This window comes from Mesorhizobium sp. RCAM 05104 (genome assembly GCF_059683645.1).
Genome location: NZ_CM185033.1, coordinates 6,739,140 through 6,964,447 on the forward strand (window position 1 = coordinate 6,739,140; position 225,308 = coordinate 6,964,447).

Here is a 225,308-nt window from a genome sequence, read left to right on the forward strand (position 1 = left end):
GCCGCGTAGAAAGCATCGCAGTCGATGTGAGCGAGATGTAGCCGGTAGAGCTCCGGATGGCGCGCCAGCCTGGGGCTGCCGCAGCGCTCGCAGCGCCTGACGCCGCCGCGCTGAAAAGTCAGGCAGTCGCGGCAAAAACCGTGATCGGGATTGTTGACAGGGGCCGCCATCGCTGCGAACATAAAGAGAACAGAAGCAATGGTACGACAGTGCAAGGCCAGCGACAAGGCTGGCCTGGGGAGAACGCATGAGCACGACCATAGCGCCGCTGGCGCCCGAACTTTGGGCGGATTTCGAGGACCTCTTCGGCAAGCAGGGTGCCTGCTATGGCTGTTGGTGCACGCATTTCCGGCTGGCGCCGGCGGTGCGCCGTGAGAGCAGCCGCGAGCGCAACAAGGACCACATCAAGGCGCGCATCGAAGCCGGCCCACCGCCTGGCCTGCTGGCATTCGAGGATGGCAAGGCGGTCGGCTGGATGCAGATCGGACCACGTGCCGACGTGCCCGAATGGAACAATCAGGGCAGGGGGTCGGCGCCGCTCGATCCTGCCGACGCCACGGATCCGGCCGTCTGGGCGATCTCCTGCTTCTTCATCCGAACCAGGGCGCGCGGCAGGGGTATCACGCACCGCCTCGTCGAAGGCGGCATCGACTTCGCCCGCGAGAATGGCGCGCGGCTGGTCGAGGCTTGCCCGATAGACCTGTCCCGGGATTCGCGCTCGATAGGGCTGTTCGTCGGCTCGTCACGGGTCTTCGAGAAGGCCGGGTTCGAGAGGCTTGTGGAACGCAAGGCAGGCCGGCCCTTGATGCGGCTGGTGCTGTAAGAGAGAACCTCGTCTTGCGATTGCAACAGTATTTTTCTACCAGAGAAGCAATTTTGCCTATTCGGGATAAAGGGGGAGAGTCGAAGTGAAGTGTGTTTTTCCATTTGTTGTGGTTCTTGCCGTCAGCGCGCCTGCCTGGGGTCAGACTGTTGACAGCCAGGGTGCCAAGCAATTGTCCGATGACCTGTCCCGCTATGTCGGCAAACTGGTGCTCAACGAGGGCATTTTGAAGATTTCGGTCGTAGGCGATGCCTACGAGATCACCTTCGATTTGAAGGCGATTGCAGCGGGGTTACCGAAGCAGGATCTGCCGAAGTTCGATTTCCCGCCTTACACGCTGGTGGTCAAACCGCGTGGCGACGGCAGTTGGGACGTCTCCTCGGATTTTTCGACCAGCGGTTCCTTCGAGGTGAGTAATCCGGACGGCCAGGCAAGCGCGCAGATCGCTATCAAGGATGGCAAGTTCACTGGCGTCTATGACCCCAAGCTGGCGGCATTTACCAGCGGCGCCAGCTCAATGGCGGGCATGACGATGACGTCGCGCATGCCCAGGCAAGTAACGGATTTTAGCGTGGGCTCAGGCTCGTCCAAATTCAGCGCACGCGAGTCGGCGAAAGGCGGCGTCGACCTCAACTTGACACAGGCGGTGGCCGACTTCGGCGAGACGGTCAAGATCGACGACCGGGCTGTTGGAGCGATAAAGGCGTCGGATCTTGCCGTGGATGTGACCGCCAAAGCCATTCGGACAAAGCCGTTTCTGGATCTCTTGGCATTCGCCGTGGCCCATGAAGACGAAGACCGCGTGAAAGCCGATCAAGCGGAGCTCAAAGCGCTTCTGCTCGCTGCGCTACCGCTGTGGGAACGAATAGATGGAACCTACACATTCAAGAAGTTGGCCATTGAAACATACGCCGGCGATTTCGGCGCGACGCAATTGAGCACCGCATTCGGGGCTGATGGCATCGAGCAGAACGGTAAGCTCGACTATGCGATCAAGGCCTCCGGCTTGACCTTCCCCCAGATATTTCCTGGCTGGACCGCTACGCTGCTCCCCACCGATATGGACTTGAACTTCGGCGGCGCCAACATCGATCTCGACAGCATGGCAAAGAAGGCGATCGAAGCCTTTGATCTCAATCAGCATCCGGCGCTGTCGCCTGATTTCGGCGACCAGCTTAAAGCCGACTTCATGGCCAAGGCTCCGAAGGTCGTCATCGGCCACAGCGTCTTGAAGAACAGGGACATGGAAGTCGCGATGGAAGGTGAGATTACCTTCCCCGGCCAGAAGCCCGACACAACCATGACCATCGACGTTGCCGGCTTTGACAAGATCGTGGCGGCCCTGCAGACGGCGGCCAAAACCGAACCGGAAGCGGCACAATATTTCCCCTTCGCATTAGCCGCCAAAGGATTTGCCAAGACGCTGTCGGACGGCCGGATAGAATGGGTCATTAACGCCAAGGCTGACGGCTCCGTCACGGTCAACGGCGCTATGCTGAAGCCAGCCGATCCGCCCGCGGACAACAGCGGCGGCGACGACAGTGGAGACGACAACGGCGGGGCGGGGGCGAAACTGAGTCCTTGATGGCTGGAATTTAGAGCCCCAGCGCGCTGGCGATCTTCGGCGCGGCTTCGCGCCAGTCCTGGACGACGACGATGTCGTCCGGCACCGGCGGCAGGAACGCGCGCAGCGAATTGTCGGCCATCAGATGGAACAGGTGCGCGTCCGCAACCGAGCCACGCGCCGACAGGAGATTGTGCGGCTGGTCGTCGACGAAGGCTATGCGCCGGCCCTTGGCACCGCGCAGCTTGGCCAGCGCCGGGCCCTTGGCCATCTCGGTGGTCAGGAGCGGATAGTTCAGGCCGAGCGCATCCAGGTGGGCGCGGCGGGTGGAGCGATGCCTGTGTGGCATGGCGGTCAGCAAGATGATCTCGGCCCGGTCGCCCAGACCTGCCAGTGCGTCCGCGGCGCCGTCGGTCATGCTTTGCCAGTCGGCCTGTGCATCGAAGAATTCGCCGAGAAGCGCGGTTACCTCCGCCTGTTCGATCAGCCGGCCACTTTCCGTTTCGGCGATATTGCCGGTCAGCCGGAACGAGGCCAGAGTCAGGCCAAAGCCGCGCGATTTGAGGAAATGCGGGAACGGGCGGATGAATTCAAGCACGACGTCATCGACGTCGAGCACCAGCAGCGGCCGATCGTCGGCAGCCAGTTCCTCGATCTGTCGCGCGGTTTCGGGATCATCGCTCATATGGAATGCTCGTGGTTGTCGTCGCCCAGCGGCAATGCGCGCAGAGCCTTGCCGACGGCAGCGGGCGGCGTGCCGGTTTCCTCGGCAAAGCGCATCAGGGTCGGCTCGTGGGCGAGAATGAACTGCAGAACGCCGGCCAGGAATCCCGGCTCGCTGGCGGCCTTGCGGATCGAATGCGCCTCTATGCCGGTGATCGCCAGAAACCGTGGCAACAGCTCCGGATCGGAGGCGACAAAGCCCAAGGCCTTCACGGCAATGTTTTCCGCTTCTTCGCGCATTGACGCTGCGTTTGCCATCACTACCTTCGGTGTGTGGAATGAGTCTCTCCCGCAGTAATGGCAAGAGTGGCTTGCGGCAAGCCATTACGGCGCGGCGCGTCCTTTGGATGCGCAGGGGGCGAGGTGGAATTCGCGCTGTTTGTCAGCCGCAGATTTCCGTTTCGTCAATCATATTGCCGTAAAGTGAACCAGGGTTTGGTGCGTTCCGAGACAGGGCGCATGACGGCCACCTTCGAGCGGAAGGACGGCCGGGACGGGATATCGATGCCTAAGAAGGTGATGATCGTCGAGGACAATGAGCTCAATATGAAGCTCTTTCGGGACCTCATCGAAGCAAGCGGTTACGAGACCGTGCGCACCCGCAACGGTCTGGAAGCGCTCGATCTGGCGCGTCAGCACCGGCCGGATCTCATCCTGATGGATATCCAGCTGCCCGAAGTGTCGGGACTGGAGGTGACCAAATGGCTGAAAGAGGACGACGAGCTGCACGTCATCCCGGTCATCGCGGTGACCGCCTTCGCGATGAAGGGCGACGAGGAACGTATCCGCCAGGGTGGCTGCGAGGCCTATATTTCCAAGCCGATCTCGGTGCCGCGTTTCATCGAGACCATCAAATCCTATCTGGGCGATGCCTGATGTGCCCTTTCAGCCGAGCCGGAGCCTTGTGAAATGACTGCGCGGATCCTCGTCGTCGACGACATCCCTGCCAATGTGAGGCTGCTGGAAGTCCGGCTGCTGGCCGAATATTTCGAAGTGCTGACCGCCACCAACGGGCCGGATGCGATCGAGACCTGCGAGAACGGCAAGGTCGACGTCGTGCTGCTCGACGTGATGATGCCCGACATGGACGGGTTCGAGGTCTGCCGGCGGCTGAAGAGCGATCCGGCGACGTCGCACATTCCGGTGGTGATGATCACCGCGCTCGACCAGGTCTCCGACCGCGTGCGCGGGCTCGAGGCCGGCGCCGACGACTTCCTGACCAAGCCGGTCAATGACCTGCAACTGATGACGCGCGTCAAGAGCCTGGTCCGGCTGAAGTCGCTGACCGACGAGTTGCGGCTGCGCGCCTCGACCACGCGCAACATCGGCATCGAAGAGCTGCTGAGCCGCAATTTCGCGTCGGAAGACACCACGCCGAAAGTGCTTTTGATCGACGAACGCCAATCATCCGTCGAGCGCATCCAGAAGATGCTGCGCGACCGCGCGGATCTCGACATCGCCAGCGATCCGCATGCCGGCTTCTTCCAGGCCGCCGAGACCCCCTATGAATGCGTGATGATCTCGACCGCCTTTGCCGATTTTGACCCGCTCAGGCTTTGCTCGCAGTTGCGCTCGCTCGACCGCACCCGCTTCATGCCGATCATCCTGCTGGCGGAGGAGGGCGAGGAGGAGCGCATCATCCGTGGCCTCGAACTCGGCATCAACGACTATCTGATGCGGCCGATCGACCAGCAGGAGCTGACGGCGCGGCTGCGCACCCAGGTGCGCCGCAAACGCTACAACGACCAGTTGCGCGCCAGCGTCACCCAGACCATCGAAATGGCGGTAACCGACGGCCTGACCGGGCTGCACAACCGTCGTTACCTCGACAGCCATCTGCAGACGCTGTTCGACCGCGCCGTGGCGCGGCGCCGACCGCTGTCGGTGATGATCACCGACCTCGACCGCTTCAAGGCGATCAACGACACGTACGGCCATGATGGTGGCGACGAGGTGTTGCGGGAATTCGCGCGCCGGCTGCGCAAGAATGTCCGCGGCATCGACCTTGCCTGCCGTTTCGGCGGCGAGGAGTTCGTCGTGGTGATGCCGGACACCGAGGGTGTGGTGGCCGAGAAGGTCGCCGAGCGCATACGCGCCGAAATCGCCCAGGCGCCTTTTGCGATCGGTTCGGATGGCAAGACGATCGAAGTTACCGTCAGCGTCGGCGTGTCGTCCGTGCTGAAGGGGGTGGATACGGTGGCGGCGCTGATGAAGCGCGCCGACCTTGCACTCTACGAAGCCAAAAGCGGCGGCCGCAACCGCGTCGTCGCCAAGGCGGCGTGACGGCCAGCCCCGATTATCCAGTCAACCCGACAGGGTTACCCATTTACCTTAATCCAAGCGATTCGCGAGCCTTGGTTAAGAAACTGTTGATTTTCATAAGCTCTTGCGCAACTGTGCTGGCCTAGACGAAAGCGAGGCCGGCACGAGGGTAGGCAGCCGGCTCGATCCCAAGAATACCCCATGATGCTCAGGTCCGCCGCATCTCCTGGGTCCGTGGGGTCGGCCGGCCGGCGCTGGCACATAGTGGCCTCCTCGTACCGCTGCCAAACGCCGACCGGCCCCCTTTTTTCAACATGACATCAGGATTTTGCGCCAAGCCACGGAAGCACCGGGGCTTTTTCAGATGTGAAATCTGAATAACGCTTCCTGGATGTGACGGCCCCGGCCGCACGTGCTGCCGCTTCGCAACGCTGTGGTTTTGGGCTGTAGTTCTGATCCGGGGAGAGCCTCGGTCTCTCCACTTCATAGATATGGCGCACAAGGGACTTGCTTCAAGACCTGGTTCCTCCCGTAAAACCGCGGCCCATGGCAAGGAAACGGGAGTGACGAGAATGCGTGCGATGGTGCCGACAGATGGATCGCGTCATGCGGTGGTGATCGCCGGGGGCGGTCCGACAGGGTTGATGCTGGCGGGCGAGCTTGCGTTGGCGGGCGTCGACGTCGCCATTGTCGAGCGGCGCCATAACCAGGAACTCGTCGGCTCGCGCGCCGGTGGGCTGCACGCCCGCACGATCGAGGTGCTCGATCAGCGCGGAATCGCCGACCGGTTTCTCTTGCAGGGACGGCGGTCACAGTCCGTGGGCTTCAACATGATCCGGTTGGACATCAGCGACTTTCCCACCCGGCACAACTATGTGCTCGGGCTGTGGCAGAACCACATCGAGCGCATCCTGGCCGACTGGGTCGGTGAGCTGGGAGTGCCGATCTATCGCGGACAGGAGGTCACGGGTTTCGCGCAAGACCATAGCGGCGTCGACGTCGAGCTGTCCGAGGGCCAAAGGTTGAGGGCGGAGTATCTCGTAGGCTGCGACGGAGGACGCAGCGTCATTCGCAAGACAGCTGGCATCGATTTCGCCGGGTGGGATCCGACGGTGAGCTGGATGATCGCGGAGGTCGAGATGTCGGAGGAGCCGGCATCGGGCTTTCGCAACGACGCCTACGGTATCCATGCCATGGGCAAGACGGAGGAGGGCGGGCCAGTGCGTGTCGTGCTGACCGAACGGCAGCTGAGCACTGGCGGTGAACCAACCCTGCTCGATCTCAGCGAGGCGCTCACAGCCGTCTATGGCACTGACTACGGGGTGCACAGTCCCATATGGATCTCTCGGTTTACCGATATGACGCGTCAGGCCGCCGCCTACCGCGACGGACGCGTACTGCTGGCCGGCGACGCCGCGCACGTCCATCCGCCGATGGGCGGACAGGGTCTCAACATCGGCGTGCAGGACGCGGTGAACCTGGGATGGAAACTGGCCCAAGTGGTCAGCCGTACAGCACCGGAAGGCCTGCTCGACAGCTACCACGCCGAGCGCCATCCGGTCGCCGCCCGGGCATTGCGCAACACAATGGCGCAGGTTGCTCTTCGCCGTATGGATGACCGCACCAAGGCCTTGGCCGATACCGTTGGCGAATTGCTCGGCATGGACGAGCCCCGCAAGCGAATCGCCGCGGAGCTGTCCGGCCTGGGTGTCCACTACAACCTGGGGGAGGGGCACCCACTCCTTGGGCGGCGAATGCCCGACCTCGATCTGGTCACCACCAATGGCCCGTTGCGGCTGTTCGGCCTGCTGCACAATGCCCGACCGGTGCTCCTCAACCTCGGTGAACCGGGCAGACTGGACAGTGCGCCTTGGGCGGACCGGGTCCGGCGGATCGACGCGGGATATGCCGGTACCTGGGAGCTTCCGGTCCTCGGGACCGTCGCCGCGCCCGAGGCCGTATTGATCCGGCCCGATGGATATGTGGCCTGGGTCGGGGTTGGAACCCAACAGGGGCTGGCTGAGACGCTGACGACTTGGTTCGGGCCGCCGGCCGCGAATTAGCGAGGTGATCGAAGCGGGCTCGCGCCCCCTCCTGGAATGCATTGCCTCGTAACCTTCGGCACCCTGAAGGCGGGCGGCCTCCTGACAACCGGTTGACAGGAGTTTCCATCTGTGCAGAAATTGGTTGGACCATTGGACCACTTGGAGGATTTGTGGACCAGAACAGCCTGCCACCCATTCAGACGACGGCGCGTGATGACGCCGTGCTGAAGGCGTTGGTGGGCTTTGTCGGCGCCGAGGCCTTGCGGCCCGGCGAAAAGCTTCCGACCGAGCGTATCCTTGCCGAGCGGCTGAAGGTCAGCCGCAACACGGTGCGCGAGGCGCTGACACGCTGGGAAGGGCTCGGTCTCGTCGAGCGCCGGCAAGGCAGCGGCACCTATCTCAAGGCGGCTGTGTCACCCGACATGCTGCACATGCCGCTGACGCTGTCGGGCGGCAACGATTTCACCAGCCTGATGCAGACGCTTGAAATCCGCCGCGCCCTGGAAGCGGAGGCAGCGGCACTGTGCGCCGAGCGGGCGAGCCCGGCCGACATTGCCGAGATCAAGCGCAAGCTCGACATCATGGAGCAGGCGTTCCGCACGCGCGATGGCATGTCGGCGGAAGAAGACTGGGAATTCCACCAGGCGATCTACCGGGTCTCCGGCAATCCGCTGTTCGAACAGATTATCGCCGCCATGCACGAGCTGTTCCATCGTTTCTGGGAGCATCCGCTCGGCGTGCGCGACTTCGGCCACGCCAGCTTTCCCTATCATCGCACCATCTACGAATGCATCGCCGCGCGCAATCCGCAAGGCGCCCGCGCCGAGGCACTAAAGCTGATCGCCACCGTCGAGGACGATCTCAAGCGCGGTGCCGCCAAACTCAAACTTTCGAGCCAGACATGAACGAGCATCCATCGGGTTTCGATCACGACTATCTCGCCGAGGCGGCAACGCTGCTGGCGCATGACGAGCCGTTCCCTGGCGGCGCGGTGGTGCCGCCGATCTACCAGACCTCGCTGTTCACCTTCGCCAACTATGCCGAGATGGCCGACACTTTTGCCGGCAAGCGCAGGCAGCCGATCTATTCGCGTGGCGACAATCCAACGGTGATGGAGTTCGAGGCGCGGGTGGCAGCACTCGAGGGCGCTGACGCCGCGCGCGGCTTCTCCAGCGGCATGGCGGCGATCAGCGCCACGGTGCTCGCCTTTGTCGGGGCGGGCGAGCGCATCGTGGCGGTGCGCAACTGCTACGGCGATGCCTACCGGCTGTTCGAGCGGCTCCTGCCGAGGCTCAACATCAAGGTCGACTATGTCGACGGTTCCGATCCGGATGCGGTCGCGGCGGCACTTCCCGGCGCCAAGCTGCTCTATCTGGAAAGTCCGACCTCGATGATGTTCGAGCTGCAGGACTTGCCGCATCTGACCCGGCTGGCCAAGGAGCATGGCATCGTCACCACGATCGACAATTCGTGGGCGACGCCGGTGTTCCAGAAGCCGATCATGCATGGCGTCGACCTGGTGCTGCACTCGGCCTCGAAATATCTCGGCGGCCACAGCGACACCGTCGCCGGTGTGGTGGCGGGTTCGGCCGCGCATATCAAGCAGATCAACGAGCAGACCTATTCCTATCTCGGCGGCAAGCTGTCGCCGTTCGAAGCCTGGCTGCTCTTGCGTGGTCTGCGCACGCTGCCGCTGCGCCTGCCACACCACATGAAGAGCGGCCTGATCATCGCCGAGCGGCTGAAGGCGCATGCCAATGTCGAGCGGGTCAATCATCCCGTCTATTCGAACCACCCGGGCAAGGCGACGCTGGCCGGCTATGCCGGACTGTTCTCCTTCGAGGTGACGGACGACATCGACATCCCCGTCTTCGTCGACGCGCTGAAATATTTTCGCATCGGCGTCAGCTGGGGCGGGCATGAAAGCCTGGTCGTGCCGGCCAAGGCGTCGCTGGAGCAGACGCCGGGACTGAATTCGATGGCGCGCTTCGGCGTCAGCCCCCGAACCATCCGCTTCAATGTCGGATTGGAAAGTGTCGAAGACCTCTGGGCGGATGTCGCCCAAGCCTTCGAAAAAGCCAGAAAATAACAAGCGGGTTCAAAATGGGAGTCTTGAATATGAAAAAACTGACCGTCATGCTTGCCACCGTTGCGGGGCTGGCGATTTCCGCCGGGAGCGCGCTGGCCGATTCGACCCTCAAGATGGTCGAAGTCATCACCAGCCCGCCGCGCACCGAATTCCTCAAAAAGCAGATCGCTGAGTTCGAGGCGGCTAATCCCGGCGTCAAGGTCGAGCTGATCTCGCTGCCCTGGGGCCAAGCCTTTGAGAAATTCCTGACCATGGTGCAGGCCGGCGATACGCCCGACGTGGTCGAGATGCCGGAACGTTGGATGGGCCTCTATGCCAACAATGCCCAGCTCGAGGATCTTGGGCCCTACATGGCCAAATGGGACGATGCCAAGACACTCGGCGACCGTGCCAAGCAGTTCGGCTCGACGGTCAACAACACCCAGTACATGATCCCTTACGGCTACTATGTGAACGCGCTGTTCTGGAACAAGAAGCTGTTCAAGGAGGCCGGCCTCGACGGCCCGCCGGCGACGCTCGACGATTTCATCGCCGACTCCAAGAAGATCTCGGCCTTGCCGGGCAAATATGGCTACTGCCTGCGCGGTGGGCCGGGCGCCTTCAATGGCATGCACATGTTCATGAACATCGCCGCCGGCAAGGGCGGCTACTTCAACGAGGACGGCACCTCGACCATCAACGACGAGGGCTCGGTCAAGGGCCTGCAGATGCTGGCCGACATGTACAAGGACGGACTGGCGCCGAAGGATGCGGTAAGCTGGGGCTTCAACGAGACCGTCACCGGCTTCTATTCCGGCACCTGCGCCATGCTCAACCAGGATCCCGACGCTCTGCTCGGCATCGCCGACAAGATGAGTGCCGACGACTTTGCCGTGGCGCCGATGCCGGTCGGGCCGAGCGGCAAGTCTTATCCGACGCTGGGCTATGCCGGCTGGGCGATGTTTGCCAATTCGCAGCACAAGGATGACGCCTGGAAGCTCATGGCGACGCTGCTGTCGCCGAAGGACAATCTGGAATGGGCCAAGGAAGTCGGCGTCGTCCCGATCCACAAGGGCGCCGACCAGGATGCCCATTTCAAGACCGAGCAGTTCAAGGGATGGTTCACGGAGCTGAGCGACACCTCCAAATATGAAATGGTGACCCCGCCGACGCATCTGGAGAACCTCGGCAATTTCGTCGACCAGGTGGCGATCAAGAATTTCCAGGAAGTGCTGCTTGGCCAGAAGACGGCCAAGGACGTCGCCGACCAATGGGCTGCCTTCCTGACCAAGGAACAGCAGGATTGGCTGGCGAAGAACAAGAAATAACGCCTTCTTCCTTCTCCCCGTTTCACGGGGAGAAGGTGGCCCGATAGGGCTGGATGGGGGCAGGCCAAGCATTTCAAGGCTCGCGCCGCCCCTCATCTGCCTGCCGGCATCTTCTCCCCGTGGACGGGGAGAAGGACGCTTGTTGCCTATCCCGATGCTTCCTGGAGCCGATCCGCAGCCAATGACTTATGCCGTGTCCGAAATACGATCCGCCGGCAAGCCGCGTCGCAAGCGGCTATCCCACGCCGCTATCGAGCCATGGCTCTATCTCAGCCCGGCGATCATCCTGCTGATCGTGGTGCTTCTGGTGCCACTGGTCATCGGCATCAGTTATTCGTTCCGCAAGTTCTCGGCCTTCAAGTCCGAATATGTCGGGCTCGGACAGTATCAGGCGATGCTGTCGGATCAGGTGCTGGGGCAGGCGCTGGTCAACACCTTGTGGTGGACGGCGGCCAGCCTGTTTTTCCAGTTCTTCCTCGGTCTCGGCCTGGCGCTGCTGCTCGACAAGCCGTTCCCGGGCCGCAAGGTGGTGCAGGCGCTGGTATTCCTGCCCTGGGCGGTGCCGTCGTTCCTTTCGGGCCTGACCTGGGCCTGGCTGTTCAATCCGATCATCGGACCGCTGCCGCATTGGCTTTTCGCGCTGGGGCTGAAGGCCGAGCCGACCAACATTCTGTCCGATCCTTCAACCGCCATGTGGGGGCCGATCATCGCCAATGTCTGGTTCGGCATTCCCTTCTTCGCCATCACGCTTCTGGCGGCGCTGAAATCCATTCCATCCGAGTTGCATGAGGCGGCGGCGATCGACGGCGCTTCGCCCTGGCAGCGCTTCACCAAGGTCACGCTGCCGTTCCTGGCGCCGACCATTGCCATCACCGTCATGCTGCGCACCATCTGGATCGCCACCTTCGCCGACCTGATCTTCGTCATGACGGAGGGCGGACCGGCCGGCGCGACCAACACGGTGCCGGTCTACATCTATGTCAGCGCCTTCAAGTCGCTGGACAAGGGCTATGCCTCGGCGGTGGCCGTGCTGCTGCTTGTCCTGCTGATTGCCTATGCGATTGCGCTGATCGGCATCCGTCGCACATTGGTGAGGCACGTCTGATGATCGCAGGACGTTCAGCCTCGCAGCGCTTCTTTGGCGGCATCGGCCTCTACGCCGCCGTCGCTGCCTATGTGATCTTCGCCCTGTTTCCGATCTACTGGACGCTGAAGATCTCGGTCACGCCGGAGCGGCTTCTCTATTCCGAGGGCGTCACCTTCTGGCCGTCGCAAATGACGTTGCAAAACTTCGTCACGGTGCTCGAGGCCACCGATTTCCCGCGCTATTTCCTCAACAGCGTCATCGTCTCGGTATCGACCGCGGCGCTGGTGACGGTCGTTGCCACGCTGGCCGGCTACGCCATGTCGCGGTTCACCTTTCGCGGCAAGGCGGCGCTGGCGCTGATGCTGCTTTTGACCCAGACCTTTCCGCTGGTGATGGTCATTCCGCCGATCTATCGCGTGATGGGGCAGATCGGTTTGATCAACAGCCTGACAGGGCTGATCATCATCTACACTGCCTTCAACACCGCCTTCGCCACTTTCCTGATGCAGTCCTTCTTCGATGGCATTCCGAAGGACCTGGAAGAGGCGGCGATGATCGACGGCTGCACGCGCGCACAAGCGATGCGCAAGGTGATCGTGCCGCTGACGCTGCCGGGCATGGGGGCGACGCTGGGGTTTGTCTTCACCGCCGCCTGGAGCGAGCTTTTGTTCGCGCTGATGCTGATTTCCAGCGACGATCAGAAGACCTTTGCGGTCGGCCTGCTCACCTTCATCGGCAAGTTCGCCGTCGACTGGGGGCAGATGATGGCGGCGTCCATCCTGGCGCTGATCCCGGTCTGCATCTTCTTCGCCTTCCTGCAACGCTATCTCGTCACCGGCCTGACCGCCGGCGCCGTCAAAGGATAGATCGATGGCCTCTGTCACACTCGAAAAAGTCCGCAAGGACTATGGCGCCGTCCGCGTCCTGCATGCGGTCGACCTTGAGATCGCCGATGGCGAGTTCGTCGTTCTGGTCGGCCCTTCCGGCTGCGGCAAGTCGACCTTGCTGCGCATGATCGCGGGGCTGGAAGAGGCTTCCGGTGGAGAGATCCGCATCGGCGAGCGGCTGGTCAACGACGTCGCGCCGAAGGACCGCGACATAGCCATGGTGTTCCAGTCCTACGCGCTCTATCCGCATATGGATGTGTCGAAGAACATGGGCTTCAGCCTGCTCCTGAAGAAGGCGGAGAAGACCACGATCGACGCCCGGGTGGATGGCGCCGCCAAACGGCTCGGGCTGGACAGTTTCCTGCAACGCCTGCCGCGGCAATTGTCTGGCGGCCAGCGCCAGCGTGTCGCCATGGGCCGCGCCATCGTGCGCGATCCCAAGGTCTTCCTGTTCGATGAGCCGCTTTCCAACCTCGACGCCAAGCTGCGCGTCCACATGCGCGCGGAGATCAAGGCGCTTCACCAGCAACTGAAAACCACATCGGTCTATGTCACCCACGACCAGATCGAGGCGATGACCATGGCCGACCGGATCGTTGTCATGCATGACGGGATGATCCAGCAGGTCGGTGCGCCGCTCGATCTCTATGACCGGCCGGCCAACATATTCGTCGCCGGCTTCATCGGCTCACCGGGCATGAATTTCCTGCCGGCGACGGTTCGCAACGGCGGGAAGTCAGAAGCGGTGCTGGCCGACGGCCAGACACTGCGGCTGCCGGACGGCCTGACGCTGAAGGATGGCGACGCGATAACCGTCGGCCTGAGGCCCGAGCATATCCGACTGGCGGATGACGGTGCGCTGCAAGGCGAGGTGGTGGTGGTGGAGCCGCTCGGCCTGTCGACGCAGTTTTATGTCAAGTTGGCCGGCCAGATGCTTTGCGTCTTCGCCATGGGCCGGGCCGGCGTGAAGCCCGGCGACATCGTGCGGCTGTCGGCCGATCCGGCGTCGCTGCATCTGTTCGATCCGAAAAGCGGCGATCGCATCGGCTGAGGGAACTCAGCCGGGGCTGAGGGCACTTCAGCCCACGGTGCAAACAAAAAACGCCGCCCAGTGGGCGGCGTTTTTGTTAGCGAAGGGAAAACCCAGGTTACTTGATCTTGGTTTCCTTGAATTCGACGTGCTTCTTGGCGACCGGGTCGTACTTGCGGAACGACAGCTTGTCGGTCTTGGTGCGGCTGTTCTTGCTGGTCACGTAGAAGAAACCGGTGTCGGCGGTCGACAGAAGCTTGATCTTGATGTTTGCGGCTTTGGCCATGATATCAGTCCATTAATGTTCGTGGAGTTTTGGCCGCTGGAGCACGGGGAAACACCCGGACGCGGGAAACTTGGCGCGACACATAAAGAACGCGCCCGGAAAGTCAAGCCCGGCTGAGCTCATGTGGCCCGCCGCGGCCGGCAAACGGCCTCAAATCATGCGGTTTCCGCCTCGGGCACGTCAACCTTCTTCCAGTCTCCGGTCGTGTTCCACCAGCGATTCGGATTGGCGCGGTCGTCCAGTCCCTTGGAACGGCTGGCAAGGATCGGCTGGACGCGGATCACCGGTTCCTGGTAGGAGTGGGCCTGGAAAATCGCCTCGACCACGCGGGCGGCCAGCGCCTGGTCATCGGGCAGTTCGAACGAAACCTCCACCGTTCCAGGGCGTCGCCGCAATTCGGTTTCGGCACCGGCGGCAGCGCCGTCGAGCGGTCTGTAGCGCTCGATGCCATGTGCCGACTGATAGGCATTGCGGTCATACTTGCCCATGGCCAGCGGCGCTATCGCCACCACCGCTTCCATGATGCGGTCGACATCGGCGGCGGGCGCCTGGAAGCTCACAAGCAGGAGCAGTGTCATTCGCAACGAAGTGGTTTCAAAGCCGCTGTCGATCATGGGAGTGTCCTCAACTTCAGGTGTTTTGAGGCAACTTTATAGCCGGGGGCTGCTGACATGGTTCTGTCAGCAGCCTGCCATCGCGCACCTGTGGAATGCGACGGCTCGGTCGCGCTACAGGACAATCTTGCGGATCAGCCTGACGCAGACCAGGGCTACATAGGCGGCGAAGAACAGGCCGAGCGACCAGCCGAAGCCGGACGGACCGAACGCATCCATGCCGATGCCGATCGCCTGCGGGCCGAGCACCATGCCGACGCCATAGCAAAGCACGAAGGCGGCGTTGGCGGATGCCAGTTCGTGGCCGGAAAGCTGCGAGCCGAGATGGGCAAGGCCGATCGTGTACATGGCAGCAACGACGCCGCCCCAGACGAACAGAAGCGCGGCCATCAGGTGCCAGTTCTGAGCGAAGAAGGGCATGAAGATCGTGCCGGCAAGGCCGACAGTGGCGCAGGCCAGCAGCAGATAGCGGCGGTCGCTGACGCGGTCGCTGATCATGCCGATGGGGATCTGCAACAGCACGTTGCCGAGACCGATCATGGTCAAGAGAAGGGCCGCGTCGGCTTCGGAATAGCCGATGCGGTTGCCGTAGACCGGGAACAGCGCAAAGCCGCCGGTTTCGACCGCACCGAACACCAGCACCGCGGCCGTCGCCGTCGGCACCAGCCAGATGTAGCGGAGGAAGTTGCTGGTCTCACCGTCGGAGACGATCGTAGGGCTCTCGTTGCGCGCCGCCAGCACGGGTATCGCGGCCAACGCCACCAATCCGATGATGACGCCGAAAGGCCTGAAGCCGGAACTGCCGAGATGGGCGAACAGCCACGGTCCGGCGGCAAAGCCGAGCGACAAGACAGTGGCGTAGATGCCGAGGACAAGGCCACGTCGGTGTGGCGGCGCCGAGGTGCTGATCCAGAATTCCGATAGGATGAACAATACCGTCAGCGCGATATGCAGCACGATGCGCAGTGGGAACCACATCCAGAAATCCGGCGCGAAATGGAAGCCCACAAACGCCAGTGCGCCGGCGGCAATCATGGCAATCATGGTCCAGGCGACCCCGAACCGCATGGCGAGCGGTGTGGCTAGCGGCGCGCCGGCGATCGATGCGAGGCCAGCGACGGCCGTGTTGAGGCCGATCATCGAGGCCGAATGGCCGCGCGTTTCCAGGATCACGCTGAGCAATGGCATGCCGAGGCCGATGGCGATGCCGACGACGCTGATCGACGAAATCGCCGCCACCATCGGCAGCCAGTGTACGCGCTCGTCGCCCTGTGGTTGGGTATCGACCGTCATGGGATGCTGGACACTCTACAGAAGTTCGCGGGTGAAGCGGTTGCGGACAAGCCGGTAAAAAGGCACCGGGCCGCCCGGACGCAGCAGCGGATCATGGGCGAGCCGCTTTTCCAGCTCGTCCAGGATCATCCGGGTGATGTCGGGGATGTCAGCTTCCCTGGCCTTGGCAAGCGGCAGCCAGACCAGCTCTTCGAGTTCGTTGGTCGGACCGCCACCAGGCAGTTCGACCGCGACATCGTCGCGCCAGGCGCTGAAGAACCGCGTGTCGAAGCGGCGCACCCGGTTGGGCGGCGTGATGGCGCGCGCGACGAAGCGCAGCATGTCCAGTGAGGGCCGCACGCCGTGTTCGGCAAAGCCTTGCCAATCGGCCCTGGCCGTGGCGAAGGCGCCCTTCCGGCCGATCAGCAGCCCGGCTTCTTCATAGGTCTCGCGGATCGCCGACAAGGCGATGGCGCGGGCCCGCGCCGTGCTCGTGCGGCCGGGACCGGCGAGGAGCTTTGCTTCCTGCTCGGGGTGCAATGCGGTGGCGATCGGGATGCGGCTGTCGGCTGGGTCGGTACGGCCGCCGGGAAAGACGAACTTGCCTGGCATGAAGGCATGGCCGGCGTGGCGACGGCCCATCAGGACCAGCACTTCATCGCCCCTGCGGTCGAGAAGGATCAGGGTTGCCGCATCGCGCGGGCGAATTGGCCGGTCGCTGTGAGCGATCATGCTCCGCTCGATCCTGTCGACTTCCGCCTTGGTCATACCGTCCATGCGCAGGACCTAGCGGAAACTTCTGGCAAGCGAAAGTGGCCTTTCACGGTCGGTATGTTGCGCCAGCGCGCGTAATCGAGCTCGGTCTAAACCCCGGGACGGGGCTCGATCATATCCTGCTCGCCGCCAAAGCCGTGCATATAGAAGGCCCATTGCAGTCCGATGACGGCACCTTTCACGGGTTGCAAAAGCGCGACCGACAAGAGGATGGTCAACGGCACCCAGATAGCGATGTGCTGCCATGTGGACAAGGTCGATGTCGCCTCCACGCCCATGAAGGCGCCGAGGACGATATGACCGACGATGACGATGACGAGATAGGCGGGCAGATCATCGGCGCGATGGTGATGAAGTTCCTCGCCGCAGACACTGCACGTGTCGACGGTTTTGGTGAAGGCGCGAAACAGCTTGCCTTCGCCGCAACGCGGGCAACGGCCGAGCAGGCCGCGCTTCATTGCAGTCCACAGCGGACGGGCAACCCGGCCCGAGTGATGTTCGCCGCCAAAAACCTGTTGTTCCATTATCGTCTCCTGCCGCGCGAACCCGGTCGCGATTGCGACGCGCGGGCGCGGCCTTTGGCCTTGTGAAACGACCGCTTGGAGCCGGGCAAAGGCTTCGGATCGGTCAACATCTCGAAGCGCATCGCGCCGGCCATCGGCGCCACCTCGATCAGTCGCACCTCGACGCGATCCGCGAGCTGGTAGCCTTTGCCCGAGCGTTCTCCGAACAGGGAGCGGGCCGTTTCGTCATATATATAGTAATCGCCGTTCAAAGTTGACACCGGGATGAAACCATCCGCGCCATACTGCGGCAATTGGACAAATAGTCCCGATTTGGTGACGCCGGAGATGCGGGCGTCGAACCGGTCGTCCACGCGCTCGGCGAGATAGGCGGCAATCAGCCGGTCGACCGTATCCCGCTCGGCCGCCATTGCGCGGCGTTCCGTGCCAGAGATCAGCACAGCGACATCTTCGAGCCGTGCCGCTTCGTCCTGCGTCAGCCCGCCCGGACCGAGCCCGAGTGCGGCAATAAGTCCGCGATGCACAATGAGGTCGGCGTAGCGGCGGATCGGCGACGTGAAATGTGCGTAACGCCTTAGATTGAGGCCGAAATGGCCAATGTTCTTCGGCGAGTATTCGGCCTGGCTCTGCGAGCGCAGCACCACTTCGTTGACCAGTCCTTCATTGTCGGCCCCGCGCACGCGCTCCAGGATGCCGTTGAACTGGCTTGGCCGCATCTGGGCGCCGCGCGCCAGTGACAGGCCCAGCGTCTGCAGGAATTCGCGCAGCGATTCCTGCTTGGCCAGCGAAGGTGCGTCATGGACGCGGTAGACCAGCTCCTGTTTCCTCGCCTCCAGCGTCTCGGCGGCGGCGACATTGGCCTGGATCATGAATTCTTCGATCAGTTTGTGGGCATCGAGCCGTTCCGGCACGATGACGCGATCGACGGTGCCGTCCGGCTTGAGCATGATCTTGCGCTCCGGCAGGTCGAGCTCGAGCGGCTGGCGGCCGTCGCGCCCGCGCTTGAGGATCGCATAGGCGTCCCACAGCGGCTTCAGCACCGTGTCCAGGATCGGTCCGGTCTTGTCGTCCGGCATGCCGTCGATCGCTGCCTGCGCCTGCGGATAGGCGAGCTTTGCCGCCGACTTCATCATGACGCGGTGGAAGGAGTGCCTGATTTTGTGGCCATCGGCGGAGAAGGTCATGCACACCGCCAGCGCCGGCCGGTCCTGACCTTCGCGCAGCGAACAGAGATCGTTGGAAATGCGCTCGGGCAGCATCGGCACGACGCGATCCGGGAAATAGACTGAATTGCCGCGCTTCAGCGCTTCGCGGTCGAGTGCCGTGCCATAGCGGACATAGGCGGCGACATCGGCGATGGCGACCGTGATGAGCACGCCGCCAGGGTTCTTCTCATCGACATCCGGTGTGGCGAAGACGGCATCGTCATGGTCCTTGGCGTCGGCCGGATCGATGGTGACCAACGGCAGCTCGCGCCAGTCCTCGCGGTGGTCCATCGTTGCCGGCTTTACCGCTTCGGATTCGGCGATGACGTCGGCCGGGAAGATGTGCGGGATGTCGTGGGCGTGGATGGCGATCATCGAAACCGCCTTTTCGCTGGTCAGCGAACCCAGCACGTTGAGCACCTTGGCTCTCGGCAGCCCATAGCGGGAGGCCCGTGCGGGCTCGACCTCGACCAGGTCGCCGTTCTTGGCGCCGTTCTGGAATTCCTTGTCGACGATCAATTCCGGCTGGCGCCGCTCCACCGGCTCGATGCGCAGGGTGCCGTCCTGAAGCACGCGAAAGACGCCGAGAACGGCATCGGTGCGCTTCTCGAAGATCTTCATCACCCGCCCGGTATAGGCGGGGCCGGTCGGCTCATCGGTCGGGAAGGTCTTGGCCAGGACGCGGTCGCCAATGCCGGGCGCCGGACTATTGCCGCTACGCGACACGCGGATCGAGACCACCGGCGGCTCGCCCGTGCCCACGGCCTCCGCCGGATGCGCCAGCAAAATGCCGTCGCCATCGCGGCCAAAAATGTCGAGCACCGCTACAGGGGGCAGGGCACCGACGCGGGCCAGTCGCTTGCGCTCCTTGGTCAGGACGCCTTCGTCCTGAAGGTCGCGCAAAATGTCCTTCAGCCAGATGCGGTCATCGCCGCGCAACGCGAACGCCTTGGCGATGTCGCGTTTTCCGGCGCGGTCGGGATTTTCGGCGATGTAGCGCAGGATTTCGTCACGCGAAGGCCGATAGTCGTCCTTGACCCCGGCCCTCGTGTCGGCGGTGCGCGGATCGCCGTGGCTTCTACCGGTGATCCTGCGCGCCACGCTGACCTATCCTTTTTTCTTCGCGGCCGGCTTCTTGGCCGCCGCTTTCTTGGTTGCAGGCGCCTTGGCCGCCGCCGCGGCCTTGCGGAACGGCTTCTTGCCGCCACCACCCTTGGCTTCCTTCTCGGCAATCAGCGCCAGCGCGTCCTCGATGGTCACCGATTGCGGATCCTTGCCTTTCGGCAGTGTGGCATTGACCTTGCCGAAATTAACGTAAGGTCCGTATTTGCCGTCGCGCACGACGATCTTGCCGCCACCATCGGGATGGTCGCCAAGCTCCTTCAGAGCCGCCGGTGTGCCGCCATTGCGGCCGCCCTTGCCCTTCAACTGCTTCTCGGCGATCACCGACACGGCGCGATTGAGGCCGATCGAGAACACATCCTCGATGCTGTCGAGATTGGCATAGGTGCCGTCATGCAGCACGAACGGACCGTAGCGGCCGAGCCCGGCCGAGATCATCTTGGCCGTTTCCGGATGCTGGCCGACATCGCGCGGCAGCGACAGCAGGGCAAGCGCCTTTTCATGATCGATCGAATCGGGTGTCCAGCCCTTGGGCAGGCTCGAGCGCTTGGCTTCCTTGCCGTCGCCGCGCTGCAGATAGGGGCCGAAGCGGCCGCTGCGCAGCGTGATTTCCTCTGATGTGTACGGATCCTTGCCAATGACCTTGGTGCCGTCCTCGCCGCCGCCATTCTCGCCATTGGGATTGGCGGCATCGCCGAGCTGACGGGTGAAGGAGCATTCGGGATAGTTCGAGCAGCCGACAAAAGCGCCAAACTTGCCGAGCTTCAGCGACAGATTGCCGGTGCCGCATTTCGGGCAGATGCGGGGGTTCGAGCCGTCTTCCCGCGTGGGGAACACCAGCGGCGCCAGTTCCTCGTTCAGCGCGTCGAGAACGTCGGTGACGCGCAGTTCCTTGATGTCGGCGACGGCGCCGGAAAAATCCTTCCAGAAGTCGCGCAGCACGTCCTTCCAAGCGAGCTTGCCGTCCGAGATCTCGTCGAGCTTTTCCTCGAGGGACGCGGTGAAGTCGTATTCGACATAGCGCTTGAAGAAGCTTTCGAGAAAGGCCGACAGCAAACGGCCCTTGGCCTGAGGCACCAGCCGGCGCTTGTCGATGGTGACGTAGTCGCGGTCCTCAAGCGTCTTCAGGATCGCCGTATAAGTGGACGGTCGGCCGATGCCGAGCTCTTCCAGCTTCTTGATCAGCGAGGCTTCCGAATAACGCGGCGGCGGCTCGGTGGTGTGCTGGGTGGCATTGATCGCCTGCCGCGCTAGCTGCTCGCCGGCGCGGATCTCCGGCAACCGACGGTTCTCCTCGTCTTCCGAATCGTCATCCTTCTGGTCGGTATAGGCGGCAATGAAGCCGTCGAAGCGAACGACGGAGCCGATGGCGCGGAGTTCCGCCGTGCGGGTTCCATTGACCGCCTCGATCTCGGCGGTGGTGCGCTCGATCTCGGCCGACTGCATCTGGCTGGCGATGGCGCGCTTCCAGATCAACTCGTAGAGCCGCATCTGGTCGGAATCGAGATATTGCCTAACCGATGCCGGGGTGCGCATGAAATCCGTCGGGCGGATCGCTTCGTGCGCCTCCTGGGCATTCTTGGCCTTGGCGGTATATTGGCGTGGCTTTTCCGGCAGATATTTTGGGCCGAACTCCTTGGCGATGGCGTCACGGGCGGCCGAGATCGCCTCGGGGGCCATCTGCACGCCGTCGGTTCGCATATAGGTGATCAGGCCGGTGGTTTCGCCGCCGATCTCCATGCCTTCATAAAGGCGCTGCGCCACCTGCATGGTGCGGCTGGCCGAAAAACCGAGGCCCGACGAGGCGGCCTGCTGCAATGTCGAAGTGGTGAAGGGCGGACCGGGATTGCGCTTGGTGGGCTTGGCTTCGACCGACACCGCCTTGAAGGTCGCGCCTTCGAGCATCGACTTGATGTCGTCGGCCTGCGCCTTGTTGGAAATGTCGAGCTTCTGCAGCTTCTTGCGATCGAAGGCGGTCAGCCGCGCTTCGAAATTCTCGTTGCGCGGCGTGCCGAGGAGGGCTGATATCTGCCAGTATTCCTCGCGGACAAAGCGCTCGATTTCGGATTCGCGATCGCAGACCAGACGCAATGCAACCGACTGGACACGGCCGGCCGAGCGGGCGCCCGGCAATTTGCGCCACAGCACAGGTGAGAGCGTAAAGCCGACGAGATAGTCAAGCGCCCGGCGAGCGAGATAGGCATCGACCAGCGGCGCATCGATCTGGCGCGGATTGGCCATCGCTTCCAGCACCGACGACTTGGTGATGGCGTTGAAAACGACGCGGCTCACCGGCTTGTCCTTGAGCGCGCGCTTCTGCTTCAGCACTTCCAGCACGTGCCAGGAAATCGCTTCGCCTTCACGATCCGGGTCGGTGGCGAGGATCAGGCCGTCGGCATCCTTGACCGCCTTGGCGATGTCGGCAAGCCGCTTGCCCGAGGCGGTGTCGACCGCCCAGGACATGGCAAAATCCTCGTCCGGACGCACCGAGCCATCCTTGGCCGGCAAATCGCGGACATGGCCGAACGAGGCCAGAACCTTGTAGTTCTTGCCGAGGTATTTGTTGATTGTCTTCGCCTTGGCCGGCGATTCGACGACGACGACGTCCATGAGGTCTCATATCAGCTGTGATGCGGCAGAAGAATTCCGCTGCTCGCGACGAAATCTCGTTCTATTTGTCGCTCACATGGCCGCGCTTTTGCATCCGGTCAAGGGGAAGCGTCCCAAATTGCGGGGATGCCCGTAGCAATACACTCTTTGAGTGTATGATTGAAATCACAGAATTCTGGCCAGTGGAGATGGTGGTCCCCAGTCACCGAAACGACCCGGTTCATTTTCCGGCGAGTCGGGGAAAAACCGCCGGAATGCCGCGCCGGGGCAGGGCGACACGGCCCACAAACGAGAGCTGGCCGCCGGCTGCTTGGGATGCCTGGCGACCAGCATGTCCCGCCAGCGGGCGGGAATTCGCATTGAGGGGTCTAGTTGGCCTTGACGACGTGCCAGACGTCGGCGACGCCGTCGCCGCTCATGTCGCCGGCCTTCTTGTCCTTGATGAAGGTGTAGACCGGCTTGCCGTCATAGGCCCACATCTTGGTGCCGTCGGTGCGGTCGACGACGCTCCACTCGTCATCTCCCTTGGCGCCAGCCTCGGCCTTCAGCGGCGGCCAGTTGGTGGCACATTTGTCGTAGCAGTTGGACTTGCCCTTCTCGTCCTTGTCATAGGTATAGAGCGTCATGCCGTTGGCGTCGGTGTAGATCTTGGTGCCACCGACCTCGGCTTCCTTCCACGCGTCGGCGGCGAAGGATGCGGCGGTGCTCAGCAAAAGCGCGGCTAACCCGACTGTTATCGTTTTCATGGGGATCTCCCTGGATGTTCCAAAGAGGCGCGGGAAATCGCGACCTCACTGCATCAACGCCAGCCGCGGGTCTTTTCTTCCCTGGCCTCAGCGTGCGCCGACGACTTGCCACAAAATGGTGATTGGTGGAGAAGCAGCGTCGAGCCTATATCGGCGCCGGGACAGTCGGAGTTTTGGAATGGCATTGGACATCGGCTATGTCAGCGCGGTCGGGGCGGGGGCCATCTCGTTCCTGTCACCGTGCGTGCTGCCGCTGGTGCCGCCCTATCTCTGCTATATGGCTGGCGTCTCGGTCGACGATTTTCGCGGCGATGCGGGCGTGACGGCTCGGGAAGGCACGCGCGGCGCGCTGCTCTATTCATCGGTCGCCTTCGTGCTCGGCTTCTCGACCGTGTTCGTGGCGCTCGGCGCCGGCGCTTCGACCATCGGCCATTGGCTGCGGGTCTGGCAGGAGCCGCTGGCGATGGCGGCGGGTGTGCTCATCATCCTGATGGGCCTGAATTTCCTCGGTATCCTGCGCATTCCGCTGCTGTCGCGCGAGGCGCGCTTCCAGTCGCAAGGCAAGCCGGCAAATGCCCTTGCCGCCTATGTCATGGGACTGGCCTTCGCCTTCGGCTGGACGCCGTGCATCGGGCCGGTTCTGGGGCCAATCCTGACGCTGGCCGGCGGCCGTGAAACCGTGGGTGAGGGCGCGCTGCTGCTCGCCGCCTATTCGCTTGGCCTCGGCATCCCGTTCCTGATCGCGGCGCTGTTTTCCGGCGCCTTCATGCGCTTCCTCGGCAAATTCCGCGTCCATCTGGGCCGCGTCGAAAAGGCGATCGGCGCACTGCTGGTCGTCGCCGGCGTGTTTTTCCTCACCGGCGGCGTGCAGACGGTGTCCTACTGGCTGCTGGAGAATTTCCCGGTGCTGGGGCGGCTGGGGTAGCGCCTTGGCTACGGCATGCTTGCGCCGGGTATTGAACGACAGACCCGCTGATTGAGAGTCAGCGGCTCTTCCGTTTCCGCGATCTCACCGGAATTTAACCGCATTGGTGCAGCATGGCGCCACTGCTATCCTGTCTTGATTCCCGACCCTTTTCATATGGTTGTCCTTCCATGAGCCAGAGAACCTGCCTGTCCGTCATCCTTGCCGCCGGCGAAGGCACGCGCATGAAAAGCGCGTTGCCGAAGGTCCTGCACCAGATCGCCGGTCTGCCGATGGTCGCCCATGTCGTGAAGGCCGCCGAAACCGCCGGTGCCGGCGACCAGGTGCTGGTGATCGGCCACGGGGCGGAAGAAATGCGCAAGGCCGCGGCAAAATTCGCGCCTGAGGCCGAGACCTTCGTACAGGAAAAGCGCCTCGGCACCGCGCACGCCGTGCTTGCCGCTCGCGAAGCGATATCAAGGGGTTACGACGATGTTCTGGTGATGTTCGGCGACACTCCGCTGATCGACCCGGGCGCGCTCACCGTGGCGCGGCTGAAACTGGCCGAAGGCGCGGCCGTGGTGGTCATCGGCTTTCGCACGCCCAATCCAACCGGCTATGGCCGGCTGATCGAAAAGGGCGGCAAGCTGGTCGCCATCCGCGAGGAGAAGGACTGCAGCGACGAAGAGAAGAAGATCACCTTCTGCAATGGCGGGCTGATGGCGGTGGCCGGTGGCCGGGCGCTGAAGCTGCTTGATGCGGTCGGCGACAAGAATGCCAAGGGGGAATATTACCTCACCGACATCGTCGGGATCGCCAGCGGGCAAGGTCTTGATGTCGTCGCCACCGAAGCCAGTTTCGAGAATGCGCTCGGCATCAACAACCGCGCCGAACTGGCGCAAGCCGAAGGCATCTGGCAGCATCGCCGGCGGCAAGAGGCAATGCTGTCGGGCGTGACGCTGATAGCGCCCGAGACCGTGTTTTTCTCGCACGATACGGAGATCGGCGCCGACACGATCGTCGAGCCCAATGTCTGGTTCGGCCCAGGCGTGAAAATCGCCACGAGCGCCAGGATCCATGCCTTCAGCCATATCGAAGGCGCCACCATTGCCTCCAACTGCGATGTCGGACCGTTCGCGCGGCTGCGGCCGGGTGCCGATCTCAAGCAAAAGGCCAAGGTCGGCAATTTCTGTGAGGTCAAGCAGGCGACCATCGAGGAGGGTGCCAAGGTCAACCACCTGACCTATATCGGCGACGCCCGCGTCGGCGCTGGCGCCAATATCGGCGCCGGCACCATCACCTGCAACTACGATGGCTATTCGAAATTCTTCACAGACATCGGCGAGGGGGCTTTCGTAGGCTCGAATTCCGCGCTCGTGGCCCCGATAACGATCGGCAAGGGCGGCTACATCGCCTCGGGCAGCGTCATCACCGAAGATGTACCCGATGATGCGCTGGCCTTCGGCCGCGCCCGCCAGAAGACGATCCCGGGCAAGGGCAGGGAATTGCGCGAGCGGTTTGCTTCGGCCGCGGCCGCCAGGAAGAAGTAAAACCGGCCCGGAAAAACGGAGCGATTACAGTAACCGGATTGCAAGAGCGGTCTGTCATGGTGCATCGACAAGGTTGACCGTTCCGCTGATACGGGACGAAATGCAATGTGACTTTCGCGGCAGGCCAGCGATCCCTAAATAGCGCTGAGTTTCTGCAAGGAATCGGGGCTGTCTGCATGTGCGGTATCGTTGGAATCGTCGGCCATTCGCAGGTTGCGCCGCGCATCGTCGATGCGCTGAAGCGGCTCGAATATCGCGGTTATGACTCGGCCGGTGTCGCCACCATCGACCATGGCCAGCTTGCCCGCCGCCGCGCCGAGGGCAAGCTGATCAATCTCGAACGCAGGTTGAAAGACGAGCCACTCAACGGCACGATCGGCATCGGCCATACGCGCTGGGCGACGCATGGCGTGCCGAACGAGACCAATGCGCATCCGCATTTTTCCGACGGCGTCGCCATCGTCCATAACGGCATCATCGAGAATTTCGCCGAGCTGCGCGACGAGCTGATCCGCGACGGCTACAGTTTTTCCTCGCAGACCGACACCGAAGTCGTCGCCCATCTGGTGGCGCGCGAGCTGGCCAAGGGGCTGAAGCCGGTCGAGGCGGCGCACCAGGCGCTGAAGCGGCTGCAAGGCGCCTTTGCGCTGGCCATCATGTTCAAGGGGGACGAGGATCTTATCGTCGGCGCGCGCAATGGCCCGCCACTGGCGGTCGGCCATGGCGATGGCGAGATGTTCTTGGGCTCCGATGCCATCGCACTCGCCCCGTTCACCAATTCAATCACCTATCTGGAAGATGGCGACTGGGCCGTGGTGCATCGCGACAGCGTCATCATTTTCGACATCGACGGCAAAAAGGTCGACCGCAAACGCCAGCAGTCGCTTTCGACCAGCTTCATGGTCGACAAGGGCAATCGGCGCCATTTCATGGAAAAGGAAATCCATGAACAGCCCGAGGTGATTTCGCACACGCTGGCGAACTATCTGGATTTCGTCGGTGGCGTCTGCAAGCCGCTCGGCCTGCCGTTCGACTTTGCCAAGATCAACCGGCTGGCGATTTCAGCCTGCGGCACCGCGTATCTCGCCGGCCTGATTGGCAAATACTGGTTCGAGCGCTATGCGCGGCTGCCGGTCGATATCGATGTCGCCTCGGAATTCCGCTATCGCGAAATGCCGCTGTCGGCGGACGATGCCGCCTTCTTCATCTCGCAGTCGGGCGAGACCGCCGACACACTGGCCTCGCTGCGCTATTGCCGCAAGGCGGGGATGAAGATCGGCGCGGTCGTCAACGTGCGCGAATCGACCATGGCGCGTGAATCCGACGTCGTGCTGCCGACTTTGGCCGGCCCGGAGATCGGTGTTGCTTCGACCAAGGCCTTCACCTGCCAGCTCTCGGTGCTGGCCTCGCTTGCGGTGCGTGCCGGCGTGGCGCGCGGGACGATCTCGAAAGAGCAGGAGAAAACCCTGGTGCGCGAGCTTTCGGAAGCGCCGCGCTATGCCAACCAGGTGCTCAAACTTGAAGAGCAGATCGAACGGATCGCACGGGAATTGTCGCGCTACAGCGATGTGCTTTATCTTGGCCGCGACACCAATTTCCCGCTGGCCATGGAAGGGGCGCTGAAGCTCAAGGAAATCTCCTATATCCATGCCGAGGGCTATGCCGCGGGCGAGTTGAAGCATGGCCCGATCGCGCTGATCGACGAGAACATGCCGGTGATCGTCATCGCGCCGCATGACCGAATTTTCGAAAAGACCGTGTCGAACATGCAGGAAGTGGCGGCGCGTGGCGGCAAGATCATCCTGATCACCGACAGCAAGGGCGCAGCGCTTGCGAGCGTGAAGACGATGGAAACGATCGTGCTGCCGGACGTGCCCGAAATCATCTCGCCGATCATCTACGCGCTGCCGATCCAGATGCTCGCCTATTTCACCGCCGTCTTCATGGGCACCGACGTCGACCAGCCGCGCAATCTGGCGAAATCGGTGACGGTGGAATAGGCGCCTTTAAAAACTTCGCAGTTCCAAAGCGCCTTCCGGTTCACTAATGTTGCGTCGCAATAGCGCGCCCCGGTGAACCATGTCCGATGCTCCGAAGACCTCAGGCATGACCCGGCTGAGGAACTATTTCCTCACAGGCTTCGTCGTCTGCGCGCCACTGGCGATCACCGCCTATATCGCCTGGTCGTTCATCGGCTGGGTCGATTCCTGGGTAAAACCGTACATTCCGGCACGCTACAGCCCCGATACTTATCTGCCGTTTCCTGTCCCGGGATTCGGACTGATCGTCGCCCTGATCCTGATCACGCTGATCGGCTTCCTGACAGCCAACATCGTCGGCCGCGCCATCGTCAATTTTGGCGAACGCCTGCTTGGCCGCATGCCGCTGGTGCGCGGCATCTATGGTTCGCTTAAGCAGATCTTCGAGACCGTGCTGTCCAACAAGGGCGACATGTTCCGCCAGGTCGGGTTGGTCGAATATCCGCGCAAGGGCGTCTGGTCCTTGGTTTTCGTCGCCAGCGAGAAGGAAAACGAGATCAATGAGAAGCTCGATCAGGAAGGCGATCCGCTGATCGCCGTGTTCATGCCCTGCACGCCCAATCCAACGACGGGCTTTCTCATGTATGTGCCGAAGTCGGACATCGTGCTGCTCGACATGACGATCGAGGACGGCGCCAAGCTGATCGTATCAGCCGGGCTGGTAGCGCCCGAGGTCAAGTCGAAAGTGGTTGTCGTGAATGGCGAACCGATCGAGGGCGTGCTTGCCAACCCGTCGGTTGGCGCCCTGGCTCAGCCGGCACGCAAGAGCCGCACCGCCTCGTCGCGGCCGAACAAGTAAAGCAGCAGGCGCAACGCAGCGCCCCGATCGGACTGCAGCTCCGGGTCGCGGGACAGGATCAGCCTTGCGTCGTCGCGGGCGGTCTCCAAAAGGTCGGCATGCGCCTCGATGCGCGCCACCTGGAAACCCGGAGTGCCGGACTGGCGAGTGCCCAGCAACTCGCCTTCGCCGCGCAGCTTCAGATCCTCCTCGGCGATCAGGAAGCCATCTTCCGTCTCGCGCATGACCGACAGTCGTCGCTTGGCCGTCTCGCCAAGCGGGTCCTTGTAGAGCAGCACACAGGAAGACGGCTTGACGCCGCGTCCGACACGGCCGCGCAACTGGTGCAATTGCGCAAGGCCAAAGCGCTCGGCATGCTCGATGACCATGACAGTGGCGTCAGGCACGTCGACGCCGACCTCGATCACCGTGGTGGCGATCAGGATGCGCGTCTCGCCCTCTTTGAAGGCGCGCATCGCTTCATCCTTCTCGGCACCCTTCATGCGGCCATGAACGAGGCCGATGCGGTCGCCGAACAGCGGTTTAAGCGAAGCGAAACGGTCCTCGGCCGACATCAGCTTGATTTCTTCGGATTCCTCGACCAACGGGCAGATCCAGTAGATCTTCTGGCCACCGGCGACGGCTTCAACCATGCGGCCGACCAGTTCGTCGAGCCGTTCGAGTGGCAGCGTGACGGTGCGGATCGGCTGGCGGCCGGCCGGCTTTTCCGTCAGCTTCGACACATCCATGTCGCCGAAGGCGGTCAGCACCAGCGTGCGCGGGATGGGTGTGGCCGTCATCACCAGCATGTCGGGCGCGTCGCCCTTCGCGGTGATGGCAAGCCGCTGATGAACGCCGAAGCGATGCTGCTCGTCGATGACGGCGAGGACCAGGTCGTGGAAGATCACCGTCTCCTGAAACAGCGCGTGGGTGCCGACGACGATGTCGATCTCGCCGCTCGCCAGACCGGCCAGCGTGTCGGTGCGTTCGCGGCCTTTTTCACGGCCGGTCAGGATGGCGATCCGCAGCCCGACCTTGGCGGCAAGAGGCGCGATCGTCGCCAGATGCTGGCGTGCCAGGATTTCGGTCGGTGCCATCAGTGCTGCCTGGCCTCCGGCCTCGACGGCGCGCGCCATGGCGAGCAGCGCGACGACCGTCTTGCCGGAGCCGACATCGCCTTGCAGAAGCCGCAGCATGCGTTCGGGATCGGCGAGGTCGGCATTGATTTCGGCAAGCGCGAATTCCTGGCTGGCCGTCAACGAATAGGGGAGTGCGGCGCGCAGTTTCTCGACGATACTGCCGTCGCCGACCAAGGGGCGGCCGGACAGGCGGCGGACTTTAGCCCGCACCAGCGCCAGCGAGACCTGGCCTGCCAGCAACTCGTCATAGGCAAGGCGCCGCCAGGCGGCACCGTCCACGGAGACATCGATCGGGTCCGCCGGATTGTGGATGCGGGCGAGCGCATCGCCAAAGGCCGGAAAGCTCTGTCGGCGCATGAACGCGCCATCCTGCCATTCGGCCAATACGGGCAGGCGCGCGAGCGCCTGGCCGATCGCCCGGCGCAGCACCTTGCCAGAGAGCCCGGCGGTGAGCGGATAGACCGGTTCGACGAGCGGCAGGTTCTCCGCCTCGCTGGCGAGTGCGATGTGGTCGGGATGGACCATGGTCGGGCGGCCGTTGAACCATTCCATGCGGCCGGAAATCACGACATGCTCACCCTCGGGCATCGCCTTTTCAAGATAAGAGGCATGAGCATGGAAGAAGGTCAGCGCGATCTCGCCGGTGTCGTCATGGGCATAAACCCGGTATGGCACCGACCTGTTGCCGCGCGGCGGCGGCTGGTGACGGTCGATGCGCACGTCGAGCGTGACGATGGCGCCTTCAGCCGAACCGGCAATGCCCGGACGGTTGCGACGGTCGATGACGGTGTGCGGCAGCACGAACAGAAGGTCGCCGGCACGCGCCGCGCGATCGCCGAGATCGGCGGCGACGACCTTCTCGATCAGCGCGCCAACCTTCGGCCCCACGCCGGCAAGCGAGGTGATCGGGACGAACAAGGGGTCGAGCAGGGAAGGACGCATGATGTCAGCTTATGTCGCGACGGCCACAGCGCAAGGCTGACAGCACCTTCTATCCACGCTATATGCGCCGCAGCAAGTGAGGATGCGGCACAATGACCGGAACGACGAGATCAAGTGCCGGGTTGGCAAGCGAGGGGCTCGACGCCCGTCGCCGCAAGCTGCTGTTTCGCTCTTGGCATCGCGGCTTGCGCGAGATGGACCTGATCCTGGGCACGTTCGCCGACGCTGAAATCGGTGCCTTGACCAGCGAGGAGATCGACCAATATGAGAGGCTCCTCGACATTCCCGACACCGAATTCCTGCCCATGGTCACCGGCGAACACCCGGTCCCGGCGGATATTGATTGTGCCGTCCTGCAAAAGATCCTGGCTTTCCGCCACTCCATGACATTCTGAACGACGTGATTTCATGAGCCTCATCCCCACCATCGGCCTGCCGAAGGGGCGCGCCGGCCAGTTCATAGTCGACGGTGTCGCCGATGGCTATGAGGCCTTCGCGCTGGTGCAGGCAGGACTCGAGATCGCGCCCGACAAGCCGGTCCTGTTCGTGGCGCGTGACGGCCAACGCCTGCCGGCGATCATCGAGGCGCTGTCCTTCGCGGCACCTGGCCTGCCGGTGCTGGAGTTGCCGGCCTGGGACTGTCTGCCCTACGACCGCGTCTCGCCCGGCTCGGACGCCGCCGCCAAGCGCCTTGATGCGCTGACCGCCATGATCGCGCTGGCGAAGAAGCCACATCGCGCCGTCATCCTCACCACCGCCAATGGGCTGCTGCAGCGCATTCCGCCGGCCGGGCTGGTCGAGGCCCAGACCTTCCACGCCAGGCCAGGCAACCAGATCGACATGAACGCACTGGTTTCGCGGCTGGAGACATCCGGGTTCGAGCGGGTGCCGACCGTGCGGGGGATCGGTGAATTCGCGGTGCGCGGCGGCATTCTCGACCTGTTCGCGCCCGGTTGGACCGAGGCGCTCAGGCTTGATTTCTTCGGCGACACGCTGGAATCGATCCGCGTCTTCGATGCCGCCACCCAGCGCACCACCGGCCAGCGCAAGTCGATGGCGCTGCAGGCGATGAGCGAAGTGGCGCTGACGCCGGAAACCATCAGCCGCTTCCGCCGCTCCTACATCGAAGCCTTTGGCGCGCCCCAGCGCGACGACGGGCTCTATGCCGCGGTCAGCGAGGGCAGGCGCTTCGCCGGCATGGAGCACTGGTTGCCGTTCTTCTACGAGCGGCTGGAGACCGTGTTCGACTACCTGCCCGATACACCTGTCGTCTTCGACCATCTGGCGCATGAGGCGCTCGCCGAACGCCACACGCTGATCCTCGATCACTACGAAGCGCGCAGGAAGCAGGCCGACGGCGCGCTCAAGGATGCCGTGCCTTACAAGCCGGTGCCGCCGGACCTGCTCTATCTCTCGCCAGAAAACCTGATCGCCTCGCTTGGACCGCGTGAAGCGATAGACTTCACGCCCTTCGACGCGCCTGATGCCGGCGCGAAAAAGGTCTTTCATGCCGGCTCGCGCCACGGCCGCAGCTTCGTCGAGGAGCGCGCCGATCCGAACGTCAATGTCTTCGACGTCGTCGTCAGGCACATCGCCGACGAACGCGCGGCGCGCCGCCGGATCGTCATTGCCGCCTGGACCGAAGGCTCGCTCGACCGGCTCGGCCAGATCCTTGCCGAGCACCATCTCGGCAACCTCAAGCAAGTCGCCACGCTGGCGGAGGCGGAAAGGCTTGAGCCTGGGCAGGCGGCCCTTGCCGTGCTGCCACTGGAAGCCGGTTTCGAGACCGAAAGACTGGTCGTCGTCGCCGAACAGGACATTCTCGGCGACCGGCTGATCCGCCGCTCGAAGCGCAAGAAGCGCGCCTCGGACTTTATTGCCGAGGCCTCGGCGCTGTCGGCCGGCGACATCGTCGTCCACGCCGATCACGGCATTGGTCGCTTCATCGGCCTGCGCACCATCGAAGCTGTCGGCGCACCGCATGACTGCCTGGAAATCCACTATGCCGGCGACGACCGGCTGTTCCTGCCGGTCGAGAACATCGAGCTTCTATCGCGCTACGGTTCTGACACAGCCGAGGCGACGCTGGACAAGCTTGGCGGCGGCGCCTGGCAGTCGCGCAAGGCGCGGCTGAAGAAACGCCTGCTCGACATGGCCGGGCAACTGATCCGCATCGCCGCCGAACGGCAGATGCGCGCAGCGCCTGCGCTGGTGCCGGCGGAGGGCCTCTATGGCGAATTCGCTGCCCGCTTCCCCTATGAGGAAACCGACGACCAACAGACGGCGATCGACTCGGTTCGGGACGACCTTGCCGCCGGCAAGCCGATGGACCGGCTTATCTGCGGCGATGTCGGCTTTGGCAAGACCGAAGTGGCGCTGCGCGCCGCCTTCATCGCGGCGATGGAAGGGTTCCAGGTGGCGGTGGTGGTGCCGACCACGCTTTTGTCGCGCCAGCATTTCAAGACATTCTCGCAGCGCTTTTCCGGCCTGCCGATCCGCGTTGCCCAGGCGTCGCGGCTGGTCGGCGCCAAGGAGTTGGCCGAAACCAAGAAGGGTATCGCCGAAGGGCAGGTCGACATCGTGGTCGGCACCCATGCGCTGCTCGGGTCCTCGATCTCGTTCAAGAATCTCGGCCTGCTGATCATCGACGAGGAGCAGCACTTTGGCGTCAAGCACAAGGAACGGCTGAAGGACCTGAAGACCGATGTCCATGTGCTGACGCTGTCGGCGACGCCGATCCCGCGCACGCTGCAGCTGGCGCTGACCGGGGTGCGCGAACTGTCGCTGATCGCCACGCCGCCGGTCGACCGCATGGCGGTGCGCACCTTCATCTCGCCGTTCGATCCGCTGGTGATCCGCGAGACGCTGCTTCGGGAACGCTACCGCGGCGGTCATTCCTTCTATGTTGTTCCGCGCATCAGCGATTTGGCCGAAATCCATGATTTCCTGCGTGAATCCGTTCCCGAACTGAAAGTGGCGGTGGCCAATGGCCAGATGCCACCCGGCGAACTCGACGACATCATGAACGCCTTCTACGACGGCCAGTACGATGTGCTGTTGTCGACAACCATCGTCGAATCCGGCCTCGATATCCCGACCGCCAACACGCTGATCGTGCATCGCGCCGACATGTTCGGCCTGTCACAGCTCTACCAGTTGCGCGGCCGCGTCGGCCGCTCGAAGGTGCGCGCCTATGCGCTGTTCACGCTGCCGGCCAACCGCAAGCTGACCGACACCGCCGAGCGCCGGCTGAAGGTGCTGCAGTCGCTGGACACGCTGGGTGCCGGCTTCCAGCTGGCCAGCCACGATCTCGATATCAGAGGCGCCGGCAATCTTCTCGGCGAAGAACAGTCCGGCCACATCAAGGAGGTCGGTTTCGAGCTCTACCAGCAGATGCTCGAAGAAGCCGTCGCCGAGGTGAAGGATTCCGGCGAAGTCCAGGATGGCGGCTGGTCACCTCAGATCGCCGTCGGCACTGCGGTGATGATCCCGGAAAGCTATGTGCCGGACCTGCAGCTCAGGCTGGCGCTCTATCGCCGTCTCGGCGATCTGGAAAACACCGAGGAAATCGATGCCTTCGGCGCCGAGCTGATCGACCGGTTCGGCCCGCTGCCGGAGGAGGTGAAGCATCTGCTCAAGATCGTCTTCATCAAGGCGCTCTGCCGCAAAGCCAATGTCGAGAAGCTCGACGCCGGGCCGAAGGGCGTCGTCATCCATTTCCGCAAGCGCGAGTTCCCCAACCCGGTCGGGTTGGTCCAGTTCATCGGCGAGCAGGGGTCATTGGCCAAGATCAGGCCGGACCACAGCGTCGTGTTCGTGCGCGACTGGCCAACGGCCGAGAAGCGCCTGGCGGGTTCGGCTGTGGTGATGACACAGCTGTCGCGCTTGGTGGAGAAGGCCGCGTAGTATCATGGCTGGCACCTTTCGACGGGAAAGGTGCCTTCAGCCACCTGTGATTTGTTGAAAGGGAAAAGTAACTGAAGCGCAGGGGTCAGGCGGTCTCTGTGGGGGGAGATGTGCGACGATTGGGGCAATTGAAGTATTTTGGCCCAAGGGTCAGATGGTCTTGCAACTCATCGCTGAAGGGGGAAATCCATGAACCCGCAAACCTTCGATGAATACTGGCTCGGCTATCTCGCTGGCCATTCGAAACCTTCGACCCGGTTTATCCACTATCTCGGCCTGTTCTTCGCGCCGATCGCCGGGGTCGCGGCGTCATTTCTTGTCGTCTGGTGGGCCTTCCTCGTCATCATTCCCATCTTCTACCTTGCTGCTCTGTTTACCCATCCTTTGCTCGAGCACAACAGCAACAAGCCCTTCGCGGATCGCCCCCTGTGGAGCGCCATCGCGCTACTCCGTATGCTTGCACTCGACCTGACTGGAGGCCTTGGCCGCCACCTTAGGCGAGTGAACGAGGCCGCCCGACAAGCATGACAATGGCGGTCGTCGCTCTCTGCTCGGCCATTCTGCTGTTCGCAGCCGTCTTTCATCTCTATTGGGGTCTCGGCGGTCACATCGGCGTTGGCGTTTCGCTCCCGCAGCGCGAAGATGGCAGCACGGCCATGAAGGCAACGGCCTTCGGCGCCACAATAGTGGGGCTGATACTGGCGCTGGTGCTGCTGCTCGTTCTTGGCCTCGTCGGCTTGATCCGTTTGCCGGTGCCGCAAGAATGGCTGAAGGCAGCTGTGCTGTTTTGGGCGCTCGTCTTCAGCGCGCGAGCGTTGAGTTGGTCGAGATATGTCGGCCTGTTCAAGAAGGTCAGGACAACACGCTTCGCCAGCTATGACACATTGCTTTTCAGCCCTTCGTGCCTGGTTTTGGGGATGGGCCTTTTCTATCTGGGGCTGACCGACCACATGCAATGACCTGCCGACCATCATTCGCCAGCGCTGAAATTCCGGTCTAGAATAGGAAATCGGCTTCGTGTATGGAGCCGCGATCCCCCGTATGGGGCCGGGAATGGCGGAGTCTAGGCCGCTGGAAAGAGCGTTGGGTGCAGCGATGACGAAATGGTCGCCGAATTCGTGGAGAGCAAAGCCGATCAAGCAGGTTCCTGCCTATCCGGATCTTGCCGCGCTGAAGAACACGGAAGCGCAACTCGCCACCTTTCCGCCGCTCGTTTTTGCAGGTGAGGCCCGCAAGCTGAAGAAGCAGCTCGCGGCTGTGGCCGCCGGTGACGCCTTCCTTCTCCAGGGCGGCGACTGCGCCGAGAGTTTTGCCGAGCATGGCGCGGACAACATCCGCGACTTCTTCCGCGTCTTCCTGCAGATGTCGGTGGTGCTGACCTTTGCCGGCGCACAGCCGGTGGTGAAGGTTGGTCGCGTTGCCGGCCAGTTCGCCAAGCCGCGCTCGTCCGACAACGAAACCAAGGGCGGCGTGACGCTGCCGAGCTATCGCGGCGACATCATCAACGGCATCGAGTTCGACGCCAAGTCGCGCATTCCCGATCCTGCACGGCAGGAGATGGCGTACCGTCAGTCGGCGGCGACGCTCAACCTTTTGCGCGCCTTCGCGCAGGGTGGCTATGCCAGCCTGGAGAATGTGCATCGCTGGATGCTCGGCTTCGTGTCCGACAGCCCGCAGGGCGAGAAATACGAGTCGCTCGCCAACCGCATCACCGAGACGATGGATTTCATGAAGGCAGTCGGCATCACCTCGGAAACCAACTACGCGCTGCGCGAGACCGATTTCTACACCAGCCACGAGGCGCTGCTGCTCGGCTATGAGGAGGCGCTGACCCGTGTCGATTCGACCTCTGGCGACTGGTACGCGACATCAGGCCACATGATCTGGATCGGCGACCGCACGCGGCAGCCCGACCATGCCCATGTCGAATACTGCCGCGGCATCAAGAATCCGCTCGGCCTGAAATGCGGTCCGTCGCTGACGCCGGACGGCTTGCTGGAACTGATCGACCTGCTCAATCCGGAGAACGAACCCGGTCGGCTGACGCTGATCGCGCGCTTCGGTTCCGACAAGGTCGCCGACTATCTGCCGAAGCTGGTGCGCGCGGTGAAGAAGGAAGGGCGCAGCGTGGTCTGGTCGTCGGACCCGATGCATGGCAACACCATCGAGGCCGCCGGCTACAAGACGCGGCCGTTCGACCGCATCCTGAAGGAGGTGCAGACCTTCTTCGAGGTGCATCGCGCCGAAGGCACCCATCCGGGCGGCATCCATGTCGAGATGACCGGCAAGAATGTCACCGAATGCACCGGTGGCGCGCGCGCCATCACGGCCGAGGAGCTGCAGGATCGCTACCACACGCATTGCGACCCGCGCCTCAATGCCGACCAGGCGATCGAACTGGCCTTCCTGGTCTCGGACCTGCTCAAGAAGAGCCATCCGGTCCAGCACAAGCAGGCCGTCAACGGCTGATTTTCGCCGCGATCCGAATGAACCCATGAAAGAGGCGCCTGAGAAATCCGGCGCCTTTTCTGTTTTCAGCTCGGCGCCCGCGCTTCCGGCGCGGGCCAACGCGAAGGGGATCGGCAAAGACCGAAAATATCAGTCCTTCTTGTAGAGCAGCCAGCTCTTGCTGGCACGGCTGGCCATCGTCGAGTGCTTGGTGACGCGGTTGCGGCCGCTGACCTTGGAGCGATAGAGCGCCCGGTCGGCCTTGGTATAGAGGTCTTCGGGACCATCGGCCTCGGATGCCATGCAGATACCCATCGAAACAGTGACGGTGCCGTAGTTCGTGCCGGTCTGGCTGCTGGTGAACGGCGTCTGCTCGATCAGTGCGCGAATGCGCTCCGCGATCTCGTAGGTGGCGTCCTCGCTGGCGCCCTCGATGATCAGCGCGAACTCCTCACCGCCGGTACGGGCGACGAACATGTCGCCACGGATGCTGGTCTGGAGAATGTCGGCGATGATCTGGATGATCTTGTCGCCAACCGGGTGGCCATAGCGGTCATTGATGTCCTTGAAACGATCGATGTCGGCAAGGATCAACGCGTTGAACAGGATGCCCTTGTTGCTGTTGTAGATCCTGGTGATTGCCTTGTCGAAAGCGCGGCGATTCCAGATGTGGGTCAAGGGATCGGTATCGGCCAGCCGCTTGTATTCCTCGAGCTTAGACTTGACGCTCTCGAGTTCGGCGGTCTTGTCGCTGAGCGTCGAGGCGACCTGCCTGCCGTGGTCGATCGTCGAATTGGTGGCAATTGCCATGGCATTGGCGATCTTGTGCAGAAGATCCTGGGAGAGAAGGCTGCGGCTGCTCAATCCGCTCGATGTTTCATCGAGGATCCTGCCGTATTTCTCGATGTGGCTGCGTTCGCTTCTCAGCAGCAGCGCCACGTCCTCGAGCTCCTTGGCGATGACGTCTCGCGCGTGCTCGACGATGCTGGGCCCATGGTTATGTGCAAAGAAGGCGCGCCCGATCTGGTCAAGCTCGTCCTGTGTCGGCCGGTCGCTCAGCGAAACGACGGCGAGGCTAAGCTCGCGATTGATGCCGCTCAGCGCCTCGTAGAAGATCTCATAGTTGCGCGGCAGTCCGAGGACGCCCAGCTGGCGCATCGTGGCGACAACCGTGGATGCGATGTCGGTGCTTCGTTCGGTCTGGATTGCTGCCGGCTGCATCTTCGATTCACTCTTCCCCTCGGAGCCCGCCGCGGAAATTTCCGGGGTTCCAATTGTCGCCGACCAGGGGAATGCCACCCGACAGCCCATAACAATTTGCGAAGAGACGCGTCCCCACTCACGACCTTCACTTGCCGCGACCATAAATGCGGCAGCGCTAAAGTTTCCTTAATTGACAGGGATCGCACAGGTTTTTCCCTACCTGTGGCTGTAGAAGCTCTAACCCGCGCATCAACAATTGGGACAACGCCGTTTTGGTGGCCTTGAATTCGAAGCTGTTCGATCATTGAACCGAATTTCGGATTTGCCATACCGGTGCATGTCGCATTTGCTCGCGTGTGACGGCCATAAAGCTGGAATCCTGGCGCTGATACCGATGCCAAGGCAGAATTTCTTCAAGGAGGGATCGAAGTGAGTGACAGTCACCGGGGATCGTGTCTGTGCGGAGCGGTGCGCTTCAGGACGCGCGGAGCGCTGCGCGGCGTCGTCTATTGCCATTGCTCGCAATGCAGGAAGCAGAGCGGACATTTCTATGCCGCGACCAATGTTGCCGACGCCAACATCGTGGTCGAAGGTGCGGAAAGCATCACCTGGTACGAGGCGTCTGCCTTCGCCAGGCGCGGTTTTTGCAAGGCATGCGGATCGCTGCTGTTCTGGAAGCCGCGCGACCAGGATTACATCTCGATCATGGCTGGATCGTTCGACAGGCCGACCGGCCTGCAGGGCGAATGCCATATCTTCGTCGGCGACAAGGGCGACTATTATTCGATCGATGACGGTCTGCCGCAGTTTGAAAAGTCGACGCCTGCCATACCGGTCGCCGAATGAATCTTGGACAAGTCGCCTTATTCCATTGATCTGGCCAGCCATTGCATTATCCCGTGCCGGTGATTCGGAAAGGGGTTTGGCATGCAGCGGCTGATCGACGCTTTTTTCAATTCGGTGCGGGCGTTTCGCAAGCTGGCCGTCAGCGAGAAGGCTTTTCAGCAGGAGCTGATGCTGCTTGCGCTCGCCTTGCCGCTCGGCTGGTTTGTTTCGATCTCGTGGCGCGGCTATGCCCTGCTCATCGGCGCGGTGCTGCTGCTGATCATGGTCGAGGTGCTGAACACCGGCATCGAAGCAGCCTGCGACGCCTTCAGCCGCGAGTTCAATGTCGACATCCAGCTGGCCAAGGACTGCGGTTCGCTGGCGGTGCTGATTTCGGTGCTGATCGTTGCCGGCGTCTGGGGCATCGCCATCATCGAGCGGATCATGGGCCTGCCGATCTAGGGTCTGGACCCGCTAATATGGTCGAAATGGTGTGAGGCCATCTGTTCGGATACGCGGAGCGAAGGCGCAGGAAGCCATTCGGCTTTCAAGTCCTTCGCGACAAAGTAGTCGGGCAGATGGACCACATCCTTCGGACGCCGAAATGGCTGCAAGCTGCGTCGTCGAACCGCTTGGCCGGGGAAAGACCCCAACCTTCGCGATTCTCCTCGCATCTTTTTGCCATTTCAGGCGCCATTTCGATCATATTAGCGGGTCCAGACCCTAGACGTCGGCGTCCTTCGGATCGGCGAACTTGCGGCCCGGGAGCGGGACAAGCATGGGAACGTGCCGGCGATAACGCAGGTAGGTCGCGCCGAACTCGGCGATCAGATCCCGCTCCTCGAATTGCAGCGCGACCAGGATGTAGGCTGTGGTCATGATCGCGAACAGCAAATGGCCGGCGGTCATCTCGGGCGCGGCCCAGAACGCGAGCAGAAAGCCCAGCATGAGCGGATGCCGCACGATCTTGTAGAGCAGCGGCGTCTTGAACGTTTGACCGGGCATCTCGGCCCCGCGCAGCGCGAAGAAAGCCTGGCGCAGGCCGGATAGATCGAAATGGTCGATCATGAAGGTCGAGGCCAGCACGATCGACCAGCCGAGCCAATAGATGCCGATCAGGAACCAGGCCGCAATTCCGTCGACCTGCCAGATCTGTATCGGGATCGGCCGCCACTGCCAGAACAGCAGCAGAAGGATCAGGCTGGAGAGCAGCACGTAGGTACTGCGCTGGCAGGCCACCGGAAAGATCATGGCCGACCATCGTTTGAAGGCCGGGCGCGCCATAATGCTGTGCTGAACTGCAAATAGGCCGAGCAGCAGCAGGTCGATGACGATGGCCTCGCTCACACTCGTCGGGCCGCCGACGTCGATCGACTTGGGTATGAGATAGTTGCCGACGAAACCGAGCGCGTAGAGAAATGAAACAAGGAATACGGCATAGCTCAGGATGGCGTAGAACAGGATCAGGAGGCGTGCGAACATGACTGTTTCCCTATTGTGTTCCCTATTGTGCCGGCGCCAGCGGTGCCGCATGCAGGGGCCTGCGATAGCGAGCGGGCTCGATCAGGCCTGACTGTTATCCATGGACCGTCCCCTGCGCGTCCCCTGGGGCGCCGACAGGCAACGGGAGATTTCATGACTGGATTCTCGCTTCAGACATTCGGGTTCCCGGAGATCCACGGTGACGACCGCCCGATCAAGCTGAACCTGCGCAAGGGTCTTGCACTGCTGATCTATCTCGCGGAGGCCCGGGGCGCTGTTGCACGAGAGGTCATGGCCACGCTGCTGTGGCCCGAAAGTCCCCCAGAGACCGCCCGCGCGCGATTGCGGCGCATGCTTCATCGTATCGAGCTTGCGCTCGGCCGGCATGTTTTCGAGACCGACCGCACCAGCGTGCGGTGGTCTGCGGCGGTCGAACTGAAAGTTGACTCGCATCTATTCGAGAGCGCCTGCGACGGAGGCGCTTTCGAGGAAGCCTGCCTGCGCTATCGGGGTGACTTCCTCGCCGGCTTCTCTCTGCACGATTGTCCCGAGTTCGACGATTGGGCGTTCTATCGCCGCGAGGCGCTCAGGGGGCGGCTGATGCATTCGCTTGAACGCCTCGTGCACGACAACAATGCCGCCGGTGAACATTTTGCCGCGGCGGCGCACGCGGGACGCCTTGTCGAGCTCGATCCGCTGAGCGAGGTGTATGGCCGGCATTTGATCCGCAGCCTGCTGCTTGCCGGCGATCGAAGTTCGGCGGAACGACACCACGCGGCACTGAGACAGCGACTGCGTGACGAGCTTGGGATTGCGCCCGAAGCCGCAACCGAAGCGCTCATGGAGCCCACCACGGCGCCGCCGGCCCATGCTGTTCCGACGACACTCTATGCAAAGGGCGCCGGCATACACTTGGCGTATCAGACATACGGAAGCGGCGAGCTTGATATCCTGATCATGCCCGGCTTCGTGTCGCATGTGGAACGGCTTTGGGAGCTTCCCTCGTGCCGGGCATTTCTGCTTTCATTGATGACGCTTGGGCGGCTGATCTTGTTCGATCGCCGCGGGATCGGGCTGTCGGACCGGGTCGGATCGGCTCCGAGCGTCGAAGTCACGGCCGAGGATATCGGCACCGTCCTGCGGGCGGCGCACGCGCGTCGGGTCGTCCTGTTCGGGGCGTCGGAATGTGGGCCGGCATGCATCAAGTTCGCGGCCGATCAATCCCACCTCGTGGCTGGCCTCATTCTGTTCGGCTCATTGGCCAAGGGCTGCTGGGCGCCGGACTTTCCGCACGCGTTGCGGGCAAGCCAATATGACGCCTGGCGCCAGCAGCTCGTCACCGAATGGGGTGGCCCTGCCGGGATCGAGACCTTCGGGCCGAGCCTTTCGCGTGATCCCCAAGCGAGGGCCTGGTGGGCCGGGCTGTTGCGCGCGGCCTCCAGTCCAGGCGGCATTGGAGCCGTGCTGGAGGCGCTACGCGACACCGACGTGAGACACCTCCTGCCACGCGTTTCCGTGCCCACGCTGGTGATGCACCGCCGGGATGACCGGGCCGTGCGTATTGCGGCGGGCCGCGATATGGCAAGCCAAATCGCCGGCGCTCAATTCGTTGAGCTCGACGGCAATGATCATTGGTTCTTTGCGGGCGCTCAGCAACCGGTGCTCGAGGCAATCAAGCGGTTCGTCAACGCGCTGCCGCGCGACAGGAGGCCAAGGCGGTGAGGTCAGCCCGGCGGCTCAGGCATCTATCCGGAGCACTGGCCGCCGACCGGGCGTCACGACGCGTCGTCTCCGGCGATGATGAGTCTGCTATAGCCTTCCAGCCTTTCGATCCCTACATGACGGTCACCAAAGGAGACTGTCATGAGCGAAGCCGCCAATTTTCTGTTGCTTGAACGGGTGCGGCTGCCGGACGATCTGCGCTGGCTGGCCGAAAAATATCCGCGTGAAAACTGGCAGGGCCATGCCAATATCCATGGCGTCGCCACCATGTGGCTGCAGCGGCACGACATGTTCCGGGAACTCGGCGGCATACTGACCAACGGCATTGGCGACTATCGCGAAGGCAGACTGACGGCCCCCGACTTCGCGCGCTGGTTCGCGCCGCGCCTCAATCATTTTCTCGGCCATCTCGATGGCCACCACAATGTCGAGGATCATCATTATTTTCCGGTCTTCGCCCAAGCGGAGACGCGCCTTAAGCGCGGTTTCGAGATTCTCGATGCCGATCACCACACCATCCATGAGGGGCTGGAGCGCAATGCCGAGGCAGCCAACGCCTTTATCAAGACGCTTCAGGAGAGCGAGGACAGACAGCGCTTCGCCGCCGACGCCTATGCCGACGAAAACAACCGGCTGATCGCCATGCTGACCCGGCATCTTGCCGACGAGGAAGACCTGATCATCCCACTGATCCTCGATCGGGGCGATCGGGCGCTTGGCATAGACTGACGATCAACTCTCCCTGGCGCGTTGTTTCCTCGCGCCATGGTGGGCGACGAACCAAGCAGCGACCGCTACCGTCAAGCCAATGGCAAGCGCGATCAGCAACCGTTCATGGTGGGCCAGGGCCTGTCCGACAATGTGTTCGGCGCCCAGCCCGAAAACATAGCCGATGGTGCCGAACAGGACCGCCCAGATGATCGATGAAAGCGCGTTGAGCATAACGAAACGCTGCACCGTGATGCGCGACAGTCCCGCTGCTATGCCGCCGACAAGGCGCATGCCGTAGACATAGCGGTTCGACAGCACGAAAATGTTGGGATGGGTGTTGAGCAGGCGAAAGGCGCGGCGGAAACCAGGTCGCTTGCGCAATCCGACGACGTAGCGATGGTCGGCAAAGCTTCGTCCCAGGATGAAGAAGAAGGTGTCGCCGACAAACGCGCCGAGGGCGGCCGCAACGAAGGCGTGCCACAGCACGAAGACCTGTTGGTGCGCGAAGAAGCCGCCGAGGATAGCAGCACTTTCACCCTCCGCGACGCAGCCGAAGAAGACGGCAAGCAGCCCATACTGTTCGATGAAATGATGGATTGTGTCCGTCATGACGGCTGGGTCTGGGGCGTGAGCCGTTCGTCGATCCGCTTCAGCCGTTCGGCTATCTGCGCGATCTCGTCGCGCATGCCGATGATCTGGCTGTGGCGCAACTCGTCCAGCTTTTCGTGTAGCGCCATGATCTCGATTTCGGCCTTGAGATTGACCTCGTAATCATGGGCGGCGTCGATGCGGTCGCGCGCGGCCTGGCGGTTCTGCGACATCATGATCACCGGCGCTTGCAAGGCAGCGATCATCGAGAGGACGAGATTGAGGAAGATGAAGGGGTAAGGGTCGAACGAATCTCGCCCCAGCAGCCACCAATTGGCACCGATCCAGAGGATCAGGAAGGCGATGAAGGACAGGATGAACGCCCACGAGCCGCCGATACGGGCGATGGCGTCGGCGATACGGTCGCCTGCATCCTGAATGCCGGCAAGGCTGTTGTTGATGTCCTGGGAGATGGGCTTGCGGTCGACGGTACTCTGCAGCACCCGCCTCTCAAGTTCGCTCAGGTTCTCCGGGTTTCGCCTCAGCCAGCGGTTGGCCAGTTCGGGCACGGTCTTGTTCATGGATGTCTCCGTACAAAAGCATCGGCTTGGCAGCCTGGTTTCCATATAGGAAGATGCCGGGTCGTCAAAAGCACGACATGGAGATGGGAGCAGAATGCCAGATTTCGCCAAAATCCGCGCTCGTGCGGCCAAACGCAAGGGCGGCGAGGCGGAGCTTTCGTCGCTGCTGGGGCCGGTGCCCGACAATGCCGCCGTGGCCGACATCACGGACGACCGCATTTTGTCGACGATGGCCGAACGCGTCTTTGCCGCTGGTTTCGTCTGGCGCGTCATCGAACAGAAATGGCCGGGCTTCGAGGAGGCTTTTCTCCACTTCGAGCCGAAGCGGCTTTTGTTCCAGCCCGATGATTTCTGGCACGATCTGACGGCTGACAAGCGCATCGTTCGCAATCCCCAGAAGATCAAGTCCGTGCGTGACAACGCCGCCTTCGTCGAGCGCGTATCGAAGGAGCATGGCAGCTTCGGCAAATTCCTGGCCAACTGGCCGGCCGGCGACCAGGTCGGACTGATGGCCTATCTCGGCAAGCATGGCAGCCGGCTCGGCGGCAACACCGGGCAGTATCTTCTGCGCTGGCTGGGCTGGGACGCCTTCGTGATTTCAGGCGATATGGCGGCGGCGCTACGCGACGCGGGCCTCGACATCGCCGAGAGCCCGGCCTCGAAGAAGGATCTCGACAAGATCCAGGTGCAGATCAACACTTGGGCCGCGGAGACGGGCCTGCCGCGCCGGCATATTTCGCGCATCCTGGCGATGTCGATCGGCGAGAACAACTCGCCGGAAGCCTTGCGCGAATACATGGGTGAACAGGACTGAACGCCGGTCGCCCAGGCGCGATCGAAATCTGTCGATCGCTCGAGACACGAATGACATATGTCATCCGGTCCGACACGATTGACATAAGTCAATCGGTCTGGAGTGGCCCAAATGAACGCCATTGCCCGGCGAATTTTGCCGCGCTAAACCGCAGGCATGACCAAGAAACTCGACATCCTGCGCATCGCTGTTGCCCAGCTCAATCCGACGGTCGGCGACGTCGCCGGCAACCTCGCCAAGGCACGCGAGGCGAGGGCGGACGCCGCCCGCCAGGGCGCCGACCTCGTGCTCTATACCGAGCTTTTCCTCGCCGGCTATCCGCCAGAGGATCTGGTGCTGAAGCCGGCCTTCCTGAGAGCCTGCGAAAAGGCGGCACAGGACTTTGCCGCCGATACCGCCGATGGCGGCCCGGGCGTCATCATCGGCACGCCACTGAAGCGGAAGAGCGGCACGCACAATTCGATCGTCTTTGCCGATGGCGGCAAGATCATCGCCGAGCGCTACAAGCTCGATCTGCCGAACTATGGTGAATTCGACGAAAAGCGCGTCTTCCAGGCTGGACCCGAGATCCAGGGACCGGTCAATTTCCGCGGTGTGCGGATCGGAATTCCGATCTGCGAGGACATCTGGGGCGATGTCGGCATCTGCGAGACTCTTGCCGAGAGCGGAGCGGAAATCCTGCTGGTGCCGAACGGCTCGCCTTACTACCGCGCCAAGATCGATGTCCGCCATCAGGTCGTCATCCGCCAGGTCATCGAATGCGGGCTGCCGATTATCTATGCCAACCAACTCGGCGGCCAGGATGAGCTGATCTTCGATGGCGCATCCTTCGCCATCGGCGCGGACAAGACGCTGGCCTTCCAGATGAGCCAGTTCGAGGACGCGGTCGATGTCACCACCTGGAACAGGCAAGGTGATCATTGGGTCTGCTCGGAAGGGCCGATGTCGAAGATCCCGGGGAGGGAAGAGGCCGACTACCGCGCCTGCATGCTGGGCCTGCGCGACTACGTCAACAAGAACGGCTTCAAGAATGTCGTGCTCGGCCTGTCCGGCGGCATCGATTCGGCGATCTGCGCGGCCCTTGCCGTCGATGCGCTCGGCGAGGAGCGACTGCGCGCGGTGATGATGCCATACCGCTATACGTCGAAGGACTCGCTCAAGGACGCCGAGGACTGCGCTCGCGCGCTCGGCTGCCGATACGATATCGTGCCGATCTTCGAGCCGGTCGAAGGCTTCCTGCACGCGCTGACACAGATGTTCGAAGGCACCAAGGAAGGCATCACCGAGGAGAATTTGCAAAGCCGAGCACGCGGCACCATCCTGATGGCGATCTCCAATAAATTCGGTTCGATGGTCGTCACGACGGGCAACAAGAGCGAGATGTCGGTCGGCTACGCCACGCTCTATGGCGACATGAATGGCGGCTTCAATCCGATCAAGGACCTCTACAAGATGCAGGTTTACGCGCTGTCGCGCTGGCGCAACAGCCACGTGCCGCCGGGCGCGCTCGGGCCCTCCGGCGAGGTGATCCCGAAGAACATCATCGACAAGGCGCCGTCGGCGGAATTGCGCGAGAACCAGACCGACCAGGATTCGCTGCCGCCCTATCCGGTGCTCGACGATATCCTCGAATGCCTGGTCGAGAACGAGATGGGCGTAGACGACATCGTCGCGCGCGGCCATGACCGGGCGACGGTGACGCGCATCGAGCATCTGCTCTACATAGCCGAATACAAACGCCGGCAGGCGGCACCCGGTGTGAAGATCACCAGGAAGAATTTCGGCCGCGACCGCCGCTATCCCATCACCAACCGGTTCAGGGATCGCGGCTAGACGCCGTTTCCCGAGCGAAAGTTCGCGCCATGCCGCAGGGCGAGTGTAGCCATGCCTGACTGTGAAATCAGCTTCGACATGTCCCGGATCGATTTCCGGGCGACATCCGACCTGTTGATGGCAAGCTATTGGGGTGCCGGGCGCAGCGACGAGATGCATCGCCGCGCCTTTGCCAATTCGCTTTGCGTCGGCGCTTACGCCGAGGGCAAGCAAGTCGGCTTCGGCCGGGCGATCACGGATCGCACGGTGTTCGCTTATCTCGCCGATATCATCATCTGGCCCGGGTATCGCGGGCAGGGCATAGGTGGCCGCCTCGTCCAGGCCCTTATCGACCATCCGGATGTCGGGACTGTTTTCCACTGGAGTCTGTCGACCAGTGACGCGCACGGCGTTTATGAGAAGCTGGGCTTCAAGGCATCAACCGATGGTCGATACATGCGCCTCGATCGCGTTCCGCAATGAAGAGCGCGTGGCGATGGCTTGCATCAGCCGTTGTTGCAAAATAATCGCAGTGGTTGGACCAGATACGCTTTTGGCGTGAGCTCGTCTTGGCGATGCACCAGCGTGTCTCTATAAGGGCGTCTCCGCGATTGATTTGCGGGAGGTCTGAATGGCAGTATTTCAATTGGTAATGCGAGGCCGCGAAGCCTAGGTCTCATCAGGCGCTCCGCGAGGGTTTACCCTTCGTGCCGAAGCCGGATCGAGAACAGGCTTTTGCCGATGCCGTTCGCCGCCCGACTGCGGGCGCGACGCCAAATATGCCACTCCGCATTCTGGGCAATTGTTGGCCCCTTGCGGCTTCTTCAATTTTTCGACCTTACCGGGATCGGGCTCGTTTGCGCCCGAATGACATCATGGCTCGTTTTAGAATCGATTTGCGCGCGAGCGCCTTTCGCAGCGTTCTTGGCTTCACGCTCACCCATTGGCGGCGCCAGCCGTGGCGGCTTTCGCTCATCATGGGCGGGTTCCTGCTGTCGACGCTGGCCGACGTCTTGACGCCGCTCTATTCCGGCCGGCTGGTCGATGCCGTAGCCAGCAGCGCCGGCGCGGACGCGATTGCCTGGAATGCCGCGGTGACGGCGTTTTCGATGTTGATCGCCCTGGCTCTTACCGGCGTCGTGCTGCGCAACCTGGCCTTCATGGGGATCGTCGAACTGACGCTGAAGATGATGGCCGACATCGCCGCCGATGCCTTCCACCGCGTGCAGCGCTTTTCCACCGACTGGCACGCCAACAGCTTTGCCGGCTCGACCGTGCGCAAGGTGACGCGCGGCATGTGGGCGCTCGACTTGCTCAACGACACCATCCTTATCGCGCTCTTGCCGTCGGTCGTCATGCTCGTCGGCTCTACCCTGCTGCTCGGCTGGTTCTGGCCGCTGATGGGCGTGGTCGTTGCCGCCGGGTCGGTGCTGTTCATCACGGTGACGGCGATGCTGTCGCTTGGCTATGTCGCGCCGGCGGCGAGGCTTGCCAACACCTGGGACACGCGCCTCGGCGGTTCGCTGGCCGACGCGGTGAGCTGCAACGCCGTGGTCAAGGGCTTTGGTGCCGAGGAGCGCGAGGAGCGCCGCCTCGCCAGGGTCGTCGCCAAATGGCGTGCGCGCACGCGGCGCACCTGGGTGCGCGGCACGATCAACGGCACCACGCAAGGGGCGCTGCTGCTGGTCATGCGCGCCGCGGTGATCGGCCTGGCGCTGATGCTGTGGTCGTGGGGGCAGGCAAGCGCCGGCGACGTCGCCTTCGTGCTGACCTCGTTCTTCGTGCTGCAGGGCTATCTCAGGGATATCGGCACCCATATCCGCAATCTGCAGCGTTCGATCAACGACATGGAGGAACTGGTCGATTTCCAGTCCGAACCGCTCGGCATCGAGGACCGGCCCGGCGCCAAATCGATCCGGATCACGCAGGGACGCGTCAGCTTTGACAACGTCACCTTTCACTATGGCAACCACCGATCTCCGCTGTATCGCGACTTTTCGGTCGATGTCGCGCCGGGTGAACGTGTCGGGCTCGTCGGTCATTCGGGTTCGGGCAAGACGACTTTCGTCAAGCTCATCCAGCGGCTCTATGACGTGAACGCGGGAAAGATCCTGATCGATGGCCAGGACATCTCGCAGGTGGCGCAAGCATCGCTGCGCGGGCAGATCGCCATCGTCCAGCAGGAGCCGATCCTGTTCCATCGGTCGCTGGCCGAAAACATCGCCTATGCCCGACCGACGGCGACGCAGGACGAGATCGAGCATGCCGCGAGGCTGGCGAGCGCGCACGATTTCATCACCAGTCTGCCGAAGGGTTACGGCACGTTGGTCGGCGAACGCGGCGTGAAACTCTCGGGCGGCGAGCGTCAGCGCGTGGCGATCGCGCGCGCTTTCCTTGCCGATGCGCGCATCCTGATCCTCGACGAGGCGACATCAAGCCTCGATTCGGAATCGGAGGTGCTGATCCAGCAGGCGATGGAACGATTGATGGTCGGTCGCACCACGCTGGTGATCGCGCACCGGCTTTCGACGGTGCGGGCGCTGGACAGGCTGCTGGTCTTCGATCGCGGCAACATCGTCGAGGAAGGCTCCCATGACGAGCTGATCCGGCTCAAGGGCGGCATCTACCGCCGCCTGTTCGAGCGCCAGGCGCTTGAGCTGACCAAGGGACTTGTCGGCTGACCTGGGGTTGGCCTCCAGCTTCGGCCGCAGGTCACCTCTACCGGGCGAGGTGGCGCGGGGTACGCAATAGCAGGGCCGAGCCGAAGGGCAGACGCAGAGCAAATTCATGCCTCGGCTTTTCGCCTACAGGAATGTCTTCTTCCGCTATGGCGGAGGGACGATGGTCCGCTCGCGAACCGATGAGGTCACGCAAGCGGCCGCTCCGGCGACACCTTTATGGGTGAGTTGATGGGCGACCGACGACCGGCGTCGGCTCCGGCGGCTGGCTAACCTCGGTCATGGCGGGCGTCGCCGGACTGGCCGCCGCCTATGCGCCGCCCGAGACCCACGCCGCCCCGGTCTTTTCATTGCGCGCGCCATGTTCTATGTCTGCCGCACATCGCGGGGGCGCGTCTTGTCAATCACAAAAGCATCCGGTACGCCCCGTTCATGACAGTCACCGTTCGTTTCGCCCCGTCGCCGACCGGCCGCATCCATATCGGCAATGCGCGCACCGCTTTGTTCAACTGGCTGTTCGCCTTGAACAACAAGGGCCGCTTCATCCAGCGCTTCGACGACACCGACATTGTCCGGTCGAAGCAGGAATTTTCCGACGCCATCCTCTACGACCTGCATTGGCTGGGTATTTTTCCGGACGCCACCGAATATCAGTCGCGGCGCTTCGAGGTCTATGACGCGGCGGTCGAGAGGCTGAAGACGGCCGGCGTTCTCTATGCCTGCTACGAAACGCCCGAGGAGCTCGATCTCAGGCGCAAGGTGCGCCGCACGCGCGGCCTTCCGCCGGTCTATGGCCGTGAGGCGCTGGCGCTGACACGAGAGCAGATCGCCGAATACCAGGCCGACGGCCGCCGGCCGCACTGGCGCTTCCTGCTACCCAATTTTTCGAGCGATCCGCAGCAACCCGAGCGCACCGAGGTCCACTGGAACGATCTGGTGCGCGGCGAGGAAACCGTCGATCTGGCCTCGCTGTCCGATCCGGTCCTGGTGCGCGAGGACGGCACCTATCTCTATACGCTGCCTTCGGTGGTGGACGACGTCGAGATGGGCGTCAGCCATGTCATCCGCGGCGACGACCACGTCACCAACACCGGCGTGCAGATCGCCCTGTTCAAGGCACTGGGTGCCGAGCCGCCGGTCTTCGGTCACCATAATCTTCTAACCACCGCATCGGGCGAAGGACTGTCGAAGCGCACCGGTGCGCTTTCCATCGAGAGCCTGCGCGAGGACGGGATCGAGCCGATGGCCGTCGCTTCGCTTGCCGTGCTGGTGGGCACCTCGGAGAACGTTTCTGCGGTGCCGACAATGCCCGAGCTTGCCGAACGCTTCGATCCGGCGGCGACATCGAAGTCCGCGGCCAAGTTCGATCCGGACGAGCTGTTCGTGCTCAACCGGGCGCTGCTGCACCATATGCCGTTCTCCGAGGCGCGAGACCGGCTGATCGTGCTTGGCGTCTCAGGTGAGCAAGCCGAACCTTTCTGGCTGACAGTGCGTGGCAATCTCGACAGGCTGGCCGATGCCGTGAACTGGTGGCGTATCCTGCGCGAGGGGCCGCAGGAGAAGCCGGAGTTTTCCGATGACGACCGCGATTTCCTTGGTCAGGCGTTCGACCTGTTGCCGGAGGAGCCCTGGGGCGGGACGATCTGGAAGGACTGGACGGGCAAGATCAGGGAAGCGACCGGCCGCAAGGGCAAGGCGTTGTTCATGCCGCTCAGGCTCGCCCTTACCGGACTGCCTTCGGGGCCGGAGCTTGCAGATCTATTGCCGCTGATGGGTCGGGAAGGAACGCTGGCCCGACGACCCTGACCTTGCGCTGCTCCGGCGGCACAGTGGACACCGGCGAAGTCACCGGCTTGACGGAAAGCCGCTTGATCGCGTCGCGGTCCAGTCCGCCTTCAATGTTCGCCAGCGTCTCCGGGTCGGTGCCCGGATCGGGTTTGGAAACCGGGACCGGAACGAGCGGTGCCGCGTCGGCTTCGGGCCGCGACTGCTGCTGATACGGCGGATTGCCGCCGATGATCTGGAAATTCTGCGCCGCGTTGCAGCCGCAGGCCGGCGGCCGCGACATGTTGGACTGCTTGTAGAGATAGGCGGTCGGCAATTCGCTGTAAGGCCTGCCGGTGACCGATGACGTCATCGACGCCGAATCGTCGTCCATGCCGCGCGCATAGAAAACCTGCATCTCGGTGCCGGGGCAACTCGATTCTGCAATTCTTCTGGTCGCGTTCGAAATCGCTGACCGAGGCGGCATTCGACATCGGAAAGAAGTAGCCGTCGCAGGTGCGCACGCACGTGGTGTGGAACTGGCCGCCGACGCTCGGAAAGTCCGGTATGCCGGGCTGGTTGAGCACTCGGCGGACGTTTCGCTCCTCGCCGGGATCGTCAGACTGGTCGAGTGTGTCGAGTGAATCGATCTGCCGGCTATTGCCGCCGAAAAGCTGGTCGAACAGGTTTGCGTTGCCGTCTTCGCGATTGGCTTCCTGCAGCGGTGCGCCCGGTGGAACAATTGTGGCGTCGTCGTCCCGGCAACCATTGGCGTCGAGCGCCGCCAGGATGCGTCCGCGATCACGGCGCGAGCCGCCGCCTTCGGCCAGCCGCTCGCGTTTGCTCTGCAGGGCATCGAGATTGGCATTCATGCGCTCGATGGTGGCATTGAGCCCGGCGCATTGATTGACGTTGCGGCCGAACAGCGAAAAGCCGCAGCCGGCGCTGCTGGACTGGCCGCGGGCCTTCGAGATCTGCTCGCGTTGCCTGGCGATGGCGGCGTCGTATTTCCGGACCAGCGCTGGGCCGCCACCGCCACCGCGCGAGGCAGCGGCAAGATCGGCCTCCAACTGGCGGCAGACCCGCGGGGCGGCTTGTGGCTCGGTGACCGTGGCGCCGGAAAGCAAGAGGCCAAGCAGCACGGCAGCATGCGCCTGCTTCCACCCTCCGCTTGTCATTCTCCTGAACCCCGCTTGCCTATGGTCGCCGAGGCTACCCCGTTCGCGGTTAACCGTCTATTTCGGGCATGGCCCGAGCACCGGCGTTAAAGCCCGGTGATCAATGCGTCTTCCGTGGTTTGACGTCATGACAATGCGCTAATTTCAATCTGCCAAGCGACGCAAAGGACACATGGGTCAGCCGTTTCCGGGTCGCGGTCAGAACTTGTAGTTCATACCGATTTTGACCGCATTGAACGTATTGCCGAACACGGTGTTACTGCCGCCGTAGTCGATGGTCTGGTCTCGCAGATCGACATACAGATATTCGACTTTCGCGGACCAATGGTCGGTGAGCGCCTGCTCCAGGCCGGCGCCGATGGTCCAGCCAGTCTTGGTGTTCTTCTCGGAAAAGCTGTTGAGGGGGCCGTCGAGATACCGGTTTTCGACGCTCCCGAACGCCAAACCACCGGTCCCGTAGACCAGGGTGCGATCGAACGCATAGCCTGCCCTCGCGCGAAGCGTTCCAAACCAGTCCACCTTGGTGTCGTAAGTATCGCCGCGAACGCCAACGTTGATTTCGTTCGAGTTCCCCTTGATGTCGGCGCCTGCGATGTCGGCCTCGACGCCAAGAACCACGGAATTGATCTGGTAGTTGTAGCCGACCTGAACGCCGCCCAGGAAACCGTCGATGTTGTAGTCCTGGCTCGCCTGAAACGTTGGTGTGTTGGGCGAACTGAAAACCGCGTCGGATCTACCGAAACCGTAGCCAAGATGCCCGCCGGCATAGACGCCGGACCAGTCGTGGACGGTTGTGGGTTCAGCACCAATAGCGTCAGCGGCGAACGCATGTCCGCCGACCAGGGACAGCATTGCAGATGCAAGCAACAGGCCTCTCATGGTAATCCTCGCCGCCAAACCAGACGACTGAACTCTATCAAATCGGCCTTCCCTGAGAAATCCACCTTCGGCAAGCGCCAAATTTTCGCAATCAAAAGTTGCCGGCCTGCAACACCTGTTCGGACAAGGTTGTGTCGGAGCACCGTGCGGGCCACCTTCGCGGCTTGGCCAAGCCGAACCAGCAGGAGCTGAATTAGCCCAGATTGGCGATCGCCTGTGCCTGCTGTGCAGCTTCGGCGATTGCCAGCGCTGTCATGTTGACCACGCCGCGCGAGGTTACCGACGGTGTCAGTATGTGTGCCGGCTTGTCGGTGCCAAGCAGGATCGGACCGACATGCAGTGCATCCATCATCGTGCGAAGCGCGGTGAGCGTGATGTTGGCCGCGTCGAGATTCGGGAATACCAGCAGGTTGGCTTCGCCCTTCAGCCGGGAGTGCGGGTAGACGCGCTGACGCAACTGCTCCGACAGGGCCGAGTCGGCATGCATCTCGCCGTCGCACTGCAACTCGGGCGCAATCCGCGCCAGGATCGCCGCTGCATGCCGCATCTTCAGCGCGCTCGGCGCATCGCGCGAGCCGAAATCCGAGAACGACAGAAGGGCAGCCTTGGGCTCGATGCCGAAGCGCCTGATTTCCTCCGCTGCCAGAATGGTCATCTCCGCGATCTCCTCTGCCGTCGGATCAACCGAGACATAGGTGTCGGTGAGGAAGATGATGCCGCGCTGCGAGATCAGCATGGAAAGCGTCGACAGGTCATGATCCCTGATGCCGGCACGCGGGCCAATGATCAGGGTGACATTGCGCAGATGGCGGGCAAAGCGGCCCTCGAGGCCGCAGATCATGGCGTCGGCGTCGCCGCGTTTCAGGGCGAGTGCCGCGATGACCGTGTTGTCGGTGCGCACCATGGTGCGCGCGGCCTCCGTCGTCACGCCGCGCCGGCCGGCGAGTTCGATTAGCAGATCGACATAGTGGCGGTAGCGCGGGTCGTCTTCCGGGTTGATCAGGCCGAAATCGACGCCGGGCCTGATGCGCAATCCGTAGCGCTTCAGCCTGACCTCGACCACATGCGGCCGGCCGATCAGGATCGGCTCGGCGATGCCTTCCTCAAGCACCACCTGGGCAGCGCGCAACACGCGTTCGTCCTCACCCTCGGCATAGATGACACGCTTGGCGGTCGAGGCCTTGGCCGACGAGAACACCGGCTTCATCACCAGTCCGGAACGGAAGACGAAGCGATTGAGCTTGTCGATGTAGGCGGCGAAGTCGGTGATCGGCCGCGTGGCGACACCGGTGTCGCAGGCTGCCTTGGCGACGGCCGGGGCGATGCGCAGGATCAGGCGCGGATCGAAGGGCGAGGGGATCAGGAACTCGGGTCCGAAGACCGGCGTTTCGCCGGAATAGGCGCGCGCGGCCACGTCCGAAGGCTCCTCGCGGGCAAGCGCCGCGATCGCTCGTACCGCGGCCATCTTCATCTCTTCATTGATGGCGCTCGCGCCGCAGTCCAGCGCACCGCGGAAAATGTAAGGAAAGCACAGTACGTTGTTGACCTGATTGGGAAAATCCGATCTCCCCGTGCAGATCATCGCGTCGGGCCGGGCGGCCCTTGCCACCTCCGGCATGATCTCCGGATTGGGGTTGGCCAGCGCCAGAATCAATGGTTTTGGCGCCATGTGTTGCAGCAGTTCCGGCTTCAGCACGCCTGCCGCCGAAAGGCCGAGGAAGACGTCGGCGCCGGGGATGACATCGGCCAGCGTGCGTGCCTCGGTGTCCTTCACATAGGGGTCTTTCCAGCGGTCCATCTCGTCGATGCGCCCCTTGTAGGCGACGCCGAAACGGTCGGTGACCCAGATGTTCTCCACCCGCGCGCCAAGCGAAACCAGCAGATTGAGGCAGGCAATGGCGGCCGCGCCGGCGCCGGAGGTGACGATCTTGATGTCCGAAATGGCCTTGCCGGCGAATTCCAGCCCGTTGAGCACGGCGGCGGCGACAATGATGGCGGTGCCATGCTGGTCGTCGTGGAAGACTGGGATGCCCATGCGGGCTTTCAACTGCTCTTCCACCTCAAAGCACTCGGGCGCCTTGATGTCCTCGAGGTTGATGCCGCCGAAGGTCGGCTCCAGCGCCGAGATCGTCTCGACCATGCGCTCGATCCCGGGCGCGTCTATCTCGATGTCGAACACATCAATGCCGGCGAACTTCTTGAACAGGACAGCCTTGCCTTCCATGACCGGCTTGGAGGCAAGGGGTCCGATATTGCCGAGGCCGAGCACCGCCGATCCGTTGGAGACGACGCCGACCAGATTGGCGCGCGCCGTATAGTCGGCGGCGGTCGCCGGATCGTCGCGGATTTCGAGGCAAGGGGCGGCGACGCCTGGCGAATAAGCAAGCGCAAGGTCGCGCTGGTTGCCCAGCGGCTTGGTCGCCTGGATCTCGAGCTTTCCCGGACTTGGATATTTGTGGAAGTAGAGGGCGGCTTCATCGAGATCCGAACGTGCCGTCTTCTTGTTCTCGCCTTCCATGCGGCCGCTCCCTCGAAATCTGCCTGGAGAGTCCTTTTAGCATGCGGCCAAGCTTTTTCGCGACGCTAAATGACGCGCCGACAGCTCTACCCGGCGGCGCGTCCAAAATGACTATATATCAAATGCTTATGCGGATTTTATGCCAAATGAGTCTTGCTGCTTGATCGGCGTGCCGATCAAAAGGCGCTGACGTAGAGACCGCCGTCGACCGGTATGTTCTGCCCGGTCATATAGCCGGCATGGACCGAGCACAGGAAGGCGCAGATCTGGCCGAACTCCTCCGGCGTGCCGAGCCGCTTGGCCGGAACATCGGCACTGATGCGGGTCTTGCGCGCGGCGGCAGCGGCGGGGTCTTCGACCGTGCCGGCCTCATGCGGCCCGCGCAGCCGGTCGGTATCAAGCTTGCCCGGCAGCAGGCTGTTGATGGTCACGTTGCGATCCACCACCGTGCGTGCCACGCCGGCGAGGAACGACGTCAGGCCGGCGCGCGCGCCCGAAGAGAGATCAAGACCGGGGATAGGAACGTAGACCGACAGCGAGGTGATGTTGACGATGCGGCCAAAGCCACGCGCCGCCATGCCGTCGATGACGGCCTGCACCAGCTCGATCGGCGTCACCATGTTCTGGGTGACGCCTTCGAGAATCTTCGCGCGATCGAGTTCACGGAAATCGCGAAGCGGCGGGCCACCATTGTTGTTGACGAGAATGTCCGGGTCCGGACAGGCCGCGAGCAGCGCCTTCTGCACCTCGGGTTTCGAAACGTCGCCGACTACCTCCTTGACCGCCACGCCATAGCGCTCGCGCAGCTCAGCGGCGGTTTTCGCCACCAGTTCGGCGTTGCGGCCGTTGACGACGATGTCGCAGCCGGCCTCGGCCAGCGCCATGGCGCAGCCGCGCCCAAGCCCCTTGCTCGAAGCGCAGACGATAGCCTTCTTTCCGCGAATACCGAGATCCATGTCGATTTTCTCCTCTTGAGCCGGCCGCAAGCTAGTCCCTCGGCTGGACCAATCGCAACCGTCATACGGTTGTTGCATGAATCGGGGCATAGGCTGGGCGAAAGCAACGGTGAAATCGCGATGTCCGGCCAAGAGCCCCGCACTTTCCGCAGCATGTTCATTTCCGACGTCCATCTTGGATCGAAGGCGGCGAAGGCCGAATTCCTGATCGACTTCCTTAGATATCACGACGCCGACATAATCTATCTGGTCGGTGACATCGTCGATGGCTGGCGGTTGCGGCGGAGCTGGCACTGGCCGCAAAGCCACAACGACGTCGTGCAGAAATTGCTGCGCAAGGCGCGCAAGGGCGCCACCATCACCTACATCGCCGGCAACCACGATGAATTCGCTCGCCAGTTCCAGGGTGTGCATTTCGGTGGCATCGTCGTCGCCGACCGCGCCATCCACGAAACCGCCGACGGCAAACGCCTGCTCGTCATCCACGGCGACCAGTTTGATACCGTCGTCCACAACGCGCGCTGGCTCGCATACCTTGGCGACCACGCCTATGATGCGGCGATGCTGGTCAACCGGGTCGTCACGCGGCTTCGCCAATTGCTCGGCCTGCCGTATTGGTCGTTCTCGTCCTGGGCCAAGGCCAACGTCAAGAAGGCGGTGAACTTCATCGGGTCGTTCCAGACCATGCTTGCGGAGGAAGCGCGCCGCTCGCATGTCGACGGCATCATCTGCGGCCATATCCATCATGCCGCCATCGAGAATTTTGGCGATGTCCAGTACATCAACACCGGTGACTGGGTGGAAAGCTGCACCGCCGTTGTCGAGCACTTTGACGGCCGGTTGGAGATCCTGACCTGGGCGCAGGTGCTGCCCGAGGCGCCGGACGAGCCCTTCATCCCGATGCTCATCGAGGACCGGGTGGGGCAGGCGGCATAGCGCCGGAGTTCATTTCGGCTCTGGGATCAATCGATTAGGCCAACCGGTTTCGCCCGGTTTTCACCCATGTTAAGGGATCGATACGCGTTGCCGGCCGGTCGAGTGCAGCGTTATTGGATCGATTCATGTCCCTGCCGCCGCTTTCGCCCGAACAGCTCGTCAAGCCGCGCCATTTCGAACTGCGCATCAGCCTGATCTTCGCGACACTGTTCGTGCCGCTCGGAACGCATCTGCCTTACTTCCCGCTGTGGCTGCAGGCCAAGGGTTTCCATGCCGAGCAGATCGCCGTGATCCTGGCGGCACCGATGTTCCTGCGGGTGGTGACGACGCCGTTGCTGACCGCGCTGGCCGACAGGGCCAGGGATCGCGCCGATGTCTATGTCGCGCTGGTGGCGGCCGCGCTACTCTTGTCTGCAGGTTATTTCCTGACACCGACCTATGCCATGGTGCTGGCAGTGTCGCTGGCGCTGACCATTGTCTGGACGCCGCATTCGCCGATCGCCGATTCGCTGGCGCTGTCGGGCGTGCGCCGCTTCGGCTCGAACTACACCAGCATGCGCAAATGGGGCTCGATCTCCTACCTGTTCGCCAACATTGCAGGCGGCTTCATCCTGTCGGCAACCGGCGCCCGGGCCGTTCCGGTAATCATTTTCGTGGCACTTGCCGCGGCACTTGCCGCCGGCTTGCTGGCGCCCCGTCTTGGCCGTCCGCGCCGTGCCTCGCCGCTTTCGGCCACCGACATCCAGCAGTCGGCGCCAAAACTCCTCAACCCATATTTCCTGTATTTTTCCATCGGCGTTGGCGTCATCACCGCCAGCCACGCATTCCTCTACGGATTCGTCTCGATCTACTGGAAATCGATCGGTATCGGCGATTCGGTCGTCGGCTTGCTATGGGCGTGGGGCGTGGTGTCCGAAGTCTGCATGTTCATGATGTTCACCCGCTTCTTCGGCGCATTTTCGGTCGTGACGATCATGATGATGGCAGGGGTTGGGGCCGTCGTGCGGTGGATCGCCTTTCCCCTGGTCTGGCCGCTTGGCCTCGGCGTTGCCGGGTTTTTCGGCGTCCAGACGCTGCATTCGGTCTCGGTGGCGCTGGTGCTGATCGGCCTGCAGAAGATGATCGGCGAAACGATTTCCGAGGAGCAGACAGGTGCCGCGCAAGGCATCGCCTATTTCTCCAACGGGTTCTTCATGGCGGTGGTGACGCTGGCATCCGGCCCGCTTTACGACCATTTCGGCGTCGACGGCTTCTTTGCCATGATCCCGATCGCCTTGATCGGATTGGTCCTCATCGGACTTGCGGCGCGCTCAGCCCCACAAGGCCGTATCAGGGGGTGATACCAGGGATCCCTGGTAGACAAGACCGGGCACGCGATCGCGGGCAAGCAGCAGCGGACCGTCGAGGTCGACAAAGTCGGCGCCTTGGGCCAGCAGGACGGCCGGCGCCATCGCCAGCGACGTGCCGACCATGCAGCCGACCATGATGCTGAAACCGAGTTCGCGGGCGCGATCGCGCAGGACGAGCGCCGCCGTCAGGCCGCCCGATTTGTCGAGCTTGATGTTGACGGCGTCGTAGAGGCCGACAAGCGCGGCAAGGTCCTTCGCCTCGTGCACGCTTTCATCGGCGCAGATCGGCACGGGATGCGCGATATGGCGCAAGATCTCATCGTGGCCGGCCGGCAGCGGCTGTTCGATCAGCGCGATGCCTTGCTCGGCGGCAAAGGCAAGGTTTGCAGCGATGTTCTCGTCGGTCCAGCCCTCGTTGGCGTCGAGGATGATGCGGCTGTCGGGCGCCGCTTGCCGGACGGCGCGGATGCGCGCGACGTCGTTGTCACCACCGATCTTGACCTTGAGCAGCGGCCGCGCCGCATTGGCGCGGGCTTGCGCCGCCATCGTCTCCGGTTCGCCGAGCGATAACGTGTAGGCGGTTTCGAGTTCCGATAGCGGAACGGCGCCAATCGCGGTGGCGACGGGTGCTCCGCTGATCTTTGCCTCCAGATCCCACAGAGCGCAGTCGATGGCGTTGCGGGCAGCGCCTGCCGGCATGGCGTCCAGCAAGGCTGTCCGGCCGATGCCGCCGGCGATCCGGTCGCGCATCGCCTCGATCGCGTCATTCACACCATCCATGGTTTCGCCATAGCGCTTGTAGGGGACGCATTCGCCACGGCCCGTGTGACCGTCCTCGCTGATTGCGCAGGTGATGACCTCGGCTTCCGTCTTCGAACCACGTGAAATGGTGAAGGTTCCGGCGATCGGAAAACGTTCGGCCTCAACCGAAATGACACGCGCCATATTTTTCTGCTCCGGCTGTGCGACAAGCGCTGTCGGCAAATCGACAGGTCAGACCCGTCAGGCTAAACAGGACGCCATGTTGACTATCGGCAAGCGCGACGCAAGCGGCACGACCGCGGGGGAGGCTGACCACGAACCGCGCGTGGCGATCGGCGAGGAGGACGGCGTTCTGGGTTGCGCGTTCTCGGGAATCTGGACGACACGCACCGTCGCATTGATCGACACCGATATGCGCAAGATCGAGAAACGGAGTGGTTTCAAGACCTTGGCGCTCGATCTTTCCAACATCGAGAAGATGGATACCGCCGGCGCCTGGCTGATAGACAGGCTGGTCAGCGCTTTCGAGAAAAAGGGCGTCAAAATCCAGATGCAGGGCCAAAGCGAGATCGCTTCGATACTGCTCGACGCCGTGGGTGAGGCTGTTCGGCGCGAATCCGAATCCGGTCCGGTGCGGCCGCCCAACATTATCATTCGCACGCTGGAGGCGGTCGGCCGGCGCGTCTATGAGATGCGCGACGACTTCCTCGCCTCGATGAACATCCTCGGCGCCACCATCCGCGGCGCGCAGATGAAGCTCGGCCGCGGCCATGCCGTCAATCCCGCGGCGATCTTCAACCAGATAGACCGCATGGGCGTCGGCGCCATTCCGGTGGTGGTGCTTATGTCGGCGATCGTCGGCGCCATCGTTGCCCAGCAAGGCGCCTATCAGCTCAGCTATTTCGGCGCCGACATTTTTGTCGTCGACCTCGTCGGCGTGCTTATCCTGCGCGAGCTCGGCGTGCTGATGACGGCGATCATGATCGCCGGTCGCTCCGGAAGTGCTATTACCGCCGAGATCGGCTCGATGAAGATGCGCGAGGAGGTCGACGCGCTGAAGGTGATCGGGCTCAACCCGATCGGCGTCCTGGTCTTCCCGCGGCTGGTGGCGCTGGTGATCGCCTTGCCCTGCCTGACCGTCATCGCCAATTTCGCCGCGCTCGGTGGCGGCATTCTCGCGGCCTGGCTCTATTCGGATATCGCGCCTGCCGCCTTCATAGACCGGCTGCGCGTCGCCATCGACCTCAGCACGATTTTCTCCGGCCTGATCAAGGCACCATTCATGGCCATGATCATCGGCACGATCGCCTCGGTTGAAGGCATGAAGGTCGGCGGCAGCGCCGAATCGCTCGGCCAGCACGTCACCGCCTCGGTGGTGAAGTCGATCTTCGTCGTCATCATCCTCGACGGGCTGTTCGCCATCTTCTACGCAGCGATCGAGTTCTGAGATGAAGCTGCGGAGCAGGACAAAGGCGATCGCGGACGACACGGGCGAGGGCGATATCGTGCTTTCCGCGCACGACATCACCGTGGCCTTCGCCGACAAGGTGATTCTCGACAAGTTGTCGCTCGACATCAGGCGCGGCGAGATTCTCGGTTTTGTCGGCGCCTCGGGCGCCGGCAAGTCGGTCCTGCTGCGCACCATTCTCGGCCTGACGCGCAAGCGGTCGGGCACGATCAAGCTGTTCGGCGTGGATGTCGAGAAGGCGAGCGACGCGGAACGCCTGCGTATCGACATGCGGCTTGGCGTGCTGTTCCAGCACGGCGCGCTGTTTTCGGCGCTGACGGTAATGGAAAACGTCCAGGTGCCAATGCGCGAGTATCTCGACCTGCCGCGAAAGCTGATGGACGAACTGGCGATGCTCAAGGTCGAGTTGGTTGGGCTGCCGCCGGACGCGGCGCAAAAATTCCCCTCCGAACTCTCGGGCGGCATGATCAAACGGGCGGCGCTGGCACGGGCGCTGGCGCTCGACCCCGACATCGTCTTCCTCGACGAGCCGACCTCCGGCCTCGATCCAATCAGCGCGGCGGAATTCGACGAACTGGTGGTCAAGCTGCGCGATACGATGGACCTGACCGTCTATATGGTCACCCACGACCTCGACACGCTGTTCACCGCTTGCGACCGCGTGGCCGTGCTCGGCAACAAGAGAGTGCTGGTCGAAGGCACCATCGACGACATGCTGAAGAGCGAGGAGCCATGGGTGAAATCCTATTTCCGCGGAAAACGCGCCCGGCAACTTGATCTTGCGGCGCGCGCATAGCCATAAGTGAAGCAATGGAAACCAGAGCCAACTACGTCATTGTCGGCATTTTCACGCTGGTCGCGATCCTGGCGGCGTTCGCCTTCGTCTACTGGACGGCGGCGATCGGCGACAAGGGCGAGACCACGTTGCTGCGCGTGCGCATTCCGGGCTCGGCTTCCGGGCTTGGCCGGGGCAGTTTCGTGTTGTTCAACGGCGTCAAGGTGGGCGACGTCAGGCGCGTCTATATCGATGTCGACAATCCGACGGTCGCCATTGCCGACACCGAGATCGACCGCTTGACGCCGATCACCAAGTCGACGCAGGCCGATATCGGCCTTGCCGGTCTCACCGGGCAGGCAAATATCGAACTCAAGGGTGCCGACCCCAAGGAAGTAAAACTCCTCGATCAGGCCGAAAAGGAAGGCAAGGTCGCCGAGATCGTTGCCAACCCCTCGGCGGTAACCAATCTCTTGCAGACCGCGCAGAACATCTTCACCCGCGCCGACAAGGTACTGAGCGAGCTTGAAGGCTTCACCAAGGATGTCCGAGGGCCGCTGACCGACACCGTCAAGAACGTGCAGACCTTCTCCGATGCGCTGGCCAAGAATTCCGACGGCATCGACAAGTTCCTGTCCAGCGTCAGTGCGCTGGCCGACGAGTTGAAGGGCGTTTCCGGTAAGCTGGACGGCACGCTGAAGGCAGCGGAAGGCCTGCTCAATGCCGTCGACAAGGACCAGATCAAGAGCATCGTCGCCAATGTCGATACAGTGACGTCAAACCTCAAGGAAACCTCGAAGCAGTTCGACAGCGTCATCAAGAACGTCGATACGGCGGTCGGGTCGGTCAACGATTTCGCCAAGCAGACGCAAGGCACGCTGGCCAAGGTCGACGGCGTGCTGGACGGCATCGATCCGGCGCAGGTGCGCACCGCTCTGGCCAACATCCAGAAGGCGAGCGAAAACGCCGACAAGGCTGCCGCGGACATCGCCAAGGTGACCGACAAGTTCGCCAACCGGGCTGATGATATCGACCAGACGATCAAGGATGCCAAGCAGCTTGCCCAACGACTCAACGACGCCTCGGTGCGTGTCGACGGTATCCTCGCCAAGGTCGACACCTTGCTTGGTTCGGGGCAGGCCGATGGCGTGATGGCCGACGCCAGGGCGACGATGAAGTCGTTCAAGCAGGTTGCCGACACGCTGAATTCCCGCCTCGGCGTCATAACCGACAATCTGGCGCGTTTCTCGGGCCAGGGCCTGACAAACGTCGAGGCGCTGGTGCAGGACAGCCGTCGTTCGATCACCCGCATCGAGGAGGCGGTGACCGATCTCAGCCGAAACCCGCAGCGCATCCTTTCGGGTGGCGATGGCGAGGTTCGGCAATTCGATGGCAGGGCGCGGCGTTGACTTCGGCCGCCGCTCGCCCCAAGAACATGAGCTGCGGATGCGGATTGATCTTACGATCCGGGGACAACGAGGATCGCGCGTGAAGTCGGTGTGGGTGAGAACGAGCGGGTTGACATCGGCTGCGGCACTGCTTGCGCTCTCGCTTGCCGGCTGCGCGGCGCTGGGCGGCAAGCCTGCGCCGCTGGATACGTTCGAGCTTTCGGCGCCGTCGATCGACGCACGCGGCCACAGCCGCCGCCAGATTCTCATCGCCCAGCCCTCCGCGCTCAAGGCGCTGGACAGCCAGAACATCGTCATCAAGCCTTCGGATCGTTCGATCCAGTATCTCAAGGGCGCGCAGTGGGCCGACCGACTGCCGTTGATCGTGCAGGCGCGGCTGGCCGAGACTTTCCAGCGCTCAGGCAGCTTTGCCGGCGTCGGCAAGCCGGGCGAGGGCCTGGCCATCGACTACCAGGTGATCGTCGAGGTCCGTTCGTTCGAAGTGCGCGTCGACGGCGGCGAGCATGCCGAGGTCGACCTGTTCGTGCGCATCCTGAACGACCGCAACGGCGAGGTGCGTGCCTCCAAGAGCTTCACCGCATCCGCGCCCGTTTCGGGCAGCGGCAATCCCGCCTATGTCAATGCGCTCGACAATGCGTTCGGGGATGCAGCCAAGCAGATCGTGCGCTGGACCGATTCCGTCATCTGATCTCCGTAAGGGATTGATCGCGCAACGCTTCTGAGAGCGCTGAAGTCTTCTCCAGGCGACACCGCAGACGTGCCAGCACAACAAATCGATCGAAATGAAAAAGGCGGGAAATTTCCCGCCTTTTTGTTTGTTGCAGAGAGGCGTGGCTAGTGCAGGCGGCCGCTGGCGTGGGCCAGCATGGTATAGACCTTGCCGGTGTCCGACGTCAGATAGGTCTGCGCCATGATGTTGTCGCGGTCGTTGCGCGCGACATCCTTGAGCAGCTTCTCGAAATCGTCGCAATAGCGGTCGACGGCGGCACGGAACTCGGCCTCCGCCTGATATTTGCGGCGGATCTCGTCAAACGTCTGCTGACCTTTCAGCGTGTAGAGCCGCCGGGTGAACACGTCACGCTCGCCGCGCCGATAGCGGTTCCACAACTCGATCGAAGCATCGTGGTCGATCGCCCGCGCGATATCGACGGACAGCGAGTTCAGCGATTCCACGACGTGCAGCGGCGAGCGCTGGGCAGGAGCCGCACGCGGTGCTTCCGCTGGCGTTGCCGGCCTGGCTTCCTCTTCGCGCGATGCCCCGCTCAGCAAATCACGGACCCAGCCGCCTTGCGGCGTACGGGCGCTGGCATCAGCACGCTGGCGCGGTGCCGCCTCGGCCGGACGCTCGAGGTCGAGCGTGCCGCGCAGCGCGGGGCCGCCCAACGGCGCCTGAGGTGTGCGAAGCTCCGGCTGTGGTGCCGGCGCGCGACGCGGTGGCTCGGGGGTGCGTGCGGCCGGCGCTTGCGGCGCCGGCCGCAGATTGCGCGGTTCAGAGGTATCGCCACCGCGGCCGGACTTCGCAACGATGTCCGAAAGCTCTTTCAAGGCGTTGATCTGCTCAGAAACGGCACGGCGGATGGCCGAGGTCGATTCCTTTGCCTCTTCCGGCATCTCGATGACGCCCTTCTTGAGTTCGGCGCGGGTGAGGTCGAGCTCGCTCTTGATCGAGCCCGCGGTGCGGCGCATCTCCTCGGTCGCATCGGCGAAGCGCTTGGTTGCCGAATCGACGACTTCGGTGATGGCGTTGCGGATCTTGTCCGCCGACTCCATCGTCTTGCCCTCGGCGTTCTGCAGCGTCTGGCCGACCAGGCTCTCGAACGAGCGCATGACCTTTTCAAGATCCTCCGACTTCTTGACCAGGCCGACGGCGAGGTCCTCGAGCGACGATTGCCTTTCGAGCGTGTGCTCGAGATTGCTCTGGGCCGAGCTCAGCAGGTCCGAAGCACTAGACAGCAGGCGGCTGTGTTCGTCGAACTTGGTGGCGATCGATGCGACCTCGCGCAAGGTGGACGATGACAGTTCCGTCAGCCTTGTCGTGTTCGAATCGACCAGCCGCGCCGAGCTGGCGAAGGTTTGCGCGGCCTTTTCCGTGGTGGCGGCGAAGCTTTGCGTGCTGCCGCTCAGCCGTTCGTCGACCTGGCCGAGATTGACCGCGGCCTGTTCGATCAATTGACCGAGCTGCGAGCTGGACTTGGTCATGCGGCCAATGAGGTCGGCGACGCTGTCGGACAGCGACGAGCGAGCGCCTTCGACGGCCGACAATGTCTCGGCCGTGCGGCTGGCGAGCGCGTTGACCAGTGCTGCGTTCTCGCTGCGCAGCTTTTCCGTGGCGCGTTCGGTGACCTCTTCCATGCTTTTTTGCAGTTCCGAGCCGCCCTGGGCGAAGCGCTCGACCAAAGGCCGCGCGGTTTCGTCGAGGATCTTCGACATTTCGGCCGAGCGCGCCGCGAGCATGGAGTTGAGCTCGCGGGTATTGGCGCCGATGGTCTTGGCGGCGTCGTTGGTGCTCTGGCCGATATGCTGGCCAACCGCGGTGAAGGTCTCCGCGATGACGTTGGCGCGCGACACGAGTTGCGCCTCGGCACTCGACACCTGCTCGTTGAGCTTCTGGCCCATCGTCTCGGCCGTGTAGGCGAGACGGTTCTCGACACCGGCGATCTGCTCCTCGACACGGGCGGCCGCGGCCGCCGCGCTCGATGCGAGCCGTTCGTCGGCACCGGCAAGCGCCTGCTCGATCTCGCGGGCATGCACGGCCAGTTCCTGGCCGGTCTGCCGCGCACGGTCGGCGACCCTCTGCTCGGTGCTGGCAAAAGCACCGACGATGGTCTCCGCATGCTCGCCGATCGTCGATGTGCTGCTGGCGATGCGCGAGACAAGGCGCTGATCGGCATCGTCGAAGATGCGGCCGATCTCCGACGCACGGCTCGACAGTGCTTCGGAACCTTCGGCGATGCGAGAAACCAGCTGCTGGTCGGCGGCGTCGAAGATGCGGCCAAGGTCCGATGCACGTGCGGCAAGCGCTTCGGCCGATTCGCCGATGCGCATGCCGAGCCGCTGGTCGGCGCTTTCGAAGTTGCGCAGAATGTCGCCGGCGCGCGCGGCGAGCGACTGTGCCGTTTCGACGGCGCGGGCGACCAGCTTCTGGTCGGCGGCATCGAAGGTACCGGCAATCTCGCTTGCGCGGGCGCTCAACTGATCGGCGGTCTCCTGGGCGCGGGCGGCCAGCTTCTGGTCCGCCACGTCAAAGGTGCCGGCAATCTCACTTGCACGAGCGGCCAGTTGATCGGCGGTTTCATGGGCGCGAGCCAGCAGGGAACTGGAGGTATCGTCCGCGCGGGCAAGAAGGGCGTTCGACGTGTCTTCCGCACGGGCGTGCAGGCGACGATCGGCCTCCTCGAAGGTGCGGGCGATGTCTTCGGCCCTCGCCAGCAGGGCGGCGGAGGTCTGCTCGGCGCGCTCGGCGATCCTGCGGTCGGCGTCGCTGAACGCCGCACCGGCCTGCTCATGCAGCGTGCTGGTGACCTCCAGGACCTTTTCGCGCAACGCCCCGGCAACGAAGACAGCGCTCTTCTCGAGAACGCTGCGGACGTTGTCGACACCTGTCGACAGCGCCCGCTCCATGGTGCCGGCGCGTTCCTCGATGATGCCGGTCTGGCGGCTGAACGCCTGCTCGATCTTCTCGACGTCGGCAGCAATCGCATCGGAAATGCTGGTGCTTCGTGCGGCGATCTGGTCGATGTGGCCCGACAGCGAGCGGTCGACGTCCTTGCGGGTTTCGGCGAGCTTGCCGAGATCGTCTTCCAACGCGCGGCTCAGCATATTGCGGCCTTCGGCCAGCTTGCCGACATGTCCGGCGATGACGTTGTCGATGTCGCCGCGGCTTTCGGTGAGCTTCTGCAGGTCGGCTTCGAGGGCGCGCTTGAGAATGTCTCGGCCCTCGGCCAGCTTCTCCACCTGACCAGCGACCAAGCCGTCGATGCTGGAGCGGCTTTCGGCCAGCTTGGCCAGATCGGCTTCCAGCGCGCGCTTCAGGATATCGCGGCCTTCGGCCAGCTTCTCGACCTGGCCGGCGACCAGACCGTCGATGCTGGAGCGGCTTTCGGCCAGCTTGGCGAGGTCGTCCTCAAGCGCCTTCGATAGGGTCGAACGCTCCTGAACGAGCCTTTCCGCGTGGTTGTTGACGAGACCGCCGACGTTTTCAAGATCAGCCTGGAGCGCCTTCGACAGCGTCGAACGATCCTGGGCGAGCCGTTCGGAATGGCTGTTGACCAGGCCGTTGACGCTTTCGAGGTCGGCTTCGAGCGCCCGCGCGAACTGTGCCCGGTCGTCGATCAGTTTCTGCGACTGGTCGGCAACGGTGCTCTTGACCGCATTGAGGTCGGCTTCGAGCGCCCGCCGCAGGATGTCGCGGCCCTCGGCCAGCTTCTCGACCTGGCCGGCGACCAGTCCGTCGATGCTGGAGCGGCTTTCGGCCAGCTTGGCGAGGTCATCCTCGAGTGCCTTCGACAGGGTCGAGCGATCCTGAACAAGCCTGTTCATGTGATCGGCGATGACACTGTTCACATTCTGCAAATCGGTTTCCAGGGCCTGCGAAAGCTGGCCGCGATCCTCGGCCAGCTTTTCCGACTGGCTGGCGATGACGCCCTTGATCGTGTTCAGGTCGGATTCAAGGGCACGCTTGAGGATATCACGGCCCTCGGCCAGCTTCTCGACCTGGCCGGCGACGAGGCCATCAATGCTCGAGCGGCTCTCGGCGAGCTTGGCAAGGTCGGCCTCAAGTGTCTGCGACAGCAGGCTGCGGTCCTCGGCCAGCCGCCCTGAATGGCCCTCGATCAGGCCACGTATGCCGGACAGATCATCGTCGAGCGAGCGGGACAGCTGCGTCCGGTCCTCCGCCAGCTTGGCGGAATGGGTTTCGATGAGGCTCTTGATGCCGATGATGTCGTTTTCCAGCGCCTTGGCGAGCACGGCGCGGCCCTCGGCGATCTTCTCGACCTGGCCGGCGACGAGGCCGTCAATGCTGGCGCGGCTGTCGGACAATTTGCCGAGATCAGCCTCCAGGGCGCGCGACAGGATGTTGCGGCCTTCAGCCAATTTTCCGACGTGTCCGGCAACCATTTCATCAATGATCGTACGGGCTTGCACCAATTTCCCGGAGTCTTCGTTCAAGGCGCTGGCCAGCCTGTTGCGGCCTTCTTCCAACCGTTCGAGATGGCTGCCCAGCGACGCGTCGATGGCTGCCCTCGATTCATTGACCTTGCGCAGATCCTCTTCGAGTGCGCGCGAGATCAGGTTGCGGCCTTCGGCCAGCTTCTGCACCTGGTTGGTTACCGCCGCATCGATGCCGGCGCGGCCCTCGGCGAACTTCGCCAGGTCGGCCTCCATGGCCGCGGCCATGCGGTCGCGGCTTTCGGAAAGTTTGCGGCTGTGGTTTTCGACGGCTTCTTCGATGCCGACTCGGGCATCGGCAAGCCGCTGGATGTCGCTGTCGAACGAGCGCGAGACGACATGACGCGCCGCTTCCATGCGGCCGGCGAAATCGCTGGCGCGGGCTTCGAGCATGGAGGAGGTCGACGTGACGATGTCGGCCATGTCGGCGCCGATCTGGGTCTTGCCCTGATCGATCATCGCCGACAGCGTGTCCTTGCTCTCGGCAAAGGTATGCGCGATTTCGCGGGCGCGTTCGACCAGCGTCTCGTTGATCTGGCGGGCGCGGGCCTCGAGCGCCGCATTGAGCTTCTGCGTTCCGGTGTCCAGCGCCTCGGCGCGGGTCTGGAATTCGCTGATCAGCGCCTGACCGCGTTCGGCCAACGTCCGCTCGATGCCGCTGAGGCTGGCTTCGAATTCGGAACTCAGCGTGCGCGCGGCGCCGCCAAGCAGCGACACCATGCCGGTGGTGCGATCGTCGAGCAGGTCGGTCAACGACCGTGTCAGACCGTCCGTGGTGTCCGTCAACTTGGCAATGCGCGTGTCGAGAAGGCTGGCGAAGGCCTCACCCGAGGTCGACAGCCGGTCGGTGATCGAATCGAGCCGGCCTTCCACCGAATCGAAGATCGACATCGAGCTTTCATTGATACGGTCGATGAGGGTGTCGCCGGAATTGGTGATCGTCATCGACAGCTTGGTCGAAGCATTGAGGATGCTGTCGCGGATGATGTCGCTGGCGGCGCCAATCTCGTCCTTCAGCGTCTCATGCGCCCCGGTGATCGAGGCGCGGACCCGCTCGGCGTGGGTGACAACGGCTTCGCGCTCGCTGCCGAGCCCGTCGACGAGCGAACGGATGCGGGATTCGTTTTCCGAATAGGAGCGTTCAATCTGGTTGACTTCGCTGTGGACCAGCGTTTCCAGCTCCACGGCGCGGGCAAGGGTGCGTTCGATGCCTTCGCCCATGGCCGCGACTTCGCGGCGGACGGCTTGGCCGATCATCATGACGCGGTCCTGGGCAAGGTTTTCCGGCTCGGTCAGGCGGAACGCCACTTCAGTCATCGACTGGGCGGCAATGCGCATTTCCTGGGCGCGGCGAGATCATCGCCGCGAAGGCCCAGAACAAGATGACGGGCACAACCGCCGCGACCGCGAGGCCGATCAGTTCGGGGCGGGCAAAAAACTGGTCGACCGTACGGATCCTCCAGATGCTCGGCCCGAAAAGGAGATTGGCCAATCCGCCGGCGCCGGCGATCCAGGCGAGCGAGACAAAGGCAATGACCCAGTAAATGGTGTTCGAGGCACGCCTGTTGAGGCCGTGAAGGAGCGTCTTGTAGTCCTTCTGGCGATCGTCATTGGCTGGCGCGAAACCGGCGGGCTGGGCGCCATTGCGTGTTTCAACGGGACGCAATTCGGCAGGCTTGGCCTGGGGCGCGGGCTTCGCAACCTGGCTCTGATTGACGGCGGGCTCCGGCTTCTGATTGCGTCCCTCGCGCGCCAATTCGTCGGCGGCCTGGGATATCTGCGCTTCCAGATCTTCCATCGAAGCAGCGATGTCGAGGTCGCCGCCGCCGATATCGCCGCTGAGGTCGATATCGAGCGCCTTTTCCAGCTCCCTGGCCACGTCGTTGTCGAGAGTTCTCGTCGTCGTTGGTTTCTTCGCCATGCCTTCGCTACCCTGTACTAGCTGCCGCGGGCTTATAATTCTGTTTGTCGTACCCCCGCGCAGGAGGCTGAAAATGGACCCCTCGTATCGTAATGACACAGGGGGGTAAAGAAAACATGCATTCCGCGAGATGTGTAAAACTTTAAATATAAGGTTAACAGAGCCGTGATTCCGGCGCCGCTTTCGCAACATTTTTCCGGGCCACCTATTAACCCGTTGTCCACTGGATTCGCCTAGGTTTTCGGGCGGTCGAACAAACGGAGTTCCAAATTCATGCGTGGCGAAAGCGGCATTGCCTTCTCAATGCCCGGGGGCGACGTATCCGGTCCAAGGCGGTCACGGCCGGTCGATTTGGCACATCTTGCCCGCCAGACGATGGGCGACCGCAGCCTCGAGCAGGAGGTGCTGGCGCTCTTTGTACAACAGGCGCTGTCGGTGCGCGACAGAATAGTCGACGCCAATGTCAAGGACCGCCTCCTGCTCGCGCACGGGCTGAAGGGGTCGGCACGGGGCGTGGGTGCCTTTGCCATTGCCGATTGCGCCACCGAGATCGAGCATCGGCCGGAAGACGATCAGACGCTCAGGCGGCTTGGCGGGCTGATCGACGAAGTGCGCGATTTCATCGCCGCCATCAATCGCTGAGCCCGGTTTGCGGAAAAACGTCAAGGAGCGGCGCTTTCGCGCGGCAGTTGACTTGTCTGCCGGAGTGATTATCTCGGCTGGGACTCCCTTCAGGTGAAAAATGACCAAGCTGACTTTTATCGCCCATGACGGCACACATTTCGACATGGACGCCGAAAACGGCTCGACGGTCATGGAGAACGCGATCCGCAACGCGGTGCCAGGGATCGAGGCGGAATGCGGCGGCGCCTGCGCCTGCGCGACCTGTCATGTCTATGTCGACGAAGCGTGGACGGCGCTCGTCGGCGAACCGGAAGCGATGGAAGAGGACATGCTGGACTTCGCCTACGACGTCCAGCCGAATTCGCGGCTGTCGTGCCAGATCAAGGTGCGCGACGCGCTTGACGGCCTGGTTGTCCGCGTGCCCGCCCGCCAGGGCTGAGACACCGGTTTTTTGCCGACTGCTGCTTGGCAGCGGCGGATTGCTCATGCAGTGTCTCGACAACACACACCGAGGCCCATCGCATGACCGACATCACCAAGACAGACGTGCTCATTGTCGGGGCAGGGCCGGTCGGCCTGTTTGCCGTGTTCGAGCTCGGGCTGTTCGACATGAAATGCCATTTGATCGACATCCTCGACCGGCCGGGCGGCCAGTGCGCGGAACTCTATCCGGAGAAGCCGATCTACGACATTCCCGGCTGGCCTTCGATCTCGGCGCAGGGACTGGTCGACAAGCTGCTCGAGCAGATCGCACCATTCAAGCCTGACTTCACCTACAACCGCATGGTTTCCAGCCTCGAAAAGCTGGAGGACGGCAGTTTTCGCGTCACCACGGACGAGAACGAGGTGTTCGAGGCCAAGGTCGTGGTGATTGCCGCCGGCGGTGGCTCCTTCCAGCCGAAGCGCCCCCCGATCCCGGGCATTGAGCCCTATGAAGGCAAAAGTGTCTTCTATTCGGTGCGCCGGATGGAGGACTTTCGCGGCCACGACCTCGTCATTGTCGGTGGCGGCGATTCGGCGCTCGACTGGACGCTCAACCTGCAGCCTGTGGCAAAGAGCGTGACGCTGGTCCACCGGCGACCGGAATTCCGCGCGGCGCCCGACAGCGTCAACAAGATGTATGCCATGCAGGAGATGAAGCATCTGACGTTCCAGGTCGGGCAAGTGACCGGGCTGGCTGGCGCCAACGGCCAGCTCTCATCTGCTGTCATCAAGGGGCCGGACGGTGATGTCGAAGTACCCTGTACGCGCATGCTGCCGTTCTTCGGCCTGACCATGAAGCTCGGACCGATCGCGGAGTGGGGGCTCAATCTTCACGAGAACCTCATTCCGGTCGATACCGAGAAGTTCCAGACATCGGTGCCCGGCATCTTCGCGGTCGGCGACATCAACTGGTATCCGGGCAAGCTGAAGCTCATCCTGTCGGGCTTCCACGAAGTTGCGCTGATGGCGCAGGCCGCCAAGCGCATCATCAGCCCCGGCGAGCGCATCGTGTTCCAGTACACGACTTCGTCCACGAGCCTGCAGAAGAAGCTTGGCGTCGTGGAAGCCTGACCTCTAGTCGGCCAGCACAGGAGCCGCGGTGTGGCCGCGCAGCGGCTTTTCCGGCATCAGCCCGAGCGCGACGAGCGCCATCAACAGCATTGCCGCCGCGGTGAGGAAGATCATGACGAACGCCGCGGCCTCGACGGCGGCACTGGCCGCCTGCACGCCTTCGCTGGCCAGCGGCAGGCCGTAGCCGAGCGCGACCGCGCCAAGGACGGCGACGCCAAGCGCGCTGCCCAATGAGCGAAGGAAGGTCAAGACGCCGGTGGCGACGCCGAGGTGGGCCTGATCGACGGCGTTCTGGACCGACACGGTGGCAACCGGAAATGTCGTCCCGCTGCCCAGGCCGATGCAGGTCGTCAGGATCTCGACGATCAGCAGCGAAGCATGTCCCGCCACCAGGCTGAGTACGCCGAGGCACAGGATGGCGAAGGTCACCCCGACCATCGCGATCCGCTTGTAGTGAACGAAACGCTGAATCGTGCGGCCGCTGAGGGTGGCGCCGGCAACGGTGCCGAGCATGAGCCCGAGCATGGCGGTTCCCGATGCACTGGCCGACAGCCCGAGGATCGACTGCAGGTAGACCGGCAGGTAGACCGCCAGGCCGATATTGGCGGCCTGCAGCAGGAACATCGAGAGGGTTCCGGCAAGAACGATCGGGTTGCCAAGCACTTCGAGCGAGACCAGTGGCTCGGCGGCGCGCAGCAACCGCAACGCAAAAAAGCTCCATATGACCGCCGAGCTAGCGAGCAGCCCGAGGATTTCGCGTGACAGCCACGGATATTCGCTGCCGCCCCAGTTCAAAGCCAGCAGCAGCAAGGCGGTGGCCGCGACGAGCAGCAGCGCGCCGAGGCCATCGATGCGATGATGTTTCGCGGCGATTGGCAACTTCTTCAGTGGTTTGTTGATCATGGCCATGGCGACCAGACCAAGCGGAATGTTGATCCAGAAGATCAAGGACCAATGCAGATGTTCGGCGAAGGTGCCGCCCAGAAGCGGACCGGCGATGCTGGCGACCGCCCAGGTGCCCGAGATCCACGCCGTGTAACGGGCACGCTCTCGTGGTGGTACGAGGTCGCCGATCACGGTCTGCGCCAGCGCAAACAGGCCGCCGCCGCCGGCACCCTGGATCGCGCGGCCGACGATCAGCACCAGCATGTTGGGCGCCATGGCGCTGACCAGGGATCCGGCAAGGAATATGAGAATCGCCGCATAAACCGTCGGCCGGCGACCATGAACGTCCGAGATCTTGCCATAGAGGGGCGCCACCGCCGTGGCGGTCAGGAGATAACCGGTGACGATCCAGGGCAGATATTCGGCATGGCCAAGCAGGCGCGCCATCGTCGGCATCGCCGGCGCGACGATGGTCTGATCGAGCGCAGCCAGCAGCATGGACAGGAGAACGCCGCCGATGATGGCGTTCTTTTCGCGTTCGCTGAGCGGCGCATCCGTCTTCACCGCCGTCTGCTTGCCGACAGTCTGGTCCATATCCATTCATCCGTATGCTAGCGGCTGGCCGGCCTCATTCAGCCATCCCAGTGCGTTGACCGCGTTAGCCGCATTGATCTTTCGAGGTCCGCATCGCGAACCCTGACATATGTCGTCCCCTATAGGCGGATTTCGACCGGTGCTCGAAAATTTTTCGAAGCTGGCACCATGCTTCGGCTGAATTGGCTCGCGCCGGCACCGTTCAATGCATCGCCAGGACTCAGGCCGGTGGTGGCAGCCGGCCGTTCTCGATGCGCTCCGTCCGGTAGCGCAGCAGCCGCAGGATGCGGCTTTCGAAATTGACGCTTTCGACGCGGTCGAACCGCAATTGATCCTGGTCGTGCCTGGCCAGCACTGCCGCGGTGATTTGGGCGGCCTTGGCCTTGGCTGCCTCACAATTCCTTTGTGGGTAGGTTGCTTTCAGGGCGTCTTCGAGTTCGCGGCCATGGTTCCTGGCAATCTCGACATGGCGCTCCTCATGGCGCTTGATGTCGGCCGACAACGTATCCCAGAACAGCCTCACATCGGCATCCGCCTTGCGTGGGCGGCGCCACTCGGGAAGGATCACCTTCACCTTGACGGTCACCACCGCGTCGGCGATCCGGCAGGACTTCGCTGTCTGCGCATAGCTGATGCGGGTTGTGAACGCCATCTGCGTGGCGCCCGGGTGGCGCCCCCCTGTGCTTTTCACCTCGGGACCACGTTTGGAGAGCTGCATCTCGATATCGTCGAGCGTGCTGCCGTCAATGGAAAAATAGCTGTATGTCTTGACGAGATTGGCCGCACCCGCCGGGAGCGGGGTCACGGCGATCAGCAGCGCGCCAAGCAGGGACCGTTTCATGCAAAGCATGGATCGTTTCATCATGTTGCCTCTTCGACCACCTTGCTTTACGGCCGTTGCCGGCGCAACGGAATTGATCCGCTGCGGATCACACATGGTTGATGAGACCCATGGTTGCTGAGCAATGACGGCCAGGCGATGGCAACTGGCGCATGGACGCCATCTCGAGCTTGGCGGCAGGGCGGTGGTCGTCGGCATCCTCAATGTCACGCCTGACAGCTTTTCCGACGGCGGCCTGTTCGATGCGCCCGAAAAGGCGCTGGTCCAGGCCCGCCGCATGGTGGGGGAAGGGGCGCTGGTCGTCGACGTCGGCGGAGAATCGACCCGCCCCGGTGCCGCCGCGATATCGGCCCGCGAGGAGCAGGCCCGCATCCTGCCCGTGATCGAGGCGCTGGCGAGCGCCGGCGAGGTGCTGATTTCGGTCGACACCTATCGCGCGGACACCGCCAGGCTTGCCGTCGCTGCCGGCGCCCATATCGTCAACGATGTCTGGGGGCTGCAGCGCGAGCCCGACATTGCGCGTGTCGCCGCCGACACCGGCGCCGGCCTTGTCATCATGCATACAGGGCGAGATCGCGAGAGGTTGCCGGACGTGATCGCCGACCAGCTGGTGTTCCTCGGAAAATCGCTGGAGATCGCCCGCCGACACGGTGTCAACGACGACCATATCGTGCTTGATGCCGGTTTTGGCTTCGCCAAGGAGACGGCCGAGGAAAACCTCGACCTGATGGCGCGGTTTTCCGAACTCAACGCGCTCGGCTTCCCGCTGATGGCCGGCACGTCGCGAAAACGTTTCATCGGCACCGTCACCGGCCGCGACGCGGCCGACAGAGCTGCCGGGACGGCGGCGACCAGCGTTATCCTGAGGCTCAAAGGCGCCGACCTGTTTCGCGTCCATGATGTCGCATTCAACGTGGACGCGCTGGCGTTAGCAGATGCTATGCTGGCTCGTGAAACCGAGCGAGCAGGCTGCTGAAGCAATGTATGTGATCCGCATGAAGAATTGCGCCTTCTTTGCCCGGCACGGCGTGCTGGACGAGGAGGAAAGGCTCGGTCAGCGCTTCTATGTCGATGCCGCTCTGACGGTTGATCCAGGCCGGGCGCTCGTCGAGGATTCCATCGAGGACACCGTCAACTATGGTATCGCCTTCACGGTGATCGAAAAGATCATTACGGGGCAGCGGCGCTTTCTGATCGAGGCCTTGGCGCTCGAAGTGGCCCGTGCGCTGACGGCGCGTTTCCCGCAGATCAAAAAGGCCGAGATCACGGTGCGCAAGCCCAACGCCCCGGTGCCCGGCGTGCTCGATTACGTCGAGGTGACCGTTGTCTGGCCCGAATAGCACTGTCTACCTCAGCCTTGGCGGCAATCTTGGCGATCCAGCGAAGTCGATGGGCGCGGCGCTGCGCATGCTGGATGCCGATGGCGACACACGTGTCACCGGTGTCTCCTCGCTCTATCGCACACCGCCCTGGGGCAAGCTCGATCAGCCGGACTTTCTCAATGCGGCTGCCGAAATTTCCACCAGGCTTGCGCCGCGTGCCTTGCTCGACCTCTGTCTCGATGCCGAGCGCAAACTGAAGCGGGTGCGCGAGGAGCGTTGGGGTCCGCGGCTGATCGATATCGACATCCTGGTGTTTGGCGAACGCGTCATTCACGAGACTGGACTGGAAGTGCCGCATCCGCGCATGCTGGAGCGCGCCTTCGTGCTGGCGCCGCTGGCCGAGATCGCGCCCGGCCTGGTTGTCGGCGGCCGCAGCATCACGGATCGGCTGGTCGCCGTCGACACCTCGGGTATCGAGCGATTGCCATCCGGCAGGGATTGGTGGCTGGTCTGACGCGTGGGCGAGGCGACAGCGGGATCCTTTTAACCGGAAAATCCGCCGTCATCCAGGAACGCCTGCTCCTGCGGTGTGGTCTCGCGGCCAAGCATCCTGTTTCGGTGCGGAAAGCGGCCGAAACGCATAATGATATCACGGTGCTCGACAGCGTACTTCAGATAGGGTTCGGCCCTCGTCTGGGTTAGATCGACCGATATCTGCTGGTCGGCAGGAAGTTCCGAATGCTCGTACGGCAGATAGAGGAAGACGCGGATTTCTTCGTCGAGCTCCAGATCATGGCCTGCCGCGATCGCCTTTGCGGCGAAATATCTGGCCAGCGGGTCGGTCGCGTACATATGGCCGGTGCCGCGAAAGCAGTTGCGCGGAAACTGGTCGAGCAGGATCATCAGCGCCAGCGAACCCTCGGCATGCGCCGACCAGTCGTCGCATTCACGCCGCGCGGCTGCATAGTGCAGCTCGAGAAAGCGGTTGCGGAAGTCGGCATCGAAAGCCTCGTTCTTCTCGAACCATGCGTCCTCGCCGGCATCACGCCAGAATTTGGTGACCGACAGGGCTCGGCTGTCCAATTCCATGCTTGGGTCCTCGTTCAATCCGCGGTTTCGGATTTGTGCAGCACGCCGGCGGTCTCTTCGTTGAGAGCCTGGCCAGGGCGGCGCGGCGTGGACAGCGGTGTCGGAATCGGCGTGCCGATATTGCCCCTCAGGAAGCGCTGTCCGGCGCGAACGCCTTCGGCGAGCTGGGTTTCGAAGCGGGCGGTGTCGCGGCGTCTGACGTCTTCGATCGTTTCAGCCACGTCTCCCGGATCCACGCCCAGCGATTCCAGGGCTGAACCACCAAAGACGAGTGCCGATTCGAAAGTTTCGCGGAGTTGATAATCTACACCGGCGCGAATGAGCTGCAGCGCGGTGCCGCGATCGAAAGCGCGCGCCAGCACCACAAGCAAGGGAAACTCTGCCTTGACGAGCTCCGCGATGCGAACGGCGGCGTCGGGCTTGTCGACGCAGATCAGCACGGCACGCGCCCGACCCGCACCCGCGGCGTGCAGGATATCGAGCCGCGTGCCGTCGCCATAATAGACCTTGAAGCCGAAATCGGCCGCCGCCTGAATCATCTCCACATCGTTGTCGATGATCGACACGTCGATGCCGCGCAGCAGCAGCGGCTGGCTGGCGATCTGGCCAAAGCGGCCGAAGCCGATGATCAGCACGCTTCCGGTAAGGCCTTCGGCAACATCGACTCCATCGAGCGATTGCTCGTCGCGCGGCGTGAGATACCGCAGCGCGACGATCGCCAGTGGCGTCAGCACCATGGAGATGATGACGATCGCGGTTAGCGTGGCGTTGGCCTGACCGTCGATGATGCCGACCGCGGCGGCAGCGGAATAGAGGACAAAGGCGAATTCGCCGCCTTGCGCCATGAAGACGGCACGTTCCAGCGCTTCGCGATGGCCGGTTTTCAGGATGCGGGCGACGATGTAGAGGCCGAGCGCCTTCATCACCATGTAGGCGACGACATAGATGGCGATCAGCCGCCAGTTCTCGACCACCACATGCAGGTCGAGCGACATGCCGACCGCAAGGAAGAACAGGCCGAGCAGGATGCCGCGAAACGGTTCGATGTCGGCTTCAAGCTGATGGCGGAAGGTCGATTCGGACAGAAGCACGCCGGCCAGGAATGCACCCATCGCCATTGACAGGCCGCTGAGTTGCATGGCGAGCGCGGACCCGAGAACGACCAGAAGTGCCGCCGCCGTCATCACTTCGCGGGCACGGGCATCCGCCAGGATGCGGAAGAATGGATTGAGCAGATAGCGTCCGGCCAGCACCAGTCCGACGATCGCGGCAAGGCCGATGCCGATCTCGGTCAAGCGTTCCGTCAGGCTGGTGTCGGCACCGCCGGGCGCCATGAACGCAATCAAGGCCAGCAGCGGCACGATCGCCAGATCCTCGAGCAGCAGGATGGAGACAATGCGCTGGCCTTTCGGCGCGGCGATTTCGCCGCGCTCCTCGAGCAATTGCATGACGATTGCCGTCGAGGTTAGCACGAAGCCGGCGCCGGCGACGAAGGATTGCGAGATGGGAAAGCCTCCCGCCACGCCGACACCGGTCAGCAAAACGGCGCAGACGCCGACCTGTAGTGCGCCGAGGCCAAAGATCTCGCGGCGCAGGCCCCACAGCCGTGACGGCTGCATTTCCAGCCCGATGATGAACAGGAACATCACCACGCCGAGCTCTGCGACATGAAGAATGGCTCCCGATTCGGAAAAGATGCGAAGACCGAAGGGGCCAATCACCACGCCGGCGGCCAGATAGCCAAGAATGGAGCCAAGGCCCATGCGCTTGAAGATGGGAACGGCGACAACGCCGGCAGCAAGCAGTGCCACCACCTGGACCAGATCGCTGCTCGATGCCTCTACCGCCATGCCCGCCATTCCGCTTGTTTGAGGACCGCAGCCTTATGCAGCCGGAGTTGCAGCACAAGACAGTCCTCGCGGACTTCCAAAAGACGCTGCAGCACTTCAATTTTGCGCATGATCCCAGCGAAAATCGATTCCGATTTTCGTAAGGCAGCATTCTGATTTGCACATGGCCGCCGCGGAAATCCACCCCGATTTTCGCGGGTATGCGCCAAGCGGCACAGGTGGGAGCCTCGGCGGGGCGCGAACAGCGCAAATCCCACCGGCCATGTTGGAAGCGTTGCACAAGTTTACGCCAAACGCGCGTTGCTTGTTGCCATAATCGAAGGCTAAGGACGATTGGCTTCGGCCATTGGAGGGCGAACGACGATCAAGTCGTGCCCTTTTTGAGGAGATGACTGACATGAAGAAGTTTTTGTTTGTTGCCGTCGGCTTGGCGGTGCTTGCTGGCTCGGCTTGTTCGAAGGCGCCGGAGTGCACGACCGAGATCGCGACCAAGAAGGCGCAGGACATGGCTGCCGCGCTGCAGGAGGCGATCACCAAGGATCCGTCCAAGGCGGCCGATCTGACGGCCAAGGTCCAGGCGGTGACGACCAAGTATCAGGGCGCCACGACACTGGCCGACGCCTGCAAGGCCTATGACGAGGTGACGGCCGCGATCAAGGGCTAAGTGCCCTGATTAAAACGGTTTCCAACGAGGCGGTGACCGTTGGGTCGCCGCCTTTTCTGTTTCAGGCGACCGATGATTGTTCAGTTCGGCGCGATGGAGCCGACTTCGACCGTATCAACGCGCTTCAGGCTCATGCCGATCACCGGCACCAGCTGATCGGAGACTCGGACCGCAACGGTCACCGTCATCGAATTGTCGTCGGGAATGCGAGCCTGCATGACACCGCGCAGCTGATTGCGATTGATGGTGAAAACCACCTTGCGGGCATCGACCACATTGCCGCCGATGATATCGAGACCGGCGCCGGCCGCGCCGCCCATGAAGCTGCCTCTGTAGCCCTCGCGGCCCTTGCGCTCGATCCTGGCCGACATCTGTTGGGTGAACATGCCGACCCGGCAGCCACCATCGAGCGTCATGCCCATCTTTCCGTCGGGCGTCGAGCCGGTGAAGCTGCAGTTGAATTTCGTGCCCTTGTACTTGCCGGCGACGATTTCGCCCGGGCCGACCCACTTGCCTTCGGCCGACTGGAAGAACTGCTTGTCCGGTTCCGCCGCGGACGCCCCTGAGGCAATACCGACGACTGCGGTGATCGCGGCCGCCAGGGGCAGGACGCTGGACAGAATTACGCTTTTCATCGACGACACCCGGCAACAAAGAGGCTGTTTGGAACCCGTCTGACCATGAACAAGATTGGTTAATGCTTCGTCACTGCCAGGCCTCGAAACCGCAATCCGGCAGCCGTGCGGAAGGCGCGGGCGTTATTTGCCGGGCTCGGTTGTTTCGGCGTCTTTCCTTGTTGCAAACGATGTCAGCGCGGACAGGAAATCGCCCAGTCCTGGACGCCTGGCGGCGCTGAAGGGCAGGGGTCTTGCCGTCTCCATCGCGGCGATGCCGATGCGCGCCGTCATCATGCCGTTGATGACACCCTCGCCAAGCTTTGCCGAAAGGCGTGCCGCCAGACCGTGGCCGACGATCTGCTGGACAAAACTGTCGCCAACCGCGATCGAGCCGGTGACCGCCAGATGGGCGAGCACGCTGCGTGCCAGGCGGAAGAAACCCAGCGTTCCTGGCCGCCCTCCATAGAGTTCCGACAGGCGGCGAATGAGGCGCCCGGCCTCGAACACGACATAGGCGACATCGACGAGCGCGCGCGGGCTGACCGCCGTCACCAGCGAGACGCGTTTGGCGGCCTCGAGAATCATCACCTTTGCCCTGGCATCGAGAGGGCCAAGAATTTCCGCTTCGGCCAAGCGCACCAGATTGCCGCCATCGATGATCTCGCCGCGCAGTTCGGCGAGCGCGCGCCGGCCGGCCGCGGTCTCGGGTTTGGCCGCGACAAAGGCCGACAGCTCGTCAACAACCGACCGTGCCGCCCTGGGATCGTCACGCGCGATCGCATCGAGAGCCCGCTTTTGCAGCTTTTCGACTTCGGCGAGGCGGGCGATGGCCAGGAACTCGCGAATCAGGATGACCAGGAGTGCCAGTACGGCGATGGCCGCCATGCCGGCTGCCAGCCAGCCCAGCCATTCAGCGCGCGCGAACAGCTCGCGTATCAGCTGATCGGTCCACAGGCCGACAGCCAGCGAAACCAGCACCCCAAACGCGCCGAAGAAGATGCTGCCGAGCAGCGAGCCTTTCCTGGGGGCGATCGCTGGTGGCGGTTCAGCGGCGACAATGTCGGGCTCGTCGAAGACGTCGACCTGTGCCGGTATGACCAGCGCGGTGTCGGCCTTCATCGCGCGGGGTTTCCGCGGGGTCTCGGCCGGGGCGCGGCGCGCCAGCGGCGCCTCTTGTCTTGATACGGCTTCCGGCTCGATGCGGAATGCAGCCGGCTTGCGGGGCGCGGTCATGCCAGATGATCTCCAGTCAGGAACTGCAAGGCGCGGTCGAGCCGGATATGCGGCAGCGACAGCGTGACGCCTTCGGCCGTGCGTTCGAGCTTTGGCGGGCGGAAGCGGACGAAGCGGATTGTCGGATCGGCGGAGTCCTGTCTGTGGTCGGATCCCGAAACATCGAATACTGCATCAATGTTCTCCGGCAAGTCACCGGGAAATACGGCCGTTTCCGTCTTTCCGTCAAACATTTCGCCATTGATCTTCTCGCCAGCGATCGGGGTGCCCATAATGACTGGAAGCGTCTCCCGGCCTTGCTTGACGGTGCCCTCGCGCGTCGCGCGCACGGCCGCCATGGCGACCACGTCGACATCGGCGCCGGTGAAATTCGCACGCGCCACGGCGCGGTCGGCCAGCCGCCGTACGATCGCCTGCAGACGGTCATGGCTTTCATGGTGCAGGTGATCGGCCTTTGTCGCGGCGACCAGAATGCGGTCGATGCGCCGCGAAAACAGGTCGGTGAGGAAGCTTCCCCGGCCAGGACGGAAACAGCTGAGGATCTCGGTCACCGCACGCTCAAGGTCAGCCATGGCGCCAGGGCCGGCGTTCAGCGCCTGCATGGCGTCGATCAGCACGATCTGGCGATCGAGACGCGCGATGTGTTCGCGGAAGAAAGGCTTGACGACATGGGTCTTGTAGGCCTCGTAGCGCCTTTCCATCATGGCGTGCAGCGACCCGGGGCGCGGGCGCCTGTCGCCGACATCGGCCAGGGGCGCGAAGGTCAGCGCCGGAGAGCCTTCGAGATCGCCGGGCATCAGGAAGCGACCGGGCGGCAAGGTCGAAAGCGCCCGCTCGTCGAGCTTGCACGCTTTCAGGTAGGCGGCGAAGCTTTCGGCCAGACGGCGCGCGGTCATCTCGTCGGCGTCGGCGTTCGGGTCGATTTCGGCTGAGATTGCCCGCCAGGCTCGCGACAGGTCTTCGCGCACCGGCAGAGCGGCCAGTTCGAGCGCCTCGCGCGAAAAGTCGCCGAAGGATTTGCCCAGCAGCGGCAGGTCGAGCAGCCATTCGCCTGGATAGTCGACGATATCGACCGACAGTTTGCCGGAGGAAAACATGCGGCTCCAGCCCGAGGCCGATTCGTATTCGATGGTCAGCCGCAGCTCCGAAATGGCGCGTGTCGAGTCAGGCCAGGCACGGTCGTTGACCAAGGCGGCGATGTGATCTTCGTACTGGAAGCGCGGTACGGCGTCGTCCGGCTGCTGCTCAAGGAAGGCGCGGGCGATGCGCCCGGACTTCTGCGCGGCGAACAGCGGCAGGCGTCCACCATGGATCAGGTTGTGAACAAAGGCGGATATGAAGACCGTCTTGCCGGCGCGTGACAATCCCGTCACGCCAAGTCGCAGCGATGGAGAAAAAAGCCCGGTGGCGCGGCCCGACAGCGTGTCGAGTGCAATTCTCGCCTCGTCGGTGAAGGTGGTCAGCGATGATGCCAAAATATGATCTTTCGGGCTTCGGTCCGTCCGATATAGGCTCTGGAACCCGGCTTTGAAATGGCGCCGGAGACCGAGATCAGAGATCGGCCGGTGTCAGGAAGGCCTCGAGATAGCCGGCGCCCTGGGCGGCTTTCGCCAGATCGCCGCCAAAGCGGACGACCGCCAGTCCCGAAGTCGGGAAACCGTGGCTCAGCATCGCCCGGGCCATCTCGTCGCCGTCGCCCGAAACCGCCAAGGCGAGATCTTCCGTCATCGGGTTGTGGCCGATGACCAGCAACGAGCCGGAGCCGCCATTGCCTCGTATTATGGACAGGTATCCGGCAGCGTCTTCGCTGTAGAGCGTATCGAGGAACAGAACCTTGCCAGTGTCGGTCTGGTTGGCCAGCCCCTCCAGCGTCTCGCGCGCGCGTTTGGCATTGGAGCAAAGGGTGAGGTCCGGAACATAGCCTCTGGCGCGCATGGCTGCGCCCATAGCCTCGGCATCGGCGCGGCCGGATGCATCGAGCGGACGATCGAAATCGCGCACGCCGGGCAGCGCCCAGCCGGCCTTGGCATGTCTCAACAGATAAAGTCTGTTCACCGAACCCCCGTTGGTGTCGCGTGGCGAAGTCCAAGACGTTGCCGGATTAGCCATGAGAAAGGCCGGGCGCACAATGGCCCTTTCCCATCAAGCATAACGAATCACATGTGAATTTGCTCGCATCGATCTCGGAAAGGACGCCGCTTATGCTCCGCTACCTGACATTAACAATTGCGTGAGACGGCGGCCGATTGCGCTTGTGCAGGCGTCTGGCGGCGAATATATAGGCCCCAAAATTGGGGCAGTTTGGGTGAGTCGAATGAACGACATCGTTACCGCCGATTACGTACCCTCCGAAGACGAGCCGTTCATGAACGAACGGCAGAAATCCTACTTCCGCCTGAAGCTCGTCACTTGGAAGAATGACATATTGCGCGAAGCGCGCGAAACTCTTGAAATCCTGCAGCAGGAAAACGCCAACCACCCCGATCTCGCCGACCGCGCCTCTTCGGAAACCGACCGCGCCATCGAGCTCAGGGCCCGCGACCGTCAACGCAAGCTCATTGCAAAGATCGATTCCGCCTTGCAGCGCATCGACGAAGGCACCTATGGCTATTGCGAGGAGACCGGTGAGCCGATCGCGTTGAAGCGGCTCGATGCGCGTCCAATCGCGACGTTGTCGATCGAAGCGCAGGAGCGGCACGAGCGCCGCGAAAAAGTCTATCGCGACGACTGACGCATCGCCCAAAAGGGCGGCTGCCAGGACAGTTTGTGGCGATGTTGATGTTGGAATGGCCGGCTTTCCGGTCATTCCATCGGCACGCCACGCATCCAGTGCAAACAAACCCAAGGCCTCGACCAGTCCAGTTCCCCCGGCGGGCGGCGACCCGGGAACGGATTATCTCTTGTGGCTGGCGAGTTCGCCCAGAAGCTTGGTCATTTCGTCGTCGAGCGACGGCGGTGTCTTTGCCGCCGGTTTGCCGACCGGGCCGCCCGAACGGGGCTGGTCGAGCGACACTTCGAGCTCCTTCATCAACGTATCGTCGATGCTGTCCTGTATTGGCGGCGGCGGGTGCCGAATGACATTGGCGTTCGCTGACCCATAGGCTGGCAACGGCGTGACGTTGGTCGGCTGGTAGCTTTGCGTTACCGGTTTCGGGGCTGGCGCTGGAGCCGGCGCGGCCGGACGCGGACGGGCAGGCGCCGCCGTGGTCACGGGCTGCGGAGCCTGTCTTGGAGGCGGTGGAGCGGGTTGAGGCGCACGCGGTCGCGCCGCCGGGGCGGCGGTAGCCTGGACAGGTTGCAAGCCGCCATCTCCGGTCAGCGCCGGACGGCGCGGCGCCGACAGCCGGATATCGCGTTCGACGACGACGTCGGTCGGGCCGCCAATCAGAATCAGATGTTCGATGTCATCCCGGCGCACCAGCACCAGGCGGCGATGACTGTCGACGGCGGTCGCGTCCATGACGGCCAGCCGCGTCTTGCGGTTCCTGCCGCCGGCGACAAAGGTTCCGAAGGTCAGGTTGCGCACGAGCTTGATGATGACGAGAACGATGACCAGCAGAATAAGAGCTGCAAAAGTCCACAGCAGTGCCGCGGCATATCCGGGGCCCGCCACGCTATCCAGCCATTGCATTGGTTTCCCCTGATCGCCTTTGGAAGTGAAGCGACTCTAGACCGTAGCGACTGGCTACCGCAAGTTGCCATTCATGCTCGTGAACAGCTTGAAAACTCCAAAGGCCGAAGAACGTCATTTTTATCTGACATTTGCCGCCCAGGCCTTTTCCGGACTAGGAGAATATGATTCAACCCGCTAGGGGCGGGTGTCGGACACCGGAATTCACGAGCAGGGGGCACATGGCCAAGGAAGCGCGCGGCGATTTCTATCCGGTACCGATCGTCGACCAGAACACGCGACCGGGCGCGGTCACCCGGCTTATCATTTTCATCGTCGTTCTGACTGGGGCCGCGATCATCTTCGGCCTCTTCCGCGAGCGCCTCGGTGATCCTTTCCTGCTCGGCATGCTCGGCGTGCTGGCGATGGTCGGTGTCGGCTTCCTGTTCGCCACGGCGATCGGCTTCGTGCAGATCACGCCACGCTCGACAGGCGATGAACTGTCGAAGGCATTCGTTGATTCGATGTCGCAGGGCCTTCTGGTGACGGATACCAAGGGCCGTGTCGTCTACGCCAATCGATCTTATGCCGACATGACCGGAGCGTCGTCGGCGGCCGACCTGAAGACGGTCGAGGGCTTGCTCTCGGATGTTCCCGAAGCCTCCGTGACGATTTATCGTCTGGCGTCCGGCCTGCGCGACGGCCAGCCGGGTGATGGCGAGTTTCGGCTCGCGCAGTCCATTCGGCCAGGCGCCGAGCCGGGCGCCCGCTGGTACCGGGCCCGCGCCCGCACCTTCAGCGTGCCGGGTCAGCGGCTGCCGATGCTGGCCTGGCAACTTGCCGACATTTCGCAGGAGCGGGCCGAGCAGGAGCGCTTCTTCCTCGACCTGCAGAAGGCGATCGATCACCTCGACCACGCGCCGGCCGGCTTCTTTTCGGCCGACCAGGATGGCCGTGTCACCTACATCAACGCCACGCTTGCCGAATGGCTGGGTATCGACCTCACCAGTTTCACGCCCGGCTCCGTCACCTTGCCGGAGATCGTAGCCGGCGATGGCATGGCACTGGTCCGCTCGGTCAAGGCTGATCCGGGCACCACGCGCAACGCAGTCCTCGATCTCGATCTGACGACAACGAAAGGCGAGGCGCTGCCGGTACGCTTCATGCATCGCGTTTCAGCCAGCCGCGAAGGCGTCAATGGCCCGACGCGCACGATCGTGCTCAACCGGACGCAGGGCGAGGATGCTTCCGCCGATCTTCGCGCCTCCGAGGTCCGCTTCACCCGTTTCTTCAATTCGACGCCGATGGCCATTGCCGCCGTCGACAAGAGCGGGCGCATCCTGCGCACCAACGCGCCGTTCCTGTCGCTGTTTTCCTCCGTCGTCGATGGGGACGCGGTCGATCGCCGCGTGCGGCTGGACACAGTGATCCACGAGCGCGACCGGCCGGCTTTTGCCTCCGCTTTCGAAAAAGCCCGGCAGCGACAGGCCGACATCGAGCCGATCGACACCTTGTTGCCCGGCAACGACGAACGGCACATCCGTTTCTACGTCAATGCCGTCGCCGACGGGACCGGCGAGGGCGCCGAGGAGTCGGCCATCGTCTACGCAGTCGAGACCACGGAGCAGAAGGCACTCGAAGGCCAGATGGCGCAAAGCCAGAAGATGCAGGCGGTCGGCCAACTTGCAGGCGGCATCGCGCACGACTTCAACAATGTGCTGACCGCCATCATCATGGCCTCCGACCTGCTGTTGACCAACCACCGCCCGTCGGACCCATCCTTCCCCGACATCATGAACATCAAGCAGAATGCCAACCGGGCAGCCTCGCTGGTGCGGCAACTGCTGGCGTTCTCGCGCAAGCAGACGCTGCGGCCCGAGGTGCTCAACCTGACCGACGTGCTCGCCGACCTCAGGATGTTGCTGGCCCGTCTTGTCGGCAATGACATCAAGCTGAAGGTCGACCATGGCCGCGACCTGTGGCCGGTCAAGGTCGATATCGGGCAGTTTGAACAGGTGGTGGTCAACCTTGCGGTCAACGCCCGCGACGCGATGCCGGCCGGCGGCGATCTCACCGTGCGCACCCGCAATGTGACCGCCGAGGAATGCAAGGCCTTTTCCTACCGCGAACTCACTGCGGCCGACTATGTCGTGGTCGAAGTCGAGGATACCGGCAGCGGCATCGCGCCCGACGTGCTGAAGAAGATCTTCGAGCCCTTCTTCACCACCAAGGAAGTCGGCAAGGGCACCGGCCTTGGCCTGTCGATGGTCTACGGCATCATCAAGCAGACCGGCGGCTTCATCTTCTGCGATTCCGAGGTCGGCAAAGGGTCGACTTTCCGCATATTCCTGCCGCGCCACATCGCGGAAGTGAAGAAGGCTGGCGAGCCCGGCGATGTGCCGGCGGTGCCGGCGAAGGTTGTCGATACGGCCAAGGATCTGTCAGGCTCCGCCACGGTGCTGCTCGTCGAGGACGAGGACGCCGTGCGCATGGGCGGCATGCGGGCACTGGTGTCGCGCGGCTATACCGTGCACGAGGCATCCTCGGGCGTCGAGGCGCTGGAAGTGTTCGAGGCGCTGGGCGGCAAGGTCGACATCGTCGTGTCCGACGTGGTGATGCCGGAGATGGACGGGCCGACGCTGCTTGGTGAACTGCGCAAGCGCCAGCCGGATATCAAGTTCGTCTTCGTGTCCGGCTATGCCGAGGACGCCTTCGCCAGGAACCTGCCGGCAGACGCGCATTTCGGCTTCCTGCCGAAGCCATTTTCGCTCAAGCAGCTGGCAACGATCGTCAAGGACGTGCTGGAATCCTAGGTGCTTCTGATGCTCTGCCCTTGCGTAATGCCGTGCCAACGCCATGATTGTGGGTGAAACGGCAAGCGGGCTTGGGAGAGCAGCGGTTGACGCCACATATCGAGGCAGACAAGGGCGACTATGCTGGTACGGTGTTGCTGCCGGGCGACCCGCAACGCGCCGAGTGGATGGCGGAAACATTCCTGGAAGCGCCGCGCTGTATCAATCGCCGGCGGGGCGCGCTTGGCTTTACTGGATTGTTTCGCGGCAAACCGGTCAGCATTCAGGCGACGGGCATCGGCGTCTCATCGTTTCTGATCTATGCGCATGAGCTGCTGGATTTTTATGGTGCCCGGACATTGATCCGCACCGGTACCTGTGGCGGCCTGACCGCCAAGACAAAACTGCGCAGCCTTGTCATCTCGCAATCAGCACGAGCCGAAAGCGCCCAAAGCGGTCAGGTTTTCGGCCTTTATGAAGCCGCTGCCGGCCCGGATCCGGCGCTGCTTGCCCGCGCCTTGGCCAAGGCGGCCGAATTTGGCATAGACCCCCACGCAGGCCTGACGGTTTGCAGCGATATCTTCTATCATCCGGAAGGCCGCGCCCGCTTTGTCGAAGCGCAGGCAGCCGGAGCTCTGGCCGTGGATATGGAAACTGCCGCGCTTTATCGCATCGCGGCTTATTTCGGCGCCCGGGCGCTGTCGATCCTGACCGTGGTCGACAATATCGTCACCGGCGAACAAACCGACTATTCCGAACGCCAGGCGCTCTTCACCGATATGAGCCGGCTGGCGTTCGCTGTCGCTGCAGAGAGCTAAAGTGCGGACTTACGGCAGCAGTTCCTTGCGTGTGGCTGCCACGTCGTCGGATGAGATCTCCGGAGCTGAATTGCCCCAGCTAGCGCGCACGTAGGTCAATACGTCGGCGATCTGCTGGTCTTTCAGGCGCCAGGCTAAAGAGGGCATGGCGGGCGTTGTCGGCGCATCCGCCGTGTGCACGGCCTGACTTCCGGCGAGGACGAGCCGGGCCAACGTTTCAGGATTGCCCTGCGCGACGATTGAGTTGCCGGCGAGAGCCGGGAAAAGCACTCCCGATCCGGCACCATCGCCACCATGGCAAGCCGAACAATTGTCACGGTAGATTGCTTCGCCCGCGACCATCCGTGTTTGGGCAGGCTTTGCCGGCTGGGTGGTGCCGGCGTCCGAGTTCAGGCCCTTGAGGTAGACGGCGACGGCTTTCAGATCTGAATCGGTCATTTTCGAGGTAGAGTTCTCGATGGCCTCAGCCATGGGACCCGATGCGATCGAATGCGCGTTGACGCCGGTCCTGAGGTATTTGACCAGATCCTCTTCGGACCATTTCCCAAGACCCGTTTGTGCATTGTTGGTGATGTCCGGGGCGAACCAGCCCTGCAGGGATGCGCCCTGCAGGAAACCGCTATCCTCGTCGGCTCCAAGGAAGGATTTGGGCGTATGGCAGGTGCCGCAGTGACCGGGGCCCTGGACAATATAGGCTCCGCGATTCCAGTCGGCCGGCTTGGAGGGATCGGGCTTGAAGGTTGCTTCGGTGAAGTTGAGGGCATTCCAACCCAGCATCGCCAGCCGAATGTTCAGCGGGAATGGCAGTTGATTGACCTCGACCTTGTTCGAAACTGGTTCAACGGTTGTCAGATAGGCCCACAGGTCGGCGATATCCTGCTCGTTCATCTTGGTATAGGCCGGGTAGGGCATGGCGGGGTAGAGCCGCACGCCATTGTGGCCAATGCCGATTTTCATCGCGTTACGGAAGTCGGTCTCCGACCAATTGCCGATGCCCGTCTGACTGTCGGGGGTTATGTTGGGCGCCACAAGCGTGCCGAAGGGTGTCTCGAGCGCCAGTCCGCCGGCCAGAGGCTTGCCGCCGGGTTGGGTGTGACAACCCGCGCAGTCGCCGAGCACGGCCTGATACCGTCCGCGTATGATCTGGTCGGCCTGGTCGGCACCCGCGGCCGGGCCGATAGCGAGCGCCGTAACGCCAACGGCGAGTGTGAGAATGAGCTTCTTCATGCTTGCACCAACGGTGCCCCCGGATTGCGCAGATATTGGTTGCGGATGGCATCGGCGGCACGAAAAGCCAGGGCGCCGACCGTGCCTGTCGGGTTCTTGCCGGCGTTCTGCGGGAAGGCCGAGGCGCCAACGACGAAGACGTTGGGGACATCCCAGCTTTGCAGGAACGTGTTGACCGCGCTTTTCTTCGGGTCCGTTCCCATGATGGCGCCGCCCGTATTGTGGGTGCTCTGATAGGGAACGCTATCCCAGCCCTTCTTGCGGCGGCTGACGCTGTATTGCTTGCCTCCCAGCGTCTTGGCGATTTCCTCCATCCGGTCGCTCACATAGTTCGACATCCGGATATCGTTGTCGGGAAAATCGAACGTCATGCGCATCAGCGGCCGGCCGAAACGATCCTTGTAGGTCGGGTCGAGATCGAGATAGTTGTTGCGCGTCGCGTAGCTGCTTCCCTGGGACGAGTAGGCAAGCGTGCTCTTGTAGCCCTCGACCGTCGCCTTCTTCCAGGCGCTGCCCCATTTCGGTGTGCCGGGCAGGGTCGGTCTGGTTCCGATCGGGCGCCCATTGGTGGGTATGCAGTTGATGCCCGCGCCGCCGACGAAATCCAGTGCGCCATGATCGAAAGCGTCACCATTGTAATCGTCGATTGTCTGGCCGAGCGCCCCTGCCGCGATGAACGGATTGAAGTTCTTGTCGTCGAAGAACACCTGCACGCCGGCATTGGTCTGATAGCAGTAGTTGCGTCCGATCGTTCCTTCGCCGCTGGTCGGGTCGTAGATCTTTCCGATGCCCGACAGCATCATCAACCGGGCATTGTGCAGGCCGTAGGCACACAGCAGCACGAGATCGGCGGGCTGGAAGTACTCCTGCCCCGAGGTGTCGACATAAGTCACGCCGCGCGCCGACTTGCCTCCGGCGGCGAGATCGACATGCAGTACTTCGCTGTCGGTCCGGACCTCGAAATTGGCCTTCTTCATCAGGACGGGAAGGATGGTGGTCTGGGCGCTTGACTTGGAATAGTTGGCGCAGCCAAAACGTTCGCAGAACCCGCAATAGGTGCATTGACCCATGGAGATGCCCAGCGGGTTCACGTAGTTTCGCGACATGTTGGCGGATGGTGTGGGGAAAGGGTGCAATCCCATCGACCGGCCGACCTCGGCGAACAGGGTCGGCGCGTAGGTCATCTCCATCGGCGGGTTCGGATAATCCCGGGACCGCGGATCCTCGAACGGATTGCCACCTTCCTGAAGCTTCCCCTTGATGTTGCCGGCCTTGCCCGAAATCCCGGCCAGGTATTCGAACCGGTCGTAGTAGGGCTCCATTTCGGCGCCTGTCACGCCCCAGTCCTCGACCTGGAGATCGGCTATTCTCGACGCGCCGTATTTCCTGGTGAGGTTGGTCCTTATCTGAAAGTCCGAATCCCAAAATCGCCAAGTGTGGCCGTTCCAGTGCACACCCGCACCCCCGACACCGTTGCCGGGTAAAAAGGAGCCGAAATCGCGCATCGGCAGCGCCATCTGCGACGGGTCGTTGCGGACCGTCATGGTCTCAACGGCCGGCTGCAGAAAGAGGTCGCGCCGGACGCCGTAGCGCAATTCATCCTGGACATACCCGATGTTGAAATCGGTTGCCGTGTCGCGCCATGGACCGCGCTCGATGGCCAGCACGTCCAGGCCATGATCCGTCAATTCGTGGGCAAGGATAGCTCCTGTCCAGCCGAGGCCGACGATCACGACGTCTTTGCGAGGCAGTATCGTTGTCATGGTCAGGCGCCTTTCCTGAGCCACTCAGGACGCCCGAAGATCGAGACAGGCGGCTGCGGGTATGGCTGGTTGTGTTTGCTGACATGATCCCGATAGTCATAGCGCGCACCCGGAAAACCGAGCATGCGCCACGAAACCATGTCCTTGTTGCCGCCATAGACCGGGTCGGCAAAGAACCCTTCCATGGTGTTCTGCAGCAGAAGCGCGAAGAAGCCTGGGGCTTTGACACCATTCGGCAGGTCGACCTTTCCGGCTTCCATCGCCGTCAGGAATGCATCCTGGTCCGCAGGCTGAAGCTGAACGAATGTCTTGCCATCCCGTTGCTTCAGGAAAGCGTCGATGGCGGCGAGGCCAGTACGGTAACGCTGGGCGGGATTTGCCTCGCCCTGATAACCTTGCGTGGGCAACCCCGGCAGGAACGGCCCTTGAGTATAAAGCCGGCTCGATGTTCCGAACGCACCCATCAATTGCCTGTCGATATAGATGGCGCAACCGGCTTCTTTGCCGCCCATGCTGAGGTCATCGGCGGGAATGATACGGTCGACAATGGCCTCGACGAGCGCGGCTTCCTGTGGCGTGAAAAACTGCCAGCCTTCGGGCAAGACCTGCGTTGGCGGATCGGCTGCGAATGGCGCCCAGGGCAGAGAGCCCGAGAAGGATCGCGCAAAGCCCGCCGATGTCGCGGTTGCGGTAAACATTGCGACTGAAGAGAGGAAAAGACGCCGATTCATTCGGATGGGGTTGCGATGGCTCATTTTAGGAACCTTGAAAGTAAGCAGAAGCGCTCGGGAAGTGACGCCCAAGTAAATATGACAAATACAGTTAAGTTTAAGCCGCACTCATCGAATATCGGTAAACTGCGAGATGAAAATGGTCCCGTCAACCACATCACAAAATCGTTAGTGCGATCCGCTTTGCTGTAGATCGGGCTAATAAATGGCTGACGGGCTTTGCTCGGAGGCCCGAGCGGAAGATCACTTATCTGGCTAAGTCGCGCGGAGCAGGGTTTCGGTCGGCCGTGTGCCAACCGGGCCGCATCCTTGCCGGGGATGCGCCATCGGCGCCTGTGCGGCCGGCCGTCCCTGAAATGGGCTGCGGCGTCGTGGCCTTGTCGAGTATCCCGGCGTCTTCGGCCGGATGCTGGACCGATAGAAACAGCGTCGTGCCATCAGGCATGTGAAGCGCCGGCCGTGGCGTCGACCCGATGCGAGCGGATGACGCGGCCAGCGCTAGGCGGCTTGCCGCTTCGGCGCCATCTGCTCCTCCATGCCCGGCCGATGGCCGCGCAGATAAAGGGCACAGGTGGTGCGCAGCATCGACGCGAAGTTTGGAATGGCGCCGTTGATCTCGATGGCTTCGTCATAGAGCTTCGAGATGAATTTCGGCGTCGTCAGCCCCTGGCTTTCGGCAATCTCGTCAAGCAGTGCCCAAAATGTCGCCTCGAGCTGAATGCTGGTCGAATGCCCGTCAATGCGGATCGACCGGTTGATCTGGCGATAGCCTTCGGGGTCCTGGCCCGCAAATACCCTGCACATCCGACAAACCTCCCATGATTGTTGGTTTTGGGTGGACGCGCCGCACTGCCGCACTGCTCGTCCCCAAAGGTACTTTCAGGCAAAAATGCCGTTACGGCAATCGGACTTTCGTCCCTGATGGGGCGGGCGGGACATTTCACGGGCCTGGGCGTGGTAACCGGCTGCCACCATCTTTTGCCCGCGCCGCTCATAATCGCTTCCGTTCACCACGGCGGAGACTGATTTGGCAAAGGCGATCCACAGCATGATCCGGGTTCTCGAGGAGGCCCGATCCGTCGACTTCTACAGACAAGCCTTTGGGCTCGATGTCGCCGACAGGCTGGACTTCGAGACATTCACGCTCGTTTATCTCAGCAACGTCGAGACAGGGTTCGAGGTCGAACTGACAGTGAACAAGGGGCGGCGGGAGCCGTATGTGCTTGGCGACGGCTACGGCCACCTCGCGGTCTCGGTCGTCGATCTCGACAGCGAACATGATCGTCTCGGCGCGCTTGGCCTCAACCCCAAAAAGATCGTCCAGTTCAACCACGACGGTTCGCTGATCGCCCGCTTCTTCTTCATCGAGGACCCCGACGGTTACAAGATCGAGGTTCTGCAACGCGGAGGTCGTTTCAAATAGGAGACATCGCGGCCGCACCGGGAGGCGCGGCGCCAGCAACGGCACTCTCAACGGGTGCAAATAGCAAGCAGGGAGGAATACATGGTTACGATCTATGACGGGAAGCCTGGACTTTCACGTCGTGAGCTTCTCAAACGCGGTGGCATCGGCGCTTTGCTCGTCATTTCGGGCAGCGCCGTCATCAGCCCCGAACATGCCTGGGGGCTCGAGACATCGGCGCTCAAGCCCGAAACGATGGCGACGTTGATCCAGATGGCGCGCGACATCTATCCGCACGATCAGGTTCCCGACAAATACTACGCCATTGCCGTGAAAGCCCATGACGAGCAGGCCGGCAAGGACGCCGCCCACAAGGCGATGATCGAAGACGGCATCGCCGATCTCGACAAGAAGTCGGGCGAGGGAGGCTACCGGGCCCTTGGCTGGGAAGACCAGCGCGTCGCGGTGTTGAAGCAGATCGAGGCGACGCCATTCTTCCAGGCCATCCGTGGCGGCCTCGTCGTCGGTCTCTACAACCAGAAAGAGGTATGGCCGATCTTCGGCTACGAGGGCGAGTCCTATTCCAAGGGCGGCTATATCGCGCGCGGTTTCAACGACATCGAGTGGCTCTGAGCCCCTTCGTCCCGAGACCCCGCAAACAGAAAATCATGGGAGGAAACCATGGCAGCAGCATTTGATCTCAAAAACGACGGTGTGGTCGTCATCATCGGCTCGGGCGCCGGCGGCGGCACGCTCGGCAACGAACTTGCCCAGAAGGGTGTCGATGTCGTCATCCTGGAGGCCGGCGCACGCCACGAATACGAGGACTTCATCAATGACGAGTGGGATTCCTTTACCCAACTCGCCTGGAAGGACAAACGCACCACGTCCGGCGACTGGCGTGTGGCCAAGGATTTCCCAAACCTGCCGGCCTGGATCGTCAAGTCGGTCGGCGGCTCGACCACCCACTGGGCCGGGGCTTCGCTGCGCTTCCAGGAGCATGAGTTCAAGACGCTCTCGACCTATGGCAAACTGGAGGGCGCCAACCTGCTCGACTGGCCAATCACACTGGCCGAGATGGAGCCCTACTACGCCAAGGCCGAAGCCAAGATGGGCGTGACCGGCACCAACGACTGGCCGAGACTGCCGGGTAACAACAACTTCAAGGTGCTGAAGGCGGGCGCCGACAAGCTCGGCTACAAGGAATGCCACACCGGCAACATGGCGATAAACTCGGTCCAGCGCGACGACCGCAATTCCTGCCAGCAGACAGGGTTCTGCTTCCAGGGCTGCAAATGGGGCGCCAAATGGTCGACGCTCTACGCCGAGATTCCCAAAGGCGAGGCGACAGGGCATCTCGAGGTCAGGCCGAACGCAATGGCGATCAAGATCAACCATGACGCTAGCGGCAAGGTGACCGGGGTCGTCTATGCCGACAAGGATGGCAAGCTGCAGGAACAGAAGGCCCGCATCGTCGCTGTTGCCGGCAACTCCATCGAGAGCCCGCGCCTGTTGCTAAATTCCGAATCAGCCAAGTTCCCGCACGGCCTCGCCAATTCGTCGGGACAGGTGGGCAAGAACTACATGCGCCACACCACCGGCTCGGTCTATGCCATTTTCGACAAGCCGGTGCACATGTATCGCGGCACCACCATGGCTGGCATCATCCGCGACGAGGCGCGTCATGATCCGTCGCGCGGTTTCGTCGGCGGCTACGAGTTCGAGACGCTGTCGCTCGGCCTGCCGTTCATGGCGGCCTTCCTCGATCCGGGCGGCTGGGGCCGGTCGTTCACCACGGCGCTCGACCACTACGACCACATGGCCGGCCTGTGGATCGTGGGTGAGGACATGCCGCGCGCGGAGAACCGCATCACGCTGCATGCCGACATGAAGGACGAGCATGGCATGCCGATCGCCGACGTGCATTTCGACGATCATCCCAACGACACCGCGATGCGCAACCACGCCTACAAGCAGGCCTCGGCGCTTTATGCCGCGGTCGGCGCCACGCGCACCTTCCCGACGCCGCCCTATCCGTCGACCCACAATCTCGGCACCAACCGGATGAGCGAGAAAGCGGCCGACGGCGTCGTCAACAAGCATGGCCAGGCGCACGACATCAAGAACCTGTTCGTGTCCGACGGCAGCCAGTTCACCACGGGCGCCGCCGAAAACCCGACCTTGACGATCGTGTCGCTGGCGATCCGCCAGGCCGACTACATCGCCGCGCAGATGTCGGCCAAGACCATCTGAGCCGCCAGAACATCGACCCGCTCATCGGGTCGATGCGGAAGCCCAGCGTCCTCCCAGACCGCTAAGCGGAACGCGCAACCCGCGTTCCGCTTTTTTGTGACCAGGCTAGGCGCTGACCTTGCGACGCATGGGAATGGCTAAGGCCCGATGTCACGTCCATTTGGTATCCTTGGCTTAGCCGAACTACCACGTTTTGGTACGGTGCAAGGACGCCGTCGATACCTTAATTCTTCCTTGTCCAGCTCCTGCACCGGCGTGCGCATCCTGTTCGCGCCGGCGGCGACGCAATGGCTTGCGCGGTAGTCCAACTCCGCTCGCACGCTCATTGAGGGTCGCGTGGCTCCGCCGGCCGCGATGCACGGTGCCTCGACAAGGAGTTTGCATGACAAGCCTTGATTTTGGCCTTGTTACTCAGATCAGGCGTGCCAGCTTGGACGCCCGTCCAATGAGGATTGGGAGATCGGCCAGCAACATCCTGTTGGCATCGAATCCAGAAGCGTTAATCAGCTTAGGGCGCCTGGTCACGGCGTTATTTGCCGTTCTGGCTGTCTATCTCGACCCCACCCAGCCAGCGCCGTTCCTGGTTAAATCACAGGTAACCCTTGGCCTTTATGTAGTGTTCTCCCTGCTTCTGGTGATATTTCCGATCCGAAAATCTCTCGACAGCCCGGTTCATCTCGGCGTTCACTTCATCGATGTAGCGATACTGGGCTTTCTCACTTTTTTGACGAACGAACTTTCAAGCCCCTTTTTTTCCTTCTCGCCGTTTATACTGCTTGCCATGACCCTGCGTTGGGGATTGAGGGGGGCTGTCATGGGCGCGGTCGCCCTGCAGGCCGTTCTGATCATTGTCGGCTTGCCCGATCTGGAAGACGGTCAGTCCGAGCTCAATGTATTTATCATGCGGTCGACCTATTTCATGGTTTCGGCCGTTATGCTCGGCTATCTCGGCGCATATCGTGAACATCACCGGAAGCGCTTGGCGCAGCTTGCCCATTGGCCGTTCGATGCAATTACCGGCGATCGGCTGTCATGGCTGCGCGGCCTTTTCAATCACGCGGCCGCCGTGATGGGTGACCCCGGCCTGTTGGTCGTTTGGCGGGATCAGGAGGAAGATACCGGCAGCGTCGCCTATTGGCGGCAGGGCGATCTGCGGCTGATCGACGTTCGGGACGCGACTTTCTGGAACCAGCACGATCCGGAACCGCCGATGTTCAATCTCGACCGAGGCGGAATGCCAAGAGTCAGCGCCGACGAAGTGGCTGGAATTTTCCGCGACCTGCCGGAGTTGGGGGCGGAAGTTCGCACGCCATTCAAATATACCTGCTCGGCGGCATTCTCCAGCGTGCGGTACCGCGGGCGGGTTTTCGTCATCGATCCGGCCTGTCATCCAGACGAATGCGGTTCACTCACTGAAATCATCGCCATGAGATTCAGATCGGAACTAGGGCGTCTGGCGCTGATGCAGCAAACAACCGAAGCGGCGCGCGCCGAAGAGCGCGCACGGCTCGCGCGCGACCTGCATGACAGTATCCTGCAGGATCTCACGGCCGCCAGCCTGAAACTCAAGCTCATCGCCAAATCCGTTCCCAAGGAACCCAAGGCGAGTGTGGTCGACGTGAATACGCTTGTCTTCAATTTGCAACAGCGCATCCGGCAATATGTTGACGACCAGCGTCCAGACCGCCAGAACGATGAGGCGCCGCTCTACCAGGCGTTACCCGGCCTGGCCGAACTCCTGAGGGAGCAATGGGATTGCCGAATCGAGGCTACTCTTGATCCACCGAACCTCGAAGTTCCAAGATCCATGCAGCACGAAATCATGCAGCTTGTCTCGGAAGCCACCGCCAACGCCGTCAAGCACGGCAAGGCGACGCAAGTGCGGATTGAACTTGTTCGTGCCGATTGCGGCGTTGAGCTCAAGATTTCCGATAACGGATCGGGACTAGGAACTGATGTCGAACCGAAACGGCCCTCATCGCTGTGTTCGCGGGTTAGCGGGCTCAAGGGTAACCTGACGATCTGCGGCGCGTCGCCGGGACTTAGCCTGCGCATTGCATTGCCTCTGGGCCAGGTGGCGCGGTGATGTATTCCGTAGTCCTTGCCGATGATCATCCCTTGCTGCTTCGCGGATTGCAGGGCCTGCTGAAAGCAGCGCCGGATTTCAACGTGTTGGCGGCAACGGCGAGCGGGACGCAAGCGCTGTCGCTCATTGGCGATCTCCGACCCGATCTGGCCGTGCTAGATGTTTCCATGCCGGATGTTGGTGGACTGGAGATCCAGCGAACCGTTTCCAAAAGGCGGTTACCGGTCAAGATAATTTTCCTCACCGCGTCTCTGACGGGCCGCCAGATTGCGGACGCAATATCAATGGGGGCGTGGGGCATCCTCTTGAAGGAATATGCCCCCGAAGCACTCCTGGATTGCATGCGGCAGGTCGCAGGCGGAGAGAAGTGGCTGCCGCAGGAGCTCGTGCTCAGGGCAACGAGCGCCGGGCCATCCGATAGCCCTCAAAAACTCGATCTGCTGACCGTGCGCGAAAGAGAGGTCGCGGTACAGATCTGTGGAGGATTGTCCAACCGGGCCATCGCACAGAAGCTGGGAACCACCGAAGGGACTATCGGCATTCATCTAAACAACATCTATCGCAAGCTGGATATCACCAACCGCACCACACTCGCCGCGCTCCATCTTCAATACACGGCAGGTCCGAATGGTTGATCAAACTGAGCTCAATCAGGGCCGCACAGGCAGAATAATCAGGGTTGGACTTGGCTTGATTGTCGGGGCGACATTTGTCCTCTTTGCCATGCGCAATGTCCACTTTGCAGAGGTTGGTGCCATACTGCGCCGTGCGACTGTCGCACCGCTCGTCCTTGCCGTCGCGGCCTTCGTCGCTGACTTTCTTCTGAGGGCAGTCCGGTTCTGGATGATGCTGCAATCGACGACCGGTCGCCGCTTGCCGTTGCGATTGATGATCGGCCCCTTTATCGCCAGCTTTGGCATGAGCGATGTTCTTCCCCTGCGGGTAGGGGATGGTTTTCGTGTTTTATGGTTTAGCCGTCAGTTCGATATTCCGGCGGGGACAATTATCGGCACGATGATCGTCGAGCGCATTCTCGATCTTGTCACCATCATCCTGTTGGGCGGGATGTCGCTAGCGCTGGTTGACCTCACTGCTCCACCCGCATTGGTGTGGAATTTCCAGCTTTTGCTCGCCATCGCGCTTGCCGGCGGATTGGGGATGCTATTTGCCCCAGCGCTTTCTTACCGCTTGCTCGAAAAACTGTTCCGGCAAATCAACTTCGGTCCCACCATTATTCTGATCGCTGCGTTGCGCGCCGCATCGGAGGCTGTCGCGCAAATCAGTTCCTGGCGCCGGCTGAGCATGCTCACCGTCATGTCATTTGCTTTGTGGCTTTTGGAAAGTGGCGTTTTTCTAGGTGTTTGGGTCAGCCTCGGCGGATCAACCGATGCCTTGTTGAAGCCGTCTCTGGCCTTCGCCCTCAGCACGCTCGGCACACTCGTGCCCAGTCTCCCCGGGCATTTTGGTCCGTTTGAATTTTTTGGTCTTCAGGCCTTTACACTTGCCGGGGTTGACACCTCAATGGCGGCGGCCGTCGTGCTGCTGGCGCATCTTATTTTGTGGGCGCCGACGGCGCTCTTTGGAATCAGCTGGCTGCTGTCGGCGGCGATGCACAAACCGGACGCGTCCAGCAAAATCCAGAGCTCGGTCTGATCCGCATCGAGCAGGGAAGGGGGCCCCACGGAACCCCGGCTCACCCCTACAATATCACTCAGTTAAATCGGCTTTCAATGGCGTGCGTCGCATTGCGATGGGCAATGGCCATGACGGTGCCCTGAGGATTGACGACAGTCGGCCCGCACAAGAGGGACGCGTCAGCGATGTAAAGGCCGTCCGCATCGCGCAGGCGGCCGAACGAATCCGTCGCGCAAATGGCCTCGTTTCCTCCCATCGGACATGAGGAGAACACATGCACGGAGGTCACGCTGCCATCGCTTCCGGCAAAGGTGGCGGGAAGATTGCGGACATCTTCCATGGAGCGGAGCACCGGATAGCCCTGGACGCTGGGATAGACGGCGACAGCGCCGGCTGAAAACAGTGCCTCGGCCAGTCGTTTCAGGCCATCTGCCAGTTTTCTAAGATCCGCCTCATTTTGCCAGACCCTCACCAACGGATCGCGAAAAAATGGCAGGTTGCGTACCGTCGCCTTTCCGCTCGCCGCCTGAACGTAATATATGCCCATGCGACGCCAATGCCTGTCGATTTCAGCGAAGTGGTTGGCATGATTTACCATTGCGAGGCCGAGCATCGGCCGTTTGCTGATGGAGCATCCCATACCAAAGGAAGGCTCGAATTCCCTGATCTGATGAACCGGGTCGGGATCGCCCGGATTGTTCACATCCTCATCAAACTGCGCGACGACTTTCAGCATTGGATGGAAATACAGGGAGTTGCCAATATTTCGGGTCAAACCGGATCGGCGCAGAAGGGCTGGCGTCTGAACCGCGCCGCAGGCCACGAAAATTCGATCGGCGGAAATTTCTATCGGCCTTGGCGGGCCGTCTGCCGGCGCGTGCAGCGCTTTCACGTGCCATTTGCCAGCTGAGCGCGTCAGTCGGGTCGCACGTGTGTCCGCGATCAAACGGCCACCTGCCTCGAGAAATCGCGGAACGAAGGTTTCCGACATGGATTGTTTTCGGCCTGATCTTCCCATGCCGCTGTACCGGTACAAACGCGGCGCCTCGGTCGCTTGCCAGCCCAGACGGGCAGCCCCGTCACGCAACCTCGTCGAGATAGGGGGCAACTCGCCGGGAAGATATTCGATCTTGGCGGTGTTCTCGCAGGCAATGAAGTGGGGCATCAGCCGGTCGAGAGACAAATCATCGACCTTGAAGACGGCGGCCCACTGGTCGAGGAGGTATTCCGGCGCGCGGTGATAGAGCCCACGATTGATCTCGCTGCCGCCCCCGACGCACCGACCTTCGACATAGGCAATTTTTGACGGGCCAAGCGCTATGCAGATACCGGCATTCCGATATTTGAGAAGCAGTTCCTCCTTTGAAAAAGGCGGGGCCGACTGAAGCGACAGATTTTGGCCTTCTTCGACCAGAAGCACTGACTTACCCGCTTCCGCGCACAAGGTCGCGGTCACCGCGCCGCCGGGTCCGGACCCGATCACCACAATGTCGGCCGTCATTTGGCTCGTGACAGGCTCAGTTATGATGTGCCCCACATTCCACGTCCTGCTCGTAGAGGTCAGAATAGAGCCCAAAGAAGGTCAAAGTCCGGTAAAAGGAGATTAGCGCGGGCCGGATCTGCAGACGTGAATGTTGCCAACGCCTCAACTGATCCATGCGTTGGTCAGGGCTCAGTAGATGAAATGGCTTTCCAGCCACCGGATAAGACCAGGCATCGAATACGACGGTCAAGATATGGAAGGCCAGACGCAGGTAATCCGGCATGCTTGCATGCGTCGCCAGTACATAGGCCTCGATGGTTCCAGCGTTTTCGGGATTTTCTGGCGCGGGCAGTTCCTGCCGGATCAAGGTATCGACTATAGCCCGGACACTTTTTTCAAAACTCGGAAGCTTGAATGCACCGCTTTTCTCCAGCGATGGCAAGATCGGTCGAAACAGCGCGTCGTGATACGACTGGAAAGTCCCGCATCTCGGGTCCGTGCGCCTGGATCTTATGATGGCGGGCATGCCGACACGGTTTGCCACCGCCCAATCGCGGTCGAAGCGGTCACCAACCATCAACGAACGGGCGGCATCCACACCGGTCGCACAGAGTATCTTGTGCAGCCCGGCGGGGTCGGGTTTCATCCTTCTCACGTCGCTGTCCGAGGCGCTGACCACAAAGTCCGCCTTGAGCGCCAGGGCCTTGAGCTTTTCGGCGGCAGGATAGTCGGAATATACCGCAATCGTGCGACCTGAGCGGCGCAGAGCATCAAAAAGTCCTTCAACCCCGGAATAGCGGCAAGCGCCGAGATGGGCGAGCGGGCGTCGCTCGATCCATTCTTGGACAACCTCGCGAACATAGACCACGGAACAGCCGCATCGCATCGCCGTGTCTTCGAATTGGCGGTCCACGAAATCGGTCAGCACTTGCTCCGCCAGCGCTTCCCTGCATTGCCGGAATGTGCGCAGAACACTCAAAGTCTTGAGGCTTCGCGCCCGCACGGCATGGTGCAGCAAATTCAGCGCCATGCGTGTTCTGAGACGCCGCTGGTCATAGAGGGTCCCGTCCAGGTCGAAGACCACGAGGTCGATATTGTTCCAGACGATCGACTGGTCGGGTTGTTTCATTGCATGTCGACGGGTTTGAAGTTGGGTGCCGACAGGTCGTAAAGCCACGGCAAATCGACGAACGACAAGATGAATATCGCCATCACCGCCAGGATCAGCGACGCCAGCAGCCGGCGCGACCGAAACATTCTTTCAGGACGCTGCGCGATGGAGTTCTTCAACAAGGAAAGCCACAGGTAGGACGTGAACAGGATCGCGATAAAGGGCAGGGCCAATATGTATTCGAGCCGGTATTTGGTCAGGAAAACCGCAATGAAAAATGCTGACATCATGGCGTAGAGAAAGCAGGAGACCGTCAGGTTTTCTGCCGTGTAGAAACGGAACGATCGGCGGTAGCGCTGTAGCAGATCCTTGTTCCCGCTGTTGGCAATGTCGCGGTATTCGGAAAGCCGCTTTGCCCCCATAAGGAAGGCGCCGGCAGCCCAATATCCTAAAAGCAGGCTGCTGGGTGGGAGTGCGGCGTGGTCAATCATCGTCCAGCCCAGCGTCAGTCTGATGGGATTGTTCACGGACTCCGAAATCACATCCAGATAGGGCAAGTCCTTCGATCGAATGGGCTTCACGTTGTAGATCAACCCCGAAATCAGAAAGACAACGGAGGTCAGGAAAAACGATGTTCCGACCGTAGCGGCGAGCAGAAGACCGATCGACGCAAAAAGGAGATACTCGAGACAAACCAGATGCGGCGACAGCGACCTCAGCACGGCGCTGCGAGTGCGTTTGGTTGGATGAAAGGCGTCGAATTCTCGGTCGAGCCATTCATTCAGGACGTAGTTCGCCGAGGCGATGGTAATCGCGCTCAGGAACCCAGCGACTATTGCCAGCGCCGCACGATCCATGGGCGGCTCACGCAAGGCATAGGCAATGATGATCCCCGGCAGGATGAAGACATGCTTGGTCGCATGGTCGAAGCGGGCAATTGCCAGATATTGCTTAAGACTTGCCCGGGGCGGGGAGATCGCGGCAGCCGGTTCAAATCCATCCGCATACATGTGGTTGCCCTCCGGTTGCCGGTGCCCGCAACACGACCTCGCTGTTACCTGGTCGTCTTTGGCATCGCATAGATACGGCCATCCGCCTCGGTTGCGACGGTGACGAGCGAGAGACGCTGTTTCAGTTCAGCTTCGCTGACGAGATAGAAACGCCAGTCGATGGCGTCGAAGATCGCTACATAGGAATGCTCTTTGGTCAGATCGTCGCGCAGCGTTTGCAGCTGTCTCTCGTACGGATTGGCTGGGTTGTCGCGGCCCGTTCGCAACTGTATGCGTTCCGGAAGGAAATGGGATTCTCGTCCCAGCACATAGGCGACGACGTCGGCGCCATTGCTGTAGATCGATGCATCCGCCGGCAGTTGTCGCAGCGCCTGCATTGTCGGGGAGTTCACCCATTCGCGGCTGGCATAGCCGATCCCTGAACGATACGCCTGGGACGACCGCACGGCCGTGCGGACCACGTGGCCGCCGAACACCAGAACGGCGAAGCAGACGAGCCCGTAGTGGAGCAGTTTCACAATCCCCTTGGCGTCGCCGACATGGGCTAGGACGATGGTGATCATCAAAGCGGTGGTCACGTACACCGGAAAGGCGTAGCGGCCACTCAAAGACAGGTTCGCCTCGACCGAGGTCGAAAGAACCATGAAGCCCAGATAGAAGAAGAAAAACAGCCCGAAAAGGGTGGGCAGCAAAGCGTCGGCGACCTTGGCCTGCCCTGCGTGCCGACGCGGTTCACGGGCATGAAGGAAGGTCAGGTAGGCGGCGGCTGCTGCAAAAACGCTAAGCAGGACAACGCGGGCCACGAATGGCACCTCGTCGGGCAGCAGCCATGCCGTCATTGCCCCAAGGCTTTTCAGCCACTCGCTGGCCCCCATATTGCCGTAGAACCAGAGCGCGCGACCAATGGAACGGTCGGCGATGATCTCACTCATCACCGCCCAGCAGAGGAAGATCGCCGTGCTCACCACCGCGAAAATAGTGGCGTCGACGAAGCGACGGAACAGCGTGTGCCGAGGATTGAGAAGAAGGCATATCGCAATCGCCGCGCCAAGCGGCGGCGCGGTAAAGCGCACCAGCGTCGTAAGGCCGAGCAGGACCGCGCTTGCCTTCAGCCATGTCCTGTCGTCGGTCTCGAAATAGCGCAACAGCGCAAGCACGGTGACCAGGAGGAAAAACAGGAACGGCGGTTCCGACATCGCGAGCGAGTGAAGCGTCACGAACTGAGGGGCAAGCGTGATGATCGCGGTCCCCGCGGCAGCGTAGACATATTTCCCGCTGGCGCGCACCAGCAGATGCCAGATCAGGATCGTGTTCGCACAGACGAAGAACAGGCCGATGGCTTTTGCTCCGACTGACGGGTCGACCCCGGTCGCGGAAATCCCCATCAGCAGCCATGCATAGAGCGGCGCATCGTAGGGCCGTTCGCTGATCCCCATATAACGCAAGCTGTCGGGATAGATTCCGATGCCGTGGCGGGTGTTGATCAGGAATAGAACAAGGGAAGCCAGCGAAAAGAAAGCCATTCCGGCCCAATAGAGCCGGCTCGCCAGACCGATATCCGATGTCCAGCGGCTCTCGGTCGAATTGAGGATGTAACCATCCATGGTTTAGGCCCCCATCGCAGACTCTGCGTGCCGCCTTCAGGCGATGCCTCGAAAGACGCGCTTGATGTTTTTGGCTACAAAGCGAACGGCAGCATCGCTCAATCCTCGGGAGAGAATGTCGTCCAGCGCCGCGATGAGCTTGTCGATTTGCTCTTCCCGCACCACAAAGGGCGGCATGAAATGCAGGATGTCCCGCGCGCCCGGCTGGAAATGCACCAGTATGTCGTGGCGGTCGTAAAGCTCGCGAACGAGGGCGCCGATCAACACTGTCTGATAGGTCTGGAACAGCGGATTTTTGTCGATGTCGACCAGCTTTTCCGCCAGATCCTGATGAAAGTTCAAACGGATCGCCTGAAACATTCCACGTCCGCGCACATCGAGAACGTGCCTCGGGTGTTTTGCCTTCAGCCGGTGAAGACCATTGGAGAGATAGCCCCCCATCCTCTCGGCGTTCTCGATAAGTCTTTCGTCTTGCAGGATATTCAGCGTCTCGATCGCGACGGCGCAGCTTTCGCCAAGCCCGCTGAAGCTGGAACTGTGAAGGTTGCAGTCCTGTTTGTTGCCGTAAGCCCGATCAAACAATAGTTGGGAGGTGACCATGGCAGCCACTTCCCGCTTGCCGCCGCCCAGGGTCTTGGCAAGCGTCACGATGTCGGGAACGGCTCCTTCATGCTGGAAAGCACAGAACCTGCCGCTTCGTCCCATGCCGACCTTTACTTCGTCGAAAATGGACAGGATATCGTTGTCCCGGCAATGCTCCACGAACTGCGTCAAATAACCGGCAGGGGGGATTTCGCAGGAGGTACCACGAATTGTCTCGACGATCGCGGCTATAATGGAATTGCCGCCGCTACCATCCGTCTCCGCGCGGATCGCCTCTCGCAGTGAATCGATGTCGCCATACCTGGCATAAATGACGTTTTCCTTTGGCACGCCCAAAAGGAACCCGGATTGCACGTCCGTCGCGGTCGTCAGGGATAGCGCGCCATGGGTTTTGCCGTGAAACGCGCCCTGCATGCAGAGAAATTTCTTCTTGCCTTTGGGGGTCTGCACGCGTTCGCTCAGTTTCATCGCCGCTTCATTCGCTTCGGCGCCCGAGACTGCGAGAAACGAGACCGCTAGTGGCGCGGGCAGGAAACGCGACAGGTTATACGCAAGAGCGCCCTGCAATTTGTGAGGCGCGATTTTGATGCAGTCGACGATCTTGCGCTCATGGCATTTGCGCTCCGCCTCTATAATGCGCGGATGGTTGTGACCGAGCCCAAGGACACCGAGGCCAGCGGAAAAGTCGAGGAGCGTACGGCCGTCATTCAGCCAGATCTCGACGCCCTGCGCGCCCCTCATGTCCATATCCTTCAGTCCAAGGATATCGAAGAGCTGGAGCATGTATTTATTCAAATGTTTTGCGTAAAGCTCATTGGCGGCTTTGCTGTCCAGGTCAAAGCACTGCTCAAGGGTTAGCAGTGACTTTTCATTGGTTTCTGAGCTTTTAGGCGACGCCGCGACGCGCATCATATTCAATTGCTGTACTCCCAAGCTCCAGCGATTGAATAATTCTTAACATGGGCGGCAACGCGCCGCTATTTAACGAATTATATATGTCAGGGCTTATAAACAGCCGGGTTCCGCGCAGTTCCGGACTTGTCGCCTTGTTAGTGCTTGGTGCAGGTCGAGGCGGTGAAGGCACCGTCCGGTTGCTTCATGATGATGTCGAAGGAGGGCGGGGTCTCGCCGTCAAGCGTGGCCTGGGTCAGCGAGATCGAGTTGCCGCCGGCGGTGTAGCCGCCCAACGGTCCCAGCCAGGAGATCACGCCGTTTGCATCCATCTGATAATTGTAAGCCTGCTGGGCGGTCCCAAAGGTGACCGGGCCGCTGTAGACGTTTCCCTTGATGGTGATGTCGCCGAGATTGAGGAACAGGCCGAGCAGGTAGACCTCGCAATGATAGGTGCCATCCGGCATCTTGCCATCGCTGAAGTCGGCTCGTGCGGTGCCGGTCGCCGCCGCAAGAAGCAATATGCCGATGAAAATGCGTGAAATTCTGGATGCCATGACGTGCTCGCTTGAGCGGCGAGCTTGCCCTATTTTTGCGCTGTGCCGCAACATTTGTTGTCTGCGGTGCCGCGCTTGACGATCAAAATGTAGGCACACGGTCAAATTGGGCGAAAATTAGGCAAAACCCTTGCGCGTTGCGCAAATTTCTCTCAATCAATTTTTAACCGGCTCTCTTTGTTTTCAGAACTCTAATATAGCAAGCAGTTGATAATATTGCATTATCATCCCTTCGTCGACACCGCCTTGGCGGTTGGCATGGGGGTTGCATCGTAGTGTTGCGGTGCAATCAACCAGCTTGGGAGTGTTAGGCATGAGGGGTAATTTCTCGACAATTACAAAAATGTTTTCGGCGAGCGTGGTCGCGGCAGGCCTGTTGATGTCCATGCCCGCCAAGGCGGCTGACGACACGATCAAGGTCGGCATTCTCCATTCGCTGTCGGGGACCATGGCGATTTCGGAGACGACGCTGAAGGACGCCATGCTGATGCTCATCGACGAACAGAACGCCAAGGGCGGCCTGCTCGGCAAGAAGCTCGAAGCCGTCGTCGTCGACCCTGCTTCCAACTGGCCGCTGTTCGCCGAGAAGGCGCGCGAGCTGATCTCCAAGGACAAGGTCGCGGCGGTGTTCGGCTGCTGGACCTCGGTCTCGCGCAAGTCGGTGCTGCCGGTGTTCTCCGAGCTCGACAATATCCTGTTCTATCCCGTCCAATATGAGGGCGAGGAAAGCGAGCGCAACGTGTTCTACACGGGTGCCGCGCCGAACCAGCAGGCAATCCCGGCGGTCGACTATCTGATGAGCGAGGACGGCGGTTCGGTGAAGCGCTGGGTGCTCGAAGGCACCGACTACGTCTATCCGCGCACCACCAACAAGATCCTCGAGGCCTATCTGAAGGCCAAGGGCGTCGCGGCGGAAGACATCATGGTCAACTACACGCCGTTCGGCTTCTCCGACTGGCAGACCGAAGTTTCGGCCATCAAGAAGTTCGGTTCGGCCGGCAAGAAGACCGCCGTCGTGTCGACCGTCAACGGCGACGCCAACGTGCCGTTCTACAAGGAACTCGGCAATCAGGGCATCAAGGCCGAGGACATTCCGGTCATGGCCTTCTCGGTCGGCGAGGAAGAACTTGCCGGTCTCGACACCGCGCCGCTGGTCGGCCATCTCGCCGCCTGGAACTATTTCGAGAGCGTTGACACGCCCGAGAACAAGAAGTTCATCGCCGACTGGCACAAGTTCATCAAGAACGACAAGCGCACCACCAACGACCCGATGGAAGCCCACTATATCGGCTTCAACATGTGGGTGAAGGCGGTCGAGAAGGCCGGCACCACCGATCCGGACAAGGTCATTGACGCCATGATCGGCGTTTCGGTGCCGAACCTGACCGGCGGCTACTCGACGATGATGCCGAACCACCACATCACCAAGCCGGTGCTGATCGGTGAAATCCAGGCCGATGGCCAGTTCGAGACGGTTTCGCGCACGCCGGGTCTGGTGATGGGCGACGAGTGGTCCGACTACCTGCCTGACTCCAAGGACTTGATCTCCGATTGGCGCGCGCCACTGTCCTGCGGCAACTTCAATGTCGCCACCGGCAAGTGCGGCGGCAAGGGCACGAACTGATCCTCCCCGGGCTGGACCTTCAGGTCCATGCCCCGCAAGCGCTCCGGGCGGGCTTCGTCCTCCAGTCCGCCCGGGCGCGAAATCAACCTTTCAGGAGCTGCCTGAAGCCAATGAACCTGTTCCGTGCGATTGGCCTGACACTGCTGGTCCTGCTGGCGACGCTGTCGTCATCGGGTGCAAGCGAAGCCGATCTGCGTGGCATCATCGCCAAATTCGCGACGGCCAAGGGCTTTTCGGAGATAGGGGCTGTCGTTCACGAACTGGCGGCTACAGGCGACCCGGCGGTCGAGCGGCCGCTTGCCGCACTTGCCGACGGCAATCTCTATATCCGCAAGGCCGATTCCCTGGTCTTTGTCGGCAAGGAGACTGGCGACAGCGTTGAACTGCTCGACCCGCTAAGTGGCGAGAAGTCGGCCGACGCCGCCAAGGACGACATCACCAAGATCAAGGTCAACAACACGCTGCGCCGCGTCATCCGCGATGCGCTCGGCACGCTGACGCTTGGCGCCAAGGACCCGGCCGTGCGGGTCGCCGCCGCCGACACCATGTTCAAGACGCCCGATGCCGCAAACATCGAGCCGCTCGACGCAGCGATTGCCAAGGAGACCGTGGCAAGCGTCAAGGCCCTGCTCGAACAGGCCCGCGCCGCCTCCGTCCTGGTCTCCGACCGGCCGGATGCCGACAAGCTCGCCGCAATCGCGCTGATCGGCGCACGGGGCGACCGCGACGCGGTTTCGCTGCTCACCTCGGTCGAGGCGAACGCCCCGGACGCGGTCAAGGAAGCGGCGACAGCGGCTATTCGCAACATCAATTCGACGCTGGCGTTCTGGGATGCCGGCCAGAACATCTGGTACGGCATTTCGCTGGGCTCGGTCTTGCTGCTTGCCGCGATCGGGCTTGCCATCACCTTCGGCGTCATGGGCGTCATCAACATGGCGCATGGCGAGATGGTCATGCTCGGCGCCTACACCACCTTCGTCGTCCAGCAGGTGATCCGCACATCCTTTCCCGCCCTGTTCGACTGGTCGCTGGTGATTGCCCTGCCGCTCGCCTTCCTCGTCGCCGCGCTCGTCGGCCTGGCAATAGAGCGCGGCGTCATCCGCTTCCTCTATGGGCGGCCACTGGAAACGCTGCTGGCGACTTGGGGCGTCTCGCTGATCCTGCAGCAGGCCGTGCGCAGCATATTCGGTCCGACCAACCAGGAGGTCGGCAATCCGTCGTGGATGTCGGGCTCGTTCAATGTCGGACAGCTTGCGATCACCTGGAACCGCCTGTGGATCCTGGTTTTCGCGCTAAGCGTCTTCGCGGTGCTGCTCTATGTGATGAAGCGCACGCCCTGGGGGCTGCAGATGCGCGCCGTCACCGCCAACCGGCGCATGGCCGCTTCGATGGGCATCAGGACGCCATGGGTCGACGCGCTGACCTTCGCGCTCGGATCCGGCATTGCCGGTATCGCCGGTGTCGCGCTCAGCCAGATCGACAACGTCTCGCCCAATCTCGGCCGCGGCTACATCATCGACAGCTTCATGGTCGTCGTCTTCGGCGGTGTCGGCAATCTGTGGGGCACGCTGGTCGGCGCCTTCTCGCTCGGCATCGTCAACAAGTTCCTCGAGCCCTATGCCGGTGCGGTGCTCGGCAAGATCGTCGTGCTGGTCCTGATCATCCTGTTCATCCAGAAGCGCCCGCGCGGCCTGTTCGCGCTCAAGGGTAGGGCGGTGGAAGCATGATCACCGGACGCTTCTTTGCCGCGGGCGCGGATCGCCGCATCGCCATCACCATCTTCATGCTGCTGGCGGTGGCCCTCATCGTGCCGCTGCTCAATCTCGTCGTATCGCCGACGAGCGCCTTCTATGTCCCGTCCTACATCGTCGCACTGACCGGCAAATATCTCTGCTATGCGCTGCTTGCCTTGGCGCTCGACCTCGTCTGGGGCTATTGCGGCATTCTTTCGCTCGGGCACGGCGCCTTCTTCGCGCTCGGCGGCTATGCGATGGGCATGTATCTGATGCGCCAGATCGGCTCGCGCGGCGTCTATGGCAACCCCATCCTGCCGGACTTCATGGTGTTCCTGAACTACAAGGAATTGCCGTGGTTCTGGTACGGCTTCGACCATTTCTGGTTCGCTGGCCTCATGGTGCTGGCCGTGCCCGGCCTGCTCGCCTTCGTCTTCGGCTGGTTCGCCTTCCGCAGCCGTGTCACCGGCGTCTATCTGTCGATCATCACCCAGGCGATGACCTATGCGCTGCTGCTCGCCTTTTTCCGCAACGACATGGGTTTCGGCGGCAATAACGGCCTGACCGATTTCAAGGATATTCTGGGGTTCAACGTGCAGGCCGACGCGACGCGCTCGGCGCTGTTCGCCGCCAGCGCGGTGACGCTCGCGCTTGCCGTCTTCGTCACCTGGGCGATCGTCGGCTCCAAATACGGCAAGCTGCTGATGGCCGTGCGTGACGCCGAGAGCCGCACGCGCTTCCTCGGCTGGCGGGCCGAGAACGTCAAACTGTTCGCCTTCACTGTCTCGGCCGTCATGGCCGGCATAGCGGGCGCGCTCTACGTGCCGCAGGTTGGCATCATCAACCCCGGCGAATTCGAACCGTCCAATTCGATCGAGGTGGTGATCTGGGCGGCAGTCGGCGGTCGTGGCACCATCGTCGGACCGATCGTCGGTGCTCTGCTCGTCAATGCCGGCAAATCCTGGTTCACCGGTGTGTTGCCGGAATTCTGGCTGTTTGCGCTGGGCGGCCTGTTCGTCGCCGTCACGCTGCTCTTGCCCAAGGGCATCATCGGCATGTGGGATTCCTGGCGCGGCAACGCCAGGGCGTTGCGAGCGGCATCCGCCGCCGAAGAAGCCGGCACGTATGTCGACCCGGCGCCACCGAAGATCGTCCGGGCAGCAGCAAGAACGCCAGGCGAATGGTCTTCGTCCAACCCCGAACCACAGCCGGCGGAGTGAGGGGCATGTCGAAGAGCAACACCATCCTTTACCTCGACGGCGTCTCGGTCTCGTTCGACGGTTTTCGCGCCATCAACAATCTGTCGCTGGTGCTCGACAAGGGTGAGATGCGTGCCATCATCGGCCCCAACGGCGCCGGCAAGACGACGATGATGGACATCGTGACCGGCAAGACGCGGCCCGACGAGGGCGAGGTGTTCTTCGATGGACAGGTCGACCTCACCAAGCACGACGAAGCCGAGATCGCCATGATGGGCATCGGCCGCAAATTCCAGAAGCCGACCGTCTTCGAAAGCCACACGATCGAGGAGAACCTGATGCTGGCGCTGAAGGGGCCGCGCTCGATCTTTCCGGCGCTGTTCCACCGGCGATCGGCCGCGGAGGCGCGGCAGATCGACGATATCCTCGGCATCATCCGGCTAGGCGACAAGCGCGACGAACTGGCGGCCAATCTCAGTCACGGCCAAAAGCAGTGGCTGGAGATAGGCATGCTCCTGGCGCAGGACCCGAAGCTCCTTCTGGTCGACGAGCCGGTTGCCGGCATGACCGATGCCGAGACCGAGGAAACCGCACGGCTGCTCAAGGACATTGCCCGTGACCATTCGGTCATCGTCGTCGAGCACGACATGCATTTCGTGCGCGAACTCGGCGTCAAGGTGACCTGCCTGCACGAGGGTTCGGTACTGTCCGAGGGCACGCTTGATTTCGTTTCGGCCGACGAGCGCGTCGTCGAAGTCTATCTGGGGAGATGAGCATGGTGTGGCGGGTTCAATTCCATCGCTTCGATCTGTCCTTCCTGAGGTTCTGGAGAAGGCGCTGACATGCTCGAAGTTTCGAACGCCACGCTTCATTATGGCGCCGCCCAGGCGCTGCGTGGCGTGTCGCTGAAGGCGGGCGCCGGCAAGATCACCTGCGTGCTCGGCCGCAACGGCGTCGGCAAGACCAGTTTGATGAGATCGATCGTTGGCCACCATCGGCTGACGAGCGGAAGCGTTGCCTTCGAGGGGAAGGCGCTCGACCGGAGCGCGGCGTATGACCGCGCCCGGTCGGGCATCGCATTCGTACCGCAGGGCAGGGAGATCTTTCCGCTGCTGACGGTGCGGGAAAACCTGGAATCAGGCTTCGCGCCGCTGAAACGGGCCGACCGCAATGTGCCCGCCCACGTCTTCGAGCTGTTTCCGGTCCTGAAGCAGATGCTGGGTCGCCGCGGCGGTGACCTTTCCGGCGGCCAGCAGCAGCAGCTCGCTATTGGCAGGGCATTGGTGATGCGGCCGAAACTGCTGGTGCTCGACGAGCCGACGGAAGGCATCCAGCCGTCGATCATCAAGGATATTGGCCGTGCCATCCGCTATTTGCGCGACCAGGCCGGCATTGCCGTGCTGCTGGTCGAACAGTATCTCGATTTCTGCCGCGAACTCGCCGACGAGGTGAACATCATGGACCGGGGGCTGATCGTCCACACTGGTCCGGCGGAAGATCTCGACACGGCGGACGTCCGCAAATTCCTGACTGTGTAGTCCGTCTGGTCGTCACCCGCGCGGTGGCGCCCCAATCTTTCTTCAAAGACCCCTGCGCAACTCTGGCACGTCGACCGTGGCGTGTTAGTCTTTGTTTGGCCTTGGTGAGTCGGCCGCTTTCCGTATCAGTCTGGTTGGTTGCAGATCAGGGGAAAGTGCAGGCTCCAGCCGGCAAGTTCCACGCAAGCAAGGCTCCCTAGCTTCCCTCCTGCGATCTGTTTGTCGTTCAACGCGTTTGGGCACACAGGCCAAGGGACAGCCATGGAACGCTATGTCGAAGATTACCAGAAGCGGCGGCTTACGGAGCGCGTCGATATCATCACCGCCATCAACATATTGAGGTCCCAAGGGTACGACTACGACGAGCTGATCGAGGAAATCACCAAGGTCTTCTATGTCGACCTCGATGCCTTCAATGAAGTCGTGATGGCGGCGTAGAAAGCGCTTCGATCTCATTGCATGCAACAGATGACCGGCGCTCGTCCGTCTACGGCAAGCCAGTTGTTTGGACCAGATGCCCCCTGGTCAAGGATCAGCATGCCCGGGTTCTGTGCCCGGAAATTCGGCCTGCAATGGTTGTTGAACCGGCGGCGATGGAGTAGCCGGCCATCCTGTACGCTGGCTTACTGTCCTCAGCATGAGGGATGCTTTCGGTCTTCTAATCGCCGCTCTGGTGCTTTTCAATTTGGTATGTCAGCCAGCGGCAGAACATTCCAACGATGGAGAACGCCGCGCCGCCAATCAAGCAGGCGGTGAGCAAAGCGCTTTCGGAAGCGCTTGACCAACTCACGATGGCGAGCAGGATTACGCTCGCGGTAGAGATCAAATAGCCTACCCCCTTCAGTAGGTGCAGAGAAGCTTTTGTCATGCCTGGACTCTCCTGAGGGGCTTTCTTCTTCGGAACATTCTTTGCGTTGTGAAGTTCCATCGCTTGCCGCCGTGCGATGCGAATAGCAACGGAATCTCGCGAAGAAGAGGCACCTGGATGCCCAATTTTCTGAAGCTGCCGGCAACCACGAAGGGCCTCGTTCGAGTGGTGATCGAAACTCCACGTGGCGCGACGGCGAAACTGGCTTTCGAGCCAGAAACGCAGATATTCGGCTATGTCCGTCCCTTGCCGGTTGGAATGATGTATCCTTACGATTGGGGCTTCATCCCTGCAACGTTGGGTGAAGATCGTGATCCTCTCGACGGGCTTGTCATCCATCAGGCAGCCACAGCCCCCGGCGTGGTGATCAAATGCAACCTGCTAGGTGCCTTGCGCGTCAAGCAGAAGGACAAAGGCGGCGAGGTCCTGCGCAACGACCGTTATGTCTTCTGTCCGCATAGGGAGGATGCTCCCGACGAACTCGTTGCAGCGGATCACGTTCGAGAGGATCTGCGACGTGAAATCGAGCAGTTCTTTGCCTCGTCGGTGCTTGGGACCGGCAAGACCATCAAGTTCAAGGGCTGGCAAAATGCTGCGGAAGCTCGCAAGGCCATCAAGAAGGGTATGAACGCTTTTTCAGCGCGCCGTTGAGTTGAACGCAGGTTGGATTTTAGCCTGCGGGCCATGAAGTCGTTCATGCCGGATGCCGAGCGATCAGCTGTTCCAGCTGCCCTTGAAACGCGTCGGCGCTGACCGAGACCTCAGCATGAAGGTCTGCCTCCAAATTTTGCCACGCGTCATCAATCCACGCGGAACCGTTCGTCGCGTCGCAGGTTGCAACAGTCTCACACAACAGGAGATGCAGCCATGGATCACACCAACCACGTACGCCTTTCCGGCAATGAATTGACCTCCGAGATGCTCGACGGCGCGACCATCTACGGCGCCGACGACGAGAAGGTCGGCACGGTCTCTCATCTGCACGGCAGCCAGGTCGTCATCGATGTGGGAGGCTTCCTAGGCATTGGGGCAAAACCCGTTGCTGTGCCCGCCAGTCAGTTGGACTTCATGCGTGACGAGGCCGGCGATGTTCACGCGGTTACCACCTGGACGAAGGATCAGCTCAAGGACATGCCAGAGCATCAGGATTGAAGATCAATAAAGGCTTGGCTTCGGTCGGCCCCGATGTCGGCCCCGATTTTGTGAAGACGACAGGAGTCCGCCATGCAAATCATTAGAACCGAAGTCAAGAATGCCGCGGCACCAGATGGTCGGTCCGTCCGTCGCGTCCTGTTCTACGGCGAGGGCAGTGAATGTGTCACCGTGGACATGGCTGGTGCCGACGGAAAGAGCGAGGAGGACGCGCTGGCTGGTGCCAGGGCGATCCTGGTTCAGACGGCTACGTTCGGCCTTGCCGCTAACGACTACGATGCGAATAGCAATGGCAATTTTGATGAGCTTGCGGTCACGGCGGCAAGCGACGGGAATGGTGATGCGTATATCTTTGAATATCGCGACGGAGACACCATCCGACGGATACCTCCGTCCAGGATGCCGAGCCTTGATGCCGCCCGGTCGGAGGCAATCCGCTGTGCAGTCGATCTCCTGCTCGACTTGCAGACCGGCACGGACGATTTGTCCGGTTGGCTGGTTCGCGTATTCAGCGAAAACGGCGAGCTCCTCTGTGTGGTTGACGTGGCCGAGGCGCAAGCGGCCAAGGAGGGAAGCCAGCAGCGCATGGCTGGCGGAGACCAGCCGTGGCCGCGCGAGGGTTAGTTCACGGACCTCTCGGCGAAAACTGCCTGCATGTCTGCGTCGACATGCAGCGCCTGTTCGGCGTGGGCGGGCCTTGGGCCGTGCCATGGGCCGAGAAAGTGGTACCGGCCATAGAGGAACTGGTGGCCAGGCAGCCGGAGCGAACACTTTTCACCCGCTTCATTCCCGCCAAGCGTCCGGGCGAGGGTCCAGGAATGTGGGCGAGCTACTATCGTCGATGGGCGGAGGTGACGCTTTCACGTATCGATCCAGGTCTGATCGAGCTCATGCCTCAACTTCGACGCTTCGTGCCACCGGCCAAACTTGTCGACAAGCACGTCTATTCGCCATGGACTGAAGGGCAGCTCGACGCCCTGTTGCATGGCTCAGCCATAAATACCTTGGTGATTACGGGAGGTGAAACCGATGTCTGTGTGCTCGCCACAGTACTTGGCGCCATCGATCGTGGCTTCCGCGTTGTTCTCGTCACCGACGCCATCTGCAGTTCCGCAGATGAGACGCACGACGCGCTGATGGAACTCTATCGTTCGCGGTTCAGCGAGCAGGTCGAGGCAGTGACCATGCAGGAGGTCACGCATAATTGGCGATAAGATCGAAGGCCGCCCCTCTAGCCCGCGCGGCGCAATGCCGAGGCGGTGACCCGGTTGCGGCCGCCGCGCTTGGCGGCGTAGAGCGCCTTGTCGGCGGCGCTGAGCACCTTGTCGAAGCTGAGGCCTTCCTTGGTGCCGAAAGCAAATCCAGCGCTGACCGTGCATGTCAGGGGGCCGGCCTCGGTTTCGATGCGATACGCGGCGAAAGCTGCCCGTATTGCCTCGGCGGTGGCCTCCACCGTTTCGGGCAAGGTCCGTTTCAACACCAGCGCGAATTCCTCGCCGCCCATGCGTGCTGCGACGTCGGTCGGGCGAAGATTGGCGGCGAGTTCGCCGGCAAATACCTTCAGGACTTCATCACCCGCGGCGTGGCCAAATTCATCGTTGACGGCCTTGAAGCTGTCGAGATCGAACACGACCACCGCGGTGAATGCGCCGACCGGTGCATTGCCATGCAGATCGAACAAGGCGCGGCGGTTGAGCAGGCCGGTCAAGGGATCGGTCAGCGCATTGCGGCGGTGATGTCCGGCCAGGCGTCCCTGATTGAGCGCCAGCGACAATGCGCCAATACCGGTCATGCTGGCGATGACAATGATGAGGCTCAGATCCTCGGCCCAGTTGCTTGGTGCATGTCCAAGGATCAGTCTGCCATCCCATGCCAGAACCGCCGCGCACAGTACGAAGGATATGGCCGTGGCCGAATAGAGCGCGGCGGCACCGATCGCCAGGGCAGGGGCCTCGGCGCGCCCCTTCCAGTACTCGGCGGCCGTCGCGAACAAAAGCAGCGCGGCGAACATGTTCTCGAACATGAAGCCGAGACCGTCATAGCCTAAGGCCATGGGCGGCAGCGTCACCGCAAGGGCAATGCCGCTGCCCATCAGGATATGTGGCATGGGTGAGCCGCCGCTTCTGAACTGATGGGCGGCGCCAAGCATCATCGAGAAACCGACAAGCAGCAAGGTGAAGGCGGCCAACCCGAGGATGCGTCCGGGCGTGGCGATATAGGCGTCGTAGGTGAAGACGTCGCCGACCACCAGCAATGCGCTGATCGCCCATGTCAGCAGGAACTTCTCCGTGCGAGCGGTCAGCCACGTACCGAACAACGTCAGGCTCAGGCAGGCAGCCGAAAAACCAACTGCCAGCAGAAGTGAGTTGTAGTCGAGCGACATGCCCCTTGTTCCTTGCCCGCGGCGGTCCCGGATATGCGACTTGGCCGCGCTGGATTCATGCAGCAAGGAGGTATCGATAAGGTTACGATGAGGGCGACGATGCGCGATTCCGCAGCGTCAAAGCATCGTACCCAAAAGGGGCACCGGTTTTGGATCCGATGCTCAAGACAAGAAGTTGAAGGGCAGCCGTCCCGCCCTCTAGCTCACGCGTTTCATCAGCGCCATCGCCCCGAATGGCGCACGCACCTTGCCTTCGGTGATGAAGTAGACGAACACGTCGCGTGGCTGCACGGGCGCCTCGGTGGCGGGATCGGCGCGCGGCAGGTCGGCTGGCACCTTGCCCTCCGCCCATGTCCTTGCGCGTGCCGCCCACTCGTCGAGACCTTTCGGCGTGTAGCAGTCAGGGTTGTCGTCGCTGCCGGTCTGCAGCCGGGCATAGATGAAATCGCCGGTGACATCGGCGATTGCAGGATATTTGGCATGGTCGGCATAGACGATCGCGACCTTGTGTTTGCGGGCAAGCGCGGCGAATTCCGGCACGACGAAGCTGTCGTTGCGGACCTCGACCGCATGGCGCAACGCAACACCATCCTGCTTTGCCGGAAGCAGTTTCAGAAAGGCTTCGAAATCATCGGGATCGAATTTCTTGGTCGGCGCGAACTGCCACAGGATCGGCCCGAGCTTTTCGCCGAGTGCAGCAACGCCCGAGCCAAGGAAACGCATCATCGATTCGCCGGCCTCGCCGAGCACGCGGCGATTAGTCACGAAGCGGTTGCCCTTCAGCGCATAGACGAACCCGTCCGGCGCCTCGTTTGCCCATTTGACGAAGGTCGGCTCCTTGAAGCTCGAATAATAAGTGCCGTTGACCTCGATGCTCGGCACTTGCCGGCTGGCATAGTGCAGTTGCTTCGCCTTGGACAGTTTCTCGGGATAGAAGGACGTGTCCCAGGGCTCGAAGGTCCAGCCGCCCATGCCGGCGCGGATTGTTCCCGATTTGCTCATGGACTTCTCCTCCAATATGTTTTCGCTAGGGTATTGCGTTGGTCAAATTGCGATCCGCAAAGGGCTATTTCGATCAGGCGGGCGGCTGCCAATCCGCTGGAAAGATTGTCGGGGTTCCCGAGGGGTAAAGGCTTTTCCGCAGCCGCATAACGCGAAACTGATTTCCGTCCTCGACGATGTCGTAGAGAGCCTTGATCGGCTGATAGCGTGCGCGGCGATAGTCGTGCAACATGACGATCGTATCGGCGTGACATAGCAGTGTCGCCATGAACGCGCATTCCATCCGGCGCCGGCCGTCAATGAAGATGAAGTCGAATTTGCGCTTCAGGCTGAGCGGCCAGGTCGAATAGTTGAGTTCCGGATCGCGGTCGCCGAGCTTGGGGCCCTGGAGGTCGAGGCAGATCGGATGGAAACCGCTCCACTGCGGCAACTGCGGCAGGAGTTGATCGAGGAAGGACTGGTTGTCGTCGATCGAAAATAGATTGTCGACGGCGAGCTGGTTCCTCAACTCAAGCATCGCCAGCGTTGTGTGGCCCGTGCCCCATTCCAAATAGGCTCGCGTCTCCGGCCTAACTTGATGCAGCAGGATGCGTTGGAATTCGGACAAATAGTCGGCGCCGTAAGCATGCGACGAGCGGACAACGCCACCTAACACCAACTTGTTTTCCATAGGGCCTTCTTGCGGCATTCACATCGCCTTCGCCATGTCGACGAGCATCCATCCTGGCCGGTAGGGATTGGGCCGGCGACCCGTCTCGTGGAAACCGTAGGCCAGATAGAGCGCGATGTTCCGCTCCATCCTGGCATTGGTGTAGAGGCGTACCTCCGGCAAGCGCCACAGGCGGGTCTGTTCATCCGCGTGCTTGAGCAGCGCGATGCCGAAGCCCTTCCCCTGAAATTTTGGCGCGACAGCCACGGAGAAGATCATCGCGTGATCATCATGCCGTTCGAGCGTCAGCAGTCCAGCCAACCCGCCGCCACTCTCCAAGAGCCAGACCTCGCCGCGTGCGATGCGTGGCGCATAATCCTCGGTGACCGGGATCGGCGGCGCGCCAAACAGTGCGGAATAGGGGGCATAGGCCGCTTCCGTCAGCGAGACGACAGTTTGGAGATCACCGGCAAGCGCTTTTCTGATGGTCATTCAAAAAGCTCTCCAGGCGCCAGCCGGTCCGACCATCACTCCGCCGCTTCGCGCTTGCCTCCGGGGCGCCGTTCCAGAAGCTCCTTGAGGAACTGGCCGGTGTAGCTGCGCTTCTCGCGCACGATAGCTTCCGGCGTGCCGGACGCCACCAGTTCGCCGCCGCCATCGCCACCTTCGGGACCGAGGTCCAGCACCCAGTCGGCGGTCTTGATCACCTCGAGATTGTGCTCGATGACCACCACCGTGTTGCCCTGGTCGACCAGTTCATGCAGCACTTCCAGGAGCTTGGCGACGTCGTGGAAGTGCAGGCCGGTGGTCGGCTCGTCCAGGATGTAGAGCGTCTTGCCGGTCGCCTTGCGCGACAGTTCCTTGGCGAGCTTGATGCGTTGCGCCTCGCCGCCCGACAGCGTCGTCGCCTGCTGGCCGATATGGATGTAGCCAAGGCCGACCTGCTTCAGCGTGTCGAGCTTGTCGCGCACGCCGGGAACGGCGGCGAAGAAATCGACGCCTTCCTCGACCGTCATGTCGAGCACGTCGGCGATCGACTTGCCCTTGAACAGGACGTCGAGCGTCTCGCGGTTGTAGCGCTTGCCGTGACAGACGTCGCAGGTGACGTAGACGTCGGGCAGGAAGTGCATCTCGATCTTGATGACGCCGTCGCCTTGGCAGGCCTCGCAGCGGCCGCCCTTGACGTTGAACGAGAAGCGGCCGGGCTGATAGCCGCGCGCCTTGGCTTCGGGAAGGCCGGCGAACCAGTCACGGATAGGCGTGAAGGCGCCGGTATAGGTGGCCGGGTTGGAGCGCGGCGTCCGTCCGATCGGCGACTGGTCGATGTCGATGACCTTGTCGAGAAATTCGAGACCCTCGATGCGGTCGTGCTCGGCGGGATGTTCGCGCGAGCCCATGATGCGGCGCGACGCGGCCTTGAACAGAGTCTCGATCAGGAAGGTCGACTTGCCGCCGCCCGACACACCGGTCACGGCGGTGAAGGTGCCGAGCGGGATTTCGGCGGTCACGTTCTTCAGATTGTTGCCGCGCGCGCCGACGATCTTCAGGCGCCGGTTCTTCTTGGCCTCGCGTCGCACGCCAGGCGTCGCCACTTCCAATGCGCCCGACAGATATTTGCCGGTGATCGAATTGGGATTGGCCATGACCTGCTGCGGCGTGCCCTGGGCGATGATCTCGCCGCCATGGATGCCGGCGGCCGGACCCATGTCGACGACATAGTCGGCATGCAGGATAGCATCCTCGTCGTGCTCGACGACGATCACCGTGTTGCCGATGTCGCGAAGGTGCTTCAGCGTGTCGAGCAGGCGGGCATTGTCGCGCTGGTGCAGGCCGATCGACGGCTCGTCCAGAACATAGAGCACGCCGGTGAGGCCGGAGCCGATCTGCGAGGCCAGGCGGATGCGCTGGCTTTCGCCGCCCGACAGCGTGCCGGAATTGCGCGACAGCGTCAGGTAGTCGAGCCCGACATCGTTGAGGAAGCGCAGCCGCTCGCGGATCTCCTTGAGCACGCGCACCGCGATCTCGTTCTGCTTGTCGTTGAGCGACGCCGGCAGGTCAGTGAACCACTGGTCGGCCTTGCGGATGGAAAGCTCGGTGACTTCGCCGATATGCTTGCCAGCGATTTTCACGGCCAGCGACTCGGGCTTCAACCGATAGCCCTTGCACACCGGGCAAGGCGTGGCCGACATGAAGCGCTCGATTTCCTCGCGCATCCAGGCGGATTCGGTCTCCTTCCAGCGCCGCTCGAGATTGGGGATGACGCCCTCGAAAGTCTTGGTCGTCTTGTAGGAGCGCAGGCCGTCATCGTACTGGAAGGTGATTTCGCGCTCGCCGGTACCGCGCAGGATGGCTTCCTGAGCTTCAACCGTCAGGTCCTTGAACTTGTCGCCGAGCTTGAAGCCATAGGCCTTGCCGAGCGCTTCCAGCGTCTGCGCATAGTAGGGCGAGGTCGACTTCGCCCAGGGGCTGACGGCGCCATCGCGCAGCGAAACGTTCTCGTCGGGCACGACGAGGTTGGGATCGATGGCGCGCTGGCTGCCGAGGCCGTCGCAGGTCGGGCAGGCGCCGAACGGGTTGTTGAAGGAGAACAGGCGCGGCTCGATTTCCGGAATGGTGAAGCCGGAGACGGGACAGGCGAATTTTTCCGAGAACAGGATGCGCTCATGCGTCTCGTTCTTCGACTTGTTGACCGAATCCTCGCCGGTCTGGCTGGCGTCGAGCGGTTTGTCGGCGAATTCGGCCACCGCCAGCCCGTCGGCCAGCTTCAGCGCCGTCTCGATGGAGTCGGCGAGCCGGGTCGCCAGATCGCCGCGTACGACGATGCGGTCGACGACGACGTCGAGGTCGTGCTTGTACTTCTTGTCCAGTGCAGGCACGTCGGCGATCTCATAGAACACGCCGTCGACCTTGACGCGCTGAAAGCCCTTCTTCTGCAGCTCCAGCAATTCCTTGCGGTACTCGCCCTTACGGCCGCGCACCATCGGCGCCAGGATGAACAGGCGCGTGCCTTCCTCGACCGCCAGCACGCGGTCGACCATTTGGCTGACCGTCTGGCTTTCGATCGGCAGGCCGGTAGCCGGCGAATAAGGGATGCCGACGCGCGCGAAGAGCAGGCGCATATAGTCGTAGATCTCGGTGACGGTGCCGACCGTCGAACGTGGGTTCTTCGAGGTGGTCTTCTGCTCGATGGAGATGGCGGGCGACAGGCCATCGATCTGATCGACGTCCGGCTTCTGCATCATTTCGAGGAATTGCCGCGCGTAGGCCGAAAGGCTCTCGACATAGCGGCGCTGGCCTTCGGCGTAGATGGTGTCGAAGGCAAGCGACGATTTGCCGGAACCCGACAGGCCGGTCATGACAATCAGGCTGTCACGCGGCAGGTCGAGATCGACATTCTTCAAATTATGTTCGCGCGCCCCGCGAATGGAAAGGTACTTATGGTCGGCCATCGCCGGTCGCCGCCTCAAATCTGGAATTCATGGGATTGGCGGGTATCTCCCGGCCATCCCCTATGTAGGTCTTTTTGCCGCCACGTCGAGAGACGCCACAAACTCTCGATCAGAAGCGTTTAACCGTCTTTCGCGCGAAGGGGCAAGCAGAAAGAACAAAGGCCGAACATGCTCCTGACAAAAGCTGTGCATGCCACGTTGGTCGGCGGGCCTGGCGATCACATTTTTCGCAATCGGCTATTGAACGGTTGACGTCCCCGACTCAGGGGAGCAAAGTTCAAAGGGTCAACGAAGCCGGCCGTCTTTCGATGGCCTCGCCGCCCAGAGGCGGCCTGCGAGACGCCGCAGGCATTTGCGATTTGCGCTTCGGGACGACAACGACGCAACGGACAAGGAGCGGAGCATGACGCCACCGGACAGTCCCTTGAGGCTCCACGTGTCGCTGGAGCCGCGGCAGGCATAAGTGCCAGGGCCAGGCGTTTGCGCCGCCCGACAAACCGTGACCTGCCATATCCCGCAAAAATCAGAGACTGCTAGTCGGATCGTCGGCTGAATGCCGCGAAGCATCCGAAATCAAACGCCGGCAGTACACTCCCGGCAAAATATGGATTTTAGATCCAGAAAAGCCCCGTCCGATGCTCAAAGCACGGCGGGGCTGTTTTTTTGTGCGGCGACGGTACTTTTTGTGCGCGACGTACTTTGGCACGCGCAACGTCAGTGACGCGGCAGCCCGATTGCACCAGCGCCCATATCGACAGTGATGCTGCCGGAAATCCTGACATCCGTATCGCCGATCTTGAATTGGCCATTCCCACTGCTGGGGAGCGCGTCGTCGGGTTCGGGCTCGGGGGCCGGCTTGGCGATGTGATAATCGCTCGTTACCCCGGGCAGGGTGCCTTGCTGTGCCTTAGCCGAACTGTCTTCGGCAAAGGCAGTGCCGCAGATCATGGCAGCGGCGGCGAGGCCAGCAATCAGCCGGTTCAAACCAGTGCGAGAAACGTTGAGGAGCATTAGCCAACTATAGTGCCGCGACCGGGCTGAAACCAGAGTGGCAGCGGCAAAAATCGTCGGCGGCCGATCGACCTCGGTTCAACTCGGCGGCTGCGCGCCTTCACGCCGCCTTTTTGCGCGTATCGAAAACGTGGTCGACGATGCCCCAGGCCTGGGCCTCGCGGGCCGTCATGAAGTGATCGCGGTCGAGTGTGCGCTCGACCTCCTCATAGGTGCGGCCGCAATGCCGCGCATAGAGTTCGGCCATGTGCCGCTTTGTCTGGCCGATGCGCTCGGCATGGCGCTGGATGTCGGAGGCCTGGCCCTGGAAGCCGCCCAGCGGCTGATGCAGCAGGATGGTGGCGTTCGGCAGGGAGATCCGGCGCCCGGCGGTGCCGGCCATCAACAGGAACGAGGCCATCGAGGCGGCAAAGCCCATGCACACGGTCGACACCGGGCAGTTGATGTATTGCATCGTGTCGTAGATAGCGAAACCGCTGGTCACCACGCCGCCGGGCGAGTTGATGTAGAGCGAGATCTCCTTGTCGGGATTGTCCGATTCCAGCGACAGCAGTTGCGCGCAGACCAGCGCCGAGACGTCGTCGTTGATCTCGCCATTGATGAAGACGATGCGCTCGCGCAGCAAGCGCGAGAAAATGTCGAAGGCGCGTTCGCCGCGGCTCGATTGCTCGATCACCATCGGCACCAGATTGGCAACACCGCTCATAGTCTTCTCCATTGTCCTTGTTCAAGCCGCGCGCTGCGTCAGCAGAGGCGTGTTCGCGGCGATGGGTCTTCGGGTCCCGCGCACCCCCAGCGAAAGCCGGCAGCCGGGGCCTGCCATGGCAACAGCGGGCATCGCCTTGCGAGCAAAACCATCGTGAACAATGCGCAGATGCGTGCCGCCGGAAATGGTGCGGGCGAGTGTGAAGGTGACGGTGCTGTCGAGCGGGTCCTGCCGCGCGACATCGCCTAGCTGCGGCCGCTCGCGCCAGGAATAACGCAAAAGCCGTTCGGGCTCGGCGTCGAGAATTTCGCATTCGATCGGCGCACCCGGAACGGCGAAGGCAAAACGATTGCCGATCTCCGGCCTGATGTCGTTTGGCATCATCCAGGCGGCGAGCAGGTCCGGCATGGTCAGCGCCCGCCACACCTTTTCCGGCGGCTCGGCAAGGTCATATTCGAACTCGAGTGCATCAGGGGCGACATCGCCTTGGCATTCGCCGGTCTTTGATCCCGTGTCCTTCATTGATCCATGTCCTTCAAAACCGCCTTCAGCCTCTCTATGCGCTCCGGCCAGAAGGTCCGGTAACGTTCGATCCAGGAGAGCAGGGGAGCAAGTCCTTGCGGATCGGCACGGTAGTAGGCGTTGCGGCCAGCCCGCCGCTCGACCACCAGGCCAGCGCCGCGCAGCACCGCCAGATGCTGCGACACCGCCGGCTGCGACACCGTCATGCCGCTGCGCAGTTCCGACACGCTCATCTCGCTGGTGGCGAGGCGTTCGTAGACGGCGCGTCGCGTCGGGTCGGCCAGGGCCCGGAAAATCTCTGCTTCGATCATGGCAAAAGCATAAGTCGATACTTATCGATTTGGCAAGCGCTGTTTTGAAACCTATATGCAAGGGGCGGGCATTGCTGCCATTCCTTGACAATCAGCGGTGATGCATATAGGAACGAAAAGGGAACAAAAACCTTGTGGGAAAAGGCAGCCACAGCAGGCGAGGATCGTCCGGAGCCTGTAAGGTGCGCCAACAAAAAATTGTTTCGGATGAGCGCGGAGAAGTAAGATGGCGGGTAGCGTCAACAAAGTCATTCTGGTCGGCAATCTCGGCGCGGACCCTGAAGTCCGCCGGCTGAATTCCGGCGAGCCGGTCGTCAACATCCGCATTGCGACCTCGGAAAGCTGGCGTGACAAGAATTCCGGCGAGCGCAAGGAAAAGACCGAGTGGCACAACGTCGTCATCTTCAATGACCAGCTCGCCAAGGTGGCCGAGCAGTATCTGAAGAAGGGCATGAAGGTCTATGTCGAGGGCCAGCTGCAGACACGCAAATGGCAGGACCAGACCGGCAACGACAAGTATACGACGGAAGTCGTGCTGCAGAAATTCCGTGGCGAACTGCAGATGCTCGACGCGCGCGGGCAGGGCGAAGGTGGCCAGGTCGGCGGCTATTCCGGTGGCGGCAGCAGCCGTGGTTCCGATTTCGGCCAGTCCAGCCCGAGCGAAGGCTTCAATCGTGGCGGCGGCGCTCCCAAGGGGGGCGGCGGTGGTTCCTCGCGCGAACTGGACGACGAAATCCCGTTCTGATCGCAACGTCGAACGCCATTTTTGGCTTAAGTCAGCGCAATGCCCCGAGAGTCGTTCATGGACTTTCGGGGTTTTGCGTTGTCGAATTGAACGCTGACTTAGCGATCAAGGAAATATGGTGAAAGGAACGGTTCTGTGAAAGCACGGGTCAAATGGGTCGAGGAGCGCACCTTCGTCGGTGAGTCCGCTAGCGGTCACAAACTGGTGCTGGGAACCGCGTTTGGACCGGAAGGCAAGACGCCAGGCCCCAGCCCGATGGAACTGGTGCTGATCGGCACTGGCGGCTGTTCGGCCTATGATGTGGTGCATATCCTCGAAAAGGGTCGCGAGGCGGTCGAGGACTGCGTCGTGGAGCTCGACGCCGACCGGGCCGAAACCGAGCCCAGGGTTTTCACACGCATCCATATGCATTTCGTCGTCAAGGGCCGGTCGCTGTCCAGCGACAAGGTCAAACGGGCGATCGACCTGTCGATCGAAAAATACTGTTCGGCCTCCGCGATGCTGGCCAAGACCGCCACGATCACCCATGATTTCGAAGTGATCGATACGACGGCGAAGTAGGGTTCGGCCTCGGGGTTGGTCGCGCACTACCCTGCCATCAGCGCCTTGATGCCGTCGGCAACGAACTGCACGGCAAGCGCCGCCAGGATGACACCGAGCAATCGCGTCAGGATCGAACGGCCGGTGTGGCCAAGGATGCGGTCAATGCGCTCCGACAGCACGAACACCAGATAGGTGATGGCGAGGCAGACGAAGATGATGCCGACCAGCGCCGCCTGCGCGGCAAAACCCTGAAACGAGCCCGAGAGCAGCACGGTCGCCGAAATGGCGCCGGGGCCAGCAATCAGCGGGATCGCCAGCGGGAAAGCGGCGATGTTGTGGATCATGTCCTTGGTGATGGCGACGTCGCCGATCTTCTCCTTGCGGTCCTGCCGGCGCTCGAACACCATTTCGAAGGCGATGAAGAACAGCAGGAAGCCGCCGGCGACGCGGAAGGCCGGCAGCGTGATGCCGAACACCGACAGGATCGAGGCGCCGGCGACCGCGAACAAAGCCATCACCAGGAAGCCGATGACCGAGGCGCGGACGGAAACCTGCTGGCGCTCCTCGCGGTTCATGCCGCGTGTCACGGCGAGGAACAGCGGCGCCAGCCCAGGCGGATCGATGGTCACGAGAATGGTGACGAAGGCGTTGAACAGGCTGTCGAAATTCGGCATCTCTGACCCCTCCCACCGGGCAGAGCCCGCACCATGGTATTGGTAGAGCAAAGCCCGGTCGGTGGGAACTGTCGGAGCGACGATACTGACGATACTGGAGACTTGACTGGTTCAGCCGGCAGCGCCGCAATAGGCCTCGAGGCGGTAGCCGTCCGGATCGATGACAAAGGCGGCATAATAGTTTTCACCATAGTCGGCGCGCAGGCCCGGCGTTCCATTGTCACTGCCACCTTCGCGCAGTGCACCTGCATGAAAGGCATCGACGCCGCCTCGCGTTGGCGCGGCGAAGCAGAAATGCAGGCCGGACTTTTCGTCTGCCGGCACCGGCCGCGGCGCCTCGTTGACCCATAGCGCGACGCTCTGTGCGCCATAGCCGAGCGAGCCCGGGGATTGGCTGAGACAGGTGTAGCCAAGCGGCTTCAGCGCGGCGTCGTAAAAACGCTTGGATGTTGCCGCGTCGCGGACACCGATCGAGATGTGGTCGAACATATTTTTCTCCATTGATACAATGCTTTGTGTCAGGTTGTTGTCACTCGGCGCGCCAGGAACTCGACCTCCAGCCGCCATGTCGCGCCGTCGTCGAGGGAGCGTTCGCCAAGCCAGCGGAAGCTGTTGTCGGTGATGCGGGAAAAACTCCAACGCACCGAAGAGCCGGTGCCGTCGGCGCCCACCTGCACGATCGTGTCGCCCTCGGAGCGACCGAGTTGGCGGCTAAAATACTGGTTGCGCGGATCGCTCCAGAAGATGTGCCAGGCGTCGGCGCCAGGATCGTAAACCCGCAGCGTCGTGCCATAAAAAGTCCATTTGCCCAGCGAGGGCGAGGGGCCGGCGTCGCGCGCGGGCAGGATCCAAACATCCTGGATCGCCCGGCCCTCCAGCACCCAGCCGAGATGCACCTCGCCATGCCCGGTCAGCACAGTGCCGTCCTCGAGATGGCGCGAGGCCTCGAACGTCCAGGCGCCGACGAAGCGGCCGTAAAGGGCCAGTTGTTCGGCAAACCCTTCTGCCGGTCCGGGGCTATGCAAGGCTTGTGCAAAGGAAGATTGGGCAAAGGAGGATTGGGCGAACATGGTTACGGTCTCTTCTTGTCAGGAGACCGGGAAGGGTAGGCGGTCACCGGGTTCAGGGCTTGGGAAAAATTGCTATAGTTCGGGCATGACAGCGACCACGCGCACGATCACATCCGGACCCGGCTGGCAGGTGTCGGACGTGGTGTGCACAGCCGGCGCCGGCGACCGGCCGTTCGAGGAAACACATCAGGATTTCTGCGTCGCCGTGGTCACCAGCGGCACGTTCCGTTATCGCGCGCAACAAGGCACGGCGATGCTGGCGCCCGGTTCCCTTCTGCTTGGCAATCCCGGCACATGCTACGAATGCGGGCACGAACATGGCAGCGGTGACCGTTGCCTTTCGTTCCATTTCGGACCGGCCTACATGGAGCGGATCGCCGCGGACGTGCCGGCCGCCAGGAAACTGGCCTTCGAGGCGGCACGCCTGCCGCCCTTGCCGGCTTTCGCACCACTGCTGGCCACGGCGGAAGCCGCGCGAGACATGGCCGACAACGACGCCTTCGAGGAACTTTCCCTGCGCATCGCAGGTGCGTCAGTGACGGCCGCCACCGGTGCCACGCCTGTCAGGCGCGCGCCGAGCCGCCGCGATCAGAAACGGGTCGCCGAAGCGGTACGGCGGATCGAACTGGATGCCGACGGGCCGGTCTCGCTTTCGGCGCTTGCCGAGGAGACGGCGACCAGCCCCTATCATTTCCTGCGGATTTTCCGCCAGGTCGCCGGGATGACGCCCTACCAATTCCTGCTGCGGACGCGGCTGCATCGCGCGGCGGTGCGGCTGCGTATGGCCAACGAGACGGTCTCGGCGATCGCCTTCGAGGCCGGCTTCAACGATCTGTCGACTTTCAACCGTCGTTTTCGGCGCGTCATGGGTGAGACGCCCGGCGACTATCGTACCCGCCGGCCAAGCGGCGCCTTGCCGGCCACATCCGCCGTCGCGGCCTTGCGAGGTCAGTCCGACGTCGGGCCGCACCAGCCCGGCAGGTAGTCCGCGTCCTTGCCCTTGGCCAGCATCAGTGCTTCCTTCATCGCCTTGTCGAAGTTTTTCGCCACGCCGTCCGGGTCGATGCGACGGCGCAGGAAATCCGCCCACAGGAATTCGCTGAACGGCGTCGTGTCCTTGGCGAAGCCGCCTTGCCGGCGCAGTTCACCCGCCATGCTTCGGTAGGGATCGTCGACCAGTTCAGCCATGGTTTTCGGAATGGCGCCGTAGTCGCGCCGCCGACCGGTTTCGTCGAACGGATGCATCCAGCCGCGATTGTCGAGCACAACGAAAAAGGCATCCTTGTCGAGCGCCGACAGGTCGCTGGTCACCGTGACGAAAACATCCTTGATGCCTTCCTCGAGCAGGGCGCGGGCGAGATGGTGGTGATCGGTGACGTAGTTGCGCTTCTTTGGCCCCAGCACGACGGGGACCATGTGCCTGCCGAGAAAAGTGCCGGTCTTCCTGGCACTCTGCGCGCGGATCATCTGGCGTTTCAAGGCCACTTCCCGCATGCCGACGGTGATCTGCGTCGGCCGCAGATCCCTGACGGCGACGGGGTTCAGCAGAGGCTCTCTTTGGATGGTCATGTCCGGCTCTCCTGTTTCGACGACTGCTGACCGGAATGCAGCGCCTTCACGGCGGCGTCGACGCTGTGGAATATCCGTTGTGGGCCGACGAGGTCGATGATGCCAAACCGCGCCAGCGCCGCCTGGGCGCGCAGCGACTCCATCCTGGCAATGGCGAAGATCGCGCCCGCCTTGCGACAATGCGTTATGGTTTCGATCAGTGCCTGCGCGGCGGTATAGTCGATTTCAACGATGCTGCTGGCCTCCAGGACGACGAGTTTGACGCGTCCATTGCCGGCGTCGACCAGATCACATAAGCCGCGTTTGAAGCGATCGGCATTGACGAAGGACAGAGGTGCCTGAAACGCGGCGACCAGCACGCCGGGCAGCCGTTCGCCGGCATTTCCGACGGTCGGCGGCCACCAGACCGACGTGCCGGGAACCTGCTCCAGTTCGATGGGCTGCGTGCGCGTCGCGCTCCACACCCCATGCAGCAGCGAAAGGCCGATGCCGATCGCCACACCGATCTGTATGGGCAGCACGACGATAGCCGCCATGGTGATGAGGATCAGGAGGAATTCGAGCGGCGCCTGCCGGTAGACCTTGGCGAACACCTGCCAGCGCAGGATGCGCCGAGCCACGAACAACAGCACGCCTGCCAGGGCCGCCTGCGGGACGTTGGCCAGCAACCCGCCGCCGAATGCGCCGAGCGCCAGCACGATTGCGGCGGCGAAGAGGCCTGTCAGTTGCGAATGGCCGCCGGTCTGGGCGGCGATGGCCGTGCGCGGCGGGCTGGCATTGACCGGAAAGCCGGCGAACAGTCCCGACGCGATGCTGCCGGCGCCAACGCCGACAAAATCGCGGTTGACGTCCGGGGCCTCGCCCTGTTGCGGGACGAAAGAGCGGGCGGTGGCCGCCGTCTGCACCATGACGACGATGGCAATCAGCAGCGCCAGCGGAACCAGCGCCTGGATGTCGTCGAGGCGGACCAGCGGCAAGCCGGCACGCGGCAGGCCGTTCGGCAGGGCGCCGAGCACGGCGACGCCGCGATCCGAGAGACCAAAGGCGACGACGGCCAGCGTCGCCAGCACGAGGCCGATCAGCGCGCCGGGGATACGGGCGCTGACGCGCTCGGCGAGGAAGACGATGGCGAATACGCCAAGGCCCAATGCCAGGCTATAGGGGTTGGTGAGATGAAGGTTGGCGGCGATCTCACCGACGCGCCGCAAGGCTTCGCCGTTTTCGGCGGGCAAGCCAAGCAACTCCGGCAGTTGCGAGATGATGATGTGGATGGCGATGCCGGCCAGAAAGCCGGTCGTGACCGGCACCGACAAGAGGTCGGCGATCCAGCCGAGGCGCAAGCCCCCGCAAAGAATGACGACCAGCCCGACCATCACCGCCAGTGTCGCGGCAAGCGCAAGATACTGGGGCGAGCCGCTGGCGGCAAGCAAGGCAAGACCGCCCGCGAACAGCGGCGTTATGGTCGAATCCGCGCCGGCCGAAAGGTAACGACTGGCGCCGAACACCGCAAAGGCCAGCGATCCGGCGACGAAGACGAAAAAACCGATCTCGGGTGCGAAGCCGCCCAGACGAGCCGTGGCCATCTGCTCGGGAATGGCAATCGCGGCCAATGTGAAACCCGCGACCAGATCACCATTGAGATATTTCGGCGTCCACCCACTCAGCGAGCGGAACGGCAGCCACGAGGTCCAGTTCGTCACGCTTGTGGTCCTCGCTCGAGAAACACGCTCCACCTTGGCCTTTGCTTCGGTGGTCGCGAAAAGCACCTCGGCCATATCGTCGCAATTAGTGGTATCCTTTTGAAATTACCACTAAAAATGACACTGGAAAAGTGCTGCGAACATTGGAGTTTCGGGCTTGCTTCCTATATAAGCGTCAAGTGATTCCTGATTAGATTGTGATCCGATTTGACCGACCAGAAGACACCGCGCGGCGCCGACGGCGGCCCCACCGGCATTGAGCCGATATCCATCGTCGAGGAGATGCAGCGCTCTTATCTCGATTACGCCATGAGCGTGATCGTCAGCCGTGCGCTCCCCGATGTGCGCGACGGCCTGAAACCGGTGCATCGCCGGATCCTCTACGCCGCCCACGAGAGCGGCTATCACTGGAATCGCAAATATGTGAAGTCGGCGCGTCCGGTCGCCGACGTGATGGGTAAATACCATCCGCACGGCGATGCCTCCATCTATGACGCCTTGGTGCGCATGGCGCAGGACTGGTCCCTGCGTGTGCCGCTGATCGACGGGCAGGGCAATTTCGGCTCGATCGACGGCGATCCCCCGGCGGCGATGCGCTACACCGAAGCGCGGCTGACCAAGGTCGCGCATGAGCTGCTCGAGGACATCGACAAGGAAACCGTCGATTTCCAGGACACCTATGATGCCTCCGGCAGCGAACCGAAAGTACTGCCGGCACGTTTCCCCAATCTGCTGGTCAATGGCTCCGGCGGCATCGCCGTCGGTATGGCGACAAACATTCCGCCGCACAATCTCGGCGAAGTCTGCAACGGCGCGATAGCCATCATCGACAATCCGGCGATCGACCTGCCGGCGCTGATGGAGATCATCCCGGGCCCGGATTTTCCGACCGGCGGTATCGTGCTTGGGCGTTCCGGCATCTACAGCGCCTATGCGACCGGCCGAGGCTCGATCGTCATGCGCGGCAAGGTCAACATCGAACAGCGCGGCAACGACCGCGAGTCGATCATCATCACCGAGGTTCCCTATCAGGTGAACAAGTCGTCGATGATCGAGAAGATGGCCGAGCTGGTTCGCGACAAGCGCATCGAGGGCATTTCCGACATTCGCGACGAGAGCGACCGTCAGGGCTACCGCGTCGTCATCGAGCTGAAGCGCGACGCCGTCGCCGACGTCATTCTCAACCAGCTTTACCGCTTCACGCCGCTGCAGACGTCCTTCGGCGCCAACATGGTGGCGCTGAACGGCGGAAAGCCGGAACTGATGACGCTGACCGACATGCTGAAGGCCTTTGTGGCCTTCCGCGAGGAGGTGATCACCCGGCGCACCAAATTCCTGCTGCGCAAGGCGCGTGACCGTGCCCATGTGCTGGTCGGTCTGGCCATCGCCGTCGCCAACATCGACGAGGTCATCAAACTGATCCGCACCGCGCCCGATCCGCAGACGGCGCGCGAACAGTTGATGGAGCGGCGCTGGCCGTCCGGCGATGTCGAATCGCTGATCCTTTTGATCGACGATCCGCGCCATCGTATCAATGAGGACGGCACCTACAATCTGTCCGAGGAGCAGGCGCGCGCCATCCTCGAGCTGCGCCTGCAGCGCCTGACCGCGCTCGGCCGCGATGAAATCGCCGACGAGTTGAACACGATCGGCGCCGAAATCATCGACTATCTCGACATCTTGTCGTCTCGAGCCCGCGTCCAGCAGATCGTCAAGGACGAGCTTGCCGCAGTGCGCGACGAGTTCGGCACGCCACGCCGTACCGAACTCACCGACGGCGGCGCCGACATGGAAGACGAGGACCTGATCCAGCGCGAGGACATGGTCGTGACGGTGAGCCATTCCGGCTACATCAAGCGCGTTCCGTTGTCGCTCTACCGGGCGCAGCGCCGCGGCGGCAAGGGCCGCTCCGGCATGTCGACCAAGGAAGAGGATTTCGTCACCCGGCTGTTCGTCGCCAACACGCACACGCCGGTGCTGTTCTTCTCCTCGCGCGGCATCGTCTACAAGGAGAAGGTCTGGCGGCTGCCGATCGGCAACCCGCAGTCACGCGGCAAGGCGTTGATCAACATGCTGCCGCTGGAGCAAGGCGAGCGTATCACCACCATCATGCCTTTGCCCGAGGACGAGACGAGCTGGGGCGAACTCGACGTGATGTTCGCCACCACGCGCGGCACCGTGCGCCGCAACAAGCTCTCCGACTTCGTCCAGGTCAACCGCAACGGCAAGATCGCCATGAAGCTGGAGGAGGAGGGCGACGAGATTCTCGGCGTCGAGACCTGCACCGACAATGATGACGTGCTTCTGACCGCCAGCTCCGGCCAGTGCATACGCTTTTCGGTCGGCGACGTGCGCGTCTTCCAGAGCCGCAACTCGGTCGGTGTCCGTGGCATAGCCATGGCCGAGACCGACAGGGTGATTTCCATGGCGGTGATCGAGAATGTCGATGCGCCGCCGGCGGAACGCGCTGCCTATCTCAGGCGCGCGGCGGCCGAACGGCGGCTTGCCGCCGGCATCGCTGCCGGCGAAGAGGAAGAGATCGCGCTGACCAACGAAGAGGTCGGCGAGGAGACGGAGCTTTCCGATGAACGCTACGAGTTCCTGAAGGCACATGAGCAATACGTGCTGACGGTGACCGAATATGGCTACGGCAAGCGCTCTTCGTCCTATGACTTCCGACTGACGGGGCGCGGCGGCAAGGGCATTCGTGCCACCGACGTTTCGAAGACGGCCGAGATCGGCAGGCTGGTGGCGACCTTCCCGGTCGGCAATGACGATCAGATCATGCTGGTGTCGGACGGTGGCACCGTCATCCGGGTGCCGGTCAACGGCATCCGTTTCGCCAGCCGCGCCACCAAGGGCGTGACCATCTTCAACACCGCTGAAGGCGAAAAGGTGGTTTCGGTCGAGCGGATATCGGAACCGCAATCGGACGAGGAAACCGAAGAGAGTGTCGAGGGCGGTGCCGTGACAGATCCGGTTGCGGACACAGGCCCGGACGGCGCCGAGTGAAGTCCGGCGGCGGATTTTGACATAGCAACGCCGGCCCATCGGCCGGCGCGGCAGCACGTTCAGGCGATATCAGTAGTGACGGTACGGCTTGCGGGGGCCGAAGCCTTCGAATCGCTTGGTATTGGCCTTGACGCGGACGCGTTGAGCCTCCTGATGCAGCCCGAATACGGTGGCGATCAGCATGGCGACGGTCATTGCGGTGGCGAGCATGTAGATCAGCATGTGCGTGTTCTCCTGCGCCTGATAACGAATAGATGGGACTTTGGTTTCATCTTATTAAGGTGCAACCTAGTGAACGCTGCGTGAAGGCTTCGTGATCAGCGTGTTCATCTGTCGTTCATGTGCCGGAAAAGGTTCACGGCCGGCGCGCCAATCGGATTTGCCTTTGCGAGAGAGGCTCGCTAGAAGCACCAGCCATGATCGAACGCATCGCCCTCTATGCCGGCTCCTTCGACCCGTTGACCAACGGCCATCTCGACGTGCTGAAGGCGTCGCTGGCCGTGGCCGACATCGTTTACGCGGCGATCGGCATCCATCCCGGCAAGACACCGCTGTTTTCCTTCGAGGAACGGGTGAGGCTGATCGAGACGGCGGCCAATGCGGAATTCGGCCACGACGGCGCCCGGATCAAGGTTGTCGCCTTCGACGGGCTGGTCATCGATGCCGCCAGGAAGCAGGGCGCCTCGATCATGATCCGCGGCCTGCGCGACGGCACCGACCTCGACTATGAGATGCAGATGGCCGGCATGAACGAGACCATGGCGCCTGAGCTGCAGACGGTTTTTCTGCCCGCCAGTCCGTCCGTGCGCACCATTACCGCCACACTTGTCCGCCAGATTGCCTCGATGGGAGGCGATATTCGCCCCTTCGTGCCGGTGGCGGTTGCCGGTGCGCTCACCGCCAAATTCGCAAAATAAGTTTCTCGGAGAAGACCATGCAGCTGAAAAAGCTCGCCTCGTTCCTCGTTGTGCTTGCCGGTCTCGTGACCGCATCGGTTTCGGCTTTCGCCGCCGATCCGGAAAACACCATGATCATCACCCTGAAGGACGGCGACGTCACCATTGCGCTGAGGCCCGACCTCGCGCCCAAGCATGTCGCCCAGATCAAGAAGCTGGTGCGCCAGGGCGCCTATGACAATGTCGCCTTCCACCGCGTCATCGACGGCTTCATGGCACAGACCGGTGACGTCAAGTTCGGCAACATGAAGAAGGGCTTCAGCGCCGAGGCCGTCGGCACAGGCGGCTCCGATCTGCCCGACCTGCCGGCCGAATTCTCGCAGACCGAGCACTACAAGCGTGGCGTGGTCGGCATGGCCCGCTCGCAGGACCCCAACTCCGCCAATTCGCAGTTCTTCATCATGTTCGCGCCGGCGCCGCCGCTCGATGGCCAGTACACCATCGTCGGCAATGTCGTCAGCGGCATGGAACTGGTGGACCATATCAAGAAGGGCGACGAAGCGGACAACGGTACGGTCACAGACCCCGACCGGATGATCAAAGTGCGTATCGCCGCCGACAAATAAATCTGTTTTCTCAAAAGGATATCTGACATGGCCGAAATCAAGGACCGCGAGAACGCGCTCATCATGGAAACGACCAAGGGCAAGGTCGTCATTGAACTTTTCCCCGACCTGGCGCCCGGCCACGTTGCCCGCATCAAGGAACTGGCCCGCGAAGGCGCCTATGACGGCGTGGTCTTCCACCGCGTCATCGAAGGCTTCATGGCGCAGACCGGCGACGTCAAGTTCGGCAATTCCAGCAAGCCCTCCTTCGCGCCGTCGCGCGCCGGCATGGGCGGCTCCGAAAAGCCGGACCTGAAGGCCGAATTCTCCAACGCCAACCATGGCCGCGGCACCTGCTCGATGGCCCGTTCGCAGAACCCGAACTCGGCCAACTCGCAGTTCTTCATCTGCTTCGACGATGCCGCCTTCCTCAATCGCCAGTACACGGTCTGGGGCCAGGTCATCGAAGGCATGGACAATGTCGACAAGATCAAGCGCGGCGAGCCGGTGCAGGATCCCGACAAGATCGTGTCGCTGAAGGTCGCGGCCGACGTCAAGTAAGGCGAAACGACAATGATGGGCGTCGTCTGGTCGCTTCTCGGCATCCTGTCCGGCGCCTTCATCGCCATACAGGCGCCGACCAATTCGCAGCTGGCGCGCGGCCTGGGACTTCCGGTTGCGGCGGCGGCGTTTTCGTTCCTGTCGGGCGCGGTCGTGCTCGGCATCATTTCCGTCGCGGTGGTGAAGCTGCAAGGCATCTCACTCGACTGGAAGGCGCCGGCACCATGGCTGTTCGTGGCCGGCGGCATGCTCGGCGGCTTCTATGTCACGCTGTCGACGATCCTGACGCCCCGCATCGGTGCCGCCGCCCTGATGGCGTTTCTCGTAGCCGGCCAGTTGCTGGCCGGCATGCTCATCGACCGTGTCGGCTTCCTGGGCGTCGCGGTGCGTGAGATCTCGCTCGGCCGCGTCGCTGGCGCGGTGCTGCTCTTGGCCGGAGCGCTGCTCGTCCGGCTCTACTGATGCGCGTCGATCTCTTTGACTTTGATCTGCCGGAGGAGCGCATCGCGCTACGCCCGGCAGAGCCGCGCGATCGCGCCAGGATGCTGGTGGTCAAGCCCGGCGAGGGGCTCGATGACCGGGCGGTTGGCGATTTGCCTTCCTTGCTCCGAACCGGCGATGTGCTGGTTTTCAACGACACCAAGGTCATTCCGGCGCAGCTAAAAGGCTTCAGACGGCGCGGCGAAGCGTTGGCGCAAGTCGAAGCCACGCTGCACATGCGCATGGCTCCGGACCGCTGGCTGGCCTTCATGCGGCCGGGCAAGCGCATTGCCGCCGGCGATCGCATCCATTTCGGCCATGACGGCAATTCCTGTTTCCTCGGCCAGCTCGATGCCACGGTGATCGAGAAAGGCGAGGGTGGCGAGGCGCTGCTTGGCTTCGATCTGTCGGGGCCCTTCCTGGACGAGGCGCTGCATACGGTCGGCCACATTCCGCTGCCGCCGTATATCGCCTCGAAGCGCGACGATGACGAGCGTGATCGGGCCGACTACCAGACCATCTATGCCAGGGAAGAAGGCGCCGTCGCGGCGCCCACGGCGGGCCTGCATTTCACGCCCGAGCTGTTTGCCGCGCTCGACGCCAAGGGTATCGAGCGCCGCTTCGTCACCTTGCATGTCGGCGCCGGTACGTTCCTCCCGGTGAAGGCGGACGATACCGCCGACCACAAGATGCATGCAGAGACCGGTTCGGTCAGCGAGGCCACCGCCGACGCGCTGAACGCGGCCAGGGCGAGGGGCGGGCGCATCATCGCTGTAGGCACGACCTCGCTGCGCCTGCTGGAGAGTGCCGCGCGTGAGGACGGCGCTCTGGCTGCCTGGTCCGGCCCGACCGACATCTTCATCACGCCCGGCTACCGCTTTCGCACCGCCGATATGCTGATGACCAATTTCCATCTGCCGCGCTCGACGCTGTTCATGCTGGTCTCCGCCTTCAGCGGCCTCGACACGATGCGCGCGGCCTATGCGCATGCCATCCAGAAGCAATACAGATTCTATTCCTATGGCGACGCAAGCCTGCTTTATCGAGCGGAGACGAGCGATGGACGATGATCTCGACGGCCTGGACCGTGACGCACTGATCGCGGAAATCAGGAAATTGCGCGCCGGCATTCGCCAGCATCGTGATGCCACAGGGCATGATCTGTGCTGGCATCATCCCGATCTGTGGAATCTTCTGCCGGAAAAGACCGAGCCGGCGATCGCCGTGCCGCCGTGGCCAAAATTCATGCGGGGCTGCATCCGCTACCGCCAGTCGCTCGACGAACAGGCTCCGGGCGCGCCGCTACATGACAAGGAATTCAATGGCTAAGCCGTTCACCTTCAAGGTTCTGGCGACTGACGGCAAGGCACGGCGCGGTGTGATCGACATGCCGCGCGGCGAGATCCGCACGCCGGCCTTCATGCCGGTCGGCACCGGCGGCACGGTCAAGGCGATGTACATGGACCAGGTGCGTGGCGTTGGCGCCGACATCATCCTTGGCAACACCTACCATCTGATGCTGCGGCCCGGCGCCGAGCGTGTGGCGCGGCTCGGCGGCTTGCATGAATTTGCCCGCTGGCCGCATCCCATCCTGACCGATAGCGGCGGCTTCCAGGTGATGTCGCTGTCGAAACTGCGAAAACTAACCGAGAAGGGCGTCACCTTCCGCTCGCATATCGACGGCGCGGCCTATGAAATGTCGCCGGAGCGCTCGATCGAGATCCAGGGGCTGCTCGATTCCGATATCCAGATGCAGCTCGACGAATGCACGGCGCTGCCGGCCGAGATGAAGGAGATCGAGCGCGCGATGGAGCTTTCGCTGCGCTGGGCCGAGCGCTGCAAGACGGCATTTGGCGACCAGCCGGGCAAGGCAATGTTCGGCATCGTGCAAGGCGGCGACAACGCAGCACTCAGAGTGCGGTCGGCACAGGCGCTGAGCGCGATGGAGCTCAAGGGCTATGCCGTTGGTGGCCTGGCCGTCGGCGAGCCGCAGGCCGTGATGCTCGAGATGCTCGACATCACCTGTCCCGAACTGCCGGCGGACAAGCCACGCTATCTGATGGGTGTCGGCACACCGGACGATATCCTGAAATCGGTGGCGCGCGGCATCGACATGTTCGATTGCGTTATGCCGACACGGGCCGGCCGGCATGGCCTGGCCTACACCAGGCGCGGCAAGGTCAATCTGCGCAACGCCCGCCATGCCGACGATCCGCGCCCGCTCGACGAGGAAAGCGACTGCCCCGCCGCCCGGGATTACTCGCGCGCCTATCTGCACCATCTTGTGCGCTCGCAAGAGGCGCTGGGCGCCATGCTGCTCACTTGGAACAATCTTTCCTATTATCAAAAGCTGATGCAGGACATCCGCGCCGCGATCGAGATCGGCTCCTTCGAGACGCGCTCGGCCGAGATCACCGAAGGCTGGGCGAGGGGCGATATTCCACTGGTGTAACCAGCGCTCAGGTGCTGAGTGAATTCGAAGCGCGCAGGCTGCAGCCAGTGATCTGGAACGTGCCGTCTGGCTGTTGCTGCAGCGTGTACACCGCCTCGTAGTCCTTGCCGTCCGGCCCAACGATCAGCACCTGTTGGACGATCGAACCCGGGCTCGTCTCCTCGACCTTGCCGAAGGAATAGGTCTGTGGCTTGCGCACCGGCGGGTAGCCGTTGGTCACCATGTTCATGAAGGTGTCGACGGTCGGGAAAATCTGTTTCACGTTGGGCGCCGCGTAACTGTAGGCAGTGGCGCCGTCATTGGCGACGAACGCTTTCAACTGACCGTCGATGGCTGCCTGCGCCGCCTTGACCTCAGCATCGCCGGCGAAGGCCGACGAGGCCAGGATGAACGGAACGAACGCGAATGCAAAAAACATGCGGCGCATGGCCTGTCTCCGTTGCCCTCGAAAAGCTGCCTCCAGAAAATCTGTTCCAGGAGGCATCCTAACATACGCTTGGCGGCGCTTCACGGTTTCAGCAACGGCGAATATTCGCCTCGTCTCGGCGCATTTCCCAGGGTTGCGGTTCCATAAGGCGGGTCGCTCGTCGTGGTCTGGGGCGAGAGCGTGCGAGCCATGAGACGAAGGATGTTCGCACAGCCTGTCGACCGGTGCCTTTTGCTGAAGGGTGTTGCCAGCCTTGCCGTCTTGGCCCTTTTGCCGGCCTGGGCGAAGAATTCTCCGACGGTCACCGCCGGCTGAGTACGGATTCCAGCGCTTGAAAGCCCGCCTCCAGTCTGCCAGAAGGGCCGCTTGGACTTGGAATTTAGCGGGACGAAGCCATGAAGGCGTTTTTCGTGCAGATCAAATGCGAGCTGGGCAAATCCTACGAGGTTGCCAGCGCGCTTGCCGATGCCGAGATCGCCTCGGAAATCTACTCCACCGCCGGCAATTACGATCTGCTTGCCAAATTCTATGTCGACGATGAGGAAGACGTCGGGCATTTCGTCAATGAGAAGGTGCAGATTCTCCCCGGCATCAAGGACACGTTCACGGTCGTCACCTTCCGCGCCTTTTAGCTCCTGAGCACACTTGCCCGGGCACGAGGCAAAGCCTGACCAAGGCCGTATTTCAGCTGCCTCAATTTTAGGCAGGCGCAACTTACTGATCGTCGGGATCTCCCAAATCACCGATTGCGCTTGATTTTCTCCGGCGACGTCAGTGAAATGGCGTCACAGGGGAGTATGCGATTGGCAGCGTTCGACGAAATGCTTCCGGAAGTCTCCGGATTGAGAAGACCGTATTCGGCTTATGATCGCTGGCTGAAGGAGCAGGATCCAGCCAGACTTACCGAGAAGATGCAGGACGCCGAACGCGTCTTCCGCAAGACCGGCATCACCTTCGCCGTCTATGGCGAGCAGGAAGCATCCGAACGGCTGATCCCGTTCGATATCGTTCCGCGCATCATTTCGGGCAATGAATGGCGACGCCTCACGCAAGGCATCGAGCAGCGCGTGCAGGCGCTGAATGCTTTCCTCGACGATATCTACCATCGCCAGGAAATCCTGCGCGCCGGCCGTGTTCCCACGGAGCTGATCGCCAGGAACGAGGCCTTTCTGCCGGAAATGATTGGCGTGCGGCCGCCGGCCGGCGTCTACACCCACATTATCGGCGTCGATATCGTGCGCATCAGCGAGGACGAATTCTACGTGCTGGAGGACAACGCACGCACTCCGTCGGGCGTCTCCTACATGCTGGAAAACCGTGAGACGATGATGCAGCTGTTCCCCGAGCTGTTCCAGAAGATCAAGGTGCGGCCGGTGGAGAACTACCCGCAGCTTCTGCGCCAATCGCTGGCGGCGGTGCGCCCGCAAGGCACCAAGGGTGCGCCGACCATCGCCGTGCTGACGCCCGGCAGCTACAATTCCGCCTATTTCGAACACGCCTTCCTTGCCGACCAGATGGGCGTTCAACTGGTCGAGGGCCAGGATTTGCGCGTCGTCGACGGCCACGTCGCGATGCGCACCACCGAAGGCTACAAGCAGATCGACGTGCTCTATCGTCGCGTCGACGATTCTTTCCTCGATCCGCTGACCTTCCGGCCAGATTCGGCGCTTGGCGTACCCGGCATCATGGATGTCTACCGGGCCGGCAACATCACCATCGCCAACGCACCGGGCACCGGCATCGCCGACGACAAGGCGATCTATTCCTACATGCCCGAGATCGTCGAGTTCTACACCGGCCGCAAGGCGATCCTCGGCAACATCCCGACCTGGCGCTGTTCCGAGCCCGACAGTCTGAAATACGTGCTCGAGCACATCCACGAGTTGGTGATCAAGGAAGTGCACGGCTCCGGCGGCTACGGCATGCTGGTCGGTCCGGCGGCGACCAAGAAGGAGTGCGAGGCTTTTGCAAAGAAACTCCAGGCAAAACCCTCGAACTACATCGCCCAGCCGACACTGGCGCTGTCGACCTGCCCGATCCTGACCGACAAGGGGCTGGCGCCGCGCCATGTCGATCTCAGGCCTTACGTGCTGGTCTCCGACCGCATCCAGATCGTGCCGGGCGGGCTGACGCGCGTCGCGCTCAAGGAAGGCTCGCTAGTCGTCAATTCCTCGCAAGGCGGCGGCACCAAGGACACATGGGTGCTGGATGACTGATTTTCATTTGAAGGATTTTGGATGCTTTTAGGCCGGACCGCCAACGGACTCTACTGGATGAACCGTTATATCGAGCGGGCCGAAAACATGGCGCGCCTGGTTGATGCCGGCTTGCGCATGGCGCTGACCCGCACGCAAAGCGCCTCGGAGGAATGGAACTCGGTGCTGCTCAGCGCCGGCTCCGACGCCGCCTTCACGCAGAAATACCAGGATTATACCGCCGCCAACGTCGCCGACTTCCTGCTGCGCGATACGTCGAACCCATCGAGCACGATGGCGGCGATCGAGACAGCCCGAAACAATGCCCGCATGGTGCGCACCGCGCTGACGCGCGAAACCTGGGAAAGCATCAACGAAGCCTGGATGGCGCTGAAACGGATGCTGGCCAAGCCTATCGACGAGCGCGACCTGCCCAGCGTGCTCGACGCGATCAAGCGCGAGACGGCGCTGATCCGCGGTTCGTTCTACGGCACCATGCTGCGCAACGAGATCTTCGACTTCTCGCAGCTCGGCACCTATGTCGAGCGCGCAGACAACACGGCACGCATTCTCGACGTGAAATACTATGTGCTGTTGCCGTCGATCTCCTGGGTTGGCTCGACGCTCGACAACTATCAGTGGGAATCGATCTTGCGCTCAGTATCGGCGCACCGCTCCTATCGCTGGGTCTATGACGCCGACTACAAGCCAACCAACATTGCCGACTACCTGATCCTCAATGTCCGCATGCCGCGTTCGCTGACCTTCTGCTATCGCTTCCTGTCCGAACACCTGAAGTTCCTCGGCGACGACTACGGCGAACGTCACGCCTGCCACGCGACCGCCGAGAAGACGCAGGCGATGCTGAGAGCCGGGTCGATCAAGGACATATTCGACGCCGGCCTTCATGAATTCCTGGCCGCCTTCATTCGCGACAACACCAAGCTCGGCAACGAGATCGCGCAAGATTACCGGTTCAATTGAGCATGATCCCGAACCGAAGGACCGCGTCAGCGAAAAGTGGGAACCGGTTTTCGGACAACATCATGCTCACAAACGGAACAAAAGCATGCGGCTGAAGATCACCCACAGGACCGAGTACCGCTATGATGCGCCGGTGCAATATTTGTTGCAGCGGCTGCGGCTGCTTCCGGTCAGCGGATCGACGCAGACCGTTCTGTCCTGGGCCCTGGTCATCGAAGGCGCGCGCGAAGAGGTTCGTTTTGTTGACCATTTCGGCAACGATACACGGCTGTTGAGCGTCGAGGGCGAGCGCGACTTCATCACGGTGGAAGCATCCGGCGAAGTGGTGACGCGCGACACCGCGGGCGTCTCCGGACCACATCAGGGCTTTACCCCGCTCTGGCTTTACAGCCATGAAACGCCATTGACGGCGATCGGCAGCGGCATTCGCGGACTCGCCGCATCCGTCGACAAGGGGACCGATATCGAAAGGCTGCACAGGCTGATGGCGATCATCGGTGAACGCGTCGCCTACACGCCGGGCAGCACCACCGCGACGACGCCGGCAGAGGAAGCGTTGGCGCTCAAGAGCGGTGTCTGCCAGGATCACACCCACATCTTTGCGGCCGCTGCGCGCGCCATGGGCTTTCCGGCCCGCTACGTCAGCGGTTATCTGATGTTGGACGCGACGGTAGAGCAGGCGGCAAGCCATGCCTGGGCCGAGGCGCATGTCGCGGGTCTTGGCTGGGTTGCTTTCGATGCCGCCAATGGCATTTCTCCGGACGAACGCTATGTAAAGGTGGCAACCGGTCGCGACTACCGCGACGCCACACCGGTGTCGGGGATTCGGCTGGGACAGGCGGAAGAACAGCTTGCGGTCACCGTCACGGTGGAGCAGTAATCCCCCAGGATTGCAGCTAGAAGAGATTCCATGACCTATTGCGTCGGCCTGAAGATCGATCGCGGGCTCGTGTTCATGTCGGACACGCGCACCAATGCCGGCATGGATTCGATCTCCACCTTCAAGAAGATGCATGTCTGGGAAGAGCCGGGCGAGCGCGTCATCGTCTTGATGTCGGCCGGCAACCTGGCGACGACCCAGGCGGTGGTCAGCCTGCTCGACGAGCGCACCAAGGCTATCTCGGAGCGACACTCCACTCTGCTGGAAACGCCATCCATGTACCAGACGGTGCGGATGGTCGGCGATACCGTCAAGGAGGTGATCGCCAGTTCGTCACCGGCCGGTGAAAAGGCGGATTCCTACTTCAATGCCTCGTTCATTCTCGGCGGTCAGATCAAGGGCAGCGAGCCGCGGCTTTTCATGATCTATCCCGAGGGCAATTTCATCGAATCGACCGACGACACGCCTTTCTTCCAGATCGGCGAGACCAAATACGGCAAGCCGATCATCATCCGCGCCTATGAAAAGACGATGAGCCTTGCCGAGACGGTGAAGCTACTTTTGGTGTCGTTCGATTCGACACTGAAGTCGAATTTGTCCGTCGGCCTGCCGCTCGACATGCTCTTCCTGGAAAAAGATGCTTTCAAGGTTGGGTTGAAGAGGCGGATCGGCCAGGACGACCAGTATTACCGCACCATCTCGGACGGCTGGTCGAATGCACTGAAGACGGCCTTTGCCAGCCTGCCGGATTTCCCTGGCTAGGAGCGCCTGGCTGGCGGTTTCTTGTATTTCACATGTATTGATCTTGAGAAGCCAACCGCGACGGATGGCGGTGAGGGATCATGTCGGGAGGACAAGATGAACAACGATGAATTCCGGCATTGGTCGCGGCGCGCCGCTGACTGGGGCGCCGACTACCGCAACACACTTCGCGACCGGCCGGTGCGGCCGCGGGTCAAGCCGGGTGACATTTTCAGGAGCATCGAAGCTTCGCCGCCTGAAGTCGCGGAGCCGATGGACAGGATCTTCGCCGACTTCGAGGAGAAGGTTCTGCCGGGGATGACGCATTGGCAGCATCCGCGCTTTTTTGCCTATTTCCCGGCGAATGCCGCGCCGGTCTCGGTGGTGGCGGAGTATCTGGTGTCGGCGATGGCCGCCCAATGCATGTTGTGGCAGACCTCGCCCGCAGCGACCGAACTCGAAACGCGGACCGTCGACTGGATGCGCCAGGCGCTCGGCCTGCCGGAAGGCTTCTCCGGGGTTATCCAGGATTCGGCCTCGTCGGCGACACTGGCCGCGGTCTTGACGATGCGCGAGCGGGCGCTCGACTGGCAAGGCAACAAGAGGGGACTGGCCGGGCAGGCGCGGTTGCGCATCTATTCGTCGGACCAGGTGCACACCTCGATCGACCGGGCAATCTGGGTGTCGGGTATCGGCGAGGACAATCTCGTGCGCATCCCGGTCGCCGGCCGCTTTCGCGCCATGGATACCGCGGCCCTCGAAGCGGCAATCGTCACCGACCGGCAAGCCGGAATGCTGCCTGCGGGCATCATCGCCTGCGTTGGTGGCACCAGCACAGGCGGCACCGACGACATTGCCACGGTTGCCGAGGTGGCGAAACGGCATGGGCTCTATCTTCACGTCGATGCGGCCTGGGCGGGATCGGCGATGATCTGCCCGGAATACCGGCATTTCTGGGCCGGCGTCGAAGGCGCCGATCTCGATTGTCTTCAATCCACACAAATGGCTGGGCGCGCAGTTTGACTGTTCAATCCAGTTCCTGCGCGATCCCGAAAGCCATGTCAGGACGCTGGCCATCAAGCCGGACTATCTGAAGACCCATGGCCATGACGGCATCATCAACTATTCCGAATGGTCGGTACCGCTGGGCCGGCGCTTCCGCGCGCTCAAATTGTGGTTTCTGTTGCGTGCGCACGGGCTGGAAAAGCTGCGGACGATGATCCGCGATCATGTGGCGTGGAGCGAGGGTCTTGCCGCACGGCTGGCGGGGGAGGCGGATTTCGAGATCGTCAGCGAACCCATGCTGTCGCTGTTTTCGTTCCGGCACAAAGCTGCAACCAGCGCCGACGCGGACGAGCACAATCTGCGGCTGGTCAATGCGATCAACGACGACGGTCGCATCTATCTGACGCAAACGAGGGTCGACGGAAGGGTGGCAATCCGGTTCCAGGTCGGCCAGTTCGAAACGACCGCCACTGACGTCGATGCGGCTTTCATCGTCATCACCGAAATCGCGCGCGACATGGCTTGATCGGGCCCGGCCGGGATTGCGTTGGGGTTTGCCTTTGCAATCATGTGATTTTCATTAGCCGGCTTATGCCTTTTCATCTGTTTCGTTTTCGACTATAGACAAGAAAAACGAAAACGGGAGCTTGCCTTATGTATCTGTCGCCGCGCCATGCCGAAATCATCCAGATGGCCAAGGACCATGGTCGCGTGCTGGTCGATGATCTGGCCAGCCATTTCAACGTGACTCCGCAGACCATACGCAAGGATCTCAACGACCTGTGTGACCAGCGGCTGCTTTCCCGTATCCATGGCGGCGCGCTGTTTCCATCCGGCATAGAGAACATGGAGTATGAGGCCAGGCGCAAGATCGCCGCCGAGGAGAAGGAGGCGATCGGCCGCGCTGCGGCAAGGCTGATTCCCGACAACGCCTCTCTGTTTATCAACATCGGCACGACGACGGAGGCGGTCAGCAAGGCGCTTCTGGACCACACCGGCCTGATGGTCATCACCAATAATATCAATGTTGCCAATAGGATGCGCATATATCCTTCGATCGAGGTGGTCATCGCCGGCGGCGTCGTGCGCGGCTCCGATGGTGGCGTTGTCGGCGAAGCCGCGGTCGATTTCATCAGGCAGTTCAAGGTTGACTATGCCGTGATCGGCGCGTCGGCGATCGACCATGACGGCGCCTTGCTCGATTTCGACTTTCGCGAGGTCAAGGTGGCGCAAGCGATCATCGCCAATGCAAGGCACGTCATTCTGGTTTCCGACCAGACCAAGTTCGAGCGCACGGCGCCGGTGCGCATTGGCCATCTGTCCCAGGTCAACACTTTCATCACCGACCGTTGCGACATCCCATCGGTGCGCAAGATCTGCCAGGAAGCGGAGGTTCAGCTCATCGAGACGTCCGCCGGTTAGCGACTTTTCAGGGTGCCATTACGAGCCTTTCACGTGCTTGTGATATTTCGTTTGACATTCGTTCTCATTTCGAAATAATTCCGCCACGGTTTCGTAAAAAGCCAAAAATGGTGCAATGCGAAATCGTTGGAGGAACTTGTGGACGCATCTCCGATCCGTGACATTTTCGTCATAGGTGGCGGCATCAATGGTTGCGGCATCGCCCGCGATGCCGCCGGACGTGGCTTTTCCGTCTTTCTCGCCGAGATGAATGACCTAGCCAGCGGTACCTCCTCAGGTTCGACCAAGCTGATCCATGGCGGCCTGCGCTATCTTGAGTTCTATGAGTTTCGTTTGGTGCGTGAGGCGCTGATGGAACGCGAGGTTCTGTGGAAGAACGCTCCCCATATCATCTGGCCGATGCGTTTCGTGCTGCCCTATGCCGAGGGCCTGCGGCCCGCCTGGCTGATCAGGCTCGGTCTCTTTCTCTACGACCACATTGGCGGGCGCAAATTGCTGCCGGCGACCAGGACGCTGGATATGGCCAGGGATCCGGCCGGCAAGCCGCTGAAACCGCTTTTCAAGAAAGCCTTCGAATATTCGGATGGCTGGGTCAACGATGCGCGTCTGGTGGCGCTCAATGCCCGGGATGCCGCCGATCGCGGCGCAACGATCCGAACCCGCACGAAGGTGGTTGGAGCGCGCCGCGAAGGTGGCGTGTGGACAATCAAGATCGAGAACCTGCAGACCGGGGAGATCGAAGAGATCAAGGCGCGGCTGCTGGTCAATGCCGCCGGGCCATGGGTCGATCATGTGCTTTCCGGCGTGGTCGGCATGAACGATGTGCACAATGTCCGCCTTGTGCAGGGCAGCCATATCGTCATCAGCAAGAAGTTCGACGATCCGCGCGCCTATTTCTTCCAGAACAAGGATGGCCGCATCATCTTCGCCATTCCTTACGAGGACGAATTCACGCTGATCGGCACCACCGACCAAGACTATCCCGGCGATCCGCACGACGTGAAGATCAGCGAGACCGAGATCGATTATCTGTGTGCCGCGGCGAGCGAGTATTTCGCGCAGCCGGTCAAGCGCTCGGACATCGTCTGGACCTATTCCGCCGTCCGTCCGCTCTACGATGACGGCGCCTCCAAGGCGCAGGAGGCAACGCGCGACTACGTGCTGAAGGCCGATGGCGGCGAGGGCACCGCCCCGATCGTCAATGCCTTCGGCGGCAAGATCACCACCTATCGCCGGCTGTCGGAATCAATGCTGGAGAAGATCGAGGGTTTCCTCGGCAAGCGTGGCAAGCCATGGACGGCAAATGCACCGCTGCCGGGCGGCGATTTTCCGGCGACCGGTTTCGACGCCGAAGTGGCGAAACTGAAGTCGGCCTATCCGTTCCTGGATGCGCGCATGGCCCGCCGGCTGACCCGGCTTTACGGGACACGCGCCCGGACATTGCTCGGCCTTGCCAGGTCGAATGCCGATCTCGGCCGCGGTTTCGGCGCCGATCTCTACGAAGCCGAGGTGCGTTATCTCGTTGAAAACGAATGGGCCGTCACGGCCGAGGATGTACTGTGGCGCAGAACCAAGCGCGGCCTGCATCTCGGCCGCGAGCAGGCGGCGGCGCTTGATGAATTCATGCGCGGAATAAGCCGGCGGCATGTCGTGGCTGCGGAATGAAGAAGGCTTGGAGCTGATGCATAAAGCCTGGGAGGAGGCGTCATGCTGGAACTGAGAAACGTCACCAAGACGGTCGGTGCGGCAGAGCATATCCGCGATGTGTCGCTGACGCTTCAGCACGGCTCGCTCAACGTTCTGCTCGGACCCACACTTTCCGGCAAGACCAGCCTGATGCGGTTGATGGCGGGTCTCGATGTGCCGACCTCCGGCTCGGTCTGGTTCGACGGCCAGAACGTCACCGGCGTGCCGGTGCAGAAGCGCAAGATCGCCATGGTCTACCAGCAGTTCATCAACTATCCGGCGATGACCGTCTACGAAAACATCGCCTCGCCGCTGCGGGTGGCTGGCGTCGAGCAGGCCAGGATCGACAGCCAGGTGCGGGAAGCTGCGGCGCTGCTCAAGCTGACGCCCTATCTCGACCGCACGCCGCTTAACCTGTCGGGTGGCCAGCAGCAGCGCACGGCCCTGGCGCGCGCCATCGTCAAGAATGCCAGCCTGGTGCTGCTCGACGAGCCGCTGGCCAATCTCGACTACAAATTGCGCGAGGAACTACGCGCCGAATTGCCCAGGATATTCGCCGCCGCCGGCACCATCTTCGTCTACGCCACCACCGAGCCGCATGAGGCGCTGCTGCTCGGCGGCAACACGGCGACGCTTTCTGAAGGGCGCATCACCCAGTTCGGACCGACCATCGAGGTGTTCCGCAAGCCGGCCGACCTGGTGACGGCCAGGACGTTTTCCGATCCACCGCTCAACACCATCGTGCTGGCCAAGAAGGGCCGGGATTTCCTGCTTGAGGGCGGCGTGAACCTGCCGGTGCCGGCCGAACTCTCCGGCATTGCCGATGCCATCTATACGATCGGCTTTCAGCCGCACCACCTGTCGCTCGAGCGGCCCAACGCGGCGGCGGTGCCGGTGCGGGCCAAGGTGACGATCACCGAGATCACCGGGTCGGAGAGTTTCATCCATCTCGATTTCGCCGATGCGCGCTGGGTCATGCTGACCCCCGGCATTCGCGATTTCGAGCCTGACGAGGTGGTCGAGGTGTTCATCGATCCGCGCCACATCATGGTTTTCGACGAGCACGGCCGCGCCGTGAGCGCGCCGAAGCTGGCGGCTTGAGGGGAAAGAGATGGCGCGCATCGACGTCAACCATATCAGGCATTCCTACCTGCCGAATCCGCGGAAGGATGCCGATTTCGCGCTCAGGGAAGTGCATCACACCTTCGAGGACGGCGGCGCCTATGCGCTGCTGGGACCCTCGGGCTGCGGCAAGACCACGCTGCTCAACATCATTTCGGGATTGCTGCATCCCTCGCATGGCCAGCTGCTGTTCAACGGCAAGGACGTGACCAATCTGTCGACGCAGGAGCGCAACATCGCGCAGGTGTTCCAGTTCCCGGTCATCTACGACACCATGACCGTCTACGACAATCTGGCCTTCCCGCTGCGCAACCGCGGCGTGCCGGAAGCCGATGTCGACCGCAAGGTGCGCGAGACGCTGGAGATGATCGATCTGGCGTCGTGGGCGAAGAAGAAGGCGAGGGGCCTGACCGCCGACCAGAAGCAGAAGATATCGCTCGGCCGTGGGCTGGTGCGCTCCGACGTCAACGCCATCCTGTTCGACGAGCCGCTGACCGTCATCGACCCGCATATGAAATGGGTGCTGCGCTCTCAATTGAAGCAGCTTCACCGCCGGTTCGGCTACACCATGGTCTATGTCACCCACGACCAGACCGAGGCGCTGACCTTCGCCGACCAGGTCGTGGTGATGTATGATGGCGGCATCGTCCAGATCGGCACACCGGCGGAACTGTTCGAACGGCCGCGCCACACCTTTGTCGGCTATTTCATCGGCTCTCCCGGCATGAACGTCATGCCGGTGGCGATCGACGGCAAGACGGCGACCCTCGGCTCGCAACGGATCGAACTTCCGGGCGCACCCAAGGCAGGCGGCGGCGCCATCGAGCTTGGTATCCGTCCAGAGCATGTAAGACTTGGTCGCGACGGCATGTCCGTATCCATCAGCAAGGTTGAGGATGTCGGCCGCCACAAGGTCGTGCGCGCCAGACTGGAAGGCCGCGACATCGCGGCGGTTATCGGCGAGGACGAAACCGTCCCCGCCGATCCGAAGGTGCGGTTCGACCCAGCCGGCATCAACATCTACGCCGATTCCTGGCGTGTCGAGATGGGGGCATAGATGGACAAGACCTGGAACAACAAGGCCTGGTTCCTGGTGCTGCCGGTGCTGGTGCTGGTGGCATTCTCGGCCGTCATTCCGCTGATGACCGTGGTCAACTATTCGGTGCAGGACACGTTCGGCAACAACGTCTTCTTCTGGGCGGGCACCGAGTGGTTCGAGGAACTGCTGTCGTCGCGCCGCTTCTGGGAGGCGATGACCCGCAACCTGATTTTTTCCTTCATCATCCTCGCCATCGAAGTGCCGCTCGGCATCTTCATCGCGCTCAACATGCCCAAGAAGGGCTGGGGCGTACCGGTCTGCCTGGTGCTGATGGCCCTACCGCTGCTGATCCCGTGGAACGTCGTCGGCACCATCTGGCAGGTGTTCGGGCGCAACGACATCGGCCTGCTGGGCTACTACATCAACGCGCTGGGCATCGACTTCAACTATGTGCAGGACCCGTTCGACGCCTGGGTCATCATCATCATCATGGATGTCTGGCACTGGACCAGCCTCGTCGTGCTGCTTTGCTACGCCGGCCTCGTCTCCATCCCCGACGCCTTCTATCAGGCGGCCAAGATAGACGGTGCCTCGCGCTGGGCGGTGTTCCGCTACATCCAATTGCCCAAGATGCAGCGCGTTCTCCTGATCGCCGTGCTGCTGCGCTTCATGGACAGTTTCATGATCTACACCGAACCCTTCGTCGTCACTGGCGGCGGCCCAGGCAATTCGACGACGTTCCTGTCGATCGACCTCGTCAAGACGGCGCTTGGCCAGTTCGACCTCGGTCCAGCCGCGGCCATGTCGCTCGTCTACTTCCTCATCATCCTCCTGTTGTCGTGGGTGTTCTACACCGTGATGACCAACTATGACGCGGAGCGCTGAGATGAGCGGCGCCAATGAACGAACCGAGCGGAATGCGATGAACGGATCCGCCGCCACCGAAGGTCTCGCCAGTTCGCTGTCGCATAGCGATCTCGACAGGCGCATGCGGCGGCGCGGCGAGGAATCCCGCTGGTGGTGGATCGTGCCGACGCTCTACATAATCGTGCTTCTGGTGCCGATCTACTGGCTCATCAACATGAGCTTCAAGACAAATGCGGAGATCGTCTCGTCGCTGACGCTCTACCCGCATGCGCCGACGATCGCCAACTACGTCACCATCTTCACCGATGCGTCCTGGTATTCGGGCTACATCAACTCGATCACCTATGTGGTGATGAACATGGTGATTTCGGTGGCGGCGGCGTTGCCGGCCGCCTACGCCTTCTCGCGCTACCGCTTCCTTGGCGACAAGCATCTGTTCTTCTGGCTGCTGACCAACCGCATGGCGCCGCCGGCGGTGTTCGCGCTGCCGTTCTTCCAGCTCTACTCGGCCTTTGGCCTGATCGATACGCATATCGCGGTGGCGCTGGCGCACTGCCTGTTCAACGTGCCGCTGGCGGTGTGGATCCTGGAAGGCTTCATGTCGGGCGTGCCGAAGGAAATCGACGAGACCGCCTATATCGACGGCTATTCGTTCCCGCGCTTCTTCGTCAGGATCTTCATGCCGCTGATCGCGAGCGGCATCGGCGTCGCCTGCTTCTTCTGCTTCATGTTCTCGTGGGTAGAATTGCTGATCGCCCGCACGCTGACGACCACCGATGCCAAGCCAATCGCCGCCACGATGACGCGTACGGTTTCGGCCGCCGGCATGGATTGGGGCCTTCTCGCCGCCGCCGGTGTGCTGACGCTGATCCCCGGCGCGCTGGTCATCTGGTTCGTGCGCAACTACATCGCCAAGGGCTTTGCCCTGGGGAGGGTATGATCATGAATTTCGACCTCACCTGGATGGCGTGGACGTGGCCGACGGCGGCCTTCTTCGCAACCATCCTGCTGCTGCTGTGCGGCATGGCGGTGTGGGAGTACGCCGCGCCGGGCGGTAATCCGCGCGTCGGCATCCTGCGCTTCGAGACGACGCGCGGCGACCGTCTTTTCCTGTCGCTGCTCGGCAGCGCCTTTATCCATCTCGCTTGGCTGGGTCTTGTCGGATCCAACCTGTGGTGGGCTCTCGCTCTCTCCGTAGTCTACGCCATTGGCGTGTTCCGCTACGTATAGAGGGGGAAACTGTTGGAGCGACAGCGTGCCGGCCGCCGCTCCAGATCGCACTTGAAACCTGAAACAGTGGAGGAAACTAATGCGACGGCAATTTTTAACATCAACGACTGCCCTTGTCCTATTGCTGGGCGCGGGCAATGCCTACGCGGGGATGGACGAAGCAAAAGCCTTTCTGGACAAGGAGATAGGCCCGCTTTCGACGCTTTCGCGCGCCGACCAGGAAGCCGAAATGCAGTGGTTTATTGACGCAGCCAAGCCGTTCGCCGGCATGGACATCAAGGTCGTCTCGGAAACCATCGCCACGCATCAGTATGAATCTCAGGTGCTGGCGCCGGCCTTTACCGCCATCACCGGCATCAAGATCACGCATGACGTCATCCAGGAAGGTGACGTCGTCGAGAAGATCCAGACCCAGATGCAGACCGGCCAGAACCTCTATGACGGCTGGGTCAACGATTCCGACCTGATCGGCACCCACTGGCGCTACCAGCAGGTGCGCAATCTGACCGACTGGATGGCGGGCGAGGGCAAGGATGTCACCAACCCGAACCTCGACCTGAAAGACTTCATCGGCACCTCGTTCACGACGGCTCCGGACAAGAAGCTCTACCAGCTTCCCGACCAGCAGTTCGCGAACCTCTACTGGTTCCGTTACGACTGGTTCAACGACGAGAAGAACAAGGCGGACTTCAAGGCGAAGTACGGCTACGACCTCGGCGTTCCGGTCAACTGGTCTGCCTATGAGGATATCGCCGCGTTCTTCACCGGCCGCGAGATCGACGGCAAGAAGGTCTACGGCCACATGGACTACGGCAAGAAAGACCCGTCGCTCGGCTGGCGGTTCACCGATGCCTGGCTGTCCATGGCCGGCAATGGCGACAAGGGCATTCCGAACGGCCTGCCTGTCGACGAATGGGGCATCAAGGTCGACGAGAATTCACGACCGGTCGGCTCCTGCACGGCACGCGGCGGCGACACCAATGGTCCTGCTGCCGTCTACTCGATCCAGAAGTATCTCGACTGGCTGAAGGCCTACGCTCCGGCGGAAGCCCAGGGCATGACCTTCTCTGAATCGGGACCGGTCCCGGCGCAGGGCGCGGTTGCCCAGCAGATCTTCTGGTACACCGCCTTCACCGCCTCGATGGTCGACGCGGGCGCCAAGGCGGTGCTGAACGACGACGGCACGCCGAAATGGCGCATGGCACCGTCGCCGCACGGTGTCTACTGGAAGGACGGGATGAAGCTCGGCTATCAGGACGTCGGTTCCTGGACGCTGATGAAGTCGACGCCGACGGACCGCGCCAAGGCCGCCTGGCTCTACGCGCAGTTCGTAACCTCGAAGACCGTGGACGTGAAGAAGAGCCATGTCGGCCTCACCTTCATCCGCGAGAGCACGATCCACGACAAGAGCTTCACCGAACGTGCGCCCAAGCTCGGCGGTCTGATCGAGTTCTACCGCTCGCCGGCCCGCGTGCAGTGGTCGCCGACCGGCACCAACGTGCCTGACTATCCGAAGCTGGCACAGCTCTGGTGGCAGGCGATCGGCGATGCGTCGTCCGGTGCCAAGACGGCGCAGGAAGCAATGGACTCGCTGTGCGGCGAGCAGGAAAAGGTTATGAGCCGCATCGAGAAGTCGGGCGTCCAGGGCGATATCGGCCCGAAGATGGCCGAAGAGCATGATCTCGCCTACTGGAACGCCGACGCGGTCAAGAAAGGCAATCTCGCTCCGCAGCTGAAGATCGAGAACGAGAAGGAAAAGCCGATCACCATCAACTATGATGAGCTGGTGAAGAGCTGGCAGAAGTAAGACTGTCCTATGCGGGCGCTCGCGCCCGTGTGAAATTGGGGAGGCGGCTTGTTGCCGTCTCCCTTCTTTGTATCAAGGCGGAGAACGTTGGAATGAGCGGTTTTGTGCTGGCGATCGACCAGGGAACGACATCGACCCGGGCGATCCTGTTCGACGACAAGATGAAGGTCGTTGGCAGTGGGCAGAAGGAATTCACCCAGCACTACCCGGCGTCCGGCTGGGTCGAGCACGATCCCGAGGAGATATGGGCAAGCGTTGTGGCGACAGTGAAGGCGGCACTGAAGAAGACCGGCCGGCATGCCTCCGAGATGGCGGCGCTGGGCATCACCAACCAGCGCGAGACCGTCGTCATCTGGGACAGGGCGACCGGCAAGCCGATCCACAATGCCATCGTCTGGCAGGACCGGCGCACCGCGCCGCTGTGTCACAAGCTCAAGAAACAGGGGCTGGAGAAGACATTCACGAAAAAGACCGGCCTGCTGCTCGATCCGTATTTCTCCGGCACCAAGATCGCGTGGATGCTGGACAAGGTGAAGGGCGCCAGAAAACGCGCCGAGAAGGGCGAACTGCTGGCCGGCACCATCGACAGCTTTTTGATCTGGCGGCTGACCGGCGGCAAGGTCCACGCCACGGACGCCACCAACGCCTCGCGCACGCTGGTCTACAATATCGCAGAGAATGCCTGGGACGACGAGCTGCTGTCTATCCTCAACATCCCTGCCAAAATGCTGCCTGAGGTCAAAGACTGCGCCGATGATTATGGAATCACGGACAAAAACCTCTTTGGTGCCGAAATAAGAATTCTCGGCGTCGCCGGTGACCAGCATGCCGCGACCATCGGTCAGGCCTGCTTTGAGCCGGGCATGATGAAGTCCACCTATGGCACCGGCTGTTTCGCGCTGCTCAACACCGGTGCCGACCTGGTGCGCTCGAAGAACCGGTTGCTGACGACCATCGCCTACCGGCTGAACGGCAAGACGACCTATGCGCTGGAAGGCTCGATCTTCATCGCCGGTGCCGCTGTGCAGTGGTTGCGCGACGGCATCAAGGTGATCGGCAAGGCCGAGCAGAGCGGCAAGTTGGCGGCCGAGGCCGATCCGACGCAAAACGTCTATCTGGTGCCGGCCTTTGTCGGGCTCGGCGCACCGCACTGGGACGCCGAGGCACGCGGCGCCATCTTTGGCCTGACCCGTAATTCCGGACCGGCGGAGTTTGCCCGGGCCGCCCTGGAAGCCGTGGCCTACCAGACGCGCGACCTGCTCGACGCCATGCGCAGGGACTGGAAGGGGACTTCGGCCAAAACGGTGCTCAGGGTCGATGGCGGTATGGTGGCATCGGACTGGACCATGCAACGGCTGGCCGACATTCTCGACGCGCCGGTCGACCGTCCGACCATTCTGGAGACGACGGCGCTCGGCGCTGCGTGGCTCGCCGGTTCGAAAGCCGGTGTTTGGCCGGATACCAAGAAGTTCGCGAAAAGCTGGGCGCTTGAGCGACGGTTCCAGCCGGACATGGAAGAATCCACTCGAGCCGTCAAACTCGCAGGTTGGCGCGACGCTGTTCGCAGGACGCTGAGCGCGTAGAGGAAGCCCGCGCCGTTTCCGGCGCGGGCTTCTGTCCAACACTCGTCAGAGAGCGATGCTCATCCCCGGATCAGTAGGGGGACCGGCATTCCCGGCGAGGGCCGTAGTTCGGCTGGAAGGTGTTGTCCGAAGAGCGATAGCTGCGATAGTGGTCGTAGCACCACTGGACATGCGCGTTGCCTTCATAGACGCGATTGTTCTCGTTGTTGATGATGGCGCCGGTGATCAGGGCACCGGTGGCGAAAGCAGCCAGCGGGAACCAGTTGTCGCCATGGCGACGATAGCCGCGATGGTATTCGCGATAGCCGCGATGACCATTCCAATAGACGCTATTGCCGCTGTTTCGGGCAAAGGTCCGATTGCGGTTGAAATTCCGGCGGTCCCCATGACGGTACTTCCATTGGAGATCACCGTTGCGGGCTTCGATGTTCAGAATATTTGACGAAGCCTCCGGTGCCTGCGGCACGAATATCTGCGCTGCATTGGCCGGCATGGCGGCCGCCGCGAACGAAACTGACAGGGAGGTCGCCAGTATACCCGATACGATCTTGTTCATTGTCTTCTCCTTCGAAAGGGTGATTGACGTCCCTTGTGGCGAGACAACGGGCGATGCGGGGGAAGGTTCCTCGCCAAATGCCAAGTTACTGATTTGTAATGTTTCTCCAGCCCGTGCGCAGCGCTGGCGAGAGGCGTACAATGGCTTGGCCAGGATCGTTTCCCTCTTGATTGAAACGGCCGGTCAGGCACGGTGATAGGGCTGCGAAAGCCCGGCTTGCCAGCCCTCTTTTTCCGGTTGACCGGCCGAGGCACTCTCCCTATGTTCCGCGCAATTTCGAGGGCAGCCTTTCGCGCCCGCGGGAGCGCGTAGCTCAGCCGGTAGAGCAACTGACTTTTAATCAGTAGGTCATGGGTTCGAATCCCATCGCGCTCACCAATAAATTCAATAAGTTAGCAACAAATCCGGTGTTATTTCACGCAGTATGATGATTTGCCTTAATTGCCAGCGTTTCCGGAGTTTCCCGAGGATTTCGAGCTGTTGGCGGGGATTCGGTGGCGCATGGATGGCGCACGCTGGGCGGCAGGGGCTCGTTAGCGCGATGCGCCAGATAAGAATCTGCGTCTACCATCTTTCATGATGCTCGCCGCTTCTTTCAAACAATCCATAAATTGCCGATATTTATATTAGCAATCGCGCAACTAAGTGGGGTGACGATACGAGTGCCGTGCTAACCCGTGGTGTTGCCATGCAAAGCGATTTCGCTGTAGCGCGAGAGCTTTTGGAGTGCGCACAAAACCGCCTTTGCGGCCAAGACGAAACGAGCCGGAGCGTCTGTGCGAGGCTTGACGTGATGATTGAAGAAATAGCGGCCGCAGAATTCCAGAAGGCTCCGTTGTTGACGATCGTGCCGTTTCCGCGAACGCGGCTGCCGCATAGTCGGTAGATCTCTGTTGTACTGGAGTGCCGCCCGTCAGGTTGGGTAGAAGTTACTTGTGCTATTATAGCACAAGAGCCCCGCCGAAGCGGGGCTGATTGTTGCGATGTGGAGGGCGCATCGCAGTTTGCGCTAGATAGTACGAGGCGGCCGTCTGGTATTTTGATATCCCGATCGAACGAACGATCGACTTGGATGCGGGCCATCTTTTGCGAAAATGGATTCGCTGAAGGCAGAGGCCAGGCCGCGGGCCATATCTATATTCCTGAACCTCTGTATCGGGTGGCTTCCTTCCACAATACGAGCGTAGGTCCCGGAGTGCGTCCTTTCACCTCAAAGGTGCGGCCTTTATAACTCCCCTCCGCAATCCAAACCGTTTTTGAACGTTGATAGATCCTGATGCCCCGTGCGCTCGCCCGCGCACACAGTTCTGCGTCGTTTCGATGCATGGTTTCGGCTCCGTTGCCCACTCAATGTAGCTGACGCAAAGAACATGCCGGACCAGTGTTGCAGCACGGTGTCGTGAGCCCTGACGTAAGGTAACGGCTCGTAACCCTCGCTCAAAAGTCGGCTTCCAGCCCCGATTCCGCTCCCGCTGCTGGCCCTCGCCGTCAGGGATGACCGTGAAGAACACCGGATGGCGGTCGCGGCCCGCGGAGTTCCATCTCGAGCAGCCGAATATTCCGACTGGATCCTGATGCCGCGATCCGTGACAGGGCCCAAGCCTGTCTATCAGCGCCTGGATATCCAGCTTTGTCGATTTGCAGCACATCGGATGCCGCACTTGCGGGAAGGGGTCTTTTGAGGCATGGCAACCTCTGCTGAGGGGGCGCCACAAAGGAGGATTATTCCTGAAATTGACAACGGGAGCCATCCAATGCCCCCACATGACGTAACGTAAAGACTCAGATATGGCTGATGGCGTGGCGATCCGAAACAGGACCGTCTGGCCGGCGCCAATTCAGGCAACCTCCCACTGAGTGGCGCCGGCCATTCTCTATATGTAAGTTGCATCGCCGCAACAGTTTTGGGAAATACGGGACCCCTCACCCTCCGCCAGCTTCCGTAAGGGAATTCTTCTGATATATCCCAATATAGATTTTGTTTTGCGCACGGCGCGGGGACAGGCAATGAAATACCTTCTGGCAGCAGCGATTCTGGGCACCACTCTTTCGTCGGCCATGGCAGCCGATGTTGTGAATGAGCTTCCGGTCGCTTCCACGTATGATTGGACAGGTGCCTATGTCGGCGGCCAGATCGGTTACGCTTGGGGCAGAGACCATATCCAGGATGAAAACGTCATTGCCGGCAATTCGGATTATTCGGATACCTTCAGGGTCCGTAGGGTCACCGGAGGTATTTTTGCCGGTTACAATATGCAATGGGGCAACATTGTCGGCGGCATCGAAGGCGATATCGAGGCCTCCGGAATTGTCGGCCACAATCCGGACTGGCCGTTTGGCAGTGATGACAATACCCACGTCAACGCCCAAGGCTCATTGCGCGGGCGCTTGGGCTATGCCTTTGACAATTGGCTGCCCTATGTCACCGGTGGTTTGGCGCTGGGAGATATTCACACGAAGTTCGAGGATGGCGCGGCAACGGATTCCAAGTCGGAAGTCAAGGCTGGCTGGACGATCGGCGCCGGCGTCGCTTATGCTTTCAACAAAAACTGGGTCGGTCAGGCCGAATATCGTTACACAGATTTCGGCAAGGTCACGACTGTCACCGACAACACTGACTCGGGCTGGGAAGAGCACGAACACGTCAAGACCAACGAGCTCCGGATCGGGATCGCCTATAAGTTCTGATTTGATACTGTTCCAGGGCTAGATAGTGGTCAGCACCGCGCCAACGCGGCTTCTTGACCATACCGTCGATGCGGTCACACCTCTCGTCCCGGCTCGTTCCCAAATTGCCATGAGCTGACCATAAGGACCAGGCGCGAACGATCCGCGAGCCTTTCCAGCCCGCTGTCATTGTAGCGTGCGAAGATCTCGCAGCCGGTCTTGCGCGAGATATCGAAATACGGGCAAAGCACAGCCATCTTCTCGCCCCCAAGCAGCCGGGCGATAGACTTCAGCCGCTCATCCATGACGCTACACGCCTTCCAAGGCACGTTGCTCTCCTGCAAAGGGCCGAAAGTGTAACCATCTATCCGAGATGGACTGTCACCCATCTCTCGGGAAGGGCAACTAATTCCCGAAAACCAGCGAGACATTGCCGCCGGCATGGCGTTCCAGCCGACCGGCGAGGTCGAGTTCGAGCAGAACCATGAAGACCTGGGCTGGGTGCAGGCCAGTGTGACGAATGATTTCGTCGACCGGGACTGGCGTCGGGCCGAGCGCCTCGATCACCTTGGCGCGGTCGCTCTCACCGGGTGGCGTTGCGGCCGAGAAATCGGGCGGGTCTTCAAACGGCGGCACTTCGGGTGCCCGCATTCCAGTCAGTGGGGCGATCGCCCTGGAAATATCTGTTGCTTCGGTAACCAGCGTGGCGCCGTCCTTGAGCAGGCCGTTGGTGCCGGCGGCGCGCGGATCGAGCGGTGAGCCGGGCACGGCGAACACCAGCCGGCCCATCTCGCCGGCAAGCCTGGCGCTGATCAGCGAGCCCGAACGTTGTGCGGCCTCGACCACCACCAGGCCAAGGGCGGCGCCAGCGACCAGGCGGTTGCGGCGCGGAAAATCCTGGGCGCGCGGCTGCCAACCGAACGGCATTTCCGAGATGATGGCGCCGCGCTCGGCAATATCATCGCACAGGCCGGCATTCTCGGGCGGGTAGGGCAGGTCGAGACCTCCCGCCAGCACTCCGATGGTGCCGGTCGCAAGACTGCCCTGATGCGCCGCGGTGTCGATGCCGCGTGCCAGGCCGGAGACGATTGCGTAGCCGTCGCGGCCGAGATCCGCCGCCAGCATGCGCGCCATCTTGATGCCGGCCAGCGATGCGTTGCGCGCACCGACGATGGCGACCCCCGGCAGCCGGAACACGGCCGCATTGCCCTTGACCGCCAACAGCGGTGGCGGATTGTCCATGCTCCGCAGCAGCGGCGGATAGTCGGGCTCGCCGATGCCGACAAAGCGCGCCCCAGCCCGCCGGGCTGCCTCCATCTCCGCCTCGGCTTCAGCAACGGAAGTGATGCGGGCGATCCTGTTGGCGCCGCCGGAAATCATCAGTTCCGGCAGTATTTCCAGCGCCACCTCGGCCGAACCGAAGCGGTTGATCAGGTCGCGGAAGGAGGCGGGGCCGACATTCTGGGTGCGGATCAGCCGCAGCCAGCTCAGCCGCTGCCGGTCGCTGAGGCGCGGCCCGGCGGACGGCTCGCTCACCCCTTGGCTCCGATCTTGCCCTCGGTGCCGGCAAGCAGCCGCGAAATGTTTTCCCGGTGCTTGATGAAGACGATCACGCTCATCACCACGAACAAGGCGGCAATCTGCGGCGCACTCAGGAAATACAGGGCGATGGGCACCACGACGGCTGCCGTCAGCGCTGCAAGCGACGAGAACCGGAACAGGAAAGCCATCACCAGCCAGACAACAGCGAAGATCAGCGCCACTTGCCAGGCAAGGCCGACCAGCACGCCAAGATAGGTGGCGACCCCTTTGCCGCCTTTGAAGCCCAGCCATGCCGGGAAGAGATGGCCGAGAAAGGCGCCAAGGCCGGCCCAGATCGCCAGGTCAGGCGCGAAATGGCCTGCGATCAGCACGGCGGCGGTGCCCTTCAGCGCGTCGAGAAGCAGCGTCGCGGCGGCAAGCCCCTTGTTGCCGGTGCGCAGCACATTGGTGGCGCCGATATTGCCGGAGCCGATCTTGCGCACATCGCCTAGGCCGGCCGCGCGGGTGAGCAGGAGCCCGAAGGGGATCGAGCCGAGGAGATAGCCGAACACCAGCGCCAGGATCAGGCCGTAAGTCATTGTTCCCCCTGTATTCTCTAGATCGGCTTGTGGCGCCTGATGCTGACCTTGGACCCCAGGATATGCCGTGATTCCAGGTCAGATCGAGAATACTGTGCGGCCCGCAACCAGCGTTTGCAAGACCTTGCCCTGCAGCCGCGCGCCTTCGAAACAGGTGTTTTTCGAGCGTGAGCGGATGCCGCTTTCGCTGACGATCCAGGGTTCGTCCAGATCGACCAGCGCAAGATCCGCCATTGCCCCCGGTTTCAGCGTTCCGCCGGGCAGTCCAAACAGTCTTGCCGGCGCGGTGGACAAGGTTTCGATCAGCCTGAGCAATGGCACATCGCCATTGTGGTAGAGCCGCAAAGCCGCGCCCAGCAGTGTTTCGAGCCCGATGGCGCCAGCTGCCGCGTCGGCAAAGGGCAGGCGCTTGGTGTCGACGTCCTGCGGGTCATGCGAGGAGACGATGATGTCGATCGTGCCGTCCCTGACCGCCTCGATCATCGCCAGCCGGTCTTCCTCGGCGCGCAGCGGCGGCGTCAGGCGAAAGAAGGTGCGGTACTCGCCGACGTCGTTTTCATTGAGCGACAGATTGTGGATCGACACGCCCGATGTCACGGTCGCGCCGTCGGCTTTCGCTCTCTTCACCGCGTCCGCCGCCATCGCCGTCGAGATCTTCGCCGCGTGGTAGGAACCGCGCGTCAGCCGCGCCAGCGCGAGATCGCGCTCCAGCGGGATGGATTCGGCTTCCCGCGGGATGCCGGAAAGGCCGAGCCAGCTGGCATAGAGGCCTTCGTTCATGACACCTGACGAGGCGAGGTCGGCATCCTGCGTTTCATGCACGATTGTGGCGCCGAAATCGCGCGCATAGGTCAGCGCGCGGCGCATCACCAGCGCGCTTGATATGGTGTGGCGGCCATCGGTGAAGGCGACGGCGCCGGCTTCGCGCAGCAGGCCGAACTCGGTCATCTCGCGGCCGTCGAGGCCCTTGGTGATCGCCGCCGCCGGAAAGATGTTGACGCTTGCCGTGTCCTTGGCGGTGCGCAGCACAAACTCGACCAGCGCCACGTTGTCGATCACCGGATCGGTGTCGGGCATCATGACGATGGAGGTGACACCGCCGGCCGCCGCCGCGACACTCGCCGAAGCGATGGTTTCGCGATGCTCGCCGCCGGGTTCGCCAATGAAGACGCGGCCGTCGATCAGGCCGGGAATGATCGCCTTGCCGGCGCAGTCGATGACAGTGGCGCCTCCCGGGGCGCCCTGGTTCAGTGCCGCCTTGCCGGCGGCAGCGATTTTTCTGCCGTCGACAATAAGGGAGCCGATTTCGTCGATGCCGCGAGAGGGGTCGACAATGCGGGCGCGCTCAAAGACCGTTATGCTCATGCGCCGCGGCCCTCGTGGTTGCGGCGCGGGTCGAGCAGCGCTTCCATCACCGCCATACGTACGGCGACGCCCATCTCCACCTGTTCCTGGATGACGCTTTGCGGGCCGTCGGCGATTTCCGAGGCGATCTCGACGCCACGGTTCATCGGCCCGGGATGCATCACCATTGCATCGTCCTTGGCCGCCTTCAGCTTTTCGGCATCGAGGCCGAAATAACGGAAATATTCGCGCACCGAAGGCACGAAAGCGCCTTCCATCCGCTCGCGCTGCAAGCGCAGCATCATCACAACGTCGGCGCCCTTGAGGCCCTCGGCCATCGAGTGTGTGACGATGACGCCCATCTTGTCGATGCCGGAGGGCAGGAGGGTCGAAGGCGCGACGACACGCACCTGTGCGCCAAGCGCGTTGAGCAGCATGATGTTCGAGCGCGCCACACGCGAATGCAGGATGTCGCCGCAGATCGCCACGATCAGCTTGGACAGCGGCCCCTTGGCGCGGCGGATCGTCAGCGCGTCGAGCAGCGCCTGTGTCGGGTGCTCATGCGCGCCGTCGCCGGCATTGACCACGGAGCAGCCGACCTTCTGCGCCAGAAGGGCGGCGGCGCCCGCCGACTGGTGGCGGATGATCAGGATATCGGGCCGCATGGCGTTCAGCGTCATCGCCGTGTCGATGAGCGTTTCGCCCTTCTTCACCGAGGAGCTTGCCACCGACATGTTCATGACGTCGGCGCCAAGCCGCTTTCCGGCGAGTTCGAACGACGACTGCGTGCGCGTGGACGCCTCATAGAAAAGGTTGATCTGGGTGCGGCCGCGTAGCGTCGAGGTCTTTTTCTCGGATTGCCGCGAGATCGCGACCGCCCGATCCGCCCGGTCGAGCAGAAGCTCGATGTCGGCGGGCGAAAGATCGCGGATGCCCAGAAGATGGCGGTGAGGATAGAGTGGCAGGGACGAAGCGTCGGTCATCTCAAGGCGCTGCTATAGGGTGGAGATTTTGCGGCCGCAAGCGCCAGCTTTGCATTGAAGCCATTCTCCCCGGTATTTTCGTCGCGCGGGCGGCAACGCTTGGCTATATCTAGCCGATGGCCCCGGATTCGTGGCTCTCTGACGACAAGTCTCTACCCGTAGAAGGATTGGGCGTGACCGACGACGTGACGAACCAGCCGCCGCCGCTGACGGGCGGCAACGCCTGGCGGGGCGATCCGTTGCTGATCCAGCTTGCCGAACGCTTTTCCGATCCTGTGCGCAAGGATCTCGACGGGCTCGGCCGTTTCGTGCTGACGCAGGAGGCGCAGGAGCTGGCCCGCCTCGCCAATGTCGAGACACCGAAGCTGAGGACACATGACCGCCAGGGACGGCGCATCGACCTGGTCGAGTTCCATCCCGCCTATCACGCCTTGATGCGCCGCTCGGTGGCGAACGGGCTGCATTCCTCGGTCTGGGAAAATGGCGACGCCGAGATCGGCCGCCGCCATCAGGTCCGGGCCGCCCGGTTCTATCTGACCGCGGAACTGGAGACCGGGCATCTTTGCCCGATCACCATGACCAGCGCTTCGCTGGCGGCATTGATGGCCAGCCCGAAACTGTTTCGCGAATGGGCGCCGCGCGTGACGACGCGCAAATATGACCAGAGCCAGAAGCCGCCGGTCGAGAAGGCGGGGCTGACGCTCGGCATGGGCATGACCGAGAAACAGGGCGGCACGGATGTGCGCGCCAATGTGACAAGGGCGGAACGCGCCGGCAGCGGGTTCTATCGCCTGACCGGACACAAATGGTTCATGTCGGCGCCGATGTCGGACGCCTTCCTGGTGCTTGGACAGGCGCCGGAGGGGCTGTCGTGCTTCCTCGTGCCGCGCATTCTCGGCGATGGGTCGGGCAACGGCTTTCGCTTTCAGCGGCTGAAGGACAAGCTCGGCAATCGTTCCAACGCTTCCTCCGAGGTCGAATTCGTCAACGCCATCGGCGAGATGGTCGGCGAACCAGGTGCCGGCGTGAAGACGATCATGGACATGGTGACGCTGACACGGCTCGACTGTGCGGTGGCGTCTTCGGCGATCATGCGCGCCGGCCTGGCCGAGGCCGTTCATCACGCCCGCCATCGCCAGGTGTTCGGCTCAACGCTGATCGAGCAGCCGCTGATGCAGCGCGTGCTGGCCGACATGGCGCTCGACGTCGCCGCCGCCACGGCGCTGTCGTTCCGGCTGGCGCGTTCCTTCGACGAGGCGGCAAGCGATCGCGGCGAAGCCGCTTTTGCCCGCGCCATGACGCCGGTCGTCAAATACTGGGTCTGCAAGATCTCGCCGCCGCTGCTCTATGAGGCGATGGAGTGTCTCGGCGGCAATGGTTATGTCGAGGAGGCGCCACTCGCCCGCTACTATCGCGAAGCTCCGGTCAACGCGATCTGGGAAGGATCGGGCAATGTCATGGCGCTCGACGTGCTGCGCGTGCTCGGCCGCGCGCCTGGTTTGTTCGAGGATGTGCTGGCCGGCATCGACCGCGATCTCGGCGCTGGCGGACGCGGCACGATCGGCGTGCTGAAGGCAGCGATGCAGGTCGCTGCGACCGACGAAGGTTCGGCCCGGCTGCTCACCGAACAACTGGCGCTTTCGGCAGCGGCTGCGGAATTGCGCCGGCTGGGGGCAGGGCGAATCGCGGATGCCTTCGTCGAGACGCGATTGGCCGGTCAGTGGCGCAACACCTATGGCATGCTCGATTCGCGCCATGACGCGCGCATGATAATTGATACGCTCTATCCGCCGATGAACTGACCCACGAACGTCGCGCAAACCGGTACCGCATCCTGATTCAAGGCGCTCACCGGCATCGTCGCAACACCCTGTGGATGGCCGTTAACCTTAACAAATGGTTTCCGTTGCGGCGGCGGGCGGCAAAGCCCACTGTCTGCCGAGAGCACGGAATGGTTCAAATTGGCCATCCTTTGCTTTGCGAAGCAGGAATGCCGATGCGACATGTACTGAGCTCTTTTCTGGCCTTGCACTGGGCGATCGTTTTCGCCCTGCTCGCGCTCATCTGCATCGACGGAAATCGCGGTGTGGCCTCGGCGCTCGGCGTGCTGGGTGCCACCGTTGAGGGCACTCGCTTCGTCGATCTCGACAACGTCATCGTGGTGGCGCCACTCGCCACCGCATTGCTTGTCGTGGCGGTGCTGTTTTTCTGGGCCTTCGTCGAAACCCTGATCAACGACGCGACCAGCGCGGGCGCCCACAGCGTTGCCCGCATCGCCTTCATCTCAGCCTCCGGCGTGTTGTCACTGATTGTCATCGGTGGCGCCGCGCAAGGCATCAACGGGCTGCTCATGGCTGTCGCCGTGCAGTTGGCCGCACTTCTGGCATCCTATGTCGCCATGCTCACCGAACGACGGTCCGCCGTAGCGGCGGCCGCTTCGGGCGAAGGCGAGATCCGCGCCGTCGCCCATGGCATGGCAAAGGCCGCGGCGCACAACTCGCTGCTTTCGCTCATCTCCGGCCGGACAGGGTCGAATCCGAAGGGAGGCCACTGATGCGTTACGTCTTCGCATTGTGGGCGGCGCCGATGGCGGTCTTCTGGGGCTGGTTCTATCTGTCGGCCAACGACATCAATTTCGGCTACGTCATGTTCAGCCGGCAGATGCACGACTTCTTCTTCCAGCTCTACGGTCAGATGCTCGGCATCGATCCAGCCATTATCCCCGGCATGGTGGCGAAGACGTGCATCTTCGACGGGTTTCTGCTGATGGCGCTGTGGGCGTTCCGCCGTCGCCGCGAAATCGCCGGCTGGGTCAAGCAGCGCTGGGCGGCTCGGGTTCCATTCGAGCGGACGCACCAAGCGACTGAAGCCGGTCCAGAACTCCCTGCAGAATAAAGGCCGCCGCCGCCGAATCGATCTTTCCGGCGCGTTTGCGGCGCGAGAAATCCATCTCGATCAGCGTTCTTTCGGCCGCGACCGTCGATAGTCTTTCATCCCAGAGCACGAAGGGCAGGTCGCTCATCTGCGCCATGTTACGGACGAAGGCGCGCGATTTCTGCGCGCGCGGTCCTTCCGACCCGTCCATGTTGATCGGCAGCCCGATCGCCACGGCGCCGACATTCTCCTTGCGCAGCAAGGCCAGCAGCACGGCGGCATCGAGCGAGAATTTCTTTCGCAGGATGACCGGGCGCGGATGAGCGAAGGAAAACCTCTGGTCCGAGACCGCGACGCCGATCGTCTTGTCGCCGAGGTCAAGTCCCGCCAGCGTCTTGCCGCCGGCGAGCCGTGCTGGCAATTCCTCGATGCTGATAATGCCCAACGGCTGTCCTTCGCCTCTCAACGCCGCACGTTCTGCCAAACGCGCAGCGGACACAGTAACCCTTTGATCTCAGGGCTATCGGCGTTCTATCCTCTGGCAAGGCAAAAATCGAGGAATGCATTCATGAAACTGACCTGGTACGGCCACTCGGCCTTCCGCATCGAAACCGCTGACGCAAGGATCCTCATCGATCCCTACCTGATCGGCAATCCGTCCTGGACGGGCGGCTGGGAAGGGCCGGCAGAGGGAGTGACGCATGTGCTGCTGACGCATGGGCACAGCGACCACATCAGCGGCGCGGTGGAAGTGCTCGGCAAGAGCGGCGCCCAGTTGGTCGCCAATTTCGAGATCTGCATGTATCTGGTCGGCAAGGGCGTCAGCGACAAGAAGATCAACCCCGGCAATATTGGCGGCACCGTCGATTGTGGAGGCTTCACCACCACATTCGTCCAGGCGCTGCACTCATCCTCGTTTCCGGGCGAGGGCGGCCAGAACACCTATCTCGGCAATCCGGGCGGCCTTGTCCTGCATTTCCCGGAAGACAGGACGCTCTATCACATGGGCGACACCGACATCTTTTCCGACATGGCGCTGATCAACGAGTTGCACGAACCGAAGATCGGCATCGTGCCGATCGGCGACCGCTTCACCATGGGTGGCGCGGTGGCAGCACTTGCCTGCCGCCGCTTCTTCAAGTTCGAGACGGTCGTCCCTTGTCACTTCGGCACGTTTCCGATGATCGATCCAACCGCCGAGAAATTCGAGGCAGGCCTGGAAGGATCCGGTGTGAAAGTGGCATTGCCTGACATCGGCGAGACGATCACACTTTAGAAACAGCGAAAGCGGAATGAAACCATGGCCTTGAGGCAATCTCTTTGCGTGTCCGTGTTTGTCGCGGCGTCGCCCGCGCTCGCCGCGGACGACTTCATCGACGGAGTTTATCTTCAGTCCGAGGAGCTTTGCGCACAGGCCAAAAAGGATACGCTGCAGACGCTGATCGACGCCGGCAACATCGTGCTTTCGGCACACGGCCTGCAAGGCGTCGAATACAATTGCGAGTTCGTGCAGATCAGCAAGGCGACACGTTCGCCAAGCTGGGCGGTGACGGCGATCTGCCAGGAACCGGGATATGTCTTTCCGGATGTCCTCTCGGTGACGCGGATGAGCCCGACGCAGCTCGATCTCGTGTCGGTCCGGCCCATCGACGACGAAAGCGAGGCAAGCGGCAACAGCGGCAGCTACTATCTGTGCGAGGGCATGGTACTGCCGTGAGGTCATTCGCCCGATCGTTGGCAGCGCATGTTGCGCACCGCGCGCCGCGCCGCTATAGCCCGAACTGGTTTTCCCCGAGGCAAGAAAATGTCCGTTGATCTTCAAACAGTGAAGCGCGTTGCGCGTCTCGCCCGTATCGCGGTGAGCGAGGAAGATGCCGAACGCATGACCGGCGAGCTGAACGCCATTCTGGGCTTCGTCGAGCAGTTGAACGAGGTCGATGTTTCCGGCGTCGAGCCGATGACCTCGGTGACGCCGATGGAGATGAAGAAGCGCCAGGACGTCGTCACCGATGGCAACAAGGCGGCGGATATCGTCGCCAACGCACCGGCGACCGAAGAGAATTTCTTCCTCGTGCCAAAGGTCGTGGAGTAGCGGGCCGATGGCAATCGAGATCGCCATCGAAACACCGCTGCAGGACGACGTGCGTGGCCTGGTCGAGGAACTCAACGAAACGTTGCTCGAACTGACGCCGCCGGAGCACTGCTACCACATGACGGTCGAGCAGATGGCCGGTGAGGATACGACCGTTTTCATAGCCCGCGACAATGGCCTGGCCATCGGCTGCGGTGCGCTGAAGCGCCACGATGGCGCCGTCGGCGAGGTCAAGCGGATGTACACGCGGCCTTCGCATCGCGGACGCAAGATCGGCGCCAGGATCGTCGAGCGGGTCGAGGCGCTGGCGCGCGACGAGGGCCTGAAGCGCCTGGTGCTGGAGACCGGCGATCGTCATCCCGCCGCCTGGGCCGTCTACGAACGTGCCGGATTTTCGCGCTGCGGCCCGGTACTGGATTATCCCGATTCCGAGTGGTCGGTTTTTTACGAAAAGAGCCTTTGATGAGCGAACTGACCCAGCTGACGATCTCCCAGGCCCGCGCCAGGTTGCGCGACAAGGAAATTACCGCGACCGAGATCACCGAGGCCTATCTCGCGGCCATCGATCGCGCCAATCCGGCGCTCAATGCCTATGTCTCGGTCACCGGCGACAAGGCGCGCGACATGGCCAAGGCCTCCGACGCCAGGCTGGTCAAGGGCGAGGGCGGGGCGCTGGAAGGCATTCCGCTCGGCATCAAGGACCTGTTCGGCACTGAAGGCGTCCACACCCAGGCCTGCAGCCATGTGCTCGACGGCTTCAAGCCGCGCTATGAATCGACCGTCACCGCCAATCTGTGGGCCGACGGCGCGGTCATGCTGGGCAAGCTCAATATGGACGAATTCGCCATGGGCTCGTCCAACGAGACTTCCTATTACGGGCCGGTCATCAACCCGTGGCGGCGATCGCGACTCGACACGGTGGTGATGCCGACAACGCATCAGGGCGACGGCGGCTTCGTCTCCGCCGGCGGCACCAAGACCGCGCGAACCCTGGACAATGCGCAGCTGGTGCCGGGCGGTTCTTCCGGCGGTTCGGCGACCGCTGTCTCGGCCTTTCTGTGCGCCGGCGCCACGGCGACGGATACCGGCGGCTCGATCCGCCAGCCTGCCGCCTTCACCGGCACGGTCGGCATCAAGCCGACCTATGGCCGCTGCTCGCGCTGGGGCATCGTCGCCTTCGCCTCGTCGCTCGACCAGGCCGGACCGATCGCCCGCGACGTGCGCGACGCCGCGATCTTGCTCAAGTCGATGGCATCCGTCGATGCGAAGGACACGACATCGGTCGACAGGCCGGTGCCGGAATACGAGGCAGCGATCGGCAAGCCGATCAAGGGTATGAAGGTCGGCATTCCCAAGGAATACCGCGTCGACGGCATGCCCGAAGAGATCGAGGCGCTGTGGCAGAAGGGTATTGCCTGGCTGAAGGATGCCGGCGCCGAGATAGTCGACATCTCCCTGCCGCATACCAAATATGCGCTGCCGGCCTATTACATCGTGGCGCCTGCCGAGGCTTCGTCCAACCTCGCCCGCTATGATGGCGTCCGCTACGGGTTGCGCGTGCCGGGCAAGGACATCGTCGACATGTACGAGAAGACCCGCGCCGCCGGTTTCGGCCGCGAGGTCAAGCGCCGCATCATGATCGGTACCTACGTGCTGTCGGCCGGCTATTACGACGCTTACTATCTGCAAGCGCAGAAGGTGCGCAATCTGATCAAGCGGGACTTCGAGAATGTCTTCGCCGCTGGCGTCGACGTCATCCTGACCCCCGCAACACCGTCAGCCGCCTTCGGCATCGCCGACGAGGATATGGCCGCCGATCCGGTCAAGATGTACCTCAACGACATCTTCACTGTCACCGTGAACATGGCGGGCCTGCCGGGCATCGCCGTGCCCGCCGGGCTCGACGCCAAGGGGTTGCCGCTCGGCCTGCAGTTGATCGGCCGGCCTTTCGATGAGGAAACGCTGTTCCAGACCGCTGCCGTCATCGAGCAGGCGGCCGGCACATTCCAGCCGCAGAAGTGGTGGTAGGGTCGTTTCTCATCTGACGAGGTGAGCGATGTTCTTCTATCTGTCCAAGATCTTCTGGTTCTTCATCCAACCGCTCAACCTGACGATCTTCCTGCTGCTGGCGGGGCTGATCGCCGCCATGATCGGCTGGCGGCGGCTGGCCGCCACCGGCAGCGTGCTGGCGTTTCTGATCCTTGCGCTCTCAGCCTGGACGTCGCTCGGTGCGATGATGCTCAATCCACTCGAGGAGCGTTTTCCACGACCGCCGCTGCCGCAAAAGGTCGACGGCATCGTAGTGCTCGGCGGCGGGTTTGAGGGCGGGATCAATTTGGTCCGCGGCGGCTATGAATTGAGCAGCAGCGGCGATCGCATGGTCGAAGCCGCAATCCTCGCCCGGCGCTTCCCGCAGGCTAAGGTGGTTGTATCAGGCGGAAACGGCTCGCTTTTCCTCGATGGCGAGGGAGACGCCGACACCGCGTCCCGACTGCTCGTCCCGCTGGGTGTATCGGCCGATCGTCTTGTCCTCGAGGACAAGTCCCGCAACACCTATGAAAATGCGGTCTTCAGCCGCAAACTTGTCGAACAGAAGCCAGGCGAGACCTGGCTTCTGGTGACGTCCGCCTTCCATATGCCACGGGCCAAGGCGCTGTTCGATAAGGCTGGCTTTCCAACCGTCCCATGGCCGGTCGACTACCGAACCTCAGGCAAGGAAGGTGTTGGCTTGTTTCGCGACAATGCGGCCGATTCAGTAGAGAATACGACCATGGCAGTTCGCGAATGGATCGGGCTTTTCGCCTATTGGCTTTCCGGCCGCATCGATCAGCCTTTTCCAGCGCCAGGCGGCTGACCGATCACGGCGCGCCGCGCCGCCGAGAAGAACTGGCGCCGTACCAGGACCGCCAGCAGCAGGAGCGTCGACAGCACGAACACCGCCGGGTCGACGAACCAGCCGAGATAGCCGATCGAGAAGAACACGCCACGCAGGCCGGAATTGAAATGCTTGCCGGCGAGCATGTTCATCTGCGCCGCACGCCACACCGCTGTTTCGGTGACCGGGTTGCGCGAGGCTTCGCCGTGCGGGATCGGCACGGCACCGATCAGGATCGTGCAATAGTTGAACAGCCGGTAGGCCCAGCCGAATTTGAAGAAGGAAAACGCAAGGATCAGCACCAGTCCGAACACCTTTATCTGAAAGGCCGCGCGCGATGGCGCGCCGCCCAGGGGCAGCGTGCTGAGCACTTCGAGAACCCGGTCGGACGCACCGAGCAAGGCAAAGCAGCCGCCGAGCGCGATCAGCGAGCTGGAGGCGAAGAACGCGGTTCCCTGCTGCAGGCCGCTCATGATGGCGGTGTCGACGATGCGGATCTCCCGCTCGGCCATGGTGCGCATCCAGGCTTCGCGTTGCGCATTCATCGCCGTCGTCAGCGATACGCGGCTAACCAGCTTGCCGTCGGAGGCAAGCGTGTGCAGCACCCACACAGCGAGGAAGAAAGCCAGCGCCGCGAGATCGGCAGTCGAAAGGTTGAGGGAATCGCCCATGGGCTGAATTTATCACATTCAGCGCGATCGCTTCGATGACCGGCATGTAGCGATCGACAACCAATGTCGCTGCCGGAGCAAACAAGGTCGGCAGGTGCTGCGCCGCGATTTCCAAAAGAGCGGAAACATCGTGGGAATTCCTATATGTAGTCCTCGACGTGACTCCAGGAGACAACGTGTTCCTTTCGGTTTTCGACCTGTTCAAGATCGGCATCGGTCCATCGAGCTCGCACACGATGGGGCCGATGACGGCCGCGGCGCGGTTTCTCGATGAAGTCGCTGGAGATGACTGGCCGCGTCCGGCCGGCGTGAATGTCGACCGACTCGCCGCCAGTTTGCATGGATCGCTCGCCTATACCGGCATCGGCCACGGCAGTGACCGAGCCGTCATTCTCGGCCTTGCCGGCCTGACGCCGCAGACTGCCGATCCCGATCAGGCTGACGGCATTGCCAACCGTATCACCGCCGAGAAGCGCATTTCTCCACCCGGCCACCCTTCCTACCGTTTCGACCCGGCCACCGATCTGGTGCTGGACCGCAAGACGCCGCTCACCGGCCACGCCAACGGCATGGCTTTCTATGCCTATGACGCCGGCGACCGCCTGCTGCTCAAGCGCATCTACTATTCGATCGGCGGCGGCTTCGTGGTTTCTGAAGAAGAACTGCAGCGGATCAAGGCCAAGGGGTCGGTGACGACCGAAGGCAAGAAAGTGCCGTATCCTTTCAAGAATGCAGTCGAGATGCTGGCGATGGCTGGCAAAAGCGGGCTTTCGATCGCCGACATGAAGCGCGTCAACGAGGAGACACAGATGTCGCGCGAGGAGCTTGATGCCGGCCTCGACGGCATCTGGAGCGCCATGAAGGGCTGCATCGAACGCGGCCTGTCGCAGGACGGCATCATGCCGGGCGGGCTGAAGGTGCGTCGGCGCGCAAGAATGCTGCACGACAAGCTGCAGGAGCAGTGGCAGCAGAACAAACCCAATCCCTTGCTCGCCAATGACTGGCTGTCGATTTATGCGATGGCCGTCAATGAGGAGAACGCCGCCGGTGGGCGCGTGGTCACCGCCCCGACCAATGGTGCCGCCGGCACGCTGCCGGCGGTTCTGCGCTACTGGCTGCATTTCCATCCCGAGGCCGACCAGCCGAGCATCCGCGACTTCCTGCTGACGGCGGCGGCCGTCGGCGGCATCATCAAGACCAATGCCTCGATCTCGGGCGCCGAGGTCGGCTGCCAGGGCGAAGTCGGGTCCGCGTCGGCGATGGCCGCCGCCGGTCTGTGCGCCGTCATGGGCGGCACGCCTGAACAGGTCGAGAACGCCGCCGAGATTGCGCTTGAACATCATCTCGGCATGACCTGCGATCCGGTCGGCGGGCTTGTCCAGGTGCCGTGCATCGAGCGCAATGCGCTGGGCGCGGTCAAGGCGGTGACGGCCGCGTCATTGGCCATCAAGGGCGACGGCGTCCATTTCGTGCCGCTCGACGCGGCAATCGAAACGATGCGCCAGACCGGCCTCGACATGAACGAGAAGTACAAGGAAACCAGCCTTGGCGGGCTCGCCGTCAACGTTGTGGAGTGCTGAGAGTCCTCTGTGAGGCTTGCTATCCGTGGATTGGCACTGTGGAGAAGTCCGACAGGCCGTTGACGCGTCGGCGTCCCGGACTAAACCTTAGCGGATGGCTCTCAACATTCTAAAACTCTGTGTCGGCTGCGACAGCGTCGAGGATCTCGAAGAGTGGATCGCCTTTCGCCTCGACGAGCGGCAACGCGCCGGGGAGCCGGCGGAACACTGGCACACAACACGCATGGTGCCGACGCGCGGTGCCGAGATTACCGATGGCGGTTCGCTCTACTGGGTGATCAAGGGCAATGTGCAATGCCGCCAGCTGATCACCGAGATCCGGCCGTTCACCGACGACGAAGGCATTGGCCGCTGTCATCTGATTCTGGATCCACAAGTCGTGCGCACCGACTGGCAGCCGCGCCGGGCCTTTCAGGGCTGGCGCTATCTGAAACCATCGGACGCACCGCTCGATCTTGGCAAGGGCAAGGCCGGGCTGATCGAGATGCCGCCGAAACTCAGGCGCGAGCTTGCCGATCTCGGCTTGCTGTAGGTCATCACGCCGAAGCGTTTGCCTGGTCCTGTTGGCGCCAGAGAGCATTCCATCCCAATGGAACCGGAATGGGCATGATCTTTTCCCGCGGTTTGCTGGCCCTCAATCTTGCTCCGCACTGGACTTGCAAGCGGCGCGACAACGCCACATCTTGAAATTCATGAGCGAGGAGAACCTGTCGAGGTCGACAAAGACCGTTGTTGCGCCGACCAAGCCTGATGGCATCGGCGGCAGGGCCGGATCGCACGGCGCTGCTGTCGTCCTATACGGGGTAGGCCATGATTCCGGCGCAGAAAAAGTGTCTAGGGAATTTGCGCGGCTGTCCAAACGGGCAGGAGATCCGCGGGGCGGTGGGAAATGTTAGGCGCAATTGTCGTTCTGGGCGCATTGCTGCTGGTGCTTCTGAGCGCAGCCACCGCGTTCCTGCGTGCGGATCCGGCGAGGCTCGCAAGCGGAATGAGAACGCTGGGGCCGATCCTGCTGGCGCTGGTGGGGGGTACCTTGCTCCTGGTCGGGCGTGAAGGGATCGGCGGTATCATCCTGTTCGCGGCAATTGCATGGTATGGCGCCACGCGCGTGAGCCGGCCGGATGCGAAGCTGGCGTCTGGAAAGCGCTCAACAGTGCGGACAGCGGCGCTCGAAATGGAGCTTGATCACGATACGGGCGGTCTCGAAGGGCTCGTCCTGGCCGGCCGCCATGACGGCAAGATTCTTGGCGCGATGGGGCAGGCTGAAATGCAGCAACTTTACCGTGAGCTCTCCGGCGATCCGGAGAGCCGGCAATTGCTAGAGACGTATCTTGACGGCAGATTTCCCGTCTGGCGCAAAAACGCTGAGACGAACGGTGGCGAAGGGCTGGGTGTTGCGCCAGGTCCGGGCGCCATGACTAAGGAGGAGGCCTACAAGGTCCTTGGTCTTGAAGCGGGGGCCGCCGCGGCGGATGTCCGCAAGGCGCACCGCCGCCTGATGCAGCGCCTGCACCCCGATATCGGCGGCACGTCTTTCCTGGCGGCGCGGATCAACGAAGCCAAGGACGTCTTGCTCTCTAATCACAACTAGTCTCCTTCGACGCAGAACTCTTTTCCGGGAGATTGTTCGACGCCGTCCTACTGCTGGACGGCGTAGCACTCGATGTTCTTCTTCTTCAAAGCCGTGCAGGCCTTCCAGGCGGCGGTCTTCGAACCAAAGCCACCGAAGCGGGCGCGGTAATAGGTGACGCCGTCCTTGTCGAAGGCGACGGTGAAGCCGGAAGCGTCGGCCAGCACCTTGGGTGCCTGCTTGGCGGTCTTGTCGAGGAAGGCCTGGGCTTCCGATTGTTTCGGCGAGGAGGCGACCTGGATGGCCCAGCCCGACGGCACCGAAGCCGTATTGACAGGGTCGACAACCGGGGTCGGCTCGGCGTAGGCGGCCACGACCTGGGCCGTGGCGACCTGAGGGGCGGAGACGATGACTGTCTTCACCTTCCTTGCTGGAACAACCGGTTTGGTTTCTTCAACCGCGGCATTGTCGTCGGACCTGTCGTCGTCCTGGGCAACGGTCGAGTCGTCGGCGACGGCTGCATCGGCGCTGGCTACCGCCACCGGCTTGTCGTCCGGCGTCGGCGCGTCGTGCTTGGGCAGCAGCACCTTGGCAAGTGCCTTGATCGGGTTGCCGCTGTCGGCCTGGGCGACCAGGGCGCCACCGCCGCGCGTCGAAGCCCTCGGCAAGTAGGTGTTGATCAGGGACGCCATCTGGTTGTCGCGGCTGCCACCGGAGGTGCCGCCCATGACCACGGCGACGAGGCGGCGATTGCCGTCGGAAACCGACGAGACCAGATTGAAGCCAGAGGCGCGGGTATAACCGGTCTTGATGCCGTCGACGCCCTTGATGCGCCCGAGCAGCCGGTTGTGACCATTGATGCGCTGGCGGCCATAGAGAAAGGACCGCTGCGAGAAGTAAGCGTAATACTGCGGGAAATGCTCCCTGAGCGCGATGCCGAGCGTCGCCATGTCGCGTGCCGTCGTGAATTGGCCGGGGTCAGGCAAGCCGTTGGCATTGCGGAACACGGTGCCGTTCATGCCCAGTTGCCGCGCCTTGGCGGTCATCATGCGGGCGAAGTTGGTTTCGTTGCCGCCGAGCATTTCGCCGAGCGCGGTTGCCGAGTCGTTCGCCGACTTGGTGACTATCGACAGGATCGCGGTGTCGACGGTGACCGAGCCGCCAGCCTTCACGCCGAGTTTGGTCGGCGCCTCGGCGGCGGCATGAGCGGAAAACACGACAGGTGAGTTGCGGCTGATCTTGCCCTTCGCCAACGCCTCGAAGGTCAGATAGAGCGTCATCATCTTGGTCAGCGAGGCCGGATAGCGCCTGCCGTCGGCATCGGCCGAATAGAGCACCTTGCCGGTCTTGGCGTCGACGACAATGGCGGCGGACCTTGCCGCCAGTGACGAGGCGGCGTCGGCAACGACGAACGTCATCGCCATGGCGACGATCATGATCGTTTTAAGGGAAAAGGTGGATTTGAAAACGATGCCCGACAACGCCTGACGCACTGACTACTTCCTTTGAATTCTCGTTGCTTCGGAGGCGGCAAAGGGATCCTGCCTCACTTCCGGCCAAGCTACCGGGGCAGCGTTACCAATCCGTTTATGGTAACCGCCGCGTTCACCATTTTCTTCGGGCTTGAAGCTCTCTTTATTCGATTTTTAGCCATTGCCTGCGCAGGCACGTCCGCAGGACCGGCGGAATATTGACTTTTGTGCGGCGCACAATATACTAGCGTGCATTGCACAAAGAGCGCCCCGAAGAAGGACGCTTCAACCGTCAAGGGAATGCGTGAAATGACCCAGACCTATGAGGACTTCAGCAAATACGGCAAAGAGTTTGCCGACACCGGATTGAAGAGCTTCGCTTCGCTCTCCAAGGGCGCGCAGGCGATCGCCACCGAGGCTGGCGAATACACCAAGAAGAGCTTCGAAGCCGGCAGCGCCGTGGTCGAGAAGATGTTTTCGGCCAAGTCGCTGGAAAAGGCGATCGAGATCCAGTCCGACTATGCCAAGCAGTCCTATGAGGCGTTCGTCGCCGAGGCCACCAAGATTGGCGACCTCTATGCCGAGCTCGCCAAGGAAGCCTACAAGCCGTTCGAATCGATTGTCGCCAAGGCGAAGTAATTTCACCCGGGCGATGTGATTTCGCCTGACGTGACCCAGACCTGGCCTTTTGGGCCCGGGGCAAGCCCGGCCGCGGAAACGTGGCCGGGTTTTTTCATGTCAATTTCCGCTCCGGGGCCCCGCGCCCCTTCACGATTGCGAAAATCGTCCAAGTTTGGCCACCTAGCCATATTGTCAGCTAAACAGAAGGGCTTAAAATCGTCCATCGAACACCTACATGTCGAACTCGCATGAGGATCTGAAAGAGGCAGGAATACGTGACGATCGGTTTGACTGCCACGAGACGCGTGGTGCGAATGCAAAACGGCGACGGCGACGGCAATGAGGCCGGCCGTGGGACGGCCGTCATTACGCGCACCAAAACCAAAACCAAGAAGCCCAGCCTTTATCGGGTCCTCATCCTCAACGACGACTACACGCCCATGGAGTTCGTGGTTCACGTGCTGGAACGTTTTTTCCAGAAGGATCGCGAAGCCGCCACACGCATCATGCTTCATGTTCACAATCATGGAGTGGGCGAGTGCGGGGTCTATACATTCGAGGTGGCCGAGACCAAAGTGTCCCAGGTCATGGATTTCGCCCGACAGAATCAGCATCCGCTGCAATGCGTGATGGAGAAGAAGTGAGGTAACATGCCGGCTTTCTCCCAAGGCCTGGAAAAGGCGCTTCACCAGGCGCTGACGCTCGCCAATGAGCGGCACCATGAATACGCAACCCTTGAACATCTGCTGCTCGCGCTCATCGACGACACCGAGGCGGCCGCCGTCATGCGCGCCTGCAATGTCGATCTCGACGAACTGAAGCACACGGTTCTCACCTATATTGACACCGAGCTCGACAATCTCGTCACCGGCTACGATGAGGATTCCAAGCCGACAGCCGGTTTCCAGCGCGTCATCCAGCGCGCGGTGATCCACGTGCAGTCGTCGGGCCGCGAGGAAGTGTCGGGCGCCAACGTGCTCGTCGCCATCTTCGCCGAGCGCGAGAGCCATGCCGCCTATTTCCTGCAGGAACAGCAGATGACCCGCTATGACGCGGTCAACTACATCTCGCACGGCATCGCCAAGCGTCCCGGTGCATCCGAGACACGCTCGCCACGTGGCGCCGATGACGAACAGGGTGGCCAGAACGGCGCCGAGCCGCAAGAGGAAGGCGGCAAGAAAAAGCAGCAGCAGGACGCGCTGACCGCATATTGCGTCAATCTCAACAACAAGGCCAAGGCCGGCAAGATCGATCCGCTGATCGGCCGCGAGTCCGAGATCAACCGCACGATCCAGGTGCTGTGCCGCCGTTCCAAGAACAACCCGCTCTATGTCGGTGATCCCGGCGTCGGCAAGACGGCGATCGCCGAGGGCCTTGCCAAGCGCATCGTCGAGGGCGACGTCCCCGAAGTGCTGCACAACGCCACCATCTTCGCGCTCGACATGGGCACGCTGTTGGCCGGTACGCGCTATCGCGGCGATTTCGAGGAACGGCTGAAGCAGGTCGTCAAGGAACTCGAGGACTATCCAGGTGCCGTGCTGTTCATCGACGAGATCCATACGGTGATCGGGGCCGGGGCGACATCGGGCGGTGCCATGGACGCATCCAACCTGCTGAAGCCGGCGCTGTCATCGGGTGCGATCCGCTGCATCGGCTCGACCACCTACAAGGAGTTCCGCCAGTTCTTCGAGAAGGACCGCGCCCTGGTGCGGCGCTTCCAGAAGATCGATGTCAACGAGCCGACCATCGAGGACGCCATCGAGATCATGAAGGGTCTGAAGCCCTACTATGAGGAGTTCCACAAGGTGAAGTTCACCAACGAGGCGATCAAGGCCTCGGTGGAACTGTCGGCCCGCTATATCAACGACCGCAAGCTGCCGGACAAGGCGATCGACGTGATTGACGAGACCGGCGCCTCGCAGATGCTGGTGCCCGAGGCCAAGCGCAAGAAGACCATCGGCATCAAGGAGATCGAGGCGACGATCGCCACCATGGCCCGTATTCCGCCGAAGACGGTTTCGGCCGACGACGAGAAGGTGCTGCAAGGCCTCGACATCGAGCTGAAGCGCGTCGTCTATGGCCAGGACACCGCGATCACCGCGCTGACCTCGGCCATCAAGCTGGCGCGTGCCGGCCTGCGCGAGCCGGAAAAGCCGATCGGCTCCTACCTGTTCTCGGGGCCAACCGGCGTCGGCAAGACCGAAGTGGCCAAGCAATTGGCCGCCTCGCTCGGCGTCGAGCTGATCCGCTTCGACATGTCGGAATACATGGAACGCCACACCGTCTCACGGCTGATCGGCGCGCCTCCCGGCTATGTCGGCTTCGACCAGGGCGGTCTTTTGACCGACGGCGTCGACCAGCATCCGCACTGCGTGCTGTTGCTGGACGAAGTCGAGAAGGCGCATCCGGACCTGTTCAACATCCTGTTGCAGGTGATGGACCACGGCAAGCTCACCGACCACAACGGCAAGCAGATCGATTTCCGCAATGTGATCCTGATCATGACCACCAATGCGGGCGCTTCCGACGCGCAGCGCGCGGCGATCGGTTTCGGTTCGACCAAGCGCGAAGGCGACGATGTCGAGGCGATCAACCGGCTGTTCACGCCGGAGTTCCGCAACCGCCTCGATGCAATCATCCCGTTCGGCTCGCTGCCGGTGCCGGTCATCCATCAGGTGGTGCAGAAGTTCGTCATGCAGCTCGAGGCCCAGCTGTCCGAGCGCGGCGTCACCTTCGACCTGTCGCCGGAAGCGATCGCCTGGCTGGCCGACAAGGGTTATGACGAGCGCATGGGGGCGCGGCCGCTTGGCCGGGTCATCCAGGAGCACATCAAGAAGCCGCTGGCTGACGAGGTGCTGTTCGGCAAGCTCAAGAAGGGTGGCACAGTGCGCGTCACCGTCGAGAAGAAGGAAACCGGCGAGACCGGGCTGAAGCTCGAATCGCTCGCCGACGAGGCACCGGTCAAGCCGAAGAAGGAAGAGCCGGAGGATGCTCCCAAGCCGCGCAAGGCCGTGGCGAAAAAGCCCGCGGCGAAGAAGCTGGTGATGCAGAAGCCTGAGCCCAAGGGCAAGGACGGCGGCAAGCGCAGCCTCGTGCCGCAACTGCCACGAAAGAACTGACCCTGACGAAAGTCGAGAAAGCCCCGGAAACGGGGCTTTTTTGTTGGGAACGACGAGGTGACGGATGGGCGGCCAGATCATCATTCTGAACGGTGCGCCGCGATCGGGAAAATCGAGCATTGTCCAAGCCATCCAGGAGAATTTCGAAGGCGTCTGGATGAATCTCGGCGTCGACGTCTACGAGCAGGCCACGCCACTGCGATATCGACCTGGCATCGGGTTGCGGCCGGGTGGCGAGCGTCCGGACCTCGAAAGCCTTGTGCCTGGGTTCTATGCAGCTCTGTACGAATCCATCGCCGCCCACAGCCGGCTGGGGCTGAATGTCGTGGTGGATGTCGACCACCACGATGCCTATTCGAGGCCCCTCGGCTGCCTTGCCGATTGCGCGCGCCGGATCATTGGCCTGCCGGTGCTGTTTGTCGGCGTTCGCTGCCCGATTGAGATCGTCATGGAAAGGCGAGCCGCCAGCGCGACAGGCAAGGGATATGTCACCGGCACGCCCCGCGACCCCGTGCCATTGCCTGTGCGCCTGTGGCAGGAAGAGGTGCACCGACCGGGCGTCTATGATCTTGAAGTCGACACTTCGCTCCTGAATCCCGAGCAGTGCGCGGAATTTATACGCCTGCGGTTGGAGCAGGGCATCGCTCGGCCAAGCGCTATCGAGCAACTGGCTGGAACTGCAATCGGTTGAAATTGTTCAGCTTTACAGCGCTGCCCGTATCTTTTCCGCATTCCGTGCCAGCACTTCGGGCTTCTCCATCCCGCCCGTGTGCGGCTTCAGCGGGATACCGTCGAAGCGCGGGATGACATGCACGTGCAGATGATAGACGGTTTGCCCCGAGGCCGGCTCATTGAACTGCAGGATGGTCACGCCATCGGCGCCGAAGGCTCCCTTCACCGCCAATGCCACTTTCTGGACCACCGTGAAAAGCGGCCCGAATGTCGACGGATCGGCGTCGAGCAGGTTGCGTGACGGCGCCTTCGGCACGACGAGCGTATGGCCCGGCCCTTGCGGCATCACGTCCATGAACGCCACCACCGCCTCGTCCTCGTAGACGCGGTGCGAAGGGATTTCGCCACGCAGGATCTTGGCGAAGATGTTGTCGGTGTCATAGGCGGTTTCGGCCATGGCGAATGCTCCGGATTGTGGTTCGCCCGGTGTAGCCGAAGCCTCCCGTGGGCGGCAAGGCAATCAGGCGAGGTCGACCATGCCGGCATCGACAAGCGTGCGGTGGAAACGCCTTTTGCGCGGCGATGCGCTTTCGAAGTAAGGGGCGGCACAGTCGTTCAACAAGGCGGCTCGCGTGGCGAACACCGGATCGAGCGGCAGCCCGGCGGCCAGCAAGGTCAGCGTCGACAGGAAGGCCGAATCGAGCACTGGCGGGGCAGGGAGATCGTCCGGCAGTGCGCCGTTGATGGGCTCGAGCGCGTAAAATGTCTCGCGCAAGGCCAGGTTGGAAGGGGGCAAGCCAGTAAGCGATGTGGTGAACGACGGCTGGTGGTCGCCATAGCGAATGATGATGGCCGGTTGGCCGTCCAGCAGGGCTTCGAGCCGTTTGCGAAAGGACGCATAAGCCGCGACGCTCTCGGCCAAGCGCACGACATATTCGCCATAGGATGCGACGCCAGTCGCGGCGACGGCCTCGCGGCGCAGTTCGGCATGGCGGTCGACCGGGAAGATGCGGCGGCGGTGGTCGCCATGGTTCATCAGTGTCGTTATCGAAAGAAAGCAAGGCCTGCCATCCGCCAAGCGACGCGAAAGCTGGTCAAGCCCATGGTCATAGAGCTGCTCGTCATGATTTTCCCGCTTCCAGCGTTCGGCATCGAACGGGGGCGGCAGGGTTTCGGCATAGCTGACATCATTGAAGCCGATCGACTTGTAGAACCGGCCGCAGCTGACGAAGGAAGGCCGGTCGCAGCTGGTATGCGACACGCCGTAGCCGATGCCGGTCAGGACGGAGGGAAGCGCATGCCGCACGCGCCCGCTCAGAAGATGGAAGACGAAACGGCTGTCGTTGCCGAAAGACAGCGAGGAAAGGCCCGTCAGCACCGAAAACTCCGTCTGCAGAGTGCTGCCGCCAAAGACGTCGACATGCAGCGTTCCACAGAGGCCGTCCGGCGGTGTGAAGAACGGCTCGAATGCCTGATTGACGGGTATGCCGAGCCGTCGCGGGTCGAATGTTGATTCATGCATGATCATGACGATATGCGGCGGTTTCTCATTCGCCGACCGTCTTGCCGCCACTGGCGGCAAGAGCGGCAGTGGGTCCGGATCGATGTCGACAAAGCCTGGCCGCCGCGACGGACCCGCACCAAACCATGAGGCGACAAAGGCGGAGAGATGAACCCGGTCGTCGGTCAGGTGGTGGAAGCGAAACCGCTTCAACCCTCCACTCACCCAGAAGACGCACAGATAAGCAATCGCCGTCGCTCCGAACAACGCAAGCCGCTGTGGCAACGGCATTGCCGGCTCTGCAAACGTCGACGCCAGAACAACGATCAGGGCGAGGATCGCGATCATGCCGGCGAGGGCGGGAATTACCATGCGCGCGTGGTCGGCCAGAACAGTGCGAAAACTGCTTGCCGCGAGATGATAGATATCGCCGGCCAGAAAATTGAAACCGAGATGATGATATTTCAGTTTGGAAACGATGCCGATCGCCGCGGTCAACATCAACGCAGCCCACAAGGCGACGATGTTGCCTGGAAAAACGAGATGCGCGAGGCCAAAGAGAAGGAAGAAGGTTGCAAAGCCCAGGGGCCATGCCGAGCGCTTGCCTTCCAGCCAGGCAACCAGCAACGACGCGGCCACGAGTCCCGCCGCACCGAGCCATTGCCCGACACCCAGAGATGCCAAACCCTGCATGCTTCCCCCGTGGGTGCCTGAGCACCCATGCCCGAGCTTGGCTTAGCGGATTCCGGTTGGACGGTAAACAGCGGCGGTGGTCACGCCGAAAGGCCTGTTATTCCTCCAGGTCTTTGCGAAACGGGGTGTGCTCTCCCAGATACTCGCCCATCCGTTCCACCTCGCGCCGTTCGCGCTTGAGATAGTCGGCAACGGCGGTGCGCAAGCCGGGATGGGCGATGTAGTGCGCGGAATGCATGGTCACCGGCCGGTAGCCGCGCGCCAGCTTGTGTTCGCCCTGCGCGCCCGCCTCGACCACCTTCAGCTTGCGCGCGATGGCGAAGTCGATCGCCTGATGGTAGCAGACCTCGAAATGCAGGAAGGGGTGGTCCTCGATGCAGCCCCAGTTGCGGCCATAGAGGGCGTCGGAGCCGATGAAATTGATGGCGCCGGCAACATAGCGCCCGTTGCGCCGGGCCATGACCAGCAGGATGTCGTCGGCCATGCGTTCGCCGATCAGCGAGAAGAACTGGCGGTTGAGATAGGGCCGGCCCCATTTGCGGCTGCCGGTGTCCATGTAGAAGGCGAAGAAGTCGTCCCAGGCCTTTTCGGTGAGGTCCTTGCCGGTCAGCCAGTCGATCGAGATGCCGTCGGCTAGCGCCTCGCGTCTTTCCTTCTTCATCGCCTTGCGCTTGCGGGAAGCCAGGGTGGCGAGGAAATCGTCGTAGGTTGAAAAGCCTTCGTTGAAGAAGTGGAACTGCTGGTCGGTGCGATGCAGGAAACCTGCCGCTTCCAGCACCTCCACGTCGCTCTCCTGCGCGAAGGTGACATGCGCGGACGAGACGCCAAGCTTGTCCGTGACCGCCTTCAACCCGGCAGCCAGCCCGGCCTTGACGGTGCCGATATCCTCACCCCTGGTGACCAGCAGGCGAGGGCCGGTGACCGGCGTGAACGGCACCGAGCATTGCAGTTTGGGATAGTAGCGACCGCCGGCGCGCTCGAAGGCATCCGACCAGCCATGATCGAACACATATTCGCCCTGGCTGTGCGACTTGAGATAGCACGGGACCGCACCGAGCAACCTGCCTTGCGCGTTCTCCAGCCGCAAGTGATGACCTTGCCAGCCGGTGCGCCGCACGGCGCAACCAGACTCTTCGAGTGCACTCAGAAAAGCGAATGAAACAAGCGGGTTGTAACCGTTTTCCGTGTCGCCGCGCGTGGTAGCGCCGAAGCTGTTCCATTCCTCGCAGGTGAACGCGCCGATGCCCGCGGCGACGCGGATCGAATAGTCCGCATTTGCTGTTTGCCCGTCGCCGTCGTCGCCCTGATCCATGAGGCTTATTTAAGCTCCGCCCGGCTTGGTACAAGTCACGTTTCAGGCAACCCGACCTTGGGAAGCATTGACAAGATCGGGCTCGAATCCCTCGAACGTCATCTGGTCGGCGTATTTGAAGGTCAGGTCCACGGCCGGCTGGTCGTGCACGGTCCAGGTGATAACTGGCATGCCGAGCTTTTCACGCACAAAGCTGACGAACCGGTTCGGCAGATCACCGGCGGCATAGGAAGTGAAGGCGATCTCGTGCGCCAGCATGGCGAAATGCGCCTCGATCAGCCGATTTTCCTTGCCATAGGCGGTCAATCCGGCCGGAATGCCCGGCGCATGTTTGGAAAAATCTCGGATCAGCCAGTGATCGAACGACATGATCGCCGCTTTGCCCTTGTAGCGCTTCAGCAACTTGCCGACATGCGCCACGAGGCCCTCGTCGCGGCCGGGAACCCCTTTCAGTTCCACTACCATCGGTACGCGGCCATCAACCAGGTCGAGCGCTTCCTGCAGCGTCGGCACATGGTCAGCCGTGCCACCGACCTTCAGCGCGGCCATCTCCGCCGCGGTGCGCTGCCAGACGAAGCCGTCCTGTCCTGTCAGCCTTTGCAAGTCGCCATCATGGATGATGACGGGAACGCCGTCAGACGACAGATGCACGTCGCATTCGATGGCATAGCCGCGCTCGGTAGCCGCGGCGAAAGCGGAAAGCGTGTTTTCCCATCGCGTCTTGTTCATGTCGTGAAAGCCGCGATGGGCGACTGGCCGGGCGGTCAGCCAGGATAGGTCGGTCATGGTTGTCCCCTGGCTCATTCGACTTCGAAGATCGCTTCGATCTCCACTGCGGCATTAAGCGGCAGGGAGGCGGTGCCGACGGCGGAGCGGGCATGCCTGCCGCGCTCGCCGAGTGCCGCGACCAGGAAATCGGAGGCGCCATTGGCAACCAGATGCTGCTCGACAAAATCCGGCGTGGAGGCGACGAAGACGGTGATCTTCACCAGGCGGCGGATTTTCTCGAGGTCGCCGAGCGCGGCCTTGGCCTGGGCCAGGATGTTGATCGCGCAGTACTTTGCCGCGTCCTTGCCGGCCGCGGTGTCGACATCACGGCCAAGCAGGCCGCTCGCCTGCAGCTTGCCGTCCTTGAGTGGCAACTGCCCGGCGGTGAACAGCAGCTTGCCGGTTGTGCAATAGGGCACATAGTTGGCGGCGGGCGCGGCGGCGACAGGAAGTGTCACGCCCAGATCGCTTAGCCGCTTTTCGATTGTTTCACTCATTGGTTTTCCCTATTGCTGGAAGGCGCCGCGCTGGCCGGGCCGAAATTGCTATTTTTGCCTCGCTTCCGCCACGACTTTTTTTAAGCTGGACCATCTTTCCCTGCGGCCTGCCATCAGCCGCGACGATCGGAGCACCTCATGCGCGCAACGCGCCTTGTATTCCCTGCCGTTCTGTTGTCGGCGGTCTTCTCGATGGGCCCCGCTTTTGCCGTGCCGGCGCTGCAAGCACATCGCGCTGTCTACGACCTCACGCTCAACAAGGCTTCCGATCGCTCCGGGATAACAGGCATATCCGGCCGCATGGTCTATGAGTTCAACGGCTCGGCCTGCGAAGGCTATACGGTGAAATTCCGCTTCGTTACCCAGATCGTCACCGCTGACAACACGAGGCTGACGGACCAGCAGACGACCACTTTCGAAGATGCGGAAGGCAAGACATTCTCGTTCGTGACGAAATCCTTCGTGGACCAGAACCTCGACAAAGAGGTCAAGGGCATCGCCACGAAAGAGACAAAGGGGCTCAAGGTCGATATCGACAAGCCCGAAAAGAACAGCCTCGAGCTGGCCGCGACCCAGTTTCCGACGCAGCATCTGGTCGAACTGATCGGCAAGGCCGAGAAGGGCGAAAGCTTCTATGAAACCAACCTGTTCGACGGCTCCGAAGACGCCAACAAGGTGATGACCACCACTGTCGTGGTCGGCAAGAAAACCGATGCCGACAAGGCCGACCCGGAGGCGCCGGCGCTGGCGAAGCTAGCCACCGACAAATACTGGCCGGTCGACATCGCCTATTTCGACGGTACCGACAAGTCAGGCGAAGAGGTGCCCGAATACCGGATCAGCTTCAAGCTGCATGAGAATGGCATCACCCGCGACCTCGTCATGGACTATGGCGACTTCTCGATGACGGGAAAGCTGGTCAATCTCTCATTGTTCGACCAGTCGAAAGCCTGCCCGACGAAATAGTGCCGTGGCTGCCGCTTTTGATTAACCTCGACGCGGCGCCCGCGCGGTCAAGGACTTGAACGCGCCGCAATTGCTTCTCACCTTCGCTTTCGGATTTTGCGGGGGAGCAGCTTGAGCAGGATCGATGTCTTCGTGGCGCCGAGGCCCAATCCGGCGCTGATCAACATCATGACGTCGGTCAACCGGATCGTCATGCTGCGGGGTGTCCCGGGCTTTCGCGATATCTTGCCGTTCAACCGCCTGGCCGGGTTGCGCGGCGTCGCCAACGTCCGTCACATCGATTTTCCCGATGCCGACCTTCAGCGGCTGCGGGCCAGTTGCGGTACAGGCAAGGCCACCTTCATCACGCCCAATCATCCCGAGTTCTTCACCGACTGGATGATCGACAAGGAGATCGTGTCGCAGGTCAGCCCGCTCGCGGCGTCCTGGGCGACGAACGGTGTCGTCAACGGTCTCGGCCGGCTGATGCAGAAATTCTGGCTGGCCAACAATCTGATCGCCCAGATACCCGGTAACAGCGCCGCCGCCAGGGAACACTCGGTGGCTTGGGCCGTGAAAGGACATGGCGTGCTCCTGCATCCCGAAGGCGGTGTCGGCTGGCACGGCCATGTCGTTGCGCCGTTGCTGCCGGGTGCCGTGGAAATGGGGCTCGAAGCTCTCAGGCAGGGGCGGGCGGCTGATCCGAATTTCAAGGTCTGGATCGCACCGGTCGTCTGGAAGCTCGCTTTCACCGGGAATGTGGAGCGGGCGCTGGCCAAGGAGTGCGCCTATGTCGAGCGAAGTCTGAAAATCGAGCGCAACCCCGCCGACACGCTGCCGCAGCGCGTCCACCATATCTATTCGATACTGCTGGCCCGCGATGAGGCCGCCTGGGCCATGCCATCGGACGAAAGCGCACCCTATGCAGAGCGCCAGCAGGCGTTGTTGATCGAGCTGGGCCGTCGGCTTGGCGAAACCATCTCATTCGACGCTGCCAACACCACCATCACCGAGCTTCTGCGGCGGTCGCGCCGCTGGCAGCGCGAAAACGCCGGCGATGTCGAAAGGCAGAAGCAGGTTGGCGCGCTGGCCGACACGATCCAGAGGCTGCAACGCGTCGGGTCCTGGGCCTCGGCCGATCCGCGCATCACCCAGGAGGAGATCGCCGAACATCTGAAGCGGATTCGCAACGACTATTGCTTGGGCGGACTGCGCGACACGATGAACCGGTTCATTCCGCAGCCGGCCGGGCCGCGCTGCGCCCATATCAGGGTGCCCGATCCACTCGGCCTGCATGCCTATGTCGGCTCGGTCGAGGATGCGGTCGCCGAGTTGCATCGGCGTATGCAGGAAACAGTGACCAGCACGATGGTGGAGGTCGAGGCCTGCCGCGGCTTCATTTTCTATCCGAATCCCTTCTATCATCGCTAGGCGGGTTCCGACCGGCGCGAAATGAAGGAATGCGGCGAGCCTCATGGCGGTCTATGTCGACGCGGCGATCTGGAAATGGGTTGGTCATCGCTGGTGCCATCTGCTGGCCGACGACACCGACGAGTTGCATCGCTTCGCCGCGGAGCTTGGCGTCAAGCGCTCATCCTATCAGGGACCACCCAAGACATCGGCGCCGCATTATGACATAACCGGCTTCGAGCGCGACCGTGCGGTGCGGCTCGGCGCCATCGAATGCAGCCGCGAGGAGATCGTCGCGATCTTCAGGCGGGTGAGGGTGCCGAACGGCAAGGTAAGGCGCTGACGACAGGGCGCGGATCGTCGCACGCCTGACCACGGAAGCCGCCCGACTTGCGTTTGTCGCGCATCCCCTCTATATGCGCGCTCATTCCACACACGGACTTTGGTGTCTGCCCGGGAGAAATCCGGCTGAAACCTCCGGTGGCGTTCGAGGACAAAGTCCAACAATGCCTGTGTCCGTGGAGGCTAACCGGAAAGGAAATAAGAATGGCTCTGCCTGATTTCAGCATGCGCCAGCTTTTGGAAGCTGGCATTCACTTCGGCCACCAGACCCACCGCTGGAACCCGAAGATGGCGCCCTACATCTATGGCGCTCGCAACAACATCCACATCATCGACCTCTCGCAGACGGTGCCTTTGCTGCACCAGGCGTTGAAGCAGGTTTCCGACACCGTCGCCAAGGGCGGCCGCGTGCTGTTCGTCGGCACCAAGCGCCAGGCATCCGACATTGTCGCCGATGCCGCACAGCGTTCGGCCCAGTATTATGTCAACTCCCGCTGGCTCGGCGGCATGCTGACCAACTGGAAGACGATCTCGAATTCGATCCAGCGCCTGCGCAAGCTCGACGAGATGCTGGCCGGCGAGGCCCAGGGCCTGACCAAGAAGGAGCGCCTGAACCTCGATCGCGAGCGCGAGAAGCTCGACAAGGCGCTCGGCGGCATCAAGGACATGGGCTCGACGCCCGACCTGATGTTCGTGATCGACACCAACAAGGAAGCGATCGCCATCCTCGAGGCCAAGCGTCTCGGCATCCCGGTGGTCGCCATCATCGATTCGAACTGCGATCCGGACAAGATCGACTTCCCGATCCCCGGCAATGACGACGCGGCCCGCGCCATCCAGCTCTATTGCGACCTTATCGCCAAGGCCGCGATCGACGGCATCGCTCGCCAGCAGGGCGCGCTCGGCGTCGATATCGGCGCTTCGGTCGAAGCTCCGGTCGAGCCGGCGCTCGATCCGACCCCGGCGGCCGAGACCCCGGAAGCCTAATAATCGAAGGCCGGTTGCGGCCTTCATCTTTCTCATATTCTGGCACGCTAAACAGACGCATCATCGAGTACCGATGGTGCGTCGGTGCATTTAAAACAAAGAGGCGACAATGAGCATTTCGGCTGCACAGGTCAAAGAACTCCGCGACTTGACCGGCGCGGGCATGATGGATTGCAAGGCGGCACTGAACGAGACCAACGGCAATATGGAAGAGGCCGTTGACTGGCTGCGCAAGAAGGGCATTTCGAAGGCCGACAAGAAGGCTGGTCGCACCGCGGCCGAGGGCCTGATCGGCGTCGATTCCGGTGTGCGCGAGGCTGCCGTCGTCGAAGTCAATTCCGAGACCGACTTCGTTGCGCGCAATGCCGCGTTCCAGGAGATCGTCGCCAATGTGGCCAAGGTCGCGCTCGCCTATGGCGGCAAGACCGAAGCGGTCGCGGTAGCCAAATATCCGGGTTCGGACAAATCGGTCGCCGACACCATCAAGGACGCCGTCGGCACCATCGGCGAAAACATGGGCTTCCGCCGTTCGGCCAAGCTCACCGTTCCGCATGGTGCGGTCGCTACCTACGTCCACAATGCGGTTGCCGACGGCCTCGGCAAGCTCGGCGTGCTGGTCGCGATCGAGACGACTGGCGACGCGCATGCGGCCAACGCCTTTGCGCGCCAGGTTGCCATGCATGTCGCCGCCACCAGCCCGATGGCGTTGACCACGGAAGAGCTCGACCCGGCGGCTATCGAGCGCGAGAAGGCCATCTTCTCCGATCAGGCGCGCCAGTCCGGCAAGCCGGAAGCGATCATCGAGAAGATGGTCGAAGGCCGTCTGCGCAAGTTCTACGAGGAAGTCGTTCTGCTGAAGCAGGCTTTCGTGCTCAATCCCGACATCACCGTCGAGAAGGCGCTGAAGGATGCCGAGAAGGACATCGGCGCGCCCGCTAAAATTACCGCTTACCTGCGCTTTGCGCTCGGCGAGGGCATCGAGAAGGAAGAGACCGATTTCGCAGCGGAAGTCGCGGCGGCGGTCAAGAAGTAAGGTTGCCTTCGGGCAGTCTATCCTTCTGACGAAGTTTTTCGGCCGGGCGTTCGCAAGGGTGCCCGGCCGATTTCTTGCGCGGTATCGATGAAGGCCCGGAGTTTCGGCGCCATGGACGCCCGGCGCGGGAAATACAGGAACGCGCCCGGCTCCTCGATCGAGGCCTCGCGCAGCACCTCGACCAGCCGGCCCGCCTCGACATCGGCCCGCACCAGCGGTTCGAACAGATAGGCGAGGCCGATGCCGGCCAGCGCCATGTCGCGCGCCGACAGCGAATCGGTGACGATGACGCTGCCGCGCGTCTCGAACCCAATATCCTTGCCCTGGTCGGAGAGATCCCACCGGTAGAGCGCGCGCGATCGCAGCATCCGGTAACCGATGCAGTTGTGCTGTGAGAGATCAGCCAGGGTTCGTGGCTTTCCGTGCCGGCCGATATAGGCCGGAGAGGCGACAATGACCGTCCGGAATGGCGGGGTGAGCCGCACCGCCACCATGTCGTCGGCGATCATTTCGCGCAGCCGGATTCCGGCGTCGAAGCCCTCGCCGACGATATCGCTCAGGCGGTCATCGGTCACGATGTCGACCGTCACGTCGGGAAAACGCACCGCCATGGCCGCAAGGACGGGCATCAGCGCCAGCGGCAAGGCCAGCCGCGGCGCATTGATCTTGAGAAGCCCGCTCGCCTTGCCTTTGATCGAGCGAATGCGCTCGATCCTGTCCGCGATGTCTTTCAGCGCCGGTTCCGCCGCGGCCACCAGCGCCTCGCCGGCCTCTGTCAGGGCGACGCTGCGCGTCGTCCGGGCGAACAATGGCTGGCCGATCCGCTCTTCCACCAGCCGCACCGAATGGCTGACAGCGGACGGGCTCATGCCAAGTTCGGCGGCGGCCAGCGCGAAGCCGCCGCGCCGCGCAACGGCGACGACGACGGGAAGGTGGCTTAGGAGATCGCGATCCATTCATGCATGATATCGCATAGTCCATGCGGATAATACAATCTAATCAACTGGGACTGGCAGGAGCATCTACGCTGCATCGCCGCGATTGGCTAAACAGCAGGAGACGATCATGACCATGTATTACACCCTTGGGCGCAGCGGCTTGCGCGTCAGCCGGCTCGCGCTCGGCACAATGACTTTCGGCACGGAATGGGGCTGGGGCGCCGACAAGGAAACGGCGCGTGGGCTGGTCGACGCCTATGTCGAGGCAGGCGGCAATTTCTTCGACACCGCCGATCTCTACACCGGCGGCACGGCCGAAACCTGGCTCGGCGAATTCATCGCCGAGCGCGGACTGCGCGACAAAGCGGTCATCGCCACGAAATTCACCTACAACGCCGAACCCGGCAACCCAAACGCCGGCGGCAATGGCCGCAAGACCATAATGCGGGCCGTCGAGGCTTCCCTGAAACGGCTCGGCACCGACTACATCGATCTCTACATGCTGCATACCTGGGACAGGCTGACACCGCCCGAGGAGGTGATGCGCACGCTGGACGACCTGGTTCGTGCCGGAAAGATCCGCCATGTCGGTCTGTCGAACGTGCCGGCATGGTATGCCAGCCGGGCGCAGGCCATTGCCGAGCATCACGGCTACGAGCCGGTGTCGGCGCTGCAGCTCGAATATTCGCTGGCCGAGCGCAACATCGAGCATGAATTCGTGCCATTCGGCACCCGCCAGGGCGCCGGCATCATGGTGTGGAGCCCGCTGGCCAGCGGCCTTCTCAGCGGGAAATACCGTTCCGGCGCGGACGGCAAGGCAAGTGGCAGGCTGGAAACGATGCGGGGCTCTTCCAATCCCGGTTTCCAGAAATTCACCGACCGCAATTGGGAAATCGTCGCCGAACTGGAGAAGGTCGCCAATCGGGTCGGCCGCAGCATGGCCCAGGTCGCGGTGAACTGGGCGGCGACCAGCCCTGGCATTGCATCGGTGATCATCGGCGCGACCAAACTGGATCAGCTCAAGGACAATCTGGGCGCGCTCGATTTCGACATTCCGGCCGACCTGCGGGCGCGTCTCGATACCGTCAGCAAGCCGGTCACGCCCTTTCCCTATTCGTTTTTCGGCGCCGAGATCCAGGGCGGCATAACGGGAGGACTGGCCATCGGCGACAAGCCCGTCGGCTACATGCCCGACCTTTTGATGCAGGGCAGCTTCGCCGGCGTTTCCTAGAAAATCGTTCCTGAATTTCCGCCTCGGGCGCCGCGTGACATCGCGGCGCCCTTCGTGTATCGGAACCCGGTGTCTTGGGATGGCGCCCGCGCGAGGGTAGCCGCCCCGGACCCGCCACATAAAACGACGAGGCCCAGATGACGGTGAAGCCCCTCTACCGACGTGTCTTGCTGAAAGCGTCGGGCGAAGCATTGATGGGCGAACAGCATTTCGGCATCGACGTATCCGTCGTCGACCGTATCGCCGGCGATATCGCCGAGGCTCGCGCCTTGGGCATCGAGGTCGGCGTCGTCATCGGTGGCGGCAACATCTTTCGCGGCGTGGCCGTCGCCTCCAAGGGTGGCGATCGCGTCACTGGCGACCACATGGGCATGCTTGCCACGGTCATCAATTCGCTGGCGCTGCGCACGTCGCTGAACAAGATCGGTGTCGATGCGGTGGTGCTTTCCGCGATCGCCATGCCTGAGCTCTGCGAGAGCTTTTCGCAACGCCAGGCGACCGCCTACATGAACCAGGGCAAGGTGGTGATCTTTGCCGGCGGTACCGGCAATCCGTTCTTTACCACTGATTCGGCGGCGGCACTTCGCGCGGCCGAAATCGGCGCCGACGCGCTGTTCAAGGGCACTCAGGTCGACGGTGTCTACTCGGCCGACCCGAAGAAGGACCCGAATGCAACGCGTTTCGAGCGCATCAGCCATGGCGAAGTCATAAAACGCGGCCTCTCCATCATGGATACGGCAGCGATTGCACTTGCGCGGGAAAACAACATTCCGATAATCGTCTATTCGATCCACGAAAAGGGTGGTTTTGGCGATATTCTGAGGGGCGGCGGCCGCTGCACGGTTGTAGCGGACGATTGATCCGGGGCCGGATCCCGAAAAAAGGGAAACCGGCTTTCGAAAATCAGGCTCGAACACGGGGCCTTGCCCCGAAGCAGTGAACCCGCGTCAGACGGGTCGAGGAGACTAGGATGAGTGGTGAGTACGAGGATCTCAAGCGGCGCATGGATGGGGCAATCGCCGCCTTCAAGCATGATCTGGCTTCGCTGCGGACCGGTCGCGCCTCCAGCAATCTGCTCGACGCGATCCAGGTGCAGGCCTATGGCACCACCATGCCGATCAACCAGGTGGCCAACGTTTCGGTGCCGGAGCCGCGCATGATTTCGGTGTCGGTCTGGGACAAGTCGATGGTCGGCGCGGTCGACCGCGCCATCCGCGAATCCAATCTGGGCTTCAACCCGATCGTCGACGGCACCAATCTCAGAATTCCGCTACCGGAACTCAACGAACAGCGCCGCAAGGAATTGGTCAAGATCTCGCACACCTACGCCGAGAATGCCCGTGTCGCCGCACGCCATGTGCGTCGCGATGGCATGGACTTCCTGAAGAAGGCGGAGAAGGATGGCGACATCAGCGAGGACGACCAGCGCAAGCGCTCCGACCAGGTCCAGAAACTGACCGACGAGACGATCAGCACCATCGATCACCTGCTTTCCGATAAGGAAGCTGAAATCATGCAGGTTTAGGGTCGGTCGGCAGCGACTGGCTCGAAAGCGAGAACATGGCAACGCCCGCGCATGTCGCGATCATCATGGACGGAAACGGACGCTGGGCCAAGGCGCGCGGCATGCCGCGGCTTGCTGGTCATCGTGCCGGTGTCGAGGCGCTGCGCAAGACGGTGCGTGCGGCACCTGGTCTCGGCATCTCCTACCTGACCGTCTATGCCTTCTCGTCGGAGAACTGGTCGCGACCAAAGTCCGAAGTCAGCGACCTGATGGGCCTCCTGAAGCTTTTCATCCGCCGCGATCTCGCCGAGTTGCACCAGAGTGGTGTGCGGGTCAGGATCATCGGCGACAGGGCAGGGCTGCAGCCCGACATCAGGGGGCTGCTCGATGAAGCCGAATCGCTGACCGCCGGCAATGGAGCGCTGACACTGGTAATCGCCTTCAATTATGGTGGACGCGACGAGATCGTTCGCACGGCGCGCAAGCTGGCTTCAGCCGTGGCGCGTGGCGAACTCGACAGTGAGGCGATCACCGCGGAAAGCTTTGCCGGCTGTCTCGACACGCAAGGCATTCCCGACCCCGAACTGGTCATACGCACCAGCGGCGAGCTCCGGCTGTCGAACTTCCTTTTGTGGCAGGCCGCTTATAGCGAGCTCGTCTTCCTGCCTTGCTACTGGCCCGACTTCAGCCGCGAGCACCTTGCCGAGGCTTTGCGCGAGTTTGCCGGCCGCGAACGCCGTTTTGGCGGACTCGGCCCGCAGGACGTCGCTTCGCGACCGGCCGCGAGATGAGCAATCTTCAGCTCCGCGTCATTTCGGCAATCGTGCTTGCCATCATCACCCTTGGCTTGACCTGGCTCGGAGGTCTGCCCTTCCGATTGCTCTGCGCCGTGATGTCGGCGGTGATCTTTTACGAATGGACGCGCATGTCGCGTCCGACCGAGGGCGCGGGCCTGGGTTTCCTGGCCGAAGCACTGCTTGTCGTTTTCATTGGCGCCTTGATTGCCGGCCTTGCCGCATCCTGGCTGCTGCCTCTTGTCGTGATCGTGGTTGCCGCAACGGCGATTGCCGCCTCGATCTGCAAGGCCGGACAATGGGATGCGGTCGGCCTTGCCTATGCTACCGTTTCCGGCCTGTCGCTCGCTTTGCTGCGCGACGGCGACCGTTCAGGCCTCGTTGCCATCCTGTTTCTGTTCGCGGTCGTCTGGGCCACCGATATCTTTGCCTATTTTGTCGGTCGCGCCGTTGGCGGTCCGAAACTGGCGCCGTCGATCTCGCCGGGCAAGACACGCAGCGGGGCGCTTGGCGGCGCTGTCGGGGGCATCGTCGCGGGGTTGATCCTGGCCGCCGTCGCCGGCATCGGCAATCTGGCGCTGCTCGGCCTGGTGGCGCTCGCGCTTTCGATTGTCGCCCAGGCCGGCGACTTGTTTGAATCCTGGGTCAAGCGCCGCCATGGCCGCAAGGATCCGGGTACGCTCATCCCGGGCCATGGCGGCGTCATGGACCGTGTCGACGGGCTTGTCGCGGCGGCTTTCGCCCTATACGTCATCGGCTGGATTTCGGCGACCGCCGATCATCCGGCGCAGGGGCTGTTTCCCATTTGAGCGGTGTCATTTCGAGATCCGATGCGCGCAACGCCTTGGATTTGCCCGGATTGATGTCACAGTCACGGCGCTACCTGCGCCGCGGAAGAATTTGAGGGCATGACTTGAACGAGATTCTTCACGCGATCTTCAGCACGGAAGGCTTCTTTCTCGGCACGCTGGTGCCTTTCCTGTTCGTGCTGACGGTGGTGGTGTTCGTCCATGAAATGGGCCACTACCTCGTCGGCCGCTGGTGCGGCATTGGGGTCAGGGCCTTCTCGATCGGCTTCGGCCCGGAACTGTTCGGCTTCAACGACAGCCACGGCACGCGCTGGAAACTGTGCGCGATACCGCTTGGCGGCTATGTCAAATTCGTTGGCGACATGAACGCCACCTCGAGCCAGCCCTCTTCGGAAGAGCTCGAAACGCTGACTGAGGAAGAGCGCAAGGTCGCCTTCCATACGCAACCGATCTGGAAGCGCGCGGCGACGGTGGTGGCCGGGCCGCTGTTCAATTTCCTGCTGACGATCGCCGTCTTTGCCGTGCTGTTTGCCGCCTATGGGCGCTATGTCTCGGAACCGATGGTGGCAGAGGTGACCGTCGACAGCCCGGCGGCGAAGGCAGGTATCCTGCCAGGCGACCGATTCGTCAGCGTCGATGGCAGCAAGGTCGAAACCTTTGGCGACGTCCAGCGCCTGGTTTCGGGCCGGGCGGGCGACACCATCACCTTCGTCATGCTGCGCGACGGCAAGGAAGTTACCGTGACCGCGACGCCGCGGTTGATGGAACAGGAAGACGCGCTCGGCAACAAGGTCAAGGTGGCCGTGATCGGCGTCGTCAACAACAAGGAACTTGGCCAGCCCCGCCTCGTCACCTACAGCCCCGCCGGCGCGCTGACCGCGGCGGTCGAGGAAACCGGACACATCATCCAGCGCACCGGCCAGTTCCTGCAGCGCTTCGTCGTCGGGCGCGAGGACAAATGCCAGCTGGGCGGCCCGGTGAAGATCGCCGACATGGCTGGCAAGGCGGCAAAACTGGGTTTCGAATGGCTTGTGCAACTCGTTGCGCTGCTGTCTGTCGGGATAGGTATTCTAAACCTTTTGCCGATTCCCCCCTCGACGGCGGCCATCTGTTGTTCTACGGGGTGGAGGCCATCATCCGTCGTCCGGTGTCTGACCGGATGATGGAAATGGCCTATCGGGCGGGGTTGCTTCTGGTGCTGTGCTTCATGGGGTTCGTTTTCTGGAACGATCTGTTTGGGTGCTGAAATCATGAAGAAATTTGGCCTGAGCATGGTCGATGTTGAGACGTCGTTTACCATGCACGGGGATATGAGTGACGCGAAAGCCACGCCGCAGGGTTAAGTAAATACAAATTAACCAGAAGCCTTGCGTGTAGGGAAAATCCGGTTAATACGGTAGGGGAAATTACCGCACGTCCGGTTTTCTCGCCGTGGGGACTACGAGAAAAGGTTATTAAGCCCGATGAAGGCAGCATCCAAGTTTCTGAGCGCCGCTTCCGCGGTGGCCCTGTCTGCGGCTCTGGTCGTGCCAGGCGCTCTCGCAGTGCAGTTCGTTGCCACATCGGCGGCCGAGGCCGCTGTCGTCAGCAGAGTTGAAGTGAGCGGTAATCAGCGTATCGACGCCGACACCATCCGCAACTACATCACCATCAAGCCGGGCAAGGCCTTCTCCAGTTCCGACATCGACAACGCGATCAAGGCGCTGTTTGGCACGGGCCTGTTCTCGGATGTGCAGATCAACCAGGTCGGCTCGACGCTGGTGGTCAAGGTTGCCGAATACAAGGTCGTCAACCAGGTGCTGTTCCAGGGCAACAAGAAGCTCAAGGACAATGCCCTTGCGGCAGCAGTGCAGTTGAAGCCGCGCGGAACGTTCTCGCAGGCGACGCTCGATGCCGACGTCGAATCGGTCAAGGCTGCGTACAAGCGCATCGGCCGAGACGACGCATCCGTTACCACCCAGGTCATGGAACTCGGCGACAACCGCGTGAACGTGGTCTTCAACATCAACGAAGGTGGCCGCACGCAGATCGCGGCGATCAATTTCGTTGGCAACAGCGCTTACTCCAGCCGTCGCCTATCGGATGTGATCAACACCAAGCGTTCGTCGTGGATTTCGTTCGTGCTGCGCGACGACGTCTATGACGACGACAAGCTGCGCGCCGACCAGGAGCTGCTGCGCCGCTTCTATTACAATCACGGCTATGCCGATTTCCAGGTCGTGTCCGCTGTCGGCGAGCTCGACAGCACGACGAACAAATACACGGTCACCATCACCGTTCAGGAAGGCGACCGTTACACATTCGGCGACGTCAGTGTCGAAAGCACGATCCCGGAAGTTGACTCGAAGTCGCTGGAGTCGGTGGTCGAGACCCACAAGGGCGATGTCTACAACGCCAAGGATGTCGAGAACACCATCATCGCGCTGACCGAGAAGGTGGCCGGTTCCGGCTATGCCTTCGCGCAGGTGACGCCGCGTGGCGATCGCAACTTCGAGAACCATACCATCTCGGTGGTTTATACCGTCGATCAGGGCACCAAGGCCTATGTCGAGCGCATCGAAATCCGCGGCAACGATCGCACGCGTGACTATGTCATTCGCCGCGAATTCGACGTCAGCGAGGGTGACGCCTTTAATCAGGTGCTCATCCAGCGCGCGAAGAAGCGACTTGAAGACCTCGGTTACTTTGAGAAAGTCGATATCTCGACGGTGCCTGGTTCGCAGCCCGACCAGGTCGTGCTGGTGGTCGACGTGGTCGAGAAATCGACCGGCGAATTCTCTGTAGGCGCCGGTTATTCGACCGGTGGAGACACGGCTGGCCCATCCGTCGAAGGCTCGATCACCGAGCGCAACTTCCTCGGCCGAGGCCAGTTCATCAAGATTTCTGCCGGTGGCGGCAAGAACTCGCGCGACTACAGCCTGTCCTTCACCGAGCCCTATTTCCTCGGACGGCGCATCGCCGCCGGCTTTGACATCTACAATCAAACCCGGAACTACGACAAGTACGACAGCAAGACGCTCGGTGCGACCGTGCGTTTCGGCCTGCCGATCACCAACAGCATCTCGACCCAGCTCGCATACAACATTGCCCAGGAAAAATATCAGTACGACTCCAGCTGCGATAACAATGGAGACGGTACGCTCGGCGATTGCAATATTTCGCAAGCCATTGTTCAGGGTATTGACGAGAGCCCCTGGATCAAGTCGTCGGTCAGCCTTGGTCTGGTCTACAACACCATTGACGACATGAAGAACCCGCACGAAGGCATTTACGCCACGACGACGGCCGAATTTGCCGGCTTGGGCGGCGATGCCAAATACGTGAAGCTGACCGGGCGCGGCAGCATCTATCAGACGCTGTCGGAGCAGCTTGATCTGGTTGGCCTCGTCTCGGCTGGCGCAGGTCATGTCGAATCTTACGGCGGCGATGGCGGTTTGCGTATCTTCGATCAATTCCAGAGCAGCGATCGCATGATCCGCGGCTTTGCGTATGGCGGTATTGGTCCTGTAGACGCAAGTACGGGTGACCATCTGGGTGGCACGACCTATTTCAATGCTTCTGCGGAAGCCCAGTTCCCGTTGCCGGTCATTCCGGAAAGCTTTGGTCTGCGCGGCGCCGTGTTCGCTGACGCTGCAACGCTCTATGGCAGCAGTATCAATAGTCCGACCGTCACTCAGACCTCAGTTGACATGAAATTGCGTGCCTCGGTCGGCCTCGGCCTGATGTGGGCCTCGCCATTTGGTCCGATCCGTATCGACTATGCGATTCCGGTCAAGAAGGAAGCGTCAGACGACGTGCAGGAATTCAACTTCGGCATATCGACCCGCTTCTGATCGGCGGCCAACGATGCTCCCGGATCCCACAGGTCCGGGAGAAATGTTCCGACCTAGCTGGATATAGCTTCTGGAATGACCGATCCGGTGTTCTTCGCGCCATCACGCCGGTATACGGCGGGCGAAGTCGCGAATCTGACCGGCGCGGTGCTTGTCGAGCCCGGCCACTCCCAAATTGCGATCGATGCTCTGGCGCCAGCCAACGAAGGCGGCGAGAATGCGCTCGTTTTCGTCGATGGCAAACGCAATTCCGCGCTGATGCCGTCGCTGCGAGCGGCGGCGGTGCTGTGCCCGGCGGAATTCGCCGGCAAGGCTCCGGCCGGCATTGCCGTTCTGGTTCATCCGCGTCCGCAACAGGCATTCGCGCTGGTCGGGCGCCTGCTGTTTCCGACGGCTGCGACACCAGGGCCAATGACCAGTGAAACCGGTGTCTCGCCGCATGCCCATATCGACCCGACCGCGCATGTCGAACCCGGCGCGGTCATCGAGGCCGGCGTGGTCATCGGGCCGGGGGCCTCGATCGGCAGCGGTACCGTCATCGCACCCAACGCTGTAATTGGACAATTCTGCCAGATCGGTCGCGACGGCTATGTCGGCCCGGGCGCCAGCATTCAGTATGCCCTGATCGGTAACCGCGTCATCATCCATGGCGGCGCCAGGATCGGCCAGGATGGTTTTGGCTTCGTCGGTGGTGCCAAGGGACCTGAACGTGTGCCTCAGATCGGTCGCGTCGTTATCCAGGACGATGTCGAGATCGGCTCCAATTCCACCGTCGATCGTGGCGCCATGTCCGACACGATCATCGGCCAGGGCACCAAGATCGACAATCTCGTGCAGATCGCCCATAACGTCCGCATCGGCCGCAATTGCATAGTGGCCGGGCTTTCGGGTATTTCGGGTTCCGTTATCGTGGGTGACAATGTCACCATGGGTGGCGGGGTTGGGCTTGCGGATCACCTGACCATCGGGTCCGGAGCCAAGCTCGCCGCCAGAAGTGGGTTTATGAGCAATGTCCCCGCAGGTGAGATCTGGGGCGGTTATCCGGCACAGCCAATGGCGGAAGCCATGCGCGAGATAGCCATGTTGCGAACGATGGCAAGGGCACGCAAGCAGGGCAAGGGAAATGGCTGATATGGTGGCGGCTACGACGCTGGAAGCGGTCGACATCATGGGGCTGATGAAGCTCCTGCCGCACCGCTATCCGTTCCTGATGATCGATCGTATTGTCGACATCGATGGCGACGAGTCCGCCGTCGGTATCAAGAACGTCACCATTAACGAGCCGCATTTTCAGGGACATTTCCCCGAGCAGCCGGTCATGCCGGGCGTGCTCATCGTCGAGGCGATGGCGCAGACCGCCGGCGCCATCTGCATCCGCAGTCTGGGTACTGAAAAGCCGTCACTGGTCTATTTCCTGACCATCGACAACGCCAAATTCCGCAAACCGGTCGTTCCCGGCGACCAGTTGAAGATCTATGTCAAGAAAATCAAGAAACGCGGCAACCTGCTTAAATTCGCTTGTGAAGCCATGGTCGACGGCGCCAAGGCGGCCGAGGCCGAGATTTCGGCCATGATGGTCACCAGCGACTGACGATCGAATGCTTATGAAAATCAAGACATCAATCCATGCTTCCTCCGTCGTGGAGGAAGGCGCTCAAATCGGCCAAGGCGTGCGCATCGGACCATTTTGTCACGTTGGCGCCGATGCGGTGATCGGCGACGGCGTCGAACTGGTCAGTCATGTTTCGGTGATGGGCGCGACCACCATTGGCGCCTCGACCAAGGTCTATCCGATGGCGACATTGGGCGCGCCGCCGCAGAACACCAAGCACAAGGGCGGCCGCACCACGCTGGTCATCGGCAAAAACTGCACGATCCGCGAAGGTGTCACCATGCATCTCGGCACCGATTCCAGCCGTGGCGAGACGACGGTCGGCGACAATGGCAATTTTCTTGCCTACGCCCATATCGCCCATGACTGCGTCGTCGGCAACAACGCGACCTTCGCCAATGGGGCGACGCTGGGCGGTCACTGCGAGGTCGGCAACAATGTCTATATTGGCGGCCTGACCGCCGTTCATCAGTTTGTCCGCGTCGGCGACAACGCCTTTCTGGGCGGCTGCTCGGCGGTCGTCGGCGATGTCATCCCCTATGCCATCGCAGTCGGCAATCGCGCCAGCCTGCGCGGCCTCAACATCATTGGCCTGAAGCGTTCCGGCCTGCCGAGGTCCGAAATCCATGTGCTGCGCAAGGCCTACAGGATGATCTTCGATCGTTCCCGCACCGTTGGCGAAAACATCGAATTCGCCAAGGCGGAATTCGCGTCGTCACCGACCGCCATGAAAATCATCGATTTCATCACCAGTCGCGGCAAGCGGCACTACGCGGTGCCGTCGCTCAAGGGCGGCGATGGCGACGATGTCGATGACGAAGACTGAGACGGCGCGAGCGGGGCTTGATCTTTCGCCGGGCGCCAGGGTTGGCATCATCGCCGGCGGCGGCAGCCTGCCGGTCGAAATAGCCCGGGCGCTCGCCCGGCAAGGCAAGTCCCCGTTCGTTGTCATGGCGGCAGGCGAAGTCGACCGTGTTTCCGACTTCGACGCCTACGAGCAAACGACAATGATGCTTGAAGATGTCGGCTCGCTGCTGCCAACGCTCAAGCGTCATCATGTTACCCATCTGGTAACCGCCGGCCACATCACGCGCCGCCCCCGGTTGAGCGCCATGCGCCTCAATCTTGGCCTGCTTGCCTGGGTGCCCACCATGCTCGTCGGCGTATCCCGTGGCGACGACACGGTGCTTAAACTGTTCGTGCGCAGGATCGAACGTAGTGGCATCAAGGTCGTCGGCGCCCATGAGATCGTGCCCGAACTGGTCGCGACCGAGGGCTCGCTGACCAAGGCAGTACCGCGAAAATCCGACTGGCGCGACATCGAGGCGGCGCATGCGGCGGCAAAAGCCATCGGCGCGCTGGATATCGGCCAGGCGGCGGTTGCGGTTGGTGGCCGAGCCATTGCGCTGGAAGGCATCGAGGGCACCGACGGGCTGCTTGAGCGGACGAAGCAACTGCGTAGCCACGGCCGGCTCGCCGGAAGGACGCGCGGTGTCTTGGTCAAATGCGCCAAGCCCGGTCAGGAACTGCGGGCCGACCTGCCGTCCATCGGACCCCAGACCGTCGAGGCGGTGCATGCCGCCGGATTGGCGGGGATCGCCGTTGAAGCCGGCCGTTCCCTGATCCTAGAAGGTCCCACGGTTGTCGCGCGCGCCAATGAACTTGGTCTGTTCGTGATCGGCCTGCCTGCTGCGGAGCCGGCGCATGGCAGTTGAGAAACCGTTGAAGATCGCCATCGTCGCCGGCGAGGAGTCCGGTGACCTGCTTGGCGCCGACATCGTTCAGGCGCTCAAGCGCGAGACCGGTCGCGAGGTTCATCTCGTCGGCATTGGCGGCCGGCATTTGCAGGCGCTCGGACTGGTGCCACTGTTCGACGGTAATGAGATCGCGCTGATGGGGCTCAGCGCCATCCTGCGCGACCTGCCGCGCCTGATGCGGCGGATCAGCCAGACGGCAACCGCGGTCTCCGGTGAAAAGCCCGACTGCCTCATCACCATCGACAGCCCGGATTTTTCGTTGCGCGTGGCCAAAAAGGTCCGCGCCACCGATCCGGCGATCCCGATCATCCACTACGTCTGTCCGAGCGTCTGGGCGTGGCGGCCGGGCAGGGCGGTGGCGATGAAGCCCTACATCGACCACATCCTTTGCATCCTGCCCTTCGAGGTGAAGGAGCTCAGCCGCTTGGGCGGGCCGCCCGGCACCTATGTCGGGCATCGCCTCACGCATGATCCGGGCGTGCTTAGCGCGGCCGGGGCGCAGGATCGGCCGCGCGACCTGTCGGGCGATCGTGTCAAGACATTGCTTGTGCTTCCCGGCTCGCGTCGCGGCGAAGTGCATCGGCTTATCGGTTCGTTCGGCGAGACGGTGTCGATCCTGCGTGCGCGGGGACACAGCTTGCGCCTGCTGTTGCCGACGGTGCCGCATGTCGCCGATCTGGTCAGAACCTCGGTCGCCCGCTGGGACGAAAAGCCGGAGATCATCCTTGATCCCGAACGCAAATGGCAGGCCTTCGGCAAGGCCGATGCGGCGCTGATCGCGTCGGGAACAGTGTCGCTGGAACTGGCGCTGTCGGGTGTGCCGATGATCTCCTGCTACAGGTTCGATCCGATCATGCGGATGGTCCAGAGCCTGATCACGGTATGGAGCGCCGCCTTGCCCAATCTCATTGCCGACCGGCCGGTGGTGCCGGAAAGCTACAACCAATATGTGCGGCCGCATTATCTGGCGCGGCAGCTTGAGGCGTTGTTTTCCGACACCGCCTATCGCGCCTGGCAAAAGGATGGTTTCGGAGAGGTTGCGAGGCGCATGGCGACGGACAAGCCCTCCGGCGACATTGCGGCGGATGTCGTCCTTCGCCACGTCAAACTTCGTAGGAGCAAATAAAAAGCGCCCAGACGGGCGCTTTTTATAACGTTTTCGGGCGCGATCAGCGCTTGGCGATCGGCACGTAGTCCCGCTCCGGCGCACCGGTGTAGAGCTGGCGCGGGCGGCCGATCTTCTGGCGCGGGTCCTCGATCATCTCCTTCCACTGGGCGATCCAGCCGACGGTGCGGGCGACCGCGAACAGCACGGTGAACATGGTGGTGGGGAAGCCCAGCGCCTTCAACGTGATGCCGGAATAGAAGTCGACATTCGGGTAGAGCTTCTTTTCGATGAAATAGGGGTCGGTCAGCGCGATCTTTTCCAACTCCATGGCGATGTCGAGCAGCGGATCGTCCTTGATACCGAGTTCGCCAAGAACCTCATGCGCCGTCTTCTGCATGATCTTGGCGCGCGGATCGTAGTTCTTGTAGACGCGGTGGCCAAAGCCCATCAGCCGGAACGGGTCGTTCTTGTCCTTGGCGCGGGCGATGAACTCCGGAATGTGGTCGACATGGCCGATCTCGCCCAGCATGTTCAGCGCTGCTTCGTTGGCGCCGCCATGGGCGGGGCCCCACAGGCAAGCGATACCAGCGGCGATGCAGGCAAACGGGTTGGCACCCGACGAACCGGCGAGACGAACGGTCGAGGTCGAGGCGTTCTGCTCGTGATCGGCGTGCAGGATGAAGATGCGCTCCATGGCGCGCGCCAGCACCGGGTTGATCTTGTATTCCTCGCACGGCACGGCAAAGCACATATGCAGGAAGTTGGCGGCGAAATTCAGCTCGTTCTTGGGGTAAATGAAGGGCTGGCCGATGTGGTATTTGTAGGCCATCGCGGCGATCGTCGGCATCTTGGCGATCAGCCGCATCGACGCCACCATGCGCTGGTAGGGATCCGAGATGTCGGTGGAGTCGTGGTAGAAGGCCGACAGCGCGCCGACCACACCGCACATCACCGCCATCGGGTGCGCGTCGCGGCGGAAGCCGGTGAAGAAGCGCGACATCTGCTCGTGCACCATGGTGTGGCGCGTCACGCGGTAATCGAAATCGTCTTTCTGCGCCTTGGTCGGCAATTCACCGTAGAGCAGGAGATAGCAGACCTCGAGGAAATCGCCGTGCTCGGCCAGCTGGTCGATCGGGTAGCCGCGGTGCAGGAGGATGCCGGCGTCGCCGTCGATGAAGGTGATTTCGGACTCGCAGCTCGCGGTCGAGGTGAAGCCGGGATCGTAGGTGAAGGCGCCGGTGGTGCTGTAGAGCGAGGCGATGTCGATGACATCAGGCCCGACCGAACCACTTCGCACCTTGAACTCATGAGTCTTGCCTGCGAATTCGAGCTTTGCCGTGGCCTCCTGGGTCGTGCCGCCAAATTCCAGTTTTGTCGCAGCTTCGGTCATTGCAAACTCCTTCTTGTTTCCTCATGCCGGCAAAGGCAAATTGTGCAAGGCGACACGTCGAAATCACCACAATGCGCGTATTCGCCACCGCATTTCAGGAGGTGCGTGCCAGATTGGGCCAAGGCCTAATGTTGCACTGCGAAACGCCCCTTTCAATGCCAATCTTCTTGGGCCAGTTTGCTGCTAATCGATTTGATCGGCTATGCGCGCCAGACTTTCCTCGCGCCCCAGCACCGCAAGCACGTCGAACACACCCGGCGAGGTGCTTTTGCCGGTCAGCGCGGCGCGCAAGGGCTGGGCCACGGCACCGAGTTTATGGCCGCCGGCCTGCGCGTAGTCGCGGATTGCTGCCTCAGCCGCGGCGGCCGTCCAGTCACCTGAAACAGCGCTCAAGGCTTCGTGGGCCCCGCGCAGGATTTTGCGGGCATCGTCATTGAGCAATAGTGCCGCCTTGTCGTCGATCGGCAGCGGTCGGGTGGCAAACAGGAAGGCGGCGCCATCGACAAGCTCGACCAGCGTCTTGGCGCGCTCCTTCAAGCCTGGAAGTGCTGCCAGCAACTGGGCCTTGTTCCTGTCGTCGAGGCGCGCGGCCATGGCCGGGCCACCCTCGAGATAGGGCAAGGTGGCGATGAAGATGTCGAACAGCTCGGCATCGCTCATGCGCCGCATGTGGACGCCGTTCAACGCCTCCAGCTTGGCGAAATCGAAGCGGGCAGCGCCTTTGTTGACGTCGCCGATGTCGAACCAGGAGATCATGTCCTTGATCGACATGATCTCGTCGTCGCCGTGGCTCCAGCCGAGGCGCGCCAGATAGTTGAGCAGCGCCTCCGGCAGATAGCCCATGGCGCGATACGCCTCGACGCCGAGCGCGCCGTGCCGCTTAGACAGCTTGGCGCCATCGGCGCCGTGGATCAGCGGGATGTGCGACATCGACGGCACGTCCCAGCCCATCGCGCGATAGATGACCGTCTGCCGGGCGGCGTTGGTCAAGTGATCGTCGCCACGGATGATGTGCGTGACACCCATGTCGTGGTCGTCGACGACGACAGCGTGCATGTAGGTCGGATTGCCGTCCGAGCGCAGGATGATGAAATCGTCGAGGTCCTTGTTGGGAAAGCGCACCTCGCCCTGCACGCGGTCGTGCACCACCGTCTCGCCCTCGGTTGGCGCCTTGATGCGGATGGCGCCCTTGACGCCCGCGGGCGCCTCGGACGGGGCGCGGTCGCGCCACTGGCCATTGTAGCGCGGCGGCAGGCCCTTGGCGCGTGCGGCCTCGCGCATCGCCTCGAGTTCCGCAGGCGTCTCGTAGCTGTAGTAGGCCTTGCCCATGCGCACGAGTTCTTCAGCCACCTCGCGGTGGCGCGGCGCGCGCTCGAACTGCGACACCGGCTCGCCGTCCCAGGTCAGACCGAGCCAGGAAAGCCCGTCGAGAATGGCTGCGGTCGCAGCGTCGGTCGAACGCTCCCTGTCGGTGTCTTCGATGCGCAGCAGCATGATGCCGCTGGTGTGCTTTGCATACAGCCAGTTGAACAGCGCCGTGCGGGCTCCGCCAATATGCAGGAAGCCAGTGGGCGAGGGGGCAAAACGGGTGACGACCTTGTCGGGCATGGAACTCTCGGGAAACGGCTGAAGCGGGTGTGGATGCGCGGACTTTCGCGCGTTGCGCGTTCATGTAGCATAGGGTGTCGAGGGCGCAAGGGGCAGACCCGATGGCTGGACGAGGCTGGGGCTCGGATCAGGGCGAGGACGCCGCCATTGGCGTCAGCGAACGGTCCCTGTTTGCGACGCCTCCGCCGACCTCGCTGCCATCGTCATTGCCCCTCGTGCCGAGCCCCGGAGACCATCCGTTACAGGCGGATGTCTCCAATCCCGTTCCGGTTGCAGAAGCCGGCGCGATCCTGCGCCTGCACCGGCAATTCCGTCGGGTTTCGCTGCCTCGCCTGCGCCATAGCGCGGCAGTGGCGGCGGACCTCGAACTTGACCGAGGCATTGCCTTCCTGCTGGTGCCGGTCTGCCTGGCTGGCGGAGCGGTCGGCTACTTTTCCCTGGCGACGGAGCCTGACTTTGCAAAACCCGTCGCGGTTGTCGCCCTCGCGGGGCTCTGTGCGCTTGTCTCGCGTCCCTGGCCGAAGACCCATCTGTGCTTCATGGCAGCATTGTTGTGCGCGCTGGGCTTTCTTGCCGGCAAGGTCGAGACGTGGCGGGCCGGAACTCAGATGCTGGGCTCGGAGATCTCGACGCAAGTCACCGGCCGCGTCGTCTCGCTCGACCAGATGGAGAGCGGCCGCATTCGGCTGACCATCGACGTGACGTCGACCGCACGGCCGAAATTACGCTATATGCCGGAACGCGTTCGGCTTTCGGCACGCAAGATACCGGCCGAAACGACCGCCGGCTCCCTGATATCGGGTTATGCCAAGTTGTTGCCGCCAACCGGCCCGGTGCGCCCGAACAGCTACGACTTTTCTTTCGACAGCTATTTCTCCGGCATAGGCGGCAGCGGCTTCTTCCTTGGCAATCCAAGGATCGTCGCGGCCGATAACGACGACATGCCGCTGGTGGCCCGTCTTTCCTTGGCGGTAGAAAATGCCCGCGAAGCCATCGCAGACCATATCAGGGGCAGCGTCGGTGGCGCCGAAGGCGAAATCGCCGCTGCGCTGATCGTCGGCGTGCGCGCCGGCATTCCCGATGAAATCAACGAAGCGATGCGGCGGACCGGCATCTATCACATCATTTCCATTTCCGGACTGCACATGGCGCTGGTCGCCGGCACCATCATGGGTTTGCTGCGCGGCGCGTTCGCCCTGTTTCCGGACTTTTCCGCGCGCCGGCCGGTCAAGAAATACGCGGCAGCCGCAGCACTTTTTTCGATCGCCGCCTATCTCATCATCTCGGGCGTCGTCGTTGCCGCCGAGCGCAGCTTCATCATGCTGGCGGTGATGCTGATTGCCGTGCTGTTCGATCGCGCGGCACTGACCATGCGAAATCTGGCAATCTCGGCGATCGCCGTGATCGTGGTGTCGCCGCATGAGGTGGTCGGCCCAAGCTTCCAGATGTCGTTCGCCGCGACCGCGGCGCTGGTCGGTGCCTATGCCGGCTGGTCGGATCATCGTGCGGGAAAGACGAGACCGCCGCCGCCAAAGCGGTCATTGCCCAGTTTCCTGACGCGAAAATTCCTGCTGGCGATGGGTGGCCTTGCCATGACCTCCATCATCGCCGGCAGCGCGACGGCGCTCTTCGCCATCTGGCATTTCCAGCGCGTGTCGCCGCTCAGCCTGTTCGCCAATCTGGCCGTCATGCCGATCGTCTCGCTGGTTGTGATGCCTTTCGCCGTCCTCAGCGCGCTGGCGATGCCGTTCGGCGTCGACGGTCCCTTCCTCTATGTGATGGGCAAAGGCCTGTCCGCGATGATCGCCTTGTCGGCGTGGATCTCGGAACGCTCACCGATCGATGCCGTCGGGTTGATTTCACAGCAATCCGTGCTGCTGGTGGCGATCGCCCTGGTCATCGCGACGATGGCGACAACGTGGCTGCGGCTCCTGGCTCTGCCATTCGCGCTTGCCGGCCTGTTGACCGTTTCGGATACGCGCGCGCCGGATGTGCTGATCTCGGAGGACGCGAGGCTAGTGGCGCTGCCGATCGGCGGCGGCGAACTCGCGGTCAGCCGGGCGCGTCCGAACGAATTCACCGTCGACAACTGGAAACGCGCACTGGCATCCGAAACCGTCGTCGTGCCGGAGGTGTTCGACAAGGGAGACGGACAATTCGACATCGCGGATTCCGCCGAACTGCCGCCGGGAGCGCCTTTCTACTGCACCGCCGGCGTATGTCTCGCAAGGCACCCGTCTGGCGCTATCATTGCGCAAGTCGAGGATCGCAAGGACGCGTGGAAGGCCTGCGGCTTCGCGGAACTGATCGTCATCAATGACGCGACAGCTTATGATCCCTGTCACAATCCGCTGGTTCTGGTCATCACCAAGCGGCAACTCGCCCGCAAAGGCAGTGCGGCCGTCTTCTTCGATCGTCGATCGGCAATCATGCCAGCAACGGTCAGCTTCGCTGTGAACAGGCCATATCGACCTTGGCACACCCAGCGCAAATTCTCACGCGAGGCGAGGGGCCTGCCGCCCTATCGCAACCCTGAAAAGGCGGTCACCAGCACTGATCAGTAGCGCCTGATCAGCCCAACGAGCTTGCCTTGCACCTTGACCCTGTCCGGTCCGAAAATGCGTGTTTCGTAGGCCGGATTGGCGGCTTCGAGGGCAATCGAGGCACCCTTGCGGCGAAACCGCTTCAGCGTCGCCTCCTCGTCGTCCACCAGTGCCACGATGATCTCGCCCGGACTTGCGGTATCGGCATTGCGGATGATGACCGTATCGCCATCGAAGATGCCGGCCTCGATCATCGAGTCGCCCTTGACCTCCAGCGCATAGTGCTCGCCACCCATGATCATGTCCGGCGGCACCGAGATCGAATGCGTCTGATGCTGGATGGCGTCGATCGGCACGCCGGCGGCGATGCGACCCATCACCGGGATCGACACCGCGGAGACCACGTCGTCGTCATTGCCGGCCGAGGGCATGCGTGAAGACGCCGGCTTGATCTGCCGGCCAAGGCCGCCGCCTTGACCGAGGCTGCCCTGGATGACGCTTGGAGAGAATTTGCGCGCCGCGTTGAGGCCGGGCGCGATCGAATCGGGCAGCCGCAGCACTTCCAGGGCGCGCGCCCGGTTCGGCAGCCGGCGAATGAAGCCGCGTTCCTCGAGCGCCGTGATCAGTCGATGAATTCCGGATTTTGAAGCGAGATCGAGCGCTTCCTTCATTTCGTCGAAGGATGGCGGAATGCCGCTTTCCTTGAGCCGTTCATGGATGAACATCAGCAGTTCATGTTGCTTGCGCGTCAGCATGGCGGCCCCCGAGGCATTGAACGAAGGTTTGAACCAGAATCGAAAAACAAACCCAGAACAAACACTATCTGTTCCAGTTGTGTTCCGCAACCGTTTAAAGTTTAGTGAATTTGTTAAGACGGCTGAAATTATTTGGCGCCTGGCAGCGGGCCGTGATCCCCGGCCGGCCGCCGCCACAGTGCACTTGCACGCGTTGAAATTGTTATGGTTAACGGCCTGTGGACCAGCGTGTGCCGAGGCTTGGCCTCAATCGCCCAGAGACGTCGGGAAGCTGCTTTTTCACTTTCACCAATCGTTCGCCCGCCGTGAACGAAACGAAGCCAAAACGCCAACTCTTGCCCGAGAAATTCCTATGTCGGCTTTTGCCTCAGTTCGTCTACCTCACCGCTTGTTTGGGCTGCCGTCACCGGCATGGACATAGACATGCAGCGTATAGCCGATGTGCACCGTCATCAGCGCTTTCGCGCGTTCGATGTCACGATCCAGCGCTGCTTCCATGAGCGCGGTGTGATGTTCGATCGCGACAGCCTGGCGCAACGCCTCCATGGCCTCCTCATAGCCATGCAACTGGCCGGTGGCCGCCCGCAAGGTTGGCGCAAGGCCCAGGAAGCGATGATGGCGACGCAACTGATCCGCGATGGTGGACTGGAAGTTGAGCAGCCAGGGGGATGTTGCCGCGCTGAGTAGCGCCGCGTGGAAAGCCTCGTGCTTTTCGTCCCATCCGTCGACCACTTCATCTGAAGGGTCATCAACCGCCGTCTTGCAGCGCGACAGCCGGTAGTGGGCCGTGACGACGGCATCTTCCCATTGATGGCCGCCTTTCTCGATCGATTCCTGGAGCAGAGGCAGCTCAATCACCAGCCTGGCGCGTGACAGATCTTCGAGTTCGGTGCGCGAGACCGCAGCGACGGCGAAGCCGCGATTGCTGATGGAAGTCACCAGGCGCTCCGCCTCCAGTCGCGACAGCGCTTCGCGCAACGGCGTCCAGCCAATGCCATAGCTATTGCGCAGCGTGCTGAGCTTGAGCGGCGCGCCGGGCCTCAGGCGGGTGGTGAGGATATCGCGGCGCAGCAGCCTGTAGGCCGCTTCAGTCTTCGAGTGTCCTTCATCCAACATCGTTGCCATCCCACGCACTGGACGCCAGATTATATATGAAAGCCTTCCATGGTGTAAATTATATATAATATTTGACACAATCCGGCAGACTGCGCATGATCGGTCGGCCGACTTCACCTGTCGTGTTCATTTGGACGTGCCTGTGCGCGGAGGACATCGATCATGAATGCAATTCCCAATCTCGCAACAATCGAGGCGATGGATGCCGCGGATCCGCTGCGCTCCATGCGCGATCGCTTCGTCTTGCCGGAAGGGGTGATCTATCTCGACGGCAATTCGCTGGGTGCCGCTTCACCGGCCGTCTTCAACGAGATCCAGAAGGCCGCGACACAAGAATGGGCGCACGACCTCATCCGTGCCTGGAACACCGCCGGCTGGTTCGACATGCCGGTCGCGCTCGGCGACCAGCTCGGACGCCTGATCGGCGCCGCGGCTGGCCAGACGGTGGTCTGCGATACGACCTCGATCAACATCTACAAGGTGCTTCACGCGGCGCTTGGCATGCGGCCAGACCGGTCGGTCATCGTCGCCGAGGGCGACAGCTTTCCAACCGACCTCTATATGGCCGAAGGCGTGGCATCGACGCGACCGGGCACTGTGCTGCGGCTCGAGGGCGTCGATGCGCCAACCATCGAAGAGCTGATCGATGAGCGCGTCGCTGTCATCCTGGTCAACCACGTCAACTACAAATCCGGCCAGTTGCGCGACATGGCGGCGCTGACGCGCAAGGCCCATCAAGCCGGCGCGCTGATCGTCTGGGACCTCTGCCACACGGCGGGTGCCTTGCCGGTCGAGCTCGACGGCGCCAATGCCGATTTCGCTGTCGGCTGCACCTACAAGTACCTCAATGGCGGCCCCGGTTCGCCGGCCTTCATCTATGCTGCAAAGCGCCACCATGGCGATGCCCGCCAGCCGCTCAGCGGCTGGTGGGGCCATGCGTGGCCTTTCGCCTTCGAACAGGGCTATGCGGCGGGCGTCGGCATCCGCCGGTTCCTGTGCGGCACGCAGCCGGTATTGTCGATGCGGGCGCTAAAGGGCGCGCTGGATCTCTGGGACGAGGTCGATATGGCGGCGGTGCGCAAGAAAAGCGTTGCGTTGACCGAGCTGTTCATCCAGCTCGTCGAAGCCAGATGCGGCGCCTACGGCCTCGAACTCGAAAGTCCGCGCAATGGCAATGAGCGTGGCAGCCAGGTTTCGTTCCTTCATCGGCATGGCTACCAGGTGATGCGGGCGTTGATCGAGCGCGGCGTGATCGGCGATTTCCGCGCGCCGTCGACCATCCGCTTCGGCTTCACGCCGCTTTATGTCGGCTACAAGGATGTCTGGCAGGCGGTCGAGGTGCTGGAGGATATCCTGCGCACCGGCGCCTGGCAGGATGCCCGCTTCGCCGTGAAGACGGCCGTCACCTGAAAAGTCAGAGCCGGGTGCGAACCGTCCAGAGCTCCGGAAACAGGACGACCTCGAGCATCTTCTTCAGATAGGACGCGCCCGACGTGCCACCGGTACCGCGCTTCATGCCGATGATGCGCTCGACCGTCGTGACGTGGTTGAAGCGCCAGCGGCGGAAATAATCCTCGAAGTCGACCAGTTTTTCGGCCAGCTCGTAGAACATCCAGTAGCGTTGCGGGTCGCGGTACACGGTCTGCCATGCCACCAGAACCTCTTCGTTCTCGGTGCGTGTCTCACGCCAGTCCGTGCGCCTGGCGTCGGCGCCGATGTCGAATCCGTCGCGCGCCAAAAGCAGCAGCGCTTCGTCATAGAGCGATGGTTCGGCCAGGATCGCCTCCAGCTTCCGGCTGAGGTCCGGCCGGTGCTTGTGCGGGCCGAGCATGGCCGGGTTGCGGTTGCCGGCCGTGAATTCGATGGCGCGATACTGCCAGGACTGGAAGCCCGAGGACTGGCCGAGCGCGTCACGGAACTCGGTGTATTCGCTGGGCGTCATCGTCCGCAGTACGTCCCAGGCATTGTTCAACTGCTCGAAAATGCGGGCGACGCGCGACAGCATCTTGAAGCTCGGCTCGAGACGGTCCGCACGGATGGAGCGGATCGCGGCGCCGAGCTCGTGAAGCGCGAGCTTCATCCATAGTTCCGAGGTCTGATGCTGGATGATGAACAGCATCTCGTCATGCGCGGACGACAAAGGCGTCTGCGCGTCGAGCACCTTCTCCAGGTGCAGATAGTCGCTGTAGGACATGCGTTCCGTGAACGACATCTGTGCGCCTTCGGACGCCGGATCGTATGGCTCGCTCAATTGATTTTCTCCGTGCGCAGCCGGAAGCGCTGGATCTTGCCGGTCTGGGTCTTGGGCAAGGCGGCGATGAATTTCACGGATCGCGGGTATTTGTAGGGGGCGATCGTTGCCTTGACATGGTCCTGCAGGCGCTTGGTGGTCAAGGCATCAGGCGCCACGCCTTGGACCAGCACGACATGCGCCTCGACGATCTGGCCGCGTTCGGCATCTGCGGCGCCGATCACCGCGCATTCGGCGACATCAGGATGCGACAGCAACGCCGCCTCGACCTCGGGCCCGGCAATGTTGTAGCCGGCGCTGATGATCATGTCGTCGGAGCGCGCGGCGAAATGGAAGAAGCCGCCCTCATCCTGGGTGAAGGTGTCGCCGGTGAGGTTCCAGCCGTCGCGCACATAGTCCTTCTGCCTGATATCGGCCATGTAGCGGCAGCCGGTCGGCCCGCGTACCGCCAGCCTGCCAGTCGCGCCGCGCGGCACCTCGCGCATCTCTTCGTCGACGATCCGCGCCTCGTAGCCACCCACGGGCTTGCCCGTCGACGCCGGCTTCATGTCGTCGAAGCGGTTGGAGATGAAGATATGCAGCATTTCGGTGGCGCCGATACCGTCGAGGATCGGTTTGCCGGTCTTTCGCGTCCATTCTTCGAAAACCGGAGCTGGCAACGTCTCGCCGGCCGAAACGGCGACGCGCAGCGATGACAAGTCGGCGCCCTCATCCATGGCTTTCAGCATCGCGCGGTAGGCGGTTGGCGCGGTGAAGGAGATGGTTGCTTTGTAGGTCTCGATGATATGGATCATGTTGGGCGGCGTCGCCTGTTCGAGCAGCGTCGCCGCCGCGCCGAAGCGCAACGGGAAGATTGCGAGGCCGCCAAGGCCGAAGGTGAAGGCGAGCGGCGGCGAGCCGACAAAGATGTCGTCCGGCGTCACCTGGAGAATCTCTCGGGCGTAGGCGTCGGCGATGATCAACAGGTCGCGGTGGAAATGCATCGTCGCCTTCGGCACGCCGGTCGTGCCGGAGGTGAAGCCGAGCAGGGCGACGTCGTCGCGGCCGGTGCTGACGGCGGTGAAGATAACCGGCTTGTCGAGGGCCGCGCGATCGAGTTCGGCGTCATGGTTGGCGGTGCCGTCGAAGCCGATGACCTGTCTGAGGAACGCGCTGTCCTTGGCGCAGGCGGTCATTTCGTCCATCAGCCTGGTGTCGCAGAGCGCGATGGTGATTTCCGCCTTGTCGACGATCTTGGCAAGCTCGCCGGCGCGCAGCATCGGCATGGTGTTGACGACCACGGCGCCGACCTTGGTGGCAGCCAGCCAGCAAGCCACCATGGCAGGGTTGTTGGCCGAACGGATCAGCACCCGGTTGCCCGGCTTGACGCCATAATTTTCGACCAGCGCATGGGCCAGCCTGTTCGTCCAGTCGGACAGTTCCTTGTAGGTGCGGCGGCGACCGTTGCCGATCAGCGCGGTGTGGTCACCGAGGCCTTTCTCGACCAGCCTGTCGGTCAATTCGACGCCGGCGTTGAGGCGTTCGGGATAATCAAAACCGTCGAGCAGGAAGTCCGGCCATTGCTCCGGCGGCGGCAGGTGATCGCGCGTGAACGTGTCGATATGCGCTGAAGGCCCTAGCATGTCGCCGCTATCCCGTCTGCTGCCTGGCCAGTGCGCGAGGCGCCTGGCCGGATATGGTGGATCTGAAGGTCCTGCTTTTTAAGAGGAGGCTTCGTGCCGCCGGTCGCACCTCGCTTGACGCCAACCCGGACAGGGTGAGCATCCGCAGGGTTCGGGCCGCACAGCAGACCTCCCATTTTGTCGGCTGTTCGTCAGGCAGGATCGCATCAGTCGAAATTTGTTTCAAGCCTAAAATGTTTTGCGTGGAAGCATTGACGCAAGGCGCTGCGGTGGCCATTGCTAGCGCTGAAAAACGATGCCGTTTGGGGGAGGGTGCCAGTGCTCGAGCGTCACATTGTCGATTGGGACGGCGCCTATGCCAACGGCGCGAACATCGCCGGCAGCGACCGCTGGCCGGCGGCCTGGGTCGAACCGGCGCAAGCGTTTCGCAATGCACTTTCGGCAGAGGGCCGGGCACGGCTCGACATCGCCTATGGCGACGGACGTCGCAATCGGCTCGATCTCTTCCTTCCCAGCGCCACGCCCAAGGGGCTGGTGATGTTCATCCATGGCGGCTACTGGATGGCGTTCGACAAGAGTTTCTGGTCGCATCTCGCCAATGGCGCGGTCAGCAGCGGCTTCGCCGTGGCGATGCCCTCCTACACGCTGTGCCCGGAAGCACGCATCGCCGGCATCGTCGGGGAAATCGGGGCGGCGATCGCCAAGGCGGCAGAAATGGTCGACGGACCGCTGATGTTGACCGGGCATTCGGCTGGCGGACATCTTGCCAGCCGGATGGTGACGACAACCACGCCACTGGCGACCAATGTCGCGCGGCGTATCCGCCACGTCGTGTCGATTTCAGGCGTCCATGACCTGCGTCCGATCATGCTGACCGAGATGAACGCCACACTGGCGATCGATGAACATGAGGCGCTGACCGAGAGCCCGGCTCTTTTGCGCCCCATGGATGGTGTCCGCATCACCTGCTGGGCCGGTGGTGGCGAGCGCGCCGAGTTCCTGCGCCAGAACGCATTGCTTGCCAACATCTGGACCGGCCTTGGCGCCACGACCAGCACCGTGGTCGAGCCCGACCAGCATCATTACAGCATTGTCGACGGCCTTGCCAGTCCGGCTCATCCGCTGACCCGGACCTTGATCTCGGAATAGGACGAGATCATTTTCGTATTGTTGTTAATGGCTTATGTTGGATTCATTCAACGTAGCATCAGCACGCTGCAAGCCTCGCCCGCCGCGGCCGCGGGGGTAAATGGCGGCCGCACGATCAGCCCATTGGCGTCGGCCAGCATCCTCAGCATCGAGGAATCCTGGATGCTGAACGGCGTCGCAACCAGCCCGTCGGCATCTTCCTGGACCACGGCGCGCACATAGTCCTGGCGGAGATCATTGGCCGGCATTGCGGCGCCCAGTCGCGCCGTACGTATGTCCTGACGATGATTGCGGCCGCCAAGCCGCGCCAGCAGCGGCTTGAGGAACAATTGCGAGCAAACCAGGCTTGCCACCGGGTTGCCCGGCAGGCCGATGCACCTGATCTCGCCGAGGCGTCCGAACATCAGCGGTTTGCCGGGACGCATGGCGATCTTCCAGAAACCGAGATGCATGCCTTCGCCGGTCAGCACGTCATGGATCAGGTCATGGTCACCGACAGAGGCGCCGCCAAGGGTGACAATGACATCCGCACCGGCCGCGACCGCCTTCTTGACCAACGCGGCGATGGCCTCCTTGCGGTCGGCTGCAATGCCAAGATCGAGCGCGCGGGCGCCCACCGATTGCGCGGCGGCGGCGACGCCATAGGCGTTGGACGAGATGATCTGGTCCGGCCCGAGTTCGCTGCCGGGCGGCAACAGCTCGTCGCCGGTGGCGATGATGGCGACCAGCGGTCGTCGCACCACGCTCACTCGGGGATGATTGGCCGATGCCGCCAGCGACAGCGCCGCCGGATCGAGCAAGCGGCCTTTTTCAAGCAGGATGTCGCCCTTCGAAAAGTCGAGGCCGATGCGGCGGATGTTGCGCCACTCGGCTGTCGGCTCGGTCACTTCGATGTTGCCGACGCCGAGATCCCGGACATTCTCCTGGATGACAATCGTGTCGGCGCCGTCAGGCAGCGGTGCACCGGTGAAGATGCGCACGGCCTGGGCCTTGCCGACCGTGCCGTCAAAGCCGCGCCCGGCCGGTGCCATGCCGATCACGGAAAGCCGCGCTGGCACCGACGCCACGTCGGCGGCACGGACCGCGTAGCCGTCCATGGCCGAGGCGTTGAAGGGCGGCTGGGTGCGAAGCGCGACAACCGGTTCCGCCAGCACGCGATCCACAGCCTCGAAAAGTGGAACGCTTTCGCCTGCCAGCGGCACGGCGCCGTCCAGCAGGCGCTCGAGCGCGTCGGCGACCGGAACCAGCGCCATCAGGCGCCTGCCTTGTAGTCGCCCGACTTGCCGCCGGTCTTTTCAACCAGCCGGATGCCGGAGATGACCATGGCGCGGTCCACCGCCTTGGCCATGTCGTAGATGGTCAGGCAGGCAACCGAAGCGGCGGTCAATGCTTCCATCTCGACGCCCGTCTTGCCGGTGACACGCGCCAGCGCGGTGACCTTCAGACCCGGCAAAGCACGGTCGGGCTCGATGTCGACGGAGACCTTGGTCAGCAGCAGCGGATGGCAGAGCGGGATCAGCTCATGCGTCTTCTTGGCCGCCATGATGCCGGCGATGCGCGCGGTGCCGAGCACATCGCCTTTCCTGGCGTCGCCCGCGAGGATCATTGCCAGCGTCTCTGGCTGCATGGAGACAAAACCCTCGGCGATCGCCGTGCGCATCGTCTCCGCCTTGTCGCCGACATCGACCATGTTGGCCTCGCCCTGCGCGCCAAGATGGGTGAGGGCGGACGCCATCGTCAGATCGCCATAGAGCGACGTGCGTCCATTCGGACGCACAAAGTACGCTCTATCACCTTGAATCTATGCATCGTGCTCTCCGAAAATCGATTCCGATTTTCGGGCCGATGCATCCGGCGCCTTGCCTGTCAGGAGCATGTGCGTCGCCGCAGTGACGTCCTGTTGCCGCATCAGGCTTTCGCCGACAAGGAAGGTAGCGATGTCGCTCTTTCGCAGTCTCAGGCAATCGTCATGTGTGAAGATACCGCTCTCGCTGACCAGCAAACGGTCGGCCGGGACCATCGACGCCAGCCGCTCGGAGGTGTTGAGGTTGGTCTCGAACGTTCTCAAATTGCGATTGTTGATGCCGATCAGCCGCGACGACAGCTTCAGTGCGCGCTGCGTCTCGGCCTCGTCATGCACTTCGACCAGCGCATCCATGCCGAGATCGAACGCCGTCGATTCGAGGTCGCTCGCCAGGGCGTCGTCGACGCTGGCCATGATGATCAGGATGGCGTCCGCGCCCCATGCACGGGCTTCATAGACCTGGTAGGGATCGAATAGAAAATCCTTGCGCAGCGCGGGCAGGGCGACGGCGGCGCGCGCTTTGGTGAGAAATTCGGGCGCGCCCTGGAAAGACGGCGCGTCGGTCAGCACCGAAAGACAGGTGGCGCCGCCTTTCGCATAGGCCTGCGCCAGTGCCGGCGGGTCGAAATCCGCACGGATCAGGCCCTTGGAAGGACTCGCCTTCTTGATCTCAGCGATCAGGGCGAAGCTGCCTGACCTGCGCTTCGCCTCGAGCGCGGCAAGAAATCCGCGTGGTGCGTCAGCGTCTCTTGCGCGTGCCTTGATCTCGGCCAGCGGCACACGTGCCTTGGCCGCCGCGATCTCGTCGCGCTTGTAGGCCTCGATCTTGCGAAGAATGTCAGACACGCTCTATCCGTTCGAAATCTCGATCAGCCGGTCGAGCACCTGCAGCGCCCGGCCGCTGTCTATGGCCTGCGCCGCCGCCGCTATGCCGTCAACAAGCGTCGTCGCCTTGCCCGCCACCACAAGTCCGGCGCCGGCATTCATCAGCACGGTGTCGCGATAGGCGCCGGCAGCGCCGCCGAGCATATCGCGCAAAGCCCCAGCGTTGTAGGCCGCGTTGCCACCGCGCAACTCATCCTTGGTGTGGCGCGGCAGCCCAACGGCTTCAGGCGTCAGCGTGAAGCTGCGGATCTCGCCACCGATCAGTTCCGCCACCTGCGTCTCGCCGGTGGTGGTGATTTCGTCATAGCCGTCGCCATGAACGACCCAGGCATGTTCGGTGCCCAGCGCCTTCAATGTCTCGGCGACCGGCATGATCCATTCCGGCAGGAACACACCAACCATCTGCCTGACGACGCCGGCCGGATTGGACAGCGGGCCGAGCAGGTTGAAGATGGTGCGTGTGCCGAGCTCGCCACGGATCGGGCCGACATGCTTCATCGCCGGATGGTGCGCCGGTGCGAACATGAAGCCGACGCCGGCCTCGTGGATGCAGCGGCCGATCGTCTCCGGCAGAATGTCGATCTTGACCCCGAGCGCGGTCAGGACATCGGCCGCACCGGTCAGCGAGGAGAGGCCGCGATTGCCATGCTTGGCGACCGGGACGCCGCTGCCGGCGATGACGAAGGCCGATCCGGTCGAAATGTTGACGCTGTGCGAATTGTCACCGCCGGTGCCGACGATATCGATGGCGCCGGCGGGCGCGTCGACGCGAAGCATCTTGGCGCGCATGGTGGCGACGGCGCCGGAAATCTCGCTCACCGTCTCGCCACGCACGCGAAGCGCCATCAGGAAGCCGCCGATCTGGCCAGGGGTCGCGTCACCCGACATGATGATGTCGAAGGCTTCACGCGCTTCCTCAAAGGAAAGGGCGGTCCCGCCCGCGACCTTGGCGATATGGGTTTTCAGCGCGCTCATCTTGTCGAGGCTTGGGCAACGGCGGCCTGATCGATGCGAACGTCGTACTGCGTCTGTAACTGCGCCACCAACTGGTCGAGCAGATCGTCCGACATGCCGGAGGTGAAGGACTTCTGCGCGTCTTCCGGCACCGAGCTTGCCTCGGCGCCCGCGGGCTCGAACACTTCGGCGACCTTGAACAGGATCTGTCCATCGCCGGTAGGCGAGGGGATCAATCCGGTGCCGCCTTCGCCGACGCCGAACATGACCGCGGCGCCCTCCTTGCCGAAGTCGGCATCGTCGGCCTCACGCTTCAAGCCGCGCTTGGTCTGCTTTTCCAGCTTGAGGTCGCCGGCGATGACGTCGAGCGTGGCGCCGGCCTTGAGCCGCTTTTCGAGTTCACCTGCCTTGGCGGCGAGCCGCTTGGTCGTTTCGGCCGCCGTCCAGTCGGCGGCGACTTTCTGACGAACCTCGTCCAGCGTCCGGTCGCGCGCCGGCGTGATCGAACTGACCTCATAGAAGATGAAGCCATTGTCCGCCGTGGTCAGAGCGTCGTTCTCAGTGTTGGGTTCCGCGTCGAAGACGGCCTTGATCAGCTCCGGTGATTCCGGCAGGTCCTTGACGATGGAGCCGTCCGGCTTGAGACCACTGCGATCGATGGCGTCGATGGTGACGTCCTTGAGCTTCAGCTTGGCGGCGGCGTCGGCCAGCGAACTGCCCGAGGCGCGGGTGTCCTCATAATTGTCGTGCACATCCAGAAGGATGCGGCTTGCCTCACCGAGCGCCAGGTCCTTGCGGATCTGGTCGGACACTTCAGCCAGCGGCTTCACCACTTCGGGCTTGATCTCGGTGACGCGCAGCAGCACCGGGCCAAAGGTGCCCTGAACCACGGGGCTGACTTCGTTGGCGTTGAGCGCGAAAGCCGCGTCGGCGATCGCCTTGTCGGCGATCTTGTCCTTGGCGAGCGTGCCAAGCAGAGTATCGGCCGGGGTCTTGCCCTCGGCCGCGACGAGCTTGTCGAAGGTCGCACCCGCCTTGAGCGAATCGAACGCGGCCTTTGCCGCATCCGGCGTCTTGAACACGAGCTGCTCGATGGTGCGCTGCTCCGGCGTGGTGTAGCGCGCCTTGTTCTTGTTGTAGTCGTCGCTGACCTGTTGGTCGGTGACTGCGGTCGTATCCATGATGTCCGCCGGTTCGAGCCGGACATAGGAGAATTTGCGGTACTCGGGTGCGGCGTAGGTTTTCTTGTTGGCCTCGAAATAGGCCGACAGCACACTGTCGCTCGGCGCCTCGATCGGCTCGACCAGCGTCTTCGGCAAGGTCAGATAGTCGACGGTGCGATCTTCGCCGCGATAGAGCGCAACCGCCTTGAAGAAGGTGTCCGGCGCCTTAAGGCCATCCGAGACCGCCTCGACGATCTGCTGGCGTACCGCAACCTGGGCACGGTTCTTCAGATAATCCTCAGGCCGCATGCCGATCTGGCGCAGCATGTATTCGAATGTCCTCTTGTCGAACTGGCCGCCGGGTCCCTTGAACGCCGGGTCCTCGCGCGTCAGCTCGGCCAGCCGGTCCTTGGACAGGCCGAGGCCCAGCTTGCGCGCCTGTTCGTCGAGAACGGCACCTGAAACGAGCTGTGCCAGCACTTGATTGTCGACGCCAAGCGCCTTTGCCTGCTCGTGGGTGAGACGTTGGCCGAACTGCTGCGACATGACGCTGAGCTGGCGATCATAGGCGAGGCGATATTCGTTGATCGACACCTTGGTGCCGCCGGCGGTTATCACCGAATCATGGCCAGCGAAACCGCCCATCAGCCGTCCGGAAATGCCCCAGGCGGCGAAACTGACCACCAGCAGCGAAAGCAGCGTCTTCGCGACCCAGGTGCCTGCCGCGTTTCTCAATATACCAAGCATCGTTACTTCCGATTTATGCGCATTTTCGCGTGCGCCGAGTCTGAAACAAGCGCAATAGCGCCCTTCCGGTCCACTGTCGATTGCTTTGTGGCCTGATTTTGGTAGTGAGGGCCAGAGCCGAATATCGCCCGGAGAAGCAAACCCATGACGCCAGGAATTCGCCCGCTCGTCGCCGGCAACTGGAAAATGAACGGCACCAGCGCCTCGCTCAACGAGCTCAGGATGATCGGCAATGGTTTCATGAGCGGGCTTGATGCGGAAACCGAAGCGCTGGTCTGCGTTCCGGCGACCCTGCTTGCCCACGCCGCCGAGATCCTGTCGCGCACCCCGGTCCATGCTGGCGGTGAGGATTGTCACACAAACGAAAGCGGCGCCTATACCGGCTGTATTTCGGCCGAAATGCTGAAGGATGCCGGCGCGACCCATGTCATCGTCGGCCATTCCGAGTGCCGCGAGCAGCGGGGCGAGGATGACGCCACGGTCCAGGCCAAGGCCTCCGCCGCCTGGCGCGCCGGACTTGTGGCCATCATCTGCATTGGCGAGACGCAGCAACAGCGCGAAGCCGGCGCCACGCTCGAGGTGCTGTCGCGGCAGGTCGCCGGCTCGGTGCCGCCGAGCGCCACCACGTCCAACACCATCATCGCCTACGAGCCGGTGTGGGCGATCGGCACCGGCCTGACGCCGACCGCCGCCGATGTGGCCGAAGCGCATGAACATATCCGCGAAAAGCTCTCGGAAAAGCTTGGCGGCGTCGCGGCGAAGATGCGCATTCTCTACGGCGGCTCGGTCAAGCCGTCCAATGCGGTTGAACTGCTCGGCGTCAGGAATGTCGACGGCGCCCTGGTCGGCGGCGCCAGCCTGAAGGCGGCGGATTTCCTCGGCATCGCCGAGGCCTATCGCAACATCTCCTAGGGATATCGACCGCGCCGAACGGGGCTGATGGCGCTGGAAATCGTTGCAAAGCAGGTGTTGCTTCCCATATTCCGGCCACGGGCTTGGAAATGCCGTCAAAGCATTGTATTGAGCCGCCTCCAATTCACCGGTCGTGTCCGCGGCCGGGCAAGGCCTTGCCAGGATAAACTATGGAAACCGTACTGATCGTCATCCATCTCATGGTCGTGCTCGCCCTTGTCGGCGTGGTGCTGCTGCAGCGCTCCGAAGGCGGCGGCCTTGGCATCGGTGGTGGCTCGGGCTTCATGACCGCGCGTGGTGCGGCCAATGCGCTGACGCGCGCGACGGCGATCCTGGCGGCGGCTTTCTTCGTCACGTCGCTGACACTGTCGATCGTCGCCCGTTACGGCGAGAAGCCAATCGACATCCTCGACCGCGTGCCGGCGAGCTCGGACGGCGCTGGCAAGGGCGTGCTCAACCAACTGCCTGGCACGACCACTCCGGCGCCCGCTGGCAACGCCAAGCCGACGCCACCCTCCGGCAACGACGCGGCCACAACGCCTCCGGCGACTGCTCCGGCCACGGCCCCTGCCGCCGGTTCGACGCCGCCGGCGGCCAACGGCGCCACTCCTGCAGCACCGGCGACCCCGCAGGTTCCGAACCAGTAACCTTCGACATTTGCTGCCGCGGCCTGTTGTCGTTTGAACACAGTCGCGGCAAATGCAGCATGATCACGAAGATTCGAGCGGCTGCGGCGCGGCCTCGCGCTTGAGACGTCCGCGCTTATTCGACTATAGATTGCGCGCGGCATTTTCGGCGTCCTTGGGGGGCGCCGGGCGACGCCGTGGGCAACAAGCATTGAACGATCGGATCTTCGCCATGCAGCTTCGCAGCTTCATTTTCCTGGGACTTTGCGCCGCACTCGGCATCAGTTCCCCGGCCTTCGCCGGCATGCCGGCAAATATGGCCGCACATCAGTCGGTTGATAAAACCGATGCCATCAACGTCGCCGCCAAGAGTGATGCGGCGCAACTGAAGCTTCTCAAGAAGAAGAAAAACCCGACCCCGGACGATCTCGCCCAGATTAAGAAGATCGAGGCCAAGATCGTTGCCGACAAGGAAGCCGCCAAAGCCAAGGCGCTCGAAGCCAGGAAGCTGGCGATGCGCGAAGCCGCAAAGGCCAAGGCCGACGCCGAACGGCAGGCATTCCTGGCCAAGAAGGGCCAGAGAGAGTCTGCAACCGAGGTTGCTGACGCCAAACCAGCCAAGAAGACCGCCAAGGTGATCGAGCCGATTGAGCCGATCGAACCGATCCAGTCGGCCGAGCCTCTGCCGGCCGAGGCCATGAATGTCGCTTTGACCGGCAACAACGGCGAACTGCGCAGCGAGGTCGTCGGCCAGAAGCAGCCGACCGGCGGCCTGTTCGCCGGCCTCTTCGGCGGCACTTCGTCTTCCTCCTCGATGTCGCTGCTTCCAGAGACTCGTGCTCTCGACCAGGCTCTCGCCAAGAGGGAAGCCAAGAAGCAGTTCAAGGTGAAGCCGGAATTCGTGCCGCAGGACGTTGAATTCACCGGCTATGATGCCGGCACCATTGTCATCGACACCAGTGCGCGGCGCCTCTATCTCGTCGAATCATCTTCGACGGCTCGCCGCTACGCCATTGCGGTCGGCCG

At 62.3% G+C, this 225,308-nt stretch carries 210 protein-coding genes, 1 tRNA gene and 3 pseudogenes (2 of these 214 cut by a window edge); 128 read left to right on the top strand and 86 right to left on the bottom strand.

Going from position 1 to position 225,308, the window contains the following annotated elements; all coding sequences use genetic code 11:
* Nucleotides 1–182, bottom strand: partial view of a DNA polymerase IV gene (locus AC56QP_RS32920; RefSeq protein ID WP_489861747.1) — the start only. 1,147 nt of this gene lie to the left of the window's left edge; 182 of the gene's 1,329 nt are visible here — the first part of the coding sequence; it begins with the start codon at nucleotides 180–182; its stop codon lies beyond the left edge, outside the window.
* Between the two features lie 65 nt (nucleotides 183–247).
* On the opposite strand from AC56QP_RS32920, the gene AC56QP_RS32925 reads away from it, so the two are divergent.
* Together AC56QP_RS32925 and AC56QP_RS32930 are read left to right on the top strand one after the other, a co-directional pair.
* Entirely contained in the window at nucleotides 248–823 is a 576-nt protein-coding gene (locus tag AC56QP_RS32925; protein ID WP_489861746.1) for a GNAT family N-acetyltransferase, read from the top strand.
* An 85-nt stretch (nucleotides 824–908) separates the two neighbouring features.
* Complete coding sequence (locus AC56QP_RS32930) at nucleotides 909–2,408, top strand: hypothetical protein (protein WP_489861745.1); 1,500 nt, start codon at nucleotides 909–911, stop codon at nucleotides 2,406–2,408.
* Between the two features lie 10 nt (nucleotides 2,409–2,418).
* On the opposite strand, the gene AC56QP_RS32935 is transcribed toward AC56QP_RS32930, so the two are convergent.
* Nucleotides 2,419–3,072, bottom strand: coding sequence for a hypothetical protein (locus AC56QP_RS32935; RefSeq protein ID WP_489861744.1), 654 nt, complete (start codon nucleotides 3,070–3,072; stop codon nucleotides 2,419–2,421).
* Nucleotides 3,069–3,368 carry a DUF3572 domain-containing protein gene (locus AC56QP_RS32940; protein WP_269905412.1) on the bottom strand — a complete coding sequence of 100 codons (300 nt, stop codon included), beginning with the start codon at nucleotides 3,366–3,368 and terminating at the stop codon, nucleotides 3,069–3,071. Before AC56QP_RS32940 ends, AC56QP_RS32935 begins: the two co-directional genes overlap by 4 nt.
* A gap of 201 nt (nucleotides 3,369–3,569) precedes the next feature.
* Here AC56QP_RS32940 and AC56QP_RS32945 point away from each other — a divergent pair, with 201 nt between their 5' ends.
* The 9 genes from AC56QP_RS32945 to AC56QP_RS32985 all read left to right on the top strand — a co-directional run bounded on the left by AC56QP_RS32945 (nucleotide 3,570) and on the right by AC56QP_RS32985 (nucleotide 13,838).
* Nucleotides 3,570–3,986 (top strand): response regulator, encoded by a 417-nt coding sequence (locus tag AC56QP_RS32945; RefSeq protein ID WP_306280002.1) that lies wholly within the window; start codon nucleotides 3,570–3,572, stop codon nucleotides 3,984–3,986.
* A 33-nt stretch (nucleotides 3,987–4,019) separates the two neighbouring features.
* Complete coding sequence (locus AC56QP_RS32950; RefSeq protein ID WP_489861743.1) at nucleotides 4,020–5,393, top strand: PleD family two-component system response regulator; 1,374 nt, start codon at nucleotides 4,020–4,022, stop codon at nucleotides 5,391–5,393.
* A gap of 551 nt (nucleotides 5,394–5,944) precedes the next feature.
* Nucleotides 5,945–7,435, top strand: a complete 1,491-nt coding sequence (locus AC56QP_RS32955; RefSeq protein WP_489861742.1) for an FAD-dependent monooxygenase — start codon at nucleotides 5,945–5,947, stop codon at nucleotides 7,433–7,435.
* A 152-nt stretch (nucleotides 7,436–7,587) separates the two neighbouring features.
* Nucleotides 7,588–8,322, top strand: coding sequence for a FadR/GntR family transcriptional regulator (locus AC56QP_RS32960; protein WP_489861741.1), 735 nt, complete (start codon nucleotides 7,588–7,590; stop codon nucleotides 8,320–8,322).
* Nucleotides 8,319–9,506 (top strand): PLP-dependent transferase, encoded by a 1,188-nt coding sequence (locus tag AC56QP_RS32965; protein WP_489861740.1) that lies wholly within the window; start codon nucleotides 8,319–8,321, stop codon nucleotides 9,504–9,506. Before AC56QP_RS32960 ends, AC56QP_RS32965 begins: the two co-directional genes overlap by 4 nt.
* Before the next feature lie 29 nt (nucleotides 9,507–9,535).
* The gene (locus tag AC56QP_RS32970) at nucleotides 9,536–10,813 is read left to right on the top strand and encodes an ABC transporter substrate-binding protein (protein ID WP_489861739.1); all 1,278 of its coding nucleotides are present in this window, start codon (nucleotides 9,536–9,538) and stop codon (nucleotides 10,811–10,813) included.
* Between the two features lie 181 nt (nucleotides 10,814–10,994).
* Nucleotides 10,995–11,918 carry a carbohydrate ABC transporter permease gene (locus AC56QP_RS32975; RefSeq protein WP_489861738.1) on the top strand — a complete coding sequence of 308 codons (924 nt, stop codon included), beginning with the start codon at nucleotides 10,995–10,997 and terminating at the stop codon, nucleotides 11,916–11,918.
* Nucleotides 11,918–12,766: a carbohydrate ABC transporter permease gene (locus AC56QP_RS32980; protein ID WP_489861737.1), complete on the top strand. Its 849-nt coding sequence runs from the start codon at nucleotides 11,918–11,920 to the stop codon at nucleotides 12,764–12,766. Before AC56QP_RS32975 ends, AC56QP_RS32980 begins: the two co-directional genes overlap by 1 nt.
* Before the next feature lie 4 nt (nucleotides 12,767–12,770).
* A complete protein-coding gene (locus tag AC56QP_RS32985) occupies nucleotides 12,771–13,838 on the top strand; it encodes an ABC transporter ATP-binding protein (RefSeq protein WP_489861736.1) in 1,068 nt (355 codons plus the stop codon).
* A 97-nt stretch (nucleotides 13,839–13,935) separates the two neighbouring features.
* On the opposite strand, the gene rpmG is transcribed toward AC56QP_RS32985, so the two are convergent.
* The 8 genes from rpmG to AC56QP_RS33025 form a co-directional block, all read right to left on the bottom strand.
* Nucleotides 13,936–14,103: a 50S ribosomal protein L33 gene (gene rpmG / locus AC56QP_RS32990; protein WP_006201775.1), complete on the bottom strand. Its 168-nt coding sequence runs from the start codon at nucleotides 14,101–14,103 to the stop codon at nucleotides 13,936–13,938.
* Between the two features lie 155 nt (nucleotides 14,104–14,258).
* Nucleotides 14,259–14,717 carry a YqfO family protein gene (locus AC56QP_RS32995; protein ID WP_489861735.1) on the bottom strand — a complete coding sequence of 153 codons (459 nt, stop codon included), beginning with the start codon at nucleotides 14,715–14,717 and terminating at the stop codon, nucleotides 14,259–14,261.
* A 114-nt stretch (nucleotides 14,718–14,831) separates the two neighbouring features.
* Complete coding sequence (locus tag AC56QP_RS33000; protein ID WP_489861734.1) at nucleotides 14,832–16,010, bottom strand: MFS transporter; 1,179 nt, start codon at nucleotides 16,008–16,010, stop codon at nucleotides 14,832–14,834.
* A gap of 15 nt (nucleotides 16,011–16,025) precedes the next feature.
* Complete coding sequence (locus AC56QP_RS33005) at nucleotides 16,026–16,766, bottom strand: NUDIX hydrolase (protein WP_489861733.1); 741 nt, start codon at nucleotides 16,764–16,766, stop codon at nucleotides 16,026–16,028.
* 86 nt (nucleotides 16,767–16,852) lie between these two features.
* Nucleotides 16,853–17,287 carry a DUF983 domain-containing protein gene (locus AC56QP_RS33010; protein ID WP_489861732.1) on the bottom strand — a complete coding sequence of 145 codons (435 nt, stop codon included), beginning with the start codon at nucleotides 17,285–17,287 and terminating at the stop codon, nucleotides 16,853–16,855.
* Nucleotides 17,287–19,593, bottom strand: a complete 2,307-nt coding sequence (gene rnr / locus AC56QP_RS33015) for a ribonuclease R (protein ID WP_489861731.1) — start codon at nucleotides 19,591–19,593, stop codon at nucleotides 17,287–17,289. Before rnr ends, AC56QP_RS33010 begins: the two co-directional genes overlap by 1 nt.
* Nucleotides 19,594–19,599: 6 nt before the next feature.
* The gene (gene topA / locus AC56QP_RS33020) at nucleotides 19,600–22,224 is read right to left on the bottom strand and encodes a type I DNA topoisomerase (protein ID WP_497100913.1); all 2,625 of its coding nucleotides are present in this window, start codon (nucleotides 22,222–22,224) and stop codon (nucleotides 19,600–19,602) included.
* Between the two features lie 368 nt (nucleotides 22,225–22,592).
* Complete coding sequence (locus AC56QP_RS33025; RefSeq protein WP_489861730.1) at nucleotides 22,593–22,970, bottom strand: COG4315 family predicted lipoprotein; 378 nt, start codon at nucleotides 22,968–22,970, stop codon at nucleotides 22,593–22,595.
* 178 nt (nucleotides 22,971–23,148) lie between these two features.
* On the opposite strand from AC56QP_RS33025, the gene AC56QP_RS33030 reads away from it, so the two are divergent.
* The 4 genes from AC56QP_RS33030 (at nucleotide 23,149) to AC56QP_RS33045 (ending at nucleotide 28,262) form a co-directional block, all read left to right on the top strand.
* Complete coding sequence (locus AC56QP_RS33030) at nucleotides 23,149–23,895, top strand: cytochrome c biogenesis CcdA family protein (RefSeq protein ID WP_091575136.1); 747 nt, start codon at nucleotides 23,149–23,151, stop codon at nucleotides 23,893–23,895.
* 170 nt (nucleotides 23,896–24,065) lie between these two features.
* Nucleotides 24,066–25,424: a bifunctional UDP-N-acetylglucosamine diphosphorylase/glucosamine-1-phosphate N-acetyltransferase GlmU gene (gene glmU, locus AC56QP_RS33035; protein ID WP_489861729.1), complete on the top strand. Its 1,359-nt coding sequence runs from the start codon at nucleotides 24,066–24,068 to the stop codon at nucleotides 25,422–25,424.
* A 176-nt stretch (nucleotides 25,425–25,600) separates the two neighbouring features.
* Nucleotides 25,601–27,424, top strand: coding sequence for a glutamine--fructose-6-phosphate transaminase (isomerizing) (gene glmS, locus AC56QP_RS33040; protein WP_489861728.1), 1,824 nt, complete (start codon nucleotides 25,601–25,603; stop codon nucleotides 27,422–27,424).
* Nucleotides 27,425–27,503: 79 nt separating this feature from the next.
* Complete coding sequence (locus AC56QP_RS33045) at nucleotides 27,504–28,262, top strand: DUF502 domain-containing protein (RefSeq protein WP_489861727.1); 759 nt, start codon at nucleotides 27,504–27,506, stop codon at nucleotides 28,260–28,262.
* Here the strand turns inward: AC56QP_RS33045 and recG are convergent.
* Complete coding sequence (recG, locus tag AC56QP_RS33050; protein ID WP_489861726.1) at nucleotides 28,214–30,322, bottom strand: ATP-dependent DNA helicase RecG; 2,109 nt, start codon at nucleotides 30,320–30,322, stop codon at nucleotides 28,214–28,216. The two genes, AC56QP_RS33045 and recG, sit on opposite strands and share 49 nt — an antisense overlap.
* Before the next feature lie 92 nt (nucleotides 30,323–30,414).
* Here recG and AC56QP_RS33055 point away from each other — a divergent pair, with 92 nt between their 5' ends.
* The 5 genes from AC56QP_RS33055 (at nucleotide 30,415) to AC56QP_RS33075 (ending at nucleotide 36,697) form a co-directional block, all read left to right on the top strand.
* Entirely contained in the window at nucleotides 30,415–30,717 is a 303-nt protein-coding gene (locus AC56QP_RS33055) for a succinate dehydrogenase assembly factor 2 (RefSeq protein ID WP_091575128.1), read from the top strand.
* Between the two features lie 13 nt (nucleotides 30,718–30,730).
* Nucleotides 30,731–34,228 carry a transcription-repair coupling factor gene (mfd, locus tag AC56QP_RS33060; protein WP_489861725.1) on the top strand — a complete coding sequence of 1,166 codons (3,498 nt, stop codon included), beginning with the start codon at nucleotides 30,731–30,733 and terminating at the stop codon, nucleotides 34,226–34,228.
* Between the two features lie 189 nt (nucleotides 34,229–34,417).
* Nucleotides 34,418–34,756 carry a DUF962 domain-containing protein gene (locus tag AC56QP_RS33065; protein ID WP_256750413.1) on the top strand — a complete coding sequence of 113 codons (339 nt, stop codon included), beginning with the start codon at nucleotides 34,418–34,420 and terminating at the stop codon, nucleotides 34,754–34,756.
* Nucleotides 34,757–34,758: 2 nt separating this feature from the next.
* Nucleotides 34,759–35,187 carry a DUF3995 domain-containing protein gene (locus AC56QP_RS33070; protein ID WP_489861724.1) on the top strand — a complete coding sequence of 143 codons (429 nt, stop codon included), beginning with the start codon at nucleotides 34,759–34,761 and terminating at the stop codon, nucleotides 35,185–35,187.
* A gap of 136 nt (nucleotides 35,188–35,323) precedes the next feature.
* Complete coding sequence (locus AC56QP_RS33075; protein WP_091575124.1) at nucleotides 35,324–36,697, top strand: class II 3-deoxy-7-phosphoheptulonate synthase; 1,374 nt, start codon at nucleotides 35,324–35,326, stop codon at nucleotides 36,695–36,697.
* 129 nt (nucleotides 36,698–36,826) lie between these two features.
* Here AC56QP_RS33075 and AC56QP_RS33080 read toward each other — a convergent pair whose 3' ends face one another.
* On the bottom strand, nucleotides 36,827–37,897 hold the full coding sequence (locus tag AC56QP_RS33080) for a GGDEF domain-containing protein (protein WP_489861723.1): 1,071 nt from the start codon (nucleotides 37,895–37,897) through the stop codon (nucleotides 36,827–36,829).
* A 411-nt stretch (nucleotides 37,898–38,308) separates the two neighbouring features.
* On the opposite strand from AC56QP_RS33080, the gene AC56QP_RS33085 reads away from it, so the two are divergent.
* Together AC56QP_RS33085 and AC56QP_RS33090 are read left to right on the top strand one after the other, a co-directional pair.
* The gene (locus AC56QP_RS33085; protein WP_489861722.1) at nucleotides 38,309–38,725 is read left to right on the top strand and encodes a GFA family protein; all 417 of its coding nucleotides are present in this window, start codon (nucleotides 38,309–38,311) and stop codon (nucleotides 38,723–38,725) included.
* An 81-nt stretch (nucleotides 38,726–38,806) separates the two neighbouring features.
* Nucleotides 38,807–39,166 carry a diacylglycerol kinase gene (locus AC56QP_RS33090; protein ID WP_091575119.1) on the top strand — a complete coding sequence of 120 codons (360 nt, stop codon included), beginning with the start codon at nucleotides 38,807–38,809 and terminating at the stop codon, nucleotides 39,164–39,166.
* Nucleotides 39,167–39,427: 261 nt separating this feature from the next.
* Here the strand turns inward: AC56QP_RS33090 and mddA are convergent, their stop codons facing one another.
* Entirely contained in the window at nucleotides 39,428–40,186 is a 759-nt protein-coding gene (gene mddA / locus AC56QP_RS33095) for a methanethiol S-methyltransferase (protein WP_489861721.1), read from the bottom strand.
* 153 nt (nucleotides 40,187–40,339) lie between these two features.
* Between mddA and AC56QP_RS33100 the strand changes: the two genes are divergently transcribed.
* Nucleotides 40,340–41,908, top strand: coding sequence for a bifunctional AfsR/SARP family transcriptional regulator/alpha/beta hydrolase (locus AC56QP_RS33100; RefSeq protein ID WP_497100912.1), 1,569 nt, complete (start codon nucleotides 40,340–40,342; stop codon nucleotides 41,906–41,908).
* Between the two features lie 141 nt (nucleotides 41,909–42,049).
* Nucleotides 42,050–42,637: a hemerythrin domain-containing protein gene (locus AC56QP_RS33105; protein ID WP_489861720.1), complete on the top strand. Its 588-nt coding sequence runs from the start codon at nucleotides 42,050–42,052 to the stop codon at nucleotides 42,635–42,637.
* A gap of 3 nt (nucleotides 42,638–42,640) precedes the next feature.
* Here the strand turns inward: AC56QP_RS33105 and AC56QP_RS33110 are convergent, their stop codons facing one another.
* Both AC56QP_RS33110 and AC56QP_RS33115 read right to left on the bottom strand, forming a co-directional pair.
* Nucleotides 42,641–43,228, bottom strand: coding sequence for a DedA family protein (locus AC56QP_RS33110; RefSeq protein ID WP_489861719.1), 588 nt, complete (start codon nucleotides 43,226–43,228; stop codon nucleotides 42,641–42,643).
* Entirely contained in the window at nucleotides 43,225–43,788 is a 564-nt protein-coding gene (locus AC56QP_RS33115; RefSeq protein WP_489861718.1) for a DUF1003 domain-containing protein, read from the bottom strand. The genes AC56QP_RS33110 and AC56QP_RS33115 overlap by 4 nt, the downstream gene beginning before the upstream one ends.
* Before the next feature lie 94 nt (nucleotides 43,789–43,882).
* On the opposite strand from AC56QP_RS33115, the gene AC56QP_RS33120 reads away from it, so the two are divergent.
* From AC56QP_RS33120 to gltX (AC56QP_RS33140), 5 genes are all read left to right on the top strand, one after another.
* Entirely contained in the window at nucleotides 43,883–44,602 is a 720-nt protein-coding gene (locus AC56QP_RS33120) for a DNA-3-methyladenine glycosylase I (RefSeq protein WP_489861717.1), read from the top strand.
* A gap of 156 nt (nucleotides 44,603–44,758) precedes the next feature.
* Nucleotides 44,759–46,435 carry an NAD+ synthase gene (locus tag AC56QP_RS33125; RefSeq protein ID WP_489861716.1) on the top strand — a complete coding sequence of 559 codons (1,677 nt, stop codon included), beginning with the start codon at nucleotides 44,759–44,761 and terminating at the stop codon, nucleotides 46,433–46,435.
* A gap of 51 nt (nucleotides 46,436–46,486) precedes the next feature.
* On the top strand, nucleotides 46,487–46,897 hold the full coding sequence (locus AC56QP_RS33130) for a GNAT family N-acetyltransferase (protein ID WP_489861715.1): 411 nt from the start codon (nucleotides 46,487–46,489) through the stop codon (nucleotides 46,895–46,897).
* Nucleotides 46,898–47,289: 392 nt separating this feature from the next.
* Nucleotides 47,290–49,095: an ABC transporter ATP-binding protein gene (locus AC56QP_RS33135; protein WP_489861714.1), complete on the top strand. Its 1,806-nt coding sequence runs from the start codon at nucleotides 47,290–47,292 to the stop codon at nucleotides 49,093–49,095.
* A gap of 429 nt (nucleotides 49,096–49,524) precedes the next feature.
* On the top strand, nucleotides 49,525–50,898 hold the full coding sequence (gltX, locus tag AC56QP_RS33140) for a glutamate--tRNA ligase (RefSeq protein WP_489861713.1): 1,374 nt from the start codon (nucleotides 49,525–49,527) through the stop codon (nucleotides 50,896–50,898).
* Here gltX (AC56QP_RS33140) and AC56QP_RS33145 read toward each other — a convergent pair.
* The 4 genes and pseudogenes from AC56QP_RS33145 to AC56QP_RS33160 form a co-directional block, all read right to left on the bottom strand.
* A pseudogene (locus tag AC56QP_RS33145) lies at nucleotides 50,816–52,034 on the bottom strand (DUF2865 domain-containing protein). The gene gltX (AC56QP_RS33140) and the pseudogene AC56QP_RS33145 sit on opposite strands and share 83 nt — an antisense overlap.
* A gap of 198 nt (nucleotides 52,035–52,232) precedes the next feature.
* Nucleotides 52,233–52,913 (bottom strand): outer membrane protein, encoded by a 681-nt coding sequence (locus tag AC56QP_RS33150; protein ID WP_489861712.1) that lies wholly within the window; start codon nucleotides 52,911–52,913, stop codon nucleotides 52,233–52,235.
* A gap of 193 nt (nucleotides 52,914–53,106) precedes the next feature.
* Nucleotides 53,107–55,431, bottom strand: coding sequence for an NADP-dependent malic enzyme (locus AC56QP_RS33155; protein WP_489861711.1), 2,325 nt, complete (start codon nucleotides 55,429–55,431; stop codon nucleotides 53,107–53,109).
* Between the two features lie 176 nt (nucleotides 55,432–55,607).
* Nucleotides 55,608–56,387, bottom strand: coding sequence for an SDR family oxidoreductase (locus tag AC56QP_RS33160; protein WP_489861710.1), 780 nt, complete (start codon nucleotides 56,385–56,387; stop codon nucleotides 55,608–55,610).
* A gap of 153 nt (nucleotides 56,388–56,540) precedes the next feature.
* Between AC56QP_RS33160 and AC56QP_RS33165 the strand changes: the two genes are divergently transcribed.
* Both AC56QP_RS33165 and AC56QP_RS33170 read left to right on the top strand, forming a co-directional pair.
* Complete coding sequence (locus AC56QP_RS33165; RefSeq protein ID WP_489863456.1) at nucleotides 56,541–57,323, top strand: UDP-2,3-diacylglucosamine diphosphatase; 783 nt, start codon at nucleotides 56,541–56,543, stop codon at nucleotides 57,321–57,323.
* A gap of 125 nt (nucleotides 57,324–57,448) precedes the next feature.
* Nucleotides 57,449–58,663 carry an MFS transporter gene (locus tag AC56QP_RS33170; protein ID WP_489861709.1) on the top strand — a complete coding sequence of 405 codons (1,215 nt, stop codon included), beginning with the start codon at nucleotides 57,449–57,451 and terminating at the stop codon, nucleotides 58,661–58,663.
* Here the strand turns inward: AC56QP_RS33170 and dgcA are convergent.
* On the bottom strand, nucleotides 58,634–59,617 hold the full coding sequence (gene dgcA / locus AC56QP_RS33175) for an N-acetyl-D-Glu racemase DgcA (protein WP_489861708.1): 984 nt from the start codon (nucleotides 59,615–59,617) through the stop codon (nucleotides 58,634–58,636). The genes AC56QP_RS33170 and dgcA overlap by 30 nt on opposite strands.
* Before the next feature lie 76 nt (nucleotides 59,618–59,693).
* Between dgcA and AC56QP_RS33180 the strand changes: the two genes are divergently transcribed.
* Genes AC56QP_RS33180 through AC56QP_RS33195 form a run of 4 tightly spaced genes read left to right on the top strand, consistent with a single transcriptional unit; the run spans nucleotide 59,694 to nucleotide 63,774 of the window.
* Nucleotides 59,694–60,881 carry an MlaE family ABC transporter permease gene (locus tag AC56QP_RS33180; RefSeq protein ID WP_489861707.1) on the top strand — a complete coding sequence of 396 codons (1,188 nt, stop codon included), beginning with the start codon at nucleotides 59,694–59,696 and terminating at the stop codon, nucleotides 60,879–60,881.
* A gap of 1 nt (nucleotide 60,882) precedes the next feature.
* Entirely contained in the window at nucleotides 60,883–61,698 is an 816-nt protein-coding gene (locus AC56QP_RS33185; RefSeq protein ID WP_489861706.1) for an ABC transporter ATP-binding protein, read from the top strand.
* Between the two features lie 14 nt (nucleotides 61,699–61,712).
* Complete coding sequence (locus AC56QP_RS33190; protein WP_489861705.1) at nucleotides 61,713–63,086, top strand: MlaD family protein; 1,374 nt, start codon at nucleotides 61,713–61,715, stop codon at nucleotides 63,084–63,086.
* 37 nt (nucleotides 63,087–63,123) lie between these two features.
* On the top strand, nucleotides 63,124–63,774 hold the full coding sequence (locus tag AC56QP_RS33195) for an ABC-type transport auxiliary lipoprotein family protein (RefSeq protein WP_489861704.1): 651 nt from the start codon (nucleotides 63,124–63,126) through the stop codon (nucleotides 63,772–63,774).
* Nucleotides 63,775–63,920: 146 nt separating this feature from the next.
* Here the strand turns inward: AC56QP_RS33195 and AC56QP_RS33200 are convergent, their stop codons facing one another.
* Nucleotides 63,921–69,593 carry a kinesin gene (locus AC56QP_RS33200; protein WP_497109007.1) on the bottom strand — a complete coding sequence of 1,891 codons (5,673 nt, stop codon included), beginning with the start codon at nucleotides 69,591–69,593 and terminating at the stop codon, nucleotides 63,921–63,923.
* Nucleotides 69,565–70,176 carry a hypothetical protein gene (locus AC56QP_RS33205; RefSeq protein ID WP_497109008.1) on the bottom strand — a complete coding sequence of 204 codons (612 nt, stop codon included), beginning with the start codon at nucleotides 70,174–70,176 and terminating at the stop codon, nucleotides 69,565–69,567. The genes AC56QP_RS33200 and AC56QP_RS33205 overlap by 29 nt, the downstream gene beginning before the upstream one ends.
* Before the next feature lie 273 nt (nucleotides 70,177–70,449).
* Between AC56QP_RS33205 and AC56QP_RS33210 the strand changes: the two genes are divergently transcribed.
* The 3 genes from AC56QP_RS33210 to AC56QP_RS33220 all read left to right on the top strand — a co-directional run bounded on the left by AC56QP_RS33210 (nucleotide 70,450) and on the right by AC56QP_RS33220 (nucleotide 72,354).
* Complete coding sequence (locus tag AC56QP_RS33210) at nucleotides 70,450–70,818, top strand: Hpt domain-containing protein (protein WP_489861702.1); 369 nt, start codon at nucleotides 70,450–70,452, stop codon at nucleotides 70,816–70,818.
* 100 nt (nucleotides 70,819–70,918) lie between these two features.
* Nucleotides 70,919–71,239 (top strand): 2Fe-2S iron-sulfur cluster-binding protein, encoded by a 321-nt coding sequence (locus AC56QP_RS33215; RefSeq protein ID WP_091575073.1) that lies wholly within the window; start codon nucleotides 70,919–70,921, stop codon nucleotides 71,237–71,239.
* 83 nt (nucleotides 71,240–71,322) lie between these two features.
* The gene (locus AC56QP_RS33220) at nucleotides 71,323–72,354 is read left to right on the top strand and encodes an NAD(P)/FAD-dependent oxidoreductase (protein ID WP_489861701.1); all 1,032 of its coding nucleotides are present in this window, start codon (nucleotides 71,323–71,325) and stop codon (nucleotides 72,352–72,354) included.
* A gap of 3 nt (nucleotides 72,355–72,357) precedes the next feature.
* Here AC56QP_RS33220 and AC56QP_RS33225 read toward each other — a convergent pair whose 3' ends face one another.
* Nucleotides 72,358–73,833: an MDR family MFS transporter gene (locus AC56QP_RS33225; protein ID WP_489861700.1), complete on the bottom strand. Its 1,476-nt coding sequence runs from the start codon at nucleotides 73,831–73,833 to the stop codon at nucleotides 72,358–72,360.
* A gap of 220 nt (nucleotides 73,834–74,053) precedes the next feature.
* On the bottom strand, nucleotides 74,054–74,674 hold the full coding sequence (locus tag AC56QP_RS33230) for a DUF922 domain-containing Zn-dependent protease (RefSeq protein ID WP_489863455.1): 621 nt from the start codon (nucleotides 74,672–74,674) through the stop codon (nucleotides 74,054–74,056).
* 124 nt (nucleotides 74,675–74,798) lie between these two features.
* Between AC56QP_RS33230 and folP the strand changes: the two genes are divergently transcribed.
* Genes folP through folK form a run of 3 tightly spaced genes read left to right on the top strand, consistent with a single transcriptional unit; the run spans nucleotide 74,799 to nucleotide 76,510 of the window.
* Nucleotides 74,799–75,650 carry a dihydropteroate synthase gene (gene folP / locus AC56QP_RS33235; RefSeq protein WP_489861699.1) on the top strand — a complete coding sequence of 284 codons (852 nt, stop codon included), beginning with the start codon at nucleotides 74,799–74,801 and terminating at the stop codon, nucleotides 75,648–75,650.
* Nucleotides 75,651–75,654: 4 nt separating this feature from the next.
* Nucleotides 75,655–76,014, top strand: a complete 360-nt coding sequence (gene folB / locus AC56QP_RS33240; protein WP_091575064.1) for a dihydroneopterin aldolase — start codon at nucleotides 75,655–75,657, stop codon at nucleotides 76,012–76,014.
* Nucleotides 75,998–76,510 carry a 2-amino-4-hydroxy-6-hydroxymethyldihydropteridine diphosphokinase gene (gene folK / locus AC56QP_RS33245; protein ID WP_489861698.1) on the top strand — a complete coding sequence of 171 codons (513 nt, stop codon included), beginning with the start codon at nucleotides 75,998–76,000 and terminating at the stop codon, nucleotides 76,508–76,510. Before folB ends, folK begins: the two co-directional genes overlap by 17 nt.
* Nucleotides 76,511–76,539: 29 nt before the next feature.
* On the opposite strand, the gene AC56QP_RS33250 is transcribed toward folK, so the two are convergent.
* Complete coding sequence (locus tag AC56QP_RS33250; RefSeq protein ID WP_489861697.1) at nucleotides 76,540–77,085, bottom strand: DUF924 family protein; 546 nt, start codon at nucleotides 77,083–77,085, stop codon at nucleotides 76,540–76,542.
* 14 nt (nucleotides 77,086–77,099) lie between these two features.
* On the bottom strand, nucleotides 77,100–78,935 hold the full coding sequence (locus AC56QP_RS33255; protein WP_489861696.1) for a monovalent cation:proton antiporter-2 (CPA2) family protein: 1,836 nt from the start codon (nucleotides 78,933–78,935) through the stop codon (nucleotides 77,100–77,102).
* 397 nt (nucleotides 78,936–79,332) lie between these two features.
* Between AC56QP_RS33255 and AC56QP_RS33260 the strand changes: the two genes are divergently transcribed.
* Nucleotides 79,333–79,599, top strand: coding sequence for a hypothetical protein (locus AC56QP_RS33260; RefSeq protein WP_172228649.1), 267 nt, complete (start codon nucleotides 79,333–79,335; stop codon nucleotides 79,597–79,599).
* Between the two features lie 80 nt (nucleotides 79,600–79,679).
* On the opposite strand, the gene AC56QP_RS33265 is transcribed toward AC56QP_RS33260, so the two are convergent.
* From AC56QP_RS33265 to AC56QP_RS33280, 4 genes are all read right to left on the bottom strand, one after another.
* On the bottom strand, nucleotides 79,680–80,234 hold the full coding sequence (locus AC56QP_RS33265; protein ID WP_489861695.1) for a hypothetical protein: 555 nt from the start codon (nucleotides 80,232–80,234) through the stop codon (nucleotides 79,680–79,682).
* 123 nt (nucleotides 80,235–80,357) lie between these two features.
* The gene (locus AC56QP_RS33270; RefSeq protein WP_489861694.1) at nucleotides 80,358–81,449 is read right to left on the bottom strand and encodes a YcjF family protein; all 1,092 of its coding nucleotides are present in this window, start codon (nucleotides 81,447–81,449) and stop codon (nucleotides 80,358–80,360) included.
* Nucleotides 81,446–82,924 (bottom strand): YcjX family GTP-binding protein, encoded by a 1,479-nt coding sequence (locus tag AC56QP_RS33275; protein ID WP_489861693.1) that lies wholly within the window; start codon nucleotides 82,922–82,924, stop codon nucleotides 81,446–81,448. Before AC56QP_RS33275 ends, AC56QP_RS33270 begins: the two co-directional genes overlap by 4 nt.
* Nucleotides 82,925–83,000: 76 nt before the next feature.
* Nucleotides 83,001–83,504: a SixA phosphatase family protein gene (locus tag AC56QP_RS33280; protein WP_489861692.1), complete on the bottom strand. Its 504-nt coding sequence runs from the start codon at nucleotides 83,502–83,504 to the stop codon at nucleotides 83,001–83,003.
* A gap of 259 nt (nucleotides 83,505–83,763) precedes the next feature.
* Between AC56QP_RS33280 and dksA the strand changes: the two genes are divergently transcribed.
* Nucleotides 83,764–84,180, top strand: a complete 417-nt coding sequence (dksA, locus tag AC56QP_RS33285) for an RNA polymerase-binding protein DksA (protein ID WP_010909647.1) — start codon at nucleotides 83,764–83,766, stop codon at nucleotides 84,178–84,180.
* Between the two features lie 162 nt (nucleotides 84,181–84,342).
* Here the strand turns inward: dksA and AC56QP_RS33290 are convergent, their stop codons facing one another.
* Entirely contained in the window at nucleotides 84,343–85,080 is a 738-nt protein-coding gene (locus AC56QP_RS33290) for a hypothetical protein (RefSeq protein ID WP_489861691.1), read from the bottom strand.
* A gap of 221 nt (nucleotides 85,081–85,301) precedes the next feature.
* On the opposite strand from AC56QP_RS33290, the gene cckA reads away from it, so the two are divergent.
* Together cckA and AC56QP_RS33300 are read left to right on the top strand one after the other, a co-directional pair.
* Nucleotides 85,302–87,872 carry a cell cycle histidine kinase CckA gene (cckA, locus tag AC56QP_RS33295; RefSeq protein WP_489861690.1) on the top strand — a complete coding sequence of 857 codons (2,571 nt, stop codon included), beginning with the start codon at nucleotides 85,302–85,304 and terminating at the stop codon, nucleotides 87,870–87,872.
* Nucleotides 87,873–87,958: 86 nt separating this feature from the next.
* Nucleotides 87,959–88,669 (top strand): purine-nucleoside phosphorylase, encoded by a 711-nt coding sequence (locus tag AC56QP_RS33300; protein WP_489861689.1) that lies wholly within the window; start codon nucleotides 87,959–87,961, stop codon nucleotides 88,667–88,669.
* Nucleotides 88,670–88,678: 9 nt separating this feature from the next.
* On the opposite strand, the gene AC56QP_RS33305 is transcribed toward AC56QP_RS33300, so the two are convergent.
* From AC56QP_RS33305 to AC56QP_RS33325, 5 genes are all read right to left on the bottom strand, one after another.
* A complete protein-coding gene (locus AC56QP_RS33305) occupies nucleotides 88,679–89,896 on the bottom strand; it encodes a c-type cytochrome (protein WP_489861688.1) in 1,218 nt (405 codons plus the stop codon).
* Nucleotides 89,893–91,659 (bottom strand): GMC family oxidoreductase, encoded by a 1,767-nt coding sequence (locus AC56QP_RS33310; protein ID WP_489861687.1) that lies wholly within the window; start codon nucleotides 91,657–91,659, stop codon nucleotides 89,893–89,895. The genes AC56QP_RS33305 and AC56QP_RS33310 overlap by 4 nt, the downstream gene beginning before the upstream one ends.
* Before the next feature lie 2 nt (nucleotides 91,660–91,661).
* A complete protein-coding gene (locus tag AC56QP_RS33315; protein WP_489861686.1) occupies nucleotides 91,662–92,462 on the bottom strand; it encodes a gluconate 2-dehydrogenase subunit 3 family protein in 801 nt (266 codons plus the stop codon).
* Nucleotides 92,463–92,888: 426 nt separating this feature from the next.
* On the bottom strand, nucleotides 92,889–93,194 hold the full coding sequence (locus AC56QP_RS33320) for a ribbon-helix-helix domain-containing protein (RefSeq protein WP_091575035.1): 306 nt from the start codon (nucleotides 93,192–93,194) through the stop codon (nucleotides 92,889–92,891).
* A gap of 75 nt (nucleotides 93,195–93,269) precedes the next feature.
* Nucleotides 93,270–93,440, bottom strand: a complete 171-nt coding sequence (locus tag AC56QP_RS33325) for a hypothetical protein (protein WP_489863717.1) — start codon at nucleotides 93,438–93,440, stop codon at nucleotides 93,270–93,272.
* On the opposite strand from AC56QP_RS33325, the gene AC56QP_RS33330 reads away from it, so the two are divergent.
* The 6 genes from AC56QP_RS33330 (at nucleotide 93,418) to AC56QP_RS33355 (ending at nucleotide 99,784) form a co-directional block, all read left to right on the top strand.
* Nucleotides 93,418–93,813 carry a VOC family protein gene (locus AC56QP_RS33330; RefSeq protein ID WP_489861685.1) on the top strand — a complete coding sequence of 132 codons (396 nt, stop codon included), beginning with the start codon at nucleotides 93,418–93,420 and terminating at the stop codon, nucleotides 93,811–93,813. The two genes, AC56QP_RS33325 and AC56QP_RS33330, sit on opposite strands and share 23 nt — an antisense overlap.
* A gap of 81 nt (nucleotides 93,814–93,894) precedes the next feature.
* A complete protein-coding gene (locus tag AC56QP_RS33335; protein WP_489861684.1) occupies nucleotides 93,895–94,425 on the top strand; it encodes a gluconate 2-dehydrogenase subunit 3 family protein in 531 nt (176 codons plus the stop codon).
* A gap of 48 nt (nucleotides 94,426–94,473) precedes the next feature.
* Nucleotides 94,474–96,045 carry a GMC family oxidoreductase gene (locus tag AC56QP_RS33340; RefSeq protein ID WP_489861683.1) on the top strand — a complete coding sequence of 524 codons (1,572 nt, stop codon included), beginning with the start codon at nucleotides 94,474–94,476 and terminating at the stop codon, nucleotides 96,043–96,045.
* 382 nt (nucleotides 96,046–96,427) lie between these two features.
* A complete protein-coding gene (locus tag AC56QP_RS33345) occupies nucleotides 96,428–98,131 on the top strand; it encodes a sensor histidine kinase (protein ID WP_497100910.1) in 1,704 nt (567 codons plus the stop codon).
* On the top strand, nucleotides 98,131–98,766 hold the full coding sequence (locus AC56QP_RS33350) for a response regulator (RefSeq protein ID WP_489861681.1): 636 nt from the start codon (nucleotides 98,131–98,133) through the stop codon (nucleotides 98,764–98,766). Before AC56QP_RS33345 ends, AC56QP_RS33350 begins: the two co-directional genes overlap by 1 nt.
* Nucleotides 98,759–99,784: a lysylphosphatidylglycerol synthase transmembrane domain-containing protein gene (locus AC56QP_RS33355; protein WP_489861680.1), complete on the top strand. Its 1,026-nt coding sequence runs from the start codon at nucleotides 98,759–98,761 to the stop codon at nucleotides 99,782–99,784. The genes AC56QP_RS33350 and AC56QP_RS33355 overlap by 8 nt, the downstream gene beginning before the upstream one ends.
* A 58-nt stretch (nucleotides 99,785–99,842) precedes the next feature.
* Here the strand turns inward: AC56QP_RS33355 and AC56QP_RS33360 are convergent, their stop codons facing one another.
* The 6 genes from AC56QP_RS33360 to AC56QP_RS33385 form a co-directional block, all read right to left on the bottom strand.
* A complete protein-coding gene (locus AC56QP_RS33360) occupies nucleotides 99,843–101,267 on the bottom strand; it encodes a GMC family oxidoreductase N-terminal domain-containing protein (RefSeq protein ID WP_489861679.1) in 1,425 nt (474 codons plus the stop codon).
* A 16-nt stretch (nucleotides 101,268–101,283) separates the two neighbouring features.
* Complete coding sequence (locus AC56QP_RS33365) at nucleotides 101,284–102,378, bottom strand: HAD family hydrolase (RefSeq protein ID WP_489861678.1); 1,095 nt, start codon at nucleotides 102,376–102,378, stop codon at nucleotides 101,284–101,286.
* Nucleotides 102,375–103,370 carry a UbiA family prenyltransferase gene (locus AC56QP_RS33370; protein WP_489861677.1) on the bottom strand — a complete coding sequence of 332 codons (996 nt, stop codon included), beginning with the start codon at nucleotides 103,368–103,370 and terminating at the stop codon, nucleotides 102,375–102,377. Before AC56QP_RS33370 ends, AC56QP_RS33365 begins: the two co-directional genes overlap by 4 nt.
* Nucleotides 103,371–103,414: 44 nt before the next feature.
* On the bottom strand, nucleotides 103,415–104,974 hold the full coding sequence (locus AC56QP_RS33375) for an ArnT family glycosyltransferase (protein ID WP_489861676.1): 1,560 nt from the start codon (nucleotides 104,972–104,974) through the stop codon (nucleotides 103,415–103,417).
* Between the two features lie 36 nt (nucleotides 104,975–105,010).
* Complete coding sequence (locus AC56QP_RS33380; protein WP_497101023.1) at nucleotides 105,011–106,489, bottom strand: aspartate aminotransferase family protein; 1,479 nt, start codon at nucleotides 106,487–106,489, stop codon at nucleotides 105,011–105,013.
* Between the two features lie 137 nt (nucleotides 106,490–106,626).
* On the bottom strand, nucleotides 106,627–107,025 hold the full coding sequence (locus AC56QP_RS33385) for a hypothetical protein (protein WP_489861673.1): 399 nt from the start codon (nucleotides 107,023–107,025) through the stop codon (nucleotides 106,627–106,629).
* Nucleotides 107,026–107,338: 313 nt separating this feature from the next.
* Between AC56QP_RS33385 and urtA the strand changes: the two genes are divergently transcribed.
* From urtA to AC56QP_RS33415, 6 genes are all read left to right on the top strand, one after another.
* Nucleotides 107,339–108,649: an urea ABC transporter substrate-binding protein gene (urtA, locus tag AC56QP_RS33390; RefSeq protein ID WP_489861672.1), complete on the top strand. Its 1,311-nt coding sequence runs from the start codon at nucleotides 107,339–107,341 to the stop codon at nucleotides 108,647–108,649.
* Between the two features lie 110 nt (nucleotides 108,650–108,759).
* On the top strand, nucleotides 108,760–110,376 hold the full coding sequence (gene urtB / locus AC56QP_RS33395) for an urea ABC transporter permease subunit UrtB (RefSeq protein WP_489861671.1): 1,617 nt from the start codon (nucleotides 108,760–108,762) through the stop codon (nucleotides 110,374–110,376).
* Nucleotides 110,373–111,602 carry an urea ABC transporter permease subunit UrtC gene (gene urtC, locus AC56QP_RS33400; protein WP_489861670.1) on the top strand — a complete coding sequence of 410 codons (1,230 nt, stop codon included), beginning with the start codon at nucleotides 110,373–110,375 and terminating at the stop codon, nucleotides 111,600–111,602. The genes urtB and urtC overlap by 4 nt, the downstream gene beginning before the upstream one ends.
* A gap of 5 nt (nucleotides 111,603–111,607) precedes the next feature.
* Nucleotides 111,608–112,354, top strand: coding sequence for an urea ABC transporter ATP-binding protein UrtD (gene urtD / locus AC56QP_RS33405; protein WP_256750362.1), 747 nt, complete (start codon nucleotides 111,608–111,610; stop codon nucleotides 112,352–112,354).
* A gap of 69 nt (nucleotides 112,355–112,423) precedes the next feature.
* Nucleotides 112,424–113,119: an urea ABC transporter ATP-binding subunit UrtE gene (gene urtE, locus AC56QP_RS33410; protein ID WP_489861669.1), complete on the top strand. Its 696-nt coding sequence runs from the start codon at nucleotides 112,424–112,426 to the stop codon at nucleotides 113,117–113,119.
* A 261-nt stretch (nucleotides 113,120–113,380) separates the two neighbouring features.
* Complete coding sequence (locus AC56QP_RS33415) at nucleotides 113,381–113,557, top strand: hypothetical protein (RefSeq protein ID WP_489861668.1); 177 nt, start codon at nucleotides 113,381–113,383, stop codon at nucleotides 113,555–113,557.
* Between the two features lie 220 nt (nucleotides 113,558–113,777).
* Here the strand turns inward: AC56QP_RS33415 and AC56QP_RS33420 are convergent, their stop codons facing one another.
* Entirely contained in the window at nucleotides 113,778–113,987 is a 210-nt protein-coding gene (locus AC56QP_RS33420; RefSeq protein WP_489861667.1) for a hypothetical protein, read from the bottom strand.
* Between the two features lie 117 nt (nucleotides 113,988–114,104).
* On the opposite strand from AC56QP_RS33420, the gene AC56QP_RS33425 reads away from it, so the two are divergent.
* From AC56QP_RS33425 to AC56QP_RS33440, 4 genes are all read left to right on the top strand, one after another.
* Nucleotides 114,105–114,638 carry an inorganic diphosphatase gene (locus AC56QP_RS33425; RefSeq protein WP_489861666.1) on the top strand — a complete coding sequence of 178 codons (534 nt, stop codon included), beginning with the start codon at nucleotides 114,105–114,107 and terminating at the stop codon, nucleotides 114,636–114,638.
* Between the two features lie 216 nt (nucleotides 114,639–114,854).
* Complete coding sequence (locus AC56QP_RS33430; protein ID WP_489861665.1) at nucleotides 114,855–115,139, top strand: PRC-barrel domain containing protein; 285 nt, start codon at nucleotides 114,855–114,857, stop codon at nucleotides 115,137–115,139.
* A 72-nt stretch (nucleotides 115,140–115,211) separates the two neighbouring features.
* A complete protein-coding gene (locus AC56QP_RS33435) occupies nucleotides 115,212–115,763 on the top strand; it encodes a DUF6894 family protein (protein ID WP_489861664.1) in 552 nt (183 codons plus the stop codon).
* Nucleotides 115,745–116,353, top strand: coding sequence for a cysteine hydrolase family protein (locus AC56QP_RS33440; protein WP_489861663.1), 609 nt, complete (start codon nucleotides 115,745–115,747; stop codon nucleotides 116,351–116,353). Before AC56QP_RS33435 ends, AC56QP_RS33440 begins: the two co-directional genes overlap by 19 nt.
* A 17-nt stretch (nucleotides 116,354–116,370) precedes the next feature.
* Here the strand turns inward: AC56QP_RS33440 and AC56QP_RS33445 are convergent, their stop codons facing one another.
* From AC56QP_RS33445 to AC56QP_RS33485, 9 genes are all read right to left on the bottom strand, one after another.
* The gene (locus tag AC56QP_RS33445) at nucleotides 116,371–117,522 is read right to left on the bottom strand and encodes a GGDEF domain-containing protein (RefSeq protein ID WP_489861662.1); all 1,152 of its coding nucleotides are present in this window, start codon (nucleotides 117,520–117,522) and stop codon (nucleotides 116,371–116,373) included.
* A 198-nt stretch (nucleotides 117,523–117,720) separates the two neighbouring features.
* A complete protein-coding gene (locus tag AC56QP_RS33450; RefSeq protein WP_489861661.1) occupies nucleotides 117,721–118,524 on the bottom strand; it encodes a DUF72 domain-containing protein in 804 nt (267 codons plus the stop codon).
* Between the two features lie 73 nt (nucleotides 118,525–118,597).
* Nucleotides 118,598–119,194 (bottom strand): hypothetical protein, encoded by a 597-nt coding sequence (locus AC56QP_RS33455; protein ID WP_489861660.1) that lies wholly within the window; start codon nucleotides 119,192–119,194, stop codon nucleotides 118,598–118,600.
* Between the two features lie 18 nt (nucleotides 119,195–119,212).
* Nucleotides 119,213–119,665 (bottom strand): GNAT family N-acetyltransferase, encoded by a 453-nt coding sequence (locus AC56QP_RS33460; RefSeq protein ID WP_489861659.1) that lies wholly within the window; start codon nucleotides 119,663–119,665, stop codon nucleotides 119,213–119,215.
* Between the two features lie 35 nt (nucleotides 119,666–119,700).
* Nucleotides 119,701–122,622 (bottom strand): excinuclease ABC subunit UvrA, encoded by a 2,922-nt coding sequence (gene uvrA, locus AC56QP_RS33465; protein ID WP_489861658.1) that lies wholly within the window; start codon nucleotides 122,620–122,622, stop codon nucleotides 119,701–119,703.
* Between the two features lie 714 nt (nucleotides 122,623–123,336).
* Entirely contained in the window at nucleotides 123,337–123,633 is a 297-nt protein-coding gene (locus AC56QP_RS33470; protein ID WP_489861657.1) for a hypothetical protein, read from the bottom strand.
* A gap of 100 nt (nucleotides 123,634–123,733) precedes the next feature.
* Nucleotides 123,734–124,339: an ATP-dependent Clp protease proteolytic subunit gene (locus AC56QP_RS33475; protein WP_489861656.1), complete on the bottom strand. Its 606-nt coding sequence runs from the start codon at nucleotides 124,337–124,339 to the stop codon at nucleotides 123,734–123,736.
* 21 nt (nucleotides 124,340–124,360) lie between these two features.
* Nucleotides 124,361–124,861 (bottom strand): SRPBCC family protein, encoded by a 501-nt coding sequence (locus AC56QP_RS33480; protein WP_489861655.1) that lies wholly within the window; start codon nucleotides 124,859–124,861, stop codon nucleotides 124,361–124,363.
* Complete coding sequence (locus AC56QP_RS33485; RefSeq protein WP_091575614.1) at nucleotides 124,858–125,172, bottom strand: ArsR/SmtB family transcription factor; 315 nt, start codon at nucleotides 125,170–125,172, stop codon at nucleotides 124,858–124,860. The genes AC56QP_RS33480 and AC56QP_RS33485 overlap by 4 nt, the downstream gene beginning before the upstream one ends.
* Nucleotides 125,173–125,398: 226 nt before the next feature.
* Between AC56QP_RS33485 and AC56QP_RS33490 the strand changes: the two genes are divergently transcribed.
* Both AC56QP_RS33490 and AC56QP_RS33495 read left to right on the top strand, forming a co-directional pair.
* Nucleotides 125,399–125,917: a single-stranded DNA-binding protein gene (locus AC56QP_RS33490; protein WP_489861654.1), complete on the top strand. Its 519-nt coding sequence runs from the start codon at nucleotides 125,399–125,401 to the stop codon at nucleotides 125,915–125,917.
* Between the two features lie 135 nt (nucleotides 125,918–126,052).
* Nucleotides 126,053–126,478: an OsmC family protein gene (locus AC56QP_RS33495; protein ID WP_489861653.1), complete on the top strand. Its 426-nt coding sequence runs from the start codon at nucleotides 126,053–126,055 to the stop codon at nucleotides 126,476–126,478.
* A 26-nt stretch (nucleotides 126,479–126,504) separates the two neighbouring features.
* On the opposite strand, the gene AC56QP_RS33500 is transcribed toward AC56QP_RS33495, so the two are convergent.
* From AC56QP_RS33500 to AC56QP_RS33510, 3 genes are all read right to left on the bottom strand, one after another.
* Nucleotides 126,505–127,134, bottom strand: a complete 630-nt coding sequence (locus tag AC56QP_RS33500) for a MarC family protein (RefSeq protein ID WP_489861652.1) — start codon at nucleotides 127,132–127,134, stop codon at nucleotides 126,505–126,507.
* A 111-nt stretch (nucleotides 127,135–127,245) separates the two neighbouring features.
* Nucleotides 127,246–127,623, bottom strand: a complete 378-nt coding sequence (locus tag AC56QP_RS33505; RefSeq protein WP_489861651.1) for a VOC family protein — start codon at nucleotides 127,621–127,623, stop codon at nucleotides 127,246–127,248.
* Between the two features lie 29 nt (nucleotides 127,624–127,652).
* On the bottom strand, nucleotides 127,653–128,204 hold the full coding sequence (locus AC56QP_RS33510) for a hypothetical protein (RefSeq protein WP_489861650.1): 552 nt from the start codon (nucleotides 128,202–128,204) through the stop codon (nucleotides 127,653–127,655).
* 85 nt (nucleotides 128,205–128,289) lie between these two features.
* Between AC56QP_RS33510 and AC56QP_RS33515 the strand changes: the two genes are divergently transcribed.
* Entirely contained in the window at nucleotides 128,290–129,189 is a 900-nt protein-coding gene (locus AC56QP_RS33515; protein WP_489861649.1) for a helix-turn-helix transcriptional regulator, read from the top strand.
* Here the strand turns inward: AC56QP_RS33515 and AC56QP_RS33520 are convergent.
* A complete protein-coding gene (locus AC56QP_RS33520; RefSeq protein ID WP_489861648.1) occupies nucleotides 129,153–129,773 on the bottom strand; it encodes a ParB-like protein in 621 nt (206 codons plus the stop codon). The genes AC56QP_RS33515 and AC56QP_RS33520 overlap by 37 nt on opposite strands.
* Nucleotides 129,770–131,548, bottom strand: a complete 1,779-nt coding sequence (locus tag AC56QP_RS33525) for a SulP family inorganic anion transporter (protein WP_489861647.1) — start codon at nucleotides 131,546–131,548, stop codon at nucleotides 129,770–129,772. The genes AC56QP_RS33520 and AC56QP_RS33525 overlap by 4 nt, the downstream gene beginning before the upstream one ends.
* Before the next feature lie 132 nt (nucleotides 131,549–131,680).
* On the opposite strand from AC56QP_RS33525, the gene gyrA reads away from it, so the two are divergent.
* Nucleotides 131,681–134,485, top strand: coding sequence for a DNA gyrase subunit A (gyrA, locus tag AC56QP_RS33530; protein WP_489861646.1), 2,805 nt, complete (start codon nucleotides 131,681–131,683; stop codon nucleotides 134,483–134,485).
* A gap of 69 nt (nucleotides 134,486–134,554) precedes the next feature.
* On the opposite strand, the gene AC56QP_RS33535 is transcribed toward gyrA, so the two are convergent.
* Complete coding sequence (locus tag AC56QP_RS33535; RefSeq protein ID WP_082525247.1) at nucleotides 134,555–134,707, bottom strand: hypothetical protein; 153 nt, start codon at nucleotides 134,705–134,707, stop codon at nucleotides 134,555–134,557.
* A 194-nt stretch (nucleotides 134,708–134,901) separates the two neighbouring features.
* Here AC56QP_RS33535 and coaD point away from each other — a divergent pair, with 194 nt between their 5' ends.
* The 7 genes from coaD (at nucleotide 134,902) to tgt (ending at nucleotide 139,479) form a co-directional block, all read left to right on the top strand.
* Nucleotides 134,902–135,402 (top strand): pantetheine-phosphate adenylyltransferase, encoded by a 501-nt coding sequence (gene coaD, locus AC56QP_RS33540; RefSeq protein WP_489861645.1) that lies wholly within the window; start codon nucleotides 134,902–134,904, stop codon nucleotides 135,400–135,402.
* A gap of 110 nt (nucleotides 135,403–135,512) precedes the next feature.
* Nucleotides 135,513–136,007 carry a peptidylprolyl isomerase gene (locus AC56QP_RS33545; protein WP_256750686.1) on the top strand — a complete coding sequence of 165 codons (495 nt, stop codon included), beginning with the start codon at nucleotides 135,513–135,515 and terminating at the stop codon, nucleotides 136,005–136,007.
* 27 nt (nucleotides 136,008–136,034) lie between these two features.
* Nucleotides 136,035–136,547: a peptidylprolyl isomerase gene (locus AC56QP_RS33550; protein ID WP_015317720.1), complete on the top strand. Its 513-nt coding sequence runs from the start codon at nucleotides 136,035–136,037 to the stop codon at nucleotides 136,545–136,547.
* Nucleotides 136,548–136,559: 12 nt separating this feature from the next.
* Complete coding sequence (locus AC56QP_RS33555; RefSeq protein ID WP_489861644.1) at nucleotides 136,560–137,009, top strand: DMT family transporter; 450 nt, start codon at nucleotides 136,560–136,562, stop codon at nucleotides 137,007–137,009.
* Nucleotides 137,009–138,097, top strand: a complete 1,089-nt coding sequence (gene queA, locus AC56QP_RS33560) for a tRNA preQ1(34) S-adenosylmethionine ribosyltransferase-isomerase QueA (protein ID WP_489861643.1) — start codon at nucleotides 137,009–137,011, stop codon at nucleotides 138,095–138,097. The genes AC56QP_RS33555 and queA overlap by 1 nt, the downstream gene beginning before the upstream one ends.
* Entirely contained in the window at nucleotides 138,087–138,356 is a 270-nt protein-coding gene (locus AC56QP_RS33565) for a hypothetical protein (RefSeq protein ID WP_489861642.1), read from the top strand. The genes queA and AC56QP_RS33565 overlap by 11 nt, the downstream gene beginning before the upstream one ends.
* Nucleotides 138,349–139,479 carry a tRNA guanosine(34) transglycosylase Tgt gene (tgt, locus tag AC56QP_RS33570; protein ID WP_489861641.1) on the top strand — a complete coding sequence of 377 codons (1,131 nt, stop codon included), beginning with the start codon at nucleotides 138,349–138,351 and terminating at the stop codon, nucleotides 139,477–139,479. Before AC56QP_RS33565 ends, tgt begins: the two co-directional genes overlap by 8 nt.
* 7 nt (nucleotides 139,480–139,486) lie before the next feature.
* On the opposite strand, the gene AC56QP_RS33575 is transcribed toward tgt, so the two are convergent.
* Nucleotides 139,487–139,906, bottom strand: coding sequence for a DUF4864 domain-containing protein (locus tag AC56QP_RS33575; protein WP_489861640.1), 420 nt, complete (start codon nucleotides 139,904–139,906; stop codon nucleotides 139,487–139,489).
* 395 nt (nucleotides 139,907–140,301) lie between these two features.
* Between AC56QP_RS33575 and AC56QP_RS33580 the strand changes: the two genes are divergently transcribed.
* The 15 genes and pseudogenes from AC56QP_RS33580 (at nucleotide 140,302) to glpK (ending at nucleotide 156,467) form a co-directional block, all read left to right on the top strand.
* Nucleotides 140,302–140,538, top strand: coding sequence for an Lrp/AsnC family transcriptional regulator (locus AC56QP_RS33580; protein ID WP_010909609.1), 237 nt, complete (start codon nucleotides 140,302–140,304; stop codon nucleotides 140,536–140,538).
* Nucleotides 140,539–140,709: 171 nt separating this feature from the next.
* Nucleotides 140,710–142,122 carry a circularly permuted type 2 ATP-grasp protein gene (locus tag AC56QP_RS33585; protein WP_167364903.1) on the top strand — a complete coding sequence of 471 codons (1,413 nt, stop codon included), beginning with the start codon at nucleotides 140,710–140,712 and terminating at the stop codon, nucleotides 142,120–142,122.
* A 21-nt stretch (nucleotides 142,123–142,143) separates the two neighbouring features.
* The gene (locus AC56QP_RS33590; RefSeq protein ID WP_489861639.1) at nucleotides 142,144–143,085 is read left to right on the top strand and encodes an alpha-E domain-containing protein; all 942 of its coding nucleotides are present in this window, start codon (nucleotides 142,144–142,146) and stop codon (nucleotides 143,083–143,085) included.
* A gap of 85 nt (nucleotides 143,086–143,170) precedes the next feature.
* On the top strand, nucleotides 143,171–143,965 hold the full coding sequence (locus tag AC56QP_RS33595) for a transglutaminase family protein (RefSeq protein ID WP_489861638.1): 795 nt from the start codon (nucleotides 143,171–143,173) through the stop codon (nucleotides 143,963–143,965).
* Nucleotides 143,966–143,995: 30 nt separating this feature from the next.
* Nucleotides 143,996–144,727: a proteasome-type protease gene (locus AC56QP_RS33600; RefSeq protein ID WP_256750328.1), complete on the top strand. Its 732-nt coding sequence runs from the start codon at nucleotides 143,996–143,998 to the stop codon at nucleotides 144,725–144,727.
* Nucleotides 144,728–144,823: 96 nt separating this feature from the next.
* Nucleotides 144,824–146,237 (top strand): annotated as a pseudogene (locus AC56QP_RS33605) (pyridoxal phosphate-dependent decarboxylase family protein).
* A 128-nt stretch (nucleotides 146,238–146,365) separates the two neighbouring features.
* Nucleotides 146,366–147,133, top strand: coding sequence for a DeoR/GlpR family DNA-binding transcription regulator (locus AC56QP_RS33610; RefSeq protein ID WP_489861636.1), 768 nt, complete (start codon nucleotides 146,366–146,368; stop codon nucleotides 147,131–147,133).
* Nucleotides 147,134–147,271: 138 nt separating this feature from the next.
* Nucleotides 147,272–148,798, top strand: a complete 1,527-nt coding sequence (glpD, locus tag AC56QP_RS33615; protein ID WP_489861635.1) for a glycerol-3-phosphate dehydrogenase — start codon at nucleotides 147,272–147,274, stop codon at nucleotides 148,796–148,798.
* 42 nt (nucleotides 148,799–148,840) lie between these two features.
* Nucleotides 148,841–149,920, top strand: a complete 1,080-nt coding sequence (locus AC56QP_RS33620; protein ID WP_489861634.1) for an ABC transporter ATP-binding protein — start codon at nucleotides 148,841–148,843, stop codon at nucleotides 149,918–149,920.
* Nucleotides 149,921–149,930: 10 nt separating this feature from the next.
* Entirely contained in the window at nucleotides 149,931–150,998 is a 1,068-nt protein-coding gene (locus AC56QP_RS33625) for an ABC transporter ATP-binding protein (protein WP_489861633.1), read from the top strand.
* Complete coding sequence (locus tag AC56QP_RS33630) at nucleotides 150,999–151,865, top strand: carbohydrate ABC transporter permease (RefSeq protein ID WP_489861632.1); 867 nt, start codon at nucleotides 150,999–151,001, stop codon at nucleotides 151,863–151,865.
* Nucleotides 151,866–151,902: 37 nt separating this feature from the next.
* Nucleotides 151,903–152,787, top strand: a complete 885-nt coding sequence (locus AC56QP_RS33635; protein WP_489863454.1) for a carbohydrate ABC transporter permease — start codon at nucleotides 151,903–151,905, stop codon at nucleotides 152,785–152,787.
* Nucleotides 152,788–152,789: 2 nt separating this feature from the next.
* Nucleotides 152,790–153,077: a DUF2160 domain-containing protein gene (locus AC56QP_RS33640; RefSeq protein ID WP_091575611.1), complete on the top strand. Its 288-nt coding sequence runs from the start codon at nucleotides 152,790–152,792 to the stop codon at nucleotides 153,075–153,077.
* Between the two features lie 79 nt (nucleotides 153,078–153,156).
* A complete protein-coding gene (locus AC56QP_RS33645; RefSeq protein ID WP_023764872.1) occupies nucleotides 153,157–154,884 on the top strand; it encodes an ABC transporter substrate-binding protein in 1,728 nt (575 codons plus the stop codon).
* Nucleotides 154,885–154,976: 92 nt separating this feature from the next.
* The gene (gene glpK / locus AC56QP_RS33650; protein ID WP_489861631.1) at nucleotides 154,977–156,467 is read left to right on the top strand and encodes a glycerol kinase GlpK; all 1,491 of its coding nucleotides are present in this window, start codon (nucleotides 154,977–154,979) and stop codon (nucleotides 156,465–156,467) included.
* 70 nt (nucleotides 156,468–156,537) lie between these two features.
* Here glpK and AC56QP_RS33655 read toward each other — a convergent pair whose 3' ends face one another.
* Nucleotides 156,538–157,023 carry a BA14K family protein gene (locus AC56QP_RS33655; protein WP_489861630.1) on the bottom strand — a complete coding sequence of 162 codons (486 nt, stop codon included), beginning with the start codon at nucleotides 157,021–157,023 and terminating at the stop codon, nucleotides 156,538–156,540.
* A gap of 302 nt (nucleotides 157,024–157,325) precedes the next feature.
* Between AC56QP_RS33655 and AC56QP_RS33660 the strand changes: the two genes are divergently transcribed.
* Both AC56QP_RS33660 and AC56QP_RS33665 read left to right on the top strand, forming a co-directional pair.
* Nucleotides 157,326–157,401: transfer RNA gene (locus AC56QP_RS33660), tRNA-Lys, on the top strand.
* A gap of 1,629 nt (nucleotides 157,402–159,030) precedes the next feature.
* Nucleotides 159,031–159,711, top strand: coding sequence for an outer membrane protein (locus AC56QP_RS33665; RefSeq protein WP_489861629.1), 681 nt, complete (start codon nucleotides 159,031–159,033; stop codon nucleotides 159,709–159,711).
* A 74-nt stretch (nucleotides 159,712–159,785) separates the two neighbouring features.
* Here AC56QP_RS33665 and AC56QP_RS33670 read toward each other — a convergent pair whose 3' ends face one another.
* From AC56QP_RS33670 to AC56QP_RS33690, 5 genes are all read right to left on the bottom strand, one after another.
* Entirely contained in the window at nucleotides 159,786–159,995 is a 210-nt protein-coding gene (locus AC56QP_RS33670) for a hypothetical protein (protein WP_489861628.1), read from the bottom strand.
* A 100-nt stretch (nucleotides 159,996–160,095) separates the two neighbouring features.
* Nucleotides 160,096–161,226, bottom strand: coding sequence for a DNA-processing protein DprA (gene dprA / locus AC56QP_RS33675; protein WP_489861627.1), 1,131 nt, complete (start codon nucleotides 161,224–161,226; stop codon nucleotides 160,096–160,098).
* Nucleotides 161,223–161,810: a glycerol-3-phosphate 1-O-acyltransferase PlsY gene (gene plsY, locus AC56QP_RS33680; protein WP_489861626.1), complete on the bottom strand. Its 588-nt coding sequence runs from the start codon at nucleotides 161,808–161,810 to the stop codon at nucleotides 161,223–161,225. The genes dprA and plsY overlap by 4 nt, the downstream gene beginning before the upstream one ends.
* A gap of 78 nt (nucleotides 161,811–161,888) precedes the next feature.
* Nucleotides 161,889–163,175: a dihydroorotase gene (locus tag AC56QP_RS33685; protein WP_489861625.1), complete on the bottom strand. Its 1,287-nt coding sequence runs from the start codon at nucleotides 163,173–163,175 to the stop codon at nucleotides 161,889–161,891.
* On the bottom strand, nucleotides 163,172–164,137 hold the full coding sequence (locus AC56QP_RS33690; protein WP_091574854.1) for an aspartate carbamoyltransferase catalytic subunit: 966 nt from the start codon (nucleotides 164,135–164,137) through the stop codon (nucleotides 163,172–163,174). Before AC56QP_RS33690 ends, AC56QP_RS33685 begins: the two co-directional genes overlap by 4 nt.
* Before the next feature lie 116 nt (nucleotides 164,138–164,253).
* Here AC56QP_RS33690 and AC56QP_RS33695 point away from each other — a divergent pair, with 116 nt between their 5' ends.
* From AC56QP_RS33695 to AC56QP_RS33705, 3 genes are all read left to right on the top strand, one after another.
* Entirely contained in the window at nucleotides 164,254–165,939 is a 1,686-nt protein-coding gene (locus AC56QP_RS33695; RefSeq protein WP_489861624.1) for a DNA alkylation response protein, read from the top strand.
* Nucleotides 165,940–166,133: 194 nt separating this feature from the next.
* Nucleotides 166,134–166,691: a hypothetical protein gene (locus AC56QP_RS33700; protein WP_489861623.1), complete on the top strand. Its 558-nt coding sequence runs from the start codon at nucleotides 166,134–166,136 to the stop codon at nucleotides 166,689–166,691.
* On the top strand, nucleotides 166,691–167,032 hold the full coding sequence (locus tag AC56QP_RS33705) for a DUF6105 family protein (RefSeq protein WP_489861622.1): 342 nt from the start codon (nucleotides 166,691–166,693) through the stop codon (nucleotides 167,030–167,032). The genes AC56QP_RS33700 and AC56QP_RS33705 overlap by 1 nt, the downstream gene beginning before the upstream one ends.
* On the opposite strand, the gene ruvX is transcribed toward AC56QP_RS33705, so the two are convergent.
* Complete coding sequence (gene ruvX, locus AC56QP_RS33710; RefSeq protein WP_489861621.1) at nucleotides 166,950–167,456, bottom strand: Holliday junction resolvase RuvX; 507 nt, start codon at nucleotides 167,454–167,456, stop codon at nucleotides 166,950–166,952. The genes AC56QP_RS33705 and ruvX overlap by 83 nt on opposite strands.
* Nucleotides 167,457–167,579: 123 nt before the next feature.
* On the opposite strand from ruvX, the gene AC56QP_RS33715 reads away from it, so the two are divergent.
* From AC56QP_RS33715 to AC56QP_RS33740, 6 genes are all read left to right on the top strand, one after another.
* The gene (locus AC56QP_RS33715) at nucleotides 167,580–168,287 is read left to right on the top strand and encodes a metal-dependent hydrolase (RefSeq protein WP_256752782.1); all 708 of its coding nucleotides are present in this window, start codon (nucleotides 167,580–167,582) and stop codon (nucleotides 168,285–168,287) included.
* Nucleotides 168,288–168,311: 24 nt separating this feature from the next.
* Complete coding sequence (locus AC56QP_RS33720) at nucleotides 168,312–168,728, top strand: hypothetical protein (RefSeq protein ID WP_489861620.1); 417 nt, start codon at nucleotides 168,312–168,314, stop codon at nucleotides 168,726–168,728.
* Between the two features lie 87 nt (nucleotides 168,729–168,815).
* A complete protein-coding gene (gene gatC / locus AC56QP_RS33725; RefSeq protein ID WP_010909575.1) occupies nucleotides 168,816–169,103 on the top strand; it encodes an Asp-tRNA(Asn)/Glu-tRNA(Gln) amidotransferase subunit GatC in 288 nt (95 codons plus the stop codon).
* A 7-nt stretch (nucleotides 169,104–169,110) separates the two neighbouring features.
* On the top strand, nucleotides 169,111–169,566 hold the full coding sequence (locus AC56QP_RS33730; protein WP_489861619.1) for a GNAT family N-acetyltransferase: 456 nt from the start codon (nucleotides 169,111–169,113) through the stop codon (nucleotides 169,564–169,566).
* Nucleotides 169,566–171,131, top strand: a complete 1,566-nt coding sequence (locus tag AC56QP_RS33735) for an amidase (protein ID WP_489861618.1) — start codon at nucleotides 169,566–169,568, stop codon at nucleotides 171,129–171,131. The genes AC56QP_RS33730 and AC56QP_RS33735 overlap by 1 nt, the downstream gene beginning before the upstream one ends.
* Nucleotides 171,132–171,159: 28 nt before the next feature.
* Nucleotides 171,160–171,957: a YdcF family protein gene (locus AC56QP_RS33740; RefSeq protein ID WP_489861617.1), complete on the top strand. Its 798-nt coding sequence runs from the start codon at nucleotides 171,160–171,162 to the stop codon at nucleotides 171,955–171,957.
* Here AC56QP_RS33740 and AC56QP_RS33745 read toward each other — a convergent pair.
* Nucleotides 171,930–172,649: a DUF599 domain-containing protein gene (locus AC56QP_RS33745; protein WP_489861616.1), complete on the bottom strand. Its 720-nt coding sequence runs from the start codon at nucleotides 172,647–172,649 to the stop codon at nucleotides 171,930–171,932. The genes AC56QP_RS33740 and AC56QP_RS33745 overlap by 28 nt on opposite strands.
* Before the next feature lie 176 nt (nucleotides 172,650–172,825).
* Here AC56QP_RS33745 and AC56QP_RS33750 point away from each other — a divergent pair, with 176 nt between their 5' ends.
* The 3 genes from AC56QP_RS33750 to AC56QP_RS33760 all read left to right on the top strand — a co-directional run bounded on the left by AC56QP_RS33750 (nucleotide 172,826) and on the right by AC56QP_RS33760 (nucleotide 175,820).
* Complete coding sequence (locus tag AC56QP_RS33750) at nucleotides 172,826–174,229, top strand: L-serine ammonia-lyase (protein WP_489861615.1); 1,404 nt, start codon at nucleotides 172,826–172,828, stop codon at nucleotides 174,227–174,229.
* 94 nt (nucleotides 174,230–174,323) lie between these two features.
* Nucleotides 174,324–174,761 (top strand): DUF1489 family protein, encoded by a 438-nt coding sequence (locus tag AC56QP_RS33755; protein ID WP_489861614.1) that lies wholly within the window; start codon nucleotides 174,324–174,326, stop codon nucleotides 174,759–174,761.
* Between the two features lie 357 nt (nucleotides 174,762–175,118).
* Nucleotides 175,119–175,820, top strand: a complete 702-nt coding sequence (locus AC56QP_RS33760; protein ID WP_489861613.1) for a DnaJ domain-containing protein — start codon at nucleotides 175,119–175,121, stop codon at nucleotides 175,818–175,820.
* Nucleotides 175,821–175,867: 47 nt separating this feature from the next.
* On the opposite strand, the gene AC56QP_RS33765 is transcribed toward AC56QP_RS33760, so the two are convergent.
* On the bottom strand, nucleotides 175,868–177,292 hold the full coding sequence (locus tag AC56QP_RS33765) for an SPOR domain-containing protein (RefSeq protein WP_489861612.1): 1,425 nt from the start codon (nucleotides 177,290–177,292) through the stop codon (nucleotides 175,868–175,870).
* Between the two features lie 288 nt (nucleotides 177,293–177,580).
* Here AC56QP_RS33765 and AC56QP_RS33770 point away from each other — a divergent pair, with 288 nt between their 5' ends.
* The 4 genes from AC56QP_RS33770 (at nucleotide 177,581) to AC56QP_RS33785 (ending at nucleotide 181,702) form a co-directional block, all read left to right on the top strand.
* On the top strand, nucleotides 177,581–177,910 hold the full coding sequence (locus AC56QP_RS33770) for a phasin family protein (RefSeq protein ID WP_256752793.1): 330 nt from the start codon (nucleotides 177,581–177,583) through the stop codon (nucleotides 177,908–177,910).
* 296 nt (nucleotides 177,911–178,206) lie between these two features.
* Nucleotides 178,207–178,536 carry an ATP-dependent Clp protease adapter ClpS gene (clpS, locus tag AC56QP_RS33775; protein ID WP_167364898.1) on the top strand — a complete coding sequence of 110 codons (330 nt, stop codon included), beginning with the start codon at nucleotides 178,207–178,209 and terminating at the stop codon, nucleotides 178,534–178,536.
* A 6-nt stretch (nucleotides 178,537–178,542) separates the two neighbouring features.
* Complete coding sequence (clpA, locus tag AC56QP_RS33780) at nucleotides 178,543–181,011, top strand: ATP-dependent Clp protease ATP-binding subunit ClpA (protein WP_489861611.1); 2,469 nt, start codon at nucleotides 178,543–178,545, stop codon at nucleotides 181,009–181,011.
* Between the two features lie 64 nt (nucleotides 181,012–181,075).
* A complete protein-coding gene (locus AC56QP_RS33785) occupies nucleotides 181,076–181,702 on the top strand; it encodes a chloramphenicol phosphotransferase CPT family protein (protein WP_489861610.1) in 627 nt (208 codons plus the stop codon).
* 12 nt (nucleotides 181,703–181,714) lie between these two features.
* Here AC56QP_RS33785 and AC56QP_RS33790 read toward each other — a convergent pair whose 3' ends face one another.
* The 5 genes from AC56QP_RS33790 to AC56QP_RS33810 all read right to left on the bottom strand — a co-directional run bounded on the left by AC56QP_RS33790 (nucleotide 181,715) and on the right by AC56QP_RS33810 (nucleotide 186,454).
* Complete coding sequence (locus tag AC56QP_RS33790; protein ID WP_489861609.1) at nucleotides 181,715–182,140, bottom strand: HIT family protein; 426 nt, start codon at nucleotides 182,138–182,140, stop codon at nucleotides 181,715–181,717.
* A 63-nt stretch (nucleotides 182,141–182,203) separates the two neighbouring features.
* Entirely contained in the window at nucleotides 182,204–183,877 is a 1,674-nt protein-coding gene (locus tag AC56QP_RS33795; protein ID WP_489861608.1) for a sulfatase-like hydrolase/transferase, read from the bottom strand.
* A 97-nt stretch (nucleotides 183,878–183,974) separates the two neighbouring features.
* Complete coding sequence (locus tag AC56QP_RS33800) at nucleotides 183,975–185,189, bottom strand: GNAT family N-acetyltransferase (RefSeq protein WP_489861607.1); 1,215 nt, start codon at nucleotides 185,187–185,189, stop codon at nucleotides 183,975–183,977.
* A 42-nt stretch (nucleotides 185,190–185,231) separates the two neighbouring features.
* A complete protein-coding gene (locus AC56QP_RS33805) occupies nucleotides 185,232–185,975 on the bottom strand; it encodes a glycerophosphodiester phosphodiesterase (protein ID WP_489861606.1) in 744 nt (247 codons plus the stop codon).
* A gap of 14 nt (nucleotides 185,976–185,989) precedes the next feature.
* Entirely contained in the window at nucleotides 185,990–186,454 is a 465-nt protein-coding gene (locus AC56QP_RS33810; protein WP_489861605.1) for a RidA family protein, read from the bottom strand.
* A gap of 138 nt (nucleotides 186,455–186,592) precedes the next feature.
* Between AC56QP_RS33810 and AC56QP_RS33815 the strand changes: the two genes are divergently transcribed.
* The 5 genes from AC56QP_RS33815 (at nucleotide 186,593) to tsf (ending at nucleotide 191,171) form a co-directional block, all read left to right on the top strand.
* Nucleotides 186,593–187,420 (top strand): cell envelope integrity EipB family protein, encoded by an 828-nt coding sequence (locus tag AC56QP_RS33815; protein ID WP_091574814.1) that lies wholly within the window; start codon nucleotides 186,593–186,595, stop codon nucleotides 187,418–187,420.
* Nucleotides 187,421–187,531: 111 nt separating this feature from the next.
* Nucleotides 187,532–188,830, top strand: coding sequence for a lysophospholipid acyltransferase family protein (locus tag AC56QP_RS33820; RefSeq protein WP_489861604.1), 1,299 nt, complete (start codon nucleotides 187,532–187,534; stop codon nucleotides 188,828–188,830).
* Nucleotides 188,831–188,873: 43 nt separating this feature from the next.
* The gene (locus AC56QP_RS33825; RefSeq protein ID WP_489861603.1) at nucleotides 188,874–189,152 is read left to right on the top strand and encodes a DUF4031 domain-containing protein; all 279 of its coding nucleotides are present in this window, start codon (nucleotides 188,874–188,876) and stop codon (nucleotides 189,150–189,152) included.
* 203 nt (nucleotides 189,153–189,355) lie between these two features.
* Nucleotides 189,356–190,138, top strand: coding sequence for a 30S ribosomal protein S2 (gene rpsB / locus AC56QP_RS33830; RefSeq protein WP_142865747.1), 783 nt, complete (start codon nucleotides 189,356–189,358; stop codon nucleotides 190,136–190,138).
* Between the two features lie 109 nt (nucleotides 190,139–190,247).
* Nucleotides 190,248–191,171: a translation elongation factor Ts gene (tsf, locus tag AC56QP_RS33835; protein WP_489861602.1), complete on the top strand. Its 924-nt coding sequence runs from the start codon at nucleotides 190,248–190,250 to the stop codon at nucleotides 191,169–191,171.
* 17 nt (nucleotides 191,172–191,188) lie between these two features.
* On the opposite strand, the gene AC56QP_RS33840 is transcribed toward tsf, so the two are convergent.
* Entirely contained in the window at nucleotides 191,189–192,127 is a 939-nt protein-coding gene (locus AC56QP_RS33840; protein WP_489861601.1) for a LysR family transcriptional regulator, read from the bottom strand.
* Nucleotides 192,128–192,236: 109 nt separating this feature from the next.
* Between AC56QP_RS33840 and AC56QP_RS33845 the strand changes: the two genes are divergently transcribed.
* The 12 genes and pseudogenes from AC56QP_RS33845 (at nucleotide 192,237) to lpxB (ending at nucleotide 204,775) form a co-directional block, all read left to right on the top strand.
* Nucleotides 192,237–193,340, top strand: coding sequence for an aldo/keto reductase (locus tag AC56QP_RS33845; RefSeq protein WP_489861600.1), 1,104 nt, complete (start codon nucleotides 192,237–192,239; stop codon nucleotides 193,338–193,340).
* 137 nt (nucleotides 193,341–193,477) lie between these two features.
* Nucleotides 193,478–194,200 carry a UMP kinase gene (gene pyrH, locus AC56QP_RS33850; protein WP_091574801.1) on the top strand — a complete coding sequence of 241 codons (723 nt, stop codon included), beginning with the start codon at nucleotides 193,478–193,480 and terminating at the stop codon, nucleotides 194,198–194,200.
* Between the two features lie 110 nt (nucleotides 194,201–194,310).
* Nucleotides 194,311–194,865, top strand: coding sequence for a ribosome recycling factor (frr, locus tag AC56QP_RS33855; RefSeq protein ID WP_091574798.1), 555 nt, complete (start codon nucleotides 194,311–194,313; stop codon nucleotides 194,863–194,865).
* 35 nt (nucleotides 194,866–194,900) lie between these two features.
* Nucleotides 194,901–195,635: an isoprenyl transferase gene (locus AC56QP_RS33860; protein ID WP_489861599.1), complete on the top strand. Its 735-nt coding sequence runs from the start codon at nucleotides 194,901–194,903 to the stop codon at nucleotides 195,633–195,635.
* Nucleotides 195,632–196,447, top strand: coding sequence for a phosphatidate cytidylyltransferase (locus AC56QP_RS33865; RefSeq protein WP_497109009.1), 816 nt, complete (start codon nucleotides 195,632–195,634; stop codon nucleotides 196,445–196,447). The genes AC56QP_RS33860 and AC56QP_RS33865 overlap by 4 nt, the downstream gene beginning before the upstream one ends.
* Before the next feature lie 104 nt (nucleotides 196,448–196,551).
* A pseudogene (gene rseP, locus AC56QP_RS33870) lies at nucleotides 196,552–197,693 on the top strand (RIP metalloprotease RseP).
* A gap of 217 nt (nucleotides 197,694–197,910) precedes the next feature.
* Nucleotides 197,911–200,280, top strand: a complete 2,370-nt coding sequence (bamA, locus tag AC56QP_RS33875; protein ID WP_489861596.1) for an outer membrane protein assembly factor BamA — start codon at nucleotides 197,911–197,913, stop codon at nucleotides 200,278–200,280.
* Between the two features lie 75 nt (nucleotides 200,281–200,355).
* Nucleotides 200,356–201,411 (top strand): UDP-3-O-(3-hydroxymyristoyl)glucosamine N-acyltransferase, encoded by a 1,056-nt coding sequence (gene lpxD / locus AC56QP_RS33880; RefSeq protein ID WP_489861595.1) that lies wholly within the window; start codon nucleotides 200,356–200,358, stop codon nucleotides 201,409–201,411.
* Entirely contained in the window at nucleotides 201,404–201,871 is a 468-nt protein-coding gene (gene fabZ, locus AC56QP_RS33885; protein WP_256752815.1) for a 3-hydroxyacyl-ACP dehydratase FabZ, read from the top strand. The genes lpxD and fabZ overlap by 8 nt, the downstream gene beginning before the upstream one ends.
* A gap of 13 nt (nucleotides 201,872–201,884) precedes the next feature.
* The gene (lpxA, locus tag AC56QP_RS33890; RefSeq protein WP_489861594.1) at nucleotides 201,885–202,718 is read left to right on the top strand and encodes an acyl-ACP--UDP-N-acetylglucosamine O-acyltransferase; all 834 of its coding nucleotides are present in this window, start codon (nucleotides 201,885–201,887) and stop codon (nucleotides 202,716–202,718) included.
* Nucleotides 202,705–203,607 carry an LpxI family protein gene (locus AC56QP_RS33895; protein ID WP_489861593.1) on the top strand — a complete coding sequence of 301 codons (903 nt, stop codon included), beginning with the start codon at nucleotides 202,705–202,707 and terminating at the stop codon, nucleotides 203,605–203,607. The genes lpxA and AC56QP_RS33895 overlap by 14 nt, the downstream gene beginning before the upstream one ends.
* Nucleotides 203,597–204,775 carry a lipid-A-disaccharide synthase gene (lpxB, locus tag AC56QP_RS33900; protein ID WP_489861592.1) on the top strand — a complete coding sequence of 393 codons (1,179 nt, stop codon included), beginning with the start codon at nucleotides 203,597–203,599 and terminating at the stop codon, nucleotides 204,773–204,775. The genes AC56QP_RS33895 and lpxB overlap by 11 nt, the downstream gene beginning before the upstream one ends.
* 43 nt (nucleotides 204,776–204,818) lie before the next feature.
* On the opposite strand, the gene gltA is transcribed toward lpxB, so the two are convergent.
* Nucleotides 204,819–206,147: a citrate synthase gene (gene gltA / locus AC56QP_RS33905; protein ID WP_256752818.1), complete on the bottom strand. Its 1,329-nt coding sequence runs from the start codon at nucleotides 206,145–206,147 to the stop codon at nucleotides 204,819–204,821.
* A gap of 183 nt (nucleotides 206,148–206,330) precedes the next feature.
* Nucleotides 206,331–207,755: a glutamate--tRNA ligase gene (gene gltX, locus AC56QP_RS33910; protein WP_489861591.1), complete on the bottom strand. Its 1,425-nt coding sequence runs from the start codon at nucleotides 207,753–207,755 to the stop codon at nucleotides 206,331–206,333.
* Between the two features lie 101 nt (nucleotides 207,756–207,856).
* Between gltX (AC56QP_RS33910) and AC56QP_RS33915 the strand changes: the two genes are divergently transcribed.
* A complete protein-coding gene (locus AC56QP_RS33915; protein ID WP_489861590.1) occupies nucleotides 207,857–210,319 on the top strand; it encodes a ComEC/Rec2 family competence protein in 2,463 nt (820 codons plus the stop codon).
* Here the strand turns inward: AC56QP_RS33915 and lexA are convergent.
* Nucleotides 210,313–211,053, bottom strand: a complete 741-nt coding sequence (lexA, locus tag AC56QP_RS33920; RefSeq protein WP_256752821.1) for a transcriptional repressor LexA — start codon at nucleotides 211,051–211,053, stop codon at nucleotides 210,313–210,315. The two genes, AC56QP_RS33915 and lexA, sit on opposite strands and share 7 nt — an antisense overlap.
* A 381-nt stretch (nucleotides 211,054–211,434) precedes the next feature.
* Nucleotides 211,435–212,169 (bottom strand): GntR family transcriptional regulator, encoded by a 735-nt coding sequence (locus AC56QP_RS33925; RefSeq protein ID WP_489861589.1) that lies wholly within the window; start codon nucleotides 212,167–212,169, stop codon nucleotides 211,435–211,437.
* A 162-nt stretch (nucleotides 212,170–212,331) separates the two neighbouring features.
* On the opposite strand from AC56QP_RS33925, the gene kynU reads away from it, so the two are divergent.
* Nucleotides 212,332–213,579 carry a kynureninase gene (kynU, locus tag AC56QP_RS33930; RefSeq protein ID WP_489861588.1) on the top strand — a complete coding sequence of 416 codons (1,248 nt, stop codon included), beginning with the start codon at nucleotides 212,332–212,334 and terminating at the stop codon, nucleotides 213,577–213,579.
* 4 nt (nucleotides 213,580–213,583) lie between these two features.
* On the opposite strand, the gene kynA is transcribed toward kynU, so the two are convergent.
* Together kynA and AC56QP_RS33940 are read right to left on the bottom strand one after the other, a co-directional pair.
* Complete coding sequence (gene kynA, locus AC56QP_RS33935; RefSeq protein WP_489861587.1) at nucleotides 213,584–214,420, bottom strand: tryptophan 2,3-dioxygenase; 837 nt, start codon at nucleotides 214,418–214,420, stop codon at nucleotides 213,584–213,586.
* Complete coding sequence (locus tag AC56QP_RS33940) at nucleotides 214,417–216,042, bottom strand: AMP-binding protein (protein WP_489861586.1); 1,626 nt, start codon at nucleotides 216,040–216,042, stop codon at nucleotides 214,417–214,419. Before AC56QP_RS33940 ends, kynA begins: the two co-directional genes overlap by 4 nt.
* Nucleotides 216,043–216,360: 318 nt before the next feature.
* On the opposite strand from AC56QP_RS33940, the gene AC56QP_RS33945 reads away from it, so the two are divergent.
* Nucleotides 216,361–217,191, top strand: a complete 831-nt coding sequence (locus tag AC56QP_RS33945) for a hormone-sensitive lipase (RefSeq protein WP_489861585.1) — start codon at nucleotides 216,361–216,363, stop codon at nucleotides 217,189–217,191.
* Between the two features lie 47 nt (nucleotides 217,192–217,238).
* On the opposite strand, the gene AC56QP_RS33950 is transcribed toward AC56QP_RS33945, so the two are convergent.
* The 5 genes from AC56QP_RS33950 to AC56QP_RS33970 form a co-directional block, all read right to left on the bottom strand.
* Nucleotides 217,239–218,444, bottom strand: coding sequence for a molybdopterin molybdotransferase MoeA (locus tag AC56QP_RS33950; RefSeq protein WP_489861584.1), 1,206 nt, complete (start codon nucleotides 218,442–218,444; stop codon nucleotides 217,239–217,241).
* The gene (moaC, locus tag AC56QP_RS33955; protein ID WP_489863453.1) at nucleotides 218,444–218,926 is read right to left on the bottom strand and encodes a cyclic pyranopterin monophosphate synthase MoaC; all 483 of its coding nucleotides are present in this window, start codon (nucleotides 218,924–218,926) and stop codon (nucleotides 218,444–218,446) included. The genes AC56QP_RS33950 and moaC overlap by 1 nt, the downstream gene beginning before the upstream one ends.
* Nucleotides 218,927–218,992: 66 nt before the next feature.
* Entirely contained in the window at nucleotides 218,993–219,841 is an 849-nt protein-coding gene (gene trpC, locus AC56QP_RS33960; protein WP_489861583.1) for an indole-3-glycerol phosphate synthase TrpC, read from the bottom strand.
* A gap of 3 nt (nucleotides 219,842–219,844) precedes the next feature.
* Nucleotides 219,845–220,855 (bottom strand): anthranilate phosphoribosyltransferase, encoded by a 1,011-nt coding sequence (gene trpD, locus AC56QP_RS33965; RefSeq protein ID WP_489861582.1) that lies wholly within the window; start codon nucleotides 220,853–220,855, stop codon nucleotides 219,845–219,847.
* The gene (locus tag AC56QP_RS33970; protein ID WP_489861581.1) at nucleotides 220,852–222,744 is read right to left on the bottom strand and encodes a SurA N-terminal domain-containing protein; all 1,893 of its coding nucleotides are present in this window, start codon (nucleotides 222,742–222,744) and stop codon (nucleotides 220,852–220,854) included. The genes trpD and AC56QP_RS33970 overlap by 4 nt, the downstream gene beginning before the upstream one ends.
* 144 nt (nucleotides 222,745–222,888) lie before the next feature.
* On the opposite strand from AC56QP_RS33970, the gene tpiA reads away from it, so the two are divergent.
* From tpiA to AC56QP_RS33985, 3 genes are all read left to right on the top strand, one after another.
* Entirely contained in the window at nucleotides 222,889–223,656 is a 768-nt protein-coding gene (gene tpiA, locus AC56QP_RS33975) for a triose-phosphate isomerase (RefSeq protein ID WP_489861580.1), read from the top strand.
* Between the two features lie 170 nt (nucleotides 223,657–223,826).
* Nucleotides 223,827–224,303, top strand: a complete 477-nt coding sequence (gene secG / locus AC56QP_RS33980) for a preprotein translocase subunit SecG (protein ID WP_489861579.1) — start codon at nucleotides 223,827–223,829, stop codon at nucleotides 224,301–224,303.
* Nucleotides 224,304–224,514: 211 nt separating this feature from the next.
* Nucleotides 224,515–225,308: the 5' portion of a L,D-transpeptidase gene (locus tag AC56QP_RS33985; protein ID WP_489861578.1), read on the top strand. The gene runs 328 nt beyond the window's last position; 794 of the gene's 1,122 nt are visible here — the first part of the coding sequence; its start codon is at nucleotides 224,515–224,517; its stop codon lies off the right edge, out of view.

What these genes read in the sequence shown, in the direction of transcription:
- AC56QP_RS32925 (WP_489861746.1), top strand. Translation starts at nt 248, where the DNA reads ATGAGCACGACCATAGCGCCGCTGGCGCCCGAACTTTGGGCGGATTTC.
- AC56QP_RS32935 (WP_489861744.1), bottom strand. Translation starts at nt 3,072, where the DNA reads ATGAGCGATGATCCCGAAACCGCGCGACAGATCGAGGAACTGGCTGCC.
- AC56QP_RS32940 (WP_269905412.1), bottom strand. Translation starts at nt 3,368, where the DNA reads ATGGCAAACGCAGCGTCAATGCGCGAAGAAGCGGAAAACATTGCCGTG.
- AC56QP_RS32945 (WP_306280002.1), top strand. Translation starts at nt 3,570, where the DNA reads ATGACGGCCACCTTCGAGCGGAAGGACGGCCGGGACGGGATATCGATG.
- AC56QP_RS32950 (WP_489861743.1), top strand. Translation starts at nt 4,020, where the DNA reads ATGACTGCGCGGATCCTCGTCGTCGACGACATCCCTGCCAATGTGAGG.
- AC56QP_RS32955 (WP_489861742.1), top strand. Translation starts at nt 5,945, where the DNA reads ATGCGTGCGATGGTGCCGACAGATGGATCGCGTCATGCGGTGGTGATC.
- AC56QP_RS32965 (WP_489861740.1), top strand. Translation starts at nt 8,319, where the DNA reads ATGAACGAGCATCCATCGGGTTTCGATCACGACTATCTCGCCGAGGCG.
- AC56QP_RS32970 (WP_489861739.1), top strand. Translation starts at nt 9,536, where the DNA reads ATGAAAAAACTGACCGTCATGCTTGCCACCGTTGCGGGGCTGGCGATT.
- AC56QP_RS32975 (WP_489861738.1), top strand. Translation starts at nt 10,995, where the DNA reads ATGACTTATGCCGTGTCCGAAATACGATCCGCCGGCAAGCCGCGTCGC.
- AC56QP_RS32980 (WP_489861737.1), top strand. Translation starts at nt 11,918, where the DNA reads ATGATCGCAGGACGTTCAGCCTCGCAGCGCTTCTTTGGCGGCATCGGC.
- AC56QP_RS32985 (WP_489861736.1), top strand. Translation starts at nt 12,771, where the DNA reads ATGGCCTCTGTCACACTCGAAAAAGTCCGCAAGGACTATGGCGCCGTC.
- rpmG (WP_006201775.1), bottom strand. Translation starts at nt 14,103, where the DNA reads ATGGCCAAAGCCGCAAACATCAAGATCAAGCTTCTGTCGACCGCCGAC.
- AC56QP_RS32995 (WP_489861735.1), bottom strand. Translation starts at nt 14,717, where the DNA reads ATGATCGACAGCGGCTTTGAAACCACTTCGTTGCGAATGACACTGCTC.
- AC56QP_RS33000 (WP_489861734.1), bottom strand. Translation starts at nt 16,010, where the DNA reads ATGACGGTCGATACCCAACCACAGGGCGACGAGCGCGTACACTGGCTG.
- AC56QP_RS33005 (WP_489861733.1), bottom strand. Translation starts at nt 16,766, where the DNA reads ATGGACGGTATGACCAAGGCGGAAGTCGACAGGATCGAGCGGAGCATG.
- AC56QP_RS33010 (WP_489861732.1), bottom strand. Translation starts at nt 17,287, where the DNA reads ATGGAACAACAGGTTTTTGGCGGCGAACATCACTCGGGCCGGGTTGCC.
- topA (WP_497100913.1), bottom strand. Translation starts at nt 22,224, where the DNA reads ATGGACGTCGTCGTCGTCGAATCGCCGGCCAAGGCGAAGACAATCAAC.
- AC56QP_RS33025 (WP_489861730.1), bottom strand. Translation starts at nt 22,970, where the DNA reads ATGAAAACGATAACAGTCGGGTTAGCCGCGCTTTTGCTGAGCACCGCC.
- AC56QP_RS33030 (WP_091575136.1), top strand. Translation starts at nt 23,149, where the DNA reads ATGGCATTGGACATCGGCTATGTCAGCGCGGTCGGGGCGGGGGCCATC.
- glmU (WP_489861729.1), top strand. Translation starts at nt 24,066, where the DNA reads ATGAGCCAGAGAACCTGCCTGTCCGTCATCCTTGCCGCCGGCGAAGGC.
- glmS (WP_489861728.1), top strand. Translation starts at nt 25,601, where the DNA reads ATGTGCGGTATCGTTGGAATCGTCGGCCATTCGCAGGTTGCGCCGCGC.
- AC56QP_RS33045 (WP_489861727.1), top strand. Translation starts at nt 27,504, where the DNA reads ATGTCCGATGCTCCGAAGACCTCAGGCATGACCCGGCTGAGGAACTAT.
- recG (WP_489861726.1), bottom strand. Translation starts at nt 30,322, where the DNA reads ATGCGTCCTTCCCTGCTCGACCCCTTGTTCGTCCCGATCACCTCGCTT.
- AC56QP_RS33055 (WP_091575128.1), top strand. Translation starts at nt 30,415, where the DNA reads ATGACCGGAACGACGAGATCAAGTGCCGGGTTGGCAAGCGAGGGGCTC.
- mfd (WP_489861725.1), top strand. Translation starts at nt 30,731, where the DNA reads ATGAGCCTCATCCCCACCATCGGCCTGCCGAAGGGGCGCGCCGGCCAG.
- AC56QP_RS33065 (WP_256750413.1), top strand. Translation starts at nt 34,418, where the DNA reads ATGAACCCGCAAACCTTCGATGAATACTGGCTCGGCTATCTCGCTGGC.
- AC56QP_RS33070 (WP_489861724.1), top strand. Translation starts at nt 34,759, where the DNA reads ATGGCGGTCGTCGCTCTCTGCTCGGCCATTCTGCTGTTCGCAGCCGTC.
- AC56QP_RS33075 (WP_091575124.1), top strand. Translation starts at nt 35,324, where the DNA reads ATGACGAAATGGTCGCCGAATTCGTGGAGAGCAAAGCCGATCAAGCAG.
- AC56QP_RS33080 (WP_489861723.1), bottom strand. Translation starts at nt 37,897, where the DNA reads ATGCAGCCGGCAGCAATCCAGACCGAACGAAGCACCGACATCGCATCC.
- AC56QP_RS33090 (WP_091575119.1), top strand. Translation starts at nt 38,807, where the DNA reads ATGCAGCGGCTGATCGACGCTTTTTTCAATTCGGTGCGGGCGTTTCGC.
- mddA (WP_489861721.1), bottom strand. Translation starts at nt 40,186, where the DNA reads ATGTTCGCACGCCTCCTGATCCTGTTCTACGCCATCCTGAGCTATGCC.
- AC56QP_RS33100 (WP_497100912.1), top strand. Translation starts at nt 40,340, where the DNA reads ATGACTGGATTCTCGCTTCAGACATTCGGGTTCCCGGAGATCCACGGT.
- AC56QP_RS33105 (WP_489861720.1), top strand. Translation starts at nt 42,050, where the DNA reads ATGAGCGAAGCCGCCAATTTTCTGTTGCTTGAACGGGTGCGGCTGCCG.
- AC56QP_RS33110 (WP_489861719.1), bottom strand. Translation starts at nt 43,228, where the DNA reads ATGACGGACACAATCCATCATTTCATCGAACAGTATGGGCTGCTTGCC.
- AC56QP_RS33115 (WP_489861718.1), bottom strand. Translation starts at nt 43,788, where the DNA reads ATGAACAAGACCGTGCCCGAACTGGCCAACCGCTGGCTGAGGCGAAAC.
- AC56QP_RS33120 (WP_489861717.1), top strand. Translation starts at nt 43,883, where the DNA reads ATGCCAGATTTCGCCAAAATCCGCGCTCGTGCGGCCAAACGCAAGGGC.
- AC56QP_RS33125 (WP_489861716.1), top strand. Translation starts at nt 44,759, where the DNA reads ATGACCAAGAAACTCGACATCCTGCGCATCGCTGTTGCCCAGCTCAAT.
- AC56QP_RS33130 (WP_489861715.1), top strand. Translation starts at nt 46,487, where the DNA reads ATGCCTGACTGTGAAATCAGCTTCGACATGTCCCGGATCGATTTCCGG.
- AC56QP_RS33135 (WP_489861714.1), top strand. Translation starts at nt 47,290, where the DNA reads ATGGCTCGTTTTAGAATCGATTTGCGCGCGAGCGCCTTTCGCAGCGTT.
- gltX (WP_489861713.1), top strand. Translation starts at nt 49,525, where the DNA reads ATGACAGTCACCGTTCGTTTCGCCCCGTCGCCGACCGGCCGCATCCAT.
- AC56QP_RS33150 (WP_489861712.1), bottom strand. Translation starts at nt 52,913, where the DNA reads ATGAGAGGCCTGTTGCTTGCATCTGCAATGCTGTCCCTGGTCGGCGGA.
- AC56QP_RS33155 (WP_489861711.1), bottom strand. Translation starts at nt 55,431, where the DNA reads ATGGAAGGCGAGAACAAGAAGACGGCACGTTCGGATCTCGATGAAGCC.
- AC56QP_RS33160 (WP_489861710.1), bottom strand. Translation starts at nt 56,387, where the DNA reads ATGGATCTCGGTATTCGCGGAAAGAAGGCTATCGTCTGCGCTTCGAGC.
- AC56QP_RS33165 (WP_489863456.1), top strand. Translation starts at nt 56,541, where the DNA reads ATGTTCATTTCCGACGTCCATCTTGGATCGAAGGCGGCGAAGGCCGAA.
- AC56QP_RS33170 (WP_489861709.1), top strand. Translation starts at nt 57,449, where the DNA reads ATGTCCCTGCCGCCGCTTTCGCCCGAACAGCTCGTCAAGCCGCGCCAT.
- dgcA (WP_489861708.1), bottom strand. Translation starts at nt 59,617, where the DNA reads ATGGCGCGTGTCATTTCGGTTGAGGCCGAACGTTTTCCGATCGCCGGA.
- AC56QP_RS33180 (WP_489861707.1), top strand. Translation starts at nt 59,694, where the DNA reads ATGTTGACTATCGGCAAGCGCGACGCAAGCGGCACGACCGCGGGGGAG.
- AC56QP_RS33185 (WP_489861706.1), top strand. Translation starts at nt 60,883, where the DNA reads ATGAAGCTGCGGAGCAGGACAAAGGCGATCGCGGACGACACGGGCGAG.
- AC56QP_RS33190 (WP_489861705.1), top strand. Translation starts at nt 61,713, where the DNA reads ATGGAAACCAGAGCCAACTACGTCATTGTCGGCATTTTCACGCTGGTC.
- AC56QP_RS33195 (WP_489861704.1), top strand. Translation starts at nt 63,124, where the DNA reads ATGCGGATTGATCTTACGATCCGGGGACAACGAGGATCGCGCGTGAAG.
- AC56QP_RS33200 (WP_497109007.1), bottom strand. Translation starts at nt 69,593, where the DNA reads ATGCGCATTGCCGCCCAGTCGATGACTGAAGTGGCGTTCCGCCTGACC.
- AC56QP_RS33205 (WP_497109008.1), bottom strand. Translation starts at nt 70,176, where the DNA reads ATGGCGAAGAAACCAACGACGACGAGAACTCTCGACAACGACGTGGCC.
- AC56QP_RS33210 (WP_489861702.1), top strand. Translation starts at nt 70,450, where the DNA reads ATGCGTGGCGAAAGCGGCATTGCCTTCTCAATGCCCGGGGGCGACGTA.
- AC56QP_RS33215 (WP_091575073.1), top strand. Translation starts at nt 70,919, where the DNA reads ATGACCAAGCTGACTTTTATCGCCCATGACGGCACACATTTCGACATG.
- AC56QP_RS33220 (WP_489861701.1), top strand. Translation starts at nt 71,323, where the DNA reads ATGACCGACATCACCAAGACAGACGTGCTCATTGTCGGGGCAGGGCCG.
- AC56QP_RS33225 (WP_489861700.1), bottom strand. Translation starts at nt 73,833, where the DNA reads ATGGACCAGACTGTCGGCAAGCAGACGGCGGTGAAGACGGATGCGCCG.
- AC56QP_RS33230 (WP_489863455.1), bottom strand. Translation starts at nt 74,674, where the DNA reads ATGAAACGGTCCCTGCTTGGCGCGCTGCTGATCGCCGTGACCCCGCTC.
- folP (WP_489861699.1), top strand. Translation starts at nt 74,799, where the DNA reads ATGACGGCCAGGCGATGGCAACTGGCGCATGGACGCCATCTCGAGCTT.
- folB (WP_091575064.1), top strand. Translation starts at nt 75,655, where the DNA reads ATGTATGTGATCCGCATGAAGAATTGCGCCTTCTTTGCCCGGCACGGC.
- AC56QP_RS33250 (WP_489861697.1), bottom strand. Translation starts at nt 77,085, where the DNA reads ATGGAATTGGACAGCCGAGCCCTGTCGGTCACCAAATTCTGGCGTGAT.
- AC56QP_RS33255 (WP_489861696.1), bottom strand. Translation starts at nt 78,935, where the DNA reads ATGGCGGTAGAGGCATCGAGCAGCGATCTGGTCCAGGTGGTGGCACTG.
- AC56QP_RS33260 (WP_172228649.1), top strand. Translation starts at nt 79,333, where the DNA reads ATGAAGAAGTTTTTGTTTGTTGCCGTCGGCTTGGCGGTGCTTGCTGGC.
- AC56QP_RS33265 (WP_489861695.1), bottom strand. Translation starts at nt 80,234, where the DNA reads ATGAAAAGCGTAATTCTGTCCAGCGTCCTGCCCCTGGCGGCCGCGATC.
- AC56QP_RS33270 (WP_489861694.1), bottom strand. Translation starts at nt 81,449, where the DNA reads ATGACCGCGCCCCGCAAGCCGGCTGCATTCCGCATCGAGCCGGAAGCC.
- dksA (WP_010909647.1), top strand. Translation starts at nt 83,764, where the DNA reads ATGAACGACATCGTTACCGCCGATTACGTACCCTCCGAAGACGAGCCG.
- AC56QP_RS33290 (WP_489861691.1), bottom strand. Translation starts at nt 85,080, where the DNA reads ATGCAATGGCTGGATAGCGTGGCGGGCCCCGGATATGCCGCGGCACTG.
- cckA (WP_489861690.1), top strand. Translation starts at nt 85,302, where the DNA reads ATGGCCAAGGAAGCGCGCGGCGATTTCTATCCGGTACCGATCGTCGAC.
- AC56QP_RS33305 (WP_489861688.1), bottom strand. Translation starts at nt 89,896, where the DNA reads ATGAAGAAGCTCATTCTCACACTCGCCGTTGGCGTTACGGCGCTCGCT.
- AC56QP_RS33310 (WP_489861687.1), bottom strand. Translation starts at nt 91,659, where the DNA reads ATGACAACGATACTGCCTCGCAAAGACGTCGTGATCGTCGGCCTCGGC.
- AC56QP_RS33320 (WP_091575035.1), bottom strand. Translation starts at nt 93,194, where the DNA reads ATGTGCAGGGTATTTGCGGGCCAGGACCCCGAAGGCTATCGCCAGATC.
- AC56QP_RS33325 (WP_489863717.1), bottom strand. Translation starts at nt 93,440, where the DNA reads ATGCTGTGGATCGCCTTTGCCAAATCAGTCTCCGCCGTGGTGAACGGA.
- AC56QP_RS33335 (WP_489861684.1), top strand. Translation starts at nt 93,895, where the DNA reads ATGGTTACGATCTATGACGGGAAGCCTGGACTTTCACGTCGTGAGCTT.
- AC56QP_RS33340 (WP_489861683.1), top strand. Translation starts at nt 94,474, where the DNA reads ATGGCAGCAGCATTTGATCTCAAAAACGACGGTGTGGTCGTCATCATC.
- AC56QP_RS33345 (WP_497100910.1), top strand. Translation starts at nt 96,428, where the DNA reads ATGACAAGCCTTGATTTTGGCCTTGTTACTCAGATCAGGCGTGCCAGC.
- AC56QP_RS33350 (WP_489861681.1), top strand. Translation starts at nt 98,131, where the DNA reads ATGTATTCCGTAGTCCTTGCCGATGATCATCCCTTGCTGCTTCGCGGA.
- AC56QP_RS33355 (WP_489861680.1), top strand. Translation starts at nt 98,759, where the DNA reads ATGGTTGATCAAACTGAGCTCAATCAGGGCCGCACAGGCAGAATAATC.
- AC56QP_RS33360 (WP_489861679.1), bottom strand. Translation starts at nt 101,267, where the DNA reads ATGACGGCCGACATTGTGGTGATCGGGTCCGGACCCGGCGGCGCGGTG.
- AC56QP_RS33365 (WP_489861678.1), bottom strand. Translation starts at nt 102,378, where the DNA reads ATGAAACAACCCGACCAGTCGATCGTCTGGAACAATATCGACCTCGTG.
- AC56QP_RS33370 (WP_489861677.1), bottom strand. Translation starts at nt 103,370, where the DNA reads ATGTATGCGGATGGATTTGAACCGGCTGCCGCGATCTCCCCGCCCCGG.
- AC56QP_RS33375 (WP_489861676.1), bottom strand. Translation starts at nt 104,974, where the DNA reads ATGGATGGTTACATCCTCAATTCGACCGAGAGCCGCTGGACATCGGAT.
- AC56QP_RS33380 (WP_497101023.1), bottom strand. Translation starts at nt 106,489, where the DNA reads ATGATGCGCGTCGCGGCGTCGCCTAAAAGCTCAGAAACCAATGAAAAG.
- AC56QP_RS33385 (WP_489861673.1), bottom strand. Translation starts at nt 107,025, where the DNA reads ATGGCATCCAGAATTTCACGCATTTTCATCGGCATATTGCTTCTTGCG.
- urtA (WP_489861672.1), top strand. Translation starts at nt 107,339, where the DNA reads ATGAGGGGTAATTTCTCGACAATTACAAAAATGTTTTCGGCGAGCGTG.
- urtB (WP_489861671.1), top strand. Translation starts at nt 108,760, where the DNA reads ATGAACCTGTTCCGTGCGATTGGCCTGACACTGCTGGTCCTGCTGGCG.
- urtC (WP_489861670.1), top strand. Translation starts at nt 110,373, where the DNA reads ATGATCACCGGACGCTTCTTTGCCGCGGGCGCGGATCGCCGCATCGCC.
- urtD (WP_256750362.1), top strand. Translation starts at nt 111,608, where the DNA reads ATGTCGAAGAGCAACACCATCCTTTACCTCGACGGCGTCTCGGTCTCG.
- urtE (WP_489861669.1), top strand. Translation starts at nt 112,424, where the DNA reads ATGCTCGAAGTTTCGAACGCCACGCTTCATTATGGCGCCGCCCAGGCG.
- AC56QP_RS33415 (WP_489861668.1), top strand. Translation starts at nt 113,381, where the DNA reads ATGGAACGCTATGTCGAAGATTACCAGAAGCGGCGGCTTACGGAGCGC.
- AC56QP_RS33420 (WP_489861667.1), bottom strand. Translation starts at nt 113,987, where the DNA reads ATGACAAAAGCTTCTCTGCACCTACTGAAGGGGGTAGGCTATTTGATC.
- AC56QP_RS33425 (WP_489861666.1), top strand. Translation starts at nt 114,105, where the DNA reads ATGCCCAATTTTCTGAAGCTGCCGGCAACCACGAAGGGCCTCGTTCGA.
- AC56QP_RS33430 (WP_489861665.1), top strand. Translation starts at nt 114,855, where the DNA reads ATGGATCACACCAACCACGTACGCCTTTCCGGCAATGAATTGACCTCC.
- AC56QP_RS33435 (WP_489861664.1), top strand. Translation starts at nt 115,212, where the DNA reads ATGCAAATCATTAGAACCGAAGTCAAGAATGCCGCGGCACCAGATGGT.
- AC56QP_RS33445 (WP_489861662.1), bottom strand. Translation starts at nt 117,522, where the DNA reads ATGTCGCTCGACTACAACTCACTTCTGCTGGCAGTTGGTTTTTCGGCT.
- AC56QP_RS33450 (WP_489861661.1), bottom strand. Translation starts at nt 118,524, where the DNA reads ATGAGCAAATCGGGAACAATCCGCGCCGGCATGGGCGGCTGGACCTTC.
- AC56QP_RS33455 (WP_489861660.1), bottom strand. Translation starts at nt 119,194, where the DNA reads ATGGAAAACAAGTTGGTGTTAGGTGGCGTTGTCCGCTCGTCGCATGCT.
- AC56QP_RS33460 (WP_489861659.1), bottom strand. Translation starts at nt 119,665, where the DNA reads ATGACCATCAGAAAAGCGCTTGCCGGTGATCTCCAAACTGTCGTCTCG.
- uvrA (WP_489861658.1), bottom strand. Translation starts at nt 122,622, where the DNA reads ATGGCCGACCATAAGTACCTTTCCATTCGCGGGGCGCGCGAACATAAT.
- AC56QP_RS33470 (WP_489861657.1), bottom strand. Translation starts at nt 123,633, where the DNA reads ATGCTCCTCAACGTTTCTCGCACTGGTTTGAACCGGCTGATTGCTGGC.
- AC56QP_RS33475 (WP_489861656.1), bottom strand. Translation starts at nt 124,339, where the DNA reads ATGAGCGGTGTTGCCAATCTGGTGCCGATGGTGATCGAGCAATCGAGC.
- AC56QP_RS33480 (WP_489861655.1), bottom strand. Translation starts at nt 124,861, where the DNA reads ATGAAGGACACGGGATCAAAGACCGGCGAATGCCAAGGCGATGTCGCC.
- AC56QP_RS33485 (WP_091575614.1), bottom strand. Translation starts at nt 125,172, where the DNA reads ATGATCGAAGCAGAGATTTTCCGGGCCCTGGCCGACCCGACGCGACGC.
- AC56QP_RS33490 (WP_489861654.1), top strand. Translation starts at nt 125,399, where the DNA reads ATGGCGGGTAGCGTCAACAAAGTCATTCTGGTCGGCAATCTCGGCGCG.
- AC56QP_RS33500 (WP_489861652.1), bottom strand. Translation starts at nt 127,134, where the DNA reads ATGCCGAATTTCGACAGCCTGTTCAACGCCTTCGTCACCATTCTCGTG.
- AC56QP_RS33505 (WP_489861651.1), bottom strand. Translation starts at nt 127,623, where the DNA reads ATGTTCGACCACATCTCGATCGGTGTCCGCGACGCGGCAACATCCAAG.
- AC56QP_RS33510 (WP_489861650.1), bottom strand. Translation starts at nt 128,204, where the DNA reads ATGTTCGCCCAATCCTCCTTTGCCCAATCTTCCTTTGCACAAGCCTTG.
- AC56QP_RS33515 (WP_489861649.1), top strand. Translation starts at nt 128,290, where the DNA reads ATGACAGCGACCACGCGCACGATCACATCCGGACCCGGCTGGCAGGTG.
- AC56QP_RS33520 (WP_489861648.1), bottom strand. Translation starts at nt 129,773, where the DNA reads ATGACCATCCAAAGAGAGCCTCTGCTGAACCCCGTCGCCGTCAGGGAT.
- AC56QP_RS33525 (WP_489861647.1), bottom strand. Translation starts at nt 131,548, where the DNA reads ATGGCCGAGGTGCTTTTCGCGACCACCGAAGCAAAGGCCAAGGTGGAG.
- AC56QP_RS33535 (WP_082525247.1), bottom strand. Translation starts at nt 134,707, where the DNA reads ATGCTGATCTACATGCTCGCCACCGCAATGACCGTCGCCATGCTGATC.
- coaD (WP_489861645.1), top strand. Translation starts at nt 134,902, where the DNA reads ATGATCGAACGCATCGCCCTCTATGCCGGCTCCTTCGACCCGTTGACC.
- AC56QP_RS33545 (WP_256750686.1), top strand. Translation starts at nt 135,513, where the DNA reads ATGATCATCACCCTGAAGGACGGCGACGTCACCATTGCGCTGAGGCCC.
- AC56QP_RS33550 (WP_015317720.1), top strand. Translation starts at nt 136,035, where the DNA reads ATGGCCGAAATCAAGGACCGCGAGAACGCGCTCATCATGGAAACGACC.
- AC56QP_RS33555 (WP_489861644.1), top strand. Translation starts at nt 136,560, where the DNA reads ATGATGGGCGTCGTCTGGTCGCTTCTCGGCATCCTGTCCGGCGCCTTC.
- queA (WP_489861643.1), top strand. Translation starts at nt 137,009, where the DNA reads ATGCGCGTCGATCTCTTTGACTTTGATCTGCCGGAGGAGCGCATCGCG.
- AC56QP_RS33565 (WP_489861642.1), top strand. Translation starts at nt 138,087, where the DNA reads ATGGACGATGATCTCGACGGCCTGGACCGTGACGCACTGATCGCGGAA.
- tgt (WP_489861641.1), top strand. Translation starts at nt 138,349, where the DNA reads ATGGCTAAGCCGTTCACCTTCAAGGTTCTGGCGACTGACGGCAAGGCA.
- AC56QP_RS33575 (WP_489861640.1), bottom strand. Translation starts at nt 139,906, where the DNA reads ATGCGCCGCATGTTTTTTGCATTCGCGTTCGTTCCGTTCATCCTGGCC.
- AC56QP_RS33580 (WP_010909609.1), top strand. Translation starts at nt 140,302, where the DNA reads ATGAAGGCGTTTTTCGTGCAGATCAAATGCGAGCTGGGCAAATCCTAC.
- AC56QP_RS33590 (WP_489861639.1), top strand. Translation starts at nt 142,144, where the DNA reads ATGCTTTTAGGCCGGACCGCCAACGGACTCTACTGGATGAACCGTTAT.
- AC56QP_RS33595 (WP_489861638.1), top strand. Translation starts at nt 143,171, where the DNA reads ATGCGGCTGAAGATCACCCACAGGACCGAGTACCGCTATGATGCGCCG.
- AC56QP_RS33600 (WP_256750328.1), top strand. Translation starts at nt 143,996, where the DNA reads ATGACCTATTGCGTCGGCCTGAAGATCGATCGCGGGCTCGTGTTCATG.
- AC56QP_RS33610 (WP_489861636.1), top strand. Translation starts at nt 146,366, where the DNA reads ATGTATCTGTCGCCGCGCCATGCCGAAATCATCCAGATGGCCAAGGAC.
- AC56QP_RS33620 (WP_489861634.1), top strand. Translation starts at nt 148,841, where the DNA reads ATGCTGGAACTGAGAAACGTCACCAAGACGGTCGGTGCGGCAGAGCAT.
- AC56QP_RS33625 (WP_489861633.1), top strand. Translation starts at nt 149,931, where the DNA reads ATGGCGCGCATCGACGTCAACCATATCAGGCATTCCTACCTGCCGAAT.
- AC56QP_RS33630 (WP_489861632.1), top strand. Translation starts at nt 150,999, where the DNA reads ATGGACAAGACCTGGAACAACAAGGCCTGGTTCCTGGTGCTGCCGGTG.
- AC56QP_RS33635 (WP_489863454.1), top strand. Translation starts at nt 151,903, where the DNA reads ATGAACGGATCCGCCGCCACCGAAGGTCTCGCCAGTTCGCTGTCGCAT.
- AC56QP_RS33640 (WP_091575611.1), top strand. Translation starts at nt 152,790, where the DNA reads ATGAATTTCGACCTCACCTGGATGGCGTGGACGTGGCCGACGGCGGCC.
- AC56QP_RS33645 (WP_023764872.1), top strand. Translation starts at nt 153,157, where the DNA reads ATGCGACGGCAATTTTTAACATCAACGACTGCCCTTGTCCTATTGCTG.
- glpK (WP_489861631.1), top strand. Translation starts at nt 154,977, where the DNA reads ATGAGCGGTTTTGTGCTGGCGATCGACCAGGGAACGACATCGACCCGG.
- AC56QP_RS33655 (WP_489861630.1), bottom strand. Translation starts at nt 157,023, where the DNA reads ATGAACAAGATCGTATCGGGTATACTGGCGACCTCCCTGTCAGTTTCG.
- AC56QP_RS33665 (WP_489861629.1), top strand. Translation starts at nt 159,031, where the DNA reads ATGAAATACCTTCTGGCAGCAGCGATTCTGGGCACCACTCTTTCGTCG.
- AC56QP_RS33670 (WP_489861628.1), bottom strand. Translation starts at nt 159,995, where the DNA reads ATGGATGAGCGGCTGAAGTCTATCGCCCGGCTGCTTGGGGGCGAGAAG.
- plsY (WP_489861626.1), bottom strand. Translation starts at nt 161,810, where the DNA reads ATGACTTACGGCCTGATCCTGGCGCTGGTGTTCGGCTATCTCCTCGGC.
- AC56QP_RS33685 (WP_489861625.1), bottom strand. Translation starts at nt 163,175, where the DNA reads ATGAGCATAACGGTCTTTGAGCGCGCCCGCATTGTCGACCCCTCTCGC.
- AC56QP_RS33690 (WP_091574854.1), bottom strand. Translation starts at nt 164,137, where the DNA reads ATGACCGACGCTTCGTCCCTGCCACTCTATCCTCACCGCCATCTTCTG.
- AC56QP_RS33695 (WP_489861624.1), top strand. Translation starts at nt 164,254, where the DNA reads ATGGCCCCGGATTCGTGGCTCTCTGACGACAAGTCTCTACCCGTAGAA.
- AC56QP_RS33700 (WP_489861623.1), top strand. Translation starts at nt 166,134, where the DNA reads ATGCGACATGTACTGAGCTCTTTTCTGGCCTTGCACTGGGCGATCGTT.
- AC56QP_RS33705 (WP_489861622.1), top strand. Translation starts at nt 166,691, where the DNA reads ATGCGTTACGTCTTCGCATTGTGGGCGGCGCCGATGGCGGTCTTCTGG.
- AC56QP_RS33715 (WP_256752782.1), top strand. Translation starts at nt 167,580, where the DNA reads ATGAAACTGACCTGGTACGGCCACTCGGCCTTCCGCATCGAAACCGCT.
- AC56QP_RS33720 (WP_489861620.1), top strand. Translation starts at nt 168,312, where the DNA reads ATGGCCTTGAGGCAATCTCTTTGCGTGTCCGTGTTTGTCGCGGCGTCG.
- gatC (WP_010909575.1), top strand. Translation starts at nt 168,816, where the DNA reads ATGTCCGTTGATCTTCAAACAGTGAAGCGCGTTGCGCGTCTCGCCCGT.
- AC56QP_RS33730 (WP_489861619.1), top strand. Translation starts at nt 169,111, where the DNA reads ATGGCAATCGAGATCGCCATCGAAACACCGCTGCAGGACGACGTGCGT.
- AC56QP_RS33735 (WP_489861618.1), top strand. Translation starts at nt 169,566, where the DNA reads ATGAGCGAACTGACCCAGCTGACGATCTCCCAGGCCCGCGCCAGGTTG.
- AC56QP_RS33740 (WP_489861617.1), top strand. Translation starts at nt 171,160, where the DNA reads ATGTTCTTCTATCTGTCCAAGATCTTCTGGTTCTTCATCCAACCGCTC.
- AC56QP_RS33745 (WP_489861616.1), bottom strand. Translation starts at nt 172,649, where the DNA reads ATGGGCGATTCCCTCAACCTTTCGACTGCCGATCTCGCGGCGCTGGCT.
- AC56QP_RS33755 (WP_489861614.1), top strand. Translation starts at nt 174,324, where the DNA reads ATGGCTCTCAACATTCTAAAACTCTGTGTCGGCTGCGACAGCGTCGAG.
- AC56QP_RS33760 (WP_489861613.1), top strand. Translation starts at nt 175,119, where the DNA reads ATGTTAGGCGCAATTGTCGTTCTGGGCGCATTGCTGCTGGTGCTTCTG.
- AC56QP_RS33770 (WP_256752793.1), top strand. Translation starts at nt 177,581, where the DNA reads ATGACCCAGACCTATGAGGACTTCAGCAAATACGGCAAAGAGTTTGCC.
- clpS (WP_167364898.1), top strand. Translation starts at nt 178,207, where the DNA reads ATGCAAAACGGCGACGGCGACGGCAATGAGGCCGGCCGTGGGACGGCC.
- clpA (WP_489861611.1), top strand. Translation starts at nt 178,543, where the DNA reads ATGCCGGCTTTCTCCCAAGGCCTGGAAAAGGCGCTTCACCAGGCGCTG.
- AC56QP_RS33785 (WP_489861610.1), top strand. Translation starts at nt 181,076, where the DNA reads ATGGGCGGCCAGATCATCATTCTGAACGGTGCGCCGCGATCGGGAAAA.
- AC56QP_RS33790 (WP_489861609.1), bottom strand. Translation starts at nt 182,140, where the DNA reads ATGGCCGAAACCGCCTATGACACCGACAACATCTTCGCCAAGATCCTG.
- AC56QP_RS33795 (WP_489861608.1), bottom strand. Translation starts at nt 183,877, where the DNA reads ATGCAGGGTTTGGCATCTCTGGGTGTCGGGCAATGGCTCGGTGCGGCG.
- AC56QP_RS33800 (WP_489861607.1), bottom strand. Translation starts at nt 185,189, where the DNA reads ATGGATCAGGGCGACGACGGCGACGGGCAAACAGCAAATGCGGACTAT.
- AC56QP_RS33805 (WP_489861606.1), bottom strand. Translation starts at nt 185,975, where the DNA reads ATGACCGACCTATCCTGGCTGACCGCCCGGCCAGTCGCCCATCGCGGC.
- AC56QP_RS33810 (WP_489861605.1), bottom strand. Translation starts at nt 186,454, where the DNA reads ATGAGTGAAACAATCGAAAAGCGGCTAAGCGATCTGGGCGTGACACTT.
- AC56QP_RS33815 (WP_091574814.1), top strand. Translation starts at nt 186,593, where the DNA reads ATGCGCGCAACGCGCCTTGTATTCCCTGCCGTTCTGTTGTCGGCGGTC.
- AC56QP_RS33825 (WP_489861603.1), top strand. Translation starts at nt 188,874, where the DNA reads ATGGCGGTCTATGTCGACGCGGCGATCTGGAAATGGGTTGGTCATCGC.
- rpsB (WP_142865747.1), top strand. Translation starts at nt 189,356, where the DNA reads ATGGCTCTGCCTGATTTCAGCATGCGCCAGCTTTTGGAAGCTGGCATT.
- tsf (WP_489861602.1), top strand. Translation starts at nt 190,248, where the DNA reads ATGAGCATTTCGGCTGCACAGGTCAAAGAACTCCGCGACTTGACCGGC.
- AC56QP_RS33840 (WP_489861601.1), bottom strand. Translation starts at nt 192,127, where the DNA reads ATGGATCGCGATCTCCTAAGCCACCTTCCCGTCGTCGTCGCCGTTGCG.
- AC56QP_RS33845 (WP_489861600.1), top strand. Translation starts at nt 192,237, where the DNA reads ATGACCATGTATTACACCCTTGGGCGCAGCGGCTTGCGCGTCAGCCGG.
- pyrH (WP_091574801.1), top strand. Translation starts at nt 193,478, where the DNA reads ATGACGGTGAAGCCCCTCTACCGACGTGTCTTGCTGAAAGCGTCGGGC.
- frr (WP_091574798.1), top strand. Translation starts at nt 194,311, where the DNA reads ATGAGTGGTGAGTACGAGGATCTCAAGCGGCGCATGGATGGGGCAATC.
- AC56QP_RS33860 (WP_489861599.1), top strand. Translation starts at nt 194,901, where the DNA reads ATGGCAACGCCCGCGCATGTCGCGATCATCATGGACGGAAACGGACGC.
- AC56QP_RS33865 (WP_497109009.1), top strand. Translation starts at nt 195,632, where the DNA reads ATGAGCAATCTTCAGCTCCGCGTCATTTCGGCAATCGTGCTTGCCATC.
- bamA (WP_489861596.1), top strand. Translation starts at nt 197,911, where the DNA reads ATGAAGGCAGCATCCAAGTTTCTGAGCGCCGCTTCCGCGGTGGCCCTG.
- lpxD (WP_489861595.1), top strand. Translation starts at nt 200,356, where the DNA reads ATGACCGATCCGGTGTTCTTCGCGCCATCACGCCGGTATACGGCGGGC.
- fabZ (WP_256752815.1), top strand. Translation starts at nt 201,404, where the DNA reads ATGGCTGATATGGTGGCGGCTACGACGCTGGAAGCGGTCGACATCATG.
- lpxA (WP_489861594.1), top strand. Translation starts at nt 201,885, where the DNA reads ATGAAAATCAAGACATCAATCCATGCTTCCTCCGTCGTGGAGGAAGGC.
- AC56QP_RS33895 (WP_489861593.1), top strand. Translation starts at nt 202,705, where the DNA reads ATGACGAAGACTGAGACGGCGCGAGCGGGGCTTGATCTTTCGCCGGGC.
- lpxB (WP_489861592.1), top strand. Translation starts at nt 203,597, where the DNA reads ATGGCAGTTGAGAAACCGTTGAAGATCGCCATCGTCGCCGGCGAGGAG.
- gltA (WP_256752818.1), bottom strand. Translation starts at nt 206,147, where the DNA reads ATGACCGAAGCTGCGACAAAACTGGAATTTGGCGGCACGACCCAGGAG.
- gltX (WP_489861591.1), bottom strand. Translation starts at nt 207,755, where the DNA reads ATGCCCGACAAGGTCGTCACCCGTTTTGCCCCCTCGCCCACTGGCTTC.
- AC56QP_RS33915 (WP_489861590.1), top strand. Translation starts at nt 207,857, where the DNA reads ATGGCTGGACGAGGCTGGGGCTCGGATCAGGGCGAGGACGCCGCCATT.
- lexA (WP_256752821.1), bottom strand. Translation starts at nt 211,053, where the DNA reads ATGCTGACGCGCAAGCAACATGAACTGCTGATGTTCATCCATGAACGG.
- AC56QP_RS33925 (WP_489861589.1), bottom strand. Translation starts at nt 212,169, where the DNA reads ATGTTGGATGAAGGACACTCGAAGACTGAAGCGGCCTACAGGCTGCTG.
- kynU (WP_489861588.1), top strand. Translation starts at nt 212,332, where the DNA reads ATGAATGCAATTCCCAATCTCGCAACAATCGAGGCGATGGATGCCGCG.
- AC56QP_RS33940 (WP_489861586.1), bottom strand. Translation starts at nt 216,042, where the DNA reads ATGCTAGGGCCTTCAGCGCATATCGACACGTTCACGCGCGATCACCTG.
- AC56QP_RS33950 (WP_489861584.1), bottom strand. Translation starts at nt 218,444, where the DNA reads ATGGCGCTGGTTCCGGTCGCCGACGCGCTCGAGCGCCTGCTGGACGGC.
- moaC (WP_489863453.1), bottom strand. Translation starts at nt 218,926, where the DNA reads ATGGCGTCCGCCCTCACCCATCTTGGCGCGCAGGGCGAGGCCAACATG.
- trpD (WP_489861582.1), bottom strand. Translation starts at nt 220,855, where the DNA reads ATGAGCGCGCTGAAAACCCATATCGCCAAGGTCGCGGGCGGGACCGCC.
- AC56QP_RS33970 (WP_489861581.1), bottom strand. Translation starts at nt 222,744, where the DNA reads ATGCTTGGTATATTGAGAAACGCGGCAGGCACCTGGGTCGCGAAGACG.
- tpiA (WP_489861580.1), top strand. Translation starts at nt 222,889, where the DNA reads ATGACGCCAGGAATTCGCCCGCTCGTCGCCGGCAACTGGAAAATGAAC.
- secG (WP_489861579.1), top strand. Translation starts at nt 223,827, where the DNA reads ATGGAAACCGTACTGATCGTCATCCATCTCATGGTCGTGCTCGCCCTT.